This window comes from Pseudolysinimonas sp. 10J20-29 (assembly GCF_055809595.1).
Genome location: NZ_CM147917.1, coordinates 617,855 through 843,777 on the forward strand (window position 1 = coordinate 617,855; position 225,923 = coordinate 843,777).

Consider the following 225,923-nt stretch of genomic DNA (forward strand, 5'->3'; position numbering starts at 1 on the left):
CTGTGGCACCCGACCACGACGATCGGGCTCCGCGACGAGCGCGCCGCCCTCGTCGAGCGCCTCGACCAGCGCGTCGCCGGCATGTGGGCCGGCGGCCTCGTCGCCGAGGTGAAGAAGCTGCGCCCCGCGGGACTCGGCACGACCGCGAGCCGCGCGATCGGCTACGCGCAGGCCCTCGCACAGCTGGACGGCGAGATCACCGCCGAGGAGGCGATGGAGCAGACGGCCGCGCTGACGAGGCGCTACGCGCGGCGACAGGTGAGCTGGTTCGGCCGCTATCGCGACACCCACTGGTTCGAGGCGCGCGACCCGGCGAGAGCCGACGCCGCCGCGGACGTGGTGCGCGCGGCGCTGTCGACCGCGCGCGGATAGGCTCGAAGCATGAGCACTCTCGCCTTCACCAAGGGGCACGGCACCGGCAACGACTTCGTCCTCTTCGCCGACCCCGACGGCGAGCGCACGCTCGATGCGAACGCCCTCGCCGCGATCTCGGATCGCCACTTCGGCGTCGGCGCCGACGGCGTGATCCGCGCGGTCCGCTCGGCGCGACTTCCGGAGGGCGCCGCAACGCTTGACGAGGATCCGGCCGCCGAGTGGTTCATGGACTACCACAACGCCGACGGCAGCCCCGCCGAGATGTGCGGCAACGGCATCCGCGTCTACGGGGCGTTCCTGCTGGATCGGGGTCTCATCGACCTCGAGGTGGGGGAGACGATCGCCATCGGCACGCGCGGCGGCGTCCGCCACCTCACGCGCACGGCCGACGGCTTCGAGGTGGACCTCGGCGCCTGGTTCGTCGCCGAGGGCGAGGTGCGCGTCGACGCGGACGGGCTCGACGTGCCGCGCCCGGGGCTCGCGATCGGCGTCGGCAACCCGCACGTCGTCGTGGCGCTGAGCGACGAGGCGGAGCTGGACGGGCTCGAACTCGGTCGCGCCCCCGAACTGCTTCCCGCGGCACCCAACGGTGCGAACGTCGAGTTCGTGGTGCCCGCCGACCCGCTCGTCGAGGCCGGCGTCGGGCACATCCGCATGCGCGTCCACGAGCGCGGCAGCGGCGAGACCCTGTCGTGCGGCACGGGCGCCGCGGCGGCGGCCCTCGCGACCCGTCACTGGGCGGGCGAGGGAGCACCGGACTCCTGGAGCGTCACCGTTCCCGGCGGTGTCGTCGGGGTGCGGGTGTTCGAGGTCGACGGCGCGTCGCACGTCGCGCTCAGCGGGCCCGCCGCGCTCGTCTTCGACGGCGCGCTGGAGCTCTAGTTCGCGTCGGGGATGACCGAGATCGGCTCGGTCAGTCCCGAGCCGGAGCGGCGTCGCGCCCGCAGCACGCGGTAGCCCTTGTTGGTGGCGGCGCGCGTCACGGTGAGGTCGTCGGGGAACTCCGCCTGCAGCCAGCGGTGCAGGGAGTCCGAGCCGAGATTGCGCTGCACGACCAGCCAGGCATCCGCCCCCACCTCGAGTCGCGGCAGCCAGGTCGAGAGCATCGAGTGCAGTTCGCTCTTGCCGACGCGGATGGGCGGATTCGACCAGATCGTCATGAATCGCACATCTGTGGGAACATTGTCAGGTGTACAGGCAGTGATGTTGTCGAGACCCAGACGCGCGGCGTTCTGGCGCACGAGGTCGAGCGCCCGCTGATTGACGTCGACAGCCCACACGGTGGCGTGGGGCGACTCGAGCGCGAGCGACAGAGCGATGGGTCCCCAGCCGCAGCCGAGGTCGAGCAGGTTTCCCCCCGGCGGAGGCGCTGGCACATTCGACAACAAGACGTTCGTGCCCGCATCGAGGCGCTCCGGGCTGAAAACCCCGGGCGCGGAGGTGAGGACACGGTCCTCGCCCGCGAGACGGACCGTGATCTCGCGCGGCACGTATCCACTTCCGGGCTCCGACGAGAAGTAATGATCGGGCGGGGCCATGCAGAGAATCTACCGAACTACCGCACCAGAGGGTGAGAGTCCATGACTGAAGAAGACGACCGGATGCTGGACCGCGTCCTGGGGCACGAGGACGCGCACGCCGAGAAGATCTCCGTGTTCGGCCGCGGACGCGCGACCGCCCTCCACGCGACCTCCGAGGAGTCCGAGCTCGACGGCGAGCAGATCGACCGCGAGGAGCGCGCCGCGCTGCGCCGCGTCGCGGGCCTCTCGACCGAGCTCGAGGACGTCACCGAGGTCGAGTACCGCCAGCTGCGGCTCGAGAACGTCGTGCTGATCGGCGTGTACTCGAGCTCGGGCAACGCCGCGCGCGCCCTCGAGGACGCCGAGAACTCGCTGCGCGAGCTCGCTGCCCTCGCCGAGACGGCGGGCGCCGTCGTGCTCGACGGGCTGCTGCAGCGCCGGCCGCACCCGGATGCGTTGACGTATCTGGGTCGGGGCAAGGTGGAGGAGCTGCGATCGATCGTGGCCCATCTGGGCGCCGACACGGTGATCGCCGACACCGAGCTCTCACCGAGCCAGCGTCGCGCGCTGGAGGACCGGGTGAAGGTCAAGGTGATCGACCGCACCGCGGTCATCCTCGACATCTTCAGCCAGCACGCCAAGAGCCGTGAGGGCAAGGCCCAGGTCGAGCTGGCCCAGCTCGAGTACCTGCTTCCGCGTCTGCGCGGCTGGGGTGAGTCGATGTCCCGTCAGGCCGGTGGCCAGGTCGGCGGTGCGGGCGCCGGCATGGGAAGCCGAGGCCCGGGTGAGACGAAGATCGAGCTCGACCGGCGCCGCATCCACACCCGCATGGCGAAGCTTCGCCGCCAGATCAAGGGATTCGCTCCGGCGCGCGAGGCGAAGAGGGCGAACCGCGACCGGTTCGAGGTGCCGAGCGTCGCGATCGCGGGCTACACCAACGCCGGCAAGTCGAGCCTGCTGAACCGGCTCACCCGCGCGGGCGTGCTCGTCGAGAACGCGCTGTTCGCGACGCTGGACCCGACGGTGCGGCGCAGCCAGACGCCGGACGGGCGCCAGTTCACCCTGGCCGACACGGTCGGCTTCGTGCGCCACCTGCCGCACCAGCTGGTCGAGGCGTTCCGCTCGACGCTCGAGGAGGTCGGCAACTCCGACGTCATCGTGCACGTCGTGGATGCCTCGCATCCCGACCCGGCGGCGCAGCTGGCGACGGTGCGCGATGTGATCGGCGATGTGGGCGCGCGCGACCTTCCCGAGATCGTCGCCTTCAACAAGGCGGATCTGGTCGACGAGAACGACCGCATCCTGCTGCGCGGGCTGGAACCGGGCGCCGTGTTCGTCTCGGCTCGCACCGGGGAGGGCATCGACGAGCTGCGCGAGCGGATCGCCGAGCTGCTGCCGTATCCGGATGTCGAGCTCGACATCCTGGTGCCCTACGACCGCGGCGACCTGGTGTCGCTCGCGCACCAGCGGGCGCGCGTCGTCGACACCTCCTACGAGGAGGCCGGCACGCGCCTGTCGCTCCTGGCGACCGCGCGGGTGGCGGAGCAGCTGCGTGCGGCGGTGGCGGCGAGCGATGCGGCGGAGGCCGCCGAGGCCGACTAGACCGAGCGGAGCACCGCGACGACCTTGCCGAGCACCTCGGCCTCGTCGCCGAGGATCGGCTCGAACGCGGAATTGCGCGGCAGCAGCCAGGTGTGGCCGTCGCGCTGACGGAAGACCTTCACGGTCGCCTCGCCGTCGAGCATGGCGGCGACGATCTCGCCGTTCTGGGCGTCGCGCTGCTGACGCACGACCACCCAGTCGCCGTCGCAGATCGCGGCGTCGATCATCGACTCGCCGACGACCTTGAGCATGAACAGGTCGCCCTTGCCGACGAGCTGGCGGGGGAGCGGGAACACCTCGTCGACCTGCTGGTCGGCCGTGATCGGGATGCCGGCGGCGATCCGTCCCACCAGCGGCACCATGGCGGCGTCGCCGACCGGGATGGTGGTCTCGGCCTCCTCGCTGCCCGGCAGGTCGATGAGGACCTCGAGGGCGCGCGGGCGATTGGGGTCGCGGCGCAGGTACCCGCTCAGCTCGAGCTGCCCGAGCTGGTGCGTCACGCTCGACAGCGAGGCGAGGCCGACGGCGTCGCCGATCTCGCGCATGCTCGGCGGGTAGCCCCGCGAGGCGACCGAGCGCTGCACGAACTCCAGAATGGCGCGCTGCTTGTCGCTCAGGCTGGTGCGCCGGCGGGTTCCCGGGCGACCGTTCTCGGTCGAATCGATCTCGCTCATCGCATCCTCCTGAAGGCGTTGTGTGTCGAGGTGAGGCCAATGTCGGTGGCCTCTGGTCGAATCTCCTCAACGATCGAAACTGTATCCGTTCCGACTCGCCCGAGCAAACAAATGTTCGAGTGTGTCGCACATCGGATGCGAGAAAGTCCCGATCAGTACTTGAACATATGTTCGATCGAAGATATGTTCGGAACACAGCTTCGGATCCGGTCGCCCGGCCGTGACCGGATCCGAGCTGTCCAACGACTCGAGAGCGAGGAACGACAGATGAGCACCATGGTGATGAATCCGACCGTCGTCGCACTGCCGCGTCTGCGGCTCACCCCGCGCGGTCGTGCCGTCTTCGGCACGCTGGCCGCCATCCCGCTCGTGCTGCTGGCGCTCGCCCTCGGCGTGGGCGCGCCGAGCGCCGATGCCGGCGCCACGGCCTCCCTCGACACCTTCAGCTACGTCTCGGTCGCCCCGGGGCAGTCGCTCTGGCAGGTCGCCGAGACGCTCGCCCCCGAGGCGGACCCGCGCGAGGTCATCGCCGACATCATGGCACTGAACCAGCTCGCCTCCAGCGCGGTGGAGCCGGGCCAGAAGCTGGCCATCCCGACCGCCTACGCGCCCTGATCGGCGGGGCCGTTTCGGGCGGCGTTCGCCGGCCCGGCTGAGCGTCGCCACGCTCAGTAGACTCGGCGAGTGGTATCCCTCTCCGACCTCCCGATCCGTGACGACCTCCGCGGTCAGACCCCCTACGGGGCGCCGCAGCTGCACGTGCGCTATGCGCTGAACGTCAACGAGAACACGCACCCGATTCCCGAGGACACGGCGCGGCACATCGTCGAGTCGCTCGCGCGGGCGGTGCTGCAGATCAACCGCTACCCCGACCGTGAGTTCACCGTGCTGCGCGAGGCCCTCGCGGCCTACCTCGGGCACGAACTGGCGCCCGAGAACATCTGGGCGGGCAACGGCTCGAACGAGATCATCCAGCAGACGCTGCAGGCCTTCGGCGGGCCCGGCCGCAAGGTGCTCGCCTTCCCGCCGACCTACTCGATGCACGCGATCATCGCGCACGGCTCGGGCACCGAGTGGGTGGAGGCCGAGCGCGACGACGATTTCGAGATCTCGGCCGCGACCGCCGTCGCCGCGATCGAGCGCGAGCAGCCCGACGTGGTCTTCTTCTGCGCGCCCAACAACCCGACCGGCACCCCCGTGCCGCTCGAGACGATCGAGGCCGCCTATGCGGCGACCGACGGCATCGTCTTCGTCGACGAGGCCTACGCCGAGTTCATGCCGGAGGGGGCGCCGAGCGCGCTCAGCCTGCTCGCGGGCCGCGAACGTCTCCTGGTCTCGCGCACGATGAGCAAGGCGTTCGCCTTCGCCGGCGCGCGCCTCGGCTACCTCGCCGCCGACCCGGCCGTGGTCGACGCCTTCCGGCTGGTGCGCCTGCCGTACCACCTGTCGGCGCTCACCCAGGCGGCCGCCGTCGCCGCGCTCGAGCACGCCCCCGCGATGCTCGCGATGGTCGACGACATCCGCGGCCAGCGCGATCGCCTGCTTGTCGAGCTCGCGCAGCTCGGGTATCGGCCCTACGAGAGCTGGGCGAACTTCGTGCTCTTCGGCGGTCTCGACTCCCCGAAGGCGACCTTCGAGGCGCTGCTCGAGCGCGACATCCTGGTGCGCGACGTCGGCATCCCCGGATCGCTGCGCGTGACGGCGGGCACGCGAGGCGAGACGAGCGCCTTCCTGGCGGCCCTCGCCGAGCTCGGGCCGGGCGGCGCTCGATAGACTCGCAGGCATGAGCACATCCCGCGTCGCGAGCCTGCGCCGTCAGACGAGCGAGTCGAGCATCGAACTCGAACTCAACCTCGACGGCAGCGGCACCGCCGACATCTCCACGACGGTCCCGTTCTTCGATCACCTGCTCACCGCGTTCACCAAGCACTCGCTCATCGACCTCACGGTGCGCGCCCACGGTGACACCGAGATCGATGTGCACCACACCGTCGAGGACACCGGCATCGTGCTGGGGCAGGCGATCAATCAGGCGCTCGGCGACAAGGCCGGCATCGGCCGCTACGGCGACGCGCACGTGCCGCTCGACGAGGCGCTCGCGCGCGCCGTCGTGGACGTCTCCGGGCGCCCGTACCTGGTGCACTCCGGCGAGCCCGAAGGCTTCGAGTTCCACCTGATCGGCGGCCACTTCACCGGCTCCATGGTGCGGCACGTGCTCGAGGCCATCACCTTCCACGCCGGGATCACCGTGCACCTGACGGTGCTCGGCGGTCGCGATCCGCACCACATCGCCGAGGCCGAGTTCAAGGCGCTCGCGCGCGCCTTCCGTCGCGCCGTCGAGCCCGACGCGCGCGTCAGCGGCGTGCCGTCGACCAAGGGCTCGCTGTGACCGTGGAGCGTCGCTCGTGACGGCATCCCCCTCGGTCGTCGTCCTGGACTACGGATCCGGCAACGTCCACTCCGCCGCCAAGGCGCTGGAGTTGGCGGGCGCGCGCGTCGAGCTCACGGCCGACCGCGACCGGGTCGCGGCGGCCGACGGGCTGCTGGTTCCCGGGGTCGGCGCGTTCGCGGCCGTCATGGCGGGGCTGGAGAGCGTTCGCGGCGGCGAGCTGATCGAGCGTCGGCTCGCCGGCGGACGTCCCGTGCTGGGCATCTGCGTCGGCATGCAGGTCATGTTCGAGCGCGGCATCGAGCGCGGCAGCGACGTCGAGGGCCTCGGCGAATGGCCCGGCACCATCGAGGAGCTGCACGCACCCGTGCTGCCGCACATCGGCTGGAACACGGTCGATGCGCCCGAGGACTCCCGCCTGTTCGCGGGCATCCGCGACGAGCGCTTCTACTTCGTGCACTCCTACGCGGCGCGCGACTGGACCCTGGAGGCGACCGGCGCGTTCCCGGCGCCGCGGGTCACCTGGGCCGAGCACGGCGAGCGCTTCGTCGCCGCCGTCGAGAACGGTCCGCTCGCCGCCACGCAGTTCCACCCGGAGAAATCCGGCGCCGCGGGCATCGCCCTCCTGGAGAACTGGCTGCGCGGACTCTGAGCGCGCGGACGTCACCGCGGTCACGGCGTCCATGAAACCGCGCTACGATCTGAATCTTGTTTGCGGGTTGTGACCTCCCCGCGGGAAGACCGAGATGAGCGAATTCAATATCGCCCCTGCCCTGACCCTGTTGCCCGCCGTCGACGTTGCGGGCGGCAAGGCCGTTCGACTGACGCAGGGCGAGGCCGGCTCCGAGACCAGCTACGGCGATCCGGTCGACGCGGCGCACCAGTGGGCCGATGACGGCGCCGAGTGGATCCACCTCGTGGATCTGGATGCGGCCTTCGGTCGCGGCAACAACCGCGCGGTGATCAAGAAGGTCATCAAGAACACGCCCAAGCACGTCAACATCGAGCTCTCCGGCGGCATCCGCGACGACGAGACGCTCGAGGCGGCGCTCGCGACCGGCGCCAAGCGCATCAATCTCGGCACCGCGGCGCTGGAGAACCCCGAGTGGGCCTCCTACGTCATCGGCGCCTACGGCGAGGCGATCGCCGTCGGTCTGGACGTGCGCGGCACGACGCTCGCCGCCCGCGGCTGGACGCAGGAGGGCGGCGATCTCTGGACCGTCATGGAGCGCCTCGAGGCCGCCGGCTGCGCCCGCTACGTCGTGACCGACGTCACCAAGGACGGCACCCTCAAGGGCCCGAACATCGAGCTGCTGCGCCAGGTCATGGAGAAGACGCACAAGCCCGTCATCGCCTCCGGCGGCATCGCCAACCTCGATGACATCGCGGCGCTGCGCGAACTCGTGCCGCTCGGTCTCGAGGGCGCGATCGTCGGCAAGGCGCTGTACTCGGGGGCGTTCACGCTGCCCGAGGCGCTCGACGTCGCCGGCGGCTGACCTGAGCCGTGACCGGCGCCACCGATTCGGCGGGCGTCCCCTGGGAGGGACGCTCGTTTCCGGAGACCGCCCCCAGCAGCGATGACGGCTCGCCCGACCCGCGGCTGACCGAGGCGGTGACGGCGTACCGATCCGGCGAGCTCGCCTTCCCGCAGCTGATCGCGGCGCTTCACGAGGTGCGACTCCTCGTTCCGCTGATCGCGGTGCGCGGCGATGAGGGCGTGGGCGCCCACGGCCAGCTGGTCGACAAGACCCAGGAGCTCTCCATCGTCACGGTCGAAGGGCCGGACGGGCGCGCGGTGCTCCCCGCCTTCAGCGGCGTCGAGTCGATGCGTCGCTGGAACCCGGAGGCGCGCCCGATTCCGATCCAGGCGCCGCGCGTCGCGATCGCCGCCGCCTCCGAGGGCACCGAGCTGATCGCCATCGACCCGGCGAGCGAGAACGGCTTCGTGCTGCGGCGGCCGGCGTTCCGCGCCCTGGCGCTGGGGGAGGAGTGGATCCCCTCCTACGCCGATGACGAGGTGCGCTCGGTGCTCCGGCGCGCGATCGAGGCCGAGCCGGCCGTCTCCGACCTGGACACCGTCGCCGGCGACCCCGAGGCGCGACTGGCGGGCCCGGAGCTGCAGATCCGGCTCGCGGTCGCCCCGGGGCTCGACGCGGCGGCCCTCGAGGAGCTTGTCGCGCGGCTCGCGGCGCGCTGGGCGGCCGAGGCCGTCATCGCCGAGCGCGTCGACTCGCTCGGGGTGGGGATCCGTCCGGCTAGTTGACCGGTCCGGTCCACTTCTCGCCCGGGCCCTTGCCGATCTCGTCGGGGATGGCGGAGGCCTCGCGGAAGGCCAGCTGCACCGAGCGCAGGCCGTCGCGCAGCGCACGCGCGTGGTGGTCGCCCACGTGCGGCGCGGAGGCGGTCACGAGTCCCGCGAGCGCGTCGATCAGCTTGCGCGCCTCGTCGAGGTCGGTGGCCGCATCGGGGTCATCCGCGAGCCCGGTCTTGACGGCCGCGGCGCTCAGAAGGTGCACCGCGACGGTGTTGATCACCTCGACCGCCGGAACGTCCGCGATGTCGCGAATCTCGTCGTCGTAACCCTGCTCTTCGCTCACGCGCTGTCCTCTGCTATTCTTATGCGGGCTCCGGGGCCAGATCCCCGGACACGAAAGTGGAGAAATCCCACCCGCCGACCGCTTCCAACAGGTTATCGGGTCAGTTGCACTCCGCCGCTCACGCGGTAGCCAGGGTGCAGTGATGAAGGGCGTCGACTCGACGCACATCAGGGAATTCGTCTTCGTTCGTGCCTGGCAGCAGGGCTACGCACACACACGAAGGAGTTCCGCATCAGCGATCCCAGAACGAACGACCGGATCCGTGTCCCCGAGGTCCGCCTCGTCGGACCCAACGGAGAGCAGGTCGGCGTCGTCCGCATCGAGGACGCCCTGCGCCTGGCGCAGGAGGCCGACCTGGACCTGGTCGAGGTCTCCCCGACCTCGAAGCCGCCCGTGGTGAAGATCATGGACTACGGCAAGTTCAAGTACGAGCAGGCCCAGAAGCAGAAGGAAGCTCGACGCAACCAGGCGAACACGATCCTCAAGGAGGTTCGCTTCCGCCTGAAGATCGACAAGCACGACTACGAGACCAAGCGCAAGCGCGCGGAGGGCTTCCTCCAGGCGGGCGACAAGGTGAAGGCCATGATCCTCTTCCGAGGCCGTGAGCAGTCCCGACCCGAGCAGGGTGTTCGTCTGCTCGAGCGCTTCGCGGAAGATGTTGCCGAGTTCGGCACCGTGGAATCCACGCCGACCATCGACGGTCGCAACATGGTCATGGTGATCGGACCGCACAAGAACAAGGCCGAGGCGAAAGCCGAAGCCCAGGCCAAGAAGGCCGAGACCAAGGCACGGACCCAGTCCGGTGCCCAGAGCGAGGCGCAGGAAGTCGCGGCGCCCACCACCGCAGGAGAGAAGAATGCCTAAGCAGAAGTCGCACTCGGGTGCCAAGAAGCGTTTCCGGGTCACCGGCAGCGGCAAGGTCGTGAAGCAGGGCGCGGGCATGCGCCACAACCTCGAGCGCAAGTCCTCGAAGCTCACGCGTCGCCTCAACCGCGACGTCGTCCTCGCTCCGCAGGACGCCAAGGTCATCAAGAAGCTCCTGGGCAAGTAAGCCCGGATCCCGAAAAGGAACGAAACTCATGGCACGTGTAAAGAGGGCGGTCAACGCCGCCAAGAAGCGCCGCACTACGCTCGAGCGCGCAGAGGGCTACCGCGGTCAGCGGTCGCGCCTGTACCGCAAGGCGAAGGAGCAGGTCACCCACTCCCTCGTCTACTCCTACCGCGACCGTCGCGCGAAGAAGGGCGAGTTCCGTCGCCTCTGGATTCAGCGCATCAACGCCGCGGCGCGTGCGAACGGCCTGACCTACAACCGTCTGATCCAGGGTCTGGGTCTCGCGGGCGTCGAGGTCGACCGTCGCATCCTCGCCGAGCTCGCGGTCAACGAGCCCGCCACGTTCGCCGGCCTCGTCGAGGTCGCGAAGAAGGCTCTGCCGACCGACGTGAACCAGCCCGCCTCGGCGGCCTGAGCCCCCACGTCACGCAGCGGGCGAAGCCCGCACTGCTTGCTGGTCGAGTAGCGGGCGAAGCCCGCACTGCTTGCTGGTCGAGTAGCGGGCGAAGCCCGCGTATCGAGACCACCCACGAAGGCGCGCATCCCTCAGGATGCGCGCCTTCGTCGTTTCTTCGCGGTTCGTTCGGATGCCCTGGATAGCATGCGGGCATGATCGACAATCCGCGCTCGCCGCGAGTGCGCGCGGTGCACAAGCTCGCCAAGCGCGCGGCCCGTGCCTCCACAGGCCTGTTCCTCGTCGAGGGCCCGCAGTCGGTGCGCGAGGTTCTGGCCTACCGCCCCGAGCTGCTCGTCGAGCTGTACATGACCGAGGCGACGCGCGACCGCTCGTCCGAGCTGGTGCGCGCCGCCGAGAGCGCGGGGGTCTCGGTCGAGCAGGTCTCGGAGCAGGTTCTCGCGGCCATGGCCGACACCGTGACGCCGCAGGGCGTCATCGCGGTCTGCCGCACGCTGGTGATGTCGGTCGACGACATCATGGCCAGCGGTCCGCGGCTGGTCGCGATCCTGCACGAGGTGCGCGATCCCGGCAACGCCGGCACGATCATCCGGGCGGCGGATGCCGCCGGCGCCGACGCCGTGATCTTCACCGGGAGCACCGTCGACGCCTACAACCCGAAGGTCGTGCGCTCGACCACCGGGTCGCTCTTCCATGTGCCGATCGTGCAGAACGGCACGCTCGACGACGCCCTCCGCACGGTGCGCGCCGCGGGCCTGCAGGTGCTGGCCGCCGACATCAAGGGCGACGATCTGCCTGCCGTGCGCGACCTGCTGACCGCGCCGACGGCGTGGCTGTTCGGCAACGAGGCGCGCGGACTCACCGACGAGGAGCTGGCGCGCGCCGACCGTCCGGTGCGGCTGCCGATCTACGGCCGCGCCGAGTCGCTCAACCTCGCCACGGCCGCCTCCGTGTGCCTGTACGAGTCGGCGTTCGCCCAGCGTTCCTGAGCTTTTCGGGGCTCCGCGGCCCGAGGTTGCACTCGGGTCACGTTTCCGCCCCAACCGTTGACCCCCGAGCAGGGGTCATGTTTTGCTGGGTCAATGGAGCCGCTCGTCATCCTCGACCACGTCAACAAGCACTTCGGTGCGCTGCACGTGCTCAACGACATCAACACCACGATCGGTCGTGGCGAGGTCGTCGTCGTCATCGGGCCCTCGGGTTCGGGCAAGTCGACGCTGTGCCGCGCGATCAACCGACTCGAGACGATCGACGACGGCACGATCACGATCGACGGCACCCCGCTGCCGAGCGAGGGGCGCGGGCTCGCGAAGCTCCGCGCCGACGTGGGAATGGTGTTCCAGTCCTTCAACCTGTTCGCCCACAAGAACGTGCTGCAGAACGTCACGATCGGCCAGGTCAAGGTGCGCAAGCGCTCCAAGGCAGAGGCCGAGAAGCGCGCGATGGAGCTGCTGGAGCGCGTCGGCGTCGCCAACCAGGCGCAGAAGATGCCCTCGCAGCTCTCCGGCGGTCAGCAGCAGCGCGTCGCGATCGCGCGTGCGCTCGCCATGGATCCGAAGATCATGCTCTTCGATGAGCCGACGAGCGCGCTCGACCCCGAGATGATCAACGAAGTGCTGGACGTCATGGTGCAGCTCGCCTCCGAGGGGATGACGATGGTCGTCGTCACCCACGAGATGGGCTTCGCCCGCAAGGCGGCCGACCGCGTTCTGTTCATGGCCGACGGCGAGATCGTCGAAGAAGCTACCCCTGAGGCGTTCTTCACGAACCCACAGACTTCGAGAGCGAAGGACTTCCTCTCGAAGGTGCTCACCCACTAGCCGGTGGGAGAGCGACACAGCAAGGAGAGGGAATCCATGAGACTCCGCACATCACTGACGGCTGTCGCGATTGCCGCGACCGCCGTGCTTGCGCTGAGCGCGTGCGCGACGACGGGCGACACCACCGACCCGGATGACGTGACGTTCGAGGCCGGCACGACCATGGCCGAGCTGAACGAGGCCGGCATGATCACGATCGGCACCAAGTTCGACCAGCCGCTGTTCGGTCTTCAGGGCCTCGACGGCAACCCGGAGGGCTTCGACGTCGAGATCGGCAAGATCATCGCGAGCGAGCTCGGCATCTCGGAAGACAACATCGAGTGGGTCGAGACCGTCTCGGCCAACCGTGAGCCCTTCATCGAGAACGGCACGGTCGACATCGTGGTGGCGACCTACACGATCAACGACACCCGCAAGGAAGTCATCTCGTTCGCGGGACCGTACTACCTCGCCGGTCAGGACATCCTCGTGCTCGCGGGCAACCCGGAGGGCATCACCGGCCCTGAGGACCTCGAGGGCATGGACGTCTGCAGTGTCGCCGGATCGACCTCGGAGGCGAACATCTCCGAGTACGGTGTCAACCTCATCACCACCGACACCTACTCCAACTGCCTGGAGCCGCTGCGCAACGGCAACGTCATCGCGGTCACGACCGACAACGTGATCCTCGCGGGACTCGCCGACCAGAACCCGGGTGAGTTCGAGGTCGTCAACAACCCGTTCACGTCGGAGCCCTACGGCATCGGCCTGGCGAAGGATGACGACGTCTTCCGCTCGTTCATCAACGATGTGCTCGAGGAGGCGTACGCCGACGGCCGCTGGGCCGACGCGTGGAACTCCACCGCGGGCACGGTGCTCGACCTGCCGGAGCCCCCGGCGGTCGACCGCTACTAGGCATCAGGGGCGGACCCGCTCGCCGTGTGCGGGCGGGTCCGCGCTGACGCCCCACGCCACCAGCCCGGAACGAGAAAGGAGACGCGGTGGACGCACTCATCGATGTCACCCCGCTGTATTTCGAGGGGTTCCTGCAGACCCTCGCACTTCTCCTGCTCGCCGGCTCGGGAGCGTTCGTCGTCGGCGTGCTCATCGCCGCGCTGCGCATCTCACCGGTGCCCGTGCTGCGGGGCTTCGCCACCGCGTACACCGAGCTGCTGCGCAACGTTCCGCTCCTGCTGGTGCTGTTCTTCTGCGCCTTCGTGCTTCCGCTCCTCGGGGCTCAGCTCGACTTCTTCGTCTTCGCCGTGATCGGGCTCACCGCCTACACCTCGCCCTTCGTGGCCGAGGCGGTGCGCTCGGGCATCAACGGCGTGCACATCGGGCAGGCCGAGGCGGCGCGCAGCCTCGGGTTCGCCTTCGGGCAGACCATCTCGCTGATCGTGCTGCCGCAGGCCGCGCGCATGGTGGTGCCGCCGCTCATCAACGTCTTCATCGCCCTCACCAAGAACACCTCGGTCGCGGGGGCCTTCTTCGTCTTCGAACTGTTCGGCGCCACGACGCGCGGCACGCGCGATCACGGCGACCAGGTGATCCTGATGCTGCTCTACGCCGCCGTGCTGTACCTCGTCATCACCGTTCCGCTCGGGCTGATCGCCGGGGCCATCGAGAAGAAGGTGCGGGTGCTGCGATGAGCGGATCGGTTCTCTACGACGCCCCCGGCCCGAAGACGCGGCGCCGCTCGGCGATCGCCTCGGTCGTCTCCGCGCTCGCGCTGGTCGCGGCCGGCGCCTGGATCATCGCGACGCTCGCCGCGCCGCGCATCGCCGCCAACGGCGCCGAGACCCCCGGCATGTTCGACGGCTCGCGCTGGGACATCGCGCTGAACCCGCTGCTGTGGGAGAACTTCGGTCGTGGTGTGCTCGCGACACTGTCGATGGCGGCCGTCGCCGCCGTGCTCGCGGTGCTGTTCGGCATCCTGCTGTCGTTCGCCCGCACCGCCCGCAGCATGTGGGTGCGGGTGCCGACGGCGGCGCTGCTCGAATTCGTGCGCGGGATGCCCGTGCTGCTGATGATCTTCTTCGTCTTCCTGGTCTTCTCGACCGGGGCGTACTGGGCGGGTGTGCTCGGTCTGGCCGTGTACAACGGGGCGATCATCGGCGAGGCGCTGCGCGCCGGAATCGTCTCGCTTCCGAAGGGCCAGGGCGAGGCCGGCTACTCGATCGGGCTGACCCCGCTGCAGACGCGGCTGTCGATCGAGTTCCCGCAGGCGTTCCGGCAGATGCTGCCGATCATCATCGCCCAGCTCGTGGTGCTGCTGAAGGACACCTCGCTCGCCTACGTGGTCGGCTACAACGAGCTGGCGCGCACGATCAAGAACCTGCAGAACGCGCTCGGCAACCGCTACCTGTTCACCCTGTTCATCATCGGACTTCTGATCTACCTGATCATGAACCTGACCCTCTCCTGGCTGGCGCGCGTGATCGCGAAGCGCAGCGGGCCGAAGCTCGGCAAGGTGACGCCCGACGACCTGCCGCCGGTCGGCTCGCAGGGCACCCAGGCGATCACGATGGTGCGCCCGAAGCGCGAGCGACCACCCGGCTGACGCCGCGCGGCGGCGGAGTGACGCCCGGGTCCCGCGAACACCGGCGCGCGGCCCGACTAGACTCGACGCTCGTGTCCGACTCCCCGCAGATCACCGAACAGACGGTCAACGCCGCGGTCAACGCGGCGCTCGCCGCCATCGCCGACGCGACCGACTCCGCAGCCCTGAAGGCGGCGCGATCCGCCCACGCCGGAGAGGCGTCGCCGCTGGCCAAGCTCAACGCCGGCATGCGCGACGTGCCCGCCGACCAGAAGGCCGCCGCCGGCAAGCTCGTCGGCCAGGCGCGAGGCCGCGTGAACCAGGCGCTCGCCGCGCAGGAGGCGGTCGTGCTCGCCGCCGAGGAGGAGGCGCGCCTCGTGAGCGAGACGGTCGATGTGACCGCGCTGCCGTCGCGCTGGCGGGCCGGAGCCCGGCATCCGCTCTCCCTTCTGATGGAGGAGATGAGCGACGTTTTCGTGGCGATGGGCTGGGAGGTGGCCGAAGGGCCCGAGCTCGAGCACGAGTGGTTCAACTTCGATGCGCTCAACATGGACGAGGACCACCCGGCGCGCAGCGACCAGGACACCTTCTTCGTCGCGCCGCAGGACCGCCACCTGGTGCTGCGCACCCAGACCAGCCCGGTGCAGATCCGCTCGCTGCTGGAGCGCGACCTGCCGGTGTACGTGGTGAGTCCGGGCAAGGTGTTCCGCAAGGACGAGCTCGACGCGACGCACACGCCGGTGTTCCACCAGATCGAGGGCATTGCCATCGATCGCGGCCTCACCATGGCGCACCTGCGCGGAACGCTTGAGCACCTCGCGCGCGCCATGTTCGGGCACGAGGCGCAGATCCGTCTGCGCCCCAACTTCTTCCCCTTCACCGAGCCGAGCGCCGAGATGGATGTCTGGCAGCCGAACGCCAAGGGCGGCGCGCGCTGGGTCGAGTGGGGCGGCTGCGGCATGGTCAACCCGAACGTGCTGCGCAGCGCCGGCATCGATCCGGACGAGTACCAGGGCTTCGCCTTCGGCATGGGGATTGAGCGCACCCTGCAGTTCCGCAACGAGATGAATGACATGCGCGACATGGTCGAGGGCGACGTTCGCTTCTCCCGGCAGTTCGGAATGGTGGTCTGATGCGCGTCCCGCTGAGTTGGTTGGGGGAGTGGGTCACCCTTCCCGAGGACGTCACTCTTGAGCAGGTGCACGAGGCGCTCGTGAAGGTCGGCTTCGAGGAGGAGGACGTTCACACCTCCGACATCACCGGTCCGGTCGTCGTCGGGCGGGTGATCTCGGCCGAGCCCGAGCCGCAGTCCAACGGCAAGACGATCAACTGGTGCCAGGTCGACGTCGGCGACGACGAACCGCGCGGCATCGTCTGCGGTGCGCATAACTTCGCGCCCGGCGACAAGGTCGTGGTCTCGCTTCCCGGCGCAGTGCTGCCGGGGCCGTTCCCGATATCGGCCCGCAAGACCTACGGCCACATCTCCGACGGGATGATCGCGAGCGCCCGCGAGCTCGGGCTCGGCGACGAGCACGACGGCATCCTGCGCCTCATCGAGCTGGGCCTCGACCCCGAGCCCGGGACCGACGCGATCGAGCTGCTCGGGCTGGCGGATGCCGCCGTCGAGATCAACGTCACGCCGGACCGCGGCTACGCCTTCTCGATCCGCGGGGTGGCGCGCGAGTACTCGCACGCGACCGGCGCGCACTTCCGGGACCCGGTGGATGCGGTCACCGTCGCGGCGCCGAGCGAGACCTTCCCCGTGACGATCGCCGACGACGCCCCGATCCGCGGACGCGTCGGCTGCTCGGCCTTCGCCACGCGCGTGGTGCGCGGAATCGATGCGACCCGACCGACGCCGCCGTGGATGGCGTCGCGACTGCGGCTGGCGGGCATCCGCTCGATCTCGCTCGCGGTCGACATCACCAACTACGTCATGCTCGAGTTCGGCCAGCCGCTGCACGGCTACGACCTCGCCAAGCTCGACGGCGGCATCACGGTGCGCCGGGCGCGCGCCGGCGAGACCCTCGAGACGCTCGACGGGGTCGTGCGCAAGCTCGACGTCGAAGACCTGCTGATCACCGACGGATCCGGCCCGATCGGCATGGCCGGTGTCATGGGCGGGGCGAGCACCGAGATCTCGGATGCGACGAGCGATGTGCTGATCGAGGCGGCGAACTTCGACCCGGTCTCGATCGCGCGCGCCGTGCGCCGTCACAAGCTGCCGAGCGAGGCGGCCAAGCGCTTCGAGCGCTCCGTCGACCCGCGCATCGCGCGAGCGGCCGCGACGCGCGCCGCCGCGCTGCTGGTCGAGTTCGCCGGCGGCACGCTCGACGTGCTCGGCACCGACCTCGACGACTCGGTCGAGGCCGCGCCGATCACGCTGGCGCTGTCGCGCCCGCAGGCCCTGATCGGGGTCGCCTACACGCAGGCCGAGGTCATCGAGGCGCTCGAGCGCATCGGCGCGACCGTGGACGTCGCCGGCGAGACGGCGACCGTCACCCCGCCGAGCTGGCGCCCCGACCTGACCGACGAGGCCGCGCTCATCGAAGAGGTGGCGCGCATCACCGGCTACGACCGGGTCGGCTCCGAGCTGCCGGTCGCGCCTCCCGGGCGCGGACTCAGCCGCAGCCAGCGCGCCCGTCGCCGCGTGGCGCAGACGCTCGCCGCGGCCGGCGCCATCGAGGTGCTGGCCTACCCGTTCCTCACCGCGGCCGCGATCGACCGCTTCGAGCCGGGCGCTCCCGCCGTGAAGCTCGAGAACGCGCTCGACGCGCAGGCGCCGTTCCTGCGCCGCAGCCTGCTGCCGGGTCTGCTCGACATCGCCCGCCGCAACCTGTCCCGCGGCCTCACCGATCTGGCGCTGTTCGAGATCGGCGGGGTGTTCCGTCCGGAGCCCGGCGTCGAGTACGGCACCGCGTCGAACCCGAGCGGCGGCGTGCTGCCGAGCGCGAGCGAGCTCGCCGAACTCGAGGCGGCGCTCCCGGCGCAGCCGTGGCGCGTCGGCGGGCTGCTGCTCGGCGATGTGACGCCGAAGCAGCCGGGCGCGGCCGCCGCGCCGAGCGGCGTCGCGGATGCCCTCGATCTGGCACGTCAGGTCGGGCTGGCGCTCGGCGTCGAGCTGACCGCGGTGACGGGCGCGCATCCGGCTCTGCACCCGGGCCGCACGGCCGAGGTCCGCGTCGGCGAGACCGTCGTGGGCGTGGCGGGCGAGCTGCTGCCGGCGATCGCCGACGAGCTGGACCTGCCGCGCGTGGTCGCGCTGCTCGAGCTCGACCTGGACGCGCTGCTCGCCGCGGCGCCGGAGCAGGTGACGGCGCAGCCGATCGGCACGCTGCCGGCGGCGACGCAGGACCTGTCGCTCGTGGTCGCGGCCGAGATGCCGGCCGGGGATGTTCTCGCCGCGGTGCGCGAGGGCGCGGGCGAGTTGCTGGAGCACATCCAGCTGGTCGACGACTACCGCGGCCAGGGGCTGCCCGAGGGCGCGAAGTCCTTGACCTTCGCCCTCCGCTTCCGAGCCCCCGACCGCACCCTCACCGCAGCCGAGGCCACCGACGCCAAGCTCGCCGGCGCCGCCCTCGCGGCGTCACGCCACGCCGCCGCCGTAAGGGAGTAGTCCCGCGGGGATGCATCCCTGACCCTCCCGCGTGCCGCGCGCGGCACTCGCTTGCGTCAGGGATGCATCCCGCGCACCCAGAAGGGGTAGGGTCGGGGCATGGATCACGTGCAGAGTGCGCTCGGGGGGCTTGCCTCCCGCCGTCTGCGTCGCGCGCGCCGAATCTCGGCGACGCCGCGCCGCTGATCCCACCCCTTCCGGTTCAGCCAGGCTCGACGTCGCCGCTCCGATTCCGTCCCGTCGAACCCTAAGGTTGAAGTCATGCCCTATTCCGTTGCCGTCGCTGGCGCGAGCGGCTATGCGGGCGGTGAGCTGCTGCGGCTGCTCGCCGGTCACCCCGATTTCGAGATCCGGACCGTCACCGCGCACAGCAACGCCGGTCAGCCCCTCATCGCGGCCCAGCCGCACCTGCGCTCCCTCGCACATCTGACGCTCGTCGAGACGACCCCCGAGACGCTCGCGGGTCACGACGTCGTCTTCCTCGCCCTCCCGCACGGCGCCTCCGGCGCGATCACCGCGCAGCTGCCTGCCGACACCCTCGTCATCGACTGCGGGGCGGATCACCGCCTCGAGTCCGAGACCGACTGGGCGGCCTTCTACGGCGGCGACTTCTTCGGCGCCTGGGAGTACGGCGTGCCCGAGCTGCCCCGCCACGAGGGCCCGAGCCAGCGCGAACGGCTCGCCGCCGCCCGCCGGATCGCCGCCCCCGGCTGCAACGCCAGCACCGTCGCGCTCTCCCTGGCCCCCGGCATCGCGGCCGGGGTGATCGAGTCGACCGACCTGGTGAGCGTGCTCGCGGTCGGGCCGTCCGGCGCCGGCAAGAGCCTGAAGACGAACCTGCTCGCGAGCGAGATCCTCGGCTCCGCGAACCCGTATGCGGTGGGCGGCACGCATCGTCACATCCCGGAGGTCCAGCAGGCGCTGCGCTGGGCGGGCGCGTCCGAGGTGACGCTGTCGTTCACCCCGGTGCTCGTGCCGATGTCGCGCGGCATCCTCGCCACCTCCACGGCGCGGCTCGCGCCCGGCGTCGACGCGGCCTCGGTGCGCGCCGCCTGGGAGACCGCCTACGCGGGCGAGCCCTTCGTGCAGCGCCTGCCCGAGGGCGTGTTCCCGCGCACCGCCGACGTGCTCGGCGCCAACACGGCGCTGCTCGGCCTCGCCGTCGATGAGGCGGCCGCGCGGGTCGTCGTCGTCGCGGCGGTCGACAACCTCGTCAAGGGCACCGCCGGTGCCGCCATCCAGTCGGCCAATCTGGCGCTCGGCCTCGACGAGCACCGCGCCCTGCCCGTGAACGGAGTCGCCCCGTGACCGTCACCGCCCCCACCGGATTCCTGGCCAGCGGAATCGCCGTCGGCCTGAAGTCGAACGGCAACCCCGATCTCGCCCTCGTCGTCAACCGCGGCCCGCTGACCAGCGCCGCCGCCGTGTTCACCAGCAACCGCGCGCAGGCCAACCCGATCATCTGGTCGAAGCAGGTCATCGCCGACGGCGCGGTGAGCGCGATCGTGCTCAACTCGGGCGGCGCGAACTGCTTCACCGGCGCCGAGGGGTTCCAGACCACCCACGCCACCGCCGAGGCGGTCGCCGAATCCCTGCAGCGTCTCGACGCCGACGTGTCGGCCGGCGACGTGCTGGTCTGCTCGACCGGCCTGATCGGCTTGCAGCTGGACCGCGAGAAGCTGCTGCCCGGCGTCGCCACAGCCGCGAATGCGCTCCGCGCCGACGGCGGGGCCGCCGCCGCGCAGGCGATCATGACCACGGATTCCCACCCCAAGACCGCGATCCGCGCCCGCAACGGCTGGACGATCGGCGGCATGGCGAAAGGGGCGGGCATGCTCGCCCCGGGCCTGGCGACGATGCTCGTGGTCATCACGACCGACGTCGACCTGTCGAGCGCCGAGCTCGACACCGCCCTCCGTGCGGCCACCCGGGTCAGCTTCGACCGCCTCGACTCCGACGGCTGCATGTCGACCAACGACCAGGTGACCCTGATGGCGAGTGGTGCCTCCGGCATCCGTCCCGACCTGGCGCTGTTCACCGGGATGCTCACCGAGCTCTGCCTCGACCTGGCGACGCAGCTTCAGGCGGATGCCGAGGGCGCCAGCCACGACATCACGATCGAGATCGTGAACGCCGCATCCGAGGACGATGCTGTCGAGGTGGGCCGCTCGATCGCCCGCAACAACCTGTTCAAGGCGGCCGTGTTCGGCAACGATCCGAACTGGGGCCGCGTGCTGGCGGCGATCGGCACCACGAGCGCCGAGTTCGACCCGTACGCGGTCGATGTCAGCATGAACGGCGTCCGCGTCTGCTCGAACGGCGGCCCGGACCGTCCGCGCGAGGAGGTCGACCTGAGCCCGCGCGCGACGCACGTGCTCGTCGACCTGAAGGCGGGCGAGCAGACCGCGACGATCTTCACCAACGACCTGACCCACGACTACGTGCACGAGAACAGCGCCTACAGCTCATGACCGAGAACGAACTGGAATCCCTCGACCCGCGCGCCGCCCAGGCGGAGCTGAAGGCGGCGACGCTGATCGAGTCGCTGCCCTGGCTGAAGCGGTTCTCGGGCGAGATCGTCGTGATCAAGTTCGGCGGCAACGCCATGGTCGACGACGAACTGAAGCGCGCCTTCGCCCAGGACATGGTCTACCTGCGCTACCTCGGCCTGAAGCCCGTGGTGGTGCACGGCGGCGGCCCGCAAATCTCGTCGATGCTCGACCGGCTCGGCATCCCCAGCGAGTTCGTCGGCGGCTACCGGGTGACGACGCCGGAGGCGATGGAGATCGTGCGCATGGTGCTCACCGGTCAGGTGAGCCGCGAGATCGTCACGCTCATCAACGAGCACGGCCCGCTCGCCTCGGCGATCTCGGGCGAGGACGCGGGACTGTTCAAGGGCCGTCGCCGCGGGGCCGTGGTGAACGGCGAGACGGTCGACATCGGCCAGGTCGGCGACGTGGTCCAGGTCGACCCGGCGGCGGTGCTGGCCGAGATCGCGGCGGGGCGCATCCCTGTCGTCTCCTCGATCGCTCCCGACGTGGATGCCGCCGGCCAGTCGCTGAACGTGAACGCCGACTCGGCCGCCGCTTCGCTCGCGGTCGCGCTGGGGGCCGCGAAGCTCGTGGTGCTGACGGATGTCGCGGGCCTGTACCGCAATTGGCCGGATCGCGATTCGCTCATCTCGATGATCGACGCGACCGAGCTGACGGCCCTGCTGCCGAGTCTGGAGAGCGGAATGATCCCGAAGATGTCGGCGTGCCTGGAGGCGGTGAACGGCGGGGTCGCCAAGGCGGCGATCATCGACGGCCGTCGTCCGCATTCGATCCTGCTGGAGATCTTCACTGACGCCGGCATCGGCACCGAGGTGGTGCCCGCATGAGCGCGCGGACCCCGGAGATCGTGGCGCGGTTCACCGACGTGATGATGCGCACCAACCCGCGCCCGTTCGCGATCCTCGACCGCGGTGACGGCGCCCGGGTGTGGGATGTCGACGGCAACGAGTACCTGGACTTCCTGGCCGGCATCGCGGTGAACGCGCTCGGGCACGCGCATCCGGCCGTTGTGGAGACGATCCACGCGCAGGCCTCGCGTCTGGTGCACATCTCGAACTACTTCGCGAGCGAGCCGCAGCTGGCGCTCGCCGAACGGCTGGTGCGGCTGAGCGGCGGCTCCCGCGTCTACTTCGCAAACTCGGGGGCGGAGGCCATCGAGTCGGCGATCAAGCTGGCCCGGCTGACCGGGCGCACCCGCATCGTCGCTCTGGAGGCCTCGTTCCACGGGCGTACGATGGGCTCGCTGTCGTTGACCGGCAAGCCGGCGCTGCGGGCCCCGTTCGAACCGCTCGTGCCGGGGGCGGCGCACATCGCCCCGACGATGGACGCGCTGGAGGCGGAGTTCGCCGAGCACGGCCACGAGCTGTCGGCGATCGTGATCGAGCCGATCCAGGGCGAGGCGGGGGTCGTCGAGCTGCCGGAGGGCTTCCTGCGGCGCGCCCGCGAGCTGACCACCCAGCACGGTGCCCTGCTGATCCTGGACGAGATCCAGACCGGCGCGGGTCGCACGGGGGAGTGGTTCGCGTTCCAGCGCGAGGGCATCGTGCCGGACGCGATCACCCTGGCGAAGGGCATCGGCGGCGGAGTGCCGATCGGCGCCCTGGTCACCTTCGGGGCCGCGAGCGACCTGTTCCAGCCCGGTCAGCACCTGTCCACCTTCGGCGGCAACCCGCTCGCCACGGCGACGGCGGATGCCGTGCTGGCCGAGATCGAGCGCGCCGGCCTGGTCGAGAACGCGGCCCGCCGCGGCCTCGAGCTGCGTGCGGCGGTCGAGGGTCTCGTCTCGCCGCTGGTGCGCGAGGTGACCGGCGCCGGACTGCTGATCGGCATCGTGCTCACCCAGCCGGTCGCCGCGGCACTGGTCGCGGCCGCGCAGCAGCGCGGGCTGATCATCAACGCGACGACCGATTCGCGCATCCGTCTCGCTCCGCCGCTCACGATCGGCGACGCCGAGATCGCCGAGTTCGCGGAGAAGTTCGCCGCCGCACTGTCCGACGTCCAGACCCCCGCAGGAGACACCCCATGACCCGCCACTTCCTTCGCGATGACGACCTGACCGCCGCCGAGCAGTCCGAGATCCTCGACCTCGCCGCCGAGATGAAGGCGGATCGCTGGGGCCGTCGCCCGCTCGAGGGCCCGCAGACGGTGGCGGTCATCTTCGACAAGTCGTCGACGCGCACACGGGTGAGCTTCGCGGTCGGCATCGCCGACCTCGGCGGCAGCCCGCTGATCATCTCGACGGCGTCGAGCCAGCTCGGCGGCAAGGAGACCCCCTCGGACACCGCGCGCGTGCTCGAGCGCATGGTCAGCGCGATCGTCTGGCGCACCTACGCGCAGGCGGGCCTGGAGGAGATGGCGGCGGGCACCCGGGTGCCGGTCGTGAACGCGCTGAGCGATGACTTCCACCCCTGCCAGCTGCTCGCCGACCTGCTCACGATTCGCGAGCACAAGGGCGAGCTGGCGGGCCTGACGGTGACGTTCCTGGGCGACGGCGCGAGCAACATGGCGCACAGCTACCTGCTGGCTGGCGCGACCGCGGGCATGCACGTTCGCGTGGCGGCCCCCGCCGAGTTCGCCCCCGCCGACTCGGTGGTGGCGGATGCCGACCGCCGCGCCGCGGAGACCGGCGGCTCGGTCACGATCTACACCGACGCGCTCGAGGCGGTCGCCGGTTCCGACGTCGTGGTCACCGACACCTGGGTGTCGATGGGCAAGGAGGAGGAGAAGGCGCACCGGGTGGCGACCTTCGGCGGTTACCAGGTGACGCGCGAGCTGATGACGCTCGCGAAGCCGGACGCGATCTTCCTGCACTGCCTGCCGGCCGACCGCGGCTACGAGGTCGAGGCCGAGGTCATCGACGGCGCGCAGAGCGTCATCTGGGATGAGGCGGAGAACCGTCTGCACGCCCAGAAGGCGCTGCTCGCCTGGCTGCTCGAGCGCGCCTGACCGAAGGGGCTAGACCCCGGAGGCGATGATCGCGCCCATCAGGGTGGCCCAGAAGATGATCGCGGCGATCACGCCGGCGGTGAGCGGCACCCAGAACGCGATCTTGCGGCGCACCAGCAGGATGATGCTGACGATCACGGCCACGAGGTACAGCGCGACGTGGCTGATGATGATCACGGCCTGGTCGCCCGCAACGAGGGCGGGGTCGACGTAGCCGGCCGACTCGACGAGAACCTCCGGCAGCAGGATTCCCATCACGACGGCGCTCAGCATGCCGATCAGGCCCAGGACGAGCAGGATCACCGTCAGCACCACGTCCCAGACGCGGCGCCCGGTGCTCGCGGGCGGCGGCGCGCCGTAGGTGGCCGTCGCATACGGGTTCGCGGCGTACGGGTTCGCCGCCGGCGGAGTCGCGGCGTACGGCGACGCGGGGGGAGCGGCCGCGGGGGCGGCGGCCGGAGTCGCCGCGGGTGTGGGAGCCGCGGCCGGTTCGGCGATCGGCGGCGGCACGGATCCGTTCGACGGTGCGGGCGGGATCGGCGGCACGGCGGCGTCGTCACTCATGGCACCACGTTACTGCGGCCTCGTTGGTCGCGCGCCCTAGACTGAACGACGATGTCCGAGGAGAAGCACGCCATGACTGTTCCCGAGCTCGTTGCCTCGACCGTGGGACGGTTCCGCTCGTGAGCGCGAACGGCGACGGCGCGGCGCTCTGGGGCGGACGCTTCGCGGATGGCCCCTCGCCCGAGCTCGAGGCGCTGAGCCGCTCGACCCATTTCGACTGGGAGCTCGCGCCGTACGACCTGCGCGGCTCGCGCGCGCACGCCCGCGCGCTCGCCGCGGCGGGCTTCCTGACCGCCGACGAGCTCGAGCGGATGCTCGCTGGCATCGACGTGATCGACGCCGGTGTCGCCGACGGCTCGATCCGGCCGCGCGACTCCGATGAGGATGTGCACTTCGCGCTGGAGCGTGAACTGGTGGCCGCTCTCGGTCCGGAGCTCGGCGGCAAGCTGCGCGCCGGCCGCAGCCGCAACGACCAGATCGCAACCCTCGTGCGGCTCTACCTGCTCGACCACGCCGACACGATCACGGCGCAGGTCTCGCAGCTGGTCGGCGTCATCGCCGATCGCGCCGCGGAGCATCCGACGACGGTCATGCCGGGACGCACGCACCTGCAGCACGCCCAGCCGATCCTCCTGGCTCACCACCTGATGGCGCACGCCTGGCCGCTCGTGCGCGACCTGGAGCGCCTGCGCGACTGGCGCGCCCGCGCGACCGGCTCGCCGTACGGCGCGGGTGCCCTCGCGGGTGGTGCGCTCGGCCTCGACCCGCGCGCGATCGCCGCGGAGCTCGGCCTCGGCGACCCGCTTCCCAACTCGATCGACGCGACGAGCGCGCGGGATGTGGTGGCCGAGTTCGCCTACATCGCCGCGCAGATCGGCATCGACCTGTCCCGCTTCTCGGAGGACATCATCCTCTGGGTGACGCGCGAGGTCGGGTTCGCCCGGCTGCACGACGCGTACTCGACGGGATCGTCGATCATGCCGCAGAAGAAGAACCCCGACATCGCCGAGCTCGCGCGCGGCAAGTCGGGTCGACTGCTGGGAAACCTGACGGGGCTGCTGACCACCCTCAAGGGGCTGCCGCTCGCCTACAACCGCGACCTGCAGGAGGACAAGGAGCCGGTCTTCGACTCGGTGCGCACCCTCGAGGTGCTGCTGCCGGCGTTCACCGGCATGGTGGCGACTCTCGCCTTCGATGAGGAGCGGATGGCGGAGCTCGCTCCGCAGGGGTTCTCCCTCGCGACGGATGTGGCCGACCATCTGGTGCGTCAGGGGGTGCCGTTCCGCGAGGCGCACGAGATCTCGGGCGCGCTGGTGCGGCTGTGCGAGGAGCGCGGCCTGGAGCTGCACGAGCCGAGCGATGCCGACTACGCCGCGATCGACCCGCGGCTCACGGGCGAGGTGCGCGATGTCCTGACGGTGGAGGGCTCGCTGGCGAGCCGCGCGGGTGTCGGCGGCACGGCGCCGGCGCGCGTCGCCGAGCAGCTCGCCGAGCTCCGGACTCGCGTGGCGGGCCTGTCCGCTCCGGCCGCGGGCTAGAGCACGACGAGCAGGGCGCAGGCGCCCGCCCAGACGAAGCTCACGAGCGTGCCGATGATGAATCGCTCGCGTGACTCGGGGCGATCCAGCTCGGAGTAGCGCCCGAGTCCTTTGATGGCGACGACGACCGCGACGACCTCGAAGCGGCCGAGCAGGATGCCTCCGACGATCGCGGTGCGCTCCAGGTAGCCGATGGTGGAGCCGCCGCGCATCACCTCGCGGGCGGGGGAGTCGCTGGTCTCCGCCAGGAGGATGCCGCCGTGGGCGCCGGGCAGCGACGAGCCGCGGGTCGCGAGCTGCAGCACGAAGCTGGCGAGCGGGCCGCCGGCGATCACGCCGAGCAGCACGAAGCCGATGCCGAGCAGCGTCTCGAACGCGGGGTCGGGGGCGGGGAGTTCGGCGTCGAAGGCGATCAGCGCTCCCGCGACGCCCACCGGCAGGAGCGCGGCGAGCGCGAGAGCGGGCTGACGCAGCGGGAGGGCGGCGGCCGAGACGACGAGGGCGCCCGCGATCAGCAGGAGTCCGCCGATCCAGGCGAAGAGCAGGGCGATGATCATGACTGGTCCTTCCCGTCCCTAGTCTGCTCGGCGCGGGCGAGCATGGCCGTCAGCGCCGCGCGCGCCGCCGACTCGATACGCAGGTGGGCGCTCTGGCCGCGCAGGCTGGCCGCCTGCGGGCTGATTCCGAGCTGTTCCGCGGCCGCGCGCTGGGTGATTCCCGTCTCGAGCAGCTCGGCGAGCTCCCAGCCCTCGGGGGTTCGGCGCGCGCGCAGCAGCAGGAGCAGGTCGAGCAGCGGCTCCAGTTCCGTCGCGGCGGGCTCCACGTCGGGGTCGGCGCGCAGCGCGAACCGGGTGGGCCGCTTCTTCGCCGCCTCGACCGCGTCGCGTGCGTGGATGAAGGCGCTGCCGCTCATGGCTCGCGTGGTCGCCGGCAAGGGGCGACGCACGGTGCCGATGCCGACGCCGACGCTCCACTCCTCGTCGCGGGTCAGGGCGAGCAGTGCCGCGAGTGCGGCGTCGGCGTCGGTGGTCGCCAATTGGATCTCGTCGCCCGCGGTGCGTTCGGCGGGTCGCGCGAGTCGCGCGCCGACGAGCTCGTCGAGGCGGCGCAGGGTCGGCTCCGCGAGATCGCGCTGATGCCGACTGTCGATCTGGTCCGCGGTGAGAACAATCATGGCCTGCCCCTTGATTCCGGAGATATAAAGCATAGGGGCTTGATTGTTGAGAATCAAGTGCTCAAGCTTGACGCTCGACGACCGGGGAATGCGGAGGCCCGCTGGTAGTCTTGCCCGGTGTCCGCCGCCTCGACGCTTCCTGAACAGCGCAATGACCCCCATTTCGACGATGTGTGGGACGAGCTGCAGTGGCGCGGTCTGGTTCACGTCTCGACGGATCCGGCGGAGCTGAAGGCCCTTCTCGCGGGCCCGCCGATCGTCTTCTACTGCGGCTTCGACCCGACCGCCCCGAGCCTTCATCTGGGCAACCTGGTCCAGCTGCTCACGATGCGACGGCTGCAGCTGGCGGGACACCGGCCGCTCGGACTCGTCGGAGGTTCGACGGGACTCATCGGCGATCCGCGTCCGACGGCCGAGCGCACGCTCAACACGCGGGAGACTGTCACCGAGTGGGTCGGATACCTCCAGGGCCAGATCGAGCGCTTCCTCGACTTCGAGGGTGACAGCGCCGCGCGCATCGTCAACAACCTCGACTGGACCGCGCCGCTGAGCGCGATCGACTTCCTCCGCGAGGTGGGCAAGTACTTCCGCGTCGGCACGATGCTGAAGAAGGATGCCGTGTCGGCACGCCTCAACAGCGAGGCCGGCATCAGCTACACAGAGTTCAGCTACCAGATCCTGCAGGGCATGGACTTCCTCGAGCTGTACCGAAGCTACGGCTGCGTGCTGCAGACCGGGGGCAGCGACCAGTGGGGCAACCTCACGAGCGGCACCGACCTCGTGCATCGCGCCGAGGGCGTGAGCGTGCACGCGATCGGCACGCCGCTCATCACCAACTCCGACGGCACCAAATTCGGCAAGAGCGAGGGCAACGCCGTCTGGCTCGATCCCGCGATGACGAGCCCCTACGCCTTCAGCCAGTTCTGGCTCAACACCGACGACGCCGACGTGATCGCGCGGCTCAAGGTGTTCACGTTCCTGGACCGCGACGAGATCGAGCGGCTCGAGCGCGCGGTCGCCGAGGAGCCGTTCCGACGTGAAGCGCAGCGGGTGCTGGCGCGCGAGGTGACGCGGCTCGTGCACGGCGACGCCGCCACCGACGCCGCCTTCGCCGCCGCCGCGGCGCTGTTCGGCAATGGCGACCTGGCCGCGCTCGACGCCGAGACGCTGCGCGCCGCGGTCGCCGAGCTGCCGTCCGCGTCCGCCTCCGCAGGCTCGACCATCGAGCAGCTGCTGGTCGACACCACCCTGACCAAGAGCCTGAGCGAGTCGCGACGCGCGATCTCGCAGGGCGGCGTGTATCTCAACAACGCGCGCGTCGAGGACCCGTCGGCGGTGGTCGCCGATCAGGTTCTCGCAGGTGGGGTCGCTATTCTTCGGCGAGGCAAGAAGACTCTCGCGGGTGTTGTGATCGGATGAGACACCGCGTTGTCCGGGGGAGCTTCGCCATCGTGCGAAACATCTGGCGGGCTGAGGCCGCCGCTATCGGAGGACAACCATGAACTGGACGCCCGGGGGCGACCCGAACAACGGCGAGACGCCCGTACCCGGCGAGATGTCGCGGCGAGCGCGCCGTCTCGCGGAGCAGGGACAGGCTCCCGAGTTCGCCGGCGCCGACGAGCTGGCGGCCGCGCCCGAGTCCGCCGCGCCGAGTCCGTGGTCTGATCGCGAGTACGTCGCGCCCTCGCTCGACGGTCTCGCCGCCGATGCTCCGCCGGCGACTCCGCCGGTGACTCCGCTTGCCGACGCGCCGCCGACCGCCGCCCCGAGCTGGGGCGCCCCGGCCGCACCCGCGGCCCCCGCTGCTCCGGAGTGGGGACCGCCGCCGACCTCGCCGCCCGCGGCTGCCCCGAGCTGGGACGCCCCGGCCCCGGCGGCCCCGCCGAGCTGGCAGCCGCCCGCCGCCACGCCCGCGTGGGCGCCGCCGGCGCCCGAACCGCAGAACACCAACTGGGAGCCGCCGGCCCCCGAACAGCAGGCGCCGAGCGCGGAGCCGCCCGCTCCCGCCGCGCCGAGCTGGGAGGCGCCTGCCGCGACCCCGAGCTGGGAGCAGCCCGCCGCGACGCCGAGCTGGGAACCGCCAGCCCCGGCCGCGGAGTCCCCGAGTTGGGAGCCGCCGGCCCCGGCCGCCGAGACCCCGAACTGGGAGCAGCCTGCGGTCTCCGCCGAGACGCCCGGATGGGAGCCTCCGGCCCCGGCCGCCGAAACCCCGAGCTGGGAGCACGCCGCACCTCCCGCTGCCACGACCGGCTGGGAGCAGGCCCCGCCCCCGGTGGCGGCGCCGAGCGGGGAGCAGACCGCGCCTCCCGCCGAGACCCCGAACTGGGAGCCGCCGGCTGCGGCCGCCCCGGCCCCGCCGCAGCTTGGCGATCCCGAAGCATCGACGCCGGCCCCGCCGCCGAGCTGGGAGGCCCCGGCGGCCGCTGCGGGTTCCCCCGCGCCCGACTGGGCTCCGCCCGCCCCGCTCGCCGCAGCGCCGACCACGCCCCCCGTGGAGCCGGCGGGAGCCATCTGGGTCCCCGAGCCGCCGACCGCGGAGGCCCCGAACGCCGGGACCCCGAACGCCCAGACACCGATCGCCGAGCAGCCGAGCGCCGAGCAGCCGGCCCCGCCGGCCGAGGTGCCGCCCGCGATCGCCGTGAGCGGATGGCCGAGCGCCCCGAGCGCCGAGCCGCGCACGCCCGAGCCCGACGACGCGATCGGCGGTGGGCTCGAAGCGCTGGGGCTTGCGGGCTCCGATGCCGACGAGGCCGATGCCGTCGACCCGATCGACACCGCCTCGCCGTACTTCTCAGCCGAGCCGCCGCGACTCGAACCGCCCGCAGCCGAGCCCGTGTCCGCGCGGTCGGACGCGACGGCGCACCTGGCGGTGCGCGGCGACACCGGACTGGTGGATGACTCGGGCGCTCTGCCGCCGGGCGATGACCCGGTGGATCCGGCGGTGGTCGGGTCCGGTTCGCCCCTCGTTGACTTCGGCGACCTGGCGAAGCCTCGGCCGGCCGAATGGATCTCCTTCGCGCTCGCCTTCGTGCTCCCGCCGGTCGGCTTCGTCGCGGGAATCGTGATGGCAGCGCTGAGTGCGCGGCGCCGAGGCTGGACGATCGTGCTCGACAAGGCCACGATCGTGATCGGGTTGATCATGACCGGCGTCGCCGCCGTCGGAGGCGTGGTCGCCTACGGGGCATGGACCGACGCTCGCGAGTTCGAGGCGACGGTTGCCGGCAGCGCGGAGTTCTGCGCGCAGGTGCAGGCGGATCCGACCTACCTCGAGCCGCCGATCTACAGCTGGCCGCAGCGCGGCTTCTCCATCGACTCGTCGCTCGGCGAGATGCAGGTGTGGGTCGATCGCTGGACGGCGGCCGCCGAGGTCGCGCCGACGGAGATCCAGGCCGGCGTCGCCACCCTTGCCGAAACCGGCCAGGGGATCGTCGACAACGTCGCCATTGCGCGACAGATCGACAATGACCAGAACGTGGAGATTATTTCCGCTGCGGTTTCGGCTTCGGGGATCGACGAATGGGTCGAGACCTACTGCGTGCCGGCGGGGTGATGCCCGGAAAATGGGGCGACACGCCCGGGATGCGCCAAGATTTGGCACGACCCCCGGTCACCCGTAAAGTAATCACTCGTCACCCCAAAGGTGCGGGAAGCGGAAGAGCTTCTCGGCCTCAAGCGGGACCATCCTCCTGAAGATTTGAACAGCACCTTGATGGTGTGAGATTCAATGTTTAGGATGGGAAACCCACTCCGAATCCAGGGCCTCGAGTCCTGAAGAGTTGAAGCGGCCAGGCCGTGAAAAACTTGTGGCGGGGTGTGGTAAGTTAGGACAGTTGCCCTGAAAGCCTTCCGGAAACGGAAAGCATTCTTGAGCGCCCGATCCTTGAGAACTCAACAGCGTGCACTATGTCAAATGCCAAATAACCTCGGCAACCGGTCTGACCGGTTGTAGAGATTCCTTTGGATTGATTGATTGTCAGTAGACGATCTAACAGTCAGATCAAACTCGTCGCAGCCCACCGGTTTTCCCCGGCAGCTGTGACAACAGATGTGCGCAGCGGTTTCGACCGCTGTTGCAATCAAACATTTACGGAGAGTTTGATCCTGGCTCAGGACGAACGCTGGCGGCGTGCTTAACACATGCAAGTCGAACGATGAAGGTGGGAGCTTGCTCCTGCTGGATTAGTGGCGAACGGGTGAGTAACACGTGAGTAACCTGCCCTTGACTCTGGGATAAGCGTTGGAAACGACGTCTAATACCGGATACGAGCTTCAGCCGCATGGCTAGGAGCTGGAAAGAATTTCGGTCAAGGATGGACTCGCGGCCTATCAGGTAGTTGGTGAGGTAACGGCTCACCAAGCCGACGACGGGTAGCCGGCCTGAGAGGGTGACCGGCCACACTGGGACTGAGACACGGCCCAGACTCCTACGGGAGGCAGCAGTGGGGAATATTGCACAATGGGCGAAAGCCTGATGCAGCAACGCCGCGTGAGGGATGACGGCCTTCGGGTTGTAAACCTCTTTTAGTAGGGAAGAAGCGAAAGTGACGGTACCTGCAGAAAAAGCACCGGCTAACTACGTGCCAGCAGCCGCGGTAATACGTAGGGTGCAAGCGTTGTCCGGAATTATTGGGCGTAAAGAGCTCGTAGGCGGTTTGTCGCGTCTGCTGTGAAAACTGGAGGCTCAACCTCCAGCCTGCAGTGGGTACGGGCAAACTAGAGTGCGGTAGGGGAGATTGGAATTCCTGGTGTAGCGGTGGAATGCGCAGATATCAGGAGGAACACCGATGGCGAAGGCAGATCTCTGGGCCGTAACTGACGCTGAGGAGCGAAAGCATGGGGAGCGAACAGGATTAGATACCCTGGTAGTCCATGCCGTAAACGTTGGGAACTAGATGTGGGGTCCATTCCACGGATTCCGTGTCGCAGCTAACGCATTAAGTTCCCCGCCTGGGGAGTACGGCCGCAAGGCTAAAACTCAAAGGAATTGACGGGGGCCCGCACAAGCGGCGGAGCATGCGGATTAATTCGATGCAACGCGAAGAACCTTACCAAGGCTTGACATATACGAGAACGCTGCAGAAATGTAGAACTCTTTGGACACTCGTATACAGGTGGTGCATGGTTGTCGTCAGCTCGTGTCGTGAGATGTTGGGTTAAGTCCCGCAACGAGCGCAACCCTCGTTCTATGTTGCCAGCACGTAATGGTGGGAACTCATAGGAGACTGCCGGGGTCAACTCGGAGGAAGGTGGGGATGACGTCAAATCATCATGCCCCTTATGTCTTGGGCTTCACGCATGCTACAATGGCCGGTACAAAGGGCTGCAATACCGCAAGGTGGAGCGAATCCCAAAAAGCCGGTCTCAGTTCGGATTGAGGTCTGCAACTCGACCTCATGAAGTCGGAGTCGCTAGTAATCGTGGATCAGCAACGCCACGGTGAATACGTTCCCGGGCCTTGTACACACCGCCCGTCAAGTCATGAAAGTCGGTAACACCCGAAGCCGGTGGCCCAACCTTTTGGAGGGAGCCGTCGAAGGTGGGATCGGTGATTAGGACTAAGTCGTAACAAGGTAGCCGTACCGGAAGGTGCGGCTGGATCACCTCCTTTCTAAGGAGCACTGCAGATCTTCGGATCTGACAGAGCCGGATCCGAGACACATGTTCTCGGCCGGAGCTCATGGGTGGAACATTGACATAGGCCTCGAGCAGAACCTCGAGATTCCAGTACGTCGGCTTGCCGGCAGGAACGAATCGACAGGGAACGCACGAGGCATGCACGCTGTTGGGTCCTGAGGGACCGGGCCGGCTGCTTCTGCAGCCGAAACCATCCTCTGGACTTCGACTGGCTCGGATCTGAGATCCGAAACAGACGGAGTACCGCCCGTAAATTGAGAACTACACAGTGGACGCGAGCATCTTAGATTCGCGAAAGTACGGAACGACTTCGGTCGAGCCGGAAATCGCTGATCTACAAATAGTGGTCTGATTTCGATCAGACACACTGGTCATTTCGCGCTTGGTTGCCTTTGGCAGCTGAGCTCGAAGCGATTCAAAACTCATGTAGTCAAGTTTCTAAGAGCAGACGGTGGATGCCTTGGCATCTGGAGCCGAAGAAGGACGTAGCAATCTGCGATAAGCCTCGGGGAGTCGATAAGCAGACTTTGATCCGAGGATTTCCGAATGGGGAAACCCCGTCAGGCGTACTTGTACGACCTGATGACTCCCGCCTGAATATATAGGGCGGGTAGAGGGAACGTGGGGAAGTGAAACATCTCAGTACCCACAGGAAGAGAAAACAACAGTGATTCCGTTAGTAGTGGCGAGCGAAACCGGAACAGGCCAAACCGATCATGTGTGATAGCCGGCAGGCGTTGCATGGTCGGGGTTGTGGGACCTTCACGTACTTCTGCCGAAGTACACGTCGACTTGCGCGATATAGGTGAACGGCATTGAAAGGCCGACCATAGTGGGTGCCAGTCCCGTAACCGAAATGTCGTGCAGAGGCGGAAGGGATCCCAAGTATCACGGGGCCCGAGAAATCCCGTGTGAATCTGCCAGGACCACCTGGTAAGCCTAAATACTCCCAGATGACCGATAGCGGACAAGTACCGTGAGGGAAAGGTGAAAAGTACCCCGGGAGGGGAGTGAAATAGTACCTGAAACCGTCTGCTTACAAACCGTTGGAGGGGCCCTAGTAGCCCTGACAGCGTGCCTTTTGAAGAATGAGCCTGCGAGTTAGTGGTATGTGGCGAGGTTAACCCGTGAGGGGAATCCGTAGCGAAAGCGAGTTCGAATAGAGCGATTCAGTCGCATGCCCTAGACCCGAAGCGAAGTGATCTATCCATGGCCAGGTTGAAGCGACGGTAAGACGTCGTGGAGGACCGAACCCACTTGGGTTGAAAACCGAGGGGATGAGCTGTGGATAGGGGTGAAAGGCCAATCAAACTTCGTGATAGCTGGTTCTCTCCGAAATGCATTTAGGTGCAGCGTTGCGTGTTTCTTGCCGGAGGTAGAGCTACTGGATGGCCGATGGGCCCTACAAGGTTACTGACGTCAGCCAAACTCCGAATGCCGGTAAGTGAGAGCGCAGCAGTGAGACGGTGGGGGATAAGCTTCATCGTCGAGAGGGAAACAACCCAGACTACCGACTAAGGCCCCTAAGCGTGTGCTAAGTGGGAAAGGATGTGGAGTTGCAGAGACAACCAGGAGGTTGGCTTAGAAGCAGCCACCCTTGAAAGAGTGCGTAATAGCTCACTGGTCAAGTGATTCCGCGCCGACAATGTAACGGGGCTCAAGCACACCGCCGAAGTCGTAGGATTCGCATTATAGGTAGGCCTTCGTGGTCCAGCCGTGCGGATCGGTAGGAGAGCGTCGTGTGGCGAGTGAAGCGGCGGGGTGACCCAGCCGTGGACGCCACACGAGTGAGAATGCAGGCATGAGTAGCGAAAGACATGTGAGAAACATGTCCTCCGAAAGACCAAGGGTTCCAGGGTCAAGCTAATCTTCCCTGGGTAAGTCGGGACCTAAGGCGAGGCCGACAGGCGTAGTCGATGGACAACGGGTTGATATTCCCGTACCGGCGAAGAACCGCCCAAGCTAATCCAGTAGTGCTAAGAGTCCTAATCCGGCAGATGGATCCCTTCGGGGTGAAGCAGCCGGCCTAACGCTCGACCCCATGCTGGTGCGGCTAGCGTATTAACAGGTGTGACGCAGGAAGGTAGCCCAAGCCGGGCGATGGTTGTCCCGGTGCAAGTGCGTAGGCTGAGAGATAGGCAAATCCGTCTCTCGTGACGGCCGAGACACGATGCGGACCCGAAAGGGATAGTGGGTGATCCTAAGCTGCCAAGAAAAGCATCGACGCGAGGTTCAAGCCGCCCGTACCCCAAACCGACTCAGGTGGTCAGGTAGAGAATACCAAGGAGATCGAGAGAATCGTGGTTAAGGAACTCGGCAAAATGCCCCCGTAACTTCGGGAGAAGGGGGGCCGGATTGGTGATGGGATTTACTCCCTAAGCCTTGAAGGCCGCAGAGACCAGTGGGAAGCGACTGTTTACTAAAAACACAGGTCCGTGCTAAGTCGCAAGACGATGTATACGGACTGACGCCTGCCCGGTGCTGGAAGGTTAAGAGGAGCGGTTAGCGTAAGCGAAGCTCTGAATTTAAGCCCCAGTAAACGGCGGTGGTAACTATAACCATCCTAAGGTAGCGAAATTCCTTGTCGGGTAAGTTCCGACCTGCACGAATGGCGTAACGACTTCCCAGCTGTCTCAACCGCGAACTCGGCGAAATTGCACTACGAGTAAAGATGCTCGTTACGCGCAGCAGGACGGAAAGACCCCGTGACCTTTACTACAGTTTGGTATTGGTGTTCGGTGTGGCTTGTGTAGGATAGGTGGGAGACTTTGAAGCGGGCACGCCAGTGTTCGTGGAGTCATTGTTGAAATACCACTCTGGTCACTCTGGATGTCTAACTTAGAACCGTAATCCGGTTCAGGGACAGTGCCTGATGGGTAGTTTAACTGGGGCGGTTGCCTCCCAAAAAGTAACGGAGGCGCCCAAAGGTTCCCTCAACCTGGTTGGCAATCAGGTGTCGAGTGTAAGTGCACAAGGGAGCTTGACTGTGAGAGTGACGGCTCGAGCAGGGACGAAAGTCGGGACTAGTGATCCGGCAGTGGCTTGTGGAAGCGCTGTCGCTCAACGGATAAAAGGTACCTCGGGGATAACAGGCTGATCTTGCCCAAGAGTCCATATCGACGGCATGGTTTGGCACCTCGATGTCGGCTCGTCGCATCCTGGGGCTGGAGTAGGTCCCAAGGGTTGGGCTGTTCGCCCATTAAAGCGGTACGCGAGCTGGGTTTAGAACGTCGTGAGACAGTTCGGTCCCTATCCGCTGCGCGCGTAGGAAATTTGAGAAGATCTATCCCTAGTACGAGAGGACCGGGATGGACGAACCTCTGGTGTGTCAGTTGTTCCGCCAGGAGCACCGCTGATTAGCTACGTTCGGAATGGATAACCGCTGAAAGCATCTAAGCGGGAAGCCAGCTTCAAGATGAGATTTCCATCCCTTAGGGGGAGAGGCTCGCAGCTAGACTACTGCGTTGATAGGCCGGATGTGGAAGCGTGGCAACACGTGCAGCTGACCGGTACTAATAAGCCGATAACTTGACAACATCATGTTTTTTGATGATTCTCGCGTCCACTTTGTGGTTCCCGATCTACGGTCGGGAATCCCGACAAGCTCTGTCACTGATGAAGTGAGAGCTATGTCGCGAAGACTGTAAATCAATAGTGTTTCGGCGGCCATAGCAAGAGGGAAACGCCCGGTTACATTCCGAACCCGGAAGCTAAGACTCTTTGCGCCGATGGTACTGCAGGGGGGACCCTGTGGGAGAGTAGGACACCGCCGGACTTCTTTCGAGAGAGGCCACCCAACATGTTTGGGTGGCCTTTCTTGGTTTCAGGGCACGATTGCCCCAGGAGGAGATCCAGATGAGCGCATCAGACGAGACGCCGAACGACAAGCCCGAGCGCAAGAAGCCGGCTCGCGATTCGGATCGTCGACCTCCGCGTGACGGCCGGGCGCCGGCACGCCGTGATGGCGACGCTCGACCCCGTCGTGACGGTGACTCGCGTCCCCGCCGTGATGGTGACGCTCGTCCGCGTCGCGATGGCGATGCGCGCCAGCAGCGTTCGGGTGATGCACGCCCGCGCCGCGACGGCGACCAGCAGCGTCCGCGTCGAGATGGCGATGAGCGTCCGAAGTGGTCGAGCGATTCGCGTCCGCGCCGTGACGGAGACTCCCGTCCTCGCCGTGATGGCGACGCACGACCCCGCCGCGATGGCGACGCTCGTCCGCGTCGCGATGGTGATGCACGCCCTCGCCGCGACGGCGATGCGCGCCCGCAGCGTTCGGGTGATGCGCGCCCCCGCCGCGACGGCGACTCGTCGTGGCCTCGCCGGGACGGTGACTCGCGTCCGCGTCGCGACGGCGCCCCCTCGGGTGCGCGCCCGCCGCGCAGCTTCGACAAGGACCGGGCGCCGCGTGACGACCGCTTCGAGTCCGACTCGGGCCCGCGGCACGACGATCCGCACATCCCCGACGCGGTCGTTCCCGCCGATCTCGACCGGGTGGCGCGCAACCAGCTGAAGACGCTCTCCAAGGAGAACGCCGAGTGGGTTGCCAAGCACCTTGTCATGGCGGCCCGGCTCATCGATGAGGATCCGGCGCTCGCGCACCGGCACGCGCTCGCGGCCGCGCGTCGCGCCGGCCGCATCGCCGTGGTGCGCGAGACCCTCGCGATCACGGCCTACGCGACCGAGGACTTCGCGCTGGCTCTGCGTGAGCTGCGCACCTATCGCCGGATCTCCGGCAACAACGATCAGCTTCCGCTCATGGTCGACAGCGAACGCGGTGTCGGGCGCCCCGAGAAGGCGCTCGAGCTCGGACGCTCGGTGCCGAAGTCGGAGCTTGACGTCGAGGTGCAGGTGGCGCTCGCGATCGCGATGTCCGGCGCGCGGCTCGACCTCGGCCAGCCGGAGCTCGCCCTCACCGAACTGCAGATCCCGCAGCTCGACCCCGAGCGGGCCTTCGCCTGGAGCCCCGCGCTGTTCGACGCCTACGCCACGGTGCTCGAAGACCTCGGCCACACCGAGGAAGCCGAGCAGTGGTGGCAGCGCTCAGATCGCGCCACGATCGCGCTCGAGAACGCCGCGATCCCCGAGGGCGAGGTCACCATCGAGGTGATCGAGGAGCTCCTCGAGGTCGACGAGGCCTCGGATGAGAGCGCCCCTGACGCACCGGCCGACGCCGAGACCGCCGAGCCCGAGGCGACCGCCGACGTGGTGGAGCCGGCCGAGGTTGCCCAGCCCAACGAGCCCGTCGAGACCGCCGGAGCGGCCGCGTCTGCCGAGTCGGCCGAGACGGCCGAGTCCGAGGCGCCGGCGGCGTCAGCGGAGGAGAGCGCGCGCGATGAGTAGGGCGCGCGTCACGTCGACGCCGCTCAGCGGAGTCGATCTGCTGCTCGCCGACCTCGACGGCGTCGTGTACGCGGGAGCGAACGCGATTCCATATGCCGTCAACGGCATCAACCGTGCCCAGGCCTCGTGCCGCGTCGGCTACATCACCAACAACGCCTCGCGCACCGCCGAATCGGTGGCCGCACATCTGCGCGAATTCGGTCTCACGGTCACGGCCGATGAGGTCGTGACATCGCCGCAGGCGGCCGTCGTGCTGCTCGCCGGGCTGGTGCCCGCCGGATCGACGATTCTGGTCGTCGGGGGAGAGGGCCTGACGAGCGTCGTCGAGGCTGCGGGCTTCCGCGTGACGCGCTCGGCGGAGGATGACCCCGCCGCTGTGGTGCAGGGATTCGCCCCGAGCGTCGGCTGGGCCGACCTCGCCGAGGCGGCGTACGCGCTGCACTCCGTCGAGGGCCGCGAGGACCGGCCGTGGGTGGCGACGAACACCGACTGGACGATCCCGCAGGCGCGCGGAATCGCTCCGGGCAACGGCACGCTCGTCTCGGCGGTGCACACCGCGATCGGGCGACTGCCGATCGTGGCGGGCAAGCCCGAGACGGCGATCTTCACCGCCGCGCTCAAGCGTTTCGGGGGCGAGAAGGCCCTGATGCTCGGCGACCGGCTCGACACCGACATCCTCGGGGCGAACCGCGCCGGCATCGCCTCCGCGCACGTGCTGACCGGCATCGATCAGCCCAAGCAGCTGCTGGCGGCACCCGCCGAGCAGCGCCCGACATTCATCCTCGACGACCTCCGCCAGCTCGACGCTCCGTACCCCGAGATCCAGCAGTCGGTCGCGCGCGACGGTTCGCGCGAGTTCCGCTCCGGCGATGCGCGGGTGCGGCTGCGCGGGCCGAAGGTCGAGCTGCGCACGCCGAAGGCGAGCCGCATCGACATCATCCGCGCGGGCTGCGCCGCGGTGTGGGGCTCGGGGCTCGCGATCTACGCGCTCGACGTGGATGCGCGGCTATATTCGGACGCATGAGCGAGCACGAGGACGCAGCGCCGCAGCAGGACTCCGCCGACGCGCACCGCTCCGGTGCCGGACTGCACGGCGATGACGAGTTGGTGTCGCGCCTGCGGGTGATCGAGGATCAGCCGCTCGCCTCACGGGCCGAGGCGCTCGCGCACCTGCACGACGAGCTGCGCGCGCAGCTCGAGGCGGGCGACGGCCCGCGCGCGCATGCCTGATCCGGCATCCACTGCTCGGCTCGATGCCGAACTCGTGCGTCGGGGCCTCGCGCGCTCCCGCGCGCAGGCGGCGCGATCGATCGAGGAGGGACGCGTCCGGATCGACGGCGTCGCCACGGTCAAGCCGGCGGCGCGGGTCACGCCGGACGCCGAACTCACCGTCGAGGGAGCCGATCACTACGTGGCGCGTTCGGCGCACAAGCTCATCGCCGCTCTCGACGCCTTCGAGATCGACCCCGCCCAGCGGCTCGCCCTCGATGTCGGGGCCTCCACCGGCGGATTCACGCAGGTGCTGCTCGAGCGGGGCGCGCGCCGCGTGATCGCGCTCGACGTCGGACACGGCCAACTGGTGCCGGAGCTGCGCGCCGACGAGCGGGTCGTGGTGGTCGAGGGGGAGAACGCCCGCGAGCTCAGCGCGGAACGGCTGGCCGAGCTGTCCGGCTCGCCCGAGCAGCCGACGCTGGTCGTCGTCGATGTCTCGTTCATCTCGCTGACGACCGTGCTGCCCGCGCTGGCGGCGAGCATCCCCGCTGACGCCGACCTCGTGGTGCTCGTCAAGCCGCAGTTCGAGGTCGGACGCGGCGGCGCGCGGGAGGGCATCGTGCGCGACCGCGCGGCGCGCCTCGAGGCCGTCAGCACCGTGCTCTGGGCCGCCTGGGATCTGGGCCTCGGCACCGCGGGCGTGATCTCGTCCCCGGTGCTCGGCAGCAACGGGAATCAGGAGTACCTCGCCTGGTTGCAGCGCGAGTGTGGGAGCAATCCGACAGAATGGGGGAGGGCGATCGATGCCCTCGCCTGACGGCCTTCGCCCTCCGGGGCGCAGCGCCCGCCGGGCGGACGACATTGAGGCAGGGAAGGGGCCGCGCATGGCCGAGGAGCGCCACCTGCTTGTCGTCGCGCACACCGGCCGCGACGACTCCCTCGCCGCCGGCATTGAGGTCTGCCGTCAGCTGATCGCCGCGGGACTCACGCCCGTCGTCTCCGATGACGAGCACGCCGACCTCATGCGCGCGGCGCCCGAGCTCGCGCCGATCGCGCTGCTCGGCCGCGACGTCGCCACGAGCGAACTCGAACTCGTCATCGTCCTGGGCGGCGACGGCACGATCCTGCGCGCCGCCGAGCTCGCGCGCGGCTGCGGCGCCCCGCTGCTCGGAGTGAACCTCGGCCACGTCGGCTTCCTCGCCGAGGCGGAGCGCGAGAATCTGACGTCGACCGTCGAGCGCGCCCTCGCGCGCGACTACGAGGTCGAGGAGCGCATGACGCTCGCCGTGCGCGTCAAGGTCGGCACCGAGGTCGTCTACGAGACCTGGGCTCTCAACGAGGCGTCGATCGAGAAGGCCAGCCGCGAGCGCTCGCTCGAGGTGGCCGTCGAGGTCGACGTGCGACCGCTCTCCACCTTCGGCTGCGACGGTGTCGTCATCTCGACCCCGACCGGATCCACCGCCTACTCGTTCTCGGCCGGCGGTCCGGTCGTCTGGCCGAGCGTCGACGCGCTGCTGATGGTGCCGCTCTCCGCCCACGCGCTGTTCGCCCGTCCGCTGGTGGTCGGCCCCGAATCCGCACTCGCGGTGGAGCTGCTCGAGCGCTCCGACGGTCGCGGCGTGCTGTGGTGCGACGGTCGCCGCACCTTCGACCTGCCGCCCGGCTCGCGCGTCGTCGCGCGTCGTTCCTCGATTCCGGTGCGCCTCGCGCGCCTGAGCCCCGGCCCGTTCACGGACCGGCTGGTCAACAAGTTCCGGCTTCCCGTCGCGGGCTGGCGCGGGCCGCAGAACGGCGACAACGGAGCGACCGAGGAGGCGCCGGCGTGATCGACGAGATCTCGATTCGCGATCTGGGCGTCATCGGCGAGGCGCGGCTTCCGCTCGGGCCGGGATTCACGGCGCTGACCGGCGAGACCGGCGCCGGCAAGACGATGGTCGTGACGGCGCTCGGGCTGCTCCTGGGTGAGCGCGCCGATAGCGGCGCGATCCGCTCCGGCCGCGGCCAGTCGGTCGTCGAGGGCAGCTGGGAGGTCGACGCCGAGGGTCCCGTCGCCGAACGCGTGCGCGACGCCGGCGGCGACGTCAACGTCACCGAGGGCGGACGGGCGCACCTGATCCTGGGGCGCTCCATCTCGAACGAGGGCCGCTCGCGCGCCGTCGTCGGCGGCCGCAGCGCCCCCGTCGGCGTGCTGAACGAGATCGGCCAGCAGCTCGTCGTCGTGCACGGCCAGTCGGACCAGATCCGGCTGCGCTCCGCGGCCGCGCAGCGCGAGGCGCTCGACCGCTTCGCCGGCCCCGGCTTCAGCGCCGTGCTGGCCGAGTACCAGGACGTGTTCCGCCGCTGGCAGACCGCGCAGTCCGAACTCGATGTGCTCGTCGCCGAGCGCGACCGCCGGGAGCGCGAGGCCGAAGAGCTCCGCAACGCGATGGACGAGATCGAGGCGGCGGCGCCGCATCGCGGCGAGGACGCCGAGCTCGCGGAGCGCGCCGAGAGGCTGAGCAACCTCGAAGACCTGCGACTCGCGGCGGTCGAGGCGCAGGAGGCGATCTCGGCGCAGCTGAGCGACGACGCGCGCGACGCCACGGTGCTCGTCGAGTCGGCGCGGCGTGCGCTCGACCGCGTCTCCGGGCACGACGCGGAGCTCTCGCCCGTGATCGAATCGCTCGCCGCGGCCCGTTTCGCGCTGGAGGACAGCTCGGCCAAGATCTCGAGCTACCTCGCGGCGCTCGACACCGACGGCGGTCGCGAGCTGGAGACGATCCAGGAGCGCCGCGCGACCCTGGCCGCGCTGGCACGCCGCTTCGGCCCGAGCATCGACGAGATGATCGACTTCTACGAGTCCGGCAGCACCCGACTGCTGGAGCTCGACGGCGACTCGGATCGCATCGATGCGCTGCGCGCCGCCGTGGCCGAGGACTTCGCCCGCGTCGAGCAGCTCGCCGAGCAGCTGAGCGTGCGCCGCCGCGAGGCCGCCGAGCGGCTCTCGGCCGCGGTCACCCGCGAACTCGACGCCCTCGCGATGCCCGACGCCCGTCTCTCGATCGAGGTCGCGCCGCGCGATCTTGGCCTCACCGGCCGCGACCAGGTCGCGATCCGCCTGCAGCCGCACCCCGGGGCCGAACCGCGCCCGCTGAGCCGCGGCGCCTCGGGCGGTGAGCTCTCGCGCGTCATGTTGGCGATCGAGGTCGTGCTGGCCGGAAGCGATCCCGTTCCGACTTTCGTCTTCGACGAGGTGGATGCCGGGGTCGGCGGTGCGAGCGCCATCGAGGTCGGGCGGCGCCTGGCGCGCCTCGCCGAAACGGCGCAGGTGATCGTCGTCACCCACCTGGCGCAGGTCGCGGCCTTCGCCACCAACCACCTGACCGTGGTGAAGGGCAGCGACGGCACGATCACCGCGTCGAGCGTGCACCGGCTCGAGGGGGAGGAGCGCGCCGCCGAGATGGCGCGATTGCTGAGCGGGCTTCCCGACTCCGAGACCGGTCTCGAGCACGCCCGAGAGCTGCTCGGCATGGCTCGCGCGAGCTGATCTCGGCGACTTGCTCGGCGCGTTCCGGGCGACCTGGGCCAGCTCACGGTTTTGTGAGATACGCTGAAACCCCGTGGCGGACATCTCGGGAAGCGTAGTAACCAAGCACATCTTCGTGACCGGAGGTGTCGTCTCCTCCCTCGGGAAGGGCTTGACCGCCGCGAGTCTCGGAAACCTTCTCACCGCGCGCGGTCTGCGCGTCGTGATGCAGAAGCTGGATCCGTATCTGAACGTCGATCCCGGAACGATGAACCCGTTCCAGCACGGCGAGGTGTTCGTCACCGATGACGGCGCCGAGACCGACCTCGACATCGGGCACTACGAGCGCTTCCTCGACATCAACCTCGACCAGGCCGCCAACGTGACGACCGGGCAGATCTACTCGAACGTGATCGCCAAGGAGCGCCGCGGCGAGTACCTCGGCGACACCGTGCAGGTCATCCCGCACATCACCGACGAGATCAAGCGCCGGATGCGCCTGCAGGCGCAGGGACCGTTCGACGACGAGAACCCGCAGCCCGACGTCATCATCACCGAGATCGGCGGCACCGTCGGCGACATCGAGTCGCAGCCGTTCATCGAGTCGGCCCGCCAGGTGCGCCACGAGCTCGGCCGCCGCAACGTGTTCTTCGTGCACGTCTCGCTCGTGCCGTTCATGGGCGCCTCGGGTGAGCAGAAGACGAAGCCCACCCAGCACTCGGTGGCGACGCTGCGCTCGATCGGCATCCAGCCGGATGCCCTGGTGCTGCGCAGCGACCGCGTCGTCTCGGAGGCCAACAAGCGCAAGATCGCGCTCATGTGCGACGTCGCCGAGGACGCCGTGGTCAACGCGGTCGACGTGCCGTCGATCTACGACATCCCCACGATGCTTCACGAGCAGGGGCTCGACTCGTACATCATGAACGAGCTCGACCTCGAGGCGGGCCCCGTCGTCTGGGACGGCTGGCGCAGCGTGCTGAAGGCCGTGCACGAGCCCAAGCACGAGGTCACGATCGGCCTCGTCGGCAAGTACATCGACCTGCCCGACGCCTACCTCTCGGTCACCGAGGCGCTGCGCGCCGGCGGCTTCGCGCACGAGAGCAAGGTCAAGCTGCGCTGGATCCCCTCGGATGAGTGCGAGACGCACGACGGCGCCGCGAAGGCGCTCAGCGACCTCGACGGCATCTGCGTGCCCGGCGGCTTCGGCATCCGCGGCATCGAGGGCAAGCTCGGCGCGCTGAAGTTCGCGCGCGAGAACGGCATCCCGACGCTGGGGCTGTGCCTCGGCCTGCAGTGCATGGTGATCGAGTACGCCCGCGACGTGGCCGACCTTCCGGGCGCCTCCAGCTCGGAGTTCGACCCCGACACCGAGTTCCCGGTGATCGCGACGATGGCCGAGCAGGTCGACATCCTCGCTGGCGGCGACCTCGGCGGCACGATGCGCCTGGGCCTCTACGAGGCGGCGCTCACGCCCGGCTCGATCGTCGAGGAGCTGTATGGCTCGCCGGTCGCCCACGAGCGCCACCGGCACCGCTACGAGGTCAACAACCACTTCACCGAGCGGATCGCCGCCGCCGGGCTGCGCTTCTCGGGCACCAACCCGGAGCACGGTCTGGTCGAGTTCGTCGAGCTGCCGCGCGAGGTGCACCCGTTCTACGTGGGCACGCAGGCGCACCCGGAGCTGCGCTCGCGCCCGAACCGCGCGCACCCGCTGTTCCGCGGTCTGATCGGCGCCGCGATCGAGCGCCAGAAGGCGTCGCGCCTGTTCGAGGTTCCCGAGAACGACGAGGCCGACGAGACGCGCGGCGCGCCGGTCGAGGCCTAGGCGACCGTGGACCGCGCGCGCTTCGAGTCCGGTCCGGTCGTCAACGTCTCCGACCCCGCCGAGGTGGTGGAGTCGGCCGCTGTCTTCGACGGCCACATCTGGGATGTGCGCCGCGAGTCGTTCCGCTTCGGCGACGCCGAGCTCACCCGCGACTTCGTCGACCACCCGGGCGCCGTCGCGGTGCTCGCGATCGACGACGAGGATCGCGTGCTGCTGATCAACCAGTACCGGCATCCGGTGCGCGAGCGCGAGTGGGAGCTGCCCGCGGGGCTGCTCGACGTGGCGGGCGAGCCGCCGCTCGAGGCCGCCCAGCGTGAGCTCGCCGAGGAGGCCGACCTGCAGGCCGCCGAGTGGAGCGAGCTCGTCACCTTCCACACCAGCCCCGGCGGCAGCAACGAGATCCTGCACGTCTTCGAGGCGCGCGGCCTGAGCGATTCGCCCGAGCCCTTCGCCCGCATGGACGAGGAGGCCGAGCTGGTGCCGCGCTGGATCCCGTTCGCCGAGCTCGTGTCCGCCGTGCTCGAGGGGCGTCTGCGCAACTCGATCCTGATCGTCGCGGTGCTGACCGCCCATGCCCGCCGCACCGTCTGACGCGCGCGCTCAGCTGGAGCGCTTCCTGCGCCACCTGGCGATCGAGCGCGGACGCTCGGCGCACACGGTCGCGGCCTATCGGCGTGACCTGGAGGCGCTGCTGGCCGACCTCGCCGAGGCGGAGGGCGCCGTCCCGGTCTCGACACTGACGCCCGAGGCGCTGGCCGCGCACACGACCGCGCTGCGCGAGCGCGCCGAGCCGGTCGCCGCGGCGACGCTGGCGCGCAAGGTCTCGGCGATCCGCGGGTTCACCGGCTTCCTGCTCGAGGAGGGGGTGCTCGAGACCGACCCGGCGGCGAAGCTGGTCGCGCCCAAGCTGCCGATGCGCCTGCCGAAGGCTCTCACCCTCGACCAGGTCGAGAAGCTGCTGGCCGCCTGCGCGGGCGAGGAGCTGAGCCGGGTGCGGGATGCCGCGCTGCTCGAACTGCTCTACGCCACGGGCGCGCGCGTCTCGGAGGTGGTCGCCCTCAACGTCGACGACCTGGTGGGCGAGGAGGGCACCGCCGAGCACGTGCGGGTGCTCGGCAAGGGCGGCAAGCAGCGCATCGTGCCGGTGGGCAGCTTTGCACGCGCGGCGCTCGACACTTACCTCGTGCGGGTGCGCCCCGAGCTCTCGCGCCGCGGTCACGCGACGCCCGCGCTGTTCCTGGGGATGCGCGGCGCAAGGTTGTCGCGCCAGAGCGCGTGGCTGGTCATCCGGGCCGCCGCCGAACGGGCCGAACTGAGTGTCGAGGTGTCGCCCCACAGCCTGCGGCACTCCTTCGCAACGCACCTGCTGGAGGGCGGCGCCGACGTGCGCGTCGTGCAGGAGCTGCTCGGCCACGCGAGCGTCGCGACGACCCAGATCTACACGCGGGTGACGGCGGATGCGCTGCGCGAGGTGTACCTGACCTCGCATCCGCGCGCCCGTTAACCTTCAACCTCTGCTTCAGGTGAACCGCGCGCAACGGGCGCGTGGCAACCAGGAGGCGGGGGACACCGACTTAGACTCGACACCATGCCAGCGCCACGCGAGGATGTCACCGAGTTGCCGGGCTTCTCCGGCGATCTCGGCAACGCCACGCTCGGCCCCACGGGTCGACCGGTGACGGATTTCAAGGTCCCGAAGAAGCTGCCCTCGCACGGCCCGGCGCGGATCATCGCGCTGTGCAACCAGAAGGGCGGCGTCGGCAAGACCACGACGACGATCAACCTGGGCGCCGCGCTCGCCGAATACGGCCGCCGCGTGCTCGCGATCGACTTCGACCCGCAGGGCGCGCTGAGCGCGGGCCTCGGCGTGCCGACCCACGACGTGACGACGATCTACGATCTGCTGCTCGGCCGCTCGAAGGACACCAAGGCCGCGATCATCGAGACGTCGACGCCGGATCTGCACGTGATCCCGGCGAACATCGACCTCTCGGCCGCGGAGGTGCACCTCGTCAACGAGGTGGCGCGCGAGCAGATCCTGGCCCGCGTGCTGCGCCAGGTGGCCGACGACTACGACGTCATCCTGATCGACTGCCAGCCTTCGCTCGGCCTGCTCACCGTGAACGCGCTCACCGCCGCGCACGGCGTGCTGATCCCGCTGGAGTGCGAGTACTTCGCGCTGCGCGGCGTGGCGCTGCTGATCGAGACGATCGACAAGATCCGCGACCGGCTGAACCCGGCGATCCGCCTCGACGGCATCGTGGCGACGATGTACGACCCGCGCACGCTGCACAGCCGCGAGGTGCTGGAGCGCGTGGTCGAGACCTTCGGCGACGCCGCCCTGGAGACCGTGATCGGCCGCACCGTGAAGTTCCCGGATGCGACGGTCGCCGCCGAGCCGATCACCACCTTCGCCCCGACGCACGCGGCCTCGGACGCCTACCGTCAGCTCGCGAGAGAACTGGTTGCGCGTGGCGCCGTCGCCTGAGGCGATGCCGACCACGGAACTGCTGTCGCCCGCGGGTGAAGGCGCCGAGTCTCCCGGCTTCCGTCTGACGCTGTCGAACTTCGACGGCCCCTTCGACCTGCTCGTGCAGCTGATCAGCAAGCACGAGCTCGACATCACCGAGATCGCGCTGAGCGCCGTCACCGACGAGTTCCTCTCCTACCTGCGCGCGCTCGACTCGGAGGACGACCTCGATCAGGCGAGCGAGTTCCTGGTGGTCGCCGCGACCCTGCTCGATCTGAAGATCGCGGGGCTGCTGCCGCAGGGCGAGCTCGTCGATGCCGAGGATGTGGCGCTGCTGGAGGCGCGCGACCTGCTGTTCGCCCGGCTGCTGCAGTACCGGGCCTTCAAGGAGGCGGCGGCGTGGTTCGGCCAGCATCTCGACGCCGAGTCGACCCGGCACGTGCGCAACGTGCGCCTCGAGGACCGGTTCCGCCGGCAGACCCCGGAGCTGGTCTGGAACCTCACGGCCGACGACTTCGCGGCCCTCGCGCTGCTGGCGTTCACCCCGCGCGAGATCCCGGTGGTCGGGCTCGACCACCTGCACGCGCCCCTGATCAGCATCCGCGAGCAGGCCGCGCACGTCGTGGCGATGCTGCGGCAGGGGGAGCCGCTGAGCTTTCGCCAGTTGGTCGCGGGCGCCGAGCTGAAGGGCGTCGTGGTGGCGCGCTTCCTCGCCGTGCTCGAGCTGTACCGCCACGCCGCGATCTCTTTCGAACAACTCGAACCGCTGGGCGAGCTGACGCTGCGCTGGACAGCGCAGCACTGGTCGGATGACCAGCTCGCCCACCTGGGAGCCGACTATGACAACTGATCCGAACCTCGACCTCGACCGCCGCCTCGAGGCGATCCTGATGGTGGTGGACGAGCCGCAGCCGGTGATCGCGCTCGCGACGGCGCTCGGCGCGCCCGTGCCCGCCGTCCGGCAGACGATCGAGCGGCTCGTCGCCGACTTCGACGGCACGGCCCCCGGCTCGGTGCGGCGCGGCTTCGAGTTGCGCGAGGTGGGCGGCGGCTGGCGCATCTACGTGCGCGCCGAGCACGACGATGTGGTGCGCGACTTCGTGCTCACGCAGAGCCCCACCAAGCTGTCGCAGGCGGCGCTCGAGACGCTCGCGGTGATCGCCTACAAGCAGCCGATCTCGCGCGGATCGATCGCCTCGATCCGCGCCGTCAACGTCGACTCGGTGGTGCGCACGCTGCTCGGCCGCGGGCTCATCACCGAGGCGTTCACCGACTCCGAGACCGGCGCGATCCACTACGAGACGACGCCGCTGCTGCTCACCCAGCTCGGCATCAACTCGATCGAGGAGCTGCCCGCGATCTCGCCGCTGCTGCCGGACGGCGCCGACGGCTTCGAGGATGCGGCGGCCCTGCGATGAGCGGCGACAGCACCGACGCCAGCGCCGAGGGGGAGCGCCTGCAGAAAGTGCTCGCCGCCGCCGGGGTCGCCTCGCGCCGGGTGAGCGAGCAGTACATCGTCGCCGGCCGGGTGTCGGTGAACGGCCAGGTCGTCACCGAGCTGGGGCGCCGCGTCGACCCGCTCGTCGACGAGGTCGCGGTGGACGGCACGGCGGTGCAGCTGGACAGCTCGCGCCGCTACCTGATCCTCAACAAGCCGACCGGCGTCGTCAGCACGATGAACGACGAGCACGGTCGACCCGATCTGCGGCAGTTCCTGCCGGACGACGGCGAACGGCTGTTCAACGTGGGCCGGCTCGACGCCGACACGAGCGGCCTGCTGGTGCTCACCAACGACGGGGCGATCGCGCACGTGCTCGCGCATCCGTCGTTCGGGGTGACGAAGACCTACATCGCGACCGTGCGCGGCGAGGTGACGCCCGCGACGATGCGCAAGCTGGAGAAGGGCATCGAGCTCGACGACGGTCCGATCCAGGCCGATCGCGCCCGCATCGTGGGTGAGGCCTCCCGCGGCAAGACGATCGTCGAGATCACGCTGCACTCGGGACGCAACCGCATCGTGCGCCGCATGCTCGCCGCAGTCGGGCATCCCGTGCTGGAGCTGGTGCGACGCCAGTTCGGGCCGCTGCACCTCGGCACGCTGCCGATGGGGCGCACCCGCGAGATCACTAGGGTGGAACTCGGCGAACTGCTGACGATCGCGCGGAAGAGCGACGTCGGCACCGAGCGCCCGAGTGAGGATTCCGGAGAATGAGCGACCGTCGCGTGACCGATCAGGTCCGCATCGTCGGCAGCGGGCTGCTGGGCGCCAGCATCGGCCTCGCGCTCGGCGCGAAGGGCGTCGACGTCATCGTCGACGACGCCTCGCCGGCCGCGCGCCGCCTCGCGATCGACTACGGCGCGGGCCGGGCCCCGGCCGAGGGCGATGCGCCGGGCGTGATCGTCGTCGCCGTGCCGCCGGATGTGACCGCCGAGGTGGTGGCGGCCGAGCTGGCGCGCTTCCCCGACGCGCTCGTCACTGACGTTGCGAGCGTCAAGCTGGCTCCGCTCGCCGAACTGCGCGAGCGCGGCGCCGACCTCTCGCGCTACCTCGGCTCGCACCCGATGGCCGGGCGGGAGCGCGGCGGCACGATCTCGGCGCGCGCCGACCTGTTCGAGGGGCGACCCTGGATTCTCGCCGGGCACGACGGCATCAGCTACGGCCGCGCCCGTCCGCTCGAAGACCTCGTGCTCGATCTCGGCGCCGTGCTCATCGAGATGGACGCCGTCGAGCACGACCGCGCCGTCGCCCTCGTCTCGCACGCCCCGCAGTTGGTCGCCTCGATGCTCGCGGCGCGCCTCGACGCCGGCACCGACCCGGCCCTGCGGCTGGCCGGCCAGGGGGTGCGCGACACGACGCGCATCGCCGCAAGCGACCCGGCGCTGTGGGTGCAGATCCTCGGTGCCAACGCGGCCGCCGTCGCCGATGTGCTGCGTCCGCTGCGCGACGACCTCGACGCGGTGCTGTCGGCGCTGGAGGCGCCGGAGGCCTCCGGCTCACGTCGCACGATCGCCGAGGTGATGGCCGCCGGCAACGCGGGCGTCGCCCGGCTGCCCGGCAAGCACGGCCAGGCGAAGCGCTTCGCGACGCTCGTGGTCAAGATCGACGACAAGCCGGGTGAGCTGGCGCGTCTGCTCACCGAGATCGGCGAAGAGGGCGTCAACATGGAGGACCTGCGCCTGGAGCACTCGCCGGGCGCGCAGCTGGGCTTCGCCGAGATCTCGGTGGTTCCGGAGGCGGCGCACGCACTCGCCGCCGCGCTGGAGAAGCGCGGCTGGGCACTGGGAGAAGAAGACCGATGAGCACCCCGATCGTCGTCGCCGTGGATGGGCCGGCCGGCAGCGGCAAGTCGAGCGTGAGCCGTGCGGCCGCCACGCGCCTCGGCTACGCCTTCCTCGACACCGGGGCCGCCTACCGCGCCCTCACCTGGCTCGCGCTCGAGCGCGGCATCGACCTCGACGACTCCGGCGCGATCGTCGCCGAGCTGGCCGACTTCCCGTACCGCACCGAGGCGCGGCCCGAGGGCTCGCACGTGCGGGTCGGCGACGTCGACGTGACGATCGCGATCCGCGAGCCGCGGATCAGCGCCGTCGTCAGCCAGATCGCGCGGGTTCCGGAGGTGCGCGAGGCGCTCACCGAGGCGTTCCGGCGCATCATCGCCGAGACCCGTGCGCCCGGCATCGTGGTCGAAGGCCGCGACATCACCACGGTGGTCGCACCGGATGCTCAGGTGCGAATCCTCTTAACCGCCGATGAGACGGTTAGAATTGCGCGACGGTCCGCTGAACTCGCCTCCGCCGACGCCGATACGGCCCGGCAGTTGCGCGAGCGGGACCGCAAAGACGCCCAGGTGGTCGATTTTCTGACCGCCGCCGAGGGCGTGACCACGATCGATTCGACGGAACTCGACTTCGAGCAGACCGTCGACGCGGTGATCGAGCATGTGCGGCGAACCGCCGAGGCCAGCACCGCCCACCAGAACTGAGGAACCATGACCGAGCGTGACCCGGAGCTCGCGTCGTTGACGCCCCCCGAGGCTGACAGCGAATTCGACGAGCTCGGAAACGACGAGGGCGCCGTCGAGGCGCTCGCCGAACGACTCGCCGACCTGGACGACGAGGCGGCGGAGAACCGCGCCGCGAGCCTGCGCGCGGGCCTGTCCGACTACGACCTCGACGACGAGGACCTGGAGCTGCTGGATGCCGCCTCCGCCGGTCCCGACGGCATCACCTACCTGCCGGCGCTTCCCGTGCTCGCGATCGTGGGCCGCCCGAACGTCGGCAAGAGCGCGCTCGTCAACCGCATCCTGGGCCGCCGCGAAGCGGTCGTCGAGGATGTGCCCGGCGTCACCCGCGACCGCGTCAGCTACAAGGCCGAGTGGCTGGGCCGTCGCTTCACCCTCGTCGACACCGGCGGCTGGGAGCCCGACGCGCAGGGCATCAACGCCTCCGTCGCGGCGCAGGCCGAGGTCGCCGTCGATCTGGCGGATGCGGTGCTGTTCGTCGTCGACATCAACGTCGGCGCCACGGCGACCGACGAGCACGTCGTGCGCATGCTGCGCGCCTCGCACAAGCCCGTGATCCTGGTCGCGAACAAGTCGGACGACACCGTCAAGGACCCGCTCGCCGCGGAGCTGTGGAGCCTCGGGCTCGGCGAGCCGTGGCCGCTGTCGGCGCTGCACGGCCGCGGCGTGGCCGACCTGCTCGACCACGTCATGGAGGTGCTGCCGGAGGTCTCCACCGTCGCCAAGCAGGAGATCGGCGGCCCGCGCCGGGTCGCGATCCTGGGGCGCCCGAACGTCGGCAAGTCGAGCCTGCTCAACAAGGCCGCCGGTGAGGAGCGCGTCGTCGTCAACGAGATGGCGGGCACCACCCGCGACCCCGTCGACGAGCAGGTCGAGCTCGGCGGTCGCATCTGGACCTTCGTCGACACCGCCGGCATCCGCAAGCGGGTGCACCTGCAGCAGGGTGCCGACTTCTACGCGAGCCTGCGCACCAGTGCCGCGCTTGAGAAGGCGGAGGTCGCCGTCGTCGTGCTCGACGTCACCCAGCCGATCTCGGTGCAGGACATGCGCATCATCGACCTGGTGCTTGAGTCGGGCCGCGCGCTCGTCGTCGCCTACAACAAGTGGGATCTGCTGGACGATGAGCGTCGCCGCTACCTGGAGCGCGAGATCGAGCAGGATCTCGCCCACATCACCTGGGCGCCGCGCGTCAACATCTCCGCCCGCACCGGCCGTCACCTGGAGAAGCTGGTGCCCGCGCTCGAGCTCGCGCTCGACAGCTGGGACACCCGCATTCCGACCGGCAAGCTGAACGCGCTGATCGCGGAGCTGACGGCGGAGCACCCGCACCCGGTTCGCGGCGGAAAGCAGCCGCGCATCCTGTTCGGCACCCAGGTGTCGACGCGCCCGCCGACCTTCGTGCTGTTCACGACCGGATTCCTCGACCCCGGCTACCGCCGCTTCATCACGCGCCGCCTGCGCGAGATCTACGGCTTCGAGGGCACCCCGATCAACGTGAACATGCGAGTCAGGGAGAAGCGCAAGCGGACGTAGGACCTTCGGCCCTGGGAAGGTGAGCAGGTCTCCGAGAAGCTGAGTCACATCAACCGATTCAGCATCATCAAGGGGACACCATGACTTCCACCACCACGCCCGCCGAGACCACCGGATCTGACCGCGTCGTCGTCGAGTTCACTCGCGGCACCGCCCGCTTCGTTCGACTGTTCGGAGTGCTCGCGCTCATCGCCGGCATCGGCATGGTGCTCGCCGGGGGTGTCGTCTGGGGCATGGTGAGCAGCGAGCTCGCCGCCGAGAAGATCGTCGTCTCGGAGGACTCGGCGCTGCTTCCGGGTGCCGCCGTCACCGGACCGCTCACCGCCTACGCCGAGGCCGAGGTCATCAGCCACCACGCCCTCGAGGCCAGCGGTGGTCTCACCTACGCCGAGCTCGACCGTGAGGACCCGGTGCGCACCACCATGATGAACGCCTCGTTCCTGCGCGCCTCGCTCTTCACCTCTGTCGTCTCGTTCGGTGTCGCCGCCTTCGCGATGGGCATGGGCCTGTTCGTGGCCGCGACCGGCTGGGTGCTGACGCGGATCGCGCCCAAGCAGGCGGCAAGCTAAGAACCACCACACGGCGCGGGTCGCGCCTCCCGAGTAGGCTCGGGAGGCGTGACCCGCTCCGTTTTCAACCCGGTCGCGGCGCGCGCCGACTTTCCGATCCTCGACCGCACCGTGAACGGCAAGCCGCTCAACTACCTCGACGCCGCGGCGACGAGTCAGAAGCCGCGCGTCGTGCTCGACGCCGAGCGCCGCTACTACGAGACAGCGAACGCGGCCGTCAACCGAGGCGCCCACACGCTCGCCGGTGAAGCCACCGATCTGTTCGAGGATGCCCGCGCCCGCGTGGCCGGCTTCCTCGGCGCGGGGGAGCGCGAGCTGGTGTGGACGGCGAACGCGACCGAGGCGATCAACCTGGTGGCGTACGCGATCGGCAACGCCACGCTGGGGCGCGGGGGAGCCGCGGCCGAGCGCTTCCGGCTGGCTGCGGGCGACGAGATCGTCGTCACCGAGGCGGAGCACCACGCGAACCTGATCCCGTGGCAGGAGCTCGCCGCGCGCACGGGCGCGGTGCTGCGCCCGATCCGGGTGCACGACGACGGGCGGATCGACCTCGACCACGCCGCCGAGGTGATCGGGGAGCGCACCCGCCTCGTGGCCTTCGCGCACGTCTCGAACGTGCTCGGCATCGTCAACCCGGTCGAGCACCTCACGCGCCTGGCGCACGACGCGGGCGCCCTCGTGGTGCTCGACGCCTGCCAGTCGGCGCCCAACCTGCCCGTTGACCTGCGCGCGCTCGACGTCGACTTCGCCGCCGTCTCGGGCCACAAGATGCTCGCCCCGACCGGTATCGGCGCCCTCTACGGCAAGGCGGATCTGCTGGATTCGCTGCCGCCGTTTCTGACCGGCGGCTCGATGATCACCCGTGTCACTCTCGAATCGGCCGAATACCTGCCGGCGCCGCAGCGCTTCGAGCCGGGCACCCAGCGCATCGCGCAGGCGATCGGCTGGGCGGCCGCGTGCGACTGGATGGAGGCGCACGGGCGCGCCGAGATCGCCGAATGGGAACGCGGGCTCGGACAGCGGATGCTGCTGGGGCTCGCGCAGATCCCGGGCATCCGGGTTCTCGGCGTCGGGGACGGCACAGTGGAGCGGGTCGGTCTCGCGGCCTTCGACGTCGAGGGGGTGCACGCGCATGACTCGGGGCAGTTCCTCGACGACCGCGGCATCGCCGTGCGGGTCGGCCACCATTGCGCGCAGCCGCTGCACCGTCGTTTCGGGCTGACTGCGACCACGCGCGCGAGCGTGTCGCCCTTCACCACCGCCGCCGAGATCGACGAGCTGCTCGAGGCGGTGGCGGGCATCCGACCGTTCTTTGGAGTGAGCGCATGAGCGGGCTTGAGGCGCTGTACCAGCAGCTGATTCTGGACCACTCGAAGACCCCGCACGGGCAGGGCTTCGTGGCCGTGAAGGCGCCCGGCGAGGGCGAGTCGCACCAGTACAACCCGGTGTGCGGCGACGAGGTGACCGTGCGCGTCACCCTCGACGAAGCGGGCACCCACCTGACCGGTCTGCGCTGGGAGGGGCACGGCTGCACCATCTCGCAGGCCTCCGCCTCGATGTTCGCGGCCCTGATCGACGAGGATGCGCCCGTCGAGCTGGGCGCGCTGCAGGCCCGGATCGACAAGTTCCGTGAGGTGCTGCGCTCGCGCGGCACGCTCGCCCTCGACGAGGAGGAGTTCGGCGACGTCGCCGCGCTCTCCGGCGTCTCGAAGTACTCGCAGCGGGTGAAGTGCGCGATGCTCGCCTGGGTGGCGACCGAGGCGGCGGTGGCCGAGGCCTCCGGCACGGCGACCGCGCACGAATCTCACTGAGCCATGGCGCCTTCGTCGGCTCCGGCTCCGGCTTCGACTCCGGCGTCGGCGCGCGCGCAGCTCGAGCAGCTGGTGGCCTCGGCGCCGGAGTGGTCGATCGACGGCCGCTTCCAGTTCCCCGATCCGGATCGTGCCCGCCGTGCCGCGGTGCTGATCCTGTTCGGCGTGCTCGACGCGACGCCCGCGACCGCCGCCGACGGGGTCGCGCCGGAGCTCGACGTGCTGTTGCAGCGACGCGCCGACCGGATGCGCCACCACGCCGGGCAGGTCGCCTTCCCGGGCGGCGGCATCGATCCCGGCGATGCGAGCCCCTCGGCGGCGGCGCTGCGCGAGGCGGTGGAGGAGACGGGGCTCGACCCGGCCGGCGTCGACGTGCTGGGGGAGCTGCCGGAGGTGCCGCTCGTGGTCAGCAACAACCTGGTGACCCCGGTGCTCGGCTGGTGGGCGACCCCGTCGCGCATCGCCGCAGCGGATCGGCGTGAGACGGTGGAGGTGTTCCGGGTGCCGGTCGCCGACCTGCTGGCGCCCGAGAACCGCGCGAGCGTCGTCTCGATTCGCGGGCAGCGGCGGCCGCCCAGCCCCGCGTTCACGGTCGGCGAGGTGTTCGTGTGGGGGTTCACCGCGATCGTGCTCGACCGCCTCTTCGACGAACTCGGCTGGACCCGCCCCTGGGACCCCTCCCGAGCCCTAGAAATCTGACCCCAGCGGGTTGAGTAGCCGCAAAGCGGCGTATCGAAACCGCAAGGTCCTGCGGGTTGAGTAGCCGCGAAGCGGCGTATCGAAACCGCGCTCTAGCGGGTTGAGTAGCCGCGTCAGCGGCGTATCGAAACCGCGCTCTAGCGGGTTGAGTAGCCGCGTCAGCGGCGTATCGAAACCCAAGCCCCCCACCCCCATACCCCCTAGGGTATACTCGCCTCATGCCTGCGACCGCGACCCCCCGCGCGCCCGCGCTGCGCCACCTGCTCGCCCCGCTCGCGCGCCCCGACCGCCTCGCCGTCACCCTGATCGCAGCGATCCTCACCCTCGCCGTCCTCGCGAGCTCCACCGGGCTGTTCGCCCTCATCGACGGCACCATCGAACTCCGCCTCGATGCCCTCGCCGCGGCCGCCCTCGTCACGGGCAGCCTGCTCGCCGGTGCCACCTTCGCGACCTTCCGCCGCCCGCCGCTCGGCGCCGAGGCGACCGGCTGCGACCTGCGCGGCCCGCTCATCGGCAGCCTGCTGCTCGGGCTCGGAACCGACGCCGGCGAGGCGAGCCTCGTCAGCGGCATCGCGCAGCCGGTGCTTGCCGTCGCGGGGCTGATCGTGCTCGCAGTGGGCCTTGCCGACCGGCTGCGCCGCGAACGCGCCGCCGTGCGCCACGCCGAACGTCGGCAGGCCGCCGTTCTCGCCGGGCTCGTCGATGCGGCAGAGCCGGGCGAGGTGTGTCTCGACTGCCGTCCGTTGTTCACCCCCTTCCGATCGACCCCGAAAGAGACCCCATGAAGAAGCTCCTCGCCCTGCTCACCCTCGGTCTCGCCCTGACGCTCACCGGCTGCACGCCCGCCGAGCCGATCGAGGTCACCGCGGACACGGTCATCATCGATGTGCGCACCCCCGACGAGTTCGCGACCGGCCACCTCGAGGGCGCCCTGCTGCTCGACGTGCAGTCGGCCGAGTTCGACGCGCTCGCCGCGGAGCTCGACCCCGATGCCTCTTACGTCGTCTACTGCCGCTCGGGCAACCGGGCGGGCACGGCGATCGAGCGGCTGGCCGCACTCGGCATCACGGATGCGGTCAACGCCGGTTCGGTGCAGGAGGCCTCCGACGCGACCGGCATCCCGATCGTCACTGAGTAGCGCTGCCGCCGGCACCCCGGCTGCCGCTACCCTCGTGGCATGGGACGCCTCCTCGCCGCCTGCGTTGTCGCCTCGCTGCACCCGGATTCGGGCTCGGTCGGCACGACCGCGATCGACAAGCGCGCCGTCGACGGGCCGGTGAAGGTGGGGCCGCGCGGCCTCTACGCCGACCTGCAGGCCGACCGCAAGCACCACGGCGGCGACGAGAAGGCGGTGTACGCCTACGCCGTCGAGGACGCCGAGTGGTGGGAGGAGCAGCTCGGCCGCGAGATCACGCCGGGCCTGTTCGGCGAGAACATCCGCGTCAAGGGTCTCGAGGTCTCGAACGCCGTGGTCGGCACCCGGTGGCGCATCGGCGCGGGGGAGGACGCCGTCGAGCTGGAGGTGACCGGCCCGCGCACGCCGTGCATGACCTTCGCCCGCTGGATGGGCGAGGAGAGCCGCGGCTGGGTGAAGCGCTTCTCGGATGCCCGCCGCCTCGGCGCCTACCTCAAGGTCACCCGCTCCGGCCGCATCCACTCCGGCGACGAGATCGCCGTCGTGCACATCCCCGACAACGCGCCCACCATCCTCGACTTCTACCGCGGCCCGTAACCCGCCAGCGGGTTGAGTAGCCGCCACTGGCGGCGTATCGAAACCCCAAGGCTCTGCGGGTTGAGTAGCCGCGTCAGCGGCGTATCGAAACCGCAAGGCTCTGCGGGTTGAGTAGCCGCGTGAGCGGCGTATCGAAACCGCGCTGCAGCGGGTTGAGTAGCCGCGTCAGCGGCGTATCGAAACCCCATCGAAACGAACACAGTCCAAACTGTCCTTCATGACCCCACCCCTCACGATCCGCCCGCTGACTCTCGGCGAGGTCCGCATCCGCCCGAACAACATCGCCGGCACCGGAACCCCGATGCTGTGGTGGACGTTCACCTCGCGCACCTGGTCGCCGTGGCTGCCGGTGTTCGGGTTCCTGGTGGAGCACGAGCGCGGCACCGTGCTGTTCGACACCGGCCAGTCGGCGGCGTTGATCGACGACCCCGACTACTACCCGGGCGGCCTGGTGGGGCTGGTGTTCCGGCGTCAGGCGGAGTTCCGGGTGAGCGTTGAGCAGAGCCTGTCGGCGCAGCTGACCGCCGCGGGTGCCTCGGTCGACGACATTGATGTGGTGGCGATCTCGCACCTGCACCAGGATCACGCGGGCAACGTCGCCGAACTCACCGGCAAGAAGTTCCTGGTGAGCGCCGACGAGCTGGCGCTGCTGGATGAGAAGGCGCCCGAGATGCACGGCGTGCTGGCCGAGCACGTGAAGGTCGACGGCGTCGAGTTCTCCCCGGTCGTGTGCGAGCCGAACGATGACCCGGCGCTCGCCGCCTTCGGCGCGAGCTTCGACATCTTCGGCGACGGAACCCTGCTGCTGCTGCCGACGCCCGGGCACTCGGCGGGCTCGATGAGCCTGCTGGTGCGCCGCGAGGGTGCGACGCCGGTGCTGCTCGTGGGCGATGTCACCTACAACCCGGACCTGCTCGCGAAGGGTGTCGTGCCCGACACGGGGGTGCGCGAGGTGCAGCTGCAGACGGCTCGCAAGATCGTGGCGCTCACCGAGGCGCTGCCGGGACTTGCCGTGGTGGCGGCCCACGACCCGCGCGTGCCGGAGCGTCTCGCGGCGGTGTCGTGACCGCATCCGAGCCGGAGGCGTGCCCCTGCGGTTCGGGGCGCGCGTATGAGCGGTGCTGCGGCCCGCTGCATGCGGGCGGCGCGGCCGAGACGGCGCGCAGCTGATGCGCTCGCGGTTCAGTGCCTTCGCTCGGGGGCTGGATGCCTACCTGCTGGCGAGCTGGCATCCGTTGACCAGGCCGGCGACGCTCGAGCTGGAGGAGGGGGTGCTGTGGCGCCGCCTGCAGATCGTGGATGCGGTCGCCGGGGCGGCCGGTGACGCCGAGGGGGTGGTCGAGTTCCGTGCCTCGTACCGCGACCCGGACGGCGCCGCGGGCCTGCTGCTCGAGCGCAGCCGTTTCGTGCGCGACAGTGCCGGCCGATGGTCGTACCTGGACGGCGAGACACGGTAGAGTTGTCCATCGTGCTGTTCCGCTTGGCGGGCGCACAAGCCACGGGCTGTGGCGCAGCTTGGTAGCGCACTTGACTGGGGGTCAAGGGGTCGCAGGTTCAAATCCTGTCAGCCCGACGTAACGAAGGAAGGCCGTCCCGCATGGGGCGGCCTTCCTTCGTTAACTCGAGCCGAGCGACATGGCACCGGCGAGCAGGTGGGCCCCCGCTGGCGAGGGGCCCCGGACGCGCGGAGCGCGTTCGGGGAGCCAGTAGGGGACAAATCCTGTCAGCCCGACGAAACAGTCGTCCAGATTGCTGTCCAGGAAACAGGGTCTGGGCGGCTCGCTATTGGGTGCGGTGGTTCGGTTCGTGTGGGATGCGGACTACGCGTTCGTGGGCGGGCACCGGAAGTTGTATGAGCATCAGGGTTCGGTGGCGGTCGTACAGATGGGTGCACGGGCGTATGTGCCGGCGTTGGGCAGGTTCCTGAGTGTGGATCCGATCGAGGGTGGGGTGGATAACTCGTACGTGTATCCGCCGGACCCGGTCAACAAGCTTGACCTGAGCGGCATGCTGAGCATTGATGCAGCGGAACGGTGGGCGAAGAGCACAGGCAAGTCGGTGAGAACTGTGTGGACGGCAAACCGTGCGGTGGCTGCTCCGCCAGCGAATTGGCAGACACCGCGCTCAACGACAATCTGTCGGAACCCGAACGGTTGCGAGGGGTCGCAGCTGACCGAGGCGGAAGTCAAAGCTGGCCTCGGCGATCTCAGCCGTTCACTGGATGCGATTTCGGGGGGTTCGGCAGCAATCGCGGCAGTTGCCGGCGCCGTTGCTGCATTTGGATCCCCCACTGGCGTAGCGACCGCCGTCGCTGCTCCGGTAATGGTAGGCGCGATGTTGGTTTCGACGGTGACGGGGGTTGGCGCCGTCTTTACGGATTGCATCGCGTATGACTGGGACGGCATCTGTAGTGGTAAGGGGCTGACTGTAGCCTTCAGCTTGACGTTCGGTGTACTGGGTGCACCGCTGCGGGCAGGCTTGGCGTTCAGCGGGGTAACGGGGGCGGGCTGGGCGCTTGTATCGCGCTGAGCCACTGAGTCAGGTCGCGAGGGTCGAGAGAGGCAGGAACAGCATTGAATGAGGGCGTACGCGTTCGCGCGATTTGGGGCATGATCGCAGGTCTTGTGCTCTTCGTCCTGGCTGCCGTTCGGATGGTAGAGCGGCCGCTCGCGCAAGGCGAGCTCGAAGGTCTCTCCGTTGGAGAGCTCGCGGTGAAATTCTGGGTCGTGTCCGGGGGATTGGCCCTCTTTCTCATGACTGCGGCGTGTCTCGTTTTCATGTGGCTGCCGAGCGCGGTCTTGCGGTGGCGCCTTCGCCGTCGGTGTTCGGGGGACGTTTTTGTGTTTTCGATTAGGGATTTTCACGATGCGCTCAAGGACGATGGCGCGCTTGATCCGCTTCGTGACGCGAAGCCGCGCATTTCGCTAGCGGCAGTAGCTGGTGCTGAGGGGTTCGAGTTGTGGCGCTCTGCGGTTCGGCCTAGACGGGTGCTTCGATTCGGCTGGGATTCGATCGGCGAGGTCGGGCTTGGTCGGATCACCGCGCCGAGCGTCGCGGACACGGTTGTCCTTTCGGGTGACAGGATCCCGGATTGGCAATTCGCAATCGTTGCGGAAGGGTGGGTCGCACATCGGCCGGCGGATCGTGCCACGGTGGAGGCGACGGTCGAAAAGTTGCGTGAGCTTCGCGCTGCGTGGGCCGCAGCGCAGCCGTAGCACGCGTTGATCGATGAGGGCACGGCATATGCCGAGGAAAGATTCTTACTGCTGGTATGGGTGTGGCGATCAGTTCGGTGGGTGGGCCTGCGAATTCGGGCGCGGTGTTCGGCGTGCTCACAGGTGGAGTGCGGGCGTATGCCAGCCGCGGTTGACCGGCTCGTGACTCAGCATCGAGAGAGAGAAGGTTGCAGACGTGCAAGCGACGCGTAATCGTGCAATCTTCTTCATCGTGCTCGGCATCGGGTTCGCGGGGTTCTCCGCATATGGCCTCGTCGCCCGAGCTCAGGCCGAGGGTGAGCTTCAAGGCCTGTCGGTGATGGACCTGCTGGGCAAGTTCTGGGGACTAACCGTGGGACTCAGCGTGGTATTCCTCATGCTCGTGTGGGTTGCGCTGATTTGGGTGCCAAGCGCGTTCCTGCGATGGAGATTGCGCCGTCGGCTTCCCGCGACGGACATCCTGTTTTCTGCGCGGAACTTCCATGATGCTGCGGTGAGAGGGGGCGTTCTCGAACCCTTGCGTGAAGTGAAATTCCGTGTTTCATTGACGCTGTCGGCCGGCGCTGGCGGTGTGGTGGTGTGGCGGAACCCAGCCCAGCCGGCCCACGTATTGCGGCTCGGGTGGGATCGGATCGTTTCGATCGAGCTAGGACGAATCAGCTCACCGACTGTTGCAGACACGATCGTTATTTCGGTCGAGGGGGCGCCGCCGTGGCAGTTCGCGCTCGTGCCGGAGCGATGGGTGGCACATCGCCCTGCGGATCGTGCGACAGTCGAGGCGACGATCCAAAAGTTGCGTGAGTTTCGCGCTGCGTGGGTCGCGGCGCAACCTTAGCGCGCGTTGATCGTTGAGGCGCCGACCGAAAGTAGTGGTCGACCTGGTGCACGCCAATATCTGCGAGGGCTCGCCCTCAATAGCGATCGGAATGCACCAGGGACCGTGCCGAGGGCGGTGCTACCCGGTTCACCAAGACTGGTCGGTGGGATTTCCGAAGGCGTGTGACGTTGCTTTCGCGTTCGCTCTGCTCCAGGCTGACGGCTTAGTCGTCGGCTGCTCTCCATCTGTTGGGAAAAATTGCCACTAGGGCTGGGAAACGCACGCGGTCGAGTGGCCGGGCTTCTCGGTGGCTTGGGGTTTTCTGGACGACCCACGTAACGAAGGAAGGCCGTCCCGCATGGGGCGGCCTTCCTTCGTTAACTCGAGCCGAGCGACATGGCACCTGCGAGCAGGTGGGCCCCGCTGGCGAGGGGCCCCGGACGCGCGGAGCGCGTTCGGGGGAGCCAGTAGGGGACAAATCCTGTCAGCCCGACGTAAGGGTCGTCCAGATTACTGTCCAGAAAACAGGGTCTGGGCGGCCCACTTTTCGTTGCGGGGTCCAAGTTCTTCGCGTTGATGCGCGCTAACCGGGCGGGTGCGGACTTCGCAGTCGTGGGCCGGCCCGTTTCGGCGGTCGTGGGCCGAACGGGTGAAACGCGAGTAGCCCCTCTGCCGTTCTCGGCGGGGGCGGAGCTGTCGGGGTGGATGAGTCGGTGTCGGTCACCTATTTGCAGGATGCGTCGGGTCGGATCGTTCAGCGAACGGTCGACGCGGCCGGCACGGCGGATGACAGCACGCTGCGGTTCACGTTCACGGGTGGTTGTGACGCCCCGTGGGCAACCCTGGACGAATCCAACGCGGTCGTGCAGCGGACGATCGGTTTGCCGGGTGGGGTGGTCGCGTCACCTTCGATCGGCGGGATGGCCGCATTGAGGATTGCGCCCGTAGGCGGAACGAGCCGACTGTTCGGGAACGTCAGTCTCGGCGCAAGGGGCCCCGGCGTGCTGAACAGCAAGAGCGGAAGGATCGCACCGTATCGGCCCGGCTGGAGCGTCAAGCCGCAGTCGGGGAGAATAGCTGAGCATCAACCAACTTTCCGCATATATGTGCCTTAGCTAGCTTTGAGCAAAGGCCACATACATCTTCTGGGTGCGAGGTTCTTGAAATGAACAGTTCATCGGTCGATGGCGAAGTCTCTGCCGTTCGCAATGAACTTTCGGATAGCTTCGGTGACAAGATCCGTTTCGAGACCATCCCCGAGCTGTCTGGTCCGACCCTGCGAATTGTTCCACGCCGATGTGATGCGCTCACTGTCGACTTCTTTCGTGAAAACGATTGGATCAGTGTCGTTGTGCTGTCGAACCGCCCAGAGAAGTTCGAGTTCGTCAACGGCGCTCCGGAATCGCAGCTTCGCGGCGCACTGGAACTGGTTCGGCGTGTCGGTGAGTTCGGCGCAGTCGAGTCTCGTTGGCATGCGTGGCGCGCGCGGCTGTACATCCCGGTTGAGGCTCTCGACACTCGCGCAGGTCACCTGCCGTACCAACCCCGATCAGTCGTGTGGGAACCGTGGCGCTGACCGTCGAAGATGCCAGCCCGGTTGCATCGTGACGCGCACGGTCGGGTTGCCGGGTGGCGCGTCGTTGGGCGCCCGGAGGTGCCCTTCACTCGCGCCGTGTTCGCATCGGATTCGGGAACGGAAAGCGCTTTGATCTCTTGAGGGGGCCAAGACCAAATGCAAAGCAGCTATTCCATCCTTGAGGCTTTTGAGATGTACATCGGTTTTCGCTTCGGCGAAGACGCGAGTGTTCGGGGCCGATTCGACGGCGAAGCCCAGCTTGGAGCCGTGGCGGTGTCCAACGATCCGAGCTGCTGCGAGATCGAGATCTACGCTCCTGGTGACACGGCGACGATCTTCGCTGGTCCCCTTCGATTTGAGGCGACCCAACCCGGTGCGGTGCCCGCGATTCGGTTTCTTGACCTGGCTCTGAGCTATCCGATCTTCGAGCTCCGCTCCGTGCTCGGGCGGCGTGGTCTTGTTCAGGCGCGCCCGCTGTCGAGACTGCAGGCGAAGCTCGTGCTGGAGGAATGGCCCGCCTGGCCAGGTGCTGTGCAGTCTCGAGACGCGTCCTTCGGCCGTTTCGTGGGCTTGTCCACGCCGCGGGCGCGTAAGTTCCGCAGTTTTCACAACCGGTCTTTTCTGTTTGACTGGGCAACGGGTCCGGGGCAGGGATAGGGCGACGCGCGGATGCGAGCCTGATTCCGGCGGTGGGTTGGATCACGCAGTGACCCAGGGTGGCGCAGCCGGGATGATGAAGGGCTTGGTCAATTGAACTGGACAATGCGACTGCGGTTGTTCCTCGGAGCGCTCGTGTTCCCACCCTTTGGCGCGCTCCTGATCGTGGCGAGGGAGGGCACCTTCGGATCTTTGCTTCGTCGCGACTTTTCGGAAGCGCGGTCCCAGTTCTTGGAGGTGCAACCATTCGCGACCGGGCTGGCGGTCATAGGGGTTGTCGCAATCACTGCGCTGGTGGCCCTGCCCGCGATCTCGAACCGGATCGCTGCCCGAAAGAGCGCGAAGGCACTCGGCGCCTCGACGTATGGGCTGGCAACCGAGATCGGTCTGCCGCGATCGCTGTGGGTGCCCTTCGAGCGGTGGGCGACAGAGTCCGACCAGTCGACGTGGACGTATGCGGTTACGGCGGAAGGACTCCGGTCTGCAGCGACGCGGCTGGGGCCCGAAGGTCTCGGTCGATGTCTCGCACGCGGACATTGCGCACCAGGAGCTCGTCGACCATGGGCTCATCCGACTCACGCTGCCGGGCACTCGTGGCGTGGTTTCCTTCGCACCCTGTCGTTTCCCGTTCGGCCGGCCGGTCACGAGCCGTTCGGTGGCAGCGCTGGTTGACGAGCTTCGGGCTGCTGTCGGCTCTGGCGAATCCTGATGTGCGGTGAGTGCACCGCTGGCAGAGCGCTGATCATGCCGAGGCTGTGGTGATGATGTGGACGTGACTCGGGCGTATCTGCTTATCGCTGGGTTTGGGCTTGCGCTGGGCCTCAGCGGTTGCGCAAGCTCGGCCGGCCCAGCGCCCGACGAAGAGGTGTCGGCGGCGATCGAGGTTGGGCTCGTTGAACCTGGGGCGCGAGCGGATATGTATGAACGCGTACCCAGGCATTGAGCTTGCTGCGGCGATTTTCCTCCCCGCATCGCGACTCGCAGAGTCTGCGGCCAACCCGGAAGGGCTTCCAGCTGACGGCCGGCCTCCGGTCGCGGTTTGTGTGTCCGAGCCGGGTGGCGCAACCGATCTTCAGCAGTCCCGTCGGGGGCTTTCCCATAGCTTGGGTGTCGGGAGGTGGTGCTGTGTGCTCGAATCCGCTGGAGCAGCAGGCGGGAGTGGTCGCGACCAGTGGCTACCGGGATTGCGGCTGGAGATGAGCCGGCGATCAGGGGCAACCGTCGTCGGGCTTGCGATGGCGCTGGCTCTTACGGGGTGCGAATCGGGTTTCTTCGACGGACCGATTGCTGTTCGTGCGGGTGAGAGTGACCTTCTCGTGGCGGTCTGTGTCGATGCGCAGATTACGAGCGTTTCTGCCTCAGAACGTCAAAACGGCTTCTTGAGATCGTGGGAGGAGTTCTGGATCGCAGAAGGCGAGATTGACGTTGTCGCTGGAACAGTTTTCTCGGTCGGCGGAGGCAACGCCGGGATGGTGGATGAATTGAGCCGCGTTCCGGACCTGGATCGGGGTGACGAGTTGGACATCACATTCGTGGGTGCCGCAGGGTCGGTGATCGGTGCCGTCCTTGTCGTGAGTGAGGGCGGCATCCCGCATGACGGATGGCTGCACCCAGATGGCTCGGTGACCACTGAACCATGCACCTGAACGCCGGACTCTCGACCCCGAGGGCGAACCCCGCAACTTGGCCGATATCGTGATCCCAACAGGGTGTTCGGGCCCTCTACGGGGGAGGCGAAGGCAGTGGAACTTTCGGACTCCGCATACGCGGCGCACCGTTCAGAGTCGGGTGGCTATCGGTTCGAGCCCGGCGCAAAAGACGGTGCTGCTTTCGTCAAGCTCACCTCGCTTCCTGGCCCGATGGACGACGCGGTTGTGTGGACATCCGGCGACCGGTGGATCGCTCGAGATGTTGAGGACGGTTCGGTAGTGGAGCTGTGATGCGGTATTCGAGAGTCAGCGGGCCTCCGCTTCGTGCCTTGGCGACGTGCTTTGTGGTCTCTGCGGCGATCGGCGGTGGCCTCGGCATCGGCCTCGGTCTGGCGGTGTTTGCTTTGGGTGAGAGCCTCCCGCGGCCGCTGTTCGGCGTGTGGCTGGGGCTGATCGGTGTTCTCCTCGCCGTCGCGATCGTCATGCTCGGTGCGAGCATTCGGCAACGCAACCGGGAGTTCAGTCGTGGCTACACAACATCCCCGGTCGCATTCGAGCACGTTGCCACGATCGACCCAAAAACGGGGACCGTGCTGAGGGAAGCATCCGAGCCGTTACTCAGCTGGGATGAGTATCGCGAGCGGATCCGAACCGCCCGCTCGGGTTCTTGAAATTCCGGGCCGGTTGGTAGGCAGGGCCGGTCGGTGCCGGGGGTCATCCTCGGGGTGTCGAGCCAACGGCAACGTTGGGGGTATCGGCGTGCGAACTACGCTTCACGTACCACTTCAGGTGCAGAATCTTCGACGAGCCGCGTCCATCGCGGGGCAGGGGTGGGAAATCGTGTGGTTTGACGACGAGGGCGGTCACGGGATTTCGCTCGATGAAGCGGATCGGGTGTTCACGCCTGCGCTGAGAGAACAGCTTCTGTCGCTTGAGCACGCCGCAGTTGTCGAGCTGGCGAGGCGCGTCAACGAGTGCCTCCCCGCCCTGTGGGAGAGTGATGAGCGTTTCGTGCCAACTGATCGCGAGGCGGATTTCGAGAATCTTGATCCGCCGCCCGAGCTTCATTTGCGGCACTCGTCAACCGTCGGGACGCTGGCAGAGGACCTAGTGGCTCAACTCGAGGCGACCGAGTTGCGATGGCGCTCGGACCTCACGATGGCACTTCTCATCTACTTGGAGCTCGACCACCCGACGCAGCGACTGCCGGAGGATGGTGCCGGAGGCAGCGCGGAGTCTGAAGGAGATTGAGAGCCGAAAGCACGTGAGGCGCCGCAAGCGCCACGCTCTTGCTGACCGGGCGTTGCGATGAAGCAGTTTCCGTCTTGCGAGTAGCCTGAACCTCAATTCACCCAGAATCGAGGATCCGTGGAGACGGGCACGTTGTTTGCCGTTCTAGGGTTTGCGTTGATGGCAGCCGGAGTGCTTGCAGTGGTGTTCAGGCGTCCCGTTGCGCGCGGCATCGCCGCAGGCATGCGCGCAATGTTCGCCCAGGCTGTCGGTAAGTTCATCACTGCCGGTGGCGCGACCTCGTCGTATCTCGTCGTGCTCGGAGTGTTCGCGACCCTCCTTGGTGCGTTCTTTGCTTTCGCGGGGTTGATGCTTGTTGACGGCTAGCAGTGGGATGACCGGCAATCACGTCACTCGAGCAGTCGACGGCACGCGCATCGCCTTGTGTGCGCGCCCGAGCCAATGCGGTGCGGCAGGCTACGCGCCCAGTGCGCAGCTCGGCTATGGTGCGACTGCCGCGTGGAGTTGGATGATCGTAGGGTGGAGGCGCTGTGATGCCGCAGGACTGGTCGGGAGCTCTTCTCTACTTGGGCGCCGTTCTCCTGGTTGTGTCGGCGATCCAGTATGCGATGACGGATCAGATGGGCAAGCGCACCGCGGACAACGTGCGCGCGTTGGGCTTTAGTCGCTGGGCTGAGACGTGGACGACGGAGCGGGCGGAACGGCTGTCAAAGGTCGGCGCCTTCGTTTTCGCCTTTCTGGGGGTCTGCCTGTTGATCACCGCGGCGGTTCTGTATCTGGTCTGATGAGCAACCGGCGCGGGTGCGCTCGAACGCTTCGGCGCGGTCGGTTGGGCTCCAACGCGCACCGGCGTCCCGCGAGTACTTTGGGCAGTTTTGGGCTGTTTGGCAAGAAGTGCGTTCGTGTCTGGGAACAGCACGCACTCAAGTGGTCGAAACGCCACTACTGCGCTCGCTGACGTCGAGCTTGTCGATCAAAGGACAGCTCATTCGGCTTGGTGAGTTGAACGCGGGTTCGGGGCTTTCCCATCGCGCTGGCTCATATGGGGTGCGAATCGGGTTTCTTCGACGGACCGATTGCTGTTCGCGCTGCCGACGCCAATCCGTGCCGTGATCTGTGGGTTGATTACCTCGCGCACGACCTGATGTTCTTCGGAGTCGTTCTGCTCGCGGGCGCGGTGGTGCTGGTGGTGCTTTCTCGTGGGCGCCGGGCGGTAGCGTCGGGTGTGCTGGAACCGTCGCGTGGTCGTTGCCGATAGCTGGACTGGGAGATCTCTGATGCCTGAAGGCTTGCCCGAAGTCCTGTTGGGGCTGGGCGCGATCTTCGCGATGGGTGCGATGGCGCAGTGGGCGCTGACCGGACAGGTCGGCGATCGATGGAGCCACAACCTGCGAATGATGGGACTTCGACGCGCGGCCGAGAAGTGGTCTCGCGCACGCGCAGAGCGTTTCTCCCGTATGGCGGCGTTGGGGTTTGCGATCTTGGCGGGGTGCCTGGTGCTTGCGGGAGCCGTCTTGTCGGTCGTGCGCGCGTACGGCTAGAGCGCGTTTGCTCAGCGAGCGAGCGCGCGCGATGCGAGCTGACTTGAGGTGCCTGCGGGATATTCGGGATAGCTCACGCAAGAGCCGTCCAAATGGTTGTCCCGAAGACTTCGCGCTGTTGGCCGATTGGGTGTCGTTGTCCGGCCGAATGGGCTCGGAGATCACCATGGTGTCGATGATGCGGCAGTATCGTTGCCACATCGTTGGCGGTCTGTTGGAGCGGGGTGCGTACGATCTCGAATTGAGCCGACTGCCGAAGTAGCTGTGGCCGTCGCATGCGCTCGCTGAAGTGCTGATGCCGGGTCAGAATCGAGCATGCGATTGGTGAAAATGAGTTCTCCAGTGACGCTGTCGTCTCTTGTACTCAGCATCGCCGTCCCTGCGGCGTTGTACTTCTTGGTGCTCCCCGCGTCTGCCGACACGAGTTTCTCCGAAGTCGTCGAGGTGGCCCCCGGCGCCACGATCTACTCAACTCTGAAGTTCTCGGGGCTCTGGCTGTTTCCTTTGCTCATCGTGTTCGTCGTGACCTCGGTCCTTTCGTCATCGTCGCGAGTTGTGGTGTTGGCGACCGCGGGCACAACCCTGGTAATGAGTTGGCCGCTGCATCGTGCGATCGCGTGGTGGACGACCGACGTCGCCCCTGGACGTGGACTTTGGGTTGACTACGTCGCCTACGCGCTGTGGTTCGTCGGGATCGCCTTGCTCGTGATGGCGGTCATCTCGGGCCTGCGCGCTCGGCAGCGCCGCACGCAGCGGGTGTGGCCGGAGGCTCACATTGACCGTCGGTGAGCACGTCCGCGCCACATCCACGCCTCGATGCGGGCCAAGCTTGGCGCAGGGGAGTTTGCGTCGCGGTGGTACTTCGGTTTCGCGACGTCCCTCGTGGCCAATGGTGTAGACCAGGGTGATTGGAATCCGATGAGTGGGGGCGGCTGATTGAATTCGATCGAACAGCACGCGGGCACGGTCGCCGGCTACGACCGTTGCGGGTGGGACTCGTGAGTCGTCGTCGTCGGCGCAGTGCAGGCGCGATTGTGCTCATCGTCTCTGCACTGCTCGCCGGTTGCGGGGTGCAGTTCGAAGCGGGCGACCCGGATGGGCTTCTCGCGATTCGTGCGACTGAAACCTCGATGGAGGTTGCGGTGTGCCGGGATCTCGTCCTCGACGAGGTGTTCATCGAACACAAGTTGCATGAAGACGACCGGCACTGGCGTTCGGTAATCGACGCTCGCGATGTGGGGCTCGTTTTAGTCCGTGGCGACGCGGTCGCCGTTGGCGGCGGGTCGTCGTCAGTACCGAGTGTCGGGAGCCGGATGCCGCGCCTAGAACCGGGGGATATCGTGCTGGTGGGATTCTCGCGCGTGGCGGAGGACGGTGAGGTCATTGACGGGGAAGTCGCGCAGTTCGCGATACCTGAAATGGGTTTGCGGGGCGACGGGTGGCTTCAGCCCGGCGGCGATGTGACCGCGCAAGCTTGTCCCTCCGCTCAGGCTCTTTCGTCGCTTCGCGTTGGCGACCGCTCGATCACGCGATGACTCTTGCCGATGCGGCCTTTTCGAGGATGCGGGAGCCGACGTCTCACGTACGGACGCGTGGCCGGGGACCGACACCCTCGGCACCGCCGAGGTGACCAGGTACGTTGCGCCGCTCACCCCCCACGCTGATGTCGGCGATCCGTGACGCAGCTGCGACATCGCGTGCATGGGATGCTGCGGCATTGTTGTCGGATCTGCATTTCCTGCGCTCCGCGGGCCTGAGCTGGGATGAGTATCGCGAGCGGATCCGAAAGGCTCGTGCGGACTGCTGACGCTCCGGGTCGTTCCGCGGGCGGGTCTGAGCGGCGTGGTGCTTCACGGTTGATGCGGCATGCGGTGCCTTCGTGGTGGGGCTCCTGTGGCATGCTGTGCAGAACGATGAGCAATCCTCTCGGGAGTCTGGAGCGGTGCCGGATGAAGTTCGCACAATCGCGGCTCGCCGTCGCTGCCGTGGCCATTGCCGCGACCCTCGGCATTGTGGCCGTCGTCGCGTTCGTGGTGCGCAATGGCGTCGCGGAGGTGTCGAGCATCGTCCTGTTGGGGTTGCTGCCTGTGGGGATCGCCGTCGTCCTCGCCTGGGCGTTCGGGCGGAGGAACCGTCGCCGCACCGAAGCGTTGGCGGCTCAGACTGCCGGAGTCGCGCTCGACGTCGAGAAGGGCGAGCAGACTGTCGCGGCGTTGCTGCGAATCGGTTTCACTGACGAAACCGGGGCGACGCCCGCGAGAAGCCTGCCGGTGAGCTTGTCGTTGTGTATCGACGAGAGCGGTGCGAGGGTGTTCGGCGGGTCGGCATCCGCCCCCAGGCTGTATCTCGACGTGCCGTGGGTGCGACTCGCGGGTGTGACCATTGATGGCACGGTGCCCGTCGGGGCTCGTCAACGGCCGGCGATCACTCTCGCCGTCGTGCACGATGGCGAAACTGTCCGAATCCCGTTCGGTCTCGTGACTGCCGGCACTGGCGTCGTGCCGATCTCTGCGCAAACGATCGCAAGGATCCAGGCTCGAATCGGCGAGACTGGGCGAGATCAAGCGCCGAGAGCCACTCGCAACGCGCCCGAATGGCGGCGAGCGCACGCACAGCTTGAGACGTGGTTGACCGAGCACCCGCAGGCCGCAACTCTGTCGCCGCACGATCTCAACTGGTTCATCGACGACGTCATTTCTGCCCTTGCGGAAGGCCGCCGAGCTCGTCTGTGCGAGCTGCTCTCAACCACGTTCGGCGCCCGAGCCACCGAATCAGCGCTCGAAGAGCTGTCGACGCGACTTGACGCGGCGCCTCGTCGCTCGAGCGAGTTTGGCGTCTGAGTTCGGCTTCGTGCGCCGCGATCCTCGTGGCCGTGCGTGTGAGACGTTCTCCCCGATGGTGTTACGCAAGTATTGCTCCGGATGCGGACTCGCGGGATGGGTGGCAATTCAGGACGGGGCGGAGGGCCAATGCGCAACATGTTGGATCGCCGCGCAGCAGGTGTGTCCGCGTCGCGGCCGACGTTCAGTCTCTGGCCGTTGCGCTTCGTCTCGCCGCTTTCGAAGGTGGGCTTCGCCGGCGTCTGGCTCGTCGAGGGGCTCGTTGGGAACGCCGTCCTTTCGGCGATTGTCGGCGACGCAGCCGCATATATCCACGGTCCCGCGTCAACGGTGGTCTTCCTGATTGTGGCGACAGTCTGCTTTCGCGCGCGAGGTGAGGCTGTTGAGCCGCCGCGTGCGTGGTGGAAGGCGACGAACCGCATGATGTCCAGCGTGATCCTGGCCCTGGTGCTCGTGGCGCTCGCGGCTGCGGAGACGTGGCGGGTGCTCGGCCTCGGCCCGGCCGTGGCCGAAGTGACGGAGCTGAACTGGTCGACGCTGGTCTTCGCCGCCGTCGGCAGCGTGCGCTACGCGGTCTCGGCGCTCGGGCACGCAACTCGCAGGGTCAGAATCCGTGCTGTGGCGAGTCAGTCGTGAGCGCTCAGGGTGCGGAGCGGAGCTGACGATTGGCCCTGCCGTGTCTCGTGCTCGGCAGCTCAGGAGCTCCTGGGGTCTTCGCCTTCGGGTCTGAGCTCCCGGGACCGGGCATCGACGGGCGTGAATCGAGTGCGCGCGGGGTCGACCTAGTGTTGACTTGCGGTCACGTTCATCGGCGCACCAGTTGGGGGAGTTTTGAACGCTCGAGCACTTGTGGCGGTTGGAGTTCTCGCAGCGAGCGCACCTTCCCTCGCCGGCTGCGCGATGAGTTCGAGTGCCGACGTGGACATCCGAAGCTCAAATCCCGGCGTTGCGATGGCGTGTGTGGGCTTGGCCGGCGACGCGACGTTGCGGGACGGCGACGCGATCCCGAGCCAGGTGTCGATCGTCGTCGACTGGGTGGAGCATGGCAGCACTATCGACGAGTACGACGTGACCGGTTGGACGACCGCCGACGACACAGGCGAGGACGTGACATACGACTGGGCGTGCTCCGTCAGCTTTCAACACGACGATCGAGCCATGACAGCGCGCCTCGACTCGTTCGAACCCCGCCGACGGGACGACTGACCACGGACCCAGGCAGGCGCTGATCCGCAAAGCCGACCGAGTCGCGGGTTGCCGCCGTCGAGGCGCGACGAAACGCAGCGCAGCGCAGCCCACGCTCCGGAGCGATCAGTCGAGGAGGCGCACCAGACCGATTCACCCGGCGCCGTTCATGAACCAGCTCAGCGCAGGACGCAGTCGCCGCCCAGGGTCTGCGCGAGCAGGCCCTCGTCGAGTCCATGCACCTCGATGGCGACCGTGGTGTCGGAGGCTTCGATCGCGAGTGCCTCACGAGTGTCTTCGCACACGGTCATGGCGAGCCGCGCGGATTCCACGCCGTAGATCGTGACGTGGATGCCCGGATCGACGCCGACGATGCCGCGGTAGCCGTTTCCCGCCCAGCTCGCGGCTTCGACGCGAGACTGCACTTCTTCCCAGTCGAGGGCGCGGTCCGCTTCGAGGCCGGAGTCGGCGGCGCTGTCGGCCGCGCTGTCGGCCGCAGTCTCCTGCACCGACTCATCGCCCTCATCCGCCGAGTCGAAACGCAGCCCGGCATCGGTCACCAGCGCACGAACCGAGAAATCGCAGCGGTCGAGGACCGCTCGATCCAGATCGTCGAGCACGGCGAACCACTCCGTCCGAAGCTCGGCGGATGCCTCCTCCGCCCCGGCGAGTGAGATCAGCGTGTCCGTTGCGCCGCGCACGCTGGGGGATGCCACCTCGCCCAGGGCGACAAGATCGGCGACGAGGGCGGAGTCCCGTGCGCCGCCCGACTCGATCAGGGTCTCGGTCACGAGGGCTGCCGCGGCGCACTCCTGCTCGACGGCGGTCAACGCGCCGCGCGGATCCTGAGCGCACCCGGTCAACCCGAGGGCGGCGACGGCGACGACCGCAATGAGCGGGAACGGAGTCGAAACTGGCATCAGCCCACCTCCGAACCGGTGTCGATGCCGAGGTAGTCGGGCATCTTCGACTCCAGGCAGTCGACCATCACGTCCGGGTTGCTCCACGCGTCCGTGCTGTCGGCCCAGTTGACGCCGCCGGCATCCGCGATGTCGTACAGGGTGACTCCGAGGCTGGCCGCCGTCATGACGTTGCCGAACGTGTCGAGGGCGGCGCTTCCCTTCTGCAGCCGGAGCGACTGATCGTAGGCCTTTCTGGATGCCGCAAGGTCGTCGAGCACGCTGGTGGTGCGGATGGCATTCGTCGACTCGATCTGCGCCTCGTTGGCAAGTTGCGCCAGAGTCAGGGCGTGACCCGCTGCGACGTGCGCGCCACCGGCATTGGCAAGGGCCGTCGAGGCCGCGCTGTCGTCGTCGGAGACTCCCTCTGCTGCGCCGCCGTCGTCGAGCGCCCACACGGCGGCGCACATGAACCCGCTGCCGACCCAGTCGACCGTCTGCTGCGCATCGTTGACGAACGTCGCGAAGTTGCCGGTGTCGGCGCCGAGATACTCCAGCAATGAGTTCGCGGCGCCCAAGACACTGATGACTCCCGTGATGGCGCCCATCGGGCCCGCGCCCATCAGGAATTCGCCCGCCAGCAGCGACACCAGGCCGCCGGCCTTGCGCACGGACTCCGCAAGCAGGTCGCCCGCGTCGTAGACGACGTTCTCGGCGTCCTCCCAGAACGTCGTCTCGCGATACGAGAACCCGATCGTTCGGTCCTGGTCCATCGTGACCGCCAGCGGGTTGACGAACCGGTCGCCGTCAACATCGCCGACCCAGCCCTGCCACACGTGGCTGTCGTTGCGTTGGTGGTCGGAGCGCGGGATGAAGCCGCCCGGCATCGTGCCGCGAAGGTAGATCTCGGTGCCGACGATGTACTGGCCGCCGGCCCCTTCGGGTGCCGAATCGCCCGAAGGCTGGCAGTTGGGTTCCGGCCCGAACTCGGTCTTATCGGGGTCGCGCAGCGTCAGTTCGACGCACTGGACGTCATAGACGGCCCGGACCGTCAGGACCGGTTCGGAGCCGGTGAAATCGACATCGGCCGAATCGTTCGCGCTCTGCGTGACGTCGCCTTCCCAGCGCACGAAGTCGAAGCCGTCGGCGACCAGCGGAGCGAGCACGGTCGAGGATCCGACCCGCCAGGCGCCTCCGTAGGCCTGGAACTGGCAGTCGGGGGCATCGCGATCCGGATCGGCGAGCTGTACGAATCCCTGCGGTGCGCTGCCGGTTTCGGTGCGGCCGTCGGGATACACGAGCGTGATCTCCGGGACAACGGCGACGCACGTGTCGAGCACGGCGTCCAGCGTCCCGCGCTGCGGCAGCTCGGGCGTGGCTGTCGCGCCGGCGACGCTGCGCAGACCGCCGCTGCCCCACTCGGCCTGGAACGACCAGCCGAGCAGCGGGTCGCCGCTGGTCGCCTCGCCGACGAACGTCAGAGTGTCCGTGGGGCCGTGGGTCTCACCCGACAGTTCGCGCGCCGGTCCGTCGGCCAAAGAACCGGAGAGACAAAACGGGCTCGAGGGCGTGGTTGTCGACGCCAGGGCTTTCGCTCCCTCGGCCACGCGCACCTCGACCGCGACGCAGCCGACCCGTGAGGCGAGGAACGTGGGGGTCAGCGTCATGTCGTCGTCGGTCGGCACCGTGAGGAACCGGATGGTGTCCGATTCGGCGTCGCTGTGATTCCAGCGGCCGAACACCCCGACATCGGCGACGGCTTCGAGGTGGACCTCGCCCCCGGTGCGGTACAGGTCGGGGTCGTCGGACGTCGGGCAGTCGCCGACGCGGTCCCGCTCGACGTGCCCCTCGGAGCCGGCGAACCGCGATCCGAAGCGGATGTCGAGCCGGCTGCACAGGGAGAAGGAGGCTTCCACCGACTGCACCGCCGGCGCGTCCTCCACCGTCACCGCGCTGGTCCACTCGACGACCCGGGCGCGCAGCTCCTCGTCGAACACGTCGCCTTCGGACCCGGCGTCATCCGTGCGCTCCCAGCTGGTGAGGTGCGCACCGTCGTCGGCGCGTGCCACCACCTCCACCTCGCTGCCGGGCACGTAGCCCCGCAGATCGGTGAGCCGGTTCCCGCAGTTGGTCGCCGTCGCAGCCTCGGCGGTGCCGGGCCCCCGGGTCACCACGCGGAGATCGATGCACGTCTGGCCGAACAGCCCCTGGATCGAGAGGTCCTCGTCGACGACCTGGGTGCGCTCGCCGAGTTGGAAACCATAGAACGACATCCCGGGGAATGCGTCGGCGGTGGCCACAAGCGTGGTGCCCGCGAGGAAGGAGGCGCGTTGGAATCCGTCGAGGCGCCGCCAGCCGGCATCGCCGTCAGGACAGTTCGGCGCCGGCGTGATGCTGAGAGCGCCGCCGATGGTTCGGAGGCTGTTCAGCACCGTCTCCGAGTCGACCCAGTCCACGGTGTGGCAGTTCCAGTCCCGCAGGAGGGTGGCGCGCAGCAGCGTGACCTGGCCTTCGCCGTCACCCACGAACACGTCGAGCACGAAGCCGCTCGTGGTGCCGATTCCTTCCCAGTCGACGCCGACCGCGTCGTAGTCCGGGCTGTCGACCGGGTCGACCACGACCTTGACCGCCGTTCCGGGGAGGTACCCGGCGCCGCCGTTGCAGTTGCCCGGTGTTGCGAAGCCCACGGTGCCCTCATCCGCGCTGATCCCGATGACCTCCAGGCGGTGGCACTGCAGCGGAACAACGGGCAGCACCGCGTGGGAGGGCAGGTAGCGCGCGTCGCCGGCGAAGGCGACGGTCACGTCGTGTGAGACGCCCGACGACCCCTCGGGAACCACGCCTTCGCAGATCCCGACGGCAGCGCCCGTGCAGTTCTCGCCGAAGATGTTCGCGGTGACCTCGCCGCCGGCGTGTTCGGGGACCTCCCACCGGACGGTGACGCTGTCGCCGGTGACGGGCGGGTCAGGATCAACCGATGCGAGCACGCTGGACGCTCGACGGGTGACCTCGACCTCGCGGGTCGGCGACACGGCAGGCGCGTACGTGGCGTCGCCCGAATACTCGGCGCTCAGGCTCCGAGTTCCGACGTCGCCCCAGGACAGCGCGCAGGTGCCACCGCTCGCGGGGACAGCACACTCGGCGCCGGTGCCGTCGGTGATGACGATCACGCCCGTCGGAGCCGGCGTCTCGGGCGACGGAGCCGCCGCGACCGAGGCGGTGACCTCGAGGTCGTCGCCCCAGGAGACCGCCCCGGAGCCGACGTCGAGGGTGACCTCGGACAGGACCTCGGCGACGACGTGATCGTGAGAGGCCGAGCTGCCGGCGAACTCGGCGCCGCTGGGCTCGAAGATGGCGGTGACTTCGCTCGTGCCGTTCGGGAACGACGGGAGGGTGTCGAAGCGAGCGACGGCGCGACCGTCCCCATCGGGCACGACCGAGACGGGGCCTGCAAGGGGTGCTCCGTCGAGGGTCAGTCGCACGGTGCCCGACGGCGACGTCAGCGTTCTCAGGGCGTGGACCAGCACCGTTACCGTGACGGGATCGTCGGGACGCGTCGGGCCGTTGCTGCCCACACTGACCGTGGTGGGGTACCCGTCAACAGAGTGGTCAACCTCCGCCGAGACCGATGGCTCATGATTCGGGCCGCTGAAGCGCGCCTGGAGGGTGTAGTCGCCGACCGTGTCGAACGAGGTCGTGAGGGTCGCCTCGACGTGACCTTCGGCCGTGGACATGAACGGTGCGGTGCCAAGCACATCGCCGCCGCGATCGAAGGTGGCCAGCTCGCCGATGGGGGGCACCGCCCCGTCGGGTACTGTGATTCGGGCGGTCAGGAGGACGCTCTGATCGAGCACGGACGGTGTCGGGTCGACCGACAGCACCAGCTCGGTCGGCGCAGGCCGGACGGTGACATCGACGGTCGGCGACTCAGCGGCGACCCAGCCGAGACCATCGAACGACGCGGACAGCTCATGGGTCCACACGCCCAGATCGCGGGGGGTCAGGAAGTTCGAGACGAGCTCGCCGGTGCGCTCGAACGGACCACGGATGCTCGCGCCGCGGTCGAAGATCTCGAAGTCGCCACGCGGCACGCCCGCTGCGGGCGCGACGGGGCTGACGGTGACCGTGACCTCAGCCGTCTGCCCGTAGTAGGGGTTGGCGGGCACGGTGACCAGCTGCACCTCAACCTCGCCGGGGTCCACGTGCACGTTCGTGCTTGTGAGCGCCGGAGCATGGTCGGTTCCGCCGCTGTACTCGGCACGGATCAGCGCGTTGGCGCCGCGACCGAGCGGGGCCGGCACCGTCACCGTGGCGGTGCCCGCGCCGTCGAGCGGGGCGACGATCGGGGTGGTGAGTCCGAATTCGGAGAAGGTGATCGATCCGGTCGGGTCGAACCCGCTGCCATCGCGATCCGCCACGGTCACCGTGAACGTGACCGGCTGCCCGGTCACCGCATCGGCCAGTGACGGGGTGAGCTCGATCGAGACCGGCCAGCGCGTCACCTCGTGATCGCCGACCGTTTCGGAGGACGCGAAGTCGGTCGACCCGCCGTAGCGGGCCGCGAGAGTGTGGGTGCCCAGGCCGAAAGCGGAGACGGTCAGCGCGGCCTGCCCGGAGCCGTCAAGCGGCGCAGAGCCGAGAGCCGTCAGCCCTTCGAAGAAGGTCACCACGCCCGTGGGGGTGCCGGCGGCAGGCGCGACGGCGGTGACCGTCGCGGTGAGCGTGACCGTCTCGCCGATCCGGCTTGTCGCGGGCGCCGTCTCGAGCGTCGTCGCCGTGAAGCCTTGGACGACGTCCTGTGCGATGACGTCTTCCGAAGTTGAGAACGAGGAATCGCCGTCGTACCGGGCCGTGATCACCGTGGTGCCGACATCCAGCGCATCGGTCGTGAACGACGCGACCGCCGACCCGTCGAGGGGGACTGCATCGAGCTCGACCGCCCCCGCGAGGAAGGTCACGGTGCCGGTCGGCACGCCCGCGCCCGGCGCCTGCACCGAGACCGTTGCCGTGAAGGTGACCGGTTGGCCTTCGGCGGCGGGGAGAGCGGATGACGCGAGCTCGGTGGCCGTGAACGCCTTCAGCGCCGAGTGCTCGAACGGGGTCGACGAGCCGGGGAGGTTGACCGCGTCGCCCTCATAGCTCGCCGTGAGCGTGTGGGTGCCGACGCCCAGAGCGACCGTGAACTCCGCGGTGCCGGTCGCGTCGACAGCGGCACGGAAGACCTCGGTTCCTCCGTCGTCGACGGTCACCTCGCCGGTCGGCGTCACGCCCGGTTCCGTCGCCGCGACGATGGTGAAGGTGACGTCTTCGCCGGTGCGGCTGGTGACCGGACCGTCGATCGTCACGGTCACCGGAGCGCGGACGGTGTGCTCCACGGAGCCCGACGCACTGGGAAAGCTGCTGTCGCCGCCGTAGTTCGCGCCGATCGTGCGCACTCCGGCGGTCAACGCCGACGTCGTCAGGGTGGCGGTGCCGTCGATGAGCGCAGCGGTGCCCAACTCGCTGGTCCCGTTGACGAAGGTGACCGATCCGGTCGGGACCAGGGGCCCGCCCGACGCGGACACGACAGCAGTCAGCGTTGCCGGATCCCCGAGAACGCTGGGGGAGGGGCTCACCGTGACAACCACGGCGGTGCCGGGGAAGACCACCTGGTGGTCGATCGAGTCGCTGCTCGTGGGAAAGGTGCCGTCGCCGCTGTAGCTCGCGGTGAAGGTGTGCGCACCGCCCGCGAGGTCCGTCAGAGTCGTGGAGGCCGTGCCGCCTGCCAGCGTGACGGTCTCGATCGTGCCGGACGCGTCAGAGAACGTGACCGACCCTGTCGGCTCACCGACGACGCCGCCGCCGGTGACGGTGGCAGTCAAGGTCACCGACTCGCCCAGGTCGCTGGGCGATGGCGACGATTCGAGCAGGGTGGTGCTGGTCGCCGTGACCACGCTGTGGAAGATCGAGTTGCTGCTCGTAGCGAAGACAGCGTCGCCGTTGTAGGTCGCGGTGAAGTTGTGAGACCCGTCTGCCAGCCCGGTAACCGCCGTGGAGGCGGCGCCGTCGACCAGGGTGACGGTGTCGATCGTGCCGGACGTGTCAGAGAAGGTGACCGAACCCGTCGGAACAGCGAAGTTGCCTTCCTCGCCGGAGACGGACGCCGTCAGGGTCACCGTCTCGCCCGGGCCGCTGGGGGACGGTGACGCCCACAGTCGCGTGACGCTGTAGTCGAGCGACTCCCCGGCAGCGGCGGCAGCCGCCGCCGACGGGACCGCCGCCGTCGCGGGAGAGGCGGGAAGCAGCGCTGGCGCGGCGACCAAGGCGATGATCAAGCCGAATGCGGTGGCGTGCATGGCGGGCCGCGGTCGGAGCTGAGGTTCGGCGACCGTCATGGTCGCCGGAGACCTCGGGGTCACGGACCTGAACAGCGCGGTCAGGATGGCGACGGGGGCGCCGGTGAGGATGACTTGGGTCACCAGGAAGAGCGCGAGAACTGCGGCAACCGGTGCACCGCTGCGCTGCACGGCGTCGAAGGCGACGGCGACGACCAGGAACGAGATCCCCGTCCCCACGATGACAAACGTTCCGGCCAGGCCCGACTCGGCGACCGAGTGCCGGCTGCGCGCCAGCGCGGACCGTCCGGAATTCTGCTCGAGGCTCGCGGCAGGGATGAACAGTCCCCAGCGCACGATCAAACGGACGGGCTCGGCAAACGGCAGAGCGCGAAAAAGCGATGTTCGCGGCGTCGGCCACCGCACGTTCTTGGCCCGACCGCGGAGCGCGGCGGCGATCGGCGCACCGAGGAGACCGATGATCCCCGCGACCACGAAGAACGGCGCGAGCAGCAACAGGACCGCCGATCCGGCAACGACGAGCGCCGTTGCGCTGGCCAGCGCGGGCGCCCGACGGAAGCCCCATGCGAGGGCAGCGCGAATGCTCAGGGCGCGCTGAGCAAGTGCGTCGTCGGCCAGCTTGGCGAGCGCCCCCCATGCGACGGCGGTCGAGAACAGGCCGAGCAGCGCGACGGGCAGGCCGATCTCGAGGGCGACGAGCGCCGCGCCGCCGAGAGTCAGCCCCGAGCCTGCGTCGAGGAGCATCGGCCGCTGCTCCCAGACGATGGGAACCAGGACGGCAAGGACACCCCACAGCACAACCGCCAGAAGCACGCTCGTCGCGGCGAGCAGCCCCGCCATGCGCACGAATGACCGACGAAACGCCGTCAACCCGGCACGAATGATGCTCGCTGTCTGACCTTGGTGCATGGTTTCCCTGCTGCGTTCTGGCGTGCCAGGCCGGGTCGGGTTCACGATGATTCGCAGTCAAGCGACGGCGTGAGTGGGCGAACTCAGGCTAGGAGGGCACCCCAGCGCTGTCGCCAGTAGTGGGATACTGGTTTCCACGGCTGCACGACGCCACTGCCCAGAGCGGGCATGGCCCATGCTCGATCGACAGTTCCGCGCGTGCAGCGCCGCAGTTCTGGAATGCCGGGGTGAGGGTGACGTGTCGTTTCCTGCCGCTCGTCCTGCCGTGAACGCGCCGCTGGTCGGGCGAAGTGCGGAAGTCGAGACGGCGACCGACGCGGTCAGTGCCGGCGGCGGAATCGTGATCAGCGGACCGGCGGGGATCGGCAAGACTCGGCTGGCATCCGACGTCGTCGACGGGTGGAAGGACACCATCGTCGTCCGGGCGACGGCCTCGACGGCGACGGTGCCGTTCGGCGCATTCGCCCAACTGATGCCCGGCGGGGCTTCGGGATCACTTCCGCATCGCCTGCACCTGTTCAGCAGTGTGGAAGCGAACGTGCGGGAGCTGGGACGCGGCAAGCCGCCCGTCCTGTTCGTCGACAATGCACACCTGCTCGACGTCGGAAGCTCCGCACTGCTGCTGCATCTGGTTTCCGCCGGGGCCGTGCGCCCGATCGTCACCGTCCGCTCGGGGGAGCCGTCGCCTGACGCGATCCCCGCGCTGTGGCGCGACGAGCTGCTGCCGCTGATGGAGTTGGACAACCTCGGTGTGCTGGCCGTGGCGGAGCTGGCCGAACACGCACTCGACGCCCCGCTCACCGCCCCCAGCGTGCGACTGCTGGCAACCATGTCCAGCGGGAATCCGCTGCACCTCCTCTACATTCTCAATTCCGCGCCGGAAACCAGCTTCCGGCTTGAGCCGACCGGGGAGCTCTCGTGGGACGGCCGGATTCGCGGTGGGGCCGACCTTGACGACCTGGCGAGCGCTCGGATCCGCAGGTTGTCCGCGGAAGGTCTTGACGCACTTCGAATCGTCGCGTTGGGCGAGCCGCTCCAGCTCCACGAACTCCGCGCCGTGACATCGAAACAGGCACTGGCGGAGGTCGAGAACTCCGGGCTGATCTCCTACGACGACACCGAGTCGACGGCGTTCGTCGACCAGCCGCTCATCGGCGAAATCGTCCGCGTCGGCATTCCGCCCACCACCCGGGAACTGCTCCACGACCGGCTCGCGAAGTCCATCGATGACCCCGACGGCGGCCGGACCGCCTTGCTGCGGGCCGGGGTGTGGCGGCTGAGCGGATCCCCCGATTCGGCCGATGCCGCGGCGCTTGCCGCCGCGTCGATGGTGGCGACCGAGAGCTTCGACCCTCTCCTGGGTGAGCGTCTGGCGGCCCACGCCATGGAGGTCGAGCCGAGCCTTGAGGTGGCGGTCGCGCTTGCGGCAGCCCTGAACGGGCAGCGCCGGTTCCGCGAGGCAAGTGAGCTTCTCGGTCGTTGGTGGAGTGACGTCCTCTCGGCCAGCCCGAGCGGCCCGAGTCTGACGGCGTGCCATCTGGCGGTCACTGCGCGGGCCTATGGGATGGCGCAAGGCGCCGACGCCGCCGACCTGATGTCGGCCGCGGAGTCGTCCAGCGACGACCCGGCGTGGCAGGCGCGAGCGCGCGCGCTGCGTGCCGATGCCTTGGCTTCGTTTGATCTGGATGCCGCCCACGCTCTTGCGGAACCCATCTGCCACGATGCCGGCGTTGACGTTGCGACCCGGATCGTCGCGCTGCGCGCCGAGGTCAACTGGCTGTGCCACAGCGGCCGCACCGATGACGCGCGGGGTCTCACGACGGCGTTCACCGCACTCGCGGCGGCAGCCGCTCACGAGTTCCCTGCCGGACCCCCGCTCGTCTCGGGACTTCACGGATACACCGCCGCGTTCGGCGGACACCTCGACGAGGTCGAGCAGTCAATGCCGGCAGTGCTGAGCCTTGCTGCCCAGGTCGGCGCAGACGATGTGATGGGTGCTGCGCTGCTGAGCCTTGGCGTCTGCGCCTTGGCGCGTGCCGACGTCGTCCGGGCTCGTGACCAGTTGCAGGAAGCGGTTCACCACCTGTCGGTGGCGGGGAATCCGGGTGAGCGGCTGCGCGCGCTGATCTCACTGGTCACGGCGAGCGCGCATCTCGGGGATCGAGTCGCCGCGACGCGGGCGATCGAAGAGGCGCGGCGCGAAATCACCGACCAGGCGGCCCAGAACCCGTACCTGGTGAGCGAGCTGAAGGGAGCCGAGGCGCACTACATCGCGCTGACGGAGGGCGCGCAGGCCGGCAGCGCGGCGTATGCGGCGGCCGCCCGCGAAGCGAAGCCCCTTGTCTGGCGTTCCCTGTTCGCGGTGGGCGCGCGCAACATGGGCGCCGCCGACGCCGACCTCGCCGACATCATGCGGGAGGGTGCTGACTCTCAGTCGTTGATTCTGCGCGCGATCGCCGCCCACGGCGAGGCAGTCGCCGACCGTCCCGATGGCGCCCAGCTCGCGTCAGTGGCAGCCAGGTACGAAGAGATCGGATATCTCTTCTACGCGGTCGAAACCTGGATCGAAGCCTCGGAGGTCCTTGCGCACACGAACACCACAGCTGCGCGGCGGGCCGCATCCCGAGCGAAAGCGCTGCTCGATGGACCCGTGACGGGACTCAGCACTCCTGCGGTGCAGAGGCTCCGCACCCCATCGTTGACCAAGCGCGAGCGTCAGATCGTCCAGCGGGCGGCCGCAGGGCGGACGAACGCCGAGATCGCCGACGAGTACAGCATTTCCGTCCGCACCGTGGAGTGGCACCTGCTGCGAGCCTGCGACAAGCTCGGAGTCAGCGGGCGCCGCGAGCTCGCCGCCTTCGCGTGACGGGGGCCGGCTCGGAGGTGCCGCCGCACTCGCTCCTGGGTGTGGGTCTGCCTGCGCGCGGTCGTCTCGTTGACCATGCTGATGCTTCCCGCCCGCGGATGCCGCCCCTAGAACGCGTTCTGCAGCTCGCACACCACGTCGGCGTCCACCGTCGTGCCGTCGTCGAGGACCCCGGCGAACCGCACCTCGACGATGTCGCGGCTGCCGTCCGCCGTGCGCGGGCCGAGTTCGGTCAGCGACGTGATGACGCCCTTCGCGGAGGGGCCGCTCACGCCTGTGGCTCCGGTGAGGTCGCGGAACGTGAAGCTCTCCTCGTTGAGCGCCACGTAGTTCATCGCTTCGTCTTCGTGCGCCTTGACGTTGTCGATGCCGATGATCGTGACGATGTCGCCGTCGTTCAGGTCGCCCACGTCGAACTTGCCGTTCTCGCGGCTGATCTCGCAGTCGCCGGTGAAGTCCGGGAACTCGACGCCGTCGACGCGGAGGGTCGCGTTGCCGACGTCGTCGGAGGTGAAGCCGCCCGAATCCGACTCGCTCGTGCCGTCGTCGGTCGTCGTCTCGTCCGTCGTCTCGGCGGCCTCCGACACGGCGCTCGTCGGCGCCTCGTCGCTCGACGGCGCGCACGCCGCGAGCGTGGCCGCGACGGCGAGAGCACCCGCGGCGACCCAGGCCGTGCGCGCCCAAGGGCGGAGTGCGGATGCGGCAAACGGGCGCAGGGGAGTCATGAGATCGAGGGTGCCCGGTGGTGGCCAGCGGGAGCAATGGGCCTTTCGACGTAGGCGCGCCGGTAGGGTTGCTCGCCATGGAGCTGAGCGATGCGGATGCGCAGGCGGTCCTGCGCGTCGCCGGGCGGCTCACGGCGCATCCGCCGCTGGGGTTTTCGGCGGTGCTCGACGCGGTGCGCGAGGTCATCGACTGCGACAGCGCGTCCTTCAACGACATGGTGCTGGCCACGCGTGACTTCCGCTACGTGATGGCGCCCGAGGGTGAGATCGCTCGCGCGACCCGGCTCAAGCCGCAGTACGACGAGTACTTTCACCAGCATCCGCTGATCGCGGCGGCGACCTCGACGCCGGGGCTCGGCGCGCTCCGGTTCTGCGATGTGGCGGGCGGTGCCGACATCACCTCCACCGAGCTCTATCGCCACTTCTACCACCCGTTCAACGTGCGCTTTCAGCTGGTGCTGGAGCTTCCGTCGCCGCCGGATGTGGTGGTCGGCTACGCCCTCAACCGCAGCGAGGCGGCGGGGGAGTTCAGCGACCGCGACGTCGCCGTGATGAACGCGCTGAGCGGGCATCTGGCCATGCACCACCGCTCGGCGCTCGACGGCGAGCGCACCCGGGTGGTGAACGCGGAGCTGGATCGCTTCGCGTGGGCGGTCGTGTCGGTGCGATCCGACGGCGTCGTGGAGGCGTCATCGTCGACCGTGCTGGAGGCGGGCGGCCGAGTCCCCGACAGCCTCGCCTCGGTCATCGCCGACACGGCGGCGCCGGGAGACGAAACCCGGCACGACGTGGTGATCGGCGGGCAGCGCTGGCACTGCATCGTGCATCCGGTGCCGCTCGGGCCGACGGTGCTGCTGCTGCGCCGGCAGCACGACATGGCCGCGGACGCCGACGCCCTGAGAGCCGCGGGCCTCACGCCCCGGCAAGCGGAGGTCGTGCTCGCCCTCGCGCGCACGGGAGGCTCGAACGGCGAGCTCGCGGTCGAGCTTGGAATGTCGGAGTCGACGGTGAAGAAGCACCTCGAACGGGTCTTTCGCGTGCTGCAGGTCACCAGCCGCGCCGCCGCGGTGCTGCGGATGCGCGAGCTGACGGGTGGCCGCGGGGGCTCGGCAGGTGCGCGTGCGTTCAACGAAGATGCTGGGGGTGGCGACGGTGTCTGAGCTCGCCGCGATGCGAGAGGTTCTCGCGGGCGCCGAGTGGCGCGTCGGATACTGCCGCGACGGCGATCAGCGGGGTGCGTACCTTCTGCTCTGGCCGTTGGGCGATCAACTGTGGGATCTGAGCTTCCACCCTGGCGTCCCGTTCTGCGGCGATCGCGGTGAAGACGTGTACGTGGTGTCCGCCGAGGACGATGTCGCGGTTCGCGAGCTGGCGAGCGCGCGCATCGAGTGGGCGCCAACCGCCGAAGATGCTCGAAGTGCGGCGGCGGAGTACTTCCCGCAGTCCCGCGTCGCGCAGGCTGTTCGTCGGAGTCGCGGACCGAGCAGAACGGGAGCGAGCACGGCCCCGAAGCACGTCGACTCCGCCGTGGTTTCGATCGACCCGTGGCGCGCTCGCGCGACGTAGTGCGGGCCGCCTGCGACCGCGGCAACGCTCGGCGCGCACAAAGCCCGCCTGCATCCCGAAAGGCGGCCTGAGAGGCACACGCGATCGCTAGGCTCACCGCATGAACGTGATGATCGCGGTCTACCCTCTCGGGTGGCTCATGTTGGCGCTGATCTACGAGGCCGCGGCGCGAGGGCGCCTCGCGCGCACCTCGGGCTCAGGTCTCCGCATCCCCTCAACCCTCCGCACCGATGAGACGTGGCGCGCGGCACACCGTGCCGCCGCTCCCGTCGTGTGGCTCGCGCTTGCCGTCAGCCTCGTGCCGGCCGCTGTGCTCGTGTTTTTCCCGGCCACACCGTTCGTGCCAGCCGCCGCAGTTGAGACGGTCATCGGCGTGGTGATGCTCGGCTCCGTCCTTGTCGTCGCGCGCAGGGCGGCACGCGCGATTGAGGTCGAGAACGCGAGCTGAGCGACGGTCGCGTCGGGCTGGCACGGGCGGATTTGCGCCACGAATAGACACCCATCAATATAGACACATGTCGATCAATGCCGTCCGCGCGGAGGCGCCCACCGCCCGCAAACTGTCGACCCTCGACCGGTGGCTGCCGCTCTGGATCGGGCTCGCGATGGTGGGCGGTCTCCTGTTGGCGCAGGGCATCCCGGGCATCTCTGCGGTGCTCGCCAGCCTCGAAATCGGCGGCATCTCGGTGCCGATCGCGCTCGGCCTGCTGGTGATGATGTACCCGGTACTCGCGAAGGTCCGCTACGACAAGGTGGCGGCCGTCACCGGCGACAAGCGGCTGCTGATCTCGTCGCTCGCGCTCAACTGGATCGCCGGACCCGCCGTCATGTTCGTGCTCGCCTGGGCGTTCCTGCCCGACCTGCCCGAGTACCGCACCGGCCTGATCATCGTGGGCCTCGCGAGGTGCATCGCCATGGTCGTGATCTGGAACGACCTCGCCTGCGGCGACCGCGAAGCCGCCGCCGTGCTCGTCGCCATCAACTCGGTGTTCCAGGTGCTCGCGTTCTCGCTGCTCGGCTGGTTCTACCTCACCGTGCTGCCGGGGTGGCTCGGGCTCGACAGCCAAGGGCTGGATGTCTCCGTCGGGCAGATCGCCGTCAACGTTCTCGTGTTCCTCGGCATCCCGCTGCTCGCCGGGTTCGCCTCCCGCTGGATCGGCGAGAAGCGCCGAGGGCGCACCTGGTACGAGGGCACCTTCCTTCCGAAGGTCGGCCCGTGGGCGCTCTACGGGCTGCTGTTCACCATCGTTCTGCTGTTCGCCCTCCAGGGCGACGCCATCGCGCAGAACCCGCTCGATGTCGCCCGGATCGCGCTGCCGCTGCTGGTCTACTTCGCCATCATGTGGTTCGCCGGCCTGCTTCTCGGCAAGCTCGTGGGGCTCGGCTACGCCCGTTCCGCGACGCTCGCCTTCACCGCGGCCGGCAACAACTTCGAGCTCGCCATCGCGGTCGCGATCGGAACCTTCGGCGCCACCTCCGGGCAGGCGCTCGCGGGGGTGGTTGGGCCGCTCATCGAGGTTCCGGTGCTGGTCGGGCTCGTCTACGTGTCGCTCTGGGCTTCGCGCGCGTGGTTCGGGGAGGCTGCGCCGGCGGAGCTGGCGGAGCCGGAGCGCACGAACTCGTAGCAGGGGGACCCTGCACCGCCCGCGGGTCTGCGGGAGGTGGACATCTGCTTCGGCGTCATCGTTGGCCGCTTGAAGGCATCGAACGTGCGCCCGAGTTCCGGCAGCGACGATGCCCGACAAGGTCCCGCGCGCCACTCTTGCCGACTGCCCGAGCATCTGTCAGTAGGCTGCTGACGAGTGTTCGGGGCGAGGAGGATCAGTGGTCAAGCAGATCAACGTCGTGGGTGCGGTGATCGTCCGCGATGGTCGGGTGCTGTGCGCGCAGCGGGGATTTCAGTCCGCGCTCCCCGGCATGTGGGAGTTCCCCGGCGGCAAGATCGAGCCCGGCGAGACGCCTCGCGCGGCGCTGGAACGCGAGATTCGGGAAGAGCTGCTCATCGACGTAGTCGTCGGCGATGAAGTGGCGACAACCACTCACGCGTACGACTTCGGTGAGGTGACGCTGACGACCTTTTACTGCGAACTGCTTGCGGGGGACGTCACGCTCACCGAGCACGAGGCGGTGCGCTGGCTCCCGGCGCGTGATCTTGACTCACTGCAGTGGGCCCCCGCGGACATCCCGGCGGTGCACTCGATCGTCGAGCGTCTTTCCGCCGCGTGACCGCCAACTTCTTCGAGGACTTCGGCGCGTTCGGCCGCGACGTCGGGTTTGGCTACCTCGACCAGCGCGTCGCGGCTCCGAAGCGTGCGCATCCACGCCTTGTGCTCAACGATGCCCAGGGAACGGTGCTCCAGTCGCTTCGCGCTGAGCTGAAGACGGCGACATCATTCAGCTTTTCCGTCGCCTTCGTCTCAGCCGGCGGCATCGCGCAGCTGAAACAAGCGCTCGTCGACTTCGACGGTGTGGGCGAGATCGTCACCTCCGACTACCTCGGCTTCAACTCGCCGAGTGCGTTCTATGAGCTGCTGGCGCTGCGCGACATGGGGGTCAACGTGCGGCTTCACACGAGCGGCGCCTTTCACCCGAAGGGTTACGTGTTCCGTAACCCCGATGGTGTCACCGCGATTCTCGGCAGCTCCAACCTGACCTCGGCGGCGCTCGTCTCGAACCACGAATGGAACATCCGGGTCTCGGCGGCCACGGACAGCGATCTCGCCGAGCAGTTCAGCAACCTGCTCGACAGTGAGGCGGAGCGGTCCGAGCCGCTGACCGAGCAGTGGATTCGCGACTACGCGATGAACTGGTCGCCGCCGACGCCCCCTGTGCGCCCGCGCCATTCGGGCGCCGAAGGTCTCGCTGCCCAGCCTGAGATCCAGCCCAACGCGATGCAGGCCGACGCGCTGGGCTTGATCGCCGCGCTGCGTGAGTCGGGCGAACGGCGGGGACTCGTCATCTCGGCGACGGGCACCGGCAAGACGATCCTCGCCGCGCTTGATGTGCGTGCGGCGAATCCCGAGCGTGTCTTGTTCGTCGCCCACCGAGAGCAGATCCTCGACCGCGCGATCGACGAGTTCCGGCGAGTGCTGGGCGCGCCGCGAAGCGATTTCGGGAAGGTCGTCGGCCAGGACCACCAGACCGATCGTCGCTTCGTGTTCTCGACGGTCCAAACCCTGTCGAGGCCTGACCGTCTGGCAGAACTTGACCCGGATGCGTTCGACTACATCCTGATCGACGAAGTGCACCGCGCAACAGCAGCGACGTACAAGCGCGTTATCGACCACTTCACCCCGCAGTTCATGCTCGGCCTCACCGCGACACCCGAACGCTCGGACGGCGTGAGCGTGTTCGAGTTATTCGACTACAACGTGCCCTACGAGATTCGACTCGGTGCGGCGCTCGAACTGGAGATGTTGTCGCCGTTCCATTACTACGGGGTCGCCGACTTCACTTTCGATGACGGCACGACCACGACGGATGCCACCCCGCTGTTCCGACTCGTCGCCGAGGATCGCATCGAGCACCTCCTCAGGGCGCTCGAACGCTATGGACAGGCCGGCGTGCCTCCGAAGGGCCTGATCTTCTGCAGCCGGAAAGAAGAGGCGCGGCAGCTCTCCGACGAACTGAACGGTCGCCGCCTTCGCGGGCGAGCGCTTCGAACGATCGCGCTGACCGGGGACGACTCCACGGAGTTGCGGGAACGCCAAGTTCAACGCCTCGAAGCCGGTGAACTCGACTACATCCTCACCGTCGACATCTTCAATGAGGGCGTCGACATCCCAACGGTCAACCAAGTCGTCATGCTTCGCCAAACCCAGTCGGCGATCGTGTTCGTGCAACAGCTCGGCCGTGGCCTGCGCAAGGTCGATGGCAAGGAGTACGTCGTCGTCATCGACTTCATCGGGAACTATGCCAACAACTACCTGATTCCGATCGCCCTGTTCGGCGACGACTCGCTGAACCGGGAGTCGATCCGCCGCCGGCTGATCGCTGCCGAGGAACGCGGCGCAATTTCGGGTCTGTCAAGCGTGCAGTTCGATCGGATCGCCCACGAGCGAGTCTTGAAGTCCCTGCACGAAACCAAGCTCGACAGTCTGCCGAATCTGAAGTCGGCCATTGAGACCGTGCACAACCGACTCGGTCGGATGCCTTTGCTGCAGGACTTCCTCCGGTTCGAGTCGGTCGACCCGGTGATCCTCGCCACGAAGGTCGGGTGCTACCCGGAACTGCTGCGCAAGCTGTTCAAGCTCGAACACGGGTTTGACGACGAGCAGCTTGGCTATCTCGCCGCTCTGTCCGGCGAGATGCTCACGGCCAAGCGGCTCCACGAGTCCGTGGTGCTGCGCGCGCTCCTGTCCAGAAGAGAGCTACCGGTGGCTGAAGTCGCCACGATCCTGGCTTCGGCCGGTCTGCCGGGCAGCCCTTTGGCTGTCCGAAGCACCGTTGATTCGCTGACCTTGGAGTTCAACACCCAGGTCGAGAAGCAGCGCTACCGCGGTGCGGCAGTCGTCGTGCGCGACGCGGAGGTGATCTCGTTGGCGCAGGGGTTCGCGGCTGCGTGGGACTCGTCCCCGGAATTCCGCACGAGCGTCGACGATCTGGTGGCAACAACACAACGGATCGTCATCGACCGCTTCGACGTCGACGAGCCGTTCACGCGCGCCCGTCAGTACTCCCGCAAAGACGCGAGCAGGCTGCTCAACTGGTCGAGCAATATGTACTCAACGATCTACGGTTATCGCGTTCGACGGCGAGACCAGGACGTGCCCGGTCTTTCTTCGGCTGCACAAGTCGGATGAGGTCTCAGCGAGCACTGCGTACGAGGACACGTTGCTCGACCCGAGCACCTTGCTCTGGTACACGCGCAGCAATCGCACACTGGCGAGCAAAGAAGTGAGCGCGATCGTAGACCACGACGTCGAGCTTCACGTGTTCGTGCAAAAGGACGACGCCGATGGTTCAGACCATTACTACCTCGGCCGGGCGGTCGCGCACGATGCCGAGCAGACCGTCATGCAGACGGGTGTTCCGCTGCCGGTCGTGAGAATGCATCTGCGCTTCGAAGCCCCGATCGATCCGGGTGTCTACAGCTACTTTCACCCCGAGATCACCGAGTAGGCGCGGCACCTGGCACTGCTGCCGCTTCGAGCTGCGCGAGCCGCGCCGCGGGACTCCCGGTGACCTCGACGACCCGCGCGGCCCCCACCAAGTCGGTGTCGTCGGCGAGCTCGAGCAGTGCGTCGTTCATGGCGGTGCGCAGCTCGAGGTCCTCCTCCTCGGACACCTCGATCCGGTCGATCGCGGTCAGCGGCAGCAGCACGAGCAGGTCGACGTGCTGCATCGCCTCGACGGTGGGGGCAACACCGCGGCGGAACAGCTCACCCGAGCGGGTCGGGCGACCCAGCGCATCCAGGGCCTCCAGGTAGGCGAGGAAGTCGAGCGGTCCGCGTTCGGCGACCACGTTCGCGCCCGGCGGCAGGTCGAGCAGCCGGGCGGCCGACAGCTCGCAGCTGCGCGAACATCAGTCCGGCATCCGCTTCGGCGGGGGCGTCGTCGAGCAGCTCGTACGGGTCCGGGAACACCTCGAACTCGGGGTGGCGGCTCGCGAAATCCGCGATCAGGGTGCTCTTGCCGCTCGCGTGGGTTCCCGAGATCACGATGCGCATGCCGGGACTCTAGAGGATGCGCGCGATCGCGCGGCGACGCCCGAGCATCGTCGCACCGCGGCCGACGACTAGCGGGGCTCGCCCTCGTCCCACGGGTCGTGCTCGAGCACCGATTCGGGCACGACGGCCTCCTCGTCGGTGAGCGGGACGATACCCAGGCGCCGCGCCTTGCGCGCCTTCAGCGCGCCGCGGACGTAGTGGTACACCGTCGGGATGACGGCGAGCGAGATCGCGCCGAGCAGGATCAGGTCGATGTAGTGGGTGACGAAGTCGGCGACGGGCGGGATGAAGCCGAGCAGGAATCCGACGAACGTCAGCCCCGCGCCCCAGATGAGCGCGCCGACGGCGTTGTAAAGCGAGTACTTGCGGTAGTTCATGTGGCCGACGCCGGCGGCGACCGGGGCGAAGGTGCGTACGATCGGCACGAAGCGGGCGATCACGATCGCCAGCGCCCCGAAACGCTCGAAGAAGTGGTTGGTGCGCACGACGTTCTCGCGGCTGAACAGCCCCGACTCCTTGCGCTCGAAGATGCGCGGACCGGCCTTGTGGCCGATCAGATAGCCGACCTCGCCGCCCACGAACGCTGCCACCGCGATGCTGAGGCAGACCAGCCAGATCGGGATGAGGATCCCGGCCTCCGACTCGGTCATGGTGCCGGTGAAGGTGAGCAGGCCGGTGATCACCAGCAGGGTGTCGCCCGGCAGGATGAAGCCGACCAGCAGCCCCGTCTCGCTGAACACGATCAGGCACACGACAAGCAGCGCCCACGGACCCGCGGTCTGAATGATCGCCACCGGGTCGAGCCACGGAATCAGCGCCGCGGGCACGGCAACCGACGCGAGAGCGGCGAGCGAACTGGCGGTCATTGCGGAGAGGCTCCTGTCGTCGGCGGGCCGTCATGGCCGGTCGGCGGTCGTGTTGTACGTAGCGTAGTGGCCGTGGCCGAGTGAAACGTGAGCGAATTCCGACGTCCATGTCGGGGTTCGCTCGGGGGTTCCGGGGGTTCCGGGTGCTGCATCTGATGCGGGTGGTGCGGAAGGTGGGACTTGAACCCACACGCCTTGCGGCACAGGAACCTAAATCCTGCGCGTCTGCCAATTTCGCCACTCCCGCGCGGTGTTCAGTCTAGATCCGTGCGGGGGAGGCGCCTGCCGCGCGTGCACGCCGCGCGCGGGGCTGCCGCGCGGGGCGGCGCGACCCCCCTCCCGCCCGCTCGGCCCCTCGCGAGCGGTGCGAAACTGCGGGTGTTGGGCGCTGGGACCGCACTTTTGGCACCGCTCGCGGGGAGGTGGGTGCACGAGTGCGCGTGCAGCTTGCGGGGTGCGCGCGCATCCGCTCGGCCGTCGCCTGCTCAGACGCACACCTTCCCTCGTGCGCCCGGCACCCGGACCCCCTCGCGAGCGGTGCGAAACTGCGGGTGTTGGGCGCTGGGATCGCACTTTTTGCACCGCTCGCGGGGTGGTGGGTGCGCGTGCGCGCGTGCGGAGCGCGGCGCGCGGGGCGCCCGCGAGACCCGCGGGTGTGGATGGATGCGGGCGCGGGTCCGCGCATCCGTCCAGAATCGCGGCGTGGAATCCGCGATCGCGTTCGATCACCGAGCGCGTGCGTCTGCGGGTGCGGGGCGACGGGCTCGACCTGACCGCCGAGCAGGGCCTCGCGCTGCGGCTCGCGCGCGAGGAAGTGCAGCGCTACAGCGAGCGGGCGCTCGGCGGCTCGGTGCCGCTGCTGCCCGACGAGGTGGCGGCGGTGCGCGAGGTGGTTGCCTCGCTCGTCGGCTTCGGTCCGCTGCAGCCGCTGCTGGATGACGACTCGATCGAAGAGATCTGGATCAACTCGCCCCACGACGTGTTCGTCGCCCGCGACGGCGTGAGCGAGCGCATCGCTCTGACGCTCAGCGAGTCGGAGGTGCGCGACCTGGTCGAGCGGATGCTGCAGTCCACCGGGCGCCGCGTTGACCTCTCCTCGCCGTTCGTCGACGCCTCGCTGCCCGACGGGTCGCGCCTCCACGTCGTGATTCCCGACATCACGCGCGCGCACTGGGCGGTGAACATCCGCAAGTTCCGCGCCGGGATGCGCGGGCTCGAAGACCTGGTGCGGCTCGACTCGCTGCCCGCCGAGGCGGCGGGCTTCCTGCACCTCGCGGTGCGCAGCGGCCTGAACGTGATCGTCTCGGGCGGCACGCAGGCGGGCAAGACGACGCTGCTGTGCGCGCTGCTCGGCTCGACACGGCCGGAGGAGCGCATTGTCACCGCCGAGGAGACCTTCGAGCTGTCATTCTCGGCCGCCGACTGGGTCGCGCTGCAGTGCCGCCAGCCGAGCCTCGAGGGCACCGGCGAGGTGTCGCTGCGGCGGCTGGTGAAGGAGGCGCTGCGGATGCGTCCCGACCGCCTGGTGGTCGGCGAGGTGCGCGAGGCCGAGAGCCTCGACCTGCTGGTGGCGCTGAACGCGGGCATCCCGGGCATGTGCTCGATCCACGCGAACGGCGCGCGCGAGGCGCTCGTGAAGCTGTCGACGCTGCCGCTGCTCGCGGGCCGGAACATCGACGCGGGCTTCGTGGTGCCGACGGTCGCCTCCTGCGTCGACCTGATCGTGCACGCCGAACTGCATCGGGGCCGCCGCCGGGTCGCGGAGATCCTCGCCCCAACGGGACGTGTCACCGAGGAGGGCGAGATCGAGGCGGTGACGCTGTTCGAGGGCACCCGCGAGGGTCTGCGCGCCACCGGCGAGGTGCCGCCGCGGATGATCAAGTTCGAGCGCGCGGGCGCCGACCCGATCCCGATCCTGCGCGGAGCCGCGGCGTGACCTCCTGGCTGCTGGGCCGCTGCTCGGGGCCGGCGTCGTGCTGGCGGCTTCGCCGTGGCTGTGGCCGCGCGAGGCGCGTGCCGCCACGGGCACACGACGGGGCGCCGCGATCGCGCAGCGTCTCACACAGGCGGGCCTGGCGCGGGTGCGTCCCGAGCTGTTCCTGGCCACGAGCGCGCTGCTCGGCATCACGGCGGCGGCGATCGCGGCGGGGCTGTCGGGCATCCCCGCGCTGGGGCTCGCGGCGGGCGCCGCCGTGGCAGGTGTTCCCTGGCTGGTGGTCGCGTCGCGGGCGCGGCGCCGGCGCCGGCTGGCGCGCGCCGCCTGGCCCGACCTGATCGACCACCTGGTCGCCGGAATGCGGTCGGGCCTGTCGCTGGCGGAGAGCGTCGGATCGCTGGCGAACCACGGCATCCCGGAGTTCCGGGAGGCGTTCGCCGCCTTCGACCGCGAACTGCGCGCGCGGGGAACCCTCGGGCCGGCGCTCGATGAGCTGAAGGCGCGGCTTGCCGATCCGGTCGCTGATCGCGTGGTCGAGACGCTGCGGCTGGCTCGCGAGGTGGGCGGCACCGAGCTGCCCGGGCTGCTGCGCGCGCTCGCCTCCGCGCTGCGCCGCGAGCAGGCCGCACGCGCCGAGGCGGAGGCGCGCCAGTCGTGGGTGGTGTCGGCGGCGCGCCTCGGGGTCGCGGCGCCGTGGATCGTGCTGTTCGTGCTGGCGAGTCGCCCGGAGGCGGTCGCCGTCTACGCGAGTCCGGGCGGCACGGTGCTGCTGCTCGTCGGCTTCGTCGTCACGGTCGTCGCCTACCGGCTGATGGTGGCGCTGGGGCGCCTGCCGGAGGAGCGGCGGTGGTTCGCGTGACGCCGACCGTGCTGCTCGCGGTGCCGCTCGGCATCGCCTTCGGGGTGGGCGTCTGGACGCTGCTCGCCCTGGTGCCGCAGTTCGGGGCGCCGCGGCTCTCCAGACGGCTCGCTCCGTACCTGGTGGATGTCTCTCCGCACGCCCGCGAGCTCGTCGCCGAGCGGGCGGGCGAGCCGACGAGCGTGCTGCTCGAGCTCATCGAGCCGGGGCTCGCGCGGCTGCGGCGGGCGCTTGCGAGCCTGCTCGGCGGCGACGAGTCGATCGAGCGGCGCGCGCGCCAGGCCGGTGTGCCGATCGCGGTGGAGCGCTTCCGCTCACGGCAACTGCTCGCCGCCCTCGGCGGGCTCGCGGTCGGGGTGCTCATCGTCGCCGTCTGGTCGCGCACCAACGCTGTGCCGGGGGTCGCCTCGGTCGGACTCGTGCTGGTGTGCGGAACGCTGGGGCTGTTCGCCCCCGAGCAGCTGCTGGTGCGGGCGGCGCGCCGCCGCCAGGCGCGCATCGCCGACGAGCTGCCGACGGTGCTCGAGTTCCTCAGCCTCGCCCTGTCGGCGGGGGAGAACGTGGTGGATGCGCTGCGCCGCGTCGCGCGCACCGGCAACGGGGAGCTGGCCCGCGAGTTCGCTCGCGTCGTCGCCGACATCAACGCGGGCGTCGCGGTGCCGGATGCGCTCACCCGCTGCGCGGACGCGATCGATCTGCCTGCCTTCACCCGCACCGCCGATCAGCTGGTCGGGGCGCTCGGCCGCGGCACGCCGCTCGCCGAGGTGCTGCGCGCGCAGGCCGCCGACGTGCGGGTCGAGGCGACCCGCCAGCTCATGGAGTCCGCGGGCCGCAAGGAGGTGGCGATGCTCGTGCCGCTCGTGTTCCTCATCCTCCCGGTGACGATCGCCTTCGCCCTGGCGCCCGCGGTGCTGGTGCTGCAGGTCGGGCTCTGACGCTTTCAGAGACCCTGACGCTTTCGGAAGCCCTGACGCGTTCGGAGGCCCTGACGCGCCCGCGCGCACCCTGTTGTTCGCCCGCGCCCGAGCGATAGCCTCGCCGGGTGAGCCAGAGCGAGCCCCGACCCGAAGTGTTCATCTCGATCGACGTCGAGACGGCGGGCAGCGTGCCGAGCCGGTTCGCCCTGTTGTCGATCGGCGCGTGCCTGGCCGAGACGCCGACCACCACGTTCTATGTGGAGCTGAAGCCGGATCGCGAGGAGGTCAACGAGCAGGCGCTGGCGATCAGCGGACTCGACCCCGCATCCCTCGCTGAGACCGGCGTCGAGCCAGCGGTCGCGATGCAGCGGTTCGCCGACTGGGTGGCCGATGTGGTGCCCGAGGGGCACGTGCCGGTGTTCACCGCCTTCAACGCGCCCTTCGACTGGATGTTCGTCGACGACTACTTCCAGCGCTACCTGGGGCGCAACCCGTTCGGGCACTCCGCCTTCGATATCAAGTCGTACGCGATGGCGGTCGCCGACGGCACCTGGGCCGAGACGAGCATGCGGGTGCTTTCCCCGAAGTACTTGACCGGGCGGCCCTTGGCGCACAATGCTCTGAATGACGCCCAAGATCAGGCGGAGCTGTTCCGGGCCCTTCGTGCGGACGCGAAGGCTCGCCCACGACGGGAGTGACGATGCCCCAGGAACCCGAGTTCGATGTCACGCTGATCGTCGAGTCCGCGGTGCGGCTCGGCATCGAGCTCGACGAGGCGGAGACCCAGCGCTGGCTGCATGATCTCGCCGACACCGAGGCCGACGAGATCACGGTGGATGCCGACAGCGGCACCTTCGGCCACCGCGTCACCATGCTCGATTTCTCTCCGCGTGACCTGGAGCGCTTCCGCCGCATCGGCACGATCGTGGAGGTAACGGGGCCGCCGGAGGTCGCCGAGAGCGCGCTGGCGTTGTCGGGCAGCGCGGCGCAGTCGAAGATTCAGTCGTTTCCGGGCGACGCCGACTACTTCCAGAGGCTGAACCTCAAGGCCCCCACGCGCGAGGACGCCTGCATGCTGATGGCGCGCCTGCTGCACGAGCACGCGATGAGCCACTCGCGCGGTGCCGGCTACCAGTTCCTAGAGGCGAAGCTCGGCTCGTACCCGGCCAGCGGCACGCACGCGGGCAGGCCCGTCTCGAAGGGCAGCCCGATCTCGTGGACGGCCGAGGAGGTGGAGGCCGGGGCGCTGAAGTTCGAGTCGAACGAGCACGGCTCGACGACGATCCTCTGGGAGCAGGCGGCGCTCGACCCGGGTTGGGTGAAGCTCGACTGGGTGGTCGCCGACCCCGACCGCGGGCAGCTCTCCAACGCCAGCAACGTGATCGACGTCACCTGGGAGGGCCCCGACGGCGAGATCGTGTCGCTCGACGGCTACCTGGATGCCTACTTCCAGGAGGTGTATCTCGACGCCGACGCGGTGCCCACCTTCGCCAAGCTGGCCCGCTTCGTCTCCGATGACGCCCTGGACGACTACGTGGACCGGCTGGAGAGGGAGGTGCGCAAGTACCTCACCAAGAGCCTCAACTACGGCAAGGCCGCCAAGCGGATGTACAACATCTTCCGTCTCTCCGGCCGGCACATGGATGCCGCGTTCGTGCGCGAGCTCTTCGACGAACCGGCCACCCTGCTGTATCAGGTGTGGTCGCTGATCTCGACGCTCGACAACGCGACCCAGCCCGGTAGCTCGATCCCGATCGACGCGGTGCGCGCGCAGGCCGACGAGCTGGTGCTGAGCGTGATCGACACGCTAGAGGGCGCCGAGGAGACGGCGATCGTGAGGGCGCTGCTGCAGCTGCGGCGCACCCTTGAGGATCAGGATGCGGGGGAGCGGCGCACCACCGAGGTGGAGGCCGCCCAGGCGAACGTCGTCAACCAGGTGAACACGTTCTTCCGCGACAAGCTCGAGGCGGTGCCCACGATCCGCGAGTACATCCGCGAGATGCAGGCCGAGAAGAGCTAGCCGCGCTCAGCTCGCGGTGAGGCCGGCGTAGTACTCGCTCATCGCCGGGAAGTAGTGCTCCCAGTCGACGCTCGCGACGTCGCCGCCGCCGAGGCTCACGACGAGCCGGTCGAGGTAGTACTCCCAGCCCGGTCCGACGCTCGCCAGATCCGAGTCGTCCGCGCGCTGCGCGAACAGCAGCGTCGTCACCCCGGCGTCGTGGTCGAGGGTGATCGCGAGATGCCAGATCTCGTCGCCCACCTCCGTCTCGACGGCGTAGTGCTCGGGCGGCGTGCACTCGATAATGGTGGCGCGCTCACCCGGCGCCTCCGCGCCTTCGGCAGTCATGAAGAAGGTGACGGATCCGTCCCGCGGGTCGCCCTCGAAGCGCCCGATCCACTGCTCGAGGCGGTCGGACTCGGTGAGCGCGGCCCACACCTCGTCGATGTCGTGGCGGATGCGCCGAGTCAGGTGCAGCTCGGGCCCGTGATGGCCGGGCGCGATGGTTCCGGTGGGATTCGGCGTGGTCATGGCCAACTCCTCTCACGCGACCCGCGACGGTGCGGGTCCCGTTTCGAGCCTACGCTCGCGGCCCGACAATGGCGCCCCCGTTTCGGAGACCCGCGCGTACGCTGAGCCCATGCCGACGATGGATCGCGAGCGTGCCGCGTCGCTGCTGGGCGTCGCCGTCGATGCGGGCCGCGCCGAGGTGACGGCGGCGTTCGCGCGCCGCGCGCGCACCGCGCATCCGGATGTCGACGGCGGCGACGCGGAGACGTTCCGGCTGCTCGTCGAGGCACGCGACCGGCTGCTGGCGGCGGGCCCCGCGCCGGACGGCGCGATGCCCCTCCGCGTCGTGGTGCGTGAGAATGCGCCGAGGCCGCACGGGCCGCTGCTGCTCGCCGCGTGGGTCGGCATCCTGCTCGTCGCGACGTTCCTGTCGGTGTTCCGGGTCGAGCACCCGTGGGCGCCGGGGGAGCCGCTGCTGCGCTGGGGGCTGCTCATCGCCGCCGGATGGGGGTTCGGCGTCACCGGGCGCCGCGTGCTGCTCGTGGCGATGTCGCTCCTGTTCCTCGCCAGCCTCGTGACGACGCTGATCCTCACAACGTGGGGCGGGCTCGTCGGGCTGCTGCTGGCGATCCCCGCGCTCTACGGGCTCGCGCTCTCCGGCGAGGCGCGCCGCCGGCTCGCCCGCGACATCCGCGCCTAGGTGACACCTCGGCCGAGCGCGCCACCCGTTCGCGGGGTCGGCGGGAGCGGGTCTGCGCCCCTACGATCAGCTCATGAACGAATCTCAACATCAGGTCATCTACCAACAGGTCGTGCGGGCACCGTCGAACGGGCCTGCGATCGCCGGGATGGTGCTCGGGATCGTTGCGATCGTGATCGGCATCGGCAGCCCTATCCCGATCATCGGCCTGATCTCCGCATTCTTCGCCTTCGCTCCCGCGCTGCTTGCGGCGATCTTCGGTCACGTCGGGTTGTCGAAGGCGCGCACGATGGGCGGCGTCGGGCGCGGTCAAGCGACCGCGGGCCTCACTCTCGGATACCTCACCCTCGCGATCATCGTCCTGACGACGGCATTCTGGATCGTCGCGATTCCGGCCAGCAGCTCCTACACTCCGAGCTAGGGGCGGTCGCGTCACCCGCGTTGTGGAGAAAGCTCGCAACACGGGCGCGAGACGCGCATCACCCTGGAGGCGTGACACGCATTAACGACCTGTGGATGTTGGCTCGCGAAGGCGGCGGTCAAGCGAGCTAGCGTTCGTTGCCACGCACGGCGAAGCGGGCAGGAGTGAAATGATGGGGCATGGACCGCATCGCCCAGACGCTGTTCGACGAGATGGAAACGCGCCTCGCCGTCGGCTACACCGTAACCGCGAGAGGGCACGGCGAACAGGGCCCATTCATGCGCATCGGCGACATGATCGAGATTCGGGTCGAGGAGACACTACTTCCCTCCTCGCTCCCCACCGGTGACTACCGGTACGAATTTGATGTCGTGGTCCAACTCGGTCAGGCGGACTGGGGTCGAGTCGACGGTGAGACGATCAGATCGCTGACGCGAAACGAGTGGGTGCGCACCGCCGTACCAGCCCTGCTCAAGTGCTTGCAGCGGGCCTACCGCGGATTCGGCCGCGAAGAGTGGAAGGCGGACATCACACCACAGTGGGTGCAAGTGCTCGACGCGCACGACGAGCGTTTCAAGAACGACTACAAGTGGCCGATTTTCCGGCTTCCGGCTAGCAAATGAGTGGGGCCACACGTGTCACGCACTGGGACGCACAAAGAGCGTATGGCTGTGCGGCCAGAACGCGTTCGTTCACCGATCCCGCCTATCTTGGGTTCTCACCTGTGCAGGACTCAGCGCCTCACCCGCAGACGGGTCGGCGACGCAGTGCGCCACGCCAGAATCAAGGATAGGTAGCCCGAACGGGCAGCACGCCCTTGGGATGCCGAGACGGAGGTGCTCGCGACTCGCCCGGATGCGCGCTGCTCGCTCTGACGACATCGGCAACGTTGTTGTCCGGTACCCGCTCTCCGTGACCAAAGCCCGACGACTGTCCATGTACCCGTGCGGCTCGGGCGTAGCTGAAGACGAAGCGCAGCGCGACCACGTTCTCGGCGATCGAGGCGGCGAACCGCGCCCAATTGGGGACGCCAGGCGCTCGGTCGACCGCGTGGACACCGCCGATGCGGGGAGGGCCCGATTGCCTGTCGCTTCGCACGAGCTGCGTCGTGCGCCGGCCGCACTATCGGGTGAGTAGCTACCGCAGCGATTGGTGGTGCGCGAGGACGCGCCGAGGTCGCACGTGCCGTTGCTGCCAGCCGCGTGCGTCTGCATCCCGCGGGCGGCGGCGTTCCTCGCGGTCTTCTGGGTCGAGCGCCCGCGGGCTCGTGGGCCTGCTGCTGGCGATCCCTGCGCTCTACGGGCTCGCGCTCTCCGGCGAGGCGCGCCGCCGGCTCGCCCGCGACGTCAGTCGCGCTCGCCGCGGGTGAAAGTGTGCGTCACGCGCACTGAGCGGCGGAAGTAGCCGGTCCAGACGGCCGCCCATGCGAGCGCGACGCCGACGATCGTCGCGAGGATGCCGGCGACGCCCGCCGCCTCGGCCAGCCCCATCGGATCCCAGACGCCCGAGGGCATCGTGACGACCGCGATCGAGCGCAGGAGCATCAGCGTGGCGGCGACCCACATCATCGCGATGTTCCACGCGGGCGCTGCGGGCGATCGGAGCAGAATCAGCAGCAGCGGCAGCGAGAGCACGACGAAGATCGCCGCCGACAGCGCGAACGGGTAGTCCAAGAACCAGCCGGAGAGCCCCATCGAGTAGACGGCGAGGAGGGGGATCGACCCGAGCAGGTAGACGAGCAACCAGCCGCCGACTCCGGTGGGCGCGGTGTCGGTCATCGCGGCCTTCGCCCCGCGATCGCCCGCGGCCGGTCGCGCGTCTGCGATCTCATGATCTCAAGAGGTCAGACTTCAACTCCGAGTTCGTAGATCTCGGAGGTCGGATGACCGGTGCGCTCGTGAATGCGAAGCACCGCCTCCTTCGAGGGTCCGCTGGAGAGGCAGAACACCTTTCCGCGCTCGGCGTCGAGCCACGCGCGCTCGAAGTGCACGCCCTCCTCGGCCTCGATCTCCTGGTCTGCGGCGTGCGCCGCAGCAAGCTCCTCTGCGGTGGTGCCTTGGAATCCATCGTGAACGTCCATGAATTGCGGCATGGGGTCCTCCTCAGTTCGTTGTCGGTGCATTCACGGTCCGCCCGCGCCGGCGCGAGCGCAAGAGCTTCCAGGAAGCCCGAAGGTTGTGGAGAACCCGCCACGCGGGCGACGCCGACACATCACCCTGGAGGCATGACACGCCTTCACGACCTGTGGATGCGGGCCCGCGACGACCGCGGTGACGTGCCCGGCTGGGTGCTGATCACGCTGATGACTGCGGGGCTCGTGATCGTGATCTGGGGGCTCGCCGGTCCCGCGCTCGCCGAGATCTTCGAGAACGCGATCTCGCGCGTCGCCGGGATCTGATCGGGCGCACCGGTGACGCGGCGATGACCTTCGCGAGGCGTCTCGCCGACGATCGCGGGTCGGCCCCCGCCGAGTTCGCGCTCGTAGGGGCTCTGCTCACGATGCTCACCGTGGCGGTGCTGCAGCTCGGGCTCGCCCTGCACGTGCGCAACAGCGTGCTCGACGCGGCGGCCGAGGGCGCGCGCTACGGCGCGCTCGCCGACCGCGGCCCCGCCCACGCCGCCGAGCGCACCGCCGAGCTGATCACCCTCGCGGTAGGCGCCGACTACGCGCGCGAGATCTCGGTCGAGACGGGGGAGTGGCGGGGGCATCCCGCGCTGACCGTGACGGTGCGCGCGACCCTGCCGCTGATCGGACTGCTGGGGGCCGACCGCGCCTTGGAGGTGACCGGCCATGCGGCGATCGAGACGCTCGACTGAGCGCTCCCGCGCGCTCGCCGACGACGCGGGCTCGGCATCCATCGAGTTCATCGGCGTCGGCGTGCTGATGCTCGTGCCGATGGTCTACCTCGTGCTGGCGCTCGCGCAGCTGCAGGCCGCTGCCTTCGCAGTCGAGGGTGCCGCGCGGCAGGCGACCCGCGTCTACGTGCAGACCGAGTCGGCTGCCGAGGCGAACGCGGCCGCGGAGCGTGCGATCCAGGTGGCGCTCGCCGACTTCGGGGTCGAGGAGGCGCCACGGCGGGTCGAGACCTCCTGCCAGCCGGACCCCGGCGACTGCCTCACCCGGCGCGGGTTCGTCAGCATTCGGGTGACGGTCGAGGTGGCGCTGCCGCTCGTGCCGCCGATCTTCACGCTGGGGGTGCCAGCGAGCATCCCGATGAGCTCGACCGCCACCGAGCAGGTGTCGCGCTTCGCGGGCGGCACCGGATGAGGGCGTCACGCGACTGGCGGGACGACACCGGGTCGACACTGCCGCTCGTGCTGTTCTACGCGGCCCTCGCGATCGGGCTCATCCTCGTGGTGGTCGCGGCGAGCTCCCTCTATCTGGAGCGCAAGCAGCTGTTCACCCTCGCCGACGGGGCGGCGCTGGTCGGCGCCGAATCCTTCGACCTCGACGACGTCAGCGTCACCGCCGAGGGGGAGCTGCGGCCCACCCTGCGCGCGGAGGACGTCGCCGCCGCGGTGAGCGACTACCTGGGGCGCATCCCGACACCGCCGCTGGAGGGGCTGCGCGTCGTCGAGGCGACCACGCACGACGGGGCCAGCGCGACCGTGACGCTCGAAGCGATGTGGCGACCGCCGGTCGTGACCGCGCTCGTGCCCGAGGGTATCCGCATCGAGGTCACCGCCCGCGCCCGCGCGGTGTTCGGCTGACATGACGCGGGATCGAGAAGCGCCAGACCGTCGCGCCCACAAGCCCGACACCTGCGATCACGGCGGCGGCGATCGGCAGCGAAGCCGCCGCGGTCACGCCCGCGATCACGAGCGGTGCGGATGCCCCGCCCAGATCGTTCGTGAACCGCCAGGCGCCGAGGAACAGCGCCGGCCGGCGCGGGTCGGCGAGATCGGAGCCCAGCGTCATCAGGATTCCTGAGCTCAGCCCGTTGGCGACGGCGAGCGTGAACGCGATCACGACGAACCAGGCCACGGGGGCCTCGGCATCATGGGTGAACGCGAGCGCCAGGTGCGCCAGCGACAGGAAGGCCAGGCTCGGCACCGCCACCCAGAGGCGCCCGAACCGGTCCATCAGCCAGCCGCCGCCGTAGAACAGGGCGAAATCGATCCCGCCCGCGATGCCGATGATGAGGGCGGCGGTGGCGCCGTCGAGGCCGATGCTGACCGCCCAGAGCGGCAGGATCACCAGGCGGGAGGCTCGCAGCGCCGACATGATCGCGCTTCCGAGCCCGACGGTGGCAAGCACGCTCCGACGCGCCCAGAGGGTGCGGAACAGCCCGTGCGCCTCGTCGGCGACGAAGAGTTCGCCCGTGGTCGGTGCCGCGTTGCGGTGCTCTGCCCCGAATACCGATTCGGGATCGCGCAGCAGCACCAGCACGAGGGCGGCGAGCAGGCATCCGACCGCCAGCGCGCCGAACGCGGACGCCGGCACGTCGGTCAACTGGAGGAGTGCGGCGGAGACGAAGGGTCCGACGAACAGGCCGAGTCGATGCGTTCCGCCGAGCGTCGACAGCGCGCGAGCCCGGTAGGACACGGGCACGAAGGTGGTGAGGAACGCGTGCCGGGCGAGGGCGAAGACCGCGCCGCCGAGCCCGATGACGAAGACCGCGGCCGCCAGAATGGCGGGGTTCGGGGCGACGAAGCCGACGACGGCCCCGAGGATGGCAACGCCCGCGGCGGCGACCATGGCGACCCGCTCGCCGATCCGAGCGATCACGATCCCGCTCGGGATGTCGCCGACGAGCACCCCGACCATGAGCATCGCGGAGACGAGTCCCGCCGTCGCGAGGTCGGCGCCGAGGTCGTCGGCGACGAGCGGCAGCACCGGCAGCAGCGCGCCCTGGCCGAGCGAGAACAGGAAGGTCGGAACGAGAGTCGTCACCGTCACCGCGCGCCAACGCGGGGCCGGGGTCGCGGTGCTCATCGTGAACGCTAGGTTACGCCCGCCGGTAGGCTGGGGTACGCCATGATCGACCTCGACCTCAGCGACCAGATCGCCGCCCTCCGTTCCACCTTCGCCGACATCACCTCGGTGGTCGACGTCGAACGACTCCGCCGCACCATCGCCGAGCTCAGCGAGCAGGCCGGCGCCCCGGACCTCTGGGACGACACCGAGAAGGCGCAGAAGGTCACCAGCGCGCTGAGCCACCGCCAGTCGGAACTCGCCCGCATCACCGAGATCCAGAACCGACTCGACGACCTCGACGTGCTCGTCGAGATGGCGATCGAGGGCGACGACGTCGAAAGCGCCGAGGAGGCGAAGGCCGAGCTCGCCAGCCTGCAGAAGGTCCTCGGCGACCTCGAGGTGCAGACCCTGCTCGACGGCGAGTACGACGACCGCGGGGCCGTCGTCACGATCCGCTCCGGCGCAGGCGGCGACGACGCCACCGACTTCGCCGAGATGCTCATGCGCATGTACCTGCGCTGGGCCGAGCGCCACAAGTACCCGGTCAAGGTGCTCGACACCTCCTTCGCGGAGGGCGCCGGCATCAAGTCGGCCACCTTCGAGGTGGATGCGCCCTACGCCTTCGGCACCCTGAGCGTCGAGGCGGGCACCCACCGGCTCGCCCGCATCAGCCCCTTCGGCTCGGCCGACAAGCGGCAGACCAGCTTCGCCGCGGTCGAAGTGATCCCGATCATGGAGGAGGCGCAGGCGGTCGAGATCCCCGAGAACGACATCCGCGTCGACGTGTTCCGCTCCTCCGGCCCCGGCGGGCAGAGCGTCAACACGACCGACTCGGCGGTGCGGATCACCCACATCCCCACCGGCATCGTCGTCTCGATGCAGAACGAGAAGTCGCAGATCCAGAACCGTGCGGTCGCGATGCGCGTGCTGCAGACCCGCCTGCTGCTGCTCAAGCGCGAGGAGGAGGCGGCGAAGAAGAAGGAGCTCGCCGGCACCATCACCGCGAGCTGGGGCGACCAGATGCGCTCCTACTTCCTCTACGGCCAGCAGCTCGTCAAGGACCTCCGCACCGGCCACGAGGTCGGCAACCCGGCGACCGTCTTCGACGGCGACCTCGACGGGTTCATCGCCGCGGGCATCCGCTGGCGCAAGCGCGACCAGGACGACTGACCGCGCGGCGGGCACCCGCCGCCTCAGCCGAGCAGCGTCCCGACCAGGTCGCGTCGGCTGCGATGCCCCGACTTCTGGAACACCGCCTTCAGGTGGTCCTGCACCGTGTACGGCGAGAGCGAGAGCCGTCGGGCGATCTCGCTCGTTGACGCGCCCTCGAGCACCAGATCGACCACCTCGCGCTCGCGCCGGGTCAGGCCCAGCGTGCCGAGGTGGAGCTCGGCCGCATCCCGGCCCCGCACCGGTTCGATGTCGACGACCACCGCCGGCGGGGCGGTGCCGTCGCGCTCCATCAGGGTGGCGCGCACGCGCACCCAGCCGGCGAGGGTCGAGGGGATGCGCAGCTCGCCGACCCCGTGCGTGCGCGCCGCCGTGACCGCCGTGACCACGGGAACCGGAACGGGGCGGTTGCCGCTCGGATCCAGCACCGCGAGCCAGGCTCGCGCCTCGGTCGACCGTGCGACCAGCCGGTTCGCCGCATTGACGATCACGACCGCATGCGCCGCCTGGACCCGCGTCGTCGTGCGCGGTCCGGCGCGCAGCCCGCGGGTCAACGCCGGGGCGATCTGGCGCGCCAGCTCGGCGACCGACTCGTCGAAGTCGCGCGTTCCGACGGTGCGGAACAGCGACAGCCCGCCCACCAGACGCTCGCCGTCGACGGCCGCGACGCGGATCTCGTGCGCGATCGACAGGCGCGGCGCCAGGAACTCGTCGAACCGCGGATTGCGGCGCGGGTCGCCGTGCGTCTCCTCGCTGAGCAGCGCGACCGGGTCGGCGCGGCGGGCCAGCTCGGCGAAGGTGCCCGGTGCCGGGGCGACGTACTCGTACCGGGCGAAATCCGGGTAGCTGTCGTCCGGCAGCTCGCGCTTCACCGAGCCCGAGATCAGGCCCGTGTCGCGGTCCATCGGGGCGATCACCGCGGCGTCGAAGCCCACGCCGCGACCGAGGGTGTCGAGCACCTCCTCGGCGAACGTGTCCCAGGGCAGGTGGGCGTGCGCGAGCCGGTCCAACCGGTCGCGTGTCGCCGTCGCCGCGGTGCTCCGCATGAGCACCAGTATGGAACGTAATCCGCCCGTTAATGACGAGAATTCACCCCAAACCCGGGGTGCTGCGCTCCGTAGCGTCGCGCTCATGACTGCACGCAATTCCGTCGAGCCCGAGGCGCAGACCTCGGCACTGTCCCGCGGTCGGCGCACGCCGGCACGCATCCGCTCGCGCGCCTCGCGCGTGGCGGTCCTCGTCGCGGTTCCCGCGACGCTCACCCTGTCCTCCTGTTTTCCGATCTCCCTCGGAGGGGCCCACGATGACGGCACGGTCGATTTCGACGGCGTGCAGTCAGCCACCATCCAGATCGAGGCCGTCGGAACGTTCGTTGATCCCTCCGAGGGGGGCTACGAGGCCGCAGGTCGCGGCTCGGGCTTTGTCATCGACGAGTCCGGCATCGCCGTCACCAACAACCACGTCGTCGTCGGCGCGGGCACCCTCAAGGTGTGGCTTGGTGGCGACACCGGAACGACGCTCAACGCGAAAGTGCTGGGCTCGTCCGAGTGCCTCGATCTGGCGGTGATCGACCTTCAGGATGCCGGCTACCCCTACATGGGCTGGCGCAGCGAAGAGATCTCGACCGCCATCGACGTCTACGCCGCCGGCTTCCCGCTCGGCGACCCGACGTTCACCATGACGCGCGGGATCGTCTCGAAGGCGGCGACGGCGGGCGAGACCCCGTGGGCGAGTCTCGACCGCGTGATCGAGCACGACGCGCGCATCCGCGGCGGCAACTCGGGTGGTCCGCTCGTCGACCAGAACGGTCGCGTCGTCGGCGTCAACTACGCGGGCAACGATCAGCACGACCTCAACCTGGCGATCCACCGTGACGAGGTGCTCTCGGTGCTCGACCAGCTCGCCGCCGGCGAAGACGTGCTGAGCCTCGGCATCAACGCGACCGCGCTCATGGGCGAGGACGGCACGGGCCTCGGCGTCTGGGTCAGCTCGGTCAAGTCGGGCTCCGCCGCCGACGCCGCAGGCATCCTGCCCGGCGACCTGCTGACCCGGATGGAGGGCGTCACGCTCGCCGCCGACGGCACGCTGAGCGACTACTGCGACGTCCTTCGCACCCACGGTCAGGATGCGACGCTCGCCATCGAGCTGTACCGGCCGAGCGAAGGCATCTACTACCGCGGCAAGGTCAACGACGGCTCCGAAGTCGCCGCCGTGACCGTGCTCGGCAACGACGGCGGCACCGGGGGCGGTGCGGCGAGCGGAGAGTACATCTCGGTCGTCGACGACACCCAGTCGCTCATCGTCGAGGTGCCCGCCAGCTGGAGCCAGTCCGATGGCTCGGTGTGGACCGACGGCAACGGGTTCCGCTACGCCCACATCGAGGCGAGCCCGGACCTGGCCGCGTACGCGACCACCTGGAACGTGCCCGGCGTCTCGATGTATGCCTCCGCGGAGGCGTACGGCAAGGTCACGCCGAACGACCTCATGAAGGTGATGTCGGACGCGCTGCCCGGCGAAGGCTGCGAACTGCTCGAGTCGGACAGCTACGAGGACGGCTGGCACACCGGCGGCTACACCTACTGGGACGGCTGCGGCGGCACAGCCGCCGCCCTGGTGGTCACCGCGGAGGCCCCGGAGGGCGGGTACGTGATCATGGTCGCCGTCCAGGCGAACACGGAGGCGGACCTCGCGGCGATCGACCGCATCCTGGGCAGCTTCTACGCGCAGTTCTGATCTGCGGAAAGGCCGTCGGGCGCGAGCGATTCGGGGAGCTCGCGCCCGACGTGTGCGCCCAAGATCCCAGGAATCTGGGAGTGACCTCCACTGCTTCTCGTCCTAAGGTTCGAGCGTGTCTGACCCGAGTGCGCCGCGCGCGACGATCTCGTTCCTGCCGGAGCTTGCGATCGTCGTCGCGGGACGCCGCGAACTGATTCGCGGTGAGATCCCTGGCGCGATCGCCGCGCGGCTCGCGCTCACCCCGGGCGTCACGGTGTCGACCGACGCGCTCGTGGCCGCGCTGTGGGAGTCCCCGCCGGAGACCGCCGCGGTGTCGGTGCGGGTGGGCATCTCGAAGCTGCGCGGCACCCCGCTCGGGACGGTGCTGACGGGTGGTCGCGGCGGCTACCGGCTTGAGCTCGCGCCCGAGGAGGTCGATCTGGTCCGCTGCGAGCGAGCCTTGGCCGAGCGGACCGGCGACGATCGCCTCGACGTGCTGGAGGAGTTCGCGAGGTGCGCGGACGTGGACCTGCTGGAGAGCCTCGCCGCGCGGCCGTTCGCGGTCGACGCGCGCGCGAGGTGGGCGCGGATGCGGCGTTCGGCGCTCGACGAGCTCGCCGAGCTGCGCGTGCAGGGCGGGCGGTTCGATGAGGCGCTCGCCGTGCTCGATCGGCTGTGCGCCGAGTTTCCGCTCGACGAGCGCCCCGCCGAGCTGCGGGCGCGCTCGCTCGCCGGCTCCGGGCGGGTGGCGGATGCGCTGGAGACCCTGGACGGGCTCCGCACCCGGATGCGGGAGCACCTGGGCCTGGAGCCCTCGGCCGCGATCAGCGAGCTGCGCGAGAGCATCATCCGGCAGCTTCCCGACGTGGTCGCCCCGGCCGAGCCGGTCCACGAGGTCGAGCGGCACGGGGTGCCGACGCCGTTGACGCAGTTCATCGGGCGGGAGGCCGAGCTGCGGGCGATCGACGAGGCGCGGGAGGAATCCCGCGTGATCACGATCGTCGGCCCCGGCGGCGTCGGGAAGACCCGCCTGGCGATCGAGAGCGCGCGTCGGGCCACCGCCGCGATCGATCGGGCGCAGTGGATGGTCGACCTCGCCGCGATCGGCGCGGGCGACTCACCCGTGCGCGCGATCGCCGAACGCCTCGCGGGCACCGAGCCGACGGTCGACGCGATCGCGCGACGGCTCGACGGGCGCCGCGTGCTGCTGGTGATCGACAACGCCGAGCACCTGCTCGCCGAGGTGCGTCCGCTGGTGCGCGAGCTGGTGGAGTCGACCACCGGGCTGCGGCTGGTGGTGACCAGCCGCGAAGCGCTCAAGATCCCCGGCGAGCGGGTCGTCACCGTCGCGCCCATGCTCGATGCCCGGCTGGGGGATGCGATCCGGCTGTTCCGCGCCCGCGCGCGCGAGGTTCGACCCGACCTCGACTGGGAGGCGCGGCGGGACGAGGTGGAGAGACTGTGCACCGTGCTCGACGGCGTGCCGCTCGCGCTTGAGCTCGCCGCAGCCCAGCTCGATGTGCTCGACCTCGACGAGGTGGCGCGCGCGGTGGTCGACGGCGCCGAAGCGCCCGGGCTGCCGGCCCGGCACGCCAACCTCACCGACACCATCCGCGCGAGCGTCGACCTGCTGTCGCAGCCGGAGCGCTCGATGCTGGCGCAGCTGGCGCGGTTCGCCGGCACCTTCCGGCTCGATGACGCGGTCGGCGTGTGCCAGTTGGACGACGGAGCGGAAGCCGCGGTGGCGCGCCGACTGGTGCAGAAGTCCCTGCTCTCACCCGCCGATCACGCGCTCGTCGGCCGCCGCTACCGCGTGCTCGAATCGGTGAAGGCCTACGCCCGGGCGCAGATCGACGGCGGGGACGCCGCCGCGTGGTCGGCGCGGCACCGCGCCTGGTTCGCCGAGTTCGCCGAGTCGCTGGCGCCCCTGCTTCGCAGTCACGAGGCCCGCAGCGCGCGCGCCGCCCTCGACATCGCGACGCCGGATCTCCGTCTCGCGCTCGACGGCGCGATCGAGGCGGGCGACCGCGAGAGCGCGCTGCGCATCGCCGGATCGCAGACCCACTACTGGATGGCCCGCGGCATGCTGCGCGACGGCTATGCCGCGTTGGAGCGTGCGCGGGCGGTGAGCGGGAGCGCGCCGCCCGCGGTCGAGGCGATCGCGGTCACCGGGGTCGCGCTGCTGGCCTACCAGGCCGGGGATCCGGTGGCGGCGACCCGGTACCTGCGCGAGGGTCTGCCGATCCTGGAGGGGGCCAGCGATCTCAGCCGGCTCGCGATCCTCCGCGCCTACGGCGCCTACGCCGCCAGCCTGTTCGGCGACCCTGCGGACGTCGGGCCGATGATGGACGGCGCGCTCGCGCTGCTGCCCGAGGTGGAGCCGTGGGCCGTCGCCGAAGTCACGCTGTGCCAGGGGCAGACCCTCCGGGCCCTCGGTCAGCCGGCCCTCGCACTGGAGCGCCTCGCCGAGGCGCGCGAACGCGCGTCGCTGATCGGCTACGCGTGGGCGGCGATGAGCGCGCGCTACGTCGCCGGCAAGGTGCTCGTCGATGTGCGCCGCGGCCGAGACGCCGTCGAACTGCTGGTGCCGGGCGCGCGGCGAGCGCTCGCCGACGAGGATCCGACCAGCGTGCTCGCGCTGATGCACCTCGTCGGCGGAGCGAGCGCGCTCCTCGACCGGCAGCGCGAGGGCGCCGTGATCTTCGGGGCCGTCGACGCGCTCGGCCAGCGCTTCGGCTACCACCCGGTGCGCACGGAAGGCCCCGACACGCAGGCTCACCGCGACCGCGTCCAGGCGGCGCTCACCCCGGCCGAGTGGCGCGCGGCGCTGCGAGAAGGGTCCCGCCTCGACTTCGACGGGCTGTTCGCGGTCGGCGAGGGCCTGCTCTCCGCTCGGTCGCGCTCCGCCGCGTAAACCGAACGTAAGCGGCACCGTCGGGCCCGAAACCGGCGCCCCGCTCGGTTCGAAGATCTCCCCATGACCTACACATCGAACTCCCGCGCCCTCGCGCGCGTTGCGGGCGCGCTCGCGCTCGGCATCCCCCTGTCCTGCGTCGCCGCCACCGGCGCTCTCGCCGAGGTCGACGCCGAGCCCGACACCCAGCCCCCGGTCACCACGTTCAACCGGGCGACCCCGCCGCCGAGCGGCTGGTTCCGGACCGCGACCCAGGTGCGGCTGTACGCCACGGATACCGGAGGCTCCGGCGTCGCCTCGATCGAGTACCAGGTGAACGGCGGCCCGATCATCCAGGCCAAGACCCACGACGTCACGCTGCCCGTGACCGAGGACGGTGTCACCACGTACACGGTCTGGGCCGTCGACCACGCCGGCAACGCCGAAGATCCCAGCACCTACACGATGCGCGTCGACCGGATGATGCCCGAGATCCGCATCAACGCTCCCACCACGGTGCGCCAGGGCTCCCTCGCGCTGTTCAACGTCAGCTGTGACGACGCCCACTCCGGCATTGCCGCCTGCGACTCGAACATCGCCGACGGCACCCCGCTGCCGACGAGCGACGTGGGCGTGCACAAGGTGACCGTCTCCGCCGTCAACGTGGCCGGCAACACCCGCACCATCGACTTCGAGTACGAGGTGCTCGCCGACGCCGAGGCGCCCGCGATGTCGCTCTACATCTCGGACCCCCGGCCCAGCGGCTGGTACACCTCCGCCGTGGACGCGATCGTGCGCGCGAGCGACGAGAGCGGCATCGCGTCGGTGCACTGGGCGAAGAGCGGCGCCGACACCGGCAGCGGCGGGGTCGCCGGGGTGGACGCGACGCCGCTGCAGGTGAACGGCGACGGCGTGACCACCGTCACCTATTGGGCGTACGACGTCTTCGGCAACCGCAGCGCCGACGCCGAGACGGTGATCCGGATCGACACCGTGGCGCCGCAGATCGACCCGGGCGCGCTCGGGCTCGCCGCGAGCATCCCCGAGTTCGAACGCGGCGCGCGCGTCGAGCTTGCCGGCATGTGCAGCGACGCCACCTCGGGCGTCGCCGAGTGCGGCATCGACGGCGGTTCGCACACCCACCTCGACACCGATCGCGTCGGCGAGCACCACGTCGTGCTGGTGGCCACCGACGTGGCGGGGCTGCGCGCGGAGCTCGAGTACAGCTACGTCGTGACGGCGGAACCGGCGGAGAACCCGGGCGGCACGCCGACCGGGAAGCCCTCGATTCCGACCCTCGCGACCACCGGAGTCGACCCGGCGGGCGCGCTCCTCGTCGGCGGGCTGCTCGCCGGCGCGGGCCTCGCGCTCGGGGAGGCGCGCCGACGGCTGCGGGGCTGACCCGTCAGGGGAGGTGCGGGGCCGAAGACTGTGAGTCCGGCCCCGCACCGTGTCGTTCGCGGCATCCGTTCGCCCCGTCCTTAGGCTCAAGACGCCATGATCCGATTTGACCAGGTCACCAAGTCGTACTCCGGTACTGCCAGGCCCGCCCTCAACAACCTGAGCCTCGAAGTGCAGGGCGGGGAGTTCGTCTTCCTGGTCGGAGCATCCGGCTCGGGCAAGTCCAGCTTCCTGCGCCTCGTGCTGAAAGAGGAGCGGCCCACCAAGGGCAACATCTACGTGCTCGGGCAGCACCTCAACACGCTCGCCAGCCGCAAGGTGCCGTTCTTCCGGCGCAACCTCGGTGTCGTGTTCCAGGACTTCCGACTCCTGCCGCAGAAGACGGTGTTCGACAACGTCGCCTTCAGCCTGCAGGTGATCGGCAAGAGCAAGGGGTTCATCCAGGAGGCCGTGCCGGATGTGCTGCGGCTGGTCGGCCTCGCCGGCAAGCAGGGCCGCTACCCGCACGAGCTCTCCGGCGGTGAGCAGCAGCGCGTCGCCATCGCGCGCGCGATCGTCAACAAGCCGTCGATTCTGCTCGCCGATGAGCCGACCGGAAACCTCGACCCCGCCACCAGCGCCGGGATCATGAGCCTGCTCTCCACGATCAACGCCAACGGCACGACGATCCTGATGGCCACGCACGATGTCGGCATCGTCGACCAGATGCGCCGCCGCGTGATCGAACTGGTCGGCGGCCAGGTCGTGCGCGACGAGCGCTCCGGCGGCTACCAGACGCAGGCCATGCCCACCGCGCGCCCGGCGGCGACGTCGGCGGCCGCCTCGGCGGCGACGGCCGCGACCCCGGCTGCCGCGCGTCCCGCCGCTGCGCCCGCTGCGGCCGCGCCCGCTGCGGCCGCGCCTGCCCACTCCCGCCCGGGGCCTGCCGCGCCCGCCCCCTCCCGCTCGGCTGCTGCGCCCGCCGCATCCCGCCCCGCCACCCCGCCCCGCGACGAAATGCAGGAAAAGCGGGGGCCGGCCCCCGCATCCGCGGGCCCGGGGAACGCGAAACCGGCCGGATCCCCTGCATTTGGTGACAAGGCCGCGGGGGAGCGGGAGCGCGAGGAGAGGGCGGATGCGCCTCCCGCCTCGCCGTCGACGGCACCGGAGGAGGCCGATCCGCTGCGGTCGGCGCCGCCGCTGATCCCCTCGCCGCCGCCGAGCGACCCGGGCAGCCCGCCGCCGCTCAACGAGCCGGAGGTCCGTCGGTGAATTTCGGACTGATCATGTCGGAGGTCGGCCAGGGCTTCCGGCGGAACCTCTCGATGGTGGTGTCGGTGATCCTGGTCACCTTCATCTCGCTGACCTTCTTCGGCGCCGCGATCCTGCTGCAGATGCAGATCGGCGAGCTCAAGGGGTACTGGTACGACCGCGCCGAGGTGGCCGTCTACCTCTGCACCGAGATCTCTCCGGTGCCGGGCTGCAATGCGAGCGATGCCAGCCCCGAGCAGGTCGAGTCGGTGCGCGCCGAGCTGGAGGGCGAGACTCTCGCGCCGTACATCGAGCGCGTCGAGTTCGAGACCAAGCAGCAGGCCTACGACAACTTCGTCGCGCAGTGGGAGGGCACCGCCTTCGCCGACATCGCCGACCCCGAGTTCTTCGGCGAGACCTTCTACGTCAACATGGTCGACCCCGACCAGGCGGAGATCATCGTCGACCAGCTGAGCGGCGCGCCCGGCGTCGAGAACGTCGAGGATCAGCGGGCCGTGCTCGAACCGATCTTCGCGATGATGAACGCCGCCTCGTACACCGCGATCGGGATCGCCGCGCTCATGCTCGTCGCCGCGGTGCTGCTGATCGCGACCACGATCCGGCTGAGCGCGTTCTCGCGCCGTCGCGAGCTCGGCATCATGCGCCTGGTGGGCGCCTCCAACCGCTTCATCGAGACGCCCTTCGTCTTGGAGGGGGTGCTCGCCGCGGCGATCGGCGCTGTGCTCGCCGGCGGGGCGATCACCGCGATCGTGCACTTCTTCGTCGGCGGGTATCTCGCCGCCTCGTTCCCGACGACCAACTTCGTCGGTGTCGAGGATGCGCTGCTGGTCGCCCCGATCCTGCTCGCGGTCGGCGGTCTGCTCGCCGCGATGTCGGCGAGCTTCGCGATTCGCCGGTACCTCAAGATCTGATCCGCTCGATCGAGGAACCGTTCGGGGCGCATCCGCTCGGGTATGCTGAACGGCTGGCCGGTGCGCGTGCGCCGGCTGCCGCCGAACCGCGAGAGGAGTGACGATCATGGCGAAGGAACGCGGAAGCAAGGTCGTCGCGACCAACCGCAAGGCGCGGCACGACTACCTCATCGAAGACACCTATGAGGCGGGCCTGGTGCTCACCGGCACCGAGGTGAAGTCGCTGCGCGAGGGTCGAGCGAGCCTGGTGGACGGCTACGCCTTCATCGAGAAGGGGGAGGCCTGGCTCGACGCCGTGCACATCCCCGAGTACACCGAGGGCACCTGGAACAACCACTCGCCCCGGCGCAAGCGCAAGCTGCTGCTTCACAAGGCGCAGATCATCAAGATCTCGCACAAGACCAAAGAGGGCGGCTACACGCTCGTCCCGCTGCAGATCTACTTCAGCGACGGTCGCGCCAAGGTCGAGATCGCGGTCGCGAAGGGCAAGCGCGAGTACGACAAGCGTCAGACGCTCCGCGAGCGGCAGGACAAGCGCGAGGCCGATCGCGCCATCTCGAGTCGGCGGCACCTCGGCGAGTAGGGCTCCTGCCCGCTAGGCGCGCGCGACGAATCGTGCGTCGACCGCGGCGCTCAGTTCGATGTCGCGCGGGGTGAAGGCCAGCTCGCCGCCGGAGTCCTTCATCGCACGCAGGGATGCCACCTCAATCATGCTGTCGGCGGCGCCCCCGGCCTGGTCGCCCAGCATCCCCGGGTCGGCGAGTGCGACCGGCGCCAGGCTGCCGAGCCCCAGCGCGGCCGCGAAAGCCTGCGCCCGCTCGAGCGCGTCGGCGACGGCGCCGCGGCGCACCTCCACGAGGGCGGCCTTCTCGCGGGCGTCCGACAGGCCCCACGTGATGCCGTCGACGTTCACCCCGTCGGTCGTGGCGAGGTGCTCGACCCAGCGCGCGAGCGCCTCGGTGTCGACGAAGGTCGCGCTCACCTGCAGCTGCGCGTGGAACACGGCGGGAAGCTGGCGGCCCTGCTCGTTCCAGGGGCGCTGCGACCAGACCCGCGCGCGCTCGGCCGACCAGCGGATGACCGGGCCCTGCGTGGCGTCGTGCAGGTCGGCCAGCCGGCTCTCCAGCAGCGACGCCACCTCGCTCGCGCGGGCGAAGACCTGGTCGCGGTCGCGGCCGTCAAATGCCACCGTCGCGGCGACGATCGCGTGTTCGGGACTGAACTCGGCGGTGTGCTCGCCTCGCACGGTGATGATGGTCTCGCTCATGGCGTCATCTTCGCACCTGCGACCGATAATCTGGCCTGCCAGGAGCCTAAGGAGCACCATGTCATCGTCGCGTCAGCTGTTCTCGTCCGGGTCGGTGTGGGAGCCGATCGCCGGCTATTCGCGCGCGGTGCGGGTCGGTCAGCAGGTGTTCATCTCCGGCACGACGGCGAGCTCGCCGGAGGGCGCGGTGGGGGAGACCGCAGGCGAGCAGGCGCGCGAGATCCTGACCCGGCTCTCCGGGGTGCTCGAGCAGGCCGGGGCGCGGCTGGATCACGTGGTGCGCACCCGCATGTACCTCACCTCGGCCGAGGACTTCGACGCGGTCACGCGCGTGCACGGCGAGTTCTTCGGCGACATCCGGCCGGCCTCGACCGCGCTCGTCGTGTCGGCGCTCGTCGAACCCGACCTGCTGGTCGAGATCGAACTGGACGCGGTCATCCACGACTGATCCGCCGCCCGGTTCTACGGCATCCCGCGCGCCCCAGGAATGGCGGGGCGCGCCGGGGTGTTGTATTCTGGTGTGCTGCGTCGGATTCCGACGCGGCTTGGCAACTCCACAGCGCGCGACAATGACCCGCCCTCGACGATCGAGGGCGCAGTATGGGGATGATCGGTTTCGACATCGTCTGTGAAGCTGCGAGAAGCGGGCCGAGGATGCGGGGTTATCTCGTTAACGCCCTCCGCAAACCATAGGTGCCAATTCCAAGCGCACCGACTTCGCTCTCGCCGCCTAAGGCAGAGTAAGGAAGTCCGTCAGACCGGGTTCGCCTTCGCCCCGGACCCTGGCGTCATCTAGAGGGCTTGCTGCGTGATTGTGTTTCAGGGTCACGCGGGACTTGCACTGAGACTGGGCTCGTCGATCTAGGTGTCTGTGACAAAGATCGGAGCCGAGTAGAACGTCTCCACAGACTGCGCCCGGAGAAGGCGCAGGTCCTCAGCGATGGACGGGGGTTCAATTCCCCCCATCTCCACCATCGGTTGCTGTCGCGCGCTGTGGGCTTGCCTGCCCTCCTCGTCACGGCGCCGTCGCGCGCGGATTCCCAGCCGGTTCCGAGTCCTCCGGCGTACCGTCGGTTTCACTGCGAGGCCCCGACCTCGAGTCACGAGTCACGACTCTCAGCCCCACCCGCGTTCTCGCCGCCGAGTCTCGCACCGATCGAGCGAGATAAGGATGTGGAGCAATGCTGACTCACGCGCACACTGTGCTGCCCGCGAGCGACCTGTCGCGAGCGCGCGCCTTCTATCACGACAAGCTCGGGCTCGACCCGGCGGAAGAGCATGAGGGGATGCTCACCTACCGCATGGGAGACTCCGCCTTCGACGTGTACGAGACGCCCAACGCGGGCACCGCCCAGAACACCCAGATGTGCTGGGAGACCGAAGATCTGGCTGCCGACATGCGCGAGATGCGCGAGCACGGCATCGTCTTCGAGGACTACAGCGCCCCCGGAATGCAGACCGAGAACGGCGTCGCCACGATGGATGACGGAACCATGACGGCCTGGTTCCGCGACAGTGAGGGGAACTTCCTCTGCCTCACGCAGACCGCCTGAGGATCCGGTCCGGGGCGCCGACAATGCCACGCCCCGGCCCGTGACCGGCCGGCTTCCCGCGGTTCAGCGGGGAGCCGGTTCGGCGCCCGGGGTGGTGCCGCGGCGATCATTGCCAAATAGAACAACATTGACTTGTTGTTTTGCGTGGGAACGTGTTGTACTCTGTGGGAACCACGGAGGTCAGCATGTACGCAATGGAGCGAAGAGACGCGATCGAGCGCATCCTGCTCACGCACGGTCGTGTGGCCGTCGTCGATCTTGCCGACCAGTTCGGCGTCGCGACCGAGACCGTTCGGCGTGATCTCGACGCGATGGAGCGTGACGGCCTCCTGAGCCGTGTGCATGGCGGCGCCGTGCGCAAGGAGCGGTCCGACGTGACCGAGCTGCCCGTCACCGAGCGCTCCGAGCAGCACAGCGAAGCCAAGCTGGCGATCGCGGCGCGGGCCCTTGAAGCGCTTCCGGCCGGATTCCGCGGCTCGATCTTCCTCGACGCCGGGACGACCACCGCGGCGATCGCCTCACTGCTCTCCGCGCGACTCGCCTCGCAGAACTCGACCGCCGAGGTCGTCACGCACTCGGTGCTCCTCGCTCCTGTCCTCGCGGGAGCCAGCGGCATCACGCTGACCGTGATCGGGGGACGGATCCGCGGGATCACGGCGGCCGCCGTCGGCGCGTCGACCGTTCAGGCGATCTCCGCGCTTCGCCCCGATGTCGCGTTCGTCGGGGCGAACGGGCTCTCGGCCGAATTCGGGCTGAGCACGCCGGACCCGGATGAGGCGGCCGTGAAGGCGGCGATCGTGCGCGCCGCGCGGCGCGTCGTCGTCGTGGCCGACGCCAGCAAGCTCGGCCAAGAGCTGCTGGTGCGCTTCGGCGACCTCGCCGACATCGACGTCCTCGTGACCGACGCGCCCGTCGCGGCGCACCTGGGCGAGGCGCTCGAGAGCGCCGACGTGGAGGTGTGGGCCGCGTGATCGTCACCGTCACGGCAAACCCGTCCCTCGATCGGGAGCTCCGACTCGAGGTAGCCTTGGTGCCGGGCGCCGTCCAGCCCGCCACCCCCGCGCGTGAGGACGCCGGCGGCAAGGGCATCAACGTCGCGCGCGTGATCCAGGCCGCCGGCGAAGAGGTGCTCGCTGTGCTGCCGCTCGCCCCGGACGACCCGTTCGCCTCCGCGCTTGCCGCGACCGGCCTGCGCACGCTCACGGTTCCGGTGCGCGGTCACGCCCGCGCGAACCTGACCGTGACCGATCCGGCGGGCGAGACCACCAAGCTGAACCTCCCCGGCGCGGTGCTGGCGCCGCAGGAACTCACCGCGCTGCGCGACGCCATCGTCGGCGCAACCGCCCACGCCGCCTGGCTCGTGCTGGCCGGTTCGCTCCCGCCCGGAGCGCCTGACGACTTCTACGTCGAGGTGATCCGCGCCGTGCGCGGACGCTGGGGTGCAGATGCCCCGCGAATCGCGGTCGACACCTCGGGCGAGGCTCTCGCCGCGGCCGTTGCCGACGGCCACCCCGACCTGATCAAACCCAACGAGCACGAGCTCGCAGAGCTCGTCGGCACGGAGGCTCCCGCCGACCACCTGGTGTCGGCGGTCGTGCCGACCGCGCGCCAGGTCGTGCCGTCGCGCGTCGGGGCCGCGCTCGTCACCCTCGGTGGCGACGGCGGCGTGCTGATCGACGGTGACGGCGCCTGGTCGGCCGCGCCGCCGCCGACGCGCGTCTCGAGCACTGTCGGTGCCGGCGACAGCTCGCTCGCGGGCTACCTGCTGGCCGACGTTCGCGGCGCTGCCGCTCCGCAGCGACTGGCGAACGCGATCCGCTACGGATCTGCCGCGGCCGCCCTGCCCGGAACGCAGCCCCCCGCGCCCGACGATCTTTCGCCGCACGACATCCCCGTCGCCGCGCTGGACTGACCACCCCGTCTGCAACAGACACGACACAACCATTGGAGGACACCGTGTCACACACCATCACCCCGGAGCTCGTCACACTCGACGTGCCCCTCGGAGACGACAATGCTGCCGTCATCCGTGCTCTCGCCGCCCGCGTCGTCGCGCAAGGTCGCGCCACCGACGCTGAGGCGCTCTTCGCGGACGCCTGGCAGCGCGAGCAGAAGGATGCCACCGGACTGCCGGGCGGCATCGCCATTCCGCACGCCAAGAGCGCGGCGGTGACCGAGCCGTCGCTCGCGTTCGCCCGACTGGCACCCGGCGTCGACTTCGGCGCCTCCGACGGGCCCGCCGACCTGGTGTTCCTGATCGCCGCGCCCGAGGGAGCGGCCGAGACGCACCTCGCGGTGCTGTCCCAACTCGCTCGGAGTCTCATCCAGGACGAGTTCACCGCGGGCCTGCGCGCAGCCAAGACCGATGACGACGTTGTCGCGCTCGTCCGCGCTGCCATCGGCGAGGACGCTCCGGCGTCCGGTGCCGCTGCCGCTCCGGCGAATGCCGCATCCGCCGCAGCGGGGGAGAAGCCGATTCGCATCGTCGCGGTCACCGCCTGCGCGACCGGAATCGCCCACACCTTCATGGCCGCGGACTCCCTGGTCGCCGCCGGGGAGAAGGCCGGCGTCGAGATCGCGGTCGAGCCGCAGGGCTCCAGCGGCTACCAGGCGCTGCCGGCCGAGGTGATCGACAACGCCGACGCGGTGATCTTCGCCGTCGACGTGGATGTGCGCGAGCCGCAGCGCTTCGCCGGGAAGCCCGTGATTCGGGCCGGAGTGAAGCGCGGTATCGAGCAGCCCGAGCAGCTCATCGCCGACGCCGTCGCGGCGGCATCGAACCCGTCCGCTCCGCGCGTGAGCGGCGCCGCCGCCAGCGAGGAGAGCCCGGCTGCCGCCTCGACCTCCGTGTCGTGGGGAGCGCGCGTCCAGCGCATCCTCCTGACCGGTGTCAGCTACATGATCCCGTTCGTCGCCGGCGGTGGTCTGCTGATCGCGCTCGGCTTCGCGCTCGGCGGCTACGACGTCACCGACAACGCGGCGAGCGTCATCATCGCGAACTCGCTGTGGGAGCTCCCCGCGGGAGGCCTCGGTCAGTACCTCGGATCCGTGGCCTTCATGATCGGGGCGACCTCGATGGGCTTCCTCGTCTCGGCGCTCGCCGGCTACATCGCCTTCGCGATCGCCGACCGCCCGGGAATCGCGCCCGGATTCGTCGCGGGCGCCGTCGCCGTGCTGATGAACGCCGGCTTCATCGGCGGCATCATCGGCGGTCTGCTCGCCGGGTTCATCGCCTGGTGGATCGGTCGCTTCGACGCACCGCGCTGGCTGCGCGGTCTCATGCCGGTCGTGATCATCCCGCTGCTGGCCTCGATCGCGGCCTCCGGTCTCATGGTGCTCTTCCTCGGCCGCCCGATCGCGACGTTCATGACCTTCCTCACGGAAGGCCTCACGACGCTCGCCGGCACCTCCGGCATTGTCGTCGTCGGCGTGATCCTCGGACTCATGATGGCCTTCGACCTCGGCGGCCCGGTCAACAAGGTGGCCTACGCCTTCGCGACCGCGGGGCTCGCCACCGCCTCCACGAGCGACATCCAGGCCGTTCCGTTCCTGATCATGGCCGCCGTCATGTCGGCGGGCATGGTGCCGCCGCTCGCGATGGCGCTCGCCTCGACGATCCTGGCGCGCACCTCGTTCACCCCGGTCGAGCGCGAGAACGGCAAGGCCGCCTGGCTGCTCGGCGCCTCCTTCATCAGCGAGGGCGCTATTCCGTTCGCGGCTGCCGACCCGCTGCGCGTGATCCCCGCGTCGATGGTCGGCGGTGCCGTCACCGGCGGCCTCAGCATGGCGTTCGGCGTGTCGTCGCTCGCGCCGCACGGCGGCATCTTCGTCTGGTTCGCGATCAACCCGTTCTGGGGCTTCCTGGTCTCGATCGCGGTCGGCACGGTCATCGCCGCGCTGCTCGTCCTCGCCCTCAAGAAGTGGGCTCGTCGGGCGCCGCAGACCGAGAACGAGACCGAGGTCGCGCCGGCCGTCGGCGTCGCCGCCTGATCCGCTTCCCACCCCCTTCAAGGAGTCATCATGGCTGAACGCCACGCCACCATCGCCAGCGCCTCGGGCCTGCACGCCCGCCCCGCGAAGATCTTCGTCGAGGCCGTGCTGGCACAGCCGGTCCCCGTCACGATCGCCGTGGAAGGGGGCAAGGACCTCAACGCCGGCAGCATTCTGTCTCTCATGAGCCTGGGCGCAAGCGCCGGAACCGTCGTCGTCCTGAAGGCCGACGGCGACGGGGCGGAGGCCGCGCTCGATGAGCTGGTGACCCTGCTCGAAACAGACCTCGACGCCGAATAGCGCGGTCGAGTCAGGCGCGGATGCTGGGGCCGCCCGAGCGGGCAGACCTCGGCATCCGTCAGCCGCGCGCCGCGTCGCTGGTGGCTTGCGACGCGGCGCGTGCCGCCCGCGTGACCGACTTCCCAGCTCGCGCGGCCCCGCGGTGGGGCGCCACGTGCTCACCGCGAGGGCACATGATCGCCGCGTCCGCGCGCAGCTCGCTCGCGACGCGGTCCCACCACGAACAGGCCTCGTCGCGGGCGCCCGGGCGCTGTGCGTCGGCGGCGGTGCGCACCTCTGCTGCTCGCGCGAGGATCGCCAGGATCGGCTCGGCGGCCCGGTCAGCCGCCACCGCGTCCAGGTCGATCAATCCCGTCTGCCCCCAGTGGCCGAGCGCTCCGCGGAGCTTGACGTCGGTGTAGCCGTCGACGACGAGCGCGGCGATGGGCACCCCCGCGGGTGCCGCGAACACGGCCGGATGGTAGCGACCGGTGACGAGAAGGCCGGCCGAGCGTGCGAGTCGCGCGGCCTCGCGCGCGGTGCCCGTCGGCACGACAGAGCTGGACGTCTGCATGGCATCGCGGATCTCGTCGTGCAGCGTCGCATCGCCGCGCGGCGGGCCCGAATCCAGAGCGCCGAAGTGGGCGTGGAACCGGATCGGCATCGCGGTGGCGCGCTGGACCGCATCGAGCGCACGGGCAAGCCCGGCGACAACGCGATCACGCGGCCGCCCGCCGAGATGCGTGGAGCAGCTCACGAGCACGAAGGGTGAGTCCTCCGCCGGGAGCTCCTCGGTCATCCCCAGGAACGACGCGTCGTCGAGGGTGAGATCACGGCGCGAGGCCGGCACGCCCAGCACGCGGGCGAGCTCGGCCGAATCGGGTTCGCGAAGACCGACGAGCGCCGCCGAGGAGAGAAGATCGCGAAGCAGGGGGTGATCGTCGTCGGCCAGATCCGGGCCGAGGGTCTGACCGCTGACCACGAGCGGACGGCCGACGTGCGCGGCGATCTCCGCCAGCGCCGCGCGCTCGAAGATGTGCAGCGGCCACGTCGAGGCCAGGTTGCCGCCGCCCGCGATCACCACGCCGTCGGCGGCGCGGACCGCGTCGAGAACCGCCCACACCGGGTCCGTGCGGGGGAGCTCGGCCGTGCCCGCGAGGGTGGCGCGGAGGGCGTCGAACCGGGCGAGCGCCGCGGCCCGATCGTTCGCGAAGCCGAGGCGCGGAACCGCGGCGATGCCGTAGCGCTTCGCGGTGTCGGCGGGGGCCGCGCTCACCGCGGTGATCGACGTCGCCCCGCGCGCTCCAAGCTCGTCGACCAGCACCTCGAACATCGCCTCATCGCCGATGTGCATCATCCCGTCGACAACACCGACATCACCGAGGGCGACGATCTGCACGGAACTCCTGACTCGTGGTGGGCGCACCACGTTACCTCACGACCGTTGTCCAACTCGCGGATATATCATCAGCATTCTGCGTGGGCGAGCGACGCCGCCACGGCGATGGAGAGGTGCGGCATGGGTGTTCAGACGGCCCTCGATCAGGTGCTCCAGGCGCCCACCATCGTGGATGCGATGCGGCTCGCCGACGACCTCGCGTTCGAGGCCGGTCGAGACCCCGGGGTGCGCACGCTGCGCGTGCTCGGAGTCGCGCTCGCCGGAGCCGATCAGGTCGCCGCCATCGCCGCGACGCATGCGCTCGCCGAGATCCGCGACGCCGAGGCGTCTCGGATGCTCACCCGACTGCTTTCCGACGAGCGCGACTACCTGCGCGAGCACGCCGCCTGGGCGCTCGGCACGGTGCTGCCGCGACCGGAGGCGATGGGGCGGATGCTCGGCATGGTGCGCGACGGCGGATTCGCCGGCATGCTGGCGCAGCGCTCCCTCGAGCAGTGGTCCGCAGCGGTCGATGAGCAGCTCGTCGTCGGCGTCGAGGCAGCGCTGCTCGGAATCGACGAGTCAGGGGCGCGCGCACGTCTCGTCGAGACCCTCGGCCTGGTGCGGTCGCCGCTCGCCATCGAACCGCTCGTGCGCGTCGCCCGCGATCCCGGCGAACCCGAAGCCGTGCGGGTGGCCGCCGTCGCCGCCCTCGGACAGCGGCGTGCGGATGCCCACATCGCGGAACTGCTCGAGTCGCTGGTGGCGGGCGACGACCTCGTCGCGGAGGTTGCGCGGCTCTCACTCATCGACCTGACCGCGACGCCTGCGCCGCGACTTGCGCGCGAGGACGGGCTCACGATCGCGCAGCTGTTCCTGCACGCCGACATCGACCCGTCGCTGAGCGCGGCCGGCGCGGGAGACAACGGCGGCATCGCGACGCTGCTGGTGCGCCTCGGTGACGCGCTCGTGGCCGACGGTGCGACCGGGGTGCAGCGCGCCATCACCCTCTCCCGAGGCTCCATCCTGGGAGCCTCCACCGACCTTCTGAGACTGCACGACACGAGTCAGGGGCACGTCTACGGCCGCATCCCGCGCTGCGCGAGCCGGTGCCATCGGCGGCGTCCTGGCCGCTGCGCGTTACCGCGCGCCGCGGCATCCGCCGCATTCTGCGCGCCGCCGGTCACGTCGACCTGCTGCACCTGAGGATGGCCGACGTGGGGAGCCTCGCGGCGGCCGACGTCGCGCGGGAGCTCGGCATCCCCGTCGTCTTCACCGTGGCGCCCGACCCGCACGGGGTGATCGACTCCCTCGATCGGGCCGGCCGCCTGACGCGCGAGACCTTCGGCGAGGTCGACCACGCGGAGCACTTCTGGTTCCGAGCCCGACTCGTGCAGAGCCTGGCCGCGAACGCCTCGCACACGGTGCTGTTCCCGAGGCCGCAGCTGGAGGACGACATGCGGCGACTTCTCGGAATCGACCTGACGGCGCACCCGGAACGGCACACGATCGTGCCCGAGGGGGTCGATCTGGTGACGATCGATGAGGCGCTCGCGGATGCGTTCTCGGCTCAGGGAAACGTGGATCGACGCGGTGTCGCCCCGCACCCCGCCCTCGTCGAACTGCGCTCCCTGATCGACGACCTCGAGCCGGAGCGTCGAGGGCTGCCGCTCATTGTGAGCGTCGGCCGCATGCATCGGGTCAAAGGCATGGCGACGCTGGTGGAGGCGTGGGCGCGCGGACCTCTGGCCGAGCGCGCCAACCTGCTGATCGTCGGCGGCGATCTCGAGACGCCGTCGCTGGATGAGCGCGAGCAGCTCGCCCTCATCGAAAGCATCGTCCCCACCGCCGACCGCGCTCGCGCGGGACTGGTGCTGCCGGGGCACCGCCCGAACGATGTGGCGGCGCGCTGGCTCGCCGCCGCGCGGCTCGGACTGCCCGGCGCCGTCGCGGAGGGCGGCGTCTACGCCTGCGCGAGCATCAAGGAGGAGTTCGGCATCGCGCTGCTGGAAGCCATGGCCACCGGCCTGTTCGTGGTGGCCCCCGACGGCGGCGGTCCCGCCACCTACGTCGACGACGGCGTGACCGGGCGGCTGACGGCCACCTGGCATGTCGAACGACTGGCGGAGACGCTGACGCTCGCTCTCGACCAGGCGCGGGACGAGACCGACTCGGCGCGCGCGGAGCAGTCCCGCGCGATGGTGCGCGAGAACTTCACCATCCAGCGCATGTCATGCGCCCTCGGCGAGGTGTATCGCGGCGTCGCGCGCGACGAGGCGGCGCTGATTCAGCTGGCGGAGGTCACCCGGTGACGCTGCTCGTCATCAGCCCCGACTACGCCTCGCACCTGCTTCCGCTCGCGACACTTGCGACGGCATGGCAGGAGCGCGGTGAGCGCGTCGTCGTCGCCACCGGCCCGGCGACCGCCGAGATCGTGGCGGCGTTCGGCTTCGACCGGGTCAACCTGCAGCTCGGTCGCGGGTCCAACGCCGGTGTCATCCGTGCCGAAGACCAGCCCGACGACGAAGGCGACTCGCTGCGCGGCTTCTTCGACGCGACGCGGCAGGGCATGGTTCCGACCCTGCGCTACCAGGCGCGCGAGCGGCTGACCGACCTGATGTGGGACCCGGTGGCGGCGGGCCGCGCGACGCTGCGCGTCGTCGACGAGGTGCGACCCGACGCGATCCTGATCGACCATCTGGCATTCAGCGCACGACTGGCGCTCAGCGTTGCCGGGGTGCCGTTCGGAGATGTGGTGCTGGGGCATCCGAGCGCCCTCCCGCTGGCGGGCGAGCTCTACGGCTATCCGCCCGCCTGGCCCGCCGCGTTCCACCCCGCCCCAGCGGAGCTCGCCGAGCTGCGGGAGCTCTGCGAGCGCGTCTCGGCCAGCTTCACGAGCGAATGGAACAGCACCGCGCGCGCGCTCGACGCCACGGCGAACGAGAGCACGAACGCCTTCGCCGAGCACGGTTCGCTCGTGCTCTACAACTACCCGCGCGAACTCGTCGACGATGTGACGCGCGCCGCCCTCCCTGCGCACGTGTTCCTCGGCTCGACGCGACGCACCGAGCCCGCCGACCCCGACGTCGACGCCTGGCTCTCGGCGGCTGAACGCTTCGTCTACGTGAGCTTCGGCAGCTTCCTCTCGGTGCGCGGCGACGTGCTGCGGAAGGTCGTCGCCGCTCTCGTCGAGCTCGGAATTCCCGCGGCCATCGCCTCCGGGTCGACGCCGATCGACGAGCTGGGGCCGATCCCGGAAGGGTGGCTGGTCCGCGAGTTCCTGCCGCAGGTGCGACTCCTCGGCTCGGCGGCGCTCGCCGTCAGCCACGGCGGCAACAACTCGGTGACCGAGGCGCTCGGCGCGGGCGTTCCGCTGCTCGTGCTTCCGTTCTCGACCGACCAGTTCGCCGGAGCGGCCGCGATCGAAACGCACCGGGTCGGGCGAGCGCTCGACCCCAACGCGGCGACGGTGACTCAGCTGCGCGACGTCCTCGCCGACCTGCTCGCCCCCGACGAGGAGCGCTCCGACCGGCTCGCGCGGATCGTCGCGACTCAGGCCGCCGAATCGGGCCCCGCGGCGGCGTCTCGCGCGCTCGCCGCGAGTCCCTCGTTGACGAGCTCCCGCATCGCCTCCCGGTCGCCGGCCGCCAAGCGGTAGCGCTCCATGAGCGCCGCGTTGGCGTCGTAGTGGGTTCCGGCGCGCTCCGCGGCGACATGGTGAAGCGCGAACACGCGTCCCTCGTGTCGGCGCGGCGGTTCACCGAGAATCGTCGAATGGGCCCGGAACCAGGCCGCGTCCTCGAACCCCCAGCCGCGGAACCGCTCGTCCTGGCCGCCGTGAGCCTCCCACGTGCGAGGCGTCGTCACGTAGACACCCGAGCAGGCGCCGTGCACGAGCTCGAAGTCGCACTCCTCGGGTGGGGTGCCCGCGGCGAACTGCGCCGAACCGCGTGCCCCGAGCCAGTGGTACGCGGTGTACGGCAGATGCACGCGTCCGCTCGTCGCGGCGGCAGCGACCGCGGCGCGCAGCGCCTCGGGCTCCGGCAAGGTGTCGGCGTCGTTCAGCACGATCACCTCGTCGGGATCGGACATGCGGGACACCGCCAGATTGCGGCAGCGGGCGAGGTTGAACGGGTCGTCCCCGGAGTCGATCGTGTCGAGCGAGAACTCGGGCAGCATCCGCGCGTACCAGTCGCGCACGCGTTCGAAGGCGTCGAGCCGCGACGCCGCGGGGCGCCACGGGAGCACCACGCGAACAGGCATGGGCTCAGCCTAGGTCAGGCGGGCCAGCCCGACTCCGCCACCAGCCGGGGGAGCGCCTCGTGCACCTTCGCGCTCGCCTCGGCGGCGAGCGGGTTCGTCGAGACACCCTCGGCGCTCACCAGCTTCCCGCCCGTGTAGACCGCCTTCAGGTTGCGGGTCGTCATCGAGAGCACGTAGTTGTCGATCGGGTGCCACAGCGGGCCGATGTCGGGCGAGCGCGGGTCGACGACGAGGAAGTCGGCGAACTTGCCGGGCTCCAGCGACCCCACGCGGTCGCCGATGCCGAGCACCTCGGCCGAGCCGCGCGTGTGCAGGCGCAGCATCTCGGCGGGCATCATGCTGCGCGGGTCGCCGGTGGCGGCGCGCTGCTGGAAGATGCCGATCCGCATGTTCTGCCACGGGTCGCTGACGTCGGTGCAGGCCTGGTCGTCGAGGCCGACGCCGATCGTCATGCCCTGCTCGCGCATCCGCCCCAGGTCGGCGATGCCGCTCGCCAGGCGCCCGTTGGAGGCGGGCTGCCAGCTCATGCCGGAGCCGGCGGCGGCGGCGCGGTCGATGATCTCGGGCGTGGTCTGGATGAAGTGGCCGAAGATCAGGTCGGGTCCGAGCGCGTTCGCCTCGGCGTACCACTCGAACTTGGAGCGCTGCGAGCTCCACCTCGGCGCGCGTCTCCAGGAAGTGCGCCTGGTTGATCAGGCCGAAGCGGCGCATCGCCTCCACCTCGAGCTCGGCGGCGTCGCGGCGCGGCGACCACTGGACGGCGCCGAAGACGGCGCTGCCGAGGCGGAGGGCCGGGTCGAGGGTGTCGTCGTGGGCGATGACCTCGCCGAGTCGCTCGAAGATCTCGTCGTCGGAGCCGACCGTGACGTCCATGCCGACGGCGTTGACGAAGCGGATGCCCGCATCAGCCTTGGCATCGGACTGTCGGGTCAGATACGACGCGGGCCGCAGCTCGCCGGCGCCGCTGCGGGCGCCCTCGATCATCGGCTCCCAGGGCAGTCGCGGGTCGCAGAAGTCGAAGGCGGTCGTGACGCCGTTGCTGAGGAAGTCGAGCGAGCCGTGCAGCGTGCACCAGTACATGAGCTCGGCGGGCACCTTGCTGAAGAAGCCGAGCATCGAGTCGCACCAGCCGTAGAGGGTCTGGTCGACGCCCAGCCCGCGGGTGGGGCCGGTGAACAGGTGGGAGTGCGCCGAGACGAAGCCGGGGGCGACGAACGCTCCCGCGACGTCGAGGGTCTCCGTGCCCGCGGGAACGGCGGGCGGGGTGCCGGTTCCGATCGAGTCGATGCGGCCGTCGTCTCCGACGAGCATCCACCCGTCGTCGAGAACATCGGGGCCGCTGGCGGCGACGGGGATCAGGCGGGCATGAATGACGAGGAGCACCGGATCAGTATCCCCGGGCGCCGGGTCCGGCGCATTGCGCCCACATTTCCACCACGTTGCGCCCCCGCCGCAGCCCGCCCACCCGCACCATCCCGAGCGCTACCGAAACTCACGAGCGCTGCCGAAGTTCCGGTGGCGCTCGCCCGTTTCGGCAGTGCTCGGTGGGAGCAGGCGAGGGGAGGGGGAGCGCGGGGGTTAGGCGGGGAGCGGGGCGGGGGTGAAGAGGTTGTCGAAGACGGCGGTGCGGTCGAACTGAAGCGCGTGGGCGCGGGCGGCCGCGGCGCTCGAGGCGAGCGCCTCCGCGTCGAGAGCGAGCGCGGCGCTCAGCGCTGCCGCGATCGCATCCGGATCCTCGACCGGCACGATCATCGCGTGGTCGCCGACCGCCTCGCCGATGCCACCCGCCAGGGTCGTGATCACCGGACCGCCGCCGGCGAGCATCTTCTCGGCGAGGGCGATGCCGAAGGTCTCGACGAAGTCGGGGCTCGGCTTGCTCGGCAGCGCATACACGGCACAGGCCTCCATGAGGTGAGGCTTCTCGGCGTCGCCGACGTCATCGAGGAAGCGGATGCGGTCCGCGATCGGCGAGGCCGCCGCCAAGCCGTGCAGGCGCTCGGCATCCGGTCCGCGGCCGGCGATGATCAGCTCGATGTCGTCGTCGAGGCCCGCGCGCTCGAAGCCCTCGATGAGGTCGTCGACGCCCTTGGCGGCCTGCAGTCGCGACAGGAACAGCACGTAGCGGTTGCGTCGCAGCCCGCGGCGGGCGAGCACCTCGTCGGTCTCGGCCGGGTCGAGGTCGAGGTAGGCGGAGGCGTCGATCGCCGGGTAGGAGATGGTGATGCGCTCGCGGCACTGCTCGGCGAAGCGGGTGCCGTGGCGCACGTCGAGCTCGGCGGCCGCCTCAACGATCATCTCGCGCGTGTACTCCGAGACGGCGACGCAGCGGTCCTGGCTGAGGTAGGCGCTGAAGATCTGCGCCGCGGCGCCGTAGGCATCCTGGTCGAGGCTGGAGCGCACGACGTTGGTGATGTCGCTGCCGACCGCCTCGGCGATCGTGGTGACGTCGACGGGAAGCCCGGTCGCCTCGGCGATGCGGACGGCATCCGAGACGGCGAGGGTGTGCGGGCTGAGGTAGAGCGAGAGCGCCGTGGTCGGCACCCCGTCGGTGAACAGCTCGACCAGCCGGCCGGTGATGCCCGCCAGGTAGCGGCCGTCGGGCACCTTGTAGTCGCCGACCGGGTCGGGCCGCTCGACGTGGATGCCGGGGCTGTAGGGCAGCACGCTGTCGAGCGGCTTCAGCGGCAGCCCGCTGGTCTCGAGCCGGTCGAGCGGCCAGGTGACGATGCGCACCTCGTCGAATCCGCGCTCGAGGGCCGCTTCGGCGAGGTTGCGGCCCTCAACGGAGTGGCCGCAGATGACCGGGTCGGCCCGGTTGACGATGACGAGTCGGTTGCGAGGTTTCGTGGTCATGAGGGGATCCTTCGGTGCGTATGGATGCGAGCGCGTCGGTGTCGAGGTCAGGCCTGCGGGTGGGAGGGCGGCCGATCTCGGCGCCCCCAGTCGGTCGGCTCGGCGCCGAGGCGAACGGTCAGCGTGCCGCCGCCGTGGAACTCGTCGCCGCTGATCCAGCTGCGCTCGAGCGGGAGCCCGTTGAGGGCGACCGACTGCACGTACTGCACCGGTCCGCCGGCCTCGGACTCGATGAACCCTTCGGTCTCGATCAGGAAGCGGCCGCCGACGACGGCGATCTCGGCGCGCCGGAACGAGGGCGCGTTGACGAAGAACAGGTTCTGTCCCGCGGCCGGGAACACGCCGAGGCTGGCCCAGACGTACCAGGAGCTCAGTCCGCCCGAGTCGTCGTTGCCCGGCAGGCCGCCGCGGCCGACGCCGAACTGCTGGTGCACGATGTGGTGGACGATCTCGGCGGTGCGGTCGGGGCGCCCCGCGTAGTGGTAGGTCCAGGGCGCTTCCATGTCGGGCTCGTTGTTGAGCCCCTCGAAGCGACCGAGCGCGTAGCCGGCCTCGAGCTCTGCGGGGCCGGGCGCGACGCCCGGCTGGGTGACCGGCTCGGCGCCGTAGCCGAAGAACGCATCCGCGAGGGCGAGGTAGCCCTCGTCGCCGCCGGCGAGCGCGATGCGCGCCGCCATGTCGTGCTGCACCCGGAAGGAGTAGTTGTGCTTGCTGCCCTCGTAGAAGGTCGAGTCGCGCAGCAGGCCGGTCTCGGTGTCGTAGGCGTTCGCCCAGCGCTCGGCGAGCCGCGTGAACTCTTCGACGAGCGCACTGTCGCCGACGACGTGCGCGACCTTCGCGGTGCACCAGTAGGCGAACGCGATGTCGAGCGTGTGGCTGATCGGATGCGCCTCCCCGCGCAGCAGGAAGTCCTCGCCGTAGGTGCGCCGCAGGTCGTTGTGCATGTGGACGAGCGCCCACTCCCAGTCGATCCCGGTCACGCCGCGCTGGCAGAGGTCGGCGAGGAAGGTGTGCGCCAGCGCGCTGCCCTGGCGCGAGAAGCGGTCGCTGCCCACGGCCATCCGGTAGCCGATCGGGAAGTTCCCCTCCTCCTCGGCGATCGTCAGCAGCGCGTTCGCGAGTTCGACGGCGCGCTCGGGATACAGCGCGCCGAGCAGCGGCAGCTGGGTGCGGTAGATGTCCCACATCGTGCTGATGTCGAAGACGAAGGGGCCCTCGCTCGGCCAGAACGGGCTCTCGCCGGGGGCGAGGCAGGGCTTGATGAGCGAGTGGTAGAGGGCGGTCGAGAACACCGTCTCGCGCTCGGCGCTCGGCGTCTCGATGGTGATCGCGTCGAGGTGCCGGCGCCACGCCTCCTGCGTGCGCTCGCGCCGCGAGTCGAAACGGCGCGAGCTCGTGCCGCAGTCGGTGTGCAGGTTGCGCTTGGCCTGTTCGACGCCGCGCAGCGAGAACCCGATCCGCAGCTCGACGGTGTGATCCTCATTGCTCGCCCCCGCCCACATGAGCCCGAACGGGCGCAGCGTGGTGGGGCGGATGTGGTCGAAGTCGAGCCGGGTGCCGCCGGGCATCAGCCGGCGGTCGTACCAGAGCATCTGGCGCCAGCTGTCGGCGTCGCACTCGACGTAGATCGAGAGCGGGGCGCCCTCCACCACGATGGTGCCCTGCGCGACCCCGGGGCTCACGAGCTCCAGGTGAGCGCGCAGCGGCGTGGTGGCTGAGTGCGGGATCGCGAGCCCGCCGAGCGAGAAGTCGACGACGAGGCGCGCGTTGGCGTGCTTCGGGAAGCGGTAGCGGTGCACGGCGCTCTTGGGGCCGACGGTGAGCTCGGCGCGGATCCCGGAGTCGAGGGTGGCGGCATAGAAGCCGGGGGCCGCCTCCTCATCGGTGAGGCCCCACTGGCGGCCGAGCACGTCGAGCGGTTCGAGCATCGGGGTGACGCGGAAGTAGTTGTAGTACTTGCGGATCGCGCCGGTGCCGGACTGCTGGAAGTGGGTGAATCCGGAGGCGACGGCGTCCTCGTGGATCGTCGTCGGCACGCCCTCGGTGTTGAGGTCGTAGCGCCCGTAGCCGGTCGGGTAGGCCCCCGAGTAGGCGCAGGTGGACACCATCCCGAGGGGATAGGTGGCACCCGGGTGGGTGTTGCCGACCTGCGGCTTGGGCCACCACCAGGTCGCGGCGAGTCCGCTCTGGGCGGGAAGCGCCGTGACCTCCGTTCCGATGAACGGGTCGACACGATCGATCATGTCCTGACGCTAAGCGGCGATTGTCTCGGGCGGATTACGGGAGTGTGACGATGCGCGCACCCTCGTGGCGCGCGGGCGCGCACGAAAAAGCGCTGGGAGCCTCCCGAGGAAGGCTCCCAGCGCCGGGAGTTCGAGCGGACGCGTTAGCGCTGTGCGCCCTTGAGCGAGCCGGTGGCCTGACCGGCGGGGTCGTAGATGATGCAAATGATCTCGCGGTCGCCGGTGGACACCCAGCTCTCGGCGGTCGGCGAGTAATATCGCGCCTTGAGCTCGGAGTCTTGCGTCGTCACACCGACGAACGTATCGAAGGCCGTGACGCACGCGAACGCTGCCTCCTCGGCGATCACGTCGTCGCCAGGGTAGTCGCCGTCGGCGACGAGGTAGCTGAAGTACGCCTCGCTGTCGTGCGGCTCGTCGCAGGGGACGATCGGCACCGTCCGCACCTCGCCGCTGACGTCGGCGTAGTTGAGGCAGTCGCCGACCGCGATCGAGAAGACGTCGGCGTTGTCGTTGCCCTGGGTGACGTTGCCGTCGTCGTCGCGCTGCACCTCGCCGGTCAGCGTGGTCGGAACACTGCAGCCGCTCAGCGCGAGGCCCGCGGCGAGGATGGTGGCTCCGGCGAGCGCGCGGAGCACGCGGGATGTCGTGGTGCTCATAGGGGCCTCGCGTTCGGGATGGGGACGGAGGTCGGCTCGGTTCACCTCCGACACGCCCAGCCTAGCGAGTTGCGAACGCCGTGAGGAGGTCGTCGTGGATCAGGCCGTTGCTGACGAGCAGGCTGCCGGCGTCGAGCTCGGTGCCGCCGTCCATCGTGGTGGCGGTGCCGCCGGCCTCCCGGATGATCGGGTACATCGGGGCGACATCCCACGGCTTGACGTCGAACTCGCCCGCGGCATCCACGGCGCCTTCGGCCACGAGCATGTACGACCACAGGTCGCCGTAGGCGCGCGTGCGGTCGACGGCGCGGCTTGCCGCCACGAGCTGGTCGAGGCGACCCGCGTCGTCCCAGCCTTTCAGGCTGTTGTAGCTGAGGCTCGCGGCCGAAAGGTCGTCGATGCCGCTGACGTGGAGGCGTCGCGCCTCGCCGCCGTGCTCCTGCATCCAGGCGCCGTGCCCGGTCGCGGCCCACCAGCGCCGACCGAGGGCGGGGGCGCTGACGACGCCGACCTCGGGAACCCCGTCGATGACGAGGGCGAGCAGCAGGCCCCAGTTGGGCACCCCGCGGACGAAGTTGGAGGTGCCGTCGATCGGATCCACGATCCAGGTGCGGCTTCCGGTGCCGCTGCGGCCGAACTCCTCGCCGAGGATGGCGTCGTCGGGGCGGGCGGCGTCGATGTGCTCGCGCACCATCTGCTCGACGCGCTTGTCGGCATCGGTGACCTGGCTGCGGTCGGGCTTGAGCTGGATGTCGAGATCCTGGGCGCGGTAGCGATCCAGCGCGATGAGGTCGGCCTCGCCGGCGAGGGTGAGGGCGAGCGCGAGGTCGTCGGCGAGCGAGTAGTCGGTCACGAACTCAGCGTAGCGAGGAGTCGGCGCAGCGAGTCGACGCGGGGGGCGCTTGCGGTGCCCGCCTCGATCGCCTCATCGAGCGCGCAGTCGGGAGCGTCGTCGAGGTGGGTGCACCCGCGCGGGCATTCGGCGACGATCGGGCCGAGGTCGGCGAAGGAGCGCGCGATGTTGTCGGGGTTGACGTGGCCGAGGCCGAAGGAGCGCACACCGGGGGTGTCGATGATCCAGCCGCCGCTCGGCACGTGCAGCGACACGGTGGAGCTGGAGGTGTGGCGTCCGCGCCCGGTCACGGCGTTGACGACGCCGGTGGCGCGATCGGTGCCCGGCACGAGCGCGTTGACCAGCGTCGACTTGCCGACCCCGGAGTGGCCGACGGCGACGGTGCGGTGCCCGGCGAGCACGGGCGCGAGCTCGTCGATCGGGAAGTCGCCTTCGGCGCTGCGGAAGACGGGGATGCCGAGCCCGTCGAACAGGGCCAGGAACGGCTCCGGGTCGGCGAGGTCGGTCTTGGTGATGACCATCAGCGGGGCGATGCCCGCGTCGTAGGCGGCGACCAGGTAGCGGTCGACGAGACGCGGACGCGGCTCCGGGTTGGCGGCCGCGACGACGATCAGCAGCTGGTCGGCGTTGGCGACGATGACCCGCTCGACCGCGTCGGTGTCGTCGGCGCTGCGACGCAGCAGCGTCTCGCGCTCGCGGATCCGCACGATGCGGGCGAGGGTGCCCTCGTCGCCGGAGGTGTCGCCGACGACGTCGACAAGGTCGCCGGTCACGATCGCCTGGTCGCGCAGCTCGCGTGCGCGGGTGGCGATCACCACCCGGTCGTCGCTGGTGTCCTCGTCGACGAGCACGGTGTAGCGGCCGCGGTCGACCGAGAGCACGCGGGCGACGACGGCGTCGTCATGGTCGGGGCGCGTCTTGGTGCGGGGACGGTTCGCCTTCGGGTTCGGTCTCGCGCGGAAGGCGTGCTCGTCCCAGTCGTCGTCATCGTCGTCGTCCGGGGGCAGCCAGCTCATGCCGACGTGCTCCCGGCGCTGGCGACCAGCTTCGACCACAGTTCGGGGAACTCCGGCAGCGTCTTCGCGGTCGAGGCGATGTCATCGACCTCGACGCCGTCGACGACGAGGCCGAGCAGCGCCCCCGTCGTGGCCATGCGGTGGTCGGCGAAGGCGCGCCAGGGGCCCGCGAACATCGGCTGCGGGGTGATCCGCAGGCCGTCGTCGAGCACCGTTGCCGCGCCGCCCAGGGCGGTGAGGTCGTCGGCGAGCGCCGCGAGGCGGTCGGTCTCGTGGCCGCGGAGGTGGCCGATGCCGCTCAGCTCCATCGCGCCGTCGGCGAGGGCAGCCAGTCCGGTGATGGTGGGCGCCAGCTCGCCGCCGATGGTGAGATCGAGATCGTGGGCCGCCAGCGCGGCGCCCCCGCGCACGCCCGCGCCGCCGTCGACGACGACGGTGTCCGTGTCGGTGCCGTGATCGTGCTCGCGCGTGACGGTGGCGCCGAACCCGGCGAGCAGGCGCGGCAGCTCGTCGCCGACCTGCGTCGTCTCGCGCGGCCAGCCGGCGATCGCGACGCGGCCGCCGGCGACGAGCGCCGCGGCGAGGAACGGTCCGGCGTTCGACAGGTCCGGTTCGATGGTGACGTCGCGGGCCGCGATCGGTGCGGGCGGCACCACCCAGACGCCGGGCTCGGGGGAGTCGACGACGACGCCCCGCTCGGCGAGCGTGTGGATGGTCATCTCGATGTGCGGCATGCTCGGCAGCCGGTCACCGGTGTGGCGCAGCGTGAGACCGGCCTCGAAGCGCGGCGCGGCGAGCAGCAGTCCGGAGACGAACTGGCTGGAGGCGGAGGCGTCGATCGACAGTTCGCCGCCGGCGACGCGGCCGGTCGCGTGGATGGTGAACGGCAGCGCGCCGCGACCGTCGTCGCTCACCTCGACCCCGAGGTCGCGCAGAGCCTGGATCGTGGTGCGCATCGGGCGGGCGCGGGCGTGCGGGTCGCCGTCGAGCGAGACGGGTCCGAGGGCGAGGGCCGCCAGCGGCGGCACGAACCGCATCACGGTTCCGGCGAGGCCGCAGTCGATCGCGACCGCGCCCCGCAGTTCGGCGGGGGTGATCCGCAGGTCGGGGCCGAACTCGCCGTCGCCCGCGACCTCCTCGATGCCCACGCCGAGCTGGCGCAGCGCCTCGATCATGAGCGCCGAGTCGCGCGAGTGCAGCGGACGTCGCAGCAGCGACGGGCCGTCGGCGAGGGCCGCGAGCACCAGTTCGCGGTTGGTGAGGCTCTTGGAGCCCGGCAGGGTGAGCGTGGCGTCGAGGGGCCCGGCGGCGAGGGGAGCGCGCCACGGGCCCGGCGCGGAGTCCGACACCGGGGAAAGCTGCTCGTCGCGGCCGGAATAGCTGATGAATCCCATTGGTTGACAAGAGTATCGCCCGCGAGCAGAACGGAGGCGGCGGTGCAGCTTCTCGAAGCCCCCTCGGATGTGACGACCGTAGACTCGGCCACGATGAGTGACGACGACACGTCTGCCGAGCTGCGATCCCAGTTCGAAGCGCAGGCCATTCCGTTCATGGATCAGCTGTACGCGGCCGCTCTGCGCATGACGCGGAACCCCGCGGATGCCAGCGATCTCGTGCAGGAGACGTTCGTGAAGGCGTTCTCGGCGTTCGCGCGCTTCGAGCAGGGCACGAACCTGAAGGCGTGGCTGTACCGCATCCTCACCAACACGTTCATCAACACGTACCGGAAGAACCAGCGTGCGCCCTACCAGGGCACCATCGACGAGCTCGAGGACTGGCAGCTGGGCTCCGCGGAGTCGCTCACGCAGGGACGCATCACGCGCTCGGCGGAAGCGGAGGCGATCGACCACCTGCCCGACAGCGACGTCAAGGAGGCCCTCAACTCGATCCCCGAGGACTTCCGTCTCGCCGTCTACCTCGCCGATGTCGAAGGGTTCTCCTATCAGGAGATCGCCGACATCATGAAGACCCCGGTGGGGACCGTCATGAGCCGACTGCATCGCGGCCGCCGGCTCCTGCGCGAGCGCCTCGCCGACTACGCCGCCGAGCGCGGCTACACCACCACGAATACCGGGAGCACCTCATGACCGATTGCGGCTGCGAAAAGGCCAAGGCCGAGCTCGAGGAGTACCTGCATCGCGAGTTGAGCGATGAGGACTTCCGCGACGTTTCGGAGCATCTCGACAACTGCCCCGACTGCAACGGCGAGCACCTCGTCGGGCTGACGCTGCTGCAGAAGCTCGAGCGCTCCTGCCAGGAGAAGGCGCCCGACGAGCTGCGCCGGGCGATCCTCGACCGGCTGGACGGCGCCGCGACGCACTAGGCGCCGCGGCGACGCCGATCAGCCGAGGTGGAGTGCGGCCGCGATCAGGTCGGCCTGCTCCTGGTTGCTGCGCTTCGTCGAGCCGGTCGCGGGCGACGCGGACGCCGGGCGCGAGGAGACGAGCAGTGAGCGCGCGCCGAGGTGGCGGCCCAGCTCGATGCTGAGGAACGGCCAGGCGCCCTGGTTCGCCGGCTCCTCCTGAACCCACATCAGCTCGGCGTTCGGGTAGCGCTCGAACACCGCATCCAGCTGCGCGGTCGGCAGCGGGTGGTACTGCTCCAGCCGGACGAGGGCGAACGAGGAGGAGTCCTCCCGCTTGTCGAGCTCGTTCTTCAGGTCGTAGTGCAGCTTGCCCGCGTGCAGCAGCACGCGCTTGACCGTCGACGGGTCGGTGATGCGAGCGTCGTCGAGCACCGGCTCGAACTTGCCGTTCGTGAAGTCGGCGACCTCGCTCGTGGCGCCGCGCAGTCGCAGCATCGACTTCGGGGTGAAGACGATGAGCGGTCGGCGCGGGCGGGCGTAGGCCTGGCGACGCAGCAGGTGGAAGTACGAGGCGGGCGTCGACGGGCGTGCGATCGTCATGTTGTCCTCCGCCGCGAGCTGCAGGAAGCGCTCGATGCGCGCCGAGGAGTGGTCCGGGCCCTGACCCTCGTAGCCGTGCGGCAGCAGCATGACAACGCTCGAGCGCTGACCCCACTTCTGCTCGGCGCTCGAGATGAACTCGTCGATGACGGTCTGCGCGCCATTGGCGAAGTCGCCGAACTGCGCCTCCCAGAGCACGAGGGCGTCCGGTCGCTCGACCGAGTAGCCGTACTCGAAGGCGAGCGCGGCGTACTCAGACAGCAGCGAGTCGAAGATCTGGAAGCGCGCCTGCGAGTCGGACAGGTTTGCCAGCGGCAGCCACTCCTGGCCGTTCTCGCGGTCGTGGAACACCGCGTGGCGCGAGACGAAGGTGCCGCGTCGCGCATCCTGGCCGACGACGCGCACCGGCGTGCCCTCGACCAGCAGCGAGCCGAGCGCGATCAGCTCGCCGAAGCCCCAGTCGATGGAGCCCTTTCGGCTCATCTCGACGCGCTTCTTCAGCAGCTGCCGAGCTTCGGGTGCACGGTGAAGCCCTGGGGCGTGTTCTCGTGGGCATCGCCGACGAGCGTCACGACGCTCTCGGTGACCGCCGTCGACTCCGGCTCGCCCGCGCTGGCGTCGCGCTGGGCGCCGGGGCGCTCCAGATCGGTCGCCGAGGCGGCGTCGCCGGTGACGACCGGGACGGTGCCGGTCTGCGCGGCGTGCGTCTCGGCGAAGGCGCGCTCCAGGCGCTCCTGGAAGTCGCGCTGCGCGGCCTCGAACTCCTCGGGCGTGATGTCGCCGCGACCGACGAGTGCCTCGGTGTAGAGCGTGCGGACGCTGCGCTTGGCCTCGATCAGGTTGTACATCAGAGGCTGGGTCATCGAGGGGTCGTCGCCCTCGTTGTGGCCGCGGCGGCGGTAGCAGACCAGGTCGATGACGACATCCGACTTGAACTTCTGCCGGTACGCGAAGGCGTGCTGCGCCACGCGGACGACCGCCTCGGGGTCATCGCCGTTGACGTGGAAGATCGGCGCCTGGATCGTCTTGGCGACATCCGTCGAGTACACCGAGGTGCGGGCCTCGCTCGGCGGCGTCGTGAAGCCGACCTGGTTGTTGATGACGACGTGGATCGTGCCGCCGGTCTTGTAGGCGCGCAGCTGCGACATCTGCAGCGTCTCGACTACGACGCCCTGGCCGGCCATCGAGGCGTCGCCGTGCAGCAGGATCGGCAGGGTCGAGAACATGCCGTCGCCGGTGCGGTCCTGCTTGGCGCGGGTGATGCCCTCCAGGACGCCGTTGACGGCCTCCAGGTGCGAGGGGTTCGCGGCGAGATAGACCGGGACCTCCTTGCCGGAGGCGCTCGTGAAGGTGCCCTCGGTGCCGAGGTGGTACTTCACATCGCCGGAGCCCTGCACGGTGCGCGGGTCCTGGGTTCCCTCGAACTCGCGGAAGATCTGTCCGTAGGTCTTGCCGGCGATGTTGGTCAGCACGTTGAGGCGGCCGCGGTGCGCCATGCCGATGGCGACCTCGGCGAGCTCCTCCTCGGCCGCGCCCTGCAGGACCTCGTCGAGCAGGGCGATGACGGATTCGCCGCCCTCCAGGCTGAAGCGCTTCTGGCCGACGTACTTGGTCTGCAGGAAGGTCTCGAAGGCCTCGGCCTCGTTGAGCTTGGCCATGATGCGCAGCTGCTCGTCGTGCGTGGGCTTCTCGTAGGGGCGCTCCAGGCGCTCCTGGAACCAGGCGCGCTGGGTCGGGTCCTGGATGTGCATGTACTCGACGCCGACGGTGCGGCAGTACGAGTCGCGCAGCACGCCGAGCACCTCGCGCAGCAGCGCGGCGCGCTTGCCGGCGAAGCCGCCGAGCACGAACTCCCGGTCGAGATCCCAGAACGTGAGGCCGTGGCTGGAGAGGTCGAGGTCGGGGTGCGAGCGCTGAACGTATTCCAGCGGGTCGATGTCGGCCATCAGGTGCCCGCGCACGCGGAACGCGTTGATGAGCTCCTGCACGCGCGAGGTCTTGCTGATGCGCTCGGAGAGGTCGACGTTGATGTCCTCGGCCCAGTGGATCGGGTCGTAGGGGATGCGCAGGGCGGAGAAGATGCCCTCGTAGAAGCCGCGCTCGCCGATCAGCAGCTCGTGAACCTTCTTGAGGAACTCGCCCGAGCCGGCGCCCTGGATGACGCGGTGGTCATAGGTGCTGGTGAGGGTGATCGTCTTGCCGATGCCGAGCTCGTGGAGCGTGCGCGGCGACGAGCCCTGGAAGGCGGCGGGGTACTCGAGGGCGCCCGCGCCGATGATGGATCCCTGACCGCGCATGAGGCGGGGGACCGAGTGCTCGGTGCCGATGCCGCCCGGGTTGGTGAGCGAGATCGTCGTGCCGGCGAAGTCCTCGGCGGTGAGCTTGTTGCCGCGGGCGCGGGCGACGATGTCCTCGTAGGCCGCGAGGTATTCGGCGAAGGTCATCGTGTCGACGCGCTTGATGTTCGGCACCAGCAGCGACCGCGAGCCGTCCGGCTTCGGCAGGTCGATCGCGATGCCGAGGTTGACGTGCGCGTGCGCGATGAGGCTCGGCTTGCCGTCGATCTCGGCGTAGGAGACGTTCTGGCTCGGGAAGTCCTTGAGCGTCTGCACGAGCGCCCAGCCGATGAGGTGCGTGAACGAGACCTTGCCACCGCGGGCGCGCCGCATGTGGTTGTTGATCACGATGCGGTTGTCGATCATGAGCTTCGCCGGAACGGTGCGCACGCTCGTCGCGGTCGGCACCGTGAGGCTCTGGTCCATGTTGGTCGCGAGGGCCTTGCTCATGCCGCGCAGCGGCGTGACGACGTCCTCCTGCGGCTCGGCGTCGGGACCGCCGACGACCGGGACGCTCGCCGTCGTGGGAGCCTCGGCGGGGATCGGCTGCGGCTTGGCGGGCACGCCCGTGGTGCGCGCGACCGGGGTCGTGCCGTTGCCGGCGGCGGGGGCGGCGGGCGTCTCAGCGGACGGCGTCGCGGCGGCCGGGGCTTCGGCGCCGGGCGCGGGCGTCTCCGCGGCGGCGGGGCTCGCGGCGGGCGACTCTGCGGCCGGCTCCGCGGCGAGCGGGGCGCTCGCACCGGGCTGGTAGTTCTCGAGGATCGGCCACCAGCTCTTGTCGACCGAGTGCTTGTCGACGCGATAGCGCTCGTACATCTCGTTGACGAGCCATTCGTTGGCTCCGAACTCGCCCGAGGCAAAGCCCTCGGGAGTCACTCCGGTCACGGGGCTTGACACGGCCGACCGCCCACTCTCGCTCAAGTAATTCGTACGCACGACATCCTCGGCCGCGCACCGTCAATCTTAAGTGGTTCGGCGTCGAGATACCGACCCATCCGCGCGATCTGTCTCGGAAAAACCTGGGGGAATCGTCGTAGCGTTGCCTCATGCGATTCCTGGGCCCGCTTCCGAGCCACGACCTCACCTATTCCGACGTGTTCCTGGTTCCGAGCCGCTCGGCGGTGACCAGCCGTCTCGACGTCGATCTCGCGCCGACGGACGGCACCGGCGCGACCCTGCCGCTGGTGGCGGCGAACATGAACTCGGTCACCGGGCCGCGGCTCGCCGCGACCCTCGCGCGACGCGGCGGTCTGGGGGTGCTGCCGCAGGATCTTCCGCTCCAGGAGCTCGCCGATGCCGTGCGGCAGGTCAAGTCGCAGCCGGTCGTCTGGGATGCCCCGCTCGAGCTCTCCGCCGACGCGACCGCCGCCGAGGCGCTCCGGCTCACCCCCGCGCTGCCGGGCCACGGGATCGTGCTGCGCAACGCCGACGGCTCCGAGGCCGGCTGCCTGCTGGCGACGCGGCTCGCCCACGCCCTCCCGGATGCTCGGCTCGGCGACCTGGTGCACGAGACGATCACCTCGATCGACGCGGACGACGTCGACGGCCCGCGCGGCGCCTTCGATGTGCTCGTGGATGCGGGACTCGATTTCGCGCTCGTGCGGCACCACGGCCATCTGGTCGGCACGGTCAGCCGCAAGAGCGCGCTGCGCGGGACGCTGTACACGCCGGCGCTCGACGGCGAGGGCCGACTGCGGGTCGCCGCCGCGGTCGGGATCAACGGCGACACCGCCGCGAAGGCGCAGGCGCTCGCCGAGGCGGGCGTCGACGTGCTCGTGCTGGACACCGCGCACGGGCACCAGGAGGGCATGCTCGACGCGCTGCGCACGGTCGCGGGTCTGCACCTCGGCATCCACCTGGTCGCCGGCAACATCGTGACGCCGGACGGCGTGCGCGACCTCGTCGAGGCGGGTGCCGACATCCTCAAGGTGGGCGTCGGGCCGGGGGCGATGTGCACGACGCGCATGATGACCGCCGTCGGCCGTCCGCAGTTCTCCGCCGTGCTCGAGACGGCGCAGGCGGCGCGCGAGATCGGCGCCTCGGTGTGGGCGGACGGCGGCGTGCGCTACCCGCGGGATGTCGCGCTGGCGCTCGCGGCCGGCGCCTCCTCGGTGATGATCGGCTCCTGGTTCGCCGGAACGCTCGAGGCGCCCGGCGAGCTCGAGACCGACGACCGCGGCCGCCTGTTCAAGCAGAGCTGGGGGATGGCCTCCACGAAAGCCGTCCACGCCCGATTCGGACGCATGGACGCCTACGAGCTCGCCCGCAAGGAACTGTTCGCCGAGGGCATCTCCAGCTCGTCGATCTACCTCGACCCGCTGCGGCCCTCCGTGGAGGACCTGATCGACATGATCACCGCGGGCGTGCGCAGCTCGTTCACCTACGCGGGGGCGAACGACCTGGCGGCCTTCCGCGAGAAGGCGGTCGTGGGGCTGCAGAGCGCGGCCGGCTACGAGGAGGGCAAGGCGCTGCCGGTCAGCTGGTGACGGTCAGCATCGGCGTCGCCGAGCCGGGTTATACTCATCCGACCATGGATGACCCTCCGTCGTGCACTCCCGCGTCGCCCACCGACTCGGAGCCTTCTCATAGACCCTCGCCGGTGACCGGTTTCCGAGGCGGTGAGACAGCATGAGCCAAGAGCTCCTGTTCCTTCTCATCGGTCTCGTGCTGACGATCGGCACCGGCCTCTTCGTGGCCAGCGAGTTCGCGCTCGTGAACCTCGACCGAGCCGAGCTCGAGGCGCGCCAGGAGCGCGGCGAGACCATGCTCGGCCCCACGATTCGTGCGCTCAAGATCACCTCGACGCACCTGTCGAGCGCGCAGCTCGGCATCACGCTCACGACGCTGCTCGCCGGCTTCACGCTCGAACCGGCGCTCAGCACATACCTGTCGCCCGGTCTGGTGGCGATCGGGCTGCCCGAGGCCGCCATCTCGGTGGTGGCGACGATCACCGCGATCGTCATCGCGACGCTGCTGTCGATGATCGTCGGCGAGCTCGTGCCGAAGAACTTCGCGCTCGCGCTGCCGCGGCAGACCGCGAAGGTCGTGATCCCGTTCCAGCTGGGGTTCACCGCCGTCTTCCGTCCGTTCGTGGGCGTTCTCAACGGCACCGCCAACGCGATCCTGCGCAGCGTCGGCGTCGAGCCGAAGGAGGAGATCAGCTCGGCGCGCACCGCGGAGGAGCTGCGAAGCCTGGTGCGCCGGTCGGCGAGCGAGGGCTCCCTCGACCACGACACCGCGACGCTGCTGGCTCGCACGCTCGCCTTCGCGGATCGCGACGCGACCGAGGTGATGACGCCGCGACCGCGCGTCGCAGCCATCTCGCGCAGCGAGAGCTCGAGCGCGGTGATCACGCTTGCGCGCGCCACCGGCTTCTCGCGCTTCCCCGTCATCGGCGACGACCTCGACGACATCGTCGGCGTCGTGCACGTCAAGCAGGCCGTCGCGGTGCCCCGCGAGCGGCGCGCCGACGTGCCGGTGTCGGCCATCCAGACGGAGGCGCTGCGCGTGCCCGAGACGATGCACCTCGACGTGCTGCTCGGCGAGCTGCGAGCCCGCGGCTACCAGATGGCGGTCATCGTCGACGAGTACGGCGGCACCGCCGGGGTCGCCACCCTCGAGGACCTCGTCGAGGAGATCGTCGGCGAGGTCACCGACGAGCACGACCGCTCGCGCGCCGACGTCGTCCGCAGTCGCGACTGGGTCACCTTCCCCGGTGCGCTCCGGCCCGACGAGCTGCACGAGCGCGCCGCCGTGGTCGTGCCGAACGACGGCCCCTATGAGACCGTCGCCGGCTGGTTCCTGAGCGTGCGCGGATCCCTCGCGCACGTCGGCGACACGGTCGAGACGGAGGCGGGCGTGTTCCGCGTCGAACGCATGGACGGCCGGCGCATCGACCGCATCCGCTTCACCCCGGCCCCTCAGACCGAGGAGGTCGACCGATGAGTTCCGACTGGTGGGGCATCGTCTGGCTTGTCGTGCTGCTGGTGTTCAACGCCTTCTTCGTGGGGGCGGAGTTCGCCGTGATCTCCGCGCGGCGCTCGCAGATCGAGCCGCGCGCCGAGGCCGGGTCGCGCGCGGCGAAGACCGCGCTCTGGGCGATGGAGCACGCGACGCTCATGCTCGCGACCAGCCAGCTCGGCATCACGGTCTGCTCGCTGCTGATCCTCAACGTCTCCGAGCCGTCGATCCACCACCTGCTCGAGGTGCCGCTGGCGCTCACCGGCTGGTCGGAGGAGGTCGTCTACGCGGTCGCCTTCGGCGTCGCGCTCGTCGTCGTCTCGTATCTGCACGTGGTGCTGGGCGAGATGGTGCCGAAGAACATCTCGTTCTCGCTGCCCGACCGTGCCGTGCTGATCCTCGCTCCGCCGCTGGTCGCGGTGGCCACGGTATTCCGCCCGGTGATCGTCGCCCTCAACGCGGTCGCGAACGGGGTGCTGCGTCTGTTCGGCGTGGAGCCGAAGAACGAGGCGACGAGCGCGTTCACGCTCGAAGAGGTGCAGACGATCATCCGCACCTCGACGCGGGAGGGCCTGCTCGCCGACACCACCGGAACGCTCGGCAACACGTTCGAGTTCACCGAGAAGCGGGTGCGCGACGTCGCGATCCCGATGTCGAGCCTCGTCACCCTTCCCGAGGACGCCTCCGCCGACGACCTGGAGCGCGCCGTCTCGCAGCACGGCTTCAGCCGCTACGTGCTGCTGGATGAGTCGGGTCAGCCGACCGGCTACCTGCACCTCAAGGACGTGATCGACCTCAACGAGGACGAGCGCGCCGACCCGGTGCCGCCGAAGCGCATCCGCCAGCTCATCTCGGTGTTCCGCGACAGCGAGCTCGAGGACGCCCTCGCCATGATGCGACGCTCCGGCGTGCACCTGGCTCGGTCGTTCGACGAGACCGGCGAGATCTCGGGCGTGCTGTTCCTCGAGGACATCATCGAGGTGCTCGTCGGCGAGGTCCGCGACGCGACCCGACGGATCTAATCGCGGGCGCTCGGTCGGCTCACCGGGGATGCCGGGGAGCCGACCGCGCCTTCGCTACGGCTTGGCGCGCTCGTACGGTGCGGGCCAGTAGTCCACGTCGACGCCGAGCGCGTGCGCGGCACGGAGCGGGAAGTGCGGATCGCGCAGCAGCTCCCGGCCGAGCATCACGACATCGGCCTGGCCGCTCTCCACGATCTCGGCCGCCTGGGCGGGCTCGGTGATGAGCCCGACCGCCGAAGTCGGAATGCCCGTCGAGCGCCGGACGCGCTCGGCGAACGGAACCTGGTAGCCGGGGCCGATCGGCATCGAGACGCCGGAGACGAGGCCGCCGCTGGACACGTTGACGAAGTCGGCGCCCGCGCTGGCGGCCCACTCGGCGACGGTCACGGTCTGCTCGACATCCCAGCCGCCCTCGGCGTAGTCGGTGGCGGAGAAGCGCACCAGCAGCGGGCGGTCGCCGATCGCCTCGCGCACGGCGCGGATCACCTCGAGCGTGAAGCGGGCCCGGTTCTCGAGCGAGCCGCCGTACTCGTCGTCGCGCTCGTTGGAGAGCGGGGAGAGGAACTGGTGCAGCAGGTAGCCGTGTGCGGCGTGCACCTCGACCAGGTCGAAGCCGGCCTCGACGGCGCGCGTCGCCGCGTCGGCGAAGGCCTGCACGAGGGCGGGGATCTCGGCGGCGTCGAGCGCGCGCGGTGTCGCGTAGCCGGTGAACGCGATCGCCGAAGGGCCGACCGTCTCCCAGCCGCCGGCTTCGATCGGCACGGATCCGCGCTCGGCGTCGAACGGCCGGAAGGTCGAGGACTTGCGGCCGGCATGAGCGAGCTGGATGCCGGAGAGCGCGCCCTGCGTGCGCATGAAGTCGGTGATGCGCTTCCACGCCGCGACCTGCTCGTCGTTCCAGATGCCCGCATCCCCGGGGGTGATCCGACCCTCCGGCACGACCGCGGAGGCCTCCGCGATGACGACACCGGCACCGCCGCGGGCGAGCCCGCCCAGGTGCACCAGGTGCCAGTCGTTCGGCAGCCCGTCCTCGGCCGAGTACTGGCACATCGGGGCGACCCAGATGCGGTTGCGGGCGGTGAGACCTCGGAGCGAGATCGGGTCGAACAGCGCGGACATGAAGGCCTTTCGGATCGGATAACGGGGACAACGCGGGGCGGGCGGCAATGATTCCGACCCCGCGGCGAATCGGCCCGCTAGCGTGGAGGGGTGACCGACGAGCTCTTTGGCGTGACCGAAGCCGCATCCTGGATCGCGGTGCCCGAGGAGGGCGACGACAAGTACTCGCGCGGGGTGGTCGGCTTCGTCACCGGCTCTCCACGCTACCCCGGCGCGGCCGTGCTCGGCGTCGAGGCGGCGCTGCGCACGGGCGTCGGCATGGTGCGCTACGTCGGCCCGGACTCGGTGGCGGACCTCGTCCTGGCCCGACGCCCCGAGGCGGTGGCCGCCCCCGGCCGGGTGCAGGCCTGGGTGCTCGGCTCCGGCCAGGACGCCTCCGCGCGGGAGGAGGCGGAGGCGAACCGCCTTCACGACGCCCTCGCCGAGGGACTGCCGACCGTGCTCGACGGCGGCGCCCTCGACCTGCACGCGAGCGCGCGCGGACCGCTCGTGCTCACCCCGCACGCGCGCGAACTGGCGCGGCTGACCGGGGAGAGCGTGGAGGCGATCATCGTCGACCCCGCGACCGCGGCGCTCTCGGCGGCGGACCGGTTCGGCGCTGTGGTGCTGCTGAAGGGGCACACGACGCATCTCGCCGATCCGGGCGGGGCCCTGCTGCGGGTCCGTTCGGCGCCCGCGTGGCTCGCCACGGCCGGGGCAGGCGATGCTCTCGCGGGAGTGCTCGGGGCGCTCGTCGCCACCCACCACGAGCGGCTCGCCTCGGACTCCCGCGCGCTGCTGCCGCTGGCGGCGGCCGCGGCCGTGATCCACGGACTGGCCGCCGAGCGGGCGAGCGCGGGGGGACCGTTCACCATCCTCGACCTGTGCGCCGAGCTCCCGCACGTGGTGCGGGCGCTGCTGGTCTACGGGTAGTCGCGCTGCCGCGCGGCGCGCGCGACTAGGGCGCCAGGCGGGCGAGGAACTCGCGCGTGCGCGCCTCGCGCGGCGCGCCGAACACCTGGGCGGGCGGGCCCTCCTCGACGACGACGCCCCCGTCGAGGAACAGCACGCGGTCGGCGACCTCGCGGGCGAAGGCCATCTCGTGGGTCGCCATCAGGATCGTGGCGCCGTCGCGTCCCAGCTCGCGCACCAGTTCGAGCACCTCGCCGACCAGCTCGGGGTCGAGCGCGCTCGTGATCTCGTCCAGCAGCAGCACCTCGGGGTCGGTCGCGAGCGCGCGCGCGATCGCGGCGCGCTGCTGCTGCCCGCCGGAGAGCCGGTCGGGGTGCGCGCGCGCCTTCTCGGCAAGCCCGATCCGCTCGAGCAGTCGCATGCCCGTCGCCTCCGCCTCGGCGCGGCTCGTGCCGTGCACGTGGCGCGCGGCGAGCGTGACGTTGTCGAGCACCGACAGGTGCGGGAACAGGTTGTAGCTCTGGAACACGACGCCGAACCGGGCGCGGACCGCATCCGGCCGGATGCGCGGGTCGCTGATGTCGGTGTCGCCGAGCCAGATCTGCCCGTCGTTGACCCGCTCCAGCAGGTTGAGGCAGCGCAGCAGGGTCGACTTGCCAGAGCCGCTCGGCCCGATGAGCGCGACAACCTCGTGCTCGGCGAGGTCGAGGTCGATGCCGCGCAGCACGGGGGTGGTGTCGAAGGATTTGTGCAGGTCGCGCGCCCGCAGCACGATGCTCATACGATCGCTCCCGCCTGCTCGCGCTGGCGCACGCGCGCCGTGTACCAGTCGGTGAGTCGGATCATCGGCAGGGCGAGCAGCACGAACAGCACCCCGGCGACCACGTAGGGCGTGAAGTCGAAGGCCTTCGCCGTCTCGATCTGGGCGGCCCGCACCGCATCCACCGCGCCGAGCACCGAGATCAGGCCGACATCCTTCTGCATGGCGACGAAGTCGTTCATGAGCGCGGGGGTCACCTTGCGGAAGGCCTGCGGCAGCACGACCAGTCGCATCGTGCGGGCGTTCGAGAGGCCGAGCGCCCGCGCGGCGAGACGCTGCGAGGGGTGCACGGCCTCGATGCCCGCGCGGATCACCTCGGAGACGTAGGCCGAATAGGTGAGGGTGAGGGCGACCGTGCCGAGCACCTCGGCGGGGATGCGCTCCGAGGTCATCCCGAGCCCCGGGACGCCGAAGCCGATCAGGTACAGCACGATGATCAGCGGCAGGCCGCGGAACACGTCGGTGTAGCCGGCCGCGAGGGCGCGCAGCGGGAAGAACACCGGGCCGCGCAGCGTGCGAATCGCGGCGATCGCGGTGCCGAGGATCGCGACGGCGATCGCGGCGACGGCGAGCACGCGCAGGTTGAGCAGGAAGCCCTCGAAGACGCGCGGCCACGCCGCCACCCAGCTGTCGGGATCGAAGAAGCTCTGCTGCACGACCGACCAGCCGGGCGTGTTGATGATCGTCAGCCAGACCACGACGGCGAACACGATGGTGGAGATCGCCGCGACCAGCACCGAGCGCACCGACTGCTGACGACGGAAGGCCCGGCGCTCCAGCTCGATCGAGCTGGGCTGCCGGGCCTCCATGTCAGTCACGACGAAAGACTACGGGAGCGATTCGCCTCTCTCGTTCCCGCTACTGCAGGACGGGAGCGCCCGCGCCCTCGCCGAGCCAGGTCGCCGCGATGTCGTCGAGGGTTCCGGCCTCGCGCAGCGCGTCCACGGCGGCCGTGACCTCGGCGGTCAGTGCGCTGTCCTTGGGCAGCACCAGACCCCACTCGTCGCTCACGCCCTCATCGGCGGGGAGCTGACCGAGCAGCACACCGCCCTCGAGCACGACGCCCACGAGGTAGAACGCGGTCGGCAGGTCGACGACGAGCGCGTCGATCTGGCCGGTCTGCAGGGCGAGCACGGCGTCGTCGTTGCTGTTGAACACCTGCACGCCCGCGGTCGGCGCGATCGCGCTCTCGGCGGCGGCGAGGCTCGTCGAGCCGGACGCCGCACCCACCAGGGCGTCGGCGAGCTCGGCGACCGTCGCGGCGCCGGCGACGCCGGTGCTGTCGACGGTGATGACCGCCTGCGGCGTCGCGTAGTACGGCGAGGAGAAGTCGACGCTCTCGGCGCGCTCCGCGGTGATCGTGTACTGCTGCAGGTTGAAGTCGAAGTTCTTCGGGCCGGGGGCGATCGCCTCCTCGAACGTGGTGCGCACCCAGACGACATCGGCGGCGTCGAAGCCGAGCTCGGCGGCGACGGCGTAGGCGATGGCCGCCTCGAAGCCCTCGCCCGACTCGGGGGCGTCGTCGATCACGTAGGGGTAGTACGCGGGCTCGCCGGTGCCGATCGTGAGCTTGCCCTCGGTGACGTAGTCCGAGGTGGCCTCGGTGGTCTGGCAGGCCGCGAGGCCGGCGGTGAGCGAGGCGGCGGCGAGGAGCGCGACCGCGCGTGCGGCGGTGCGGTGACGGGCGGAACGGGGCATCGAAGACCTCCGGGTCGTAGCGAATGAGGGAAACCGTGGTGCGGTGGTTCCATTCTGGGGTGCGCGGGGGACAAGCGGCGTGCGGTGTTGCGAAACGTGACGCGCCCGCGCGATTACGCTGGGCGCATGCCGCCTGCCGCGCGTGGCCGTCGCGGCCGCCGGATCCTTCACGCCGCCTCGCATCCGATCGCGCTGTGGCTCGGGCTGGTGCTCGCGCACCTCTGGCTCGGGATGCTCGGTCTCTACGCGCCGGGGAACCCGCTCGGCGATGTGGGCTTCGTCTACCGGTTCTGGATGGAGCACGGCCAGACGACGGGGCAGTGGGTCGGCATCGACACGGTCTGGGTCTATCCGATCGTCGCGATCGTGCCGATGCTCGCCGCGACGGTGCTCGGCCTCGACCTCTACGTCAGCACCTGGCTGAGCCTGATGATGCTCATCAACGCGGCGGCCTTCGCCGTGCTGCTGGCGCTCGGCGCACGGACGGGCGGCGCCCGCCGAGTCGCTCCGGTCGCCTGGTGGTGGATCGGGTTCCTCGTGCTGCTGGGACCGGTGGCGCTCGGCCGCATCGACACCGTCACCGTCGCGGTCGCGCTCGCCGGCGTCGTCGTGCTCGCGGTCGCCCCGCGCGCCGCCGGGGTGCTGCTCACGCTCGCCGCCTGGATCAAGGTGTGGCCCGCGGCGCTCGTCGCCGCGATCGTGCTCGTCGACCGCTCGCGCATCCGGGTGGCGGTCGCGGCGGCCGCGACGACCGCCGTGGTGCTGGCCGTCGCGCTGGCGGCGGGCGCGGGCGGCACGGTCTTCAGCTTCATCACCGAGCAGACCGGGCGCGGGCTGCAGATCGAGGCGATCAGCGCGACGGCGTGGATGTGGGATGCCTTCCTCCACCCCGCGGGCGCGAGCGCCGTGTACTACGACACCTCGATTCTCACCTTCCAGCTGCGCGGTGACGGCGTCGCCGGCGCGGCGGCGATCGCCACCCCGCTGCTCGCGGCGGCGGTCGCGCTGCTGCTGATCCTCGCGGCCGTCGCGATGCGGCGGGGGGCGGTGAGCGGGGAGCTGCTGCCGGTGCTCGCGCTGGCGATCACCACGGCACTCATCGTGTTCAACAAGGTCGGCTCGCCGCAGTTCGTCTCCTGGCTCGCGGTGCCGGTCGTCTGGGGGCTCGTCGCGGCGATCCGCGGTGACGGCCCGAGCTTCCGGGTGCCGGCGGTGCTCGCGCTGCTGATCGCCGTGCTGACGCAGGCGATCTATCCGTTCCTGTACGACGAGCTGGTGTCGCTGAACGTGGTGCCGCTCGTGATCCTCACCGCGCGGAACCTGCTCTACCTGGTGCTGTTCGTGTGGGCGGTCTGGACGCTCGCGGGTCTGCTTGCGCGGGCGAGGTCGGCGCGCGCCGACGCGACGGCCGCGGACACGGCAGGATGGTCGTCATGATCGTCGCCTTCTCTGTTGCCCCGAGCGGCGGCGCCCCCGCCGGCGCCGAAGCCGATTCCGTGCACGATGCCGTCGCCGCCGCGGTGCGCGTCGTGCGGGAGTCGGGACTCCCGAACCGCACGAGTTCGATGTTCACCGAGATCGAGGGCGAATGGGACGAGGTCTTCGACGTCGTCAAGCGCGCCACCGAGGCGGTCGCCGCCTACGGCTCGCGCGTCTCCCTCGTGCTCAAGGCAGACATCCGCCCGGGCCGCACCGGGGAGCTGACCGGCAAGGTCGAGCGGCTCGAGGCCGCGCTGGAGCGTGCCGAGCGCGAGACGCCGACCTCGCTCTAGGCTGAGTGCGGCTCAACGGCGAGCCGGTCCGATGTTCGCTTCCTCGATTGGTCTCTCGCCATGCCCTCGCTCTCTCGCGCTCGCACCAACCTCGCGCTGCTCGCGCTCGCGCTCGGCGGGTTCGGCATCGGCGCCACCGAGTTCGTGGCGATGGGGCTCCTGCCCGATCTCGCACGCGACCTGCTGCCCTCGCTCTACGCGGACTCGCCGGAGGACGCGATCGGGCGCGCGGGCATCCTGATCTCCGCCTACGCGGCCGGTGTCGTGGTCGGCGCCCCGACGATCGCCGTCTTCGCGGCGCGGCTTCCGCGCCGCGGACTGCTGGTCGCGCTGGCGACCGCGTTCACGCTCGGCACCTTCGCGTCGGCGTTCGCCCCCACCTTCGAACTCGTCGTCGCGGCGCGGTTCGTGGCGGCGCTGCCGCACGGCGCCTACTTCGGCGTCGCCGCGCTCGTGGCGGCGTCGCTGATGGGTCCGGGCAACCGCGGCCGGGGCGTGGCGATCGTGCTCTCCGGTCTCACCGTCTCGAACGTGGTCGGGGTGCCGCTCATCACGGCGCTCGGCCAGGCGGCCGGCTGGCGCATCGCCTACATCGCCGTCTCGGTGATCTTCGCCCTCACCGTCGTCGCGATCCGCCTGGTCGTTCCGGCGCAGGCCGGCGACCCGCACGCGACGGTCCGCCGCGAGCTCTCGGGCTTCGCCCGCGGTCGTGTCTGGCTCGCGCTGATGACGGGCGCGATCGGCTTCGGCGGCTTCTTCGCGGTCTACAGCTACGTGGCGCCGCTGTCGACGGAGGTCACCCGGCTGGATGCGTTGATGGTGCCGTGGGTGCTCGTCGTCGCCGGTCTCGGCATGACCATCGGCAACCTCGCCGGCGGTCGGCTCGCCGATCACGGACCGCTGCGCGCCGTGTTCTGGTGCTTCGGGGCCTTCGTCGTGTCGCTCGTGCTGCTGGCCCTCACCGCCGCGAGCCCGATCGGGCTGTTCGGCGGGATGTTCCTGGTGACGGCCGCGGCGGCGGCGCTGTCTCCGGCGATCCAGACACGGCTGATGGATGTGGCGGGGGAGAGCCAGACGCTCGCCGCCGCCGGCAACCACGCCTCACTGAACCTCGGCAACAGCCTCGGGGCGGCGCTCGGCGGCGTCGTCATCGCCGCGCAGTGGGGCTATATCGCCCCGGTCTGGGTCGGGCTGGCGCTGTGCGTGCCGGGAATCGCGTTCGCGCTCGCGGGCGCCGCAGCGGACCGCCGACCGGGCGCGCGCCCGATCAGCGGTCACGGACCGCAGCGGTCAGAGGCTTCCGGCCGGCCCGTCCTGGATGAGGATTCCGTCCTGGATGGCGCGACGACGTAGCGCCACCTTGGTGCCGACGTCGATGCCGGCGACCCGGTACTTCTCGCGGATCCGCTTGAGGTAGCTCTTCGCGGTCTCCTCCGAGATGCCGAGCTCATAGGCGACGCTCTTGACCGGCTCGCCGCCGCCGTACAGCGCCATGACGCGGCGCTCCTGCGCGGACAGCTTGGGAGCCCCGCCGATGTCGGAGGCGTTGAGCGCGAGGTCGAGCTCGGCCGAGATGAAGCTCTCGCCCTTCGACGCGGCACGGATGGCCTCGACGATCATCTCCGCGTCCTCGCTCTTGACGAGGTAGCCGAGCGCGCCCGAGGCGAGCGCCTCGCGCACCACGTTCGGCTCGGAGTAGGTGCTCATCAGGACGACGCGCACGCCGGCCGAGCGCAGGGTGTTGATCTTGAGGGCGACCGGGATGTTGTCCTTCAGGTCGAGGTCGAGCAGGACGACGTCGACGGGGAACTCGGGGTGCAGGGTGAGCTCGGGCCACGAGGCGACCGCCGCGACCATGGCGATGTCGTCGGCCGCATTGCGGATCCATTCGGTGAGAGCTCCGAGCAGCATCCGGTGGTCGTCGACGAGGGCGAGGCGAATCGGGGAAGACGTCACCTGCACGCTCCTTTCTGGGGTGGGTGTGAGTTCGGGTTGAGGTGTCATGCGTCGGCCGGGTTGTCGACGAGGCACTCGATGTCGATGCGCAGGCTTGAATCCTGGGTGGTGTCGGTGTACTTGCCGACGCGCTCGATCGCATCCCAGACCGAGGGATCGACGCGATTGCGCGGGGCGCCGGTCGTGGTGATCGAGATCGGAACGAGGATCTTGCGGTCCGGAACACCCGTGGCGGTCGGGTCGAGCGGGCCGACCTGGAGCGTCATGGAGCGGTGCGCGTTCGCCTTCGCGGTGTCGCTCAGCAGCAGCCAGGCCGTGGCGAGCAGACCGTCGCGCTGCGTCGGATCGAGCAGACCGGCGAGGCTGGACTTGTCGATGAGCGTCACCGAGCGGCCGAGCATCTCGGACTCGCTCACCGCGTGGTAGAGCCAGGTCTCGCGGCGGCCCTCGATGAGGTGCAGGCGGAGCTCGGTGGCCAGCGAGGCCGCCACCGACGCGGTCTTGGGAGTGAGGGGCAGGGGAGTGGTGCCGGTCGCGATCGAGTCGAGCAGCTCCTCCGCGGCGAAGTCGAGGCGGGCCAGCTCCTCGGAGGCGAGCATGCCGACGGCGAAGCGCGGGGCCGACACGGTGCTCTGCACGAGCACCCGGTCGAGCTCCACCTGCACCAGGCGGCGGAACGCCTCGACGATGACGACGCCGATGAGCGCCGGGAGCACCAGCAGGGCGATCGCGGTCAGCTGCGCGGCGACCCAGCGCGGGTCGAGCTCGGCGCCGGGCTCGATGTTCAAGAACACCAGGATCGTGAAGCCGAGGCCGAGGACGCCGGCCGCGCCGAGCACCTCCCACTTGTCGCGGAACGTCACGACCACCAGGAGCGCCATGCCGGTGACGACCGCGGCCGTCGCGGTGCGGCCGAGGTCGTGCAGCTCCCACACGGCGTAGACGTCGAGAGCGACGGTGCCCGCGATGCCGAGAAGGAAGGCGACGAACATCCAGTCGTGCAGACGGTCGCCCGCGACACGAGCGCTGAAGATGGTGGCGGCCAGTGATCCGGCGAGCAGCACCCACGCGATGAGGCTCACGATCGCCAGCGGGTAGGTGTCCCAGAGTGCGACGAACCAGCTGAAGCCGTAGACCGCGCGAAGGCCGACGATGATCGCGGCGCCGAGGCCCAGGAACGCGGTTCCGAGGCTGGCGTGGTGCGCGGCGCTCGCGCGGCCGATCCAGCGCGCCGTCGAGGAGGCGGCCCGCTTGGCGTGCCCGACGATGACGCCGAGGGTGTTCTCTTCGAGTTGCAGGAAGCTCACCGCGGGACCTCCAGTGCGACGGTCGTGCCGGCGCCGGGGGCGGAGAACAGGCGGGCGTTGCCGCCGACGTCGCGCAGGCGCGCGACCACCGACTCGGCGAACCCGAGCTTGGCCTCATCGATGTCGGCGATGTCGAAGCCGACCCCGGAGTCGGTCACCAGGGCGCGCACCGTCGTGGCGTCCTCCGTGATCGTGACGTGCGCCTGGGTGACCCCGGAGTGGCGCCGCACGTTCTCCAGGCACTCCGCGAGGGCGAGCAGGAAGGCGTCGAGGACGTCGCTCGGCAGCAGCACCTGGCCGGTGCCGTGCCAGCTCACCTCGAGCCCGATCCGCCCGAACCGCTGCTTGACCGACTCGAGCGTCGTGCCGAGCACCGTCTCGTCGGTCGCGACGGGCGAGCTGGTCTCCTCGGCCGTGCCGCCGACGGTGCCGAGTCGCAGCTGTCGCAGCAGTCGGGCGTCGTCCCCGGCCTGCGCGCGCAGGGCGTCCGTGCTGACGCCGACGCCGGAGTGCGCCAAGAGGGTCAGTGTCGCCAGGACGGTGTCGTGGAGCAGACGCGCCGACTGGCGGCGCTGCGCCTCGAGCTCGCTCGCCTGGCGTTCGGCGCGGTGGGCGCGGCCGATGCTGGCGATGCGCCTGGCGACCTGCGGGATGCTGGCGCCGATCCACACGCCGATGATCGCCGCGAGGATCCATCCCAGCAGCAGCACGATCGCCGTGCGCAGCGGCTCCTGGTAGGTCGCGGTCAGGAGCATCGTCGTCGCGGTGATCAGCACGAAGGAGACCACGAGCAGTGCGATGCGATGCGGTGACCGGGTGAGCACCAGGCCGACGGAGGCGAGGGAGGCTGCGCTGATGTGCAGCAGCGCAGGAAGGGCCGCCGCGCCCGTCTCGGAGTCCAGCGTGACGACGACGACGAGGATCGCGACTCCGGCCACGAGGGACAGCAGCACCCAGCCGATCGCGTCGGTTGCGCCCATCCGCCACTGCGCGAGAGCGAGCAGAAGATACAGCGGGGCGGCCCACAGCAGGGTGGTCGAGGACACGACACCCGGAACCAGCAGGCACAGCGCCGAGACGACCGTGAAGCTCAGCCCGTACACCCGGGCGGCGCGCTGCAGCAGCCGATCGCGGTCGCGAGTGATGAGTTCCATGGGCGTGCGGACTTTCCTTGGTGAGGGAGTGCTCGCACAGATCGTGGCACAAGGTGACACGTGAACTGGGGGTGCCACGCGGGGGGACGTGTCGGCGAATCGGGGTACAGTCATGCATACAGAGGGGTCGGCGGGTGACCGCCATAGCCACAATTTCCGTCGAGACGGCCGCGCGAGCGGCCGATCACGGGGTGCTCGCGTTCCACGCGATCACCGCTCTCGGGCGCAGCCCGACAGCGACCGGGGGGTCGAGGGGGCCGTGACAGCATCACGGCCCCTTCCCATTTCTCCGCGCGGGCTCAGGGCCCGTATCCGCAGGCGCGCGCCACGAAGTCGATGATCTGGGTGCGGACCGGGGCCGGGGCGGCCACGACGAGGCGCCCCTCGGCGCCGTCGTCGCGTCGCACGGTCAACGGGATGAGCGTGCCCTGCTTGTCTTCGAGCACGGCATGCGGGTCGCAGCGCGTCGGCACGAGCTCCAGGGCCCACGAGTCCGCGTCCGCCGTGATCTGCCATCCCAGCGGCGCCTCGTCCCGCCCGACGCCGTCGACGGCGGGTGAGACGAGCGTGGTGCTGCGCGCTCCCGTGACCGTGTAGCCGCCGTCGCCCGCGGGCTCGACCGCGAAGACCAGGCGAGCGGGGTCCTGGGCCTCGGCGGGGAGCTCCAGGCGCACGATCCGCAGTTCGCCGAGCTCGGCGAGCGAGGCGGCGAAGCAGCCCTCCTCCTGCAGGCGCTCGACCTGTCCGAACGGGTCGCTCGGGGTGCGGGTCAGCGTCTGCTCGCGGCCGTCGCGCTCGATCGTGAGCTCGACGGCCGGCGGCACGGCCGAGCCGCTCGCGCAGGCGATGTCTCCGAGCGGCACGGCAAGGTCGAGCCGGTGCCCGGCGTGGACGGTGGAGCCCGCGCCCTGCCAGACGAGGGCGTCGGCGAACTCGGGCCCGCGGTAGCTCGCCCGCGTCACGAGCAGGGGCTCCGTGCCGTCGTTGACCACCTGGATCTCGAGCAGTCCCGCCGCCACGTCGGAGCGCGTCTGGTACAGCACGACCGAGACCCCCTCGGGCTCGACGACGGGCGCGCCCGGCGCGCATCCGCCGAGGGCGAGCGCCGAGCCGACGGCGGCGAGAGCGACCAGGCGACGGGGCGAGCGGGTTCGACACCTCGACGTCGCCGCGCCCCCGGGCACTAGGCCTCCGTGCTCGATCCGGCGGCCGCGGCGGCCGTGGCGACCGGGCTCGGCGTCGCCAGCAGCCGGCGCAGCGCGTTCGACCAGCGCATCCTCGATCAGGAAGGCGTCGTGCCCGTAGGGCGAGGAGATGATGTGCGCACGGTCGCCGTCGATGTTGTTCGGCAGGTGGCGGGCGATCAGCTCCTGCCCCGAGACCGGGAACAGCCGGTCGCTCTCGATTCCGAGCACGAGGGCCGTCGCCTGGATGCGGCCGAGCGCCGCCGCGACGCCGCCGCGGTCGCGCCCGACGTCGTGCGAGCTCATCGCGTCGATCAGCACGAGGTAGCTGTTCGCGTCGAAGCGTCGGGTGAACTTGTTGCCGTGGAAGCCCAGGTAGCTCTCGACCGCGAAGACGCCGCCGCCGCCCAGCGGGCTGAGGCCGCTCTGCCAGCTCCGCTCGAACCGCTCGTCGAGTTCGGTGGGGGAGCGGTAGTTGAGCAGGGCGATCCGGCGCGCCAGCGCGAGGCCGCGGTGCGGCCCCTCGCCGTCGGGGGCGTCGTAGTAGTCGCCGCCGGCGAAGGCCGGATCCATGCGGATCGCCTCGCTCTGCACCGAGTTGAGCGCGATCTGGTCGGCGGTGGCGGCGGGCGGCGCGGCGAGCACCGCGATGCGCTCGACGCGGTCCGGGAACATCGCGCCCCACTCGAGGGCGTGCATGCCGCCCATCGAGCCGCCGACGACGGCCGCGAAGCGGTCGATGCCGAGCTCATCGGCGAGGCGCGCCTGCGCGGCGGCCTGGTCGCGGATCGTCAGATACGGGAACCGGGCTCCCCATTCGACGCCGTCGGGCGCGATGGAGGCGGGGCCGGTGCTGCCCTGGCAGCCGCCGATGAGGTTCGGGGCGACGATGAACCACTCGGCGGGATCGAGGGCCTTGCCGTCGCCGAGCAGGCCCGACCACCAGCCGGCGGTGGCGTGCCCGGGACCGGCGTGCCCGACGACGTGGCTGTCGCCGGTGAGCGCGTGCAGTACGAGGACCGCATTGCTCGCGTCGGCGTTGAGCTCGCCCCAGGTCTCGTAGGCGACGACGGCGGAGGGCAGGACGCCGCCGCGCTCGAGGGTGAGATCCCCGATCGCCGCAAATCGGCGATGCCCCGGGTCATCGCCGACCCTCCAGGCTCCCGAGGCGGGAGGCTTCGCCGACAAGGCACGTCGGTGGGACTCGGTGACGAACGCCGACGGCACCGCATCTTCCGGTGTCTGCCAGTCCATCGAGACCCATTGTTCCGTACACGACGAAGCCCGGTGGCCGTGTTACGCCACCGGGCCCCGTCGTGCGCGGGAAATGCGGGTTACGCGCTGATCGCCGCGGCGCTCACCTTGCGCGCGGCGGCGAAGCCGAGCTCGAGGTCCGCGATGAGGTCGTCGATGTTCTCCAGGCCGACCGAGAGACGCACGAGGCCGGGGGTGACGCCCGTGGTGAGCTGCTGCTCGGGCGTGAGCTGCGAGTGCGTCGTCGAGGCGGGGTGGATGATGAGGCTGCGCACGTCGCCGATGTTCGCGAGGTGGCTGAACAGCTCGACGTTCTCCACGAGCGCGCGGCCCGCGTCGACGCCGCCCTTCAGCTCGAAGCTCAGCACCGCGCCGACGCCGAGCGGGGCGTACTTCTGCGCCGCCGCGTGCCAGGGGCTCGAGGCGAGTCCGGCGTAGGCGACGCTCGCCACGTCGGGGTGCGCCTCCAGCCATTCGGCGATCTTCTGCGCGTTCTCGACGTGGCGCTCGATGCGCAGCGACAGCGTCTCGATGCCCTGGATGATCGCGAAGGCGGTGTCGGGCGCGATCGCCGCACCGGTGTCGCGCAGCAGCGTCACGCGCGCCTTGATGATGTAGGCGATGGCGTCGCCGAGCACGCCCGTGTAGCTCGCCCCGTGGTACGAGGGGTCCGGCTCGGTCAGGCCCGGGAACTTGTCGACGTGCTGGCTCCACGGGAACTTCCCGCCGTCGACGATGGCGCCGGCGACGACGGTGCCGTGGCCGCCGAGGAACTTCGTCGCCGAGTGCACGACGATGTCGGCGCCGTACTCGAACGGACGGATCAGGTACGGCGTGGCGATCGTGTTGTCGACGATGAGCGGCAGCGCGTTCTCGTGCGCCACGTCGGCGACCAGTTCGATGTCGAGCACGTTGATCCGCGGGTTGCCGACCGTCTCGGCGAACAGCGCCTTCGTGTTCGGACGGATGGCGGCGCGCCACTCCTCGGCGTCGTCCTGGTTCTCGACGAAGGTGACCTCGATGCCGAGCTTGGCCAGCGTGTACTTGAAGAGGTTGTAGGTGCCGCCGTAGATCGACGAGCTGGACACGATGTGGTCGCCCGCGTTCGCGAGGTTGAGCACCGCGTAGGTGATCGCACTCATGCCCGAGGCGGTGGCGAGAGCGGCGGTGCCGCCCTCGAGCGCGGCGATGCGCTCCTCGACGACCGCCTGGGTCGGGTTCATGATGCGGGTGTAGATGTTGCCGAACTCGGCGAGCGCGAACAGGTTCTTGGCGTGGTCCGCGTTGTTGAACACGTAGGCCGTGGTCTTGTAGATCGGCGTCGCGCGGGCGTTGGTGACCGGGTCGGGGGCCGCACCGGAGTGGATCTGCTTGGTCTCGAACTTCCAGTCCGACATGAGGGCTCCTTCTGTGACATCTGCGGGCGGCGGCAAAACGGCCGCTCGCGACGACAGTAGGCGCGCGCGCGGAATGCCTCAACCCGCGGCGCAACGCGGCGTAACGCGCCGCGGTCGCGGCTCAGGTGCGCGGAGGCGCGCTCGGCACGGGTTCGGCGTCGCGGAACAGCCAGCGCGCGCGCGGCTGGACGAGCGGCCGGAACAGGCGCTGCACCCAGGCGCTCGACAGCACGAGGGTGATCAGCAGCGACACCGCGATCATCGCGAGCAGCCAGGTCGCCGAGGAGTGCTCGTTGCGGAGGATCCCGGACTCGCGAATCGGATAGAGCACGAAGCTGTGCAGCAGGTACACGTAGATCGTGGCCCGACCCAGGTGCGAGACGACCGTCTCGCGCCGGGGGATGAGCACCAGGAACGCGGCGGTCAGCACGATGGCCAGCGCCATGATGGCGAGCCGGAGCAGCGCCGCCTGCGGTCCCGTCGTGTCGAGCTCGCGGTAGGACTCGTCATAGAAGAACCAGAGGCGCAGATCCATGTCGCGGAACAGCTGGATGTTGAGGGCGACGACCGCGATCCACGCGCCCCAGACGGCGACGGAGGCCGCCCGCACCCCCACGACGATCGCGCGCGGCGCGGTCCGCCAGCGCTCGACGAGGTCGGTCTGGGCGAGCATCCAGCCGAGCAGGAAGAACGGCAGGATGCCCATCGTGCGCGAGAGCGAGAACGTCGAGTCGACGTTGCCCCAGTAGCCCACCGCGACGGAACCGGCGATCGCCCACACCAGCGGCCAGCGCACGAGTGCGAGGTAGGGCAGCGCGACCCGGAAGATCGCGAGCGTGAGCAGGAACCACAGCGTCCACTTGGGGGCGGTCGGGTTGAACGAGTCGGCGCCTTCGACGAGCCACTGAACGACCGTCCAGATGGTCTGGAAGATCAGGTACGGCACGATCAGGTCGGCGACGATGCCGCGCATCCGACGCGTGTCCAACGGCGTCGAGCGGGAGAAGTAGCCGCTCACCAGCATGAACGCGGGCATGTGGAAGGCGTAGATCGCCAGATACACGCCGAGGGCGTTGTTGGAATCGTAGGTCTGGCGCTGGATCGCGTGTCCAATCACCACGAGCGCGATGATCGCGACCCGGGCGTTGTCCCAGAGAGGAACTCGTGTCATCGGGATGAAATCTAATCCGGCAATACTGGGGGAATGGTGAAGCGCGTTGTGGTGACTGGTGCGAGTTCGGGAATCGGGGAGGCGACCGCGCGACGGTTCGCGTCGCACGGCTGGAAGGTGGTCGGAATCGCCCGGCGCGCCGATCGGCTCGCGGCGCTCGCCGCCGAGACGGGGGCCGACGTGATCGCGGCGGACCTGACGCGCGCCGACGACCTCGAGCGGGTGCGCGATGAGCTCGCCGCGCTCGGCCCGATCCACGCGCTGGTCAACAACGCCGGCGGCGCCTTCGACATGGCCACCGTCGAAGAGGGCGACCCGGCCGACTGGCGCGCGATGTTCGAGATCAACGTGATCGCGGTGCAGCAGATGATCCAGAAGCTGCTGCCGCTGCTGCGCGACGGCGCGCGGGAGACCGGCGTCGCCGACATCCTGACGATCACCTCGATCGCCGGGCACAACGTCTACGAGCGCGGCGCCGGCTACAACGCCGCCAAGTTCGCCGCGCACGCCCTGATGGCGGTGCTGCGGCTCGAGCTCGCGGGGGAACCGATCCGGGTGCTCGAGGTCGCGCCGGGGATGGTGCGCACCGAGGAGTTCTCGCTCGTGCGGTTCAAGGGCGACGAATCGAAGGCGGACGCCGTCTACGAGAACGTCGCGGCGCCGCTGGTCGCCGAGGACATCGCCGAGGCGATCGTGCACGCGATCGAGCTTCCCGGCCACGTGAACCTCGACCTGGTGACCATCAAGCCGGTCGCCCAGGCGGCGCCGCACAAGGTGATCCGCGGCGAGCTGTCGCCCAAGTCCTAGGGGGCTTCCACCTCGGAGGCCTCGGCGCCGGGGACCAGGATGTCGTCGATCTCGGCGGGAGCGTCGCCGAAGGCGGACTTCGGGACCATGAACAGGGTGAGGCCGGCGATGAGCGCGCCTCCGCCGCAGATCGCCCACACCGTCATGTAGCCGCTCAGGCTCGCGGCGGTGCCGACCGCGCTCGTCACACCGGTCAGCAGCACCACGCCGAAGACCGCGGAGGCGAAGGAGCCGCCGATCGTCTTCGTGGTGTTGGTGAGGCCGGCGGCGATGCCGGTCTGCCCGCGCGGGGCGGCCGCCGCGGCCGCCGCCGGGAGGGCCGCCACGAGGGCGCCCGAGCCGAGGCCCGCGATCACCATGTTGGTCATGACCTGCCAGGTCTCCAGGTGGAACGGCAGGAAGAGCAGGTAGCCCAGGGCGACGACGAACGCGGCCGTGATGAGCGAGATCCGCGGGGTCGTGCGCCGCGCCAGCAGCGGGAACAGCAGCGCGCCGACGATCATCGCGATGAGGTACACGCCGATCAGGATCGAGCGCATGCCGGCGGCGAGTCCGAGGCCGTAGCCGAGGGCCGGATCGGTTCCCGCGTAGGTCGACAGCGGCGCCTGCGCGCCGAGGACGGCGATGCCGAAGAGCCCCGCCGTGAGCAGCACCGGCCAGAGCTCGGGCCGGCTCATGACGCGCAGGTCGATCGCCGGGTCCTTCTGGCGCAGCTCGAAGCGCGCGAACGGGATGAAGGTCAGCACGCCGGCCGCGAGCAGCGCCCAGACCCACCAGGTCTCCGGGCCGTTGATGCGCAGGAAGGTCAGGCTCGAGGTGATCAGCAGCAGGCCGACCGCCAGGAGCGTGAAGCCCATCAGGTCGAGCGAGCGGTTCGGCAGCGGCTCCGACTCGGGAACGCCGAACAGGATGACGAAGAACACGGCGGTGACGCAGACCGCGGGCACCATGAGGGTGAGGGTGACGTTCTCGCCGAGCGCCGAGAAGAACAGGCTCGAGCTGAGCGCGCCGATGATCGCGCCCGCTTCGAGGCCGACGACGAGAAGTCCGGCGGCGCGGCGGGTCTGCGAGGCGCCCGTGTTCGTGCGGCGTCCGCGGTCGAAGATCAGCGCCACCTCGAGCGGGAGCCAGACGACGTAGAAGCCCTGCAGCGCCCACGCGATCAGGAAGCTCGTGAAGTCGCCCGCGAACGCCAGCCACCAGCTCGCGCCGGCGGTCAGGATCGTCGAGATCAACAGGATCTTCTTGTGGCCGACCATGTCGCCGAGCTTCGCCAGCAGCGGCACCGCGAGCGCCGACAGCATCAGCTGGGCCGCCTCGAACCAGTTGAAGTCCGCATCCCGGATTCCGAGGTGAACGACGAGATCGGAGATCAGCGGGATGTAGAACCCCTGCAGGATTCCGCTCGTGATCTCCACCATGAACAAGAAGCCCACGAGGGACACGGTGATCGCTCCGAACGAGCGGGCGGTGCCGGGGGTCTGCGCTGCGGTCATCACGGCATGCTAGCGCTCGTCAGGGTCGACGGAGGGTGGCGCGGCGAGCGACTACGTTATGTACGTGACCGAGACCGATGAGCGCGAGATCCTCAGCTATGAACTGTTCGGAGTGGCGGCCCGTGAGCTCGCCCAGACGATCGCCGACGACGGGTTCCGGCCCGACGCGATCGTCGGCATCGCCCGCGGCGGCCTGACGCTCGCCGGGGCGCTCGGCTACGCGCTCGACGTCAAGATGCTCGGCTCGCTGAACGTCGAGTTCTACACCGGGGTCGGCACCACGCTCGACACCCCGGTCGTGCTGCCGCCCACCCTCGACCAGGAGTCGCTGCAGGGCAAGAGCATCCTGCTCGTGGACGACGTCGCCGACTCGGGGCGCACGCTCGCGCTCGTGGTGCGGCTGCTCCAGGCAGGCGGCGGCGAGGTGCGCACGGTGTGCCTCTATGCCAAGCCCGGCACGGTCGAGGAGCCCTACTACACCTGGCGCCACACCGATAAGTGGATCATGTTCCCCTGGAGCTCCGAAGGTCCGGTCCGCTACCCCGAGGCATGACCGCCGCCGCGCTGCGAGGTCTCGTCGAGCCCGGCTGGGCGGAGGCCCTCGATCCCGTCGCCGACGAGATCGTCCGGCTGCTCGAGGTCGCGCGCGCCGAGACGACGGCGGAACGGCCCTGCCTGCCCGAGGCGGGGAACATCCTGCGGGCGTTCCAGACGCCGTTCGACGCGGTGCGCGTGCTCATCGTCGGCCAGGATCCGTATCCGACACCCGGTCACGCGGTCGGGCTCGCCTTCTCGACGGATGCCGCGGTTCATCCGCTGCCGCGCAGCCTGCAGAACATCGCGCGCGAGCTCGCCGACGATGTGGGGGCGGGCCTGCCGAACGGCGATCTCGGCGCCTGGGCCGAGCGAGGCGTGCTGCTGCTGAACCGGGTGCTCACCGTGCAGGCAGGCGCGCCCGGTTCGCATCGCGGTCGCGGCTGGGAGACGGTCACCGAGCAGGCGATTCGCGCGCTCGCCGCCCGTGAGGCGCCCCTGGTGGCGATCCTCTGGGGGCGGGATGCGGCGACCGCCCGCCCGTTCCTGCGCGACGCGGCGGTGATCGAGTCGCCGCACCCGAGCCCGCTCTCCGCGCGCCGCGGCTTCTTCGGGTCGCGGCCGTTCAGCCGGGCGAACGAGCTGCTGGCGGCGGCCGGCGCCGCCCCGATCGAGTGGGATCTGACACGGCCGCATGGCGCGGCGTAGGATCGGCGCGATGATTCCCGAGGAGTACAACCCGCGCGAGGCGCTGCGCCGGGCGAAGAAGCGTCGGCAGGCCCCGGTCGCCGACTTCGCGTTCGCCCTTCGCGACGCGACCGAGGCCGACATCCCGTACCTGCTCGACATCTACAACCACTACGTCGCCAACTCGACGGTGACCTTCGATGAGGACCCGCAGACCCTCAAGGAGATGCGCGCCAAGTTCAAGACCGTGTCGAAGCTCGGCTTCCCGTGGATCGTCGCCGAGAGCCCGCGTGGGGAGATCCTCGGCTACGCGACCGTGACGCCGTGGAAGGCGAAGGCCGCCTATCGCTTCACCGTCGAGAACTCGATCTACCTCGGGCCCGCCTCGACCGGCAAGGGGCTCGGCTCGGCGCTGATGGCGGAGCTGCTGACGCGCTCGAAGGAGGCGGGCATCAAGGAGATCGTGGCAGTGATCGCCGACCGCGGCGCCGACGCCTCGATCCGCCTGCACGAGGCCTACGGCTTCAAGAAGATCGGCCACATGGGCAAGGTCGGGTTCAAGTTCGGGCGCTGGCTCGGCACCGTCCTGATGCAGAAGAGCCTCAAGTAGCATCCCGGCGCGCGCGGGGCTCCCGGTTCTAGGCTCGAGGCATGACCGTCGCACAACTCCGCCTGGTCCTGGAGACCGAGGACATCGACGCCGCGCTCGCCTTCTACCGTGACGTGGTGGGGCTTCCCGAGCTGGAGGCCTACAGCGCCGGCGGGGGTGCGCGAGTCGTGATCCTCGGCATTCCGACCGCGACCCTCGAGCTCGCGAACCCGGCTCAGGTCCGCTACATCGACCAGGTCGAGGTCGGCCGCGATGTCGCGCATCCCTACCCCCTCACCGTGCGGGTGGCGTTCGAGGTTCCGGACGCCGAGGAGGCGGCGGGGCGGCTCGTGGCGGGCGGAGCGGAGCCGGTCGCGCCGCCGACCCGGACGCCGTGGAACTCGCTCAACGCACGCGTCGAGGCGCCCGGCGGGATGCAGGTGACGGTGTTCGAGGAGCTCGACGGCGATCAGTCGGCGCCGTAGACCGCGAGCGCGACCTCGTCCGCGATCGTGACGACGACGTCGAACACCGTCTCGCCGCCTCGCGCGTTGATGATGGAGATCCAGCTGTCCTCACGCAGCACATTGAGGATCGCCGGGGAGCTCACCGTGTCGCCGAGCTGCCCGAAGCGCACGATGTCGTCGAGGGCCTGCTCGTTGAGGCCCTGGGCGCGCAGGTCGGCGACGACCGTCGGACGCGTCTCCGACCCGAGCGGGGCGACCGAGATCGTGATCGTGGTCGCGGGCGCGCTTTCGTCGCCCCAGATGCAGGTGATGCCGCCGGCTTGCTCTTCGGGGGTCTCGTCGATCAGGTAGTCGCCGCCATAGCGCCCGCCCGGCCCGCCGAGCAGGTCGCGCCCGTCGCGGGCGAACTCGTCGAGCCGGTGCTCGCTCAGCATGGCGGCGCAGTCGCGCGGCTGAATGAACCCGGCCTCGACCGGCGGCGGCGGCGCCGCCAGGGTGGGAGCGGGCGCGGTGGTCGGCACGGGCGGCACCACGACGGGCACGGGTGCGGAGGCGCAGCCCGCGAGCAGAGCCGCGAGCACGACGGGCAGCGCGAGGGGGAACGCGGGAATCGACGGCATCAGTCTCCTTCGTGGCGAGAACCTAGCAGTTGAAACTGACAATACGTTCGATTTAGTGCGGCCGCCCGCCGGAGCGGATCCGGCGGGCGGCTCGCGATCAGCTGCGCGGGGTGGCTCCACGCAGCAGGCCGAAGCCGGCGATCGCGGAGATCAGCGTCGGGATGAGCAGCAGCGCGTAGCCGCCCGCGAACCCGAGGGAGTTCAGCGTCTCGACGATCAATCCGCCGCTGTCGGTCAGCACGATCAGCGCGACCACGCCGACGACCGCGAAGGCCACGATGGCGAAGTAGCTGATCAGGCCGTAGTGCCGCCAGCGCACGTAGAGCGCCGCGACTGCGCTGCCGGTGAAGAAGAAGAACAGCAGCAGGACGAAGAAGACCCAGGTGCGCTCCAGCGTTCCGCCGTCGCCGAAGATGACGCTGCGGAACATGGTTCCGCCGAGGCCCCAGCCTCCCGTGACATCTTCGAGCAGCCCGAGCGCGCCGAGCAAGAGGGCCCAGCTCGCCGAGAGCACCACGAAGGCGAGGGCGCTGCCGAGGTAGAAGTCACGGCGGGTCGCGCCGTAGCCGAGCGCCAGAGGGAAGGTGGCGTTCATCGCCTGGACCGCGACGACGAGCATGTAGACGAAGACGAACGACACGGCGCCGCTCCACTCGGTCCCATCGCCGGCGGCGAGCTCGCCGCCGGAGGGGAGGGTGGCGGTCAGCAGCAGCCAGATCAGCCAGTTCAGCACGAAGATCGTCGCCAGGATCAGCAGCGGCGTCACGATCACGGTGGCCGGGTTCGCGACGTGGAGCCTGGCCACGTTGAGGAGGCGGCGAACCGGAGTCGGTGCCGTCCGGGCTGGGGATGAGGAATCGACGGTGATCATGATGCGAGGTACTCCTTGTCGCTCGAGTTGGTCAGGCGGACGACGAGCTGCTGAAGCGAGACGGGGGCCAGCTCCAGACCCGCCGCGCGAGCCTCGGCCCGTTCCGCGTCCGTCAGCCGTCCGACGGTCACGGAGGCCAGGCCGCCGAGGCCGTCGCGGTGGATCACGTCGCGACCGGCGATGAATCCGTCGACCACCGAGGCGGCGCCGACGAGGGTGGTGGCGGAGCCGCGCAGCTCCTCCGCGCTCTCGTCGATGAGGAGGCGTCCCTCGTCGATCACGAGAACGTGCTCGAGGAGGTTGCTCACCTCGTCGATGAGGTGGGTCGAGAGCACGACGGTCCGCGGGTGCTCCGCGACGTCGGCGAGCAGGCGATCGTAGAACAGCTGCCGGGCGACGGCGTCGAGGCCGAGGTAGGGCTCGTCGAAGAAGGTCAGGGGAGCGCGCGAGGCGAGCCCCACGATCACTCCGACCGCGGAGAGCTGGCCGCGCGAGAGCTTCTTGATCTTGCGATCGACCGGCAGGCGGAAGTCGGCGACGAGCTCCTGCGCGTACTCCGCATCCCAGTTGGTGAAGAACCACGGGGCGCTGCGCAGGATGTGCTTCACCTTGAAGTCGTCGGGGTAGCGCTGGCTCTCCTTGATGAACGAGATGTGCTCGAGCACGCGCGCGTTCTCAACGGGGGAGGAGCCATAGAGCTCGATCGTGCCGGAGCTGGCGAACTCCTGGCCGGTGAGCAGCGACATGAGCGTCGTCTTGCCGGCGCCGTTGCGGCCGAGCAGGCCGTAGATCTTCCCCTCCTCGAGGGTGAAGCTCACGTCGTCGACCGCCGTGACGTGGCGGAACCGCTTGGTGACGTCGGTCACCCGGGCGATGGTGGTCATGGTGTGTCCTTCGTGCTGATCAGGTGGCGGGGGGAGTGGTGCGGATCATGCCCGCGAGCTGCTCGGCCGAGATGTCGAGCTTCGCGGCCTCGGCCAGCAGCGGGACGAGGTACTGCTCGCGGAAGTGGTCGCGCCGCGTGGCGATGAGCTGAGCGCGCGCTCCGGAAGCGACGAACATGCCGATGCCCCTTTTCTTGTAGAGGATCCCCGCGTTGACGAGCCGGTTGATGCCTTTCCCGGCGGTCGCCGGGTTGATGCGCAGAAACGCGGCGAGCTCGTTGGTCGAGGGGACCTGTGATTCCTCGGGCAGCGTCCCCGCGATGATGTCGTTCTCGATCTGCTCTGCGATCTGCAGGAAGATCGGTCGGCTCTCATCCACGGGCACCCTCCCTCCGGTGGTGGCCACGTCGCGCTAGCTTCGCGGGTTCATTAGTCATGTAACTAACCAACCAGGCGGGCGGCGCGGTGTCAAGTGCGGGGAGCCGTTCTCGGCGCGGGTTCTGCCGAGCGAGCGCGGCAACCTAGGCTCGAGACGTGTTCGAACTGCATCACCTCAGCGCGACCGAGCAGCTCGACGGCGTGCGCCGCGGCGACTGGACGCCGCGGGAGCTCGCCGAGCACTACCTCGAGCGGATCGCGCGCCTCGATCCCGAGCTGGGGGCTTTCACGGAGGTGACAGCGGATCGCGCCCTCGCGCGCGCGACATCGCTGGCGGATGCGGGGTCGCCGGTGTCGCGAGCGTCGGCGCTGTGGGGCCTGCCGTTCGCCGACAAGGACCTCGTCGCGCGCGCCGACGTGGCGACGCGGTACGGCTCGCGGGCGATGGCCGACGTCGTCCCCGCTGCCTCCGACGACATCGCGCTCGCCTTCGACGTCGCGGGCGCGGTGAGCCTCGGCAAGACCGCGACCCCGGAGTTCGGTCTCGCCGGCTACACCGAGCCGCTCGCCGGTCGCCCCGTCCGCAACCCCTACGACCTCACGCTCGGGGTGGGGGGATCCAGCGGCGGCGCGGCGGCCGCGGTGGCCGCGGGGCTCCTGCCCTTCGCGCCCGGCTCCGACGGCGGGGGATCGATCCGCATCCCCGCCGCGGCGACCGGTCTCGTCGGGCTGAAGCCCTCGCGCGGTCGCATCCCGAGCGCCGCGGGCTTCGCCTCGCTCGGAGGGCTCGTCACGCACGGGCCGCTCACCCGAACCGTCGCCGACGCCGCGCTCGTGCTCGACGCCCTGGTCGGCGCGACCCCGTATCGGCATGCGACGGCCGCCCCGAGCTGGGACGGGGGCGCGTTCCTCAACGCCGCTGTGCGCGGGGAGGGGCGGTTCCAGGTGGGCGTCACGACCGACTCGCCGTGGGCCGGTGACTTCGAGGTCGGGCTCGAACCCGAGGCGCGCGCCGCGCTCGAACTCGCGACCGCCGAGCTCTCCGCGCTCGGTCACGGGGTCGAGGAGCTCACGCTCGCCCCGGAGCCCGACTACCCGCGGATGTTCTCGAGACTGTGGCAGGCGGCGGCGGCCGGCGTCCCGCTCGACGGGGATGCGGTGGCGCTCACCGAGCCGTTGACCCGCTGGCTGATCGGCCGGGGGCGCGCGATGACGGCGCGGGAGCTCGGGGAGGCGCTGCAGTTCGCCGCGCTGTTCGAGCGTCGGCTGATCACCCGCTTCGCGCCCTTCGATGCCGTGCTGACGCCCGTGCTCGCCGTCGTGCCGCCGGTGCTCGGCTGGTACGACGCGGCGGATGCCGAGCGCAACTTCGCGCAGCAGGTGCGCGTGAGTCCGTACACGAGCATGGTCAACGTGGCAGGGCTCCCCGCGCTCGCACTCCCGGTCTCGCGCACGGCGGAGGGCATCCCGATGGGGGTGCAGCTGATCGGGCGCCCCGGCCGCGAGGACGTGCTGCTCGCCATCGGAGCGCAGCTCGAACGACGACTGCGCTGGGACCGCCGCCACCCGCCGCAGTGGTAGCGCGCTCGGGCAGCGCCATGCTCGCGGTCAGGTAAGTTAGCCAAGCCTTACCTATACTGAGGGTGATGATGCTCTCCGACCTGCTGCCCGCCACGATCTCCTGGAACCCCGATTCCGGCGACGTCGTGCTGCTCGCCGCGCGAGCAGACGACCTCGAGCTGGTCGAGACGGTGCTCCAGACGCTGCCGCCGCGCAGCCGCGGCCAGGTCTTCCTCGAGTCGCGCGCGGGCGTTGCGCCGCGCGAACTCCGCGCCCCGGGGCGCGTCTGCGTCACCTGGCTCGACGCCGATCGGGGACAGTCCTCGGCGCGCGCCGCCGAGGCGTGGCTTGCCGAGATGCTGCCGACCGACGCCGCGCGCACGCACCGCGTCTACGCGTGGTTCGCCGGGGACCGCGCCGCCCGCGTGCTCACGAGCGACTGACGCGCCTCCGCAGGTAGCCGCCGCGCTCCAGCCCCGCCTCGATCTCGAAGCGGTTGCGGGTCGCCTCGCGGCCCGCCGCCAGGTACAGCGGGATGAAGGCGAGCCCGTAGCGGCGCCACTGCTCCACGTGCACGCGCTCGTGCGCGAGCACCGCCTCGCTCGTGCTCGTGCGCGTCAGATAGATCGCCCCGATCGTCGTGCCGCCGCGCCCGAACGCCCAGCGCGGCAGGTTGTCGAAGAAGTGCACGCCCGAGCGGTGCTGGAAGTGCCCGAGCCACAGACAGCCCCACAGGAACGCGCAGACCGTCGCGACGGCGAACCCGGTGCGGGCCAGCGGCGGCCAGCACACCACGGCGCGGGCGGCGCCACGGAGGCGACCGTCAGCGCCCATAGGTCTCGAGAAAGCGCAGCCAGACCTCGCTGACCGTCGGATAGGCGGGCACCGCGTGCCACAGCCGGTCGAGCGGCACCTCGCCCGCGATCGCGATCGTCGCCGCGTGCAGCATCTCGCCCACCTCGGGCCCGACGAACGTGACCCCGACCAGCACGCGCTGATCCTCGTCGACCACCGCGCGCGCCTGCCCGCGGTAGTCGTCCGACTGCGCCGTCGCCCCGCCGACCCAGGCCAGGTCGTAGTCGACGACGCGGGTGCGGATGCCCGCCGCCTCGGCCGCGGCGGCGGTCAGGCCGACCGACGCCACCTCCGGGTCGGTGAACGTGACCTGGGGCACGACGCGGGCGTCGGCGGTCGCGACGTGGCGACCCCACGGGGCGTCGTCGACCGCGGCGCCCGTGGCGCGCGCGACGATGACATCGCCCGCGGCTCGCGCCTGGTACTTGCCCTGGTGCGTCAGCAGGGCGCGGTGGTTCACGTCGCCCACGCCGTACAGCCAGTCGACGCCGCGGACGCGGAGGGTGTCGTCGACATCGAGCCAGTCGCCGGGCGCGAGTCCCGCCGTCTCGATTCCAAGATCCTCGGTGCGCGGAACCCGGCCGGTGGCGACGATGATCTCGTCGACGTCGAGGCGGGAGCCGTCGCTCAGCTGAACCTGCGCGCCGTCGTCATCGCGCGAGACCGAGGTCGGCTCGACGCCGGTCAGCACGGTCGCGCCGCGAGCGCGCAGCGCCTCGGCGACCGCGTCGCCCGCGAACGGCTCCTGATCGCCCAGCAGCGTGCTGCGCACCAGGAGCGTGACGCGTGCGCCGAGGTCGACGTAGGCAGTCGCCATCTCGGCGGCGACGACGCCTCCGCCGATGATCGCGAGCCGCTCGGGAACGGTCTTGGCGCTCGTCGCCTCACGGCTCGTCCACGGTGCCGACTCGGCGAGGCCGGGGATCTCGGGCAGCAGCGCGGCGCTTCCCGTGCTGAGCACGACCGCGTGGCGGGCGGTCATCTCGGTCACCGTGCCGTCGGCGGCCGTCACCTGAACCGCGCGCGGGCCGGTCAGGCGACCGTGGCCGCGGATCAGATCGATGCCGGCCTTGTCGAGCCAGGCGACCTGGGAGTCGTCGCTCCACTCGTGCACGATGCGGTCGCGCCGCGCCAGGACGCCTCGGGGGTCGATCTCGCCGGTCACCGCGGCGCTCGCCCCCTCGACGGCGCGCGCGGCGCGCAGCACCGTTCCGGCCCGCAGCAGCGCCTTCGAGGGCATGCACGCCCAGTAGGAGCACTCGCCGCCGACGAGCTCCGCCTCGACGATCACGGTGCTCAGGCCGCCCTGCACGGTGCGGTCCGCGACGTTCTCGCCGACCGCGCCCGCCCCGATCACGATGACGTCGTATTCGCGCGCTGTCATCCGTCGAGGCTACCCGTCGGCTCCGTCGCGGGGCTGGCTCCCGCGGGCGGTGAGCGCCGCGAGAATGCGCAGCACGGTGGCGAGGTCGCCCGCCGTGGACTCGGGATCACGCGGCGAGAACCCGGCGATCGTGGCCCCGGCGAGGACATAGCGCTCGCGCAGCTCGCGCAGCGCGGCGAGAAGCCCCTCGATGCTGGCGCCGAACGGCTCCGCCCACGCGGTGGAGCTGATCTCCGAGGGGTCGAGCACGTCCAGATCGATGTGCAGGTACAGGCGGGAGGCTCCCGTCGCCTGAACCGCGTCCCGCATCGGACCGGCCGCGCCGATGGCGTCGGCGGTGATCGCGTGGACGCCCGTCTCGGCGACCCAGCTCCGCTCGGCGTCGTCCCAGGCGCGCGTGCCGGCGAGCACGATCCGCGATGCCGCGACGATGCCGTCGTCGGCGAGAGCGCGAACGGTCATTCCGGCGAACGCGCCCGAGCTCGAGGTCTCGACCGAGTTGGAGTCGCCGTGGGCGTCGAACCAGACGAGACCGAGGTCGCCGGGGCTTCCCAGCGCGGCCGCGTGCCGCACCGCCGGGTAGCTGACCGCGCAGTCGCCGCCGATCATGATGACGGGCGACTCCTCGTCGTGCAGCGCGCGCGCCACGCGCTGCTGCACGAGTCGCAGCGAACTGTGCCGGTGGATCCCCGTGCCCTCGGCATCGCCCGCCTCCAGCGGCACCTCGAGGGTGGTCGTCACGGTGCTGGGCAGGTCGCTCGCGATGGCGCGGGCGCCGTCGATGAGCGTCATCGCTCGGTCCGACGGCGACCCTTGCCATTGCGGCACAACGAGGTAGCGCACGCTCACCCCGTCACTCTACGTCCGCGCCCTGGGGGCGCCCCGAGGATCTGCGCAGGCATGGCGATCTACGACCCGATCGCGCCGCCCGACTTGAGCGCCGCCAGTCGGGCCTCGATCTCGACCTGCTTGTCGAGGTCCTCCAGGCTCTCGAACTGCGCGTCGAGGCTCGAGGCGGCGAGCTCCTGCTGGCCGAGCACCTTGGCCTCCTCGCGACGCACCTTCTCCTCGAAGCGGCCGATCTCGCTCGTCGGGTCGAGCACGTCGATGCTCTTGATGGCGTCGTGCACCTGGCTCTGAGCGGCCGCCGTCTTGGAGCGCGCCACCAGCTCGTTGCGCTTGGCGGTCAGCTCGCCGAGGCGTGAGCGCATCCCGTCGAGGCCGTCCTTCAGCTTGGCGACGACCTCGTTCTGCGAGGCGATCGTCGGCTCGGCGGACTTGGCCTCGTTCTCGGCCGCGAGCTGCTTGCCGAGCGCGATCTTCGCGAGCTTGTCGAACTTGTCCGCGTCCGCGGTGTCGCCCGCGGCGCGCAGCTGGTCGGCCTTGGTGCTCGCGGCGAGCGCCTTGCGGCCCCAGTCGGTCGCGGCGGCGACGTCCTCGGCGTGGTCCTGCTCCATCAGCCGGAGGTTGCCGATCGTCTGCGCGACGGCGCTCTCCGCCTCCGCGATGGAGTTGGTGTAGTCGCGGACCAGCTGGTCGAGCATGAGCTCGGGGTCTTCCGCCTGGTCCAGCAGCGCGTGGATGTTGGCGCGCATGAGCTGCGAGATGCGGCCCAGAATCGATTGCTTTGCCATGGTGTGCCTTCCTGAGTGGATGGATGGGGTCTAGAAGCGTCCGCCGCCTCCGCGGCGGCCGGAACGGCGAGCGCGCGGGGCGGACCGGCGCGAGGACGAGCTGGACGAGCGGCGGGACGCGCCGCCGAAGCCGCCGCGAGCGCCGCCGCGGGAGCTGCCGGAGCGGCCGCCGCGGGACGAGCCGGAGCGGCTGCCGCCGAGCAGCCCGCCGAGCAGGGCGGCGCCGAGGTCCGGCGCGGCGCGGGATCCGGTCGCGCTCGTGAAGCCGGAGTCATCGGCGCGCGCCAGCCGGAGCGCTTCGCGCGCGTTCTCCGCCGCGAGCCGCGTCTCCTCCAGCGCTGCCTCGGCGTCGTCGGGCTCGAGCGCCGCGGCGCGCGCCAGATGCCGTTCGGCCTCGGCCACGCGCGTACGGGCGCCGGCACCGACGCCGCCGCGTCGGGTCGAGATGAAGGAGTGCGCACTCGAGATCTGATCCAGCGCCGTCTCTCGCGTGCGCGTCAGCTGCTGCCGAGCCCGTGCCTGGCGCTCCTGCCCCTCGCGGACCGCGGTCAGCGTCGTCGCGAGCCCGGCATCCGCGGCGTCGAGCGCCGCCAGCGCGCCGGCGGGGTCCTGGTCGCCGAGGCCCCCCAGGGCGGCCTCGGCGGTCGCGATCGCGGCGGCGAGGGCCGGGGCGTCGACCGCGCCGGTCGCGCTCGCGCGGAGTGCCGCGGCCTCGCCGAGATCGGCGCGGAGGTCGGCGGCCGCGGCGTCGCGCCGCTCCACCGTCTTGGGCAGCTCGGTGTCGAGCGTCTCCACGCTGAGCGCGAGCTGCTCGGCCTGGGCGATCGACTGCTGCGCGGCGCGCACCGAGAGGGCGGCCCCGCTGGACTGCCCCGCGGCGAGCTGCTCGCGGGCGGTGCCGAGCGAGGCGGCCGCGAACGACTCGAGCTCGCGAGCCTGCTCGACGGCGCCCGCGATCGAGGCGATGGCCTCCGCTCCGTAGCGCTCGCCGAGCCGGTCGCGCGTGGTCGCCGCCGTCGCGATGCGGCCGGGCAGGGCGCCGTGGGCGGTGGTCAGGTCGGCGAGCATCGCCTCCGCGTTCGCCTCGAGATCGCGCAGCTGCTCGAAGGCGTCCGCGTGGGCGTCGAGCGCGGCATCCGCGGCAGTGCAGAGCTCGATCAGCTCGAGGGTGAGCGCACGACGCTCCTCGGGGGTCTCGGCGTCGGCGTCGTCGAGACGCTGCCGGATCGCGAAGGCGTGTCGCACCTGGTCGCGGGCCGACTCCAGCGCGGCGCGGAACTCGGCGGTCGCCGCGGCTCCGAACTGGGCCTCGGCGAAGCCCAGCTCCTCCTCGCTCTCGCGGAGAGCATCGTCCAGCTCCACGAGCAGGCTCCCCGCCGTGCGATCCAGCTGAGCCTGGCTCTGCTCACCCGGCGCGAGCTCGGCGCCTCGGCGTCGCCGGCGCACCGCGACGACGACGGCCGTGCCGATGCCCAGCACGGCGACGCCGCCGAGAACCGGGAGCAGCAGCGACGGGCCACCGCTCATCGACTCCGACAGCCCCTCGGCGAAGCCGATGATGCCCGCCGACCAGCGATCCTCGCGCAGCTCCGGCACGAGCCGTTCCTGGGCGATCTCATCCAGGGTGGCATCGCTGAGCGGATACGACTCGCTCACCGACCAGCGGAAGGTGCGATCGTCGACGGCGATCGCCAGCAGGGCGTCGGCGTCGCCGAGCCCGCTCAGCTCGGCGCTCGTGTCGACCCACGACTGGTCGTCCGCCGCGCCGGTGAACCGGTCGACGATGACCACGAAGAGCTGCGACCGGGTGCTCTCGTACAGCTCGTCGAGCGCCGCGGTCACGGCGGCGCTGTCGGTGCCCACGACGCCGGTGGAGTCGTACACGTACGCTCCGCCGAGGTCGACCGGGTCGGTGGTCGGCGCGGCGGCAGCGGCGAGCGGGCTCGCGAGCACGATGCCGGCGGCGGCGAAGACGGCGGCGGTCCGGCTGAGCATCCGGGCTCCTCCCGATGGCGTGCTGTGGGAGGAATCCTAGCCAGTAAGGGTGAGCATTCAACGAGGGTTTGACCCCGACCGCCCGGCAGGGCGCGCGATCAGTCGACGCGGATCGGCGCCGAGGGGCCCGTGACGAGAATCGGCCCCGCTCCGTCGCCGAGGTCCACCTCGAGAACAGCGCTCACGGTGTACTCGCCCGCCGGCAGCGGCGGCAGGTCGGACCGGAACTCGGCCGCCTCGTCGTCCTCGATCTCGCAGCGCACGAGCTCGAGGCGCGCCTCGAAGCTCGTCGACTCCCCGGGCTGCAGCACGAACGGACGCTGCTCGCTGGCGCCGGGACCGTTGCTGTGCCAGACCACGACGCCGTCGTCGCTCACGGTGAGCACCGGCTCGCCGAGGACCGTCCCGCGGATCTCCGCGTCACTCGTGTTGGCGAGGGTGACGTCGAGTGACACCGGTCCGCGCTCGGCGACGGCCGCGATGGTCGGGACCGCGAGCGCGAGACCGCTCGCGGAGGTGTCGACCGAGGTGACCGCGCCCTCGCACAGGTTCAGGCGCGAGACGGGCGCGCGCTCGATGGTCGCGTCGGCGTCGGTGAGGCTCGAGTCGGCGGAGGACTCGGCCGCACCGCCCGCGAGCGTGGCGTCGGGGCCGGCGGGGGAGAGCGAGCCGACGCCGACGATCGTCAGCGGCACCACGATGGCGGCCGCGGCCAGGGTCGAGGCGCCCGCCGCGGCGAGCACGCGCGGTCGTCGTCGAGCGCGGGCGCGGCGGATCACCGCGTCGACGTCGATCGTGCCGTCGGGCGTCTCCGGGTCGCGGAAGCGGTGGCGCAGGTCGGTCTCACTTGCCACGGAAGCCTCCACGGTCGGTCAGGGAGCGGGATGCGGCGGGCGGCATCGGTCCGGCGGGGCCGAGACGGTCGGCGCGCGTGCCGTCGTCGGCGAGGGTGATCGCCATCTTGGCGAGGCCGTCGCTCAGGTAGCGCTTGACGGTTCCGGCGCTGATGCCGAGCTCGGCGGCGATGTCGTCCACCTTGAGGTCGTCGTAGTAGCGCAGCACGATGCAGGCGCGCTCGCGCGGGCTGAGCTTGCGCAGCTCGTCGTGCAGATCGAGGCGCGTCTCGCTGGCGAGCGAATCGGGCTCGTGCTCGTCGGGTCGGTACTCGAGCGGGGCGATGCGCCGCCACCGGGACCGGCGACGGCTGCGATCGACGGCGCCGTTCAGGATCGCGCGGCGAACGTACGATTCGGCGCTCTCGATCGAGAAGCCGTTGCGGAGGCGGCCGAAGGTGCGCACGAGAGCGTCCTGCACGAGATCGGCGGCGTCCTCGCGGTCGCCGCACAGCAGCTGCGCGTAGCGCAGCAGCGCGTCGCCGCGCTCGTCGACGAGCCGCGCGACCGTCTGCTCCCACTCCGGAACCCGGCGCACATCCACCTCCCGTTTTCTGCCTTCACCCTGTCAGACGACGAGGTGCGGGGAAACGTTGGGGTGCGGCCGGGTTCCGGGGGAGCGCGGTGTCAGGAGGCGGCGTGCAGTCGGCTGCGGAGCTCGGCGAGCTGGGCTCGCACGGCCGTGGGCACCCGGTCGCCGAATCCGTCGAGGAACGACTCGGTGTCGTCGGCCTCGGCGAGCCAGGCCTCCGGGTCGATGTCGAACAGCGCCGCCCAGTCGTCGTCGCTGACCCCGGCTGCCTGGTGGTCGATCGCGCCGGGGGCCGGAATCCAGCCAGCGGGACTGGCGACCGCCGGAGCGCTGCCGTCGACACGGTCGAGAATCCACGCCAGGACGCGGCTGTTCTCGGAGAAGCCGGGCCAAAGCCAGCGGCCGTTCTCGTCCTTGCGGAACCAGTTCACCTGGAACACCCGCGGCACCGAGCCGGTGCGGCGCAGCTGGGCTCCCACATCGAGCCAGTGCTGCCAGTAGTCGGCCATGTGGTACCCGCAGAACGGCAGCATCGCGAACGGATCGCGGCGCAGCTCGCCGACGGTTCCTTCGGCGGCCGCCGTCCGCTCGGAGGCGAGAGTGGCGCCCACGAAGACGCCGTGCTCCCAGTCCCGTGCCTCCGCCACCAGAGGCACATTCGTGGCTCGGCGGCCGCCGAAGATCAGTGCGTCGATGACGACGCCGCGTGGGTCCTGCCAGTCGTCCGAGATGGTCGGGCACTGCTCGGCAGCCACGGTGAATCGCGAGTTGGCGTGCGCGGCCGGTCGCCCCGAATCGGGCGTCCACTCCTGCCCCTGCCAATCGGTGAGGTGGGCGGGAGGGGTCTTCGTGAGCCCTTCCCACCAGACATCGCCGTCGTCGGTGCGCGCCACGTTGGTGAAGACGGTGTTCCCCCAGAGGGTGTCGATCGCCGTCTTGTTGGTGTCGACGCCGGTGCCCGGCGCGACCCCGAAGAAGCCCGCCTCGGGGTTGATCGCGCGCAGCTTGCCGTCCTCGCCGGGCGCGAGCCACGCGATGTCGTCGCCGATGGTCTCGACCGTCCAGCCGGGGATGCTCGGGTTGAGCATGGCGAAGTTCGTCTTGCCGCACGCGCTCGGGAACGCCGCCGCGACGTGGAAGACGCGACCGCGCGGGTTGGTCACCTTGAGCAGCAGCATGTGCTCGGCGAGCCAGCCCTCGTCGCGGGCGATCGCCGAGGCGATGCGCAGCGCGAACGACTTCTTGGCGAGGATCGCGTTGCCGCCGTAGGCGGAGCCGTAGGACCAGATCTCCCGCGTCTCGGGGAAGTGGCTGATGTACTTCTCCGTGTTGCACGGCCAGGCGACGTCGGTCTCGCCCGGCTCGAGGGGCGCCCCGACGGAGTGCATCGCGGGCACCCACGCACGGCCGGCCGACATCTGCTCGAGCGCAGCGGATCCCATGCGGGTCATCGTGCCCATGCTGACGACAACGTAGGGCGAGTCGGTGAGCTGCACGCCGTAGCGCGACAGCGGGCTCCCGATGGGGCCCATCGAGAAGGGCACGACGTACATCGTGCGGCCGCGCATCGCGCCATCGAACTTCTCGGCGAGGGTGAGGCGCATCTCGTCCGGGTCGACCCAGTGGTTGGTCGGGCCGGCATCCTCTTCGCGCTCGGAGCAGATGAAGGTGCGGGACTCGACGCGGGCGACGTCGCTCGGGTCGCTGCGCGCGAGGAAGCTGTAGGGGCGCAGCTCGGCGTTCAGGCGCTCGATCGTGCCGTTCTCGACGAGCGTGCGCAGCAGCTGGTCGCGCTCGGCCCGGGAGCCGTCGCACCAGACGACGCGGTCGGGCTGGGCGAGGCCGGCCATGTCGGCAACCCACGCGACGATCTGCGGATTCGTTCCGGCGGGGGCTCCGCCCGGGGCGAGGGTCTCGGCGGGGCGGGGCGCGGCGGGCGGGGTCGGGCGTCCGCTGGCGGGGGCGGTGGGGCGGTCGATAACGGTCATCGTTACTCCGAGGTGTCGTGATCCGGTGGCAAGATCTCTTCTTGTCTCCACTTTCCGGTAGTTTTACGAGCATCGGGCGCATTCAGCGTGAAAAGAACGCGCAATGTTTCGCTATTGTAGAGACATGAAGGATCTTGCGACCCTCGGCCAGCGCATGCGGCACTTCCGAACCGAGGCGGGCCTCACCCTCGATCAGCTGGGCGCCGCGGTCGGCGTCGCAGCGAGCCAGCTGTCGCTGATGGAGAACGGTCGACGGGAGCCGCGACTGTCGCTGCTGTCGGCGGTCGCCGACGAACTGGGGATCCCGGTGGCCACGCTCCTCGAGGCGGAGCCGCCGAGCGAACGCGCGGCCCTCGAGATCGAGCTGGAACGGGCCCAGGCCGCGTTAACGTATCGCGAGCTCGGGCTGCCGCCGCTGCGCGCCTCCAAGGCGATGAGCGACGACGTGCTCCGCGCTCTCGTCGGGCTGCACCGCGAGATCGAGCGGCGGGCCCGTGAAGCGGTCGCGACGCCCGAGGAGGCGCGACGCGCCAACACCGAACTGCGTGCCCTGATGCGCACCCGCAACAACTACCTGCCCGACATCGAGGCGCTCGCCGAGGAGGCGCTCGCCGCGGTCGGCCACACGACCGGCGCGCTCACTCACCGATCCGTGAGCCGGATGGCCGAACGCCTCGGCTTCGAACTCGTCCACGTCGACGACCTGCCGCACTCGGCCCGCTCGGTGACCGATCTCGAGAACGGCCGCATCTACCTGCCTCCCGCCTCGATCCCCGGCGGCCACGGCCTGCGCTCGATGGCGCTGCAGGCGATGGCCCACCGGCTGCTCGGCCACGCGGCCCCCACCAGCTACGCCGAGTTCCTGCGCCAGCGGCTGGAGATCAACTACTACGCGGCGGCCTGCCTGATGCCGCTCACCCAGTCGCTGGAGTTCCTGCGGCAGGCCAAGGACGACCGCAACATCGCGATCGAGGACTTCCGCGATGCCTTCGGCGTCACGCACGAGGCGGCGGCGCTGCGCTTCACCAACCTCGCGACCGAGCATCTCGGCATCACGCTGCACTTCCTGCGCGTCGGCGGCGACGGCGCGATCTCGAAGGCCTACGAGAACGACGATCTTCCGCTCCCGGTCGACGCCACCGGCTCGATCGAAGGCGAGATCGTCTGCCGGCACTGGAGCGCCCGCGAGGCCTTCGAGCGCACCAACCGCACGACCGAGTACTACCAGTACACCGACACCCCGGCGGGCACCTACTTCGAGTCGACGCAGACCGGGTCCGGAACAACCGACGAGTTCTCGATCACGCTCGGGGTGCCCTTCGCCGAATCCAAGTGGTTCCGCGGGCGCGAGACGAAGGTGCGCTACCGCTCCACCTGCCCGGAGCTGAGCTGCTGCAAGCGGCCGGCGACCGAGCTCTCCGAGCGCTGGTCGGGTCGCGCCTGGTCGAGCGCCAAGGTGCACGCGCACATCTTCTCGCCGCTGCCGGCCGGGACCTTCCCCGGCGTCGACGACCGCGAACTCTACGAGTTCCTCGAGGCGCACGCGCGCGAATGACGCGCCGTCAGATCTTGGTGCCCTCGACACGATTCGAACGTGCGACTTCTTCCTCCGGAGGGAAGCGCTCTATCCACTGAGCTACGAGGGCGGATGCGCAACTAGGTTAGCAGTATGGCTTCGTTCGACCCTGACCGCGTCGTTCGCGCCGAGTTCGCCGCCACCGTGGTGGCGCACACCGAATTCGTGCTCTCCGTGGCGGTCGCGGGCACCCACCCCGAGGTCGCCGAGACTCTCAGCGTCACGCTCGACGGCGCCGAGCTCCCGGTGCGCGAGCTCGCCGGTCCGCACGGAACCCGGCTGCACGTCGGCGCGGTCGAGGCGGGCGTGCTGCGCGTCGCCTACGAGGCGCGCGTCGGGCGAGCCCCGGCCGCGCTCGTGGACCCGCTCGACGTGATCGCCTACGCGCGCCCCAGCCGCTACGTCGAAGCCGACGTGCTGACCCCGTTCGCGCGCTCGCAGTTCGCGGGGCTGGCGGGGGTGGAGCTTCTGCTCGCGGTCGAGCGATGGGTGCACGAGCGCCTGCGCTACGCGTCGACCGACCAGGCCTGGCGCGGCGGGGCCGAGGCGACGCTCGCCTCCGGTGTCGGCGTGTGCCGTGACTTCGCCCACGTCGTGCTGGCGCTGTTGCGGGCGCTGGATGTGCCCGCGCGACTGGTGTCGGTCTACGCCCCGGGTCTCGTCCCGATGGACTTCCACGCCGTGGTCGAGGCGCTCGTCGACGACCGGTGGCTGCTGGTGGATGCGACGCGGCTGGCGCCCCGGCGGCAGATGGTGCGCATCGCCACGGGTCGCGACGCCGCCGACACCGCGTTCCTCACCAACACGCTGGCCGACGTCGACCTCACCGAACTGCGCGTGTGGGCCCAGGCGTCCGAGCTCGAGCCGGACGACCCGAACGAGCTCGTCGAACTCAGTTGAGCGCGGCGAGCGCCGATTCGACGAGCACCGTCGCGTCGCCCGCCTCGCCGAAGTACACGCTCGAGAGCACCAGTCGCGCGGATCCGGAGAACACCACGAGCGTCCCGCGCTCGTTCGCATCGCTCGAGAAGTAGGCCTCGTCGCCGAAGTCGACCGGGCTGCCGGTCGCGGCGTCGATCGCCGCCGCGAGCGCCGCATCGCCGAGACGCGACGCGGCGAGGTCCACGCTCGCCCCGCCGGACTCCCGCACCCAGCGACAGGCGACGCCGTCCGCGGCGAGCGCGGCGGCTCCGGCGGTGCCCGCCTCCGGCGTCCACTCGGCCAGGGCCGCGAAGTTCGGGTTGAAGGCGAACATCGTGTCCGCCGAGATCAGGTCGGCGCATCCCAGTCCGAGCGGGATCGAGGCCTCGACCTCGGAGGTCGGCGACGCCTCGGGGGTCGCACTCGCCGAGACGGTCGGCGTCGGCGTGCTCGACTCGCTCGCACCCGGCAGCGGGGCCGGCGCCACGGCGCAGGCCGAGAGCAGGAGGAGGAGACCACCGGCGACGGCGGTGGCGGCGGTGACCCCGACGGGGCGACGAACGACTCGATTCAGCACCCGACCATTGTGCGGCGGTCGGCGGATGGCGGTGCACGCCACGCCCGGCGGATAGGATCGTCCCTCGTGAATCCCGCCGAACTGACTGCCGTTGTCCTGCACGCCGCCCGCGAGGTCGCGGGGGAGCGCGCGGACGAGATCTCCGACGCGGATGTGACGCTCGAGCGCCCGCGCAGCCGCGAGCACGGCGACTGGGCCTCCAACGTCGCGATGAAGCTCGGCAAGCGCCTCGGCCGGGTTCCCCGCGAGTTCGCGGCCGAGCTCGTCACCGCCCTCGCCCAGGTCGACGGCATCGCCGAGGCCTCGGTGGCGGGTCCCGGCTTCGTCAACATCACGCTCGACGCCGCCGCGGCGGGCGTCGTCGCCGCGCGCATCGTCGACGCGGGGGAGTCCTACGGCCACGGCGACCTGTATGCGGGCGTCACGATCAACCTCGAGTTCGTCTCGGCCAACCCGACCGGACCGATTCACATCGGCGGCACGCGCTGGGCGGCGGTCGGCGACTCGCTCGCCCGCGTCTTCGCGGCCGAGGGCGGCCTCGTCACGCGCGAGTACTACTTCAACGATCACGGGGCGCAGATCGACCGCTTCGCGCGCTCGCTCGTCGCGTCCTACCTCGGTGAGCCCGCCCCGGAGGACGGCTACGGCGGTCAGTACATCCACGACATCGCGTCGCGCGTCGTCGCCGCCAGCGACGTCGATCTCGCCGCGCTCGATCGCGCGGCGCAGACCGAGCACTTCCGGGCGCACGGGGTGGAGCTCATGTTCGGCGAGATCCGGCAGAGCCTGCACGACTTCGGGGTGGATTTCGACGTCTACTTCCACGAGGACTCGCTGCACGAGTCCGGCGCCGTCGAGCATGCCGTCGCGCGTCTGCGGGAGCTCGGCCACATCTTCGAGTCCGAGGGCGCCACGTGGCTTCGCACGACCGAGTTCGGCGACGACAAGGACCGCGTCGTCATCAAGAGCGACGGCGAGGGCGCCTACATCTCCGGCGATCTGGCCTACTACCTGAACAAGCGCGAGCGCGGGTTCGAGCGCAACCTGATCCTGCTGGGCGCCGACCACCACGGCTACGTCAAGCGCCTGATGGCGATGACCGCGGCGTTCGGCGACGAGCCGTACGTCAACCTCGAGATCCTCATCGGCCAGATGGTGAACCTGGTGCGCAACGGCGAGCCGGTCCGGATGTCCAAGCGCGCCGGCACGGTCGTCACGATGGAGGACCTGGTCGAGGCGGTCGGCGTCGACGCGGCGCGCTACGCGCTCGTGCGCAGCTCCGCCGACAGCCAGCTCGATATCGATCTCGACCTGCTCACCAAGAAGACCAACGACAACCCGGTCTTCTACGTGCAGTACGCCCACGCGCGCACCTGCGCCGTGGCGCGCAACGCCGCCGAGGCGGGGGTGACGACCGACGCCTTCGATGCCGCAGCGCTCGCCCACGAGACGGAGAGCGCGCTGCTCGGGCAGCTCGCGGAGTTCCCGCGGATCGTGCGTCAGGCCGCCGAGCTGCGTGAGCCGCACCGCATCGCGCGGTACCTGGAGGAGCTCGCCGGGGCGTACCACACCTGGTACGCGGCGTGCCGTGTGATCCCGCTCGGCGATGCCCCGATCGAGCCGGTGCACGCCTCCCGGCTGATGCTCAACCGGGCGACCAGCCAGGTGCTGCGCAACGGTCTTTCCTTGCTCGGGGTCGGCGCACCCGAGAAGATGTAGGGGTGAACCCGGCGTCGGAGACTCCCCACTCGCGCTCCGCGGAGACGATGGTCGTCGAATCGACGGCGATCACCCGGGTGCCCCGACGGCGTCGACGCTGGCCGTGGGTGCTCGGCGGCGTCATCGTGCTGGTGCTCGCCGTCGCGGTCGTCCTGGCGGAGGGCATGGCGCGCGGCTACGTCGCCGACACCATCGCGGCGCGCGTCGCCGCCGAGTTCGAGCTCGAGTCGGCTGACGACGTCGAGGTGACCCTCGGGAGCTCGCCCGTCATCCCGCAGCTCATCGCGGGTCGGCTCGACTCGATCGACATCGAGATCGAGGAGTTCACGCTGGGGGAGCTCACCGGAGCGCTCGAGCTGCACGCCGAGTCGGTTCCGCTGGATGAGACCTCGCCGACCGAGCTGGTCACCGGCCGCTTCACGCTGGATGCCGGCGATCTGCTGGCCGTCGCGGCGCAGCTGAGCGGACTGGACCCCGAGAGCATCACGCTCGACGCGCCGGAGATCGTCGTCACGGCCACCCTCGAGCTGTTCGGCTTCGAGTTCTCCGTCGGGCTGGGGGTGGAGCCGGAGATCGCCGACGGCGCGCTCGTGTTCACGCCGACGAGCTTCCGGCTCGGAGATGAGGCGCTCACGGCCGACGAGCTGACGAGCAATCCCGTGTTCGCAGGCCTCGCGCAGATGTTCCTGCAGCAGGAGCCGATCTGTCTGGCCGAGATGCTGCCCGCGGCGATCGTCCTCGACGACGTCGAGGTGGTCGGCGACCAGCTGGTGGTGACCTTCACCGCGAGCGACATCGCCGTGGGGGCGCCCGGGGAGCGCGGAGGCTGCGCCGACTGACCGGTCGCCGCACTCCGCAGTCAGGGCCTCTAGTGCTCCTTGAGGAAGGCGAAGTGCGCTGCTGCGTGCTCGGAGGCTGACGGCTTCGGATGATGGCGCTTGGCTGCCGCGATCGCCCGGTCGAAGCACTCCAGGTACTCGTCCGTGGCACCGATGCTCACGATCTGGCGAACCTCGGGGAAGTAGATCTCACCGCGGCCCACGTGGAAGTGCTCCTTGTCGGCCTCGAGCGATCTGAGCCCATCGGCAGTGACCGCGAAGTAGGGCTCCACGCGCTCCCACACGGGGACGTCGCTCACATCCCAGATATGCGCGTCGAAGCCCTCGATGAGGCCCGCCGCGGTGACGACGATCATCTGGTCCGGGGCGCCACTGGGGAACATGAGGTGACGGGACGTCTGGGCCAGGGCGGCATCCACGATGACCCGCGACGGCTCCCCGCGGGGGCGCGTGGTCCCCAACTGCGTCGCGACGCTGCGGGGCGCTCGCGACCTGATCGACGTGATGGTGCCCTCGACGGCATCGGCGACCTTGCGCCGGGAGATCGTGCGCTCCGGCGACAGCACCACGAACACCGGTGGGAGCTCCGCTCGGTGCACGGCGAAGCAGGCGACCGGACGGAACGGCTTGATCAGACCCTGGGTCTGCTCGGTGGGCTCCTCGCCGTGAGCATCGGCGGTGGGCATGACGCGGAAGACGACACCGGCACGCCGAAGCGCCGTGATCGCGGGGCTGGTGATGGCCATCACGCCACCCTATTCGTCGTGCCCGCCCGATCTCGGCGGGAAGATTCGAGCCCGGCCCGCACCCCGGTAGACTGTGTGGCGGCTTCAGGGACCAATCCGGGTTCGCTCGCCTCACCCTTCGTTCCGACGTCCTCGTGAGGCAGGTTGTGACTTCAAATCCGCTGGCACCCGAGTGGCTCAGCCCACCGGTCGATGCCAACGCGCTCGCTCCCGCGGTCTGGCCCGCGCACGCCGACCGCGGTGAGGCCGGTGCGCTTCGAATCGCCGGGGTGAGCGCCGTCGCCCTCGCGGAGGAGTTCGGCACCCCGCTCTACGTCTTCGACGAGCAGGACGCGCGCACCCGCGCGGCGCATGTTCGCGCCGCGTTCACGGCCGCGTTCGCGCCGCTCGGTGCCGACGTGCACGTGTACTACGCGGGCAAGGCGTTCCTGTCGACCGAGATCGCGCGGTGGATGACCGAGGCGGGTCTGCGGATCGACGTCGCCAGCGGCGGGGAACTCGCCGTCGCGCTCGCCGCGGGAACGGATCCGTCCGAACTCGGGTTCCACGGCAACAACAAGAGCATCGCCGAGATCGACCGCGCCGTTGCGGTCGGCGTCGGCACGATCGTCGTCGACAGCCTGATCGAGATCGACCGGGTCGCCGCGGCCGCGCGGGCCGCCGGGCGCGTGCAGCCGGTGCGGCTGCGCATCAACTCGGGCGTGCACGCCTCGACGCACGAGTACCTCGCGACCGCGCGCGAAGACCAGAAGTTCGGCATCCCGCTCGCCGAGGCGCTCGAGACGGTCGCGCGCATCCGCCAGCACGACAGCCTGGCCTTCCTCGGCCTCCACTCGCACATCGGCTCGCAGATCTTCGAGTCGGACGGCTTCGCCGAGGCGGCCCGGCGGCTGCTGGCGGTGCACGCCGAACTGCTGAAGGCGGGCCCGGTCCCCGAGCTCAACCTCGGCGGCGGCTTCGGCATCGCCTACACGAGCGTCGACCGGCTGACCCCGATCGACGAGATCGCGACCGACTTCGCCCGCGTGATCGCGGAGGAGTGCGCGGCCCACGGCATCCCGGTGCCGGATCTGGCCATCGAGCCCGGCCGCGCCATCATCGGCACCCCCGGCGTCACGCTCTACGAGGTCGGCACCACGAAGCCCGTCGAGGTGACCCTCGACGACGGCGGGAGCGCGACGCGTCTCTACGTGAGCGTCGACGGCGGAATGAGCGACAACGCGCGACCCGCGCTGTACGAGGCCGACTACACGGTGCGGATCGCGAATCGCGTCTCCTCGGCGGAGCCCGCCCTGGTGCGCGTCGCCGGCAAGCACTGCGAGTCCGGCGACATCGTCGTGCGCGCGGACTACCTCCCCGGCGATGTCGCACCGCAGGACCTGCTCGCCGTCCCCGCGACCGGCGCCTACTGCTTCTCTCTCGCCAGCAACTACAACTACCTCACCCGACCCGCGGTCGTCGCGGTGCGCGACGGGCGTGCGCGCCTGCTCGTGCGTCGCGAGACCGAGGACGACCTTCTCCGCCGTGATCTCGGCGCGCAACCCCAGGGAGCAGCCCGCGCATGATGGAATACCGCAACCTTCGAATCGCCCTCCTCGGCGCCGGCTCGGTCGGCTCCCAGGTCGCGAGTCTCCTGCTCGAGCACGGCGACGAGCTCGCGGCCCGCGTCGGCGCCGGCCTCGAGCTGGTCGGGGTCGCCGTGCGCGACCTGGACGCGCCGCGCGACATCGAGATCCCGCGCCACCTGCTGACCACCGATGCGCACTCGCTCATCCTCGGAGCCGACATCGTCGTCGAGCTGATCGGCGGTCTCGAGCCGGCGCGGGAGTACCTGACGCTCGCGCTCACCTCCGGAGCGGACGTCATCACCGCCAACAAGGCGCTCCTGGCCACCCACGGCCCGGAGCTGTTCGAGCTGGCCAGCCAGGTCGGCGCCCAGCTGTACTACGAGGCCGCGGTCGGGGGAGCGATCCCGATCATCCGCCCGCTGCGCGACAGCCTCGCCGGCGACCGCGTGCACCGCATCCTCGGCATCGTCAACGGCACCACCAACTACATCCTCGATCGCATGGACACCGAGGGCTCGAGCCTCGAGGAGGCGCTCGCGACCGCGCAGGAGCTCGGCTACGCGGAGGCCGACCCGACGGCGGACGTCGAGGGCTACGACGCGGCGCAGAAGGCCGCGATCCTCGCCAGCCTCGCCTTCCACACCACCGTTCCGCTCGACGCCGTGCACCGCGAGGGCATCCTCGGCGTCACGCGCGACCAGGTGGTCGCCGCCAAGAAGTCCGGCTTCGTCGTGAAGCTGCTCGCCGTGTGCGAGCGGCTCGTCGACCCCGAGACCGGGGTCGAGGGCGTGAGCGCCCGCGTGCACCCCGCGCTGATCCCCGCGACGCATCCGCTCGCGGCGGTGCACGGCGCCAACAACGCGGTGTTCCTCGAGGCCGAGGCCGCCGGCAGTCTGATGTTCTACGGTGCCGGAGCGGGTGGCATCCAGACCGCCTCCGCCGTGCTCGGCGACGTCGTCTCGGCGGCCCGTCGCCACGTCATCGGCGGACCCGGGGTGGCGGAGTCGACGCACGCGAACCTGGCCGTGCTGCCGATCGCGAGCGTGACGACCCGCTACCAGATCACGCTCGAGGTTCTCGACCGCCCGGGCGTGCTCGCCGAGATCGCGACGGTGTTCAGCACGCACGAGGTCTCGGTCGAGGCCGTGCAGCAGTCGGTCGCCACCGAGCCCGAGCACGGCCATGACGCTGGCGAGGAGGCCCCGGCGCCGACCGCTACCCTGGTCATCGGGACGCACGAGGCCACCGAGGCCGCTCTGGCCGACACCGTCGCCGCCCTGGAGGCGAGCGAGGTCGTCGCCGAGGTGACGAGCGTTCTGCGAGTAGAGGGACTGTAAAGACATGGCACAGTGGCGCGGAGTGCTGCACGAGTACCGCGATCGTCTCGATGTGACGGACGCGACGCCCATCATCACGCTCGGTGAGGGCGGGACCCCGCTGATCCCGGCCCCCGCGCTGTCGGCGCGCACCGGCGCCCGCGTCTGGGTCAAGTTCGAGGGCATGAACCCGACCGGGTCGTTCAAGGACCGCGGCATGACCATGGCGGTGTCCAAGGCCGTCGAGCACGGCGCGAAGGCCGTCATCTGCGCCTCGACGGGCAACACCTCGGCCTCCGCCGCGGCGTTCGCGACGCACGCCGGCATCACCGCCGCCGTGCTCGTGCCCGAGGGCAAGATCGCGATGGGCAAGCTCGCCCAGGCGATCGCGCACGGCGCCGAGCTGCTGCAGGTGCAGGGCAACTTCGACGACTGCCTCGACATCGCGCGCGAGCTGGCCGCCAACTACCCGGTGCACCTGGTCAACTCGGTCAACAACGACCGCATCGAGGGCCAGAAGACGGCCGCGTTCGAGGTCGTCGAGGTGCTCGGCGACGCCCCCGACTTCCACTTCATCCCGGTCGGCAACGCCGGCAACTACACCGCGTACACCCGCGGCTACCGCGAAGAGGTCGAGCGCGGCGCCACGACGAAGCTTCCGCGGATGTTCGGTTTCCAGGCCGCCGGCAGCGCCCCGATCGTGCGCGGCGAGGTCGTCAAGCACCCCGAGACCATCGCCAGCGCGATCCGCATCGGCAACCCGGCCTCCTGGGAGCTGGCGCTCGAGGCACGCGACCTGACGAACGGCTACTTCGGCGCGATCGACGACGACACGATCCTCGAGGCTCACCGCATCCTGTCGGCCGAGGTCGGCGTCTTCGTCGAGCCCGCCTCGGCGATCAGCGTCGCGGGTCTCCTGGAGCGTGCGGCCGCCGGCGCCGTTCCGAAGGACGCCACCGTCGTGCTGACGGTCACCGGACACGGCCTCAAGGACCCGCAGTGGGCCCTGCGCACGCCGGACGGCGCCGAGATCCAGCCGACGAGCGTGCCGGTCGACACCGCGAGCATCGCCGAGGTGCTCGGGCTGGCCAAGAACTCCACCGATTCGGCGTCATCGTGACCGGGGCCCCGGCCTCGCTCGTCGGGCGGACCGTCACGGTGAAGGTTCCGGCGACGACCGCGAACCTCGGACCGGGCTTCGACACCCTGGGGCTCGCGCTCTCGGTCTACGACGAGCTCGAGGTCACCGCGAGTGCCGAGCCCGGTGCGCGGGTGCGCGTCGAGGGCGTCGGCGCGGGGGAGGTCCCGACCGACGAGTCGAACCTCGTCGTCCGCTCGATCGCGCACGCCTTCGCCTCGGTCGGCCAGGAGCTGCCCGGTCTCGACCTCGTGGCGCGCAACGCGATCCCGCACGGGCGGGGGATGGGCTCGAGCGGCGCGGCCATCGTCTCCGGGATCATGGCGGCCAAGGGACTGCTCGAGGGCGTCGTCGAGTTCGACTCGCAGGAGCTGCTGGCCCTGGCGACCGAGCTCGAAGGCCACCCCGACAACGTCGCGCCGGCGCTGTTCGGCGGTCTCACGATCGCCTGGATGACGCCGGAGGGTCCGCGGCACAAGAAGCTCATCGTGCACCGCGGCGTCTCGCCGCTGGTGGCCGTGCCGAACGAGACGACGATGTCGACCGCGCTCGCGCGCAGCCTGCAGCCCGTCTCGGTGCCGCACGAGGACGCGATCTTCAACGTGTCCCGGTCGGCGCTGCTGATCGCGGCGCTCATCCAGAGCCCCGAGCTTCTGCTCGAGGCCACCGAGGACAAGCTGCACCAGAGCTACCGGGCGAGCGCCATGCCGGAGACGGATGCCCTCATCCGCATGCTGCGTGCCGAAGGCCTCGCCGCCGTCGTCTCCGGTGCGGGCCCGTCGATCCTGGTGCTCGGGAGCGATCCCGCGCAGCGGCTGCTGGCCACGGATCTCATCGAGAAGAACGCCACGACGACCTGGGACAGCCTGGTTCTCGCGGTCGACTTCCGTGGTGCTACAGTGGTCTCGCACCCGATCGAAGCTGTGGCCTAGAGCTCAGCGACGCGAACCCGCGACAGGGTGCGATCTCACCGGCACTCGCCGACCGCGGTTTCCGCATTACTCGTGCATCCGACTCCGCAGCCGACGGCGCTGAACCCCGGGATGTTCTGTGCCCGGGCCGAAAGGAACCCTGCACTGTGACTGACGTCAACGCCTCCGCCCCTGCCGCGGATGCCCGCGCTGAGCTCGCGCTCAAGCGCCTCCCCGAACTCCAGGCTCTCGCGGCCGAACGGGGGATCACCGGTGCGGCCAAGCTCCGAAAGGGAGAACTCGTGGACATCCTCGCTGACAACCAGGACGGCACCGCCGCCCAGAACGGCGCTCCCGCGCCCGCCGCCGAGGCGACCGCTCCGGCCGCCGAGCCGAGCGACGCCGCACCGGCCGCCGAAGCTCCGGCCGCGGAAGCGCCCGCTGAGGCGCCCGCCGCCAAGGCCGCGCCCGCGCGCCGCGGCTCGCGTCGAGCCTCCGCCTCGAGCGCCGAGGCCGCCAGCCTCGCCGCCGAACTGGCCCCCAAGACCTCGACGGAGCCGGTGCGCGCCACCGGCGGTCACGTCGCGGCCGCCGAGCTCGGTGTCGAGCTCGAGAAGCTCCTGCCGGAGAAGACCTACGGCAGCGCCGAGAAGAACGGCGCCCGCCGCGCCTCGTCGAAGTCGGCTGCCGCCAAGCAGTCCGCCGACGCCGCCACGGCGGACGAGGCGAAGACCGCCACCACCGGCGAGAAGGAGTCGGGCGCGACCGAGTCCGCCGAGAACGGCGACAGCGGTTCGTCGAACCGCGGCCGCGGCCGGGGCCGCAACCGCTCCGGCGGCAACCGCCAGGGCGGCGACAACGCGTCCGACGGCGGCAGCGGCGACTCGAACGAGGGCGGCAACAAGCGCGGCCAGCAGGGCGGCCAGAACGACCAGAGCGGCCAGGGCGGCGCGCAGGCCGACGGCGAAGGCCGTGGCCGGGGCCGCTACCGCGACCGCAAGCGCGGACGCGGCGGTCAGAACGACATCGACGAGCCCGAGATCAGCGATGACGACGTGCTCATCCCCGTCGCCGGCATCCTCGACGTTCTCGACAACTATGCCTTCGTCCGCACCACGGGCTACCTGCCCGGCCCGAACGACGTGTACGTCTCGCTCGGCCAGGTCAAGAAGTACAACCTGCGCAAGGGCGACGCGGTCGTCGGCGCCATCCGCCAGCCGCGCGAGGGCGACCAGCAGGGCGGACGCCAGAAGTACAACGCGATCGTCAAGATCGACTCGATCAACGGCCTCACCGTCGACTCCGCGGGCGACCGCGTCGAGTTCGGCAAGCTGACGCCGATCTACCCGAACGAGCGTCTGCGCCTCGAAACCACGCCCGAGAAGCTCTCGACGCGGATCATCGACCTGATCGCCCCGATCGGCAAGGGCCAGCGCGGCCTCATCGTCGCGCCGCCGAAGGCCGGCAAGACGCTGATCCTGCAGGCGATCGCCAAGGCCATCGCGGTGAACAACCCCGAGGTGCACATCATGGTCGTGCTCGTCGACGAGCGCCCCGAAGAGGTCACCGACATGCAGCGCTCGGTCAAGGGCGAGGTGATCGCCTCGACCTTCGACCGCCCCGCGGAGGACCACACCACCGTCGCCGAACTGGCCATCGAGCGCGCCAAGCGCCTCGTGGAGCTCGGCAACGACGTGGTCGTGCTGCTCGACTCGATCACGCGACTGGGCCGCGCCTACAACCTGGCCGCGCCCGCCTCGGGCCGCATCCTCTCCGGCGGCGTTGACGCCAGCGCGCTCTACCCGCCGAAGCGCTTCTTCGGCGCCGCGCGCAACATCGAGGGCGGCGGTTCGCTCACCATCCTCGCGACGGCGCTCGTGGAGACCGGATCCAAGATGGACGAGGTCATCTTCGAGGAGTTCAAGGGCACCGGTAACATGGAGCTGCGCCTCTCGCGCCAGCTCGCCGACAAGCGCATCTTCCCGGCCGTCGACATCTACGCGTCGAGCACCCGCCGCGAGGAGGAGCTGCTCTCGGCCGAAGAGGTCAAGATCACGTGGCGTCTGCGCCGCGCGCTCGCCGGTCTCGAACTGCAGCAGCAGCTCGAGGTGGTCCTGGGCAAGCTCAAGGAGACGCAGTCGAACACCGAGTTCCTCGTGCAGATCCAGAAGTCGCTGCCGAACGGCACCAACGGCCACAAGGAGTAAGCGGTGTTCGAGTCCGTCGCCGGGCTCCTCGCCGAGCACGAGGACCTGCAGCAGCAGCTGTCCGACCCCGCGCTGCACGCCGATCCGGCGCGCTCCAAGAAGGTCAACCGGCGCTACGCCGAGTTGAGCCGGATCGTCGCGGCGCACTCGGAGTGGCAGAAGCTCAGCGACGACCTCGAGGCCGCGCGGGAGCTCGCGGCGGAGGACGCCACCTTCGCCGAGGAGATCCCCGCGCTCGAAGAGGCGATCCCGGTCGCGGCCGAGAAGCTGCGCCGACTGCTGATCCCGCGCGACCCCGACGACGGGCGCGACGTGATCATGGAGATCAAGGGCGGCGAGGGCGGCGAGGAGTCGGCCCTGTTCGCGGCGGACCTGGTGCGCATGTACGTGCACTACGCCGAGAGCAAGGGCTGGAAGACCGAGCTGCTGGAGCGCACCGAGTCCGATCTCGGCGGCTACAAGGATGTGCAGCTCGCCATCAAGGGGAGCTCGAGCGACCCCGCCCAGGGCGTCTGGGCGCACCTCAAGTACGAGGGCGGGGTGCACCGCGTTCAGCGGGTGCCGGCGACCGAGTCGCAGGGCCGCATCCACACCTCGACGACGGGCGTGCTCGTCTTCCCCGAGGTCGATGAGCCCGAAGAGGTCGAGATCAACCCCAACGACCTCAAGATCGACGTGTTCCGCTCCTCCGGACCCGGCGGCCAGAGCGTCAACACGACCGACTCGGCGGTGCGCATCACGCACGTTCCGACCGGCATCGTCGTGAGCATGCAGAACGAGAAGAGCCAGCTGCAGAACCGTGAAGCGGGCATGCGCGTGCTGCGCGCCCGGCTGCTGGCGAAGCAGCAGGAGGAGCTCGACGCGATCGCGAGCGACGCGCGCCGCAGCCAGATCCGCGGCATGGATCGCTCCGAGCGGATCCGCACCTACAACTTCCCCGAGAACCGCATCGCCGATCACCGCACCGGCTACAAGGCCTACAACCTCGACGCCGTGCTCAACGGGGCGCTGGAACCGGTGATCGAGTCGTGCATCCGCGCCGACGAGGAGGCCCGTCTGGCCGCCCTCGGCGACGAGTCCTGATCGTGTCTCTCCCGGTGATGACCGAGCCCGCGGCGTCCCCCGACGCGGCACCCGCGCGCCGTCTCGACGCCGTGCGCGAGTGGGCCGTCGGCACGCTCGCCGCGGCCGGGGTGCCGAACCCCGACGTTGATGCCGAGCTGCTCATCGGGCACGTCCTGGGGATCTCGCGCGGCCAGGTGCAGGCGCGGTCGATCGGCGGCTCGGAGCTGGGACTCGAGGACTACCTTGCGGTCGCGACCGCCGTCGAGCGCCGTGCCGCTCGGGAGCCGCTGCAGCACATCACCGGCCGAGCCCCGTTCCGCCACCTCGAGCTCGCGGTCGGCCCGGGCGTCTTCGTGCCGCGGCCGGAGACCGAGCTCGCGGCCCAGCTCGCGATCGACGCGCTCCTCGAGGTTCCGCATCCCGAGCCGCGCGCGCTCGATCTCGGCACCGGCAGCGGGGCGATCGCGATCTCGCTGGCGACCGAGGTCTCACATGCGAGCGTCATCGCCGTGGAGGCGTCGCCCGCCGCTTTCATCTGGGCGAAGCAGAACGCGCGCGAGCTGGCCGGGGAGAACCTGCGGCTGATCTTCGGGGATCTCGCCGAGGTGCTGCCCGACGCCGCGGAGTCCTTCGACGTCGTCGTGTCGAACCCGCCGTACATTCCGCAGGGCGCGATCCCGCGCGATCCCGAGGTGCGCCTGCACGACCCGGAGATGGCGCTGTTCGGGGGAGCGGACGGGCTGGACCTCGTGCGGATCATCTCGCGCCGTGCGCTCGCCTGGCTGCGCCCCGGCGGAGGGCTCGTGCTGGAGCACGCCGAGCAGCAGGGTCCCGCCGTGCGCGCGCTGCTCGAGGCGGACGGCTGGCGGATGACGATGACGCACCGCGACCTGCTGGGTCGCGATCGCGCGACCACCGCCACCCGCTAGCGCGGATCGGCTCAGCCGCGCGACGCGGCGAAGTCCTCGATGGCGGCGCGCATCCCGGCCGGATGCGTGAAGCGGTGCGCGGTGATGCCGAGGCCCGCGGCGCTCGCGACGTTCTCGGGCAGATCGTCGGCGAAGAACACGTCGCGCGGGTCGGCCCGGTAGCTCTCGAGCATCCGCTCGAAGACCAGCGGATCGGGCTTGCGCGCCCCGTAGAAGCTGGAGGTGCGCAGGTCGTCCGGCTCGAACAGCTCGACGAGCTCGTGCGCCAGCGTCGCGAGATGCGCGTGCACGAGCGGCCCGTTGTTGGTCAGGAGGCTCACCGCCCCGAGCTCGCGCGCCCGCGCCACGGCGGCGAAGGAGTCCGGGAACGGGGTCATCGCGCGACGGCGGTTGCTGATCCAGTCCTCGACGCTCACCTCGGCGCCGAAGGCGGCGAGGGCGGCGCGGTGGTAGCTGTCAGCGTCGGGGAAGCCGCCGGCCTCGGCCGCGAACTCGCCCTCGTCGTGCCACCAGCGTCGCCGCAGCTCGGCGAAGGGCACCCCCGTCAGCTCGACGAGACCCTCCATCCGGCGTCGCCAGTCGTAGTCGTAGAGGACGTCGTCCATGTCGAAGACAAAGAGAAGGGTCATGGCCGTTCCATCCTCTCGCACCTCGCCTTCGGCCGCGCGCCGATAACATGGACCCGACATGGCGCGCTACGACACTTCGGTCCCGTCCGAGCTGCTGACGGGGATGCGGCTTTCTCGGGCGGCGCTCGGGCGAGGCGAACTCGTTGTCATCCCCACCGACACCGTCTACGGGGTGGCGGCGGATGCCTTCTCCCCGGACGCCGTTGACGCGCTGCTGGAGGCGAAGGGGCGCGGTCGCACCTCGCCGCCGCCCGTGCTCGTGCCGGGGATCCCGACCCTCGACGCGCTGGCCGAGGTGGTGCCGCCCGAGGTCCGCCGACTCGTCGAGGAGTTCTGGCCGGGAGGCCTCACCGTGATCCTCCGCGCGCGCGCCACCCTGGACTGGGATCTCGGCGAGACGCGCGGGACCGTCGCGCTGCGCCAGCCGGCCGACCCGATCGCCCTCGAACTGCTGTCGGAGACGGGGCCGCTCGCCGTGTCGAGCGCCAACCTGACCGGCGAGCCCGCCGCCACCACCGCCGAGGAGGCGGAGCGCATGCTGGGGGAGCGCGTCGCGGTCTACCTCGACGCCGGCCCGGTGGGCTCCAGCTATCCGAGCGCCGACCCGCGCTCCGGGTCGACGATCGTCGACGCGACGGCGCTCGAGCATCCCGAGGGCAAGCTGCGCATCGTCCGCCACGGGGTGATTCCCGACGCCGAGATCATTCGGGTGGTCGGGGCCGAACGATGCGCATGATCTTCTACGTCGCGGTCGCCCTGATCGCGGCGATCGTCACGTTCGTGCTCGCCATCGTCATCTATCGGCTGAGCCTCAAGCACCGGCTCTACCCGAAAGTGCGCGAGCGCGACGTGCACACGCGGCCGACCCCGCGACTCGGCGGCATCGCGATGTTCGCGGGCGTCGTGATCGCGTTCGGAATCGGGGCGCTGCTGCCGCCGCTCTCGCTCGTCTACGACGAGCCGGGCAAGATCCTCGCCGTGATCGGGGCGGCCTCGATCATCGTGCTGCTCGGCGTCGCCGACGACGTGTGGGATCTCGACTGGCTGACCAAGCTCGCCGGACAGTTCATCGCCGCCTTCGTGCTCGCCTGGCAGGGCGTCCAGCTGGGGGCGATCCCGATCCCCGGCGGAACGCTCGCGCTCATCTCGCCGACGATGTCGCTGGTGATCAGCGTATTCACCGTGGTGCTCGTGATGAACGCCGTCAACTTCGTCGACGGTCTCGACGGCCTCGTCGCGGGGGTGGCGATCATCGCCAACGGCGTCTTCTTCATCTACACCTACGTGATCACCTACGGGCCGACCGAGCAGAGCGACTACTTCAACCTCGCCTCGCTCGTCAGCGCCGTGCTGATCGGCGCGTGCGTGGGGTTCCTGCCGCTGAACTGGCACCCGGCGAAGATGTTCATGGGCGACGCTGGCTCGATGCTCGTGGGCCTGTTGATGGCCACCTCGGCGCTCGCCGTGACCGGCACGATCGACCCGGCGCGGATCACCGGGCAGGGTGCCGTCGACAGCAACCAGCTGCTCGGCGCGAGCGGACTGCTTCCGGCCTTCATCCCGATCCTGCTGCCCTTCGCCGTCCTCGTGATCCCGCTGCTCGACTTCGGTCTTGCCGTGATCCGCCGGCTCCGCGCCGGCAAGTCGCCGTTCTCGGCCGACCGCCAGCACCTGCACCACCGCCTGCTCGACATGGGGCACTCGCACTTCCACGCCGTGCTGATCCTGTACGGCTGGACCGCCGCCGCCTCCGTCGGCTGCTTCCTGTTCCTGGTGATCGCCGACTGGTGGTGGCCGCTGACGTTCACCCTCGCGGCCTTGGCCATCTGCACGATCGTCACGCTCGCGCCGCTCAGCCGCCGCAAGCGCCTGGAGGCCGCCGCTCAGCTGGCGGAGGACGGCCCCGATACCGACCCCCTCGACCGTTTCGACCCGCTCGATGCGGCGTCCGACGACGCACCCGAGGACCCGGCCGACGACCCCGAGGCGCTCGACGCCTATCGTCGGCTCCACCGAGAGGACTCCTGATGAGTGTTGCCCCGATTCTGACTCGTGCCCTGCGCTACGGCGCCATCCTGGCGATCGCCGTCGCGGTCGTGGGCGGTGTCGTCGGCTACCTGGTCTTCGGCATGCCGGGGCTCTGGGGCGGCGTCCTCGGCGCAGCGCTGGCGGCGCTCTTCATGGGCGTCACGGCGGCGAGCATCCTGCTGGCGGCCCGGCTGACGACGGGGGACCCGGGGAGTCCGCTCTTCTTCGGTGTCGTACTCGGCGCCTGGGTTCTCAAGCTCGTCGTCTTCCTGATCGCCGCCATCTGGCTGCGCACCCAGGATTGGTTGGACCCGTACGTGTTCTTCGGCAGCGTCATCGTCGCCGTGCTCGGCTCGCTCGTCGTCGACGTGCTCGCGTTCCAGCGTTCGCGCGTTCCGTACGTGAGCGACATCGATCTGCCCGACGAGCGTCCCTGACCACCCGAAAATGTTGATAGGGTGAAGCGAACCTTCCCCCTAATTCGCCCGCGTCACCGCACGCCCCGAAGCAGGAGAAAGCACTGCTAGCTTCCGCCCTCGCCTCCCTCCTCCCGTTCGCCACAGATGACGAAACGGGTGACGGTGGTTTCCACGGTCCCACCCTCGCGGATTTCTTCCCCGATGCGGTTCTCTTCGCCGGTACTCCTTTCGAGCTGAACCGGATCATGATCATCCGGCTGCTCGTCGTGGCCGTGCTGATGCTGCTGTTCTGGCTCGGCACCCGCAAGATGAGCGTCGTGCCCGGTCGCGGCCAGGTCGTCACCGAGATGGCGATCGGCTTCGTGCGCCAGAACATCGTGATCGAGACGCTCGGCGAGAAGGACGGCAAGCGCTTCATGCCGATCCTGATGGCGATGTTCTTCCTGATCCTCGGACTGAACCTCACCGGAATCATCCCGGGCCTCAACATCGCCGGATCCTCGGTCATCGGCCTGCCGCTCGTGCTCGCCGTGATCGCCTACGTGATGTTCATCTACGCCGGCATCAAGAAGCACGGGCTCAACTTCTTCAAGAGCGCGCTGTTCCCCGCGGGCGTTCCCGCGATCGTGCTGCCGCTCGTGGCGATCATGGAGTTCCTGTCGACCTTCATCCTGCGCCCGGTCACGCTCACCCTGCGTCTCCTGATGAACATGGTCGCCGGCCACATGCTGCTCGTGCTGTGCTTCTCGGCGACGCACTTCTTCTTCTTCACCGTCCTGGCCGAAGGAAACCTGCTCGGCTTCCTCGGCATCGGCACCCTCGCGTTCGGCTTCATCTTCACGCTGTTCGAGATCCTCGTCGCCGTCCTCCAGGCCTACGTCTTCACCTTCCTCGCCGCCGTCTACATCCAGCTCTCGCTGGCCGACGAGCACTAATCGTTCCGGCGCCCGCCGCGAACACTCTCCACCGAAAGGAAAAACCGTGAACCTCGCTGAAGTCACTGGTCACATCGCCCCGCTCGCCTTCGGCGTCGCGACCATCGGCCCGGCCATCGGCGTCGGCATCGTCGTCGGCAAGACCGTCGAGTCGGTTGCGCGTCAGCCCGAGCTGCAGGGCCGTCTGACCGGTCTGATGTTCCTCGGCATCGCGTTCACCGAGGCGCTCGCCTTCGTCGCGATCGCCGTCGGCTTCATCCCGTTCCCGTAGTCACCCCGAAACCTAAGGAGGCGGAATGCTGAACGCATTCCTGGCCGCCGAAGAGGAAACCGAGACCGAGTTCTCGCTCCTCTTCCCGGAGTTCTACGACGTCTTCTGGTCGCTCGTCGTCTTCGTTGTCCTGCTCGCATTCTTCTTCTGGAAGGTGCTGCCGGCAGTCAACAAGACGCTCGACGAGCGCAAGGACGCGATCGAGGGCGGCATCAAGCGCGCCGAGGAGGCCCAGGCCAGCGCCTCGGCCGCACTCGACGAGTACAACGCTCAGCTCGCCGAGGCGCGTGCCGAGGCCGCACAGATCCGCGACAAGGCGCGTGCCGAAGGCGCGCAGATCCTCGCCGAGCTCAAGGAGCAGGCGAGCGCCGAAGCCGCGCGCATCACCGCGAACGCGCAGGTGCAGATCGAGGCCGAGCGTCAGGCGGCCCTCGTCTCGCTGCGTGCCGAGGTCGGCTCGCTCGCACTGGACCTCGCGTCCGGCGTGATCGGCGAGAACCTCAGCGATGACAAGAAGTCGGCCGGCGTCGTCGACCGCTTCCTGGCTGACCTCGAGAAGGCGAGCAAGTAATGGGCTCGGCGACTCGGACCGCCCTCGCGGCGGCGAAGCAGGACCTCGCCGCGCGCAAGGGCGTCACCCTCGCGAGCGGAGAGCAGCTGCTCTCCGCCGGTCGGGCGATCGAAGGCTCCGCGCAGCTGCGCGCGGTCCTCGCCGACCCGGCCGTCGAGGCGTCCGAGAAGTCGGCCCTGATCACGTCGATCTTCGGAGCACTCGACGCCACCGCGTCGGCGCTCCTGTCGGACCTGGCGAGCGCGCGGTGGTCGACCCGCGGCGAGTTCCTGGACGGCATCGAGGAGATCGGCATCCGGGCGATCGCCCAGTCGGCGGGCGACAAGGCCTCGATCGAGCGCGAGCTCTTCGAGGTTGAGCGCGCCGTCGCCAGCGACGCCGAGCTCGAGCTCGCGATCGGCAGCACTCTCGGCGACACCACGCAGAAGGCGGCTCTCGTCGACCGGCTGCTCGGCTCGTCGATCAGCGCCGCCACCGCCGCCATCGTGCGTCACCTCGTGCAGAGCCCGCGTGGTCGCCGCATCGGCGAGCTGCTGCGCTCCGCCGCGGACCTCGTCGCCGATGCGAACGGTCGCATCGTCGCCACGGTCACGTCGGCGGCGCCGCTCAGTGCGGCGCACGAGAAGAAGCTCGTGCAGACCCTCACGGCCCGCTACGAGCGCACGCCGATCCTCAACGTCGTGATCGACGACCGCATCCTCGGCGGACTCCGCGTGCAGGTTGGCGACGAAGTCGTCGACGGCACCATCGCGTCCCGCCTCGCGGACCTCCGACTCCAGCTTGCCGGCTGACCCGGCCCAGATACAGCGGCACTAGCCCACTCACACGAATAGGCATTCACATGGCAGACATCACCATCAGCCCCGATGAGATCCGCGACGCGCTCAAAGATTTCGTCGCGGGATACCAGCCGACCGCATCGGCCACGACCGAGGTCGGAACGGTCATCGACGCGGGCGATGGCATCGCGCACGTCGAGGGCCTTCCCGGCGCGATGGCGAACGAGCTCCTCCGCTTCGCGGACGGCACGCTCGGCCTCGCGCTGAACCTCGACGAGAGCGAGATCGGTGTCATCGTGCTCGGTGAGTTCACCGGCATCGTCGAGGGCATGGAGGTCACCCGCACGGGTGAGGTCCTCTCGGTGCCCGTCGGTGACGCGTTCCTCGGTCGCGTCGTCGACCCGCTCGGCGCCCCGATCGACGGCCTCGGCGACATCAAGGCCGAAGGCCGCCGCGCCCTCGAGCTGCAGGCGCCCGGCGTCATGCAGCGCAAGAGCGTGCACGAGCCGATGCAGACCGGCATCAAGGCGATCGACGCCATGATCCCGATCGGCCGCGGTCAGCGTCAGCTGATCATCGGCGACCGCCAGACCGGCAAGACGGCCATCGCGATCGACACGATCATCAACCAGAAGGCCAACTGGGAGTCGGGCGACGTCAACAAGCAGGTGCGCTGCATCTACGTCGCCATCGGCCAGAAGGGCTCCACGATCGCCGCCGTCAAGGGCGCGCTCGAGGACGCCGGCGCCATGGAGTACACCACGATCGTCGCGGCTCCGGCCTCCGACGCCGCGGGCTTCAAGTACCTCGCCCCCTACACCGGCTCGGCCATCGGCCAGCACTGGATGTACGGCGGCAAGCACGTCCTGATCATCTTCGATGACCTGTCGAAGCAGGCCGAGGCCTACCGTGCCGTGTCGCTGCTGCTGCGTCGTCCGCCGGGACGTGAGGCCTACCCGGGTGACGTCTTCTACCTGCACTCGCGTCTGCTCGAGCGCTGCGCGAAGCTCTCGGACGAGCTCGGCGCCGGCTCGATGACGGGTCTGCCGATCATCGAGACGAAGGCCAACGACGTCTCGGCGTACATCCCGACCAACGTGATCTCGATCACCGACGGCCAGATCTTCCTGCAGTCCGACCTGTTCAACTCGAACCAGCGCCCGGCGGTCGACGTCGGCATCTCGGTCTCGCGTGTCGGTGGTGACGCGCAGGTCAAGAGCATCAAGAAGGTCTCCGGAACGCTGAAGCTCGAGCTCGCGCAGTACCGCTCGCTCGAGGCGTTCGCGATGTTCGCCTCCGACCTGGATGCGGCCAGCCGCCGCCAGCTCGACCGCGGCGCGCGCCTCACCGAGCTGCTGCGCCAGCCGCAGTACTCGCCGTACCCGGTGGAGGAGCAGGTCGTCTCGATCTGGGCCGGCACCAACGGCAAGCTCGACAAGGTGCCCGTCGAGGACGTGCTCCGCTTCGAGAGCGAGCTGCTCGACCACCTCAAGCGCAACACCAAGGTGCTCGACACCCTGCGCGAGACCAACGTGCTCGACGACGACACCCTCGCCGCGCTCGAGAAGGAGGTCGACGCGTTCTCGCTCGGCTTCCAGACCGGTGACGGCCGCACGCTGAGCTCGCCCGGTCACGAGGAGTTCGAGGCGATCGAGGTCGAAGACGTCAACCAGGAGAAGATCGTCAAGTCGAAGCGCTGAGCTTTGACGACGAGATTCGCACGATCATCACTGACGAGTAGGAAGTAACGACATGGGAGCCCAACTTCGGGTCTACCGGCAGAAGATCCGTTCTGCCCAGACGACCAAGAAGATCACCCGTGCCATGGAGCTGATTGCGGCCAGCCGCATTCAGAAGGCGCAGCAGCGGGTGGCCGCCTCGGCACCGTACGCGCGCGCCGTGACGCGCGCCGTGTCGGCCGTGGCGACCTACTCGAACGTGGACCACATCCTCACGACGGAGCCGGAGAAGATCGAGCGCGCCGCCATCGTGGTGTTCGCCTCGGACCGCGGCCTCGCCGGCGCGTTCAACGCGAACGTGCTCCGCGAGGCGGAGGAACTCACCACGCTCCTGCGCGAGCAGGGCAAGGAGGTCGTCTACTACGTCGTCGGCCGCCGTGCGGTGGGCTACTTCAAGTTCCGCAAGCGCGCCTTCGAGCGCGAGTGGATCGGCGACACCGACAGCCCGACGTTCGCGACCGCGCAGGAGATCGGCGCCGCGATCGTGGAGAAGTTCGTGCAGCCCTCCTCCGAGGGCGGCGTGGACGAGATCCACATCGTGTACAACCGCTTCGTCTCGATGTTGACCCAGACCCCGGAGGTCGTGCGTCTGCTTCCCCTCGAGGTCGTCGAAGGCGTCGAAGAGCCGGAGACCGAGGTGCTTCCGCTCTACGAGTTCGAGCCCGAGGCCGACACCGTCCTGGACGCGCTGCTGCCCGTCTACATCGAGAGCCGCATCTTCAACGCGCTCCTGCAATCCGCTGCCAGCAAGCACGCGGCGACGCAGAAGGCGATGAAGTCCGCATCCGACAATGCGGACAAGCTCATCCGCGACTACACCCGGCTGGCGAACAACGCGCGTCAGGCCGAGATCACCCAACAGATCTCCGAGATCGTCGGCGGCGCCGACGCACTGAGCTCGGCGAAGTAATTCCCCACGAGAGAAGACAGAAGAGATGACTCCTCCCACTGCAACCGCCAAGAAGTCCAAGGCTGAGGCCTCGGCTCCCGCCGGAGTTGGCCGCGTCGCGCGCGTCACCGGCCCGGTCGTTGACATCGAGTTCCCGCACGACGCGATCCCGGGGATCTACAACGCCCTGCAGACCGAGATCACCATCGACGGTGTGACCACGGTGCTGAACCTCGAGGTCGCGCAGCACCTCGGCGACGACCTGGTCCGCGCGATCGCGCTCAAGCCGACCGACGGCGTCGTCCGCGGTCAGGCCGTGACCGACACCGGCGCGCCGATCTCGGTGCCCGTCGGCGACATCACCAAGGGCAAGGTCTTCAACGTCATGGGTGAGGTGCTGAACGCCGCGCCCGGCGAGAAGCTCGAGATCACCGAGCGCTGGCCCATCCACCGCAAGCCCCCGGCCTTCGACCAGCTGGAGTCGAAGACGCAGCTCTTCGAGACCGGCATCAAGGTCATCGACCTCCTCACCCCGTACGTGCAGGGTGGAAAGATCGGCCTCTTCGGAGGCGCCGGTGTCGGCAAGACCGTCCTCATCCAGGAGATGATCCAGCGCGTCGCGCAGGACCACGGCGGTGTGTCGGTGTTCGCCGGTGTCGGTGAGCGCACCCGTGAGGGCAACGACCTCATCCACGAGATGGAGGAGGCGGGCGTCTTCGACAAGACCGCCCTCGTCTTCGGCCAGATGGACGAGCCGCCGGGAACGCGTCTTCGCGTCGCCCTGTCGGCGCTCACGATGGCGGAGTACTTCCGCGACGTGCAGAAGCAGGACGTGCTGCTCTTCATCGACAACATCTTCCGCTTCACGCAGGCCGGTTCCGAGGTGTCGACCCTGCTCGGCCGCATGCCGAGCGCGGTCGGCTACCAGCCGAACCTCGCCGACGAGATGGGTATCCTCCAGGAGCGCATCACCTCGACCCGCGGCCACTCGATCACCTCGCTGCAGGCGATCTACGTTCCCGCCGACGACTACACGGACCCGGCCCCGGCCACGACCTTCGCGCACCTCGACGCGACGACCGAGCTCAGCCGCGAGATCGCGTCGAAGGGCCTCTACCCGGCTGTCGACCCGCTGTCGTCGTCCAGCCGCATCATGGACCCGCGCTACTTGGGCGAGGACCACTACCGCGTCGCGACCAGCGTCAAGGCGATCCTGCAGAAGAACAAGGAACTCCAGGAGATCATCGCGATCCTCGGTGTCGACGAGCTGAGCGAAGAGGACAAGATCACCGTCTCGCGCGCCCGTCGCATCCAGCAGTTCCTCTCGCAGAACACCTACATGGCGAAGAAGTTCACCAGCGTCGAGGGTTCGACGGTTCCGCTGAAGGACACGATCGAGTCGTTCGACGCGATCGTCCGCGGCGACTTCGACCACGTCGCCGAGCAGGCCTTCTTCAACGTCGGTGGCATCTCGGACGTCGAGGCCAACTGGGCGAAGATCCAGAAGGAGAACGGCTAACATGCCGCTGAACGTCAGCGTCGTTTCGGCGGATCGCGCCCTCTGGACGGGTGAGGCGACTCAGATCATCGCCCGCACGACCGAGGGTGAGATCGGCATCCTCGCCGGGCACGAGCCGATTCTGGCCGTGCTCGCCGAGGGCGAGGTGCGCGTCACCACGACCGACGGCGAGACGGTCACGGCGCGTGCCAACGACGGCTTCCTGTCGGTGCAGAACGACACGGTCACGATCGTGGCCGGCGCTGCCGAGCTCGTCTAGAGCCTCGGAACGCCGGGTGCGCCGTTCCGGACGGCAGTGACATGTTCATCGTGATGGCGGGGCTTCCCGGAACCGGGAAGTCGACCATCGCCGAGCAGCTCGGTCGTCAGCTGGGCCTCGCGGTGGTGTCGGTCGACCCGATCGAGTCCGCGATCCTGTCGGCCGGGATCGATGCCGGTCAGCCGACCGGTCTCGCGGCGTACCTGGTCGCCGAGAGGATCGCCGACTCGGTGCTGAGCTCTCCCGCGGCGGGGGTCATCATCGACGCCGTCAACGCGGTCGAGCCGGCGCGCCTGCAGTGGGTGCGGCTGGCCGAGCGGCACGGGGAGCGGCGCACGCGCTTCATCGAGGTGTACTGCTCGGATCCCGAGGTGCACCGCGAGCGCCTGGAGACGCGCAGTCGCGAGCTCGCCCATCTGGCCGAGCCGAGCTGGCACGCCGTCGAGCAGAGCCTCGACGAGTGGGAGCCGTGGGTCGGCCCGAGCGCCGAGGTGCCGCGACTGCGCCTCGACTCGGTGCGCCCGGTGGACGAGAACGTCGCCGAGGCGCTGCGCTTCGCCGTGGGCTGATCGACGTGCTGCTTCTTCTGCCCCCCTCCGAGACCAAGCGACCCGGGGGAACTCCGGGGACGCGTCTCGACCTCGGCCTGTTGAGCTTCGCGGGCCTCACGGATGCGCGCCGGGAGAGCCTGGCGGCGCTGCGCGCGCTCTGCCAGGACCCGGAGGCGGCGCGCCGAGCGCTGAAGCTGGGTGCCACGCAGGGCGCTCTCATCGAACTCAATCGCGAGGTCGAGGACTCCGTGACGATGCCCGCCCTCGACCGCTTCGACGGCGTGCTCTTCGACGCGCTCGACGCGGCGACGCTGCCCCCCGAGGCTCGCGTGCGCGCCGGGGAGGGCGTCGCCATCGCGTCGGCGCTGTTCGGCCTGGTGGGAGCGCTCGATCCGATCCCGGCCTACCGTCTTTCGGCGGATTCGCGTCTTCCCGGTGTCACCCTGCGACGGCACTGGGCGGCGGCCGCGGCCGCCGCGCTCGCGGAGCGCGCGGCGGGAGGCTTCGTGCTGGACGCCCGCTCCGAGGCCTATGCGGCGCTCGGCCCGGCGCCGGCGGGTTCGCGCTTCCTGCGCGTGGTCACCGAGGACGGCGACGGCCGCCGACGCGCGCTGAACCACTTCAACAAGGCGGGCAAGGGCGAATTCGCTCGCGCGCTGCTGACCAGCCCCGCGTGGCCAGGCGATGAGTCCGATCTGAGGGATTGGGCGCGCGATGAGGGCATCCGGCTCGAACCCGGCGAGGCCGGCGAACTGGTGCTCGTCGCCGAGCACCGCGCGGCGGCCTAGCGCTCCCGGGCTGCCGTTCCGGCCCGCCAGCAGCCGTCGACGTGATCGTCGACGAGCCCCGCCGACTGCATGAGCGCGTAGAGCGTGGTCGGTCCGACGAAACGCAGCCCGAGCTTCTTGAGGGCGCGACTCGCCGCCGTCGACTCCAGTGTGGTGGCGGGGACATCGGCGAGCCCGGTGCGCCGCGGCGACTCCGCGGGGGCGAAGCTCCAGATCAGCCGGTCGAGGGCTCCGGGGTCGTGCTCGGTGAGCGCAGCGACGATCCGCGCGTTCGAGATCGTCGCCTCGATCTTGGCGCGGTTGCGGATGATGCCCGAATCCGCCATGAGGCGCTCGACGTCGTCCGGGCCGAACGCCGCGACGGTCGGGATGTCGAAGCCGGCGAACGCGGCACGGAACGTCGGGCGCCGACGCAGGATCGTGATCCAGGACAGCCCCGCCTGGAAGCCCTCGAGACTGAGCTTCTCGAACAGGGGGCGGTCGCCGTGCAGCGCGACGCCCCACTCCTCGTCGTGATATCGGGTGTACTCGGTGTCGTTGCCGACCCAGGCGCAGCGCGACCGGCCGTCCGCCCCCGCGACGAGGCCCGTCACGCGGCACCGCTGCGCGGCAGCGAGTGCGGGATGCCCTCGTGCGCCAGCAGCCACGCCTTCGTCGGGACGCCCTCGCCGCCGCTGTACCCGGTGATGCGCCCGCTGCCGCCGAGCACGCGGTGGCACGGCACGATGATCGGCACCGGATTGGCGCCGACGGCACCGCCGACGGCGCGACCCGCGGTGGCTCGCCCGGTCGCGCGCCCGAGCTCGCCGTAGGAGACGACCTCGCCCCAGTCGAGCGCGATGAGCTGCTCCCAGATGGCGCGCTGGAACGCCGTGCCGGTGAGCGAGACGGGAACGTCGAAGGTGCGGCGCGCGCCGCGGAAGTACTCGTCGAGCTGCGCGGCGGCGCGATCGAGCACGGCGTCGCTCGACTCCGGCAGCTCGTCGTGCGGAAGCGCTCCGTCGCGCTCGATGGCGAGTGAGGTGACGGCGGTGCCGTCGCCGAGAAGTTCGATTCTGCCGATCGGCGAGGCGAGGCGTCGCAGCGAGTGCGGTCGGGCATCGGTGGGGGACATGTCTCGAGCGTAACGAGCGCGCGCCGGGCGGACGAGCGGGAATCGGACACGGTGGGAACGACGCCGCGCGGCCGCTCGGGGAGGAGCCGTCGCCGTAGGCTTTCCCTCATGGAATCACGTCGCCTCGGCACCCACGGCCCCCTCGTCTCCGCGATCGGACTCGGCTGCAACAACCTCGGCCGCGCCGGAACCCGGACCGCGACCGTCGACGGCGTGCGCGAGGTGATCGATGCCGCGATCGACGCCGGCGTGACCCTCTTCGACACCGCCGACATCTACGGTGCGGAGTTCGGGCTGAGCGAGACGCTGCTCGGCCAGGTGCTCGCCGGGCGCGAGCACGACCTCGTGATCGCGACGAAGTTCGGGCACGCGCAGTTCGCGCCCGCGCTGGCGGGGGAGAGCGCACCGGGCTCGCGCCCCTACATCCGTGCCGCCGTCGAGGGATCGCTGACGCGGCTGGGCATCGAGCGCATCGACCTGTACCAGCAGCACACCCCCGACCCGGGCACGCCGATCGATGAGACGATCGCGGCGCTCGACGAGCTCGTCGCCGAGGGCAAGATCGCCGCGTACGGGCACTCGAACTTCGACGGCGACCAGATCCGCGCTGCGGCGGACGCGTTGACCCGACTCGGCGTCGCACCGTTCGTCAGCGCGCAGAACGAGTACAACCTGCTCGCCCGCACGGTGGAGCGCGCGGTGCTGCCCGCCTGCGAGGAGGTCGGCATCGGATTCCTGCCGTTCTTCCCGCTGGCGAACGGCTTGTTCACGGGCAAGTTCTCGCGCACCGAGCGACCCGCGGACACCCGGATCTCCCGCCAGCGACCGCACATCGCCGACGAGGCGCCGTGGGATGCGATCGAGGCGTTCGAGGCGTTCGCGGCCGAACGCGGGATCTCGATGCTGGAGGCGACGTTCGGCTGGTTCCTCGGGCGGTCGGTCGTGTCGAGCGTGATCGCGGGCGCGACGACGCCGGAGCAGATCCGCGGCAACGCGGCCGCCGGCTCGGGCTGGCGGGCGTCCGCGGCCGAGCTCGCCGAGATCGGCGCGCTGTTCCCCCTCGCCGAGGCCGGTCAGGCCTAGGAGTTCAGGGCCGCCAGGCCCGCGTTGAGGGTGGTCGCATACAGCGCCCACAGCGCGTAGGGAACGAAGAATGCGGCCGCGAGTCGCGACAGCGGGGCGAAGCGGATGAGGGTGGCGATCACGAGCACGTCGAGAACGACGATGATCACCAGGGCGATCCACAGCGCGGGCGCCCCGAGGAACGGCTCGAGACCGAAGAACACGGGCGTCCAGACGGCGTTGACCGCCAACTGCGCGACGTAGAGCCCCAGCGCGCGGCGCCGGGCGACGGAGTCCGGTGTGCGCCAGACGAGCCAGGCCGCGACGGACATCAGCGTGTAGAGCACCGTCCAGACCGGACCGAACACGGCGTTCGGGGGAGTCCAGGCGGGCTGTTCGGCGGCCGCGTACCAGCCGTCGACATTGCCCGCGGTGGAGAGCCCGCCGAAGGCCGCGACTGCGAAGGCGATCGCCAGGAGCAGCACGAGCGAGAGCGCGGAACGCGGGCGGCGCACCGCGGTCGAGCCAGTCTGAGGGTTCGGAGCCATGCTCCACGCTAACCCGCGGCGACGACCACGGCCAAGGCGGGCGATCGTCGTTCCTCAGTGGCCGACGAGCGGCCCCATGGCGCGGGCGATGAGGGAGGGCCGTCCTGTCAGGCGCTCCTCGGCGTCGGCAGCCTGCATCGCGACAAGGCCCGCGTTGGCGCCGAGGAACCGCCACGGCTCCGGCTCCCAGTCGCGCGCGGCATGCCCCACCCAGGGGAGCCGGGTGAGTGCGGACTCGTTCCCGGTCAGCAGATCGGCGAGGGTGCGGCCCGCCAGATTCGTCGTCGACAGGCCGTCGCCGACGTACCCGCCCGCACTCGCGAGACCGGTCGCGGGGGAGAACGCCACGCGCGCGTGCCAGTCGCGCGGCACCCCGAGCGGCCCGCCCCAGCGATGCGTGATGCGAGTGTCGTGCAGCACCGGGAACAGCTCGACGAGGGCGCGACGCAGATGCTCGAACACGCGCGGCACCCGGTCGTACTCGGGCCGGATCGCGCTGCCGAAGTGATAGCGCGCGCCGCGGCCGCCGAAGGCGATCCGGTCATCCGCGGTGCGCTGGCCGTAGATCAGCAGATGGCGGTAGTCGGTGAAGGTCTGGCCGTGGGCGAGACCGATCTGCTCCCACACCGAGGCATCGAGCGGCTCGGTCGCGACCATCAGGGAGTACAGCGGCAGGATCCGGCGGTGCGTGGCCGCCAGCGTCGCGCCGTAGCCCTCGGTCGCCTGGACGACGCGCTCGGCCCGCACCGTGCCGTGCGCGGTCGTCACCCGGCCCGGCGCGATCTCCAGAGCCTCCGTCCGCTCGGCGATCAGCGCGCCGCGGCCCTCGACGGCGCGGGCGAGGCCCCGCGAGAGCTTCGCCGGGTGCAGTCGGGCGCAGGCGGGATCGAACGCCGCCGCCCGCGCTCCGGCCGCGCGCACGCGGGAGGAGTCCCACAATTCGAGCTCGTCCACGCCGTAGGAACGCGCCTCGTCGACCTCGGCGCGCGCCGCCTCGAGCTGCACGGCCGAGCGGGCGAACGCCACCGTGCCTCCGCGCCGGAAGTCGCAGTCGATCCCCGCCCTCTCGGTGACCTCGCCGACCTCGTCGACGGTGTCGATCATCGCGCGCCGCATCGCGAGCGCCGCCTCGCGCCCGTGCGTGCGCTCCAGCGACGCCGTGGAGCGCGGGAAAAGCGCGCTGCACCAGCCGCCGTTGCGCCCGCTCGCCCCGAAGCCGGCGATCTCCTTCTCCACGATCACGACGCGCAGCGACGGGTCGCGCTCCTGCAGATACCACGCCGTCCAGAGACCGGTGAGCCCGGCGCCGACGATCGCGACGTCGGCATCGGTGTCGCCGGCCAGCGGCGCGCGGGGGGTCAGGGCGTCATCGTCGAGCGAGTCATGCCAGAACGACACCGCACGGTACGCGGAGACCACGGCTCGGCGGTCTACAGGTGCGAGGTGGCTTCGGTCAGCACCGAGCGCAGGATCTGCTCGATCTCGTCGAACTCGGCGGGGCCGATCGTCAGCGGCGGCGCGAGCTGGATCACCGGGTCGCCGCGGTCGTCGGCGCGGCAGTACAGCCCCGCCTCGAACAGCGCCTTCGAGAGGAAGCCGCGCAGCAGTCGCTCGGATTCGGCGTCGTTGAAGGTCTCCCGCGTCGCCTTGTCCTTGACCAGCTCGATGCCGAAGAAGTAGCCGTCGCCGCGGACATCGCCCACGAGCGGCAGGTCGAGCAGCTTCTCGAGCGTCTGCCGGAACACGGGGGAGTTCTCGCGCACGTTCTCGACGAGCTTCTCCTCCTCGAAGATCGCCAGGTTCTCCAGGGCGACCGCCGCCGAGACCGGGTGCCCGCCGAAGGTGTAGCCGTGGTAGAACGCGGTGGTGCCGTGGCGGAAGGGCTCGTAGAGGCGGTCGGAGACGATCGTCGCGCCGATCGGCGAGTAGCCGCTCGTCATGCCCTTCGCGCAGGTGATCATGTCGGGCTGGAAGCCGTAGTGCGTCGAGGCGAACATCGACCCGATGCGGCCGAAGCCGGTGATGACCTCGTCGGCGACGAGCAGCACGTCGTAGCGGTCGCAGATCTCGCGCACCCGCTGGAAGTAGCCGGGGGGCGGCGGGAAGCATCCGCCGGAGTTCTGCACCGGCTCGAGGAACACCGCGGCGACCGTCTCGGGCCCCTCGAACTGGATCATCTCCTCGATGCGGTCGGCGGCCCAGATGCCGAAGGCCTCCAGGTCGTCGGCGGGGGCGCCCATCTCGGCGGCGCGGTAGAAGTTCGTGTTGGGCACCCGGAAACCGCCCGGCGTGACCGGCTCGAACATCTCCTTCATCGCCGGGATGCCGGTGATCGCCAGCGCGCCCTGCGGGGTGCCGTGGTACGCGACCGCACGAGAGATGACCTTGTGCTTGGTGGGGCGGCCCTGCAGCTTCCAGTAGTACTTGGCGAGCTTGAAGGCGGTCTCCACGGCCTCGCCGCCGCCCGTGGAGAAGAACACGCGGTTCAGGTCGCCGGGCGCGTAGTCGGCGAGACGGTCGGCCAGCTCGATGGCCGCCGGGTGCGCGTAGGACCAGATCGGGAAGAAGGCGAGCTCCTCGGCCTGACGCGCGGCCGTCTCGGCGAGGCGGCGGCGTCCGTGGCCGGCGTTGACGACGAAGAGCCCGGAGAGCCCGTCGAAGTAGCGGCGGCCGTGGCTGTCGAAGATGTGGTGTCCTTCGCCCTTCACGATGATGGGGGCGCCGTGCTCCTCGAGCACCGACTGGCGCGAGAAGTGCATCCAGAGGTGATCTTTCGCCTTCTGCTGCAGCGCCGCATCGTCGATCGAGGTGGGGGTGGGAATCGTGGTGCTCATGTGAGCCTCTTTCTAGCGGGTGCCCCAGTTGTAGTGCTGCTTGTGCAGCTTGAGGTAGACGAAGGTTTCGGTCGACAGCACCCCGGGGATGTTGCGGATGCGCTGGTTGAGGAGCGTGATCAGCGTGTCGTCGTCTTCGCAGACGAGTTCGGCGAGGACATCGAAGCTCCCCGCGGTGAGCACGACGTAGTCGATCTCCGGGATCTCGCCGAGCGCCTCGGCGACGACGGTGGTGTCGCCGGTGACGCGCACCCCGATCATCGCCTGCCGGGCGAAGCCGAGCTGCATCGGGTCGGTGACGGCGACCACCTGCATCACGCCGGCGTCGCTGAGCTTCTGCACGCGCTGGCGCACGGCGGCTTCGCTGAGCCCGACGGCCTTGCCGATCTCGGCATAGGAGCGCCGTCCGTCCTCCTGCAGCTGCTCGATGATGCCCTTCGACACGGCGTCGAGAGACGGGGGCTTCTGGCGGGCTGACATGCATTCGATTCTCTCAGTGCAGAGCGACCTCCACAAGCGAATCCGTAGATATGAACCGGCGAAAGTGCCGAAATCCGCAGTATCGAATGGATGCGACTCGAAGTAAGGTGTGGTCATGGCTGAGCGCACACTCAAGAACTTCATCAACGGCGACTACGTCGACGCGACCGCCGACAGCGCGTTCGACGTGATCGACCCCGCGACCGGGGAGGGCTACGCGCAGTCGCCCGTCTCCGACGCCGCCGCCGTCGACACGGCGTTCGCCGCGGCGGCGACCGCCTTCGAGGAGTGGGGCGAGGCGACACCCGCCGAGCGGCAGCTCGCCCTGTTCCGCATCGCGGACGCGATGGAGCAGCGTGCCGAGGAGTTCGCCGACCTGGAGAGCCAGGACACCGGCAAGCCGCGCGCGAGCCTCGTCGAGGATGAGATCCTGCTCTCGGTCGACCAGCTTCGCTTCTTCGCCGGAGCCGCACGCAACCTCGAGGGTCGCGCGAGCGCCGAGTACATGAAGGACCACACCAGCTGGATCCGTCGCGAGCCGATCGGCGTCATCGGCCAGGTCACGCCGTGGAACTACCCGCTGAACATGGCGGTCTGGAAGGTCGCTCCCGCGATCGCCGCGGGAAACACGACCGTGCTGAAGCCCTCGGACACCACCCCGCAGTCGACCCTGCTGTTCGCCGAGGTGGCCGCGGAGTTCCTCCCGGCGGGCGTCTTCAACGTCATCACCGGCGACCGCACCACGGGCGCGCGCATGATCGAGCACCCGACGCCGCAGATGGTGTCGATCACCGGTTCGGTGCGCGCCGGCATGGAGGTCGCCAAGGCCGCCTCATCGGACCTGAAGCGCGTGCACCTGGAGCTCGGCGGCAAGGCGCCGGTCATCGTCTTCGACGACGCCGACATCGACAAGGCGGTCGAGGGGATCGCGATCGCCGGGTACTTCAACGCCGGCCAGGACTGCACCGCGGCGACGCGCGTCCTCGTTCACGAGAAGGTGCACGACGCGTTCGTGGCGGCGATGGTCGCCTACGTCAAGGAGAACGTCGCCACCGGGATGCCCTCGGACGCGTCCACCTTCTACGGCCCCGTCAACAACGCGACCCAGTTGGAGCGCGTCATGGGGATGATCTCGGCCCTGCCCTCGCACGCGCAGGTGGAGACCGGGGGAACGCGCCAGGAGTCGGCGGGCTACTTCATCGAGCCGACGGTGGTGTCGAATCTGCAGCAGAAGGACGACGTCATCCAGACCGAGATCTTCGGTCCGGTGATCACGGTGCAGAAGTTCACCGACGAGGCGCAGGCTCTCGGGTGGGCCAACGACGTGCAGTACGGGCTCGCCTCGAGCGTCTGGACGCGCGACCACGCGCGCGCCATGCGCTTCGCCAAGCACCTCGACTTCGGCTGCGTGTGGATCAACACCCACATCCCGCTGGTCGCTGAGATGCCGCACGGCGGCTTCAAGCACTCCGGATACGGCAAGGATCTCTCGAATTACGGCTTCGAGGACTACACCCGCATCAAGCACGTGATGTCGTTCATCGGCGAGTAGCGCCGACGCGCCGCGCGGCGTCAGCGCGGGTGTCGGAACGCGAGACAATGGGGGAGTGGCCCCCGACTCGTTTGACGACACCGTTGCGGTGCCGCCGCGCGAGCTGACGCCGGCGGAGCTGTCCGAGCGCGACCGCCTCGAGGACACCGTCGCGATCTCGCGGCTGACCGCGCCCGCCGAGGACGCGGCGTGGGGCGGGCTGAGCGAGGAGCTCGCCCGTGAGGTCAGTCGCGACCGGAATCCGGCCGCGGCGGTGCTGCACCTCGTGCTCCCGACCGGGGCCGAGGTCGCGCTCGACACGACCGTCATCGTGGGGCGGCTCCCCAGCACGCCGCGCATCTACGTGGGGCCGGTCCCGCGACTGGTCTCGCTGCATTCGCCGACGCGCGAGGTGTCGGCGACGCATCTGGAGTTCCGGTGCGTCGGCAGCACGGTCGTGGTCAGCGACCTGCGCTCCACCAACGGCACGACGGTGGCCCTGCCCGGGGCGGCGCCGCAGGTGCTGCTCGGCGGCGATTCGGCGGTCGTCGTGCCGGGCACGATCATCGATGTCGGAGACGGGAACCTGCTGCGCATCACGGCCGGTCCTCGCGCCGATGCCGATCCGGCGACGAGCGGAACGAGTTCATGATCCAGCGCGGAGAAGACGCCGTCGAGCGGCGCTTCACGGTGCCCGGCCAGCGGGGGAAGCAATTCGTGCTGTCCTGGGCGGCGCGCACCGACATCGGACATCGCCGCCAGCTCAATGAGGACTCGGTGCTCGCCGAGCCGCCGATCTTCGCCGTGGCCGACGGCATGGGCGGCCACTCGGCCGGCGACCGGGCGAGTGCGGCGGCCGTGGCGCGGCTCGCCGAGGCGACGCCGAATCCGTTCCTCGAGGTGGGCGAGCTGGATGCGGCGCTGCGCCTCGCCGTCGCCGACATTGACGAGATCGCCGAGGAGTACGCCGCCGGGGCCGGCACGACCGTCACCGGCGTCGCGCTCGCCCTGTTCGAGCAGACCCCCGGTCTGCTGGTCTTCAACATCGGCGACAGCCGGGTCTACGCCTTCGCGGAAGACCGGCTGGAGCGCATCACCGTGGACCACAGCGTCGTGCAGGAGCTCGTCGACGCCGGGCTGATCGACGCGGCGGCGGCGGAGAGCCACCCGGAGAGCAACGTCATCACCCGCGCCCTCGGCTTCCATGAGACGCCGAGGCCGGACCTGTGGGGCGTGCCGCTGCGCGACGGCCTGCGCATCCTGATCTGCTCCGACGGGCTCACGCGCGAGGTCGACGACGAGCGGCTGGCGCGCACGCTGTCGGAGCGGATGTCGCCCGCCGAGACGGCCGAGATCCTGGTCGCGCTGGCTCTTCAGGCGGGCGGTCGCGACAACGTCACCGTCGTCGTCGTGGACGTCGTGAAGAGCCCCGCGAAGGGCCGTCACCAGGCTCGCAGCCCCCGGAATGCCCCGCGCCCCAGTTCGGGGGCTGAACAGGGGTGATGGGCCGAGGGCAACCCTAGAATGAACCGACCGTGCGACAGCTGAGGGGGTGACCGTGGCTCGACGACTGCCTTCACCGCCCCCGATCCTGCCCGGATTCTCCTACCTTCACGTGCTCGGGTCGGGCGGCTTCGCCGATGTGTTCCTCTATGAGCAGAATATGCCGCGTCGGCAGGTCGCCGTCAAGGTGATGCTGCGCGAGATCGTCAACGATCAGGTGCGGCAGATGTTCCAGGCCGAGGCGAACCTGATGGCGCGGCTCAGCGCGCATCCGGCGATCCTCACCGTCTACGAGGCGAGCGTGTCGGCGGACGGTCGGCCCTACCTGGTGATGGAGCTGTGCTCGCCCAGCCTGGCGGCGCGCTATCGCACCGAGAGCATCCCCGTCGCCGAGGTGCTGCGCGTCGCGATCAAGATCGGCAGCGCGATCGAGACCGCGCATCGCGCGGGCGTGCTGCACCGCGACATCAAGCCGTCCAACATTCTGACAACGGCATACGGGCATCCGGTGCTGTCCGACTTCGGCATCGCCTCCACGCTCGTGGGGGCACGTCAGGAGGAATCGGTCGGCCTGTCGATCCCGTGGTCGGCTCCCGAAGTGCTGCTCGACGAGGTTCCCGGATCGGTCGCCTCCGAGGTCTGGTCGCTCGGAGCCACCGTCTACTCGCTGCTCGCGGGGCAGTCGCCGTTCGAGGTGGAGGGCGCCGACAACAGCGCCAGCGAGCTGATGTCGCGCATCACGCGGGCGAAGCCGCAGTCGATCGGCCGGCCGGACGTGCCCGCCTCGCTGGAGAAGATCCTGCGACGCTCGATGTCGCGCGACCCCGCGCTTCGGCAGGCGAGCGTGCTCGAGCTGGTGCGCGAACTGCAGGTCGTGGAGAGCGAGCTCGGCGTCCCGCAGACCACGGTCGAGCTGGCCCGCGACGACTGGGCGCTCGGAACGATCTCCGACTTCGAGGAGCGCACCCAGCTGCGGCCGGTCGCGAGCGCGCTCCCGATGTCGCGAAGCCAGCGCCGACGCCGCGGGCAGGGAACCGCCGTGAGCGAAGCCCCGCCGTCGCGACCCGCCTCCTCCGGCGCCTCCGACGTGCGCAACGCGCCGCCGCAGCCCCGCTCGCTCACCTGGCTGCTCGTCACCAGCGCGGGGCTCGCGATCGCGCTCGGCGTCGCCGCGCTCGCCGTGCTGCTGAGCGCGCTCGGCGACAGCGACATTCCGACGGTGCGCGACGTGCAGGCGACCCAGTCCGCCGGGACAGTCGAGTTCAGCTGGGCCGATCCGGGGATCGAGCCGCAGGATCGGTACCAGATCCAGGTTCGCGACGGCAGCGAGAGCTTCCAGACCGCCACCCAGTTCGTCATCGCCGCGTCGCCCGGGGAGACGGTGTGCATCACCGTGCGCGTGTACCGCCAGGGAGCGACCGGACCGTCGAGCGCTGAGAAGTGCGTCGACGTCGTGGACGGGTGAGTCTCGTGCTGGGCGAGTGGATCAAGAAGAACCGTGCCGCGTTCGCCGCGGGCGTGAGCGGCACCGTGATCGCGGCCGTCGTCGTCGCCGTCGCGATCATCTCCCCGGGCTACGCGACCCAGCGGGTCTCGCTCAACGACGGCGCGGTGTGGGTCACCAACCTCGCCTCCCAGGCGCTCGGACGTGCGAACCCGGAGGTGCTCGAGCTCAACACCGTCATCGAGACCGACGTCGCCTCGGGGGAGGTCGTCCAGGCGGGGGAGTCGGTGTTCCTCGTCGACTCGGTCAACTCCACGCTCGATCTGGTCGACCCCAGCACCGCGCTCATCACGGAGCGGATCGCGCTGCCGTCCGAGGAGCCGCGCGTGCTGATCGCCGGCGACCGCGTCGTCATCCACTCGGCGGGAACCGGCGAGGTCTGGCTCACTCCGCTCGCGGAGCTCGGCAGCTTCGACCCGGCGAGTCCCTCGGTCCTCTCGCTCGGCGAGCAGTCCTTTCTGAGCGTCGACGACGTCGGCGTCGTGTTCGCCGCCTCGCCCGAGCTCGGCGAGGTCTACCGTCTCGACCTCGCGCAGGGCGCTCGCGCCAGCGAGAGCTGGACCTTCGAATCCGACGAGACGGCCGCGGACTACCAGCTGACCTCGGTCGGCGGCCGCTGGGTGATGCTCGACCCCACCGGCGGGCGGCTCATCTCGGAGGCCGGGGTGGTCTCGCTCGGCGGCGCGATCGAGCTCGGCGACGAGCCCGTGCTGCAGACGCCGAGCTCATCCGGCGACGCGGTCTACCTCGCCACCGCGGCCGGGCTCGCGCGCGTGGTGCTGGCGACGGGCATCATCGAGACGCTCGTGAGCGGCACGGTCGGCAGCGCGGCGGCGCCCGTGGTCAGCGACGGCTGCGTCTTCGCCGCGTGGACCGGCGGACTCGCCTGGCGCGACTGCGTCGGCGCGGAGCCGACCGAACTGGCGCTCGCCGAGATGCCGATCGACGCGAGCCTCGCCTTCGCCCGGAACGGGGACCAGGTCGTGCTCAACGATGCCCGCGGCGGCGCGAGCTGGGCGGTCGATGATCTCGGGCAGCTGATCAACAATTGGGATGAGCTCATCACCGCCGATCAGCAGCAGGAGCAGGTTGTCAACGACCTGGACACGCCGCCGGAGATCGACCCGCAGCAGCAGCCCCCCGTCGCGGTCGACGACGAGTTCGGGGCTCGACCCGGTCGCGCGACCGTGCTGCCGGTGCTGCTGAACGACTACGACGCCAACGCCGACGTGCTTGTGATCAGCGAGGTCGACCAGCTCGACGAGTCGATCGGCCGGGTCGACCTGGTGTCCCGCAACCAGCAGCTCCAGCTGACGCTCGACTCGGACGCGCGCGGCAGCTTCAGCCTGCGCTACACGATCACCGACGGCAGGGGCGGCACCGCGAGCGCCGTCGTCACGGTCGAGGTGCGCAGCGATCAGGAGAACTCGCCCCCGCAGCAGGTGCGGTTCTCGACGGCGACGGTCGCCTCCGGGGAGCGCGTCTCGACCTCGGTGCTCGGCGACTGGTACGACCCGGACGGGGATCCCTTCTATCTGGCGGATGCCAGCACCGCCGAGCCGAACTCGGTCAGCGCGAAGCCGGACGGCGTCGTCGTGTTCAGCGACGCGGGGGAGGCCACGGGCAGGTCGGTCGTCGGCGTGACGATGACGGACGGGCGCGAGTCCTCGGCCGGCACGCTCGAGGTCGATGTCCAGCCGCGGGGCGAGGTGCCAATCGTCATCGAGCCGTGGGTCGTCGTCGCGACCGCGGGCGAGCTCGTCACCGTGAATCCGCTGACGCACGTCCGCGGCGGAACCGGCGCCATCCGTCTGACGGCCGTCCCGGAGAAGACCGACGTGACGATCACGCCGAACTTCGAGGCGGGGACCTTCACCCTGTCGACCACGCGAGTGGGCACGCAGTACCTGAGCTTCACCGTCACCGACGGCGATCAGACCTCCACCGGGCTGGTGCGGGTCGACGTGTCGGCGCCCCTGGACGCCGGAACGAAGCCGATCACCGTGCCGCAGACCGTGTTCGTGCGCACCCTGGCGAGCGCGACCGTCGATCCGACCCTCACCGACATCGACCCGGCGGGCGGCGTGCTCGTGGTCACCGGCGTCAGCGACATCCCCGAGGGCTCCGGCCTGACGGCCGAGATCCTCGACCAGCGCGAGGTGCGCATCACGCTGCGGTCGCCGCTCGATGACGGACCGGTCACGCTCCACTACCGGATCAGCAACGGCGTCGCCGACGCCGAGGGAACGATCACCGTCGTCGAGATCCCCGAGCCCAGCCGCGTCCAGGCGCCGATCGCGACCGACGACGCCGTGACCGTGCGGGTCGGCGACGTCGTCGACATCCCGGTGCTCGACAACGACGAGCAGCCCGACGGGCAGGAGTTCGAGCTCATGTCGGCGCTCGCCGAAGAGCTTCCGGAGAACTCCGGTCTGCTGTTCGCCTCCGGCGACGAGCTGCGCTACCTCGCTCCCGAGGTCGCGGGCAACTACTCGGCCGTCTACGCGATCCGCGGGGAGGACGGGCAGATCGCGCAGGCCACCGTGCGGATCTCGGTGCGCGAGGTCGACGAAGAGACCAACAGCGCCCCGATCCCGCGCACCGTGACCGCCCGCGTGATCGCGGGCGAGAGCGTGCAGATCGACATCCCGCTGAGCGCGGTCGACCCGGACGGCGACGCGGTGCAGCTGATCGGCGTGGCCACCAACCCCGAGAAGGGCTCGGTCGTCTCGACCGCCGGGGGCTCGATCATCTACGAGGCGGGCGAGTACTCGAGCGGCACCGACGAGTTCCGCTACACGGTCGTCGACGGTCTCGGCGCGCGCGCCGAGGGCACCATCCGCATCGGCATCAGCCCGAGACTCGAGGGTGCGCGGAACCCCGTCGCCAACGAGGACATCGTCTCGATCCGGCCCGGCCGCACCGTGTCGGTGCGGGTGCTCGACAACGACTCCGATCCGGACGGCTCGCCTCTGCGCGTCGTGGCCGCGGTGCCCAACACCGAGGACTCCGAGGTCGTCGTCGAGGTCGTCGACGAGTCGATCGTGCGCATCACGCCGCCCGAGGCGGCGGGCCGCTACTCGGTGGTCTACACGATCGAGAACCAGTACGGCGGCACCAGCACCAACTTCGTGACGGTGACGGTGGATCCGGATGCCCCGCTCGCGGTGCCGGTCGCCTCGGACACCGTGCTGACCGTGGCGGAGGTGCTCGATCGCTCGACCATCGACGTCGACGTGCTCGGCAACGTGTTCTTCGCCGACGGGGATGTGAGCGAGCTCGCGCTGAACCTGGTTCCCGGCTATTCGAGCTCCGCAGAGGTGCTCGCGAACGGAAGCGTGCGCGTCTCGATCGAGGGCGCATCCCAGATCATCCCCTTCTCGGTCGCGCACCCCGAGGATTCGGACGTGCGCGCCTTCGCGTTCCTCTGGGTGCCCGGCTACGACGACGCCCTGCCGCAGCTCGATCCGACCGCTCCCGAACTCGTGGTCGAGAGCGAGCAGGTGCTGCCGATCGCGCTCAACGACTACATCGTCGCGCTCGGCGGACAGAGCGTGCGCCTGGTCGACGCGAGCACGGTGCGGGCCACCCACAGCGACGGCGGCGAACTCGTCGTCGACGATCAGAACCTCGTGTTCACCTCGGCGGATCGCTACTTCGGCCCGGCCTCCATCACCGTGGAGGTGACCGACGGCACGAGCGCCGACGACCCCGACGGCCGCCGCGCGGTGCTGACGCTGCCGATCACGGTGGAGCCCCGTGAGAACCAGCCGCCGATCTTCGTCGGCGCCGACGTCAACTTCGAGCCCGGCCAGTCGCGCGAGTTCGACCTCATCCGCCTGACGAACTACCCCTACGACGACATTGACGAGCTCGCCTACACGGCCCTCGACCCGCTTCCCGAGGGCTTCACCGTGGAGGTCAACGGCCAGCGGATGGTGATCACGGCGGCGCTCTCGACGCCCGCGGGCACGAGCGCGGTCGCGCGCATCGGCGTGCGCGACGCGGTCAACGAGGGCGAGCCCGGATCGATCCGGCTCTCGGTCGTCCAGTCGACGGCGCCGCTGGCGCAGCCGGTCGCCGACAGCGCGGTGGCGCTGCGCGGCGAGACGACCGTGCTCGACGTGCTGGCCAACGACCAGGTCAACAACCCCTTCCCCGCCAGCCCGCTCACCGTGGTCGCGATCCGCGGACTCGGCGGCGCCGACCTGCCGGCGGGGCTCACGATCACCCCGAGCGCCGACCGGTCCCAGGTCACCGTGCAGGTGTCGGAGACCGCCGAGCCGGTCGAGGTGAACTTCCAGTACCAGGTGGCCGACGCGACGAACAACCCCAGCCGCTACGTCTGGGGCAACGCCACGGTGTCGGTGCAGGACGTCCCCGACCCGGTCACCAACTTCCGCGTCACCGAGTTCGGCGATCGCGTGCTGAAGCTCTCCTGGACCCCCGGGGCCGCCAACAACTCGCCGATCACGGGCTACGAGATCCGCACCACGCTCGCCTCCAGCGGCAGCCTCTACTCGACCACCACCTGCACGACGAACGTCAACTGCGCCATCACCACGCCCGGCAACGGGCCGACGCACGCCGTCAAGTTCTCGATCACCGCGATCAACGAGGTCGGCTCCTCGACGGCGGTCTCCAACGCCGCCGGCACGATCTGGAGCGACATCATCCCGCCGCCGCCCGTGTCGCTGAACTCGGCCTCGCTCGACAAGGGCCTCAGCGTCTCGTGGCGGAAGCCCGAGAGCTCGGGCGCGGCCAGCCCGATCGAGCGCTACGTCGTCACCGTCGCGGGGGTCTCGCGCGAGATCACGGTGAGCACCAGCGACGCGGTCGGAACGCTCTACAGCCTCGACGTCGCGCCGATCTCCGGTGTCGTCAACGGCAGCTCCGTGCAGTACACCGTGAGCGCGCGCAACAGCGCCCCGAACACGCTCGCGACCTGGAACCAGGCCAGCGGGACCGGCACTCCGGCGTGGACGCCCCTCGTGGTCGGAACCCCGACGGCGTCCGGCGTCTCCTCGTCCTCCGGCACGACCGTCTCGGCGCAGTGGGCCGGGGTGTTCAACAACAACGGTCGCGCGATCACCGAGTACCGCGTCGCGATCACGCAGGGGAGCAACCCGCCCTCATGCTCGTCGGCCTCCTCCGTCGGCACCGCGACCAGCACCGAGTTCACCGGCCTGTCGCCCAACCGCGATTACATGGTCGTCGTCTACGCGAAGAACGGCCTGGGCGACTGCAGCGAGGCGGCGATGAGCGCCCGCGTCATCACGCGCGCGACCCCGGGTGTGGTGACGTTGATCACGACGAGCAACGCGACCTCTCCGGGCGACAACGGGCGCTGGGACTTCCGTCTGACGAAGATCACCAACGAGTCCGCGTCGGCCGACTACGTCAAGTACCGGCTCATCGGCGACGGCGTGGACGGCAGCGTCAGCGATCTCGTTCCGGTGGGCAGCGCCTATCTCGTGACCCAGAACGCGAGCCACTACGGCACGGCGATCAGCGCCGAGTTCCTCGCCTGCAAGGTGTGGCCCGAGGTGACGCTGTGCGGCAGCGAGTGGTCGGCGGCGTTCCCCGTCGGAACCCCGGTCGCCAACGTCGCACCGCCCGGGCTGAGCGCCACCGTGACCTCGACCGGAGTCGGCGTCGAAGGGGAGTGGCGCTGGAGCGCGCCGACGGCCGGCACCTACGAGCTGATCCAGTACCGCTGCGGCACCTCCACCTGGACGACCATGCCGGCCAGCGGCGGCGGCGTCTGCACCGCGAGCGGGGCGGTTCAGCCTGACGACCTCGACATCCGCATCACCGCCAACGGCGGATCGACCTACCAGCGCACCTACGACTGGGAAGACTTCGACTGACGTCGAGAAACTCCACCCGAGAGGACCCGAACCATGAGCATCACCCCGGAACAGGCGAGCATGTTCCAAGACGCCTTCGGGCGGCTCGTCGCCAACGTCGAGAACGTTCTCGTCGGCAAGACCTTCGTGATCAGGCTCGGCTTCGTCGCCCTGCTGAGCGAGGGGCATCTCCTGCTGGAGGACTACCCGGGCACCGGGAAGACCTCGTTCGCGCGGGCGATCGCGCAGAGCGTGCAGGGCTCCGTCTCGCGGATCCAGTTCACGCCCGACCTGCTGCCCGGTGACATCACCGGCGTCAGCGTCTTCGACCAGAGCCGGGGCGAGTTCTCCTTCCACGGCGGACCGGTGTTCTCCAACATCGTGCTCGCCGACGAGATCAACCGCGCCAGCCCGAAGACCCAGGCAGCCCTGCTCGAGGTCATGGAGGAGCACCGCGTCACCGTCGACGGCGTGCCGCACCCGGTGCCGTCGCCGTTCATGGTGGTGGCGACGCAGAACCCGATCGAGCAGGCCGGCACCTATCGCCTCCCCGAAGCGCAGCTGGACCGATTCATGCTGAAGGCCTCGATCGGCTACCCCGACCGTGCCGCCACGCTCCGGATCCTGGACGGTGCCGGCGTGAGCGCCCACGACACCGTGCTCTCGCCCGTGCTCACCGAGGAGGCGGTGCGCGAGCTCATCGGCTACGCGCGCCAGGTCCACGTCGACCCGAGCGTCAACGACTACGTGTCCCGTCTCGTCGAGGCGACCCGCACCGCGCGCGAGGTGCGTCTCGGCGCGAGCGTGCGCGGGGCGCTGGCGCTCGTGCGCGCCGCCAAGACGCTCGCCGCCGCCAGCGGCCGGCACTACGTGATCCCGGACGACGTGAAGTCGCTCGCCGAGCCGGTGCTGGCGCACCGACTGGTGCTCGACCCGGAGGCGGAGTTCGACGGGGTCACCGCGACGAGCATCATCTCGCAGCTTCTGCTCGAGATCGCGCCGCCGAGCGATCGGCTCGCCGTGTGACCATCTCCTCAGAGTCCCGGGGGTCGCCGCACACGAGCGACACGAACACCCTGCACAACACCCGCGCGCGGATCGTCGGATCCCGGACGGGTGTCCTTGCCGACTCCGTGGTGTTCGCCGTCCGGGTCTTCGGCACCGTGCGGGGGGCCGCCGGGCGCTGGTTCGGCCACGCCGCCTCCGTGGTAACTCCGCTGGGCTGGGGACTGCTCCTCGGGGCGCCGATCGTGCTCGTCCTCGGCTACGTCCTGGGCTGGGTCGAGTTCGTCGCCGTCGGCTGGGCGATCATCGCGCTCGCCCTGGTCGCGGTCATCTACCTCATCGGGCGGCCGCGCATCACGATCGAACTCGATCTGCCGCATCACCGCGTCGTCGCCGGCCAGCCTGCCGTCCTGAGTGTGATCGCGCGCAACCCCCGCGGGCAGCGCAGCCTGCCGACCTCCGTCGAAGTGCCGGTCGCCCAGGGGCTCGTGGAGCTGGCGATCCCGGGTCTGCGCGGCAGCGCCGAGTACGCGCACGAGGTGCCGCTGCCGACGAGCCGACGCGGCGTGATCCCGCTGGGCCCGGTGCGCACGGTGCGCGCCGATCCGGTGGGAATGGTCCGGCGCGAGCTCGTCTGGAGCGATCAGGAGACCCTCATCGTGCACCCGGTGACGATCGCCGCGCCCAGCACGAGCACCGGACTGATCCACGATCTGGAGGGCGTCACCACGCGCGACCTCTCCTCGAACGATCTCGCCTTCCATGCGCTCCGCGAGTACCAGCCGGGCGACGAGCGCCGCTACATCCACTGGAAGTCGACGGCCAAGACCGGCACCTATATGGTGCGCCAGTTCGAGCAGACGCGGCGCAGCCACCTCGCCGTCGCGCTGAGCCTCGCGCCGAGCGACTTCGCCAACGACGATGAGTTCGAGCTCGCGGTGAGCGTCGCGGGGAGTCTCGGCGTGCGCGCGATCCGCGACGGCCGAAGCCTCTCCGTCGTCGTCTCGACGATCACCCCCGAGTTCGCGAAGCGCCCCAGCTACGGCGTGCGGGCGCTCGCGACCCACCGCGCCGAGCGGCTTCTGGACGACCTCGCGGTGGTGGATCTCGCCAGCGGCGCGATCGGGCTGCGCGATGTCGCGCACGCGGTCGCCGACCAGGTCGGCCAGGTCTCGCTCGCGTTCCTGATCTGCGGATCGACGACGGCTCCGGCGCAGCGCTCGGCGGCCGCGGCGTTCCCCGTTGACGTGGCGGTCATCGCCGTCGTCTGCGACCCCGAGGCGCTGCCCGGCCTTCGCCGGGTCGCGGGCATCGACATCCTCTCGGTCGGGCTTCTGGATGACCTGAAGCACGCCCTGGCACGAACGGCGGCCACCCGATGACGCCGCGCACCTCCGCCGTCACCCTGCTGCTGACCGTCGTGTTCGCGAGCATCGCCACGGCGATCGCCGCCGCGGTGTGGTGGCCGATCTACGAGCATCCGCAGTTCATCGCCGTCGTCGTGCAGGGCATCCTGATCGCCGCAGTCCTGTCGGCGACGGCCGTGACGCTGCGCTGGCCGGGCTGGGTATTCAGCCTCGTCGCGTTCGTCGTCTTCGTGCTCGCGGGCGTCCCGCTCGCGGTGCCCTCGCGCGCCATCAACGGCGTTCTGCCCAGTCTTGAGGGCATCGGCGATCTGCTGAGCGGGATCGCTCTCGGCTGGAAGCAGCTGCTCACGATCACGATCCCGGTCGGCGACTACCAGGCGCTCCTGGTTCCGATCTACCTCCTCGTCATGGTGTCGGTCTTCGCCGGGGTCTGGATCGGAGCGCGCGAGCGCGGAGGCGAGTGGGGCATGATCGGCCCGGTGGTGACGGCGATCGCCGGCATCGCCTTCGGACCGGCGAACCCGGCGTGGCCGGTCCCGATCGCGCTGTCGCTGCTGGCCGTCGGCCTCGCCTGGCACGTCTGGCGGCGGATCCGGCGTCGCCGCGCCGCCCTGCGGGCGCTCAGTGGCCCCATGCAGTCGCGGCGGGCGCGCTCCGCGGTGAAGTCCGGCGGCGCCCGCGCCTTCGTCGCCGCGGGCGCGGTCCTCGCCATCGCCGCCGGCGTGGCGGTCGCCGCCACCGAGGCGCTGCCGCCGGTGGCCGAACGCGATGTGCTGCGCCAGACCATCGAGCGTCCCTTCGACCCGCGCGAGTACGCCAGCCCGCTGGCGTCGTTCCGCCGCTACCTGCAGGCGGACACCGTCGACGACGTGCAGTTCCTGGTCACCGGCCTG

The 225,923-nt window shown here is 70.1% G+C and carries 215 protein-coding genes, 3 tRNA genes, 3 rRNA genes, 1 other RNA gene and 3 pseudogenes (2 of these 225 running past the window's edge); 161 read left to right on the forward strand and 64 right to left on the reverse strand.

Annotated features, from left to right (window positions below; all coding sequences use genetic code 11):
* Together miaA and dapF are read left to right on the forward strand one after the other, a co-directional pair.
* Nucleotides 1-372, forward strand: the 3' end of a protein-coding gene (gene miaA, locus AC0L6Y_RS03030) for a tRNA (adenosine(37)-N6)-dimethylallyltransferase MiaA (protein WP_473555167.1). It extends 555 nt beyond the left edge of the window; the window shows 372 of its 927 coding nt (coding positions 556-927); its start codon lies beyond the left edge, outside the window; the stop codon is at nt 370-372.
* A 9-nt stretch (nt 373-381) separates the two neighbouring features.
* Complete coding sequence (dapF, locus tag AC0L6Y_RS03035) at nt 382-1,257, forward strand: diaminopimelate epimerase (protein ID WP_473555171.1); 876 nt, start codon at nt 382-384, stop codon at nt 1,255-1,257.
* Here the strand turns inward: dapF and AC0L6Y_RS03040 are convergent.
* Nucleotides 1,254-1,913: a class I SAM-dependent methyltransferase gene (locus tag AC0L6Y_RS03040; RefSeq protein WP_473555175.1), complete on the reverse strand. Its 660-nt coding sequence runs from the start codon at nt 1,911-1,913 to the stop codon at nt 1,254-1,256. The two genes, dapF and AC0L6Y_RS03040, sit on opposite strands and share 4 nt — an antisense overlap.
* Before the next feature lie 42 nt (nt 1,914-1,955).
* Between AC0L6Y_RS03040 and hflX the strand changes: the two genes are divergently transcribed.
* On the forward strand, nt 1,956-3,497 hold the full coding sequence (gene hflX / locus AC0L6Y_RS03045) for a GTPase HflX (protein ID WP_473555182.1): 1,542 nt from the start codon (nt 1,956-1,958) through the stop codon (nt 3,495-3,497).
* Here the strand turns inward: hflX and lexA are convergent.
* On the reverse strand, nt 3,494-4,171 hold the full coding sequence (gene lexA / locus AC0L6Y_RS03050; protein WP_473555185.1) for a transcriptional repressor LexA: 678 nt from the start codon (nt 4,169-4,171) through the stop codon (nt 3,494-3,496). The two genes, hflX and lexA, sit on opposite strands and share 4 nt — an antisense overlap.
* 267 nt (nt 4,172-4,438) lie before the next feature.
* Between lexA and AC0L6Y_RS03055 the strand changes: the two genes are divergently transcribed.
* From AC0L6Y_RS03055 to AC0L6Y_RS03080, 6 genes are all read left to right on the forward strand, one after another.
* Nucleotides 4,439-4,786, forward strand: coding sequence for a LysM peptidoglycan-binding domain-containing protein (locus AC0L6Y_RS03055; RefSeq protein WP_473555189.1), 348 nt, complete (start codon nt 4,439-4,441; stop codon nt 4,784-4,786).
* Between the two features lie 69 nt (nt 4,787-4,855).
* Nucleotides 4,856-5,944 carry a histidinol-phosphate transaminase gene (locus AC0L6Y_RS03060; protein WP_473555193.1) on the forward strand — a complete coding sequence of 363 codons (1,089 nt, stop codon included), beginning with the start codon at nt 4,856-4,858 and terminating at the stop codon, nt 5,942-5,944.
* A gap of 10 nt (nt 5,945-5,954) precedes the next feature.
* The gene (gene hisB / locus AC0L6Y_RS03065; RefSeq protein ID WP_473555198.1) at nt 5,955-6,560 is read left to right on the forward strand and encodes an imidazoleglycerol-phosphate dehydratase HisB; all 606 of its coding nucleotides are present in this window, start codon (nt 5,955-5,957) and stop codon (nt 6,558-6,560) included.
* A 16-nt stretch (nt 6,561-6,576) separates the two neighbouring features.
* Nucleotides 6,577-7,212: an imidazole glycerol phosphate synthase subunit HisH gene (hisH, locus tag AC0L6Y_RS03070; protein ID WP_473555203.1), complete on the forward strand. Its 636-nt coding sequence runs from the start codon at nt 6,577-6,579 to the stop codon at nt 7,210-7,212.
* Between the two features lie 94 nt (nt 7,213-7,306).
* Nucleotides 7,307-8,056, forward strand: coding sequence for a bifunctional 1-(5-phosphoribosyl)-5-((5-phosphoribosylamino)methylideneamino)imidazole-4-carboxamide isomerase/phosphoribosylanthranilate isomerase PriA (priA, locus tag AC0L6Y_RS03075; protein WP_473555206.1), 750 nt, complete (start codon nt 7,307-7,309; stop codon nt 8,054-8,056).
* An 8-nt stretch (nt 8,057-8,064) separates the two neighbouring features.
* Nucleotides 8,065-8,823 carry an SseB family protein gene (locus AC0L6Y_RS03080; protein ID WP_473555210.1) on the forward strand — a complete coding sequence of 253 codons (759 nt, stop codon included), beginning with the start codon at nt 8,065-8,067 and terminating at the stop codon, nt 8,821-8,823.
* Here the strand turns inward: AC0L6Y_RS03080 and AC0L6Y_RS03085 are convergent.
* Nucleotides 8,816-9,157, reverse strand: a complete 342-nt coding sequence (locus tag AC0L6Y_RS03085; RefSeq protein WP_473555214.1) for a DUF1844 domain-containing protein — start codon at nt 9,155-9,157, stop codon at nt 8,816-8,818. The genes AC0L6Y_RS03080 and AC0L6Y_RS03085 overlap by 8 nt on opposite strands.
* 192 nt (nt 9,158-9,349) lie before the next feature.
* Between AC0L6Y_RS03085 and infC the strand changes: the two genes are divergently transcribed.
* The 15 genes from infC to argF all read left to right on the forward strand — a co-directional run bounded on the left by infC (nt 9,350) and on the right by argF (nt 24,075).
* Entirely contained in the window at nt 9,350-10,021 is a 672-nt protein-coding gene (gene infC / locus AC0L6Y_RS03090) for a translation initiation factor IF-3 (protein WP_473558211.1), read from the forward strand.
* Nucleotides 10,014-10,208 carry a 50S ribosomal protein L35 gene (rpmI, locus tag AC0L6Y_RS03095; protein ID WP_294181581.1) on the forward strand — a complete coding sequence of 65 codons (195 nt, stop codon included), beginning with the start codon at nt 10,014-10,016 and terminating at the stop codon, nt 10,206-10,208. The genes infC and rpmI overlap by 8 nt, the downstream gene beginning before the upstream one ends.
* Nucleotides 10,209-10,236: 28 nt before the next feature.
* Entirely contained in the window at nt 10,237-10,623 is a 387-nt protein-coding gene (gene rplT, locus AC0L6Y_RS03100; RefSeq protein WP_294181582.1) for a 50S ribosomal protein L20, read from the forward strand.
* Between the two features lie 194 nt (nt 10,624-10,817).
* Nucleotides 10,818-11,612, forward strand: a complete 795-nt coding sequence (locus tag AC0L6Y_RS03105) for a TrmH family RNA methyltransferase (protein ID WP_473555218.1) — start codon at nt 10,818-10,820, stop codon at nt 11,610-11,612.
* Nucleotides 11,613-11,705: 93 nt separating this feature from the next.
* Nucleotides 11,706-12,443, forward strand: a complete 738-nt coding sequence (locus tag AC0L6Y_RS03110) for an amino acid ABC transporter ATP-binding protein (protein WP_473555223.1) — start codon at nt 11,706-11,708, stop codon at nt 12,441-12,443.
* A gap of 36 nt (nt 12,444-12,479) precedes the next feature.
* Nucleotides 12,480-13,337, forward strand: coding sequence for a glutamate ABC transporter substrate-binding protein (locus tag AC0L6Y_RS03115; RefSeq protein ID WP_473555228.1), 858 nt, complete (start codon nt 12,480-12,482; stop codon nt 13,335-13,337).
* Nucleotides 13,338-13,423: 86 nt separating this feature from the next.
* On the forward strand, nt 13,424-14,071 hold the full coding sequence (locus tag AC0L6Y_RS03120; protein ID WP_473555233.1) for an amino acid ABC transporter permease: 648 nt from the start codon (nt 13,424-13,426) through the stop codon (nt 14,069-14,071).
* On the forward strand, nt 14,068-14,982 hold the full coding sequence (locus AC0L6Y_RS03125; protein WP_473555238.1) for an amino acid ABC transporter permease: 915 nt from the start codon (nt 14,068-14,070) through the stop codon (nt 14,980-14,982). The genes AC0L6Y_RS03120 and AC0L6Y_RS03125 overlap by 4 nt, the downstream gene beginning before the upstream one ends.
* 71 nt (nt 14,983-15,053) lie before the next feature.
* Nucleotides 15,054-16,094 (forward strand): phenylalanine--tRNA ligase subunit alpha, encoded by a 1,041-nt coding sequence (gene pheS / locus AC0L6Y_RS03130; RefSeq protein ID WP_473555242.1) that lies wholly within the window; start codon nt 15,054-15,056, stop codon nt 16,092-16,094.
* Nucleotides 16,094-18,577 carry a phenylalanine--tRNA ligase subunit beta gene (gene pheT, locus AC0L6Y_RS03135; protein WP_473555246.1) on the forward strand — a complete coding sequence of 828 codons (2,484 nt, stop codon included), beginning with the start codon at nt 16,094-16,096 and terminating at the stop codon, nt 18,575-18,577. Before pheS ends, pheT begins: the two co-directional genes overlap by 1 nt.
* Before the next feature lie 261 nt (nt 18,578-18,838).
* A complete protein-coding gene (gene argC / locus AC0L6Y_RS03140) occupies nt 18,839-19,885 on the forward strand; it encodes an N-acetyl-gamma-glutamyl-phosphate reductase (RefSeq protein ID WP_473555249.1) in 1,047 nt (348 codons plus the stop codon).
* On the forward strand, nt 19,882-21,048 hold the full coding sequence (argJ, locus tag AC0L6Y_RS03145) for a bifunctional glutamate N-acetyltransferase/amino-acid acetyltransferase ArgJ (protein WP_473555253.1): 1,167 nt from the start codon (nt 19,882-19,884) through the stop codon (nt 21,046-21,048). Before argC ends, argJ begins: the two co-directional genes overlap by 4 nt.
* A complete protein-coding gene (gene argB, locus AC0L6Y_RS03150) occupies nt 21,045-21,956 on the forward strand; it encodes an acetylglutamate kinase (protein WP_473555256.1) in 912 nt (303 codons plus the stop codon). Before argJ ends, argB begins: the two co-directional genes overlap by 4 nt.
* Nucleotides 21,953-23,155, forward strand: a complete 1,203-nt coding sequence (locus AC0L6Y_RS03155; RefSeq protein ID WP_473555261.1) for an acetylornithine transaminase — start codon at nt 21,953-21,955, stop codon at nt 23,153-23,155. The genes argB and AC0L6Y_RS03155 overlap by 4 nt, the downstream gene beginning before the upstream one ends.
* Nucleotides 23,152-24,075: an ornithine carbamoyltransferase gene (gene argF, locus AC0L6Y_RS03160; protein WP_473555266.1), complete on the forward strand. Its 924-nt coding sequence runs from the start codon at nt 23,152-23,154 to the stop codon at nt 24,073-24,075. The genes AC0L6Y_RS03155 and argF overlap by 4 nt, the downstream gene beginning before the upstream one ends.
* A gap of 9 nt (nt 24,076-24,084) precedes the next feature.
* Here the strand turns inward: argF and AC0L6Y_RS03165 are convergent, their stop codons facing one another.
* The gene (locus AC0L6Y_RS03165) at nt 24,085-24,639 is read right to left on the reverse strand and encodes a DUF6264 family protein (protein ID WP_473555270.1); all 555 of its coding nucleotides are present in this window, start codon (nt 24,637-24,639) and stop codon (nt 24,085-24,087) included.
* Nucleotides 24,640-24,758: 119 nt separating this feature from the next.
* Between AC0L6Y_RS03165 and argH the strand changes: the two genes are divergently transcribed.
* The gene (argH, locus tag AC0L6Y_RS03170; protein WP_473555273.1) at nt 24,759-26,177 is read left to right on the forward strand and encodes an argininosuccinate lyase; all 1,419 of its coding nucleotides are present in this window, start codon (nt 24,759-24,761) and stop codon (nt 26,175-26,177) included.
* On the opposite strand, the gene AC0L6Y_RS03175 is transcribed toward argH, so the two are convergent.
* Nucleotides 26,174-26,734 (reverse strand): hypothetical protein, encoded by a 561-nt coding sequence (locus tag AC0L6Y_RS03175; protein WP_473555277.1) that lies wholly within the window; start codon nt 26,732-26,734, stop codon nt 26,174-26,176. The two genes, argH and AC0L6Y_RS03175, sit on opposite strands and share 4 nt — an antisense overlap.
* Nucleotides 26,731-27,351, reverse strand: coding sequence for a DNA-binding protein (locus AC0L6Y_RS03180; RefSeq protein ID WP_473555283.1), 621 nt, complete (start codon nt 27,349-27,351; stop codon nt 26,731-26,733). Before AC0L6Y_RS03180 ends, AC0L6Y_RS03175 begins: the two co-directional genes overlap by 4 nt.
* A gap of 117 nt (nt 27,352-27,468) precedes the next feature.
* On the opposite strand from AC0L6Y_RS03180, the gene tyrS reads away from it, so the two are divergent.
* The 50 genes from tyrS to AC0L6Y_RS03430 all read left to right on the forward strand — a co-directional run bounded on the left by tyrS (nt 27,469) and on the right by AC0L6Y_RS03430 (nt 72,458).
* Complete coding sequence (gene tyrS / locus AC0L6Y_RS03185; RefSeq protein ID WP_473555287.1) at nt 27,469-28,770, forward strand: tyrosine--tRNA ligase; 1,302 nt, start codon at nt 27,469-27,471, stop codon at nt 28,768-28,770.
* 79 nt (nt 28,771-28,849) lie between these two features.
* Nucleotides 28,850-30,901 carry a hypothetical protein gene (locus AC0L6Y_RS03190; protein WP_473555293.1) on the forward strand — a complete coding sequence of 684 codons (2,052 nt, stop codon included), beginning with the start codon at nt 28,850-28,852 and terminating at the stop codon, nt 30,899-30,901.
* Between the two features lie 533 nt (nt 30,902-31,434).
* Nucleotides 31,435-32,959, forward strand: a 16S ribosomal RNA gene (locus AC0L6Y_RS03195).
* A gap of 454 nt (nt 32,960-33,413) precedes the next feature.
* Nucleotides 33,414-36,521, forward strand: a 23S ribosomal RNA gene (locus tag AC0L6Y_RS03200).
* A gap of 122 nt (nt 36,522-36,643) precedes the next feature.
* A 5S ribosomal RNA gene (gene rrf, locus AC0L6Y_RS03205) occupies nt 36,644-36,760 on the forward strand.
* Together the 16S, 23S and 5S rRNA genes form the textbook arrangement of a ribosomal RNA operon.
* Before the next feature lie 159 nt (nt 36,761-36,919).
* The gene (locus AC0L6Y_RS03210) at nt 36,920-37,498 is read left to right on the forward strand and encodes a hypothetical protein (protein WP_473555296.1); all 579 of its coding nucleotides are present in this window, start codon (nt 36,920-36,922) and stop codon (nt 37,496-37,498) included.
* A complete protein-coding gene (locus tag AC0L6Y_RS03215; RefSeq protein ID WP_473555299.1) occupies nt 37,480-38,328 on the forward strand; it encodes a hypothetical protein in 849 nt (282 codons plus the stop codon). Before AC0L6Y_RS03210 ends, AC0L6Y_RS03215 begins: the two co-directional genes overlap by 19 nt.
* Nucleotides 38,321-39,352: an HAD-IIA family hydrolase gene (locus AC0L6Y_RS03220; RefSeq protein ID WP_473555304.1), complete on the forward strand. Its 1,032-nt coding sequence runs from the start codon at nt 38,321-38,323 to the stop codon at nt 39,350-39,352. Before AC0L6Y_RS03215 ends, AC0L6Y_RS03220 begins: the two co-directional genes overlap by 8 nt.
* A complete protein-coding gene (locus tag AC0L6Y_RS03225; RefSeq protein WP_473555309.1) occupies nt 39,349-39,558 on the forward strand; it encodes a hypothetical protein in 210 nt (69 codons plus the stop codon). The genes AC0L6Y_RS03220 and AC0L6Y_RS03225 overlap by 4 nt, the downstream gene beginning before the upstream one ends.
* Nucleotides 39,551-40,357 carry a TlyA family RNA methyltransferase gene (locus AC0L6Y_RS03230; protein WP_473555314.1) on the forward strand — a complete coding sequence of 269 codons (807 nt, stop codon included), beginning with the start codon at nt 39,551-39,553 and terminating at the stop codon, nt 40,355-40,357. Before AC0L6Y_RS03225 ends, AC0L6Y_RS03230 begins: the two co-directional genes overlap by 8 nt.
* A gap of 67 nt (nt 40,358-40,424) precedes the next feature.
* A complete protein-coding gene (locus AC0L6Y_RS03235; RefSeq protein ID WP_473555317.1) occupies nt 40,425-41,366 on the forward strand; it encodes an NAD kinase in 942 nt (313 codons plus the stop codon).
* Nucleotides 41,363-43,066, forward strand: coding sequence for a DNA repair protein RecN (gene recN, locus AC0L6Y_RS03240; RefSeq protein WP_473555320.1), 1,704 nt, complete (start codon nt 41,363-41,365; stop codon nt 43,064-43,066). The genes AC0L6Y_RS03235 and recN overlap by 4 nt, the downstream gene beginning before the upstream one ends.
* Nucleotides 43,067-43,148: 82 nt before the next feature.
* The gene (locus AC0L6Y_RS03245; RefSeq protein ID WP_473558214.1) at nt 43,149-44,870 is read left to right on the forward strand and encodes a CTP synthase; all 1,722 of its coding nucleotides are present in this window, start codon (nt 43,149-43,151) and stop codon (nt 44,868-44,870) included.
* A 6-nt stretch (nt 44,871-44,876) separates the two neighbouring features.
* Nucleotides 44,877-45,461, forward strand: coding sequence for an NUDIX domain-containing protein (locus AC0L6Y_RS03250; protein WP_473555326.1), 585 nt, complete (start codon nt 44,877-44,879; stop codon nt 45,459-45,461).
* Entirely contained in the window at nt 45,442-46,374 is a 933-nt protein-coding gene (locus tag AC0L6Y_RS03255; RefSeq protein ID WP_473555330.1) for a site-specific tyrosine recombinase XerD, read from the forward strand. The genes AC0L6Y_RS03250 and AC0L6Y_RS03255 overlap by 20 nt, the downstream gene beginning before the upstream one ends.
* Before the next feature lie 84 nt (nt 46,375-46,458).
* The gene (locus AC0L6Y_RS03260; protein ID WP_473555336.1) at nt 46,459-47,358 is read left to right on the forward strand and encodes a ParA family protein; all 900 of its coding nucleotides are present in this window, start codon (nt 46,459-46,461) and stop codon (nt 47,356-47,358) included.
* Nucleotides 47,342-48,190, forward strand: a complete 849-nt coding sequence (locus AC0L6Y_RS03265; RefSeq protein ID WP_473555340.1) for a segregation and condensation protein A — start codon at nt 47,342-47,344, stop codon at nt 48,188-48,190. The genes AC0L6Y_RS03260 and AC0L6Y_RS03265 overlap by 17 nt, the downstream gene beginning before the upstream one ends.
* Entirely contained in the window at nt 48,180-48,758 is a 579-nt protein-coding gene (gene scpB / locus AC0L6Y_RS03270; RefSeq protein ID WP_473555345.1) for an SMC-Scp complex subunit ScpB, read from the forward strand. Before AC0L6Y_RS03265 ends, scpB begins: the two co-directional genes overlap by 11 nt.
* Nucleotides 48,755-49,552 carry a pseudouridine synthase gene (locus tag AC0L6Y_RS03275; RefSeq protein ID WP_473555349.1) on the forward strand — a complete coding sequence of 266 codons (798 nt, stop codon included), beginning with the start codon at nt 48,755-48,757 and terminating at the stop codon, nt 49,550-49,552. Before scpB ends, AC0L6Y_RS03275 begins: the two co-directional genes overlap by 4 nt.
* Entirely contained in the window at nt 49,549-50,640 is a 1,092-nt protein-coding gene (locus tag AC0L6Y_RS03280) for a prephenate dehydrogenase (RefSeq protein WP_473555353.1), read from the forward strand. Before AC0L6Y_RS03275 ends, AC0L6Y_RS03280 begins: the two co-directional genes overlap by 4 nt.
* Entirely contained in the window at nt 50,637-51,323 is a 687-nt protein-coding gene (gene cmk / locus AC0L6Y_RS03285) for a (d)CMP kinase (protein WP_473555357.1), read from the forward strand. Before AC0L6Y_RS03280 ends, cmk begins: the two co-directional genes overlap by 4 nt.
* Nucleotides 51,324-51,329: 6 nt before the next feature.
* On the forward strand, nt 51,330-52,895 hold the full coding sequence (gene der / locus AC0L6Y_RS03290; protein WP_473555363.1) for a ribosome biogenesis GTPase Der: 1,566 nt from the start codon (nt 51,330-51,332) through the stop codon (nt 52,893-52,895).
* Nucleotides 52,896-52,975: 80 nt separating this feature from the next.
* Nucleotides 52,976-53,464, forward strand: a complete 489-nt coding sequence (locus tag AC0L6Y_RS03295) for an aromatic ring-opening dioxygenase LigA (RefSeq protein WP_473555367.1) — start codon at nt 52,976-52,978, stop codon at nt 53,462-53,464.
* A 48-nt stretch (nt 53,465-53,512) separates the two neighbouring features.
* A complete protein-coding gene (locus tag AC0L6Y_RS03300) occupies nt 53,513-54,793 on the forward strand; it encodes a SufS family cysteine desulfurase (protein WP_473555370.1) in 1,281 nt (426 codons plus the stop codon).
* The gene (gene sufU, locus AC0L6Y_RS03305) at nt 54,790-55,275 is read left to right on the forward strand and encodes a Fe-S cluster assembly sulfur transfer protein SufU (RefSeq protein ID WP_473555375.1); all 486 of its coding nucleotides are present in this window, start codon (nt 54,790-54,792) and stop codon (nt 55,273-55,275) included. Before AC0L6Y_RS03300 ends, sufU begins: the two co-directional genes overlap by 4 nt.
* Before the next feature lie 3 nt (nt 55,276-55,278).
* The gene (locus AC0L6Y_RS03310) at nt 55,279-55,974 is read left to right on the forward strand and encodes an NUDIX hydrolase (RefSeq protein WP_473555381.1); all 696 of its coding nucleotides are present in this window, start codon (nt 55,279-55,281) and stop codon (nt 55,972-55,974) included.
* A gap of 218 nt (nt 55,975-56,192) precedes the next feature.
* Complete coding sequence (locus AC0L6Y_RS03315) at nt 56,193-56,759, forward strand: hypothetical protein (protein ID WP_473555385.1); 567 nt, start codon at nt 56,193-56,195, stop codon at nt 56,757-56,759.
* The gene (locus AC0L6Y_RS03320) at nt 56,756-57,112 is read left to right on the forward strand and encodes a rhodanese-like domain-containing protein (protein WP_473555389.1); all 357 of its coding nucleotides are present in this window, start codon (nt 56,756-56,758) and stop codon (nt 57,110-57,112) included. The genes AC0L6Y_RS03315 and AC0L6Y_RS03320 overlap by 4 nt, the downstream gene beginning before the upstream one ends.
* Before the next feature lie 39 nt (nt 57,113-57,151).
* Nucleotides 57,152-57,706 (forward strand): MOSC domain-containing protein, encoded by a 555-nt coding sequence (locus tag AC0L6Y_RS03325; RefSeq protein WP_473555394.1) that lies wholly within the window; start codon nt 57,152-57,154, stop codon nt 57,704-57,706.
* A 217-nt stretch (nt 57,707-57,923) separates the two neighbouring features.
* The gene (locus AC0L6Y_RS03330) at nt 57,924-58,772 is read left to right on the forward strand and encodes an N-acyl homoserine lactonase family protein (protein ID WP_473555398.1); all 849 of its coding nucleotides are present in this window, start codon (nt 57,924-57,926) and stop codon (nt 58,770-58,772) included.
* Complete coding sequence (locus tag AC0L6Y_RS03335) at nt 58,769-58,876, forward strand: SEC-C metal-binding domain-containing protein (RefSeq protein WP_473555403.1); 108 nt, start codon at nt 58,769-58,771, stop codon at nt 58,874-58,876. The genes AC0L6Y_RS03330 and AC0L6Y_RS03335 overlap by 4 nt, the downstream gene beginning before the upstream one ends.
* The gene (locus tag AC0L6Y_RS03340) at nt 58,876-59,163 is read left to right on the forward strand and encodes a YchJ family protein (RefSeq protein WP_473555406.1); all 288 of its coding nucleotides are present in this window, start codon (nt 58,876-58,878) and stop codon (nt 59,161-59,163) included. Before AC0L6Y_RS03335 ends, AC0L6Y_RS03340 begins: the two co-directional genes overlap by 1 nt.
* Nucleotides 59,164-59,205: 42 nt before the next feature.
* Nucleotides 59,206-59,279, forward strand: a tRNA-Pro gene (locus AC0L6Y_RS03345).
* Nucleotides 59,280-59,455: 176 nt separating this feature from the next.
* Nucleotides 59,456-60,235, forward strand: a complete 780-nt coding sequence (locus tag AC0L6Y_RS03350; protein WP_473555410.1) for an RHS repeat-associated core domain-containing protein — start codon at nt 59,456-59,458, stop codon at nt 60,233-60,235.
* An 80-nt stretch (nt 60,236-60,315) separates the two neighbouring features.
* The gene (locus AC0L6Y_RS03355; RefSeq protein WP_473555414.1) at nt 60,316-60,921 is read left to right on the forward strand and encodes a hypothetical protein; all 606 of its coding nucleotides are present in this window, start codon (nt 60,316-60,318) and stop codon (nt 60,919-60,921) included.
* A gap of 196 nt (nt 60,922-61,117) precedes the next feature.
* Nucleotides 61,118-61,756, forward strand: a complete 639-nt coding sequence (locus AC0L6Y_RS03360; RefSeq protein WP_473555420.1) for a hypothetical protein — start codon at nt 61,118-61,120, stop codon at nt 61,754-61,756.
* A 683-nt stretch (nt 61,757-62,439) separates the two neighbouring features.
* Nucleotides 62,440-62,853: a hypothetical protein gene (locus AC0L6Y_RS03365; RefSeq protein ID WP_473555425.1), complete on the forward strand. Its 414-nt coding sequence runs from the start codon at nt 62,440-62,442 to the stop codon at nt 62,851-62,853.
* 50 nt (nt 62,854-62,903) lie between these two features.
* Complete coding sequence (locus tag AC0L6Y_RS03370) at nt 62,904-63,314, forward strand: hypothetical protein (protein ID WP_473555429.1); 411 nt, start codon at nt 62,904-62,906, stop codon at nt 63,312-63,314.
* Between the two features lie 156 nt (nt 63,315-63,470).
* Entirely contained in the window at nt 63,471-63,971 is a 501-nt protein-coding gene (locus AC0L6Y_RS03375) for a hypothetical protein (protein ID WP_473555433.1), read from the forward strand.
* 1,127 nt (nt 63,972-65,098) lie between these two features.
* Nucleotides 65,099-65,617, forward strand: a complete 519-nt coding sequence (locus tag AC0L6Y_RS03380) for a hypothetical protein (protein ID WP_473555439.1) — start codon at nt 65,099-65,101, stop codon at nt 65,615-65,617.
* Between the two features lie 332 nt (nt 65,618-65,949).
* On the forward strand, nt 65,950-66,291 hold the full coding sequence (locus AC0L6Y_RS03385) for a hypothetical protein (RefSeq protein WP_473555444.1): 342 nt from the start codon (nt 65,950-65,952) through the stop codon (nt 66,289-66,291).
* 169 nt (nt 66,292-66,460) lie between these two features.
* Nucleotides 66,461-66,871, forward strand: coding sequence for a hypothetical protein (locus AC0L6Y_RS03390; RefSeq protein ID WP_473555448.1), 411 nt, complete (start codon nt 66,461-66,463; stop codon nt 66,869-66,871).
* A 117-nt stretch (nt 66,872-66,988) separates the two neighbouring features.
* Nucleotides 66,989-67,237, forward strand: a complete 249-nt coding sequence (locus AC0L6Y_RS03395) for a hypothetical protein (protein WP_473555454.1) — start codon at nt 66,989-66,991, stop codon at nt 67,235-67,237.
* Nucleotides 67,238-67,404: 167 nt separating this feature from the next.
* Complete coding sequence (locus tag AC0L6Y_RS03400; RefSeq protein ID WP_473555460.1) at nt 67,405-67,656, forward strand: hypothetical protein; 252 nt, start codon at nt 67,405-67,407, stop codon at nt 67,654-67,656.
* Nucleotides 67,657-68,148: 492 nt separating this feature from the next.
* Nucleotides 68,149-68,412 carry a hypothetical protein gene (locus AC0L6Y_RS03405; protein WP_473555465.1) on the forward strand — a complete coding sequence of 88 codons (264 nt, stop codon included), beginning with the start codon at nt 68,149-68,151 and terminating at the stop codon, nt 68,410-68,412.
* A 315-nt stretch (nt 68,413-68,727) separates the two neighbouring features.
* Nucleotides 68,728-69,201, forward strand: a complete 474-nt coding sequence (locus tag AC0L6Y_RS03410) for a hypothetical protein (RefSeq protein ID WP_473555468.1) — start codon at nt 68,728-68,730, stop codon at nt 69,199-69,201.
* Between the two features lie 245 nt (nt 69,202-69,446).
* Nucleotides 69,447-69,947, forward strand: a complete 501-nt coding sequence (locus AC0L6Y_RS03415; RefSeq protein ID WP_473555471.1) for a hypothetical protein — start codon at nt 69,447-69,449, stop codon at nt 69,945-69,947.
* Between the two features lie 414 nt (nt 69,948-70,361).
* Complete coding sequence (locus tag AC0L6Y_RS03420) at nt 70,362-71,252, forward strand: hypothetical protein (RefSeq protein WP_473555476.1); 891 nt, start codon at nt 70,362-70,364, stop codon at nt 71,250-71,252.
* A 129-nt stretch (nt 71,253-71,381) separates the two neighbouring features.
* On the forward strand, nt 71,382-71,888 hold the full coding sequence (locus AC0L6Y_RS03425) for a hypothetical protein (RefSeq protein WP_473555481.1): 507 nt from the start codon (nt 71,382-71,384) through the stop codon (nt 71,886-71,888).
* A gap of 282 nt (nt 71,889-72,170) precedes the next feature.
* Nucleotides 72,171-72,458 (forward strand): hypothetical protein, encoded by a 288-nt coding sequence (locus AC0L6Y_RS03430; protein WP_473555483.1) that lies wholly within the window; start codon nt 72,171-72,173, stop codon nt 72,456-72,458.
* Nucleotides 72,459-72,616: 158 nt separating this feature from the next.
* Here the strand turns inward: AC0L6Y_RS03430 and AC0L6Y_RS03435 are convergent, their stop codons facing one another.
* Together AC0L6Y_RS03435 and AC0L6Y_RS03440 are read right to left on the reverse strand one after the other, a co-directional pair.
* Nucleotides 72,617-73,357, reverse strand: a complete 741-nt coding sequence (locus AC0L6Y_RS03435; RefSeq protein WP_473555489.1) for a hypothetical protein — start codon at nt 73,355-73,357, stop codon at nt 72,617-72,619.
* Nucleotides 73,357-80,511, reverse strand: coding sequence for an Ig-like domain repeat protein (locus AC0L6Y_RS03440; RefSeq protein ID WP_473555494.1), 7,155 nt, complete (start codon nt 80,509-80,511; stop codon nt 73,357-73,359). The genes AC0L6Y_RS03435 and AC0L6Y_RS03440 overlap by 1 nt, the downstream gene beginning before the upstream one ends.
* A gap of 334 nt (nt 80,512-80,845) precedes the next feature.
* Here AC0L6Y_RS03440 and AC0L6Y_RS03445 point away from each other — a divergent pair, with 334 nt between their 5' ends.
* Complete coding sequence (locus tag AC0L6Y_RS03445; RefSeq protein ID WP_473555498.1) at nt 80,846-83,446, forward strand: LuxR C-terminal-related transcriptional regulator; 2,601 nt, start codon at nt 80,846-80,848, stop codon at nt 83,444-83,446.
* A 107-nt stretch (nt 83,447-83,553) separates the two neighbouring features.
* Here the strand turns inward: AC0L6Y_RS03445 and AC0L6Y_RS03450 are convergent, their stop codons facing one another.
* The gene (locus tag AC0L6Y_RS03450) at nt 83,554-84,171 is read right to left on the reverse strand and encodes a hypothetical protein (protein WP_473555501.1); all 618 of its coding nucleotides are present in this window, start codon (nt 84,169-84,171) and stop codon (nt 83,554-83,556) included.
* Between the two features lie 77 nt (nt 84,172-84,248).
* On the opposite strand from AC0L6Y_RS03450, the gene AC0L6Y_RS03455 reads away from it, so the two are divergent.
* From AC0L6Y_RS03455 to AC0L6Y_RS03485, 7 genes are all read left to right on the forward strand, one after another.
* Nucleotides 84,249-85,331, forward strand: coding sequence for a helix-turn-helix transcriptional regulator (locus AC0L6Y_RS03455; RefSeq protein WP_473555505.1), 1,083 nt, complete (start codon nt 84,249-84,251; stop codon nt 85,329-85,331).
* Nucleotides 85,315-85,737: a hypothetical protein gene (locus tag AC0L6Y_RS03460; protein ID WP_473555509.1), complete on the forward strand. Its 423-nt coding sequence runs from the start codon at nt 85,315-85,317 to the stop codon at nt 85,735-85,737. Before AC0L6Y_RS03455 ends, AC0L6Y_RS03460 begins: the two co-directional genes overlap by 17 nt.
* Before the next feature lie 100 nt (nt 85,738-85,837).
* Nucleotides 85,838-86,185, forward strand: a complete 348-nt coding sequence (locus AC0L6Y_RS03465; RefSeq protein WP_473555514.1) for an SdpI family protein — start codon at nt 85,838-85,840, stop codon at nt 86,183-86,185.
* Between the two features lie 67 nt (nt 86,186-86,252).
* Complete coding sequence (gene arsB / locus AC0L6Y_RS03470; protein WP_473555520.1) at nt 86,253-87,362, forward strand: ACR3 family arsenite efflux transporter; 1,110 nt, start codon at nt 86,253-86,255, stop codon at nt 87,360-87,362.
* Between the two features lie 199 nt (nt 87,363-87,561).
* Nucleotides 87,562-87,963: a (deoxy)nucleoside triphosphate pyrophosphohydrolase gene (locus AC0L6Y_RS03475; RefSeq protein ID WP_473555525.1), complete on the forward strand. Its 402-nt coding sequence runs from the start codon at nt 87,562-87,564 to the stop codon at nt 87,961-87,963.
* A complete protein-coding gene (locus tag AC0L6Y_RS03480; protein ID WP_473555531.1) occupies nt 87,960-90,539 on the forward strand; it encodes a DEAD/DEAH box helicase family protein in 2,580 nt (859 codons plus the stop codon). The genes AC0L6Y_RS03475 and AC0L6Y_RS03480 overlap by 4 nt, the downstream gene beginning before the upstream one ends.
* Nucleotides 90,523-90,858 (forward strand): DUF3427 domain-containing protein, encoded by a 336-nt coding sequence (locus AC0L6Y_RS03485; RefSeq protein WP_473558218.1) that lies wholly within the window; start codon nt 90,523-90,525, stop codon nt 90,856-90,858. Before AC0L6Y_RS03480 ends, AC0L6Y_RS03485 begins: the two co-directional genes overlap by 17 nt.
* Here AC0L6Y_RS03485 and AC0L6Y_RS03490 read toward each other — a convergent pair.
* From AC0L6Y_RS03490 to AC0L6Y_RS03505, 4 genes are all read right to left on the reverse strand, one after another.
* On the reverse strand, nt 90,848-91,201 hold the full coding sequence (locus AC0L6Y_RS03490) for a hypothetical protein (RefSeq protein WP_473555536.1): 354 nt from the start codon (nt 91,199-91,201) through the stop codon (nt 90,848-90,850). The two genes, AC0L6Y_RS03485 and AC0L6Y_RS03490, sit on opposite strands and share 11 nt — an antisense overlap.
* A complete protein-coding gene (locus AC0L6Y_RS03495; protein WP_473555541.1) occupies nt 91,119-91,406 on the reverse strand; it encodes a hypothetical protein in 288 nt (95 codons plus the stop codon). Before AC0L6Y_RS03495 ends, AC0L6Y_RS03490 begins: the two co-directional genes overlap by 83 nt.
* A gap of 68 nt (nt 91,407-91,474) precedes the next feature.
* A complete protein-coding gene (locus AC0L6Y_RS03500; RefSeq protein WP_473555545.1) occupies nt 91,475-92,272 on the reverse strand; it encodes a DedA family protein in 798 nt (265 codons plus the stop codon).
* 162 nt (nt 92,273-92,434) lie between these two features.
* A tRNA-Leu gene (locus AC0L6Y_RS03505) sits at nt 92,435-92,519 on the reverse strand.
* 489 nt (nt 92,520-93,008) lie between these two features.
* Between AC0L6Y_RS03505 and AC0L6Y_RS03510 the strand changes: the two genes are divergently transcribed.
* From AC0L6Y_RS03510 to AC0L6Y_RS03530, 5 genes are all read left to right on the forward strand, one after another.
* Nucleotides 93,009-94,208 carry a CpaF family protein gene (locus tag AC0L6Y_RS03510; RefSeq protein ID WP_473555550.1) on the forward strand — a complete coding sequence of 400 codons (1,200 nt, stop codon included), beginning with the start codon at nt 93,009-93,011 and terminating at the stop codon, nt 94,206-94,208.
* 37 nt (nt 94,209-94,245) lie between these two features.
* Entirely contained in the window at nt 94,246-95,067 is an 822-nt protein-coding gene (locus AC0L6Y_RS03515) for a type II secretion system F family protein (protein ID WP_473555554.1), read from the forward strand.
* On the forward strand, nt 95,055-96,002 hold the full coding sequence (locus AC0L6Y_RS03520) for a type II secretion system F family protein (protein ID WP_473555557.1): 948 nt from the start codon (nt 95,055-95,057) through the stop codon (nt 96,000-96,002). Before AC0L6Y_RS03515 ends, AC0L6Y_RS03520 begins: the two co-directional genes overlap by 13 nt.
* A 107-nt stretch (nt 96,003-96,109) precedes the next feature.
* Nucleotides 96,110-96,682: a 3'-5' exonuclease gene (locus AC0L6Y_RS03525; RefSeq protein ID WP_473555560.1), complete on the forward strand. Its 573-nt coding sequence runs from the start codon at nt 96,110-96,112 to the stop codon at nt 96,680-96,682.
* A gap of 2 nt (nt 96,683-96,684) precedes the next feature.
* Entirely contained in the window at nt 96,685-98,004 is a 1,320-nt protein-coding gene (locus AC0L6Y_RS03530) for a hypothetical protein (RefSeq protein ID WP_473555564.1), read from the forward strand.
* Between the two features lie 6 nt (nt 98,005-98,010).
* Here AC0L6Y_RS03530 and AC0L6Y_RS03535 read toward each other — a convergent pair whose 3' ends face one another.
* A complete protein-coding gene (locus tag AC0L6Y_RS03535; protein ID WP_473555569.1) occupies nt 98,011-98,514 on the reverse strand; it encodes an SRPBCC domain-containing protein in 504 nt (167 codons plus the stop codon).
* A gap of 109 nt (nt 98,515-98,623) precedes the next feature.
* Between AC0L6Y_RS03535 and AC0L6Y_RS03540 the strand changes: the two genes are divergently transcribed.
* From AC0L6Y_RS03540 to AC0L6Y_RS03550, 3 genes are all read left to right on the forward strand, one after another.
* Nucleotides 98,624-99,193 (forward strand): hypothetical protein, encoded by a 570-nt coding sequence (locus AC0L6Y_RS03540; RefSeq protein WP_473555574.1) that lies wholly within the window; start codon nt 98,624-98,626, stop codon nt 99,191-99,193.
* A 73-nt stretch (nt 99,194-99,266) separates the two neighbouring features.
* Nucleotides 99,267-99,614 carry a hypothetical protein gene (locus tag AC0L6Y_RS03545; protein ID WP_473555579.1) on the forward strand — a complete coding sequence of 116 codons (348 nt, stop codon included), beginning with the start codon at nt 99,267-99,269 and terminating at the stop codon, nt 99,612-99,614.
* 179 nt (nt 99,615-99,793) lie between these two features.
* Nucleotides 99,794-100,237: a hypothetical protein gene (locus AC0L6Y_RS03550; protein WP_473555585.1), complete on the forward strand. Its 444-nt coding sequence runs from the start codon at nt 99,794-99,796 to the stop codon at nt 100,235-100,237.
* A 723-nt stretch (nt 100,238-100,960) separates the two neighbouring features.
* Here the strand turns inward: AC0L6Y_RS03550 and AC0L6Y_RS03555 are convergent.
* Nucleotides 100,961-101,392 (reverse strand): hypothetical protein, encoded by a 432-nt coding sequence (locus AC0L6Y_RS03555; RefSeq protein WP_473555590.1) that lies wholly within the window; start codon nt 101,390-101,392, stop codon nt 100,961-100,963.
* A 65-nt stretch (nt 101,393-101,457) separates the two neighbouring features.
* Nucleotides 101,458-101,706 carry an SCO4226 family nickel-binding protein gene (locus AC0L6Y_RS03560; RefSeq protein ID WP_473555595.1) on the reverse strand — a complete coding sequence of 83 codons (249 nt, stop codon included), beginning with the start codon at nt 101,704-101,706 and terminating at the stop codon, nt 101,458-101,460.
* Between the two features lie 132 nt (nt 101,707-101,838).
* Between AC0L6Y_RS03560 and AC0L6Y_RS03565 the strand changes: the two genes are divergently transcribed.
* From AC0L6Y_RS03565 to AC0L6Y_RS03580, 4 genes are read left to right on the forward strand one after another with little or no spacing between them, the layout of a single operon-like run.
* Nucleotides 101,839-102,012, forward strand: a complete 174-nt coding sequence (locus AC0L6Y_RS03565; RefSeq protein ID WP_473555601.1) for a hypothetical protein — start codon at nt 101,839-101,841, stop codon at nt 102,010-102,012.
* Between the two features lie 23 nt (nt 102,013-102,035).
* Nucleotides 102,036-102,431 (forward strand): TadE family protein, encoded by a 396-nt coding sequence (locus tag AC0L6Y_RS03570; protein WP_473555606.1) that lies wholly within the window; start codon nt 102,036-102,038, stop codon nt 102,429-102,431.
* Nucleotides 102,406-102,882: a hypothetical protein gene (locus AC0L6Y_RS03575; protein WP_473555610.1), complete on the forward strand. Its 477-nt coding sequence runs from the start codon at nt 102,406-102,408 to the stop codon at nt 102,880-102,882. The genes AC0L6Y_RS03570 and AC0L6Y_RS03575 overlap by 26 nt, the downstream gene beginning before the upstream one ends.
* Entirely contained in the window at nt 102,879-103,325 is a 447-nt protein-coding gene (locus AC0L6Y_RS03580) for a pilus assembly protein TadG-related protein (RefSeq protein ID WP_473555617.1), read from the forward strand. The genes AC0L6Y_RS03575 and AC0L6Y_RS03580 overlap by 4 nt, the downstream gene beginning before the upstream one ends.
* Here the strand turns inward: AC0L6Y_RS03580 and AC0L6Y_RS03585 are convergent.
* Nucleotides 103,294-104,550, reverse strand: coding sequence for an MFS transporter (locus AC0L6Y_RS03585; RefSeq protein ID WP_473555621.1), 1,257 nt, complete (start codon nt 104,548-104,550; stop codon nt 103,294-103,296). The genes AC0L6Y_RS03580 and AC0L6Y_RS03585 overlap by 32 nt on opposite strands.
* A gap of 42 nt (nt 104,551-104,592) precedes the next feature.
* On the opposite strand from AC0L6Y_RS03585, the gene prfB reads away from it, so the two are divergent.
* The gene (prfB, locus tag AC0L6Y_RS03590) at nt 104,593-105,702 is read left to right on the forward strand and encodes a peptide chain release factor 2 (protein WP_473555627.1); all 1,110 of its coding nucleotides are present in this window, start codon (nt 104,593-104,595) and stop codon (nt 105,700-105,702) included.
* A gap of 23 nt (nt 105,703-105,725) precedes the next feature.
* Here prfB and AC0L6Y_RS03595 read toward each other — a convergent pair whose 3' ends face one another.
* Complete coding sequence (locus tag AC0L6Y_RS03595; RefSeq protein WP_473555632.1) at nt 105,726-106,748, reverse strand: helix-turn-helix transcriptional regulator; 1,023 nt, start codon at nt 106,746-106,748, stop codon at nt 105,726-105,728.
* An 85-nt stretch (nt 106,749-106,833) separates the two neighbouring features.
* Here AC0L6Y_RS03595 and AC0L6Y_RS03600 point away from each other — a divergent pair, with 85 nt between their 5' ends.
* The 6 genes from AC0L6Y_RS03600 to smpB all read left to right on the forward strand — a co-directional run bounded on the left by AC0L6Y_RS03600 (nt 106,834) and on the right by smpB (nt 115,456).
* A complete protein-coding gene (locus AC0L6Y_RS03600) occupies nt 106,834-108,435 on the forward strand; it encodes a S1C family serine protease (protein ID WP_473555638.1) in 1,602 nt (533 codons plus the stop codon).
* Nucleotides 108,436-108,550: 115 nt separating this feature from the next.
* Nucleotides 108,551-111,331, forward strand: coding sequence for an ATP-binding protein (locus AC0L6Y_RS03605; protein WP_473555643.1), 2,781 nt, complete (start codon nt 108,551-108,553; stop codon nt 111,329-111,331).
* 63 nt (nt 111,332-111,394) lie between these two features.
* Complete coding sequence (locus AC0L6Y_RS03610; RefSeq protein ID WP_473555647.1) at nt 111,395-112,711, forward strand: OmpL47-type beta-barrel domain-containing protein; 1,317 nt, start codon at nt 111,395-111,397, stop codon at nt 112,709-112,711.
* Between the two features lie 96 nt (nt 112,712-112,807).
* Entirely contained in the window at nt 112,808-113,962 is a 1,155-nt protein-coding gene (gene ftsE, locus AC0L6Y_RS03615) for a cell division ATP-binding protein FtsE (RefSeq protein ID WP_473555654.1), read from the forward strand.
* Nucleotides 113,959-114,873 (forward strand): permease-like cell division protein FtsX, encoded by a 915-nt coding sequence (gene ftsX / locus AC0L6Y_RS03620; RefSeq protein ID WP_473555659.1) that lies wholly within the window; start codon nt 113,959-113,961, stop codon nt 114,871-114,873. Before ftsE ends, ftsX begins: the two co-directional genes overlap by 4 nt.
* Before the next feature lie 106 nt (nt 114,874-114,979).
* Nucleotides 114,980-115,456 carry an SsrA-binding protein SmpB gene (smpB, locus tag AC0L6Y_RS03625; RefSeq protein WP_473555663.1) on the forward strand — a complete coding sequence of 159 codons (477 nt, stop codon included), beginning with the start codon at nt 114,980-114,982 and terminating at the stop codon, nt 115,454-115,456.
* A gap of 12 nt (nt 115,457-115,468) precedes the next feature.
* Here smpB and AC0L6Y_RS03630 read toward each other — a convergent pair whose 3' ends face one another.
* Nucleotides 115,469-116,140 carry an SIMPL domain-containing protein gene (locus tag AC0L6Y_RS03630; RefSeq protein ID WP_473555668.1) on the reverse strand — a complete coding sequence of 224 codons (672 nt, stop codon included), beginning with the start codon at nt 116,138-116,140 and terminating at the stop codon, nt 115,469-115,471.
* 58 nt (nt 116,141-116,198) lie between these two features.
* Between AC0L6Y_RS03630 and AC0L6Y_RS03635 the strand changes: the two genes are divergently transcribed.
* The 7 genes from AC0L6Y_RS03635 (at nt 116,199) to AC0L6Y_RS03665 (ending at nt 121,983) form a co-directional block, all read left to right on the forward strand.
* Nucleotides 116,199-116,588, forward strand: a complete 390-nt coding sequence (locus AC0L6Y_RS03635) for a RidA family protein (protein WP_473555673.1) — start codon at nt 116,199-116,201, stop codon at nt 116,586-116,588.
* Nucleotides 116,589-116,742: 154 nt separating this feature from the next.
* Nucleotides 116,743-117,114: a transfer-messenger RNA gene (gene ssrA / locus AC0L6Y_RS03640) on the forward strand.
* 207 nt (nt 117,115-117,321) lie between these two features.
* The gene (locus tag AC0L6Y_RS03645) at nt 117,322-117,693 is read left to right on the forward strand and encodes a VOC family protein (protein ID WP_473555680.1); all 372 of its coding nucleotides are present in this window, start codon (nt 117,322-117,324) and stop codon (nt 117,691-117,693) included.
* Nucleotides 117,694-117,878: 185 nt separating this feature from the next.
* Nucleotides 117,879-118,664 (forward strand): DeoR/GlpR family DNA-binding transcription regulator, encoded by a 786-nt coding sequence (locus AC0L6Y_RS03650; protein WP_473555685.1) that lies wholly within the window; start codon nt 117,879-117,881, stop codon nt 118,662-118,664.
* Entirely contained in the window at nt 118,661-119,605 is a 945-nt protein-coding gene (locus tag AC0L6Y_RS03655; protein ID WP_473555688.1) for a 1-phosphofructokinase family hexose kinase, read from the forward strand. The genes AC0L6Y_RS03650 and AC0L6Y_RS03655 overlap by 4 nt, the downstream gene beginning before the upstream one ends.
* A 44-nt stretch (nt 119,606-119,649) precedes the next feature.
* Nucleotides 119,650-121,683, forward strand: a complete 2,034-nt coding sequence (locus AC0L6Y_RS03660) for a PTS fructose transporter subunit IIABC (protein WP_473555692.1) — start codon at nt 119,650-119,652, stop codon at nt 121,681-121,683.
* Nucleotides 121,684-121,713: 30 nt separating this feature from the next.
* Nucleotides 121,714-121,983: an HPr family phosphocarrier protein gene (locus tag AC0L6Y_RS03665; protein ID WP_473555698.1), complete on the forward strand. Its 270-nt coding sequence runs from the start codon at nt 121,714-121,716 to the stop codon at nt 121,981-121,983.
* Nucleotides 121,984-122,041: 58 nt separating this feature from the next.
* Here the strand turns inward: AC0L6Y_RS03665 and AC0L6Y_RS03670 are convergent, their stop codons facing one another.
* Nucleotides 122,042-123,361, reverse strand: a complete 1,320-nt coding sequence (locus AC0L6Y_RS03670) for a polysaccharide pyruvyl transferase family protein (RefSeq protein ID WP_473555702.1) — start codon at nt 123,359-123,361, stop codon at nt 122,042-122,044.
* 120 nt (nt 123,362-123,481) lie between these two features.
* Here AC0L6Y_RS03670 and AC0L6Y_RS03675 point away from each other — a divergent pair, with 120 nt between their 5' ends.
* Genes AC0L6Y_RS03675 through AC0L6Y_RS03685 form a run of 3 tightly spaced genes read left to right on the forward strand, consistent with a single transcriptional unit; the run spans nt 123,482 to nt 126,998 of the window.
* A complete protein-coding gene (locus tag AC0L6Y_RS03675; protein ID WP_473555707.1) occupies nt 123,482-124,546 on the forward strand; it encodes a HEAT repeat domain-containing protein in 1,065 nt (354 codons plus the stop codon).
* Nucleotides 124,450-125,652, forward strand: coding sequence for a glycosyltransferase (locus tag AC0L6Y_RS03680; RefSeq protein ID WP_473555712.1), 1,203 nt, complete (start codon nt 124,450-124,452; stop codon nt 125,650-125,652). Before AC0L6Y_RS03675 ends, AC0L6Y_RS03680 begins: the two co-directional genes overlap by 97 nt.
* Nucleotides 125,649-126,998, forward strand: coding sequence for a glycosyltransferase (locus tag AC0L6Y_RS03685; RefSeq protein ID WP_473555716.1), 1,350 nt, complete (start codon nt 125,649-125,651; stop codon nt 126,996-126,998). Before AC0L6Y_RS03680 ends, AC0L6Y_RS03685 begins: the two co-directional genes overlap by 4 nt.
* Here AC0L6Y_RS03685 and AC0L6Y_RS03690 read toward each other — a convergent pair.
* The 9 genes and pseudogenes from AC0L6Y_RS03690 to aroA form a co-directional block, all read right to left on the reverse strand.
* A complete protein-coding gene (locus AC0L6Y_RS03690; RefSeq protein ID WP_473555721.1) occupies nt 126,893-127,603 on the reverse strand; it encodes a hypothetical protein in 711 nt (236 codons plus the stop codon). The two genes, AC0L6Y_RS03685 and AC0L6Y_RS03690, sit on opposite strands and share 106 nt — an antisense overlap.
* Nucleotides 127,604-127,617: 14 nt before the next feature.
* Nucleotides 127,618-128,199 carry an amidohydrolase family protein gene (locus tag AC0L6Y_RS03695; protein WP_473558220.1) on the reverse strand — a complete coding sequence of 194 codons (582 nt, stop codon included), beginning with the start codon at nt 128,197-128,199 and terminating at the stop codon, nt 127,618-127,620.
* A 112-nt stretch (nt 128,200-128,311) separates the two neighbouring features.
* Nucleotides 128,312-128,914: pseudogene (locus AC0L6Y_RS03700) on the reverse strand (amidohydrolase family protein); the annotation flags it as partial.
* 267 nt (nt 128,915-129,181) lie between these two features.
* Complete coding sequence (locus AC0L6Y_RS03705) at nt 129,182-130,456, reverse strand: glycosyltransferase (protein WP_473555726.1); 1,275 nt, start codon at nt 130,454-130,456, stop codon at nt 129,182-129,184.
* Between the two features lie 47 nt (nt 130,457-130,503).
* A complete protein-coding gene (locus AC0L6Y_RS03710) occupies nt 130,504-132,699 on the reverse strand; it encodes a GH92 family glycosyl hydrolase (RefSeq protein WP_473555731.1) in 2,196 nt (731 codons plus the stop codon).
* A 143-nt stretch (nt 132,700-132,842) separates the two neighbouring features.
* Nucleotides 132,843-133,355 (reverse strand): septum formation family protein, encoded by a 513-nt coding sequence (locus AC0L6Y_RS03715; RefSeq protein ID WP_473555735.1) that lies wholly within the window; start codon nt 133,353-133,355, stop codon nt 132,843-132,845.
* A gap of 61 nt (nt 133,356-133,416) precedes the next feature.
* Nucleotides 133,417-134,208, reverse strand: coding sequence for an inositol monophosphatase family protein (locus AC0L6Y_RS03720; RefSeq protein ID WP_473555740.1), 792 nt, complete (start codon nt 134,206-134,208; stop codon nt 133,417-133,419).
* The gene (rsgA, locus tag AC0L6Y_RS03725) at nt 134,205-135,224 is read right to left on the reverse strand and encodes a ribosome small subunit-dependent GTPase A (RefSeq protein ID WP_473555744.1); all 1,020 of its coding nucleotides are present in this window, start codon (nt 135,222-135,224) and stop codon (nt 134,205-134,207) included. Before rsgA ends, AC0L6Y_RS03720 begins: the two co-directional genes overlap by 4 nt.
* Nucleotides 135,221-136,618: a 3-phosphoshikimate 1-carboxyvinyltransferase gene (aroA, locus tag AC0L6Y_RS03730; RefSeq protein ID WP_473555748.1), complete on the reverse strand. Its 1,398-nt coding sequence runs from the start codon at nt 136,616-136,618 to the stop codon at nt 135,221-135,223. Before aroA ends, rsgA begins: the two co-directional genes overlap by 4 nt.
* Before the next feature lie 93 nt (nt 136,619-136,711).
* Here aroA and AC0L6Y_RS03735 point away from each other — a divergent pair, with 93 nt between their 5' ends.
* Nucleotides 136,712-137,311, forward strand: a complete 600-nt coding sequence (locus tag AC0L6Y_RS03735; RefSeq protein ID WP_473555754.1) for a sigma-70 family RNA polymerase sigma factor — start codon at nt 136,712-136,714, stop codon at nt 137,309-137,311.
* Nucleotides 137,308-137,547: a zf-HC2 domain-containing protein gene (locus tag AC0L6Y_RS03740; protein ID WP_473555761.1), complete on the forward strand. Its 240-nt coding sequence runs from the start codon at nt 137,308-137,310 to the stop codon at nt 137,545-137,547. The genes AC0L6Y_RS03735 and AC0L6Y_RS03740 overlap by 4 nt, the downstream gene beginning before the upstream one ends.
* 18 nt (nt 137,548-137,565) lie before the next feature.
* Here the strand turns inward: AC0L6Y_RS03740 and AC0L6Y_RS03745 are convergent.
* Nucleotides 137,566-141,362, reverse strand: a pseudogene (locus tag AC0L6Y_RS03745) (multifunctional oxoglutarate decarboxylase/oxoglutarate dehydrogenase thiamine pyrophosphate-binding subunit/dihydrolipoyllysine-residue succinyltransferase subunit).
* Between the two features lie 149 nt (nt 141,363-141,511).
* Here AC0L6Y_RS03745 and guaB1 point away from each other — a divergent pair.
* From guaB1 to AC0L6Y_RS03760, 3 genes are all read left to right on the forward strand, one after another.
* Complete coding sequence (gene guaB1 / locus AC0L6Y_RS03750) at nt 141,512-142,951, forward strand: GMP reductase (RefSeq protein ID WP_473555765.1); 1,440 nt, start codon at nt 141,512-141,514, stop codon at nt 142,949-142,951.
* A gap of 142 nt (nt 142,952-143,093) precedes the next feature.
* Nucleotides 143,094-144,410 carry a hemolysin family protein gene (locus tag AC0L6Y_RS03755; protein ID WP_473555773.1) on the forward strand — a complete coding sequence of 439 codons (1,317 nt, stop codon included), beginning with the start codon at nt 143,094-143,096 and terminating at the stop codon, nt 144,408-144,410.
* A complete protein-coding gene (locus AC0L6Y_RS03760) occupies nt 144,407-145,447 on the forward strand; it encodes a hemolysin family protein (protein WP_473555780.1) in 1,041 nt (346 codons plus the stop codon). Before AC0L6Y_RS03755 ends, AC0L6Y_RS03760 begins: the two co-directional genes overlap by 4 nt.
* Nucleotides 145,448-145,501: 54 nt before the next feature.
* Here AC0L6Y_RS03760 and AC0L6Y_RS03765 read toward each other — a convergent pair whose 3' ends face one another.
* Nucleotides 145,502-146,566, reverse strand: a complete 1,065-nt coding sequence (locus AC0L6Y_RS03765) for an NADH:flavin oxidoreductase/NADH oxidase (RefSeq protein ID WP_473555786.1) — start codon at nt 146,564-146,566, stop codon at nt 145,502-145,504.
* A gap of 90 nt (nt 146,567-146,656) precedes the next feature.
* Between AC0L6Y_RS03765 and AC0L6Y_RS03770 the strand changes: the two genes are divergently transcribed.
* Nucleotides 146,657-147,478: an ADP-dependent NAD(P)H-hydrate dehydratase gene (locus AC0L6Y_RS03770; RefSeq protein ID WP_473555792.1), complete on the forward strand. Its 822-nt coding sequence runs from the start codon at nt 146,657-146,659 to the stop codon at nt 147,476-147,478.
* A gap of 25 nt (nt 147,479-147,503) precedes the next feature.
* Here the strand turns inward: AC0L6Y_RS03770 and AC0L6Y_RS03775 are convergent, their stop codons facing one another.
* From AC0L6Y_RS03775 to AC0L6Y_RS03785, 3 genes are read right to left on the reverse strand one after another with little or no spacing between them, the layout of a single operon-like run.
* Nucleotides 147,504-148,238 carry an amino acid ABC transporter ATP-binding protein gene (locus tag AC0L6Y_RS03775; RefSeq protein ID WP_473555798.1) on the reverse strand — a complete coding sequence of 245 codons (735 nt, stop codon included), beginning with the start codon at nt 148,236-148,238 and terminating at the stop codon, nt 147,504-147,506.
* A complete protein-coding gene (locus AC0L6Y_RS03780; RefSeq protein WP_473558225.1) occupies nt 148,235-149,086 on the reverse strand; it encodes an amino acid ABC transporter permease in 852 nt (283 codons plus the stop codon). Before AC0L6Y_RS03780 ends, AC0L6Y_RS03775 begins: the two co-directional genes overlap by 4 nt.
* A gap of 49 nt (nt 149,087-149,135) precedes the next feature.
* Nucleotides 149,136-149,975, reverse strand: a complete 840-nt coding sequence (locus AC0L6Y_RS03785) for an ABC transporter substrate-binding protein (RefSeq protein ID WP_473555801.1) — start codon at nt 149,973-149,975, stop codon at nt 149,136-149,138.
* Between the two features lie 126 nt (nt 149,976-150,101).
* Here AC0L6Y_RS03785 and AC0L6Y_RS03790 point away from each other — a divergent pair, with 126 nt between their 5' ends.
* The 3 genes from AC0L6Y_RS03790 to AC0L6Y_RS03800 are packed head-to-tail and all read left to right on the forward strand — an operon-like array spanning nt 150,102 to nt 153,100.
* On the forward strand, nt 150,102-151,412 hold the full coding sequence (locus tag AC0L6Y_RS03790) for a glycosyltransferase 87 family protein (protein WP_473555805.1): 1,311 nt from the start codon (nt 150,102-150,104) through the stop codon (nt 151,410-151,412).
* Nucleotides 151,409-151,747 (forward strand): thiamine-binding protein, encoded by a 339-nt coding sequence (locus AC0L6Y_RS03795; RefSeq protein WP_473555809.1) that lies wholly within the window; start codon nt 151,409-151,411, stop codon nt 151,745-151,747. Before AC0L6Y_RS03790 ends, AC0L6Y_RS03795 begins: the two co-directional genes overlap by 4 nt.
* Before the next feature lie 60 nt (nt 151,748-151,807).
* Nucleotides 151,808-153,100, forward strand: a complete 1,293-nt coding sequence (locus tag AC0L6Y_RS03800; RefSeq protein WP_473555815.1) for an MFS transporter — start codon at nt 151,808-151,810, stop codon at nt 153,098-153,100.
* On the opposite strand, the gene AC0L6Y_RS03805 is transcribed toward AC0L6Y_RS03800, so the two are convergent.
* The 7 genes and pseudogenes from AC0L6Y_RS03805 to AC0L6Y_RS03835 form a co-directional block, all read right to left on the reverse strand.
* Nucleotides 153,038-153,658 (reverse strand): LuxR C-terminal-related transcriptional regulator, encoded by a 621-nt coding sequence (locus AC0L6Y_RS03805; protein ID WP_473558231.1) that lies wholly within the window; start codon nt 153,656-153,658, stop codon nt 153,038-153,040. The genes AC0L6Y_RS03800 and AC0L6Y_RS03805 overlap by 63 nt on opposite strands.
* An 89-nt stretch (nt 153,659-153,747) precedes the next feature.
* Nucleotides 153,748-155,010, reverse strand: a complete 1,263-nt coding sequence (locus AC0L6Y_RS03810; protein WP_473555820.1) for a hypothetical protein — start codon at nt 155,008-155,010, stop codon at nt 153,748-153,750.
* Nucleotides 155,007-156,164 (reverse strand): sensor histidine kinase, encoded by a 1,158-nt coding sequence (locus AC0L6Y_RS03815; protein ID WP_473555823.1) that lies wholly within the window; start codon nt 156,162-156,164, stop codon nt 155,007-155,009. Before AC0L6Y_RS03815 ends, AC0L6Y_RS03810 begins: the two co-directional genes overlap by 4 nt.
* Nucleotides 156,165-156,463: 299 nt before the next feature.
* The gene (locus tag AC0L6Y_RS03820; RefSeq protein WP_473555827.1) at nt 156,464-157,348 is read right to left on the reverse strand and encodes a hypothetical protein; all 885 of its coding nucleotides are present in this window, start codon (nt 157,346-157,348) and stop codon (nt 156,464-156,466) included.
* A pseudogene (gene metX / locus AC0L6Y_RS03825) lies at nt 157,348-158,602 on the reverse strand (homoserine O-acetyltransferase MetX). The gene AC0L6Y_RS03820 and the pseudogene metX overlap by 1 nt, the downstream one beginning before the upstream one ends.
* An 80-nt stretch (nt 158,603-158,682) precedes the next feature.
* Nucleotides 158,683-159,999 (reverse strand): bifunctional o-acetylhomoserine/o-acetylserine sulfhydrylase, encoded by a 1,317-nt coding sequence (locus AC0L6Y_RS03830; protein WP_473555833.1) that lies wholly within the window; start codon nt 159,997-159,999, stop codon nt 158,683-158,685.
* Nucleotides 160,000-160,120: 121 nt separating this feature from the next.
* Nucleotides 160,121-161,170, reverse strand: a complete 1,050-nt coding sequence (locus tag AC0L6Y_RS03835) for an acyltransferase family protein (RefSeq protein WP_473555837.1) — start codon at nt 161,168-161,170, stop codon at nt 160,121-160,123.
* 33 nt (nt 161,171-161,203) lie between these two features.
* On the opposite strand from AC0L6Y_RS03835, the gene AC0L6Y_RS03840 reads away from it, so the two are divergent.
* Nucleotides 161,204-161,977, forward strand: coding sequence for an SDR family oxidoreductase (locus AC0L6Y_RS03840; protein ID WP_473555843.1), 774 nt, complete (start codon nt 161,204-161,206; stop codon nt 161,975-161,977).
* Here the strand turns inward: AC0L6Y_RS03840 and AC0L6Y_RS03845 are convergent.
* Entirely contained in the window at nt 161,974-163,473 is a 1,500-nt protein-coding gene (locus tag AC0L6Y_RS03845; protein WP_473555848.1) for an MFS transporter, read from the reverse strand. The two genes, AC0L6Y_RS03840 and AC0L6Y_RS03845, sit on opposite strands and share 4 nt — an antisense overlap.
* Before the next feature lie 64 nt (nt 163,474-163,537).
* Between AC0L6Y_RS03845 and AC0L6Y_RS03850 the strand changes: the two genes are divergently transcribed.
* From AC0L6Y_RS03850 to AC0L6Y_RS03865, 4 genes are read left to right on the forward strand one after another with little or no spacing between them, the layout of a single operon-like run.
* A complete protein-coding gene (locus tag AC0L6Y_RS03850; protein WP_473555850.1) occupies nt 163,538-164,026 on the forward strand; it encodes a phosphoribosyltransferase in 489 nt (162 codons plus the stop codon).
* Nucleotides 164,023-164,715 (forward strand): uracil-DNA glycosylase, encoded by a 693-nt coding sequence (locus AC0L6Y_RS03855; protein ID WP_473555855.1) that lies wholly within the window; start codon nt 164,023-164,025, stop codon nt 164,713-164,715. Before AC0L6Y_RS03850 ends, AC0L6Y_RS03855 begins: the two co-directional genes overlap by 4 nt.
* Before the next feature lie 10 nt (nt 164,716-164,725).
* The gene (locus tag AC0L6Y_RS03860) at nt 164,726-165,304 is read left to right on the forward strand and encodes a GNAT family N-acetyltransferase (RefSeq protein WP_473555860.1); all 579 of its coding nucleotides are present in this window, start codon (nt 164,726-164,728) and stop codon (nt 165,302-165,304) included.
* 41 nt (nt 165,305-165,345) lie between these two features.
* Entirely contained in the window at nt 165,346-165,768 is a 423-nt protein-coding gene (locus AC0L6Y_RS03865; RefSeq protein ID WP_473555866.1) for a VOC family protein, read from the forward strand.
* Here the strand turns inward: AC0L6Y_RS03865 and AC0L6Y_RS03870 are convergent.
* From AC0L6Y_RS03870 to AC0L6Y_RS03885, 4 genes are all read right to left on the reverse strand, one after another.
* Nucleotides 165,753-166,370: a hypothetical protein gene (locus AC0L6Y_RS03870; protein WP_473555870.1), complete on the reverse strand. Its 618-nt coding sequence runs from the start codon at nt 166,368-166,370 to the stop codon at nt 165,753-165,755. The genes AC0L6Y_RS03865 and AC0L6Y_RS03870 overlap by 16 nt on opposite strands.
* Nucleotides 166,371-166,467: 97 nt before the next feature.
* Entirely contained in the window at nt 166,468-167,175 is a 708-nt protein-coding gene (locus tag AC0L6Y_RS03875) for an ABC transporter permease (RefSeq protein WP_473555876.1), read from the reverse strand.
* A 62-nt stretch (nt 167,176-167,237) separates the two neighbouring features.
* Entirely contained in the window at nt 167,238-168,125 is an 888-nt protein-coding gene (locus AC0L6Y_RS03880; RefSeq protein WP_473555882.1) for an ABC transporter ATP-binding protein, read from the reverse strand.
* Nucleotides 168,126-168,144: 19 nt separating this feature from the next.
* Complete coding sequence (locus AC0L6Y_RS03885) at nt 168,145-168,504, reverse strand: GntR family transcriptional regulator (protein WP_473555885.1); 360 nt, start codon at nt 168,502-168,504, stop codon at nt 168,145-168,147.
* A gap of 155 nt (nt 168,505-168,659) precedes the next feature.
* Between AC0L6Y_RS03885 and AC0L6Y_RS03890 the strand changes: the two genes are divergently transcribed.
* Together AC0L6Y_RS03890 and AC0L6Y_RS03895 are read left to right on the forward strand one after the other, a co-directional pair.
* Entirely contained in the window at nt 168,660-170,084 is a 1,425-nt protein-coding gene (locus AC0L6Y_RS03890; RefSeq protein ID WP_473555891.1) for an amidase, read from the forward strand.
* 65 nt (nt 170,085-170,149) lie between these two features.
* Nucleotides 170,150-170,506, forward strand: a complete 357-nt coding sequence (locus tag AC0L6Y_RS03895; RefSeq protein WP_473555894.1) for an SIP domain-containing protein — start codon at nt 170,150-170,152, stop codon at nt 170,504-170,506.
* Here AC0L6Y_RS03895 and AC0L6Y_RS03900 read toward each other — a convergent pair.
* From AC0L6Y_RS03900 to AC0L6Y_RS03935, 8 genes are all read right to left on the reverse strand, one after another.
* Complete coding sequence (locus tag AC0L6Y_RS03900) at nt 170,493-170,897, reverse strand: Fe-S oxidoreductase (protein WP_473555899.1); 405 nt, start codon at nt 170,895-170,897, stop codon at nt 170,493-170,495. The genes AC0L6Y_RS03895 and AC0L6Y_RS03900 overlap by 14 nt on opposite strands.
* Nucleotides 170,887-172,302, reverse strand: coding sequence for a dihydrolipoyl dehydrogenase family protein (locus tag AC0L6Y_RS03905; RefSeq protein ID WP_473555904.1), 1,416 nt, complete (start codon nt 172,300-172,302; stop codon nt 170,887-170,889). The genes AC0L6Y_RS03900 and AC0L6Y_RS03905 overlap by 11 nt, the downstream gene beginning before the upstream one ends.
* A gap of 9 nt (nt 172,303-172,311) precedes the next feature.
* Complete coding sequence (locus AC0L6Y_RS03910) at nt 172,312-173,094, reverse strand: arginase family protein (protein WP_473555909.1); 783 nt, start codon at nt 173,092-173,094, stop codon at nt 172,312-172,314.
* A 116-nt stretch (nt 173,095-173,210) separates the two neighbouring features.
* Nucleotides 173,211-173,936, reverse strand: a complete 726-nt coding sequence (locus tag AC0L6Y_RS03915; protein WP_473555913.1) for a PspA/IM30 family protein — start codon at nt 173,934-173,936, stop codon at nt 173,211-173,213.
* Between the two features lie 30 nt (nt 173,937-173,966).
* Nucleotides 173,967-175,931: a TPM domain-containing protein gene (locus AC0L6Y_RS03920; protein WP_473555914.1), complete on the reverse strand. Its 1,965-nt coding sequence runs from the start codon at nt 175,929-175,931 to the stop codon at nt 173,967-173,969.
* 98 nt (nt 175,932-176,029) lie between these two features.
* Nucleotides 176,030-176,785 carry a hypothetical protein gene (locus tag AC0L6Y_RS03925; protein ID WP_473555916.1) on the reverse strand — a complete coding sequence of 252 codons (756 nt, stop codon included), beginning with the start codon at nt 176,783-176,785 and terminating at the stop codon, nt 176,030-176,032.
* Nucleotides 176,775-177,368, reverse strand: a complete 594-nt coding sequence (locus AC0L6Y_RS03930) for a sigma-70 family RNA polymerase sigma factor (RefSeq protein ID WP_473555920.1) — start codon at nt 177,366-177,368, stop codon at nt 176,775-176,777. Before AC0L6Y_RS03930 ends, AC0L6Y_RS03925 begins: the two co-directional genes overlap by 11 nt.
* Nucleotides 177,369-177,451: 83 nt before the next feature.
* The gene (locus AC0L6Y_RS03935) at nt 177,452-179,344 is read right to left on the reverse strand and encodes a phosphoenolpyruvate carboxykinase (GTP) (RefSeq protein ID WP_473555924.1); all 1,893 of its coding nucleotides are present in this window, start codon (nt 179,342-179,344) and stop codon (nt 177,452-177,454) included.
* A 124-nt stretch (nt 179,345-179,468) separates the two neighbouring features.
* Here AC0L6Y_RS03935 and AC0L6Y_RS03940 point away from each other — a divergent pair, with 124 nt between their 5' ends.
* Nucleotides 179,469-180,899, forward strand: a complete 1,431-nt coding sequence (locus AC0L6Y_RS03940; protein WP_473555927.1) for a helix-turn-helix domain-containing protein — start codon at nt 179,469-179,471, stop codon at nt 180,897-180,899.
* Nucleotides 180,900-180,914: 15 nt separating this feature from the next.
* Here AC0L6Y_RS03940 and AC0L6Y_RS03945 read toward each other — a convergent pair.
* A tRNA-Arg gene (locus tag AC0L6Y_RS03945) sits at nt 180,915-180,990 on the reverse strand.
* Between the two features lie 23 nt (nt 180,991-181,013).
* Between AC0L6Y_RS03945 and AC0L6Y_RS03950 the strand changes: the two genes are divergently transcribed.
* Complete coding sequence (locus tag AC0L6Y_RS03950; RefSeq protein WP_473555931.1) at nt 181,014-181,820, forward strand: transglutaminase-like domain-containing protein; 807 nt, start codon at nt 181,014-181,016, stop codon at nt 181,818-181,820.
* Here the strand turns inward: AC0L6Y_RS03950 and AC0L6Y_RS03955 are convergent.
* Entirely contained in the window at nt 181,813-182,418 is a 606-nt protein-coding gene (locus AC0L6Y_RS03955; RefSeq protein WP_473555936.1) for a hypothetical protein, read from the reverse strand. The two genes, AC0L6Y_RS03950 and AC0L6Y_RS03955, sit on opposite strands and share 8 nt — an antisense overlap.
* A 66-nt stretch (nt 182,419-182,484) precedes the next feature.
* Between AC0L6Y_RS03955 and argS the strand changes: the two genes are divergently transcribed.
* Nucleotides 182,485-184,137: an arginine--tRNA ligase gene (argS, locus tag AC0L6Y_RS03960; protein WP_473555941.1), complete on the forward strand. Its 1,653-nt coding sequence runs from the start codon at nt 182,485-182,487 to the stop codon at nt 184,135-184,137.
* A 2-nt stretch (nt 184,138-184,139) separates the two neighbouring features.
* Entirely contained in the window at nt 184,140-184,976 is an 837-nt protein-coding gene (locus AC0L6Y_RS03965; protein WP_473555947.1) for an LmeA family phospholipid-binding protein, read from the forward strand.
* Between the two features lie 29 nt (nt 184,977-185,005).
* Here AC0L6Y_RS03965 and AC0L6Y_RS03970 read toward each other — a convergent pair whose 3' ends face one another.
* The gene (locus tag AC0L6Y_RS03970; RefSeq protein ID WP_473555951.1) at nt 185,006-185,722 is read right to left on the reverse strand and encodes a hypothetical protein; all 717 of its coding nucleotides are present in this window, start codon (nt 185,720-185,722) and stop codon (nt 185,006-185,008) included.
* A gap of 146 nt (nt 185,723-185,868) precedes the next feature.
* Here AC0L6Y_RS03970 and lysA point away from each other — a divergent pair, with 146 nt between their 5' ends.
* The 7 genes from lysA to prmC all read left to right on the forward strand — a co-directional run bounded on the left by lysA (nt 185,869) and on the right by prmC (nt 194,856).
* Entirely contained in the window at nt 185,869-187,287 is a 1,419-nt protein-coding gene (lysA, locus tag AC0L6Y_RS03975) for a diaminopimelate decarboxylase (RefSeq protein WP_473555956.1), read from the forward strand.
* Entirely contained in the window at nt 187,284-188,627 is a 1,344-nt protein-coding gene (locus AC0L6Y_RS03980; RefSeq protein ID WP_473555960.1) for a homoserine dehydrogenase, read from the forward strand. The genes lysA and AC0L6Y_RS03980 overlap by 4 nt, the downstream gene beginning before the upstream one ends.
* Before the next feature lie 4 nt (nt 188,628-188,631).
* Complete coding sequence (thrC, locus tag AC0L6Y_RS03985) at nt 188,632-189,726, forward strand: threonine synthase (RefSeq protein WP_473555965.1); 1,095 nt, start codon at nt 188,632-188,634, stop codon at nt 189,724-189,726.
* Complete coding sequence (gene thrB, locus AC0L6Y_RS03990; RefSeq protein WP_473555971.1) at nt 189,723-190,676, forward strand: homoserine kinase; 954 nt, start codon at nt 189,723-189,725, stop codon at nt 190,674-190,676. Before thrC ends, thrB begins: the two co-directional genes overlap by 4 nt.
* 146 nt (nt 190,677-190,822) lie before the next feature.
* Entirely contained in the window at nt 190,823-192,862 is a 2,040-nt protein-coding gene (rho, locus tag AC0L6Y_RS03995; protein ID WP_473555977.1) for a transcription termination factor Rho, read from the forward strand.
* Nucleotides 192,863-192,865: 3 nt separating this feature from the next.
* Nucleotides 192,866-193,945: a peptide chain release factor 1 gene (prfA, locus tag AC0L6Y_RS04000; protein ID WP_473555983.1), complete on the forward strand. Its 1,080-nt coding sequence runs from the start codon at nt 192,866-192,868 to the stop codon at nt 193,943-193,945.
* Between the two features lie 17 nt (nt 193,946-193,962).
* Nucleotides 193,963-194,856 (forward strand): peptide chain release factor N(5)-glutamine methyltransferase, encoded by an 894-nt coding sequence (prmC, locus tag AC0L6Y_RS04005; RefSeq protein ID WP_473558237.1) that lies wholly within the window; start codon nt 193,963-193,965, stop codon nt 194,854-194,856.
* An 11-nt stretch (nt 194,857-194,867) separates the two neighbouring features.
* On the opposite strand, the gene AC0L6Y_RS04010 is transcribed toward prmC, so the two are convergent.
* On the reverse strand, nt 194,868-195,485 hold the full coding sequence (locus AC0L6Y_RS04010) for an HAD family hydrolase (RefSeq protein ID WP_473555989.1): 618 nt from the start codon (nt 195,483-195,485) through the stop codon (nt 194,868-194,870).
* Nucleotides 195,486-195,543: 58 nt separating this feature from the next.
* Between AC0L6Y_RS04010 and AC0L6Y_RS04015 the strand changes: the two genes are divergently transcribed.
* The 13 genes from AC0L6Y_RS04015 to AC0L6Y_RS04075 all read left to right on the forward strand — a co-directional run bounded on the left by AC0L6Y_RS04015 (nt 195,544) and on the right by AC0L6Y_RS04075 (nt 206,233).
* Nucleotides 195,544-196,221: an L-threonylcarbamoyladenylate synthase gene (locus AC0L6Y_RS04015; protein WP_473555992.1), complete on the forward strand. Its 678-nt coding sequence runs from the start codon at nt 195,544-195,546 to the stop codon at nt 196,219-196,221.
* Entirely contained in the window at nt 196,218-197,513 is a 1,296-nt protein-coding gene (locus AC0L6Y_RS04020) for an MraY family glycosyltransferase (protein WP_473555995.1), read from the forward strand. Before AC0L6Y_RS04015 ends, AC0L6Y_RS04020 begins: the two co-directional genes overlap by 4 nt.
* Nucleotides 197,513-197,950, forward strand: a complete 438-nt coding sequence (locus AC0L6Y_RS04025) for a hypothetical protein (RefSeq protein WP_473555999.1) — start codon at nt 197,513-197,515, stop codon at nt 197,948-197,950. Before AC0L6Y_RS04020 ends, AC0L6Y_RS04025 begins: the two co-directional genes overlap by 1 nt.
* Before the next feature lie 83 nt (nt 197,951-198,033).
* The gene (gene atpB, locus AC0L6Y_RS04030) at nt 198,034-198,867 is read left to right on the forward strand and encodes a F0F1 ATP synthase subunit A (RefSeq protein ID WP_473558242.1); all 834 of its coding nucleotides are present in this window, start codon (nt 198,034-198,036) and stop codon (nt 198,865-198,867) included.
* Between the two features lie 46 nt (nt 198,868-198,913).
* The gene (atpE, locus tag AC0L6Y_RS04035) at nt 198,914-199,138 is read left to right on the forward strand and encodes an ATP synthase F0 subunit C (RefSeq protein ID WP_473556003.1); all 225 of its coding nucleotides are present in this window, start codon (nt 198,914-198,916) and stop codon (nt 199,136-199,138) included.
* A gap of 25 nt (nt 199,139-199,163) precedes the next feature.
* Entirely contained in the window at nt 199,164-199,709 is a 546-nt protein-coding gene (locus AC0L6Y_RS04040; protein WP_473556007.1) for a F0F1 ATP synthase subunit B, read from the forward strand.
* Nucleotides 199,709-200,500, forward strand: coding sequence for a F0F1 ATP synthase subunit delta (locus AC0L6Y_RS04045; RefSeq protein WP_473556010.1), 792 nt, complete (start codon nt 199,709-199,711; stop codon nt 200,498-200,500). Before AC0L6Y_RS04040 ends, AC0L6Y_RS04045 begins: the two co-directional genes overlap by 1 nt.
* Before the next feature lie 50 nt (nt 200,501-200,550).
* Nucleotides 200,551-202,188, forward strand: a complete 1,638-nt coding sequence (gene atpA / locus AC0L6Y_RS04050) for a F0F1 ATP synthase subunit alpha (RefSeq protein ID WP_473556013.1) — start codon at nt 200,551-200,553, stop codon at nt 202,186-202,188.
* Between the two features lie 52 nt (nt 202,189-202,240).
* Complete coding sequence (locus AC0L6Y_RS04055) at nt 202,241-203,137, forward strand: F0F1 ATP synthase subunit gamma (protein ID WP_473556015.1); 897 nt, start codon at nt 202,241-202,243, stop codon at nt 203,135-203,137.
* 25 nt (nt 203,138-203,162) lie between these two features.
* Nucleotides 203,163-204,635: a F0F1 ATP synthase subunit beta gene (atpD, locus tag AC0L6Y_RS04060; RefSeq protein WP_473556019.1), complete on the forward strand. Its 1,473-nt coding sequence runs from the start codon at nt 203,163-203,165 to the stop codon at nt 204,633-204,635.
* Nucleotide 204,636: 1 nt separating this feature from the next.
* The gene (locus AC0L6Y_RS04065) at nt 204,637-204,894 is read left to right on the forward strand and encodes a F0F1 ATP synthase subunit epsilon (RefSeq protein WP_473556024.1); all 258 of its coding nucleotides are present in this window, start codon (nt 204,637-204,639) and stop codon (nt 204,892-204,894) included.
* A gap of 41 nt (nt 204,895-204,935) precedes the next feature.
* Nucleotides 204,936-205,463 carry a P-loop nucleotide/nucleoside kinase family protein gene (locus AC0L6Y_RS04070; protein ID WP_473556028.1) on the forward strand — a complete coding sequence of 176 codons (528 nt, stop codon included), beginning with the start codon at nt 204,936-204,938 and terminating at the stop codon, nt 205,461-205,463.
* A 5-nt stretch (nt 205,464-205,468) separates the two neighbouring features.
* Nucleotides 205,469-206,233, forward strand: coding sequence for a YaaA family protein (locus AC0L6Y_RS04075; protein WP_473556034.1), 765 nt, complete (start codon nt 205,469-205,471; stop codon nt 206,231-206,233).
* On the opposite strand, the gene AC0L6Y_RS04080 is transcribed toward AC0L6Y_RS04075, so the two are convergent.
* Together AC0L6Y_RS04080 and AC0L6Y_RS04085 are read right to left on the reverse strand one after the other, a co-directional pair.
* Nucleotides 206,230-206,826: a DNA-3-methyladenine glycosylase I gene (locus tag AC0L6Y_RS04080; RefSeq protein WP_473556039.1), complete on the reverse strand. Its 597-nt coding sequence runs from the start codon at nt 206,824-206,826 to the stop codon at nt 206,230-206,232. The genes AC0L6Y_RS04075 and AC0L6Y_RS04080 overlap by 4 nt on opposite strands.
* Nucleotides 206,823-207,347: a methylated-DNA--[protein]-cysteine S-methyltransferase gene (locus tag AC0L6Y_RS04085; protein ID WP_473556043.1), complete on the reverse strand. Its 525-nt coding sequence runs from the start codon at nt 207,345-207,347 to the stop codon at nt 206,823-206,825. The genes AC0L6Y_RS04080 and AC0L6Y_RS04085 overlap by 4 nt, the downstream gene beginning before the upstream one ends.
* 108 nt (nt 207,348-207,455) lie before the next feature.
* On the opposite strand from AC0L6Y_RS04085, the gene AC0L6Y_RS04090 reads away from it, so the two are divergent.
* Nucleotides 207,456-208,430, forward strand: a complete 975-nt coding sequence (locus AC0L6Y_RS04090; RefSeq protein WP_473556046.1) for an aldo/keto reductase — start codon at nt 207,456-207,458, stop codon at nt 208,428-208,430.
* Here AC0L6Y_RS04090 and AC0L6Y_RS04095 read toward each other — a convergent pair.
* Genes AC0L6Y_RS04095 through AC0L6Y_RS04110 form a run of 4 tightly spaced genes read right to left on the reverse strand, consistent with a single transcriptional unit; the run spans nt 208,427 to nt 212,271 of the window.
* A complete protein-coding gene (locus AC0L6Y_RS04095) occupies nt 208,427-208,957 on the reverse strand; it encodes a TspO/MBR family protein (RefSeq protein WP_473556048.1) in 531 nt (176 codons plus the stop codon). The genes AC0L6Y_RS04090 and AC0L6Y_RS04095 overlap by 4 nt on opposite strands.
* Nucleotides 208,958-209,011: 54 nt before the next feature.
* A complete protein-coding gene (locus tag AC0L6Y_RS04100) occupies nt 209,012-210,376 on the reverse strand; it encodes an NAD(P)/FAD-dependent oxidoreductase (RefSeq protein WP_473556052.1) in 1,365 nt (454 codons plus the stop codon).
* 11 nt (nt 210,377-210,387) lie between these two features.
* A complete protein-coding gene (locus AC0L6Y_RS04105) occupies nt 210,388-211,791 on the reverse strand; it encodes an aspartate aminotransferase family protein (protein ID WP_473556054.1) in 1,404 nt (467 codons plus the stop codon).
* A 12-nt stretch (nt 211,792-211,803) separates the two neighbouring features.
* On the reverse strand, nt 211,804-212,271 hold the full coding sequence (locus tag AC0L6Y_RS04110) for an Lrp/AsnC family transcriptional regulator (protein ID WP_473556059.1): 468 nt from the start codon (nt 212,269-212,271) through the stop codon (nt 211,804-211,806).
* Nucleotides 212,272-212,386: 115 nt separating this feature from the next.
* On the opposite strand from AC0L6Y_RS04110, the gene AC0L6Y_RS04115 reads away from it, so the two are divergent.
* The 8 genes in view from AC0L6Y_RS04115 to AC0L6Y_RS04150 are tightly spaced (at most 55 nt apart) and all read left to right on the forward strand, a layout consistent with a single transcriptional unit that may run on beyond the window.
* The gene (locus tag AC0L6Y_RS04115; RefSeq protein WP_473556061.1) at nt 212,387-213,823 is read left to right on the forward strand and encodes an aminobutyraldehyde dehydrogenase; all 1,437 of its coding nucleotides are present in this window, start codon (nt 212,387-212,389) and stop codon (nt 213,821-213,823) included.
* 55 nt (nt 213,824-213,878) lie between these two features.
* Nucleotides 213,879-214,454, forward strand: coding sequence for an FHA domain-containing protein (locus AC0L6Y_RS04120; protein ID WP_473556065.1), 576 nt, complete (start codon nt 213,879-213,881; stop codon nt 214,452-214,454).
* Nucleotides 214,451-215,305 (forward strand): PP2C family protein-serine/threonine phosphatase, encoded by an 855-nt coding sequence (locus tag AC0L6Y_RS04125; RefSeq protein WP_473556068.1) that lies wholly within the window; start codon nt 214,451-214,453, stop codon nt 215,303-215,305. Before AC0L6Y_RS04120 ends, AC0L6Y_RS04125 begins: the two co-directional genes overlap by 4 nt.
* Before the next feature lie 55 nt (nt 215,306-215,360).
* Nucleotides 215,361-216,770, forward strand: a complete 1,410-nt coding sequence (locus AC0L6Y_RS04130) for a serine/threonine-protein kinase (protein WP_473556073.1) — start codon at nt 215,361-215,363, stop codon at nt 216,768-216,770.
* Complete coding sequence (locus tag AC0L6Y_RS04135) at nt 216,767-222,679, forward strand: Ig-like domain-containing protein (RefSeq protein WP_473556078.1); 5,913 nt, start codon at nt 216,767-216,769, stop codon at nt 222,677-222,679. Before AC0L6Y_RS04130 ends, AC0L6Y_RS04135 begins: the two co-directional genes overlap by 4 nt.
* 33 nt (nt 222,680-222,712) lie before the next feature.
* A complete protein-coding gene (locus AC0L6Y_RS04140) occupies nt 222,713-223,684 on the forward strand; it encodes an AAA family ATPase (protein WP_473556083.1) in 972 nt (323 codons plus the stop codon).
* The gene (locus AC0L6Y_RS04145) at nt 223,681-225,045 is read left to right on the forward strand and encodes a DUF58 domain-containing protein (protein ID WP_473556087.1); all 1,365 of its coding nucleotides are present in this window, start codon (nt 223,681-223,683) and stop codon (nt 225,043-225,045) included. The genes AC0L6Y_RS04140 and AC0L6Y_RS04145 overlap by 4 nt, the downstream gene beginning before the upstream one ends.
* Nucleotides 225,042-225,923: the 5' portion of a hypothetical protein gene (locus AC0L6Y_RS04150; protein ID WP_473556091.1), read on the forward strand. It continues 546 nt past the right edge of the window; only the first 882 of its 1,428 coding nucleotides appear in the window; the start codon lies at nt 225,042-225,044; its stop codon lies beyond the right edge, outside the window. The genes AC0L6Y_RS04145 and AC0L6Y_RS04150 overlap by 4 nt, the downstream gene beginning before the upstream one ends.

Excerpts from the sequence above, each read along its gene's own strand:
- AC0L6Y_RS03600 (WP_473555638.1), top strand. The coding sequence starts at position 106,834 with ATGACTGCACGCAATTCCGTCGAGCCCGAGGCGCAGACCTCGGCACTG.
- AC0L6Y_RS03570 (WP_473555606.1), top strand. The coding sequence starts at position 102,036 with ATGACCTTCGCGAGGCGTCTCGCCGACGATCGCGGGTCGGCCCCCGCC.
- AC0L6Y_RS03665 (WP_473555698.1), top strand. The coding sequence starts at position 121,714 with ATGGCTGAACGCCACGCCACCATCGCCAGCGCCTCGGGCCTGCACGCC.
- AC0L6Y_RS03545 (WP_473555579.1), top strand. The coding sequence starts at position 99,267 with ATGAACGAATCTCAACATCAGGTCATCTACCAACAGGTCGTGCGGGCA.
- AC0L6Y_RS03190 (WP_473555293.1), top strand. The coding sequence starts at position 28,850 with ATGAACTGGACGCCCGGGGGCGACCCGAACAACGGCGAGACGCCCGTA.
- AC0L6Y_RS03950 (WP_473555931.1), top strand. The coding sequence starts at position 181,014 with ATGGCTTCGTTCGACCCTGACCGCGTCGTTCGCGCCGAGTTCGCCGCC.
- rplT (WP_294181582.1), top strand. The coding sequence starts at position 10,237 with ATGGCACGTGTAAAGAGGGCGGTCAACGCCGCCAAGAAGCGCCGCACT.
- AC0L6Y_RS03410 (WP_473555468.1), top strand. The coding sequence starts at position 68,728 with ATGCGATTGGTGAAAATGAGTTCTCCAGTGACGCTGTCGTCTCTTGTA.
- prmC (WP_473558237.1), top strand. The coding sequence starts at position 193,963 with ATGACCGAGCCCGCGGCGTCCCCCGACGCGGCACCCGCGCGCCGTCTC.
- AC0L6Y_RS03575 (WP_473555610.1), top strand. The coding sequence starts at position 102,406 with ATGCGGCGATCGAGACGCTCGACTGAGCGCTCCCGCGCGCTCGCCGAC.
- AC0L6Y_RS04140 (WP_473556083.1), top strand. The coding sequence starts at position 222,713 with ATGAGCATCACCCCGGAACAGGCGAGCATGTTCCAAGACGCCTTCGGG.
- AC0L6Y_RS03845 (WP_473555848.1), bottom strand. The coding sequence starts at position 163,473 with ATGACCGCAGCGCAGACCCCCGGCACCGCCCGCTCGTTCGGAGCGATC.
- AC0L6Y_RS03645 (WP_473555680.1), top strand. The coding sequence starts at position 117,322 with ATGCTGACTCACGCGCACACTGTGCTGCCCGCGAGCGACCTGTCGCGA.
- AC0L6Y_RS03500 (WP_473555545.1), bottom strand. The coding sequence starts at position 92,272 with ATGACCGCCAGTTCGCTCGCCGCTCTCGCGTCGGTTGCCGTGCCCGCG.
- AC0L6Y_RS04085 (WP_473556043.1), bottom strand. The coding sequence starts at position 207,347 with ATGTCCCCCACCGATGCCCGACCGCACTCGCTGCGACGCCTCGCCTCG.
- AC0L6Y_RS03105 (WP_473555218.1), top strand. The coding sequence starts at position 10,818 with ATGATCGACAATCCGCGCTCGCCGCGAGTGCGCGCGGTGCACAAGCTC.
- AC0L6Y_RS04095 (WP_473556048.1), bottom strand. The coding sequence starts at position 208,957 with ATGGCTCCGAACCCTCAGACTGGCTCGACCGCGGTGCGCCGCCCGCGT.
- AC0L6Y_RS03040 (WP_473555175.1), bottom strand. The coding sequence starts at position 1,913 with ATGGCCCCGCCCGATCATTACTTCTCGTCGGAGCCCGGAAGTGGATAC.
- smpB (WP_473555663.1), top strand. The coding sequence starts at position 114,980 with ATGGCGAAGGAACGCGGAAGCAAGGTCGTCGCGACCAACCGCAAGGCG.
- AC0L6Y_RS03255 (WP_473555330.1), top strand. The coding sequence starts at position 45,442 with ATGCCCGCCGCACCGTCTGACGCGCGCGCTCAGCTGGAGCGCTTCCTG.
- AC0L6Y_RS03420 (WP_473555476.1), top strand. The coding sequence starts at position 70,362 with ATGAAGTTCGCACAATCGCGGCTCGCCGTCGCTGCCGTGGCCATTGCC.
- AC0L6Y_RS03935 (WP_473555924.1), bottom strand. The coding sequence starts at position 179,344 with ATGACCGTTATCGACCGCCCCACCGCCCCCGCCAGCGGACGCCCGACC.
- AC0L6Y_RS03465 (WP_473555514.1), top strand. The coding sequence starts at position 85,838 with ATGAACGTGATGATCGCGGTCTACCCTCTCGGGTGGCTCATGTTGGCG.
- AC0L6Y_RS03455 (WP_473555505.1), top strand. The coding sequence starts at position 84,249 with ATGGAGCTGAGCGATGCGGATGCGCAGGCGGTCCTGCGCGTCGCCGGG.
- AC0L6Y_RS03910 (WP_473555909.1), bottom strand. The coding sequence starts at position 173,094 with ATGACGCTCATCGACGGCGCCCGCGCCATCGCGAGCGACCTGCCCAGC.
- AC0L6Y_RS03540 (WP_473555574.1), top strand. The coding sequence starts at position 98,624 with ATGCCGACGATGGATCGCGAGCGTGCCGCGTCGCTGCTGGGCGTCGCC.
- AC0L6Y_RS03535 (WP_473555569.1), bottom strand. The coding sequence starts at position 98,514 with ATGACCACGCCGAATCCCACCGGAACCATCGCGCCCGGCCATCACGGG.
- AC0L6Y_RS03795 (WP_473555809.1), top strand. The coding sequence starts at position 151,409 with ATGATCGTCGCCTTCTCTGTTGCCCCGAGCGGCGGCGCCCCCGCCGGC.
- priA (WP_473555206.1), top strand. The coding sequence starts at position 7,307 with ATGAGCGAATTCAATATCGCCCCTGCCCTGACCCTGTTGCCCGCCGTC.
- AC0L6Y_RS03155 (WP_473555261.1), top strand. The coding sequence starts at position 21,953 with ATGAGCGCGCGGACCCCGGAGATCGTGGCGCGGTTCACCGACGTGATG.
- AC0L6Y_RS03375 (WP_473555433.1), top strand. The coding sequence starts at position 63,471 with ATGCAAAGCAGCTATTCCATCCTTGAGGCTTTTGAGATGTACATCGGT.
- AC0L6Y_RS03325 (WP_473555394.1), top strand. The coding sequence starts at position 57,152 with ATGGGACGCCTCCTCGCCGCCTGCGTTGTCGCCTCGCTGCACCCGGAT.
- AC0L6Y_RS03980 (WP_473555960.1), top strand. The coding sequence starts at position 187,284 with ATGATGGAATACCGCAACCTTCGAATCGCCCTCCTCGGCGCCGGCTCG.
- AC0L6Y_RS03560 (WP_473555595.1), bottom strand. The coding sequence starts at position 101,706 with ATGCCGCAATTCATGGACGTTCACGATGGATTCCAAGGCACCACCGCA.
- atpA (WP_473556013.1), top strand. The coding sequence starts at position 200,551 with ATGGCAGACATCACCATCAGCCCCGATGAGATCCGCGACGCGCTCAAA.
- AC0L6Y_RS03755 (WP_473555773.1), top strand. The coding sequence starts at position 143,094 with ATGAGCCAAGAGCTCCTGTTCCTTCTCATCGGTCTCGTGCTGACGATC.
- AC0L6Y_RS03580 (WP_473555617.1), top strand. The coding sequence starts at position 102,879 with ATGAGGGCGTCACGCGACTGGCGGGACGACACCGGGTCGACACTGCCG.
- AC0L6Y_RS03780 (WP_473558225.1), bottom strand. The coding sequence starts at position 149,086 with ATGGAGGCCCGGCAGCCCAGCTCGATCGAGCTGGAGCGCCGGGCCTTC.
- AC0L6Y_RS03235 (WP_473555317.1), top strand. The coding sequence starts at position 40,425 with ATGGCCGAGGAGCGCCACCTGCTTGTCGTCGCGCACACCGGCCGCGAC.
- AC0L6Y_RS03220 (WP_473555304.1), top strand. The coding sequence starts at position 38,321 with ATGAGTAGGGCGCGCGTCACGTCGACGCCGCTCAGCGGAGTCGATCTG.
- AC0L6Y_RS03855 (WP_473555855.1), top strand. The coding sequence starts at position 164,023 with ATGACCGCCGCCGCGCTGCGAGGTCTCGTCGAGCCCGGCTGGGCGGAG.
- AC0L6Y_RS03530 (WP_473555564.1), top strand. The coding sequence starts at position 96,685 with ATGCCCCAGGAACCCGAGTTCGATGTCACGCTGATCGTCGAGTCCGCG.
- AC0L6Y_RS03180 (WP_473555283.1), bottom strand. The coding sequence starts at position 27,351 with ATGATTGTTCTCACCGCGGACCAGATCGACAGTCGGCATCAGCGCGAT.
- AC0L6Y_RS03125 (WP_473555238.1), top strand. The coding sequence starts at position 14,068 with ATGAGCGGATCGGTTCTCTACGACGCCCCCGGCCCGAAGACGCGGCGC.
- AC0L6Y_RS03340 (WP_473555406.1), top strand. The coding sequence starts at position 58,876 with ATGCGCTCGCGGTTCAGTGCCTTCGCTCGGGGGCTGGATGCCTACCTG.
- AC0L6Y_RS03805 (WP_473558231.1), bottom strand. The coding sequence starts at position 153,658 with ATGCTGCTCGGAGCTCTCACCGAATGGATCCGCAATGCGGCCGACGAC.
- AC0L6Y_RS03425 (WP_473555481.1), top strand. The coding sequence starts at position 71,382 with ATGCGCAACATGTTGGATCGCCGCGCAGCAGGTGTGTCCGCGTCGCGG.
- AC0L6Y_RS03905 (WP_473555904.1), bottom strand. The coding sequence starts at position 172,302 with ATGACAGCGCGCGAATACGACGTCATCGTGATCGGGGCGGGCGCGGTC.
- AC0L6Y_RS03860 (WP_473555860.1), top strand. The coding sequence starts at position 164,726 with ATGATTCCCGAGGAGTACAACCCGCGCGAGGCGCTGCGCCGGGCGAAG.
- AC0L6Y_RS03835 (WP_473555837.1), bottom strand. The coding sequence starts at position 161,170 with ATGACACGAGTTCCTCTCTGGGACAACGCCCGGGTCGCGATCATCGCG.
- AC0L6Y_RS03775 (WP_473555798.1), bottom strand. The coding sequence starts at position 148,238 with ATGAGCATCGTGCTGCGGGCGCGCGACCTGCACAAATCCTTCGACACC.
- AC0L6Y_RS04025 (WP_473555999.1), top strand. The coding sequence starts at position 197,513 with ATGAGTGTTGCCCCGATTCTGACTCGTGCCCTGCGCTACGGCGCCATC.
- hflX (WP_473555182.1), top strand. The coding sequence starts at position 1,956 with ATGACTGAAGAAGACGACCGGATGCTGGACCGCGTCCTGGGGCACGAG.
- scpB (WP_473555345.1), top strand. The coding sequence starts at position 48,180 with ATGACAACTGATCCGAACCTCGACCTCGACCGCCGCCTCGAGGCGATC.
- AC0L6Y_RS03915 (WP_473555913.1), bottom strand. The coding sequence starts at position 173,936 with ATGGCAAAGCAATCGATTCTGGGCCGCATCTCGCAGCTCATGCGCGCC.
- AC0L6Y_RS03870 (WP_473555870.1), bottom strand. The coding sequence starts at position 166,370 with ATGCCGTCGATTCCCGCGTTCCCCCTCGCGCTGCCCGTCGTGCTCGCG.
- AC0L6Y_RS03635 (WP_473555673.1), top strand. The coding sequence starts at position 116,199 with ATGTCATCGTCGCGTCAGCTGTTCTCGTCCGGGTCGGTGTGGGAGCCG.
- der (WP_473555363.1), top strand. The coding sequence starts at position 51,330 with ATGACCGAGCGTGACCCGGAGCTCGCGTCGTTGACGCCCCCCGAGGCT.
- arsB (WP_473555520.1), top strand. The coding sequence starts at position 86,253 with ATGTCGATCAATGCCGTCCGCGCGGAGGCGCCCACCGCCCGCAAACTG.
- AC0L6Y_RS03295 (WP_473555367.1), top strand. The coding sequence starts at position 52,976 with ATGACTTCCACCACCACGCCCGCCGAGACCACCGGATCTGACCGCGTC.
- hisB (WP_473555198.1), top strand. The coding sequence starts at position 5,955 with ATGAGCACATCCCGCGTCGCGAGCCTGCGCCGTCAGACGAGCGAGTCG.
- AC0L6Y_RS04045 (WP_473556010.1), top strand. The coding sequence starts at position 199,709 with ATGGGCTCGGCGACTCGGACCGCCCTCGCGGCGGCGAAGCAGGACCTC.
- AC0L6Y_RS03895 (WP_473555894.1), top strand. The coding sequence starts at position 170,150 with ATGATGCTCTCCGACCTGCTGCCCGCCACGATCTCCTGGAACCCCGAT.
- AC0L6Y_RS03650 (WP_473555685.1), top strand. The coding sequence starts at position 117,879 with ATGTACGCAATGGAGCGAAGAGACGCGATCGAGCGCATCCTGCTCACG.
- lexA (WP_473555185.1), bottom strand. The coding sequence starts at position 4,171 with ATGAGCGAGATCGATTCGACCGAGAACGGTCGCCCGGGAACCCGCCGG.
- AC0L6Y_RS04090 (WP_473556046.1), top strand. The coding sequence starts at position 207,456 with ATGGAATCACGTCGCCTCGGCACCCACGGCCCCCTCGTCTCCGCGATC.
- AC0L6Y_RS03585 (WP_473555621.1), bottom strand. The coding sequence starts at position 104,550 with ATGAGCACCGCGACCCCGGCCCCGCGTTGGCGCGCGGTGACGGTGACG.
- AC0L6Y_RS03315 (WP_473555385.1), top strand. The coding sequence starts at position 56,193 with ATGCCTGCGACCGCGACCCCCCGCGCGCCCGCGCTGCGCCACCTGCTC.
- AC0L6Y_RS04115 (WP_473556061.1), top strand. The coding sequence starts at position 212,387 with ATGGCTGAGCGCACACTCAAGAACTTCATCAACGGCGACTACGTCGAC.
- argB (WP_473555256.1), top strand. The coding sequence starts at position 21,045 with ATGACCGAGAACGAACTGGAATCCCTCGACCCGCGCGCCGCCCAGGCG.
- dapF (WP_473555171.1), top strand. The coding sequence starts at position 382 with ATGAGCACTCTCGCCTTCACCAAGGGGCACGGCACCGGCAACGACTTC.
- AC0L6Y_RS03440 (WP_473555494.1), bottom strand. The coding sequence starts at position 80,511 with ATGGCGGGGCTGCTCGCCGCGACGAGCGTGCTTCTGGCGGTTGTGCTG.
- AC0L6Y_RS04055 (WP_473556015.1), top strand. The coding sequence starts at position 202,241 with ATGGGAGCCCAACTTCGGGTCTACCGGCAGAAGATCCGTTCTGCCCAG.
- rpmI (WP_294181581.1), top strand. The coding sequence starts at position 10,014 with ATGCCTAAGCAGAAGTCGCACTCGGGTGCCAAGAAGCGTTTCCGGGTC.
- AC0L6Y_RS03705 (WP_473555726.1), bottom strand. The coding sequence starts at position 130,456 with ATGACCACGAAACCTCGCAACCGACTCGTCATCGTCAACCGGGCCGAC.
- AC0L6Y_RS03110 (WP_473555223.1), top strand. The coding sequence starts at position 11,706 with ATGGAGCCGCTCGTCATCCTCGACCACGTCAACAAGCACTTCGGTGCG.
- AC0L6Y_RS03565 (WP_473555601.1), top strand. The coding sequence starts at position 101,839 with ATGACACGCCTTCACGACCTGTGGATGCGGGCCCGCGACGACCGCGGT.
- AC0L6Y_RS03225 (WP_473555309.1), top strand. The coding sequence starts at position 39,349 with ATGAGCGAGCACGAGGACGCAGCGCCGCAGCAGGACTCCGCCGACGCG.
- AC0L6Y_RS03405 (WP_473555465.1), top strand. The coding sequence starts at position 68,149 with ATGCCTGAAGGCTTGCCCGAAGTCCTGTTGGGGCTGGGCGCGATCTTC.
- AC0L6Y_RS03610 (WP_473555647.1), top strand. The coding sequence starts at position 111,395 with ATGACCTACACATCGAACTCCCGCGCCCTCGCGCGCGTTGCGGGCGCG.
- AC0L6Y_RS04015 (WP_473555992.1), top strand. The coding sequence starts at position 195,544 with ATGGCGCGCTACGACACTTCGGTCCCGTCCGAGCTGCTGACGGGGATG.
- thrC (WP_473555965.1), top strand. The coding sequence starts at position 188,632 with ATGGCACAGTGGCGCGGAGTGCTGCACGAGTACCGCGATCGTCTCGAT.
- AC0L6Y_RS03735 (WP_473555754.1), top strand. The coding sequence starts at position 136,712 with ATGAGTGACGACGACACGTCTGCCGAGCTGCGATCCCAGTTCGAAGCG.
- AC0L6Y_RS03175 (WP_473555277.1), bottom strand. The coding sequence starts at position 26,734 with ATGATCATCGCCCTGCTCTTCGCCTGGATCGGCGGACTCCTGCTGATC.
- AC0L6Y_RS03550 (WP_473555585.1), top strand. The coding sequence starts at position 99,794 with ATGGACCGCATCGCCCAGACGCTGTTCGACGAGATGGAAACGCGCCTC.
- AC0L6Y_RS04105 (WP_473556054.1), bottom strand. The coding sequence starts at position 211,791 with ATGAGCACCACGATTCCCACCCCCACCTCGATCGACGATGCGGCGCTG.
- AC0L6Y_RS03815 (WP_473555823.1), bottom strand. The coding sequence starts at position 156,164 with ATGGAACTCATCACTCGCGACCGCGATCGGCTGCTGCAGCGCGCCGCC.
- AC0L6Y_RS03970 (WP_473555951.1), bottom strand. The coding sequence starts at position 185,722 with ATGGCCATCACCAGCCCCGCGATCACGGCGCTTCGGCGTGCCGGTGTC.
- AC0L6Y_RS04125 (WP_473556068.1), top strand. The coding sequence starts at position 214,451 with ATGATCCAGCGCGGAGAAGACGCCGTCGAGCGGCGCTTCACGGTGCCC.
- AC0L6Y_RS03555 (WP_473555590.1), bottom strand. The coding sequence starts at position 101,392 with ATGACCGACACCGCGCCCACCGGAGTCGGCGGCTGGTTGCTCGTCTAC.
- AC0L6Y_RS03230 (WP_473555314.1), top strand. The coding sequence starts at position 39,551 with ATGCCTGATCCGGCATCCACTGCTCGGCTCGATGCCGAACTCGTGCGT.
- AC0L6Y_RS03920 (WP_473555914.1), bottom strand. The coding sequence starts at position 175,931 with ATGCTCAGCCGGACCGCCGCCGTCTTCGCCGCCGCCGGCATCGTGCTC.
- AC0L6Y_RS03830 (WP_473555833.1), bottom strand. The coding sequence starts at position 159,999 with ATGTCGGACTGGAAGTTCGAGACCAAGCAGATCCACTCCGGTGCGGCC.
- AC0L6Y_RS03840 (WP_473555843.1), top strand. The coding sequence starts at position 161,204 with ATGGTGAAGCGCGTTGTGGTGACTGGTGCGAGTTCGGGAATCGGGGAG.
- AC0L6Y_RS03675 (WP_473555707.1), top strand. The coding sequence starts at position 123,482 with ATGGGTGTTCAGACGGCCCTCGATCAGGTGCTCCAGGCGCCCACCATC.
- AC0L6Y_RS03765 (WP_473555786.1), bottom strand. The coding sequence starts at position 146,566 with ATGTCCGCGCTGTTCGACCCGATCTCGCTCCGAGGTCTCACCGCCCGC.
- AC0L6Y_RS03630 (WP_473555668.1), bottom strand. The coding sequence starts at position 116,140 with ATGAGCGAGACCATCATCACCGTGCGAGGCGAGCACACCGCCGAGTTC.
- pheT (WP_473555246.1), top strand. The coding sequence starts at position 16,094 with ATGCGCGTCCCGCTGAGTTGGTTGGGGGAGTGGGTCACCCTTCCCGAG.
- AC0L6Y_RS04065 (WP_473556024.1), top strand. The coding sequence starts at position 204,637 with ATGCCGCTGAACGTCAGCGTCGTTTCGGCGGATCGCGCCCTCTGGACG.
- AC0L6Y_RS03435 (WP_473555489.1), bottom strand. The coding sequence starts at position 73,357 with ATGCCAGTTTCGACTCCGTTCCCGCTCATTGCGGTCGTCGCCGTCGCC.
- AC0L6Y_RS03450 (WP_473555501.1), bottom strand. The coding sequence starts at position 84,171 with ATGACTCCCCTGCGCCCGTTTGCCGCATCCGCACTCCGCCCTTGGGCG.
- AC0L6Y_RS03260 (WP_473555336.1), top strand. The coding sequence starts at position 46,459 with ATGCCAGCGCCACGCGAGGATGTCACCGAGTTGCCGGGCTTCTCCGGC.
- AC0L6Y_RS03370 (WP_473555429.1), top strand. The coding sequence starts at position 62,904 with ATGAACAGTTCATCGGTCGATGGCGAAGTCTCTGCCGTTCGCAATGAA.
- AC0L6Y_RS03400 (WP_473555460.1), top strand. The coding sequence starts at position 67,405 with ATGCCGCAGGACTGGTCGGGAGCTCTTCTCTACTTGGGCGCCGTTCTC.
- AC0L6Y_RS03165 (WP_473555270.1), bottom strand. The coding sequence starts at position 24,639 with ATGAGTGACGACGCCGCCGTGCCGCCGATCCCGCCCGCACCGTCGAAC.
- AC0L6Y_RS03900 (WP_473555899.1), bottom strand. The coding sequence starts at position 170,897 with ATGGGCGCTGACGGTCGCCTCCGTGGCGCCGCCCGCGCCGTGGTGTGC.
- AC0L6Y_RS03330 (WP_473555398.1), top strand. The coding sequence starts at position 57,924 with ATGACCCCACCCCTCACGATCCGCCCGCTGACTCTCGGCGAGGTCCGC.
- AC0L6Y_RS03800 (WP_473555815.1), top strand. The coding sequence starts at position 151,808 with ATGCCCTCGCTCTCTCGCGCTCGCACCAACCTCGCGCTGCTCGCGCTC.
- AC0L6Y_RS03880 (WP_473555882.1), bottom strand. The coding sequence starts at position 168,125 with ATGACCACCATCGCCCGGGTGACCGACGTCACCAAGCGGTTCCGCCAC.
- AC0L6Y_RS04040 (WP_473556007.1), top strand. The coding sequence starts at position 199,164 with ATGCTGAACGCATTCCTGGCCGCCGAAGAGGAAACCGAGACCGAGTTC.
- AC0L6Y_RS04010 (WP_473555989.1), bottom strand. The coding sequence starts at position 195,485 with ATGACCCTTCTCTTTGTCTTCGACATGGACGACGTCCTCTACGACTAC.
- prfB (WP_473555627.1), top strand. The coding sequence starts at position 104,593 with ATGATCGACCTCGACCTCAGCGACCAGATCGCCGCCCTCCGTTCCACC.
- AC0L6Y_RS03940 (WP_473555927.1), top strand. The coding sequence starts at position 179,469 with ATGAAGGATCTTGCGACCCTCGGCCAGCGCATGCGGCACTTCCGAACC.
- AC0L6Y_RS03280 (WP_473555353.1), top strand. The coding sequence starts at position 49,549 with ATGAGCGACCGTCGCGTGACCGATCAGGTCCGCATCGTCGGCAGCGGG.
- atpD (WP_473556019.1), top strand. The coding sequence starts at position 203,163 with ATGACTCCTCCCACTGCAACCGCCAAGAAGTCCAAGGCTGAGGCCTCG.
- AC0L6Y_RS04070 (WP_473556028.1), top strand. The coding sequence starts at position 204,936 with ATGTTCATCGTGATGGCGGGGCTTCCCGGAACCGGGAAGTCGACCATC.
- cmk (WP_473555357.1), top strand. The coding sequence starts at position 50,637 with ATGAGCACCCCGATCGTCGTCGCCGTGGATGGGCCGGCCGGCAGCGGC.
- AC0L6Y_RS03760 (WP_473555780.1), top strand. The coding sequence starts at position 144,407 with ATGAGTTCCGACTGGTGGGGCATCGTCTGGCTTGTCGTGCTGCTGGTG.
- AC0L6Y_RS04110 (WP_473556059.1), bottom strand. The coding sequence starts at position 212,271 with ATGTCAGCCCGCCAGAAGCCCCCGTCTCTCGACGCCGTGTCGAAGGGC.
- AC0L6Y_RS03355 (WP_473555414.1), top strand. The coding sequence starts at position 60,316 with ATGATCGCAGGTCTTGTGCTCTTCGTCCTGGCTGCCGTTCGGATGGTA.
- AC0L6Y_RS03790 (WP_473555805.1), top strand. The coding sequence starts at position 150,102 with ATGCCGCCTGCCGCGCGTGGCCGTCGCGGCCGCCGGATCCTTCACGCC.
- AC0L6Y_RS03320 (WP_473555389.1), top strand. The coding sequence starts at position 56,756 with ATGAAGAAGCTCCTCGCCCTGCTCACCCTCGGTCTCGCCCTGACGCTC.
- ftsE (WP_473555654.1), top strand. The coding sequence starts at position 112,808 with ATGATCCGATTTGACCAGGTCACCAAGTCGTACTCCGGTACTGCCAGG.
- AC0L6Y_RS03740 (WP_473555761.1), top strand. The coding sequence starts at position 137,308 with ATGACCGATTGCGGCTGCGAAAAGGCCAAGGCCGAGCTCGAGGAGTAC.
- argC (WP_473555249.1), top strand. The coding sequence starts at position 18,839 with ATGCCCTATTCCGTTGCCGTCGCTGGCGCGAGCGGCTATGCGGGCGGT.
- guaB1 (WP_473555765.1), top strand. The coding sequence starts at position 141,512 with ATGCGATTCCTGGGCCCGCTTCCGAGCCACGACCTCACCTATTCCGAC.
- AC0L6Y_RS03715 (WP_473555735.1), bottom strand. The coding sequence starts at position 133,355 with ATGAGCACCACGACATCCCGCGTGCTCCGCGCGCTCGCCGGAGCCACC.
- AC0L6Y_RS03785 (WP_473555801.1), bottom strand. The coding sequence starts at position 149,975 with ATGCCCCGTTCCGCCCGTCACCGCACCGCCGCACGCGCGGTCGCGCTC.
- AC0L6Y_RS03595 (WP_473555632.1), bottom strand. The coding sequence starts at position 106,748 with ATGCGGAGCACCGCGGCGACGGCGACACGCGACCGGTTGGACCGGCTC.
- sufU (WP_473555375.1), top strand. The coding sequence starts at position 54,790 with ATGAGCGGGCTTGAGGCGCTGTACCAGCAGCTGATTCTGGACCACTCG.
- aroA (WP_473555748.1), bottom strand. The coding sequence starts at position 136,618 with ATGGGATTCATCAGCTATTCCGGCCGCGACGAGCAGCTTTCCCCGGTG.
- AC0L6Y_RS03495 (WP_473555541.1), bottom strand. The coding sequence starts at position 91,406 with ATGCGCATCGTGATCTCGGGAACCCACGCGAGCGGCAAGAGCACCCTG.
- AC0L6Y_RS03055 (WP_473555189.1), top strand. The coding sequence starts at position 4,439 with ATGAGCACCATGGTGATGAATCCGACCGTCGTCGCACTGCCGCGTCTG.
- AC0L6Y_RS03275 (WP_473555349.1), top strand. The coding sequence starts at position 48,755 with ATGAGCGGCGACAGCACCGACGCCAGCGCCGAGGGGGAGCGCCTGCAG.
- AC0L6Y_RS03710 (WP_473555731.1), bottom strand. The coding sequence starts at position 132,699 with ATGATCGATCGTGTCGACCCGTTCATCGGAACGGAGGTCACGGCGCTT.
- AC0L6Y_RS03690 (WP_473555721.1), bottom strand. The coding sequence starts at position 127,603 with ATGCCTGTTCGCGTGGTGCTCCCGTGGCGCCCCGCGGCGTCGCGGCTC.
- AC0L6Y_RS03115 (WP_473555228.1), top strand. The coding sequence starts at position 12,480 with ATGAGACTCCGCACATCACTGACGGCTGTCGCGATTGCCGCGACCGCC.
- argF (WP_473555266.1), top strand. The coding sequence starts at position 23,152 with ATGACCCGCCACTTCCTTCGCGATGACGACCTGACCGCCGCCGAGCAG.
- AC0L6Y_RS04020 (WP_473555995.1), top strand. The coding sequence starts at position 196,218 with ATGATCTTCTACGTCGCGGTCGCCCTGATCGCGGCGATCGTCACGTTC.
- AC0L6Y_RS03865 (WP_473555866.1), top strand. The coding sequence starts at position 165,346 with ATGACCGTCGCACAACTCCGCCTGGTCCTGGAGACCGAGGACATCGAC.
- rsgA (WP_473555744.1), bottom strand. The coding sequence starts at position 135,224 with ATGAGCTGGCTGCCCCCGGACGACGACGATGACGACGACTGGGACGAG.
- AC0L6Y_RS03310 (WP_473555381.1), top strand. The coding sequence starts at position 55,279 with ATGGCGCCTTCGTCGGCTCCGGCTCCGGCTTCGACTCCGGCGTCGGCG.